This is a genomic window from Janthinobacterium sp. GL_088, assembly GCF_057837845.1.
This window is the reverse complement of sequence record NZ_CM174453.1, coordinates 3,591,441-3,818,324: the sequence shown is the minus strand read 5'-3', so window position 1 is coordinate 3,818,324 and position 226,884 is coordinate 3,591,441. Positions and strand designations below refer to the sequence as shown.

Sequence of the window (226,884 nt, the reverse complement as noted above, 5' to 3'; positions counted from 1 at the left end):
GGAATGGCCGACAGGATGTCGTTTGCGAAAATTCTGCCAGCTCAGTACCAAGCACTGCTTGGGACAAAGTAAACACAGGGATGGTGGGTGCGCTAGGTGTGATGTTTCAATAGGTTGTTGTGGTTCATTCGGATTGGATTTGAGACACTGGAAATCGCCAAACCCCCAGTTCTCAAGGAAACCAACCTAATGAACATCCATAAGAATGCCCGATTAACGCTGATTCGTCGAGTCGAGATGGTCGAAGACGTACTACGTCACCGCCTGCCGGTCTGCCAGGCCGCTGTCCGCTATGCCGTGAGCGAGGCGACCGTGCGCAAATGGCTGGGGCGCTTCCTTGCCGAAGATCGGGATGGTTTGATGGATCGCTCGTCGCGTCCCGCGCATAGCCCTTTGGCTCTGGACGCAGGCAAGGCGCTGACCGTTGTCGAGCTACGCAAGAAGCGCATGACGCAGGCCAGGATCGCCCAGTACCTGCAGATATCGAAGGCCACAGTTAGCCGTGTGCTGGCGCGCGCCGGCCTCTCCAAACTGAGCAATCTCGATCCCGTCGAGCCGGTGCAGCGCTACGAGCATGCAGAACCAGGCGACCTGATTCATATCGATACCAAGAAGCTCGGGCGCATTGAAACCACCGGCCATCGTGCGACGGGAGACCGGCGAGACCGTACGCGCGGCGCCGGCTGGGAAGTCTTGTTTATCGCCATTGATGACCATGCCCGCATCGCCTTCACGGAGCTCTATCCTGACGAAACCCAGGAGAATGCCAACCGATTCCTCGCCAATACCCACGCCTATTTCTGCTCACTCGGGGTGCGTCCCAAAGCGTTGTTGACCGATAACGGCTCAGCCTTTCGCTCCAAGTCATTCAAGGCCACTTGTAGCCAGATAGCATTGAAGCACCGCTTTACACGGCCCTATCGGCCACAGACCAATGGCAAGGCCGAACGCTTCATCCAGTCAGCCTTGCGCGAATGGGCTTACGGCTTTGTTTATAACAACTCACTGGAGCGGGCCAACATGCTCAAAGAATGGAACCATCACTACAACTGGCACCGGCCGCATCAGGGCATTGCTGGCAAGGCCCCAATGTCACGGCTCAGATCCGGCCAGAATAACCTCTTGCAACTTCACACCTAGGCGGACGCGAATTGCCCAGATTTCGCTTACGCGCAGCGGCGCTTTTTGCCCGACTAATTTGCCTTTGTTCCATGGTGTAGGTTGACCAAAAAATTGTGCTTGATATTCCATGATAGGCCTCCTGAATGGAACTCTACTATGCGTCTAAAGAGCATCGGCGGCGTGAGGAAGGTGATGTGGAAATTTAATGGATTTTCATTTGGACAACATGGTATCGTTGCTTATAGGCTAGATACGGCCAGAAGCGGTCGTTCATCTCATGGGACGACAAAGTCGCTAGTTGAATGGCGGTGTCGCTATTCATTTCGCGCAGTATTACGGTCTGGCTCTGCGCTATGTCTACCAGTAGCCTGTTACTTTGAGTTTTGGGAAACACAATGTCCATTGAAACTACGCGTATCGAAACCATTATCAAGGTTCACTTGGCTCCAGAACTTCGTGCAGAAGGCTTTACGGGATCTGGAAGGACGTTCCGCCGCACTCGGGATGGTCAAATCCATGTGGTCAATATTCAGGGGTCGAGCTATGGAGGACAGTTCGCGATCAATCTTGCTATTCAACCAGTTGCAGTTCCTGATGTACTAGGTGACGCACCCGCCCCAAAGAAGATCGCTGAGTCTGCTTGTGAGTTCAGGAGGCGATTGTCGGAATCCGGGGCAGATCAGTGGTGGCGCTATGATGATCAGGCATCACTTGAAAGGGCAATGAACGATGCAGCCAAGGTCTACGTGGCATACGGTCGCCCGGTGTTTGATACGATGTCGATGCCGCCCTCTCCACTCGACACAATGAAAGTGGAACACTTGGTGGAAGGTCCGATGGAGTTCTGTGGATTTGGGATAACGAACGTTCGCTTAGCTCTTGTACTCGCGCGTCTGCGCGAAGTGGAAGGGAGAATCCCTGATGCCGTTTCATTTGCAACGTACGGACTGCAACATGCAATCAATGCATTTGGACTTAGATCGGAACTGGAGCGAATCGCAGCACTGCCCCATAGTCCGCCGGACAAAATAAGCTAGCGTGCACTAGTATCCAGAACATCGAAACGCTGCTCTGAGTCTTTACCAATGTTCCCAATGGGGCTGAAACCGCCGACGACGGCAGCCGGCCAGTAGCGGACATTCGCGGTCGTGTGACAATGTGTGATTTTTTTTGCTTGGCAATCCGCTATGCTCTGGGGCCGCTGTCGTCCAGAAGCAGGACTTTCAGACGCTTATTTCTTCAGGGTTTTAAATGCGAATTAGATTTGTCGGCGCCAGTGACGATCATGTAACAGGCTCATGCACACACTTTTCTTACGACCGCAAAGAAGTGCAATTCTTGGTTGACTGTGGTTTGCATCAGGGCGAAAACCATGCACTTCTCAAAAACCGGCAAAAATTTCCTTTCAATGCCGCCGACATCAAATTTGTGCTTCTGACGCATGCGCACATCGATCACTGCGGGCTCATTCCCAAACTTTATCGCGATGGTTTTCAAGGCGTCGTTTTTTGCACAACGGCCACGGCGCAGCTTGCACGGCTGTCACTGCTCGACAGTGTCCGTTTCTCTTCGGGCCTTTACTCTGAGGACGACGTCAAAACGATTCAGTTCAGCTACGTGGATCAGCGGCCTGATTTTGGCTTGTCACGCTATATTCCTATCGATGACGATCTATTCGTGTCGTTCACACGCACTGCCCATATTCTCGGGGCGATGTCGCTCAAGATTTCATGGAACCGCGACGATGGCACGCGTGGAGATATCGTCATGAGCGGCGACCTGGGAAACAACACGAAGGACAATCCTTGCCAGCCGCTGCTCGCCGGCCGGCAGGAGCCGTTTGGTGTGCCTGAATATATGGTGGTGGAGAGCACCTATGGGTCACAGGTTCGCTCTCCGCATTTTTCAAATTATCTTGCACGCCTTGATGCGCTCACTGACGTGATCAAGGATGCTGCGTTCAATCGAGGCAAGATTTTGATTCCCGCATTTTCGTTACAGCGGACGCAGGAAATTCTGTTGGATCTAGTTTGCATTCTTGAATCACCAAACGGCCGTTTGCCTGCCAACATTCCGATCTTACCGGTCTTCTCCATAGCCGATTGCATCGCTGCAGGTTCGTGGGACGAAGCCACCAATGGGCGCATCAAGCGGGCATTGGAAGCACAGTCCGAAGCTGTGCAAGAGCAGTGGCGTGATGCGATAGAGGCGCGTGAACCGGATGAGAGTAACGCACCGCGCTATGGATTTGTCGACAATGCAAAGGTGAATTTCGCTGAGTTTCGATCCCTCATGATGGGATATACGAAACCACTGGCATTGAAAATTGATGTGGACTCTCCTCTGACGCTGAGGATGACCGGCGTTTTCGGTGCCGAATTATGCCGCAGGCAAAAACGCACTCCCGACGAGACGCTGTATCGCAACAGGCTTATGGCCGAACGCTTGCGACTGTCATCGGAAGCGGAAGTCGATGACAAGATTCGCACCGTTTTCCCCATCAATAAAGAATTGACCGACATCGAAATTGCGCTCGGGCCCCATCTGCTGCGCTACCAAGGACTGACTTCTTCGAAGAAAAGCGATTACAAGGGTAAGAAGCCAGTGCTCAGGCAAAAAGTTCCGCCAACAGCTCACATTACGATTTCGGGCGGCGGAATGTGCGAGGGAGGTCGCGTGGTCGATCACCTTGAACAGCTGTTACCGTCGAACCAGGCTGTGATCCTGATTACAGGTTATATGGCCAGCGGCACGCTGGGCGGAAAATTGGCACAATTAGGCAAATGCCGTATCGAAGGAGCGCTCCCTGACTTCACGGAAATCCAGGTCAACGACACGGTATTTCGCCTTGACGACATCCACGCGCAGATAATCGATGTGGGCGGCTATTACTCAGGCCATGCCGACCAGAGCGGATTACTGCAATACATTTTTACTGATCACAAACTTCCTCCGGAAGAAGGCGACAAAGCCACAACTGTGTTCTTGAACCACGGTACAAAACAATCGCGCGAGATGTTGAAAGAGGCGATCGAAGTGCATGTTCCCGGGGCTCTGGAGCGCAAGGTTGCGAAAGTCGAGTTTGCGGATTCTAGCCGGTGGTACAGCCTGGATCTGCATGAATGGATCGATCCGCCCGCACCAGAACCGGCATCTACTGACAACGGTTGGCACGTCCTGGTGGCCGAGCAGAAGCGCACGAATGCGCTTTTGGAGCGGTTAATTGACCTCATGTCACCGCGGCAGTGAGCCCATGTATCACCAGCCTGCTGATTCAAATACCAAAGATGACCAAGGCGGCAACCGGCCAGAAGCGGACAGTGATAACGATTTTGGCCAGGAAGATATAAATGAACGTTGAGAGTCCTGTAATCGTCGCTACGTCTGAAATTCTTTGGCTACGAGAAGACGGTCGAGAAGTAGTAATTCAGGCCATCATTGGACTACCTTATGAGCAGGACGGTAATTGGGCGTGTCCAGTGGCACTTGTAGGTGTTGACGAAAGATATCCAGATATTATCGGGGAAAGCTCCATGCAGGCGATACATCTTGCTATCAGACTAATTCGGCAGCGCCTTGGACATTTGCTCGATGCTGGCGAAGTCTTGGTTGACCAAAGTGAGCGAGATAACCGTTGGAATGTTGCGTCTCTAAACGCAGTATTTGGCAAGACCTAATTTTTTTGGCGACAATCTGACAAGACGGCCTTCGGCCAGAAGCCGACGGTCACAAGTATTTTTGAAGGCGTTTATGTTCACATGTCCTTGTTGCGGGTATGAGGTGTTTGGCGAGTTTCCTGGCTCCTATGATATTTGCCCGATTTGTTTTTGGGAGGACGACGTCTTCCAACTCTACTTCCCCAGTCAGGGAGGTGGGCCGAATCCAGCGAGTTTGATAGAAGCTCAGGTAAACTTTATTCAGTTTGGTGCATGTGACCGTGCCATGGCTAAAAACGTCCGGCAGCCGAGGGCCGAAGAACTCCGTAATAGCGCCTGGTTCCCGCTGTGGGAACGTAGGGTAGACGTTCCTGACTCGCAAAATAGTGGAGCGCACCCTCAACACATGACTTCGAAAAATGACCTTTACTATTGGCTCCGCAGCTGATGGGTTTGCAGGTTTGGACTGTATCCGGCCAACAGCAGACGTAGCCATAAAAGGAAAGAAGTAATGGACTGGACGCCGATTTCAGCAGTTGACTTATGGGACTTGGCGATTAAGGCAGACGCCCGTATGTCACCTCAGCTTTCTAAGCTCTGGCATGCAATCAAAATCACTCCTCAGAAATGGAGTGAGCAATCGCACGGACTGGTAGGGGGCGGTTTTTGGGTTGTAGCTCTAGTTGGAGAGAATGCCATTATGCAGCCAAAGTTTTACGCTAGCTCATCTAGGCGAAACGGGTCCATGGAGTAACAGTAGAGCTGTCGCCCCCCCCGATATAGCCCGAAATCGATTTATGCTTGCCCTTTGCTGCTATATATTGGCTTAGCGCATTTGTAGGACAACAAATCTATACCAACGGAGAGTGTTTTTGGAACTATTTTCAAAATTTCAGCGAATCCAGTGGCCGGTGGGTCATGGCGGCTTTCACACCGGCTTGCTCAAGGATAGTCGCGGCTACTTACAGTATTTTTATGATTGCGGGGCAAAGAGCAAAGTGGGGAAATTGCTCATTCAATCTAAGCTGTCTGGCATCGCGTTCGATTTTGGAGCTATCTCACATTTCGATAGAGATCATTACGCTGGCCTAACTGATGCAACTGTCAACGTGCTTTTCCTGCCTTACATGACGCAGTCTGACATGTTCTTCAGTGCGCTCGCCAATCTCGCACATGGCATGAGTGCATCGGATGCACTTGATGGTTTTGCGCTTCTAAGGCAACTGCAGAATGCCGGGACACAACTGGTCATGGTAGATGGCACGCGACCGGAACCAGATGAAGACGAATCGGTTGTAAGCGCACGCGGCGACCTCACGCTTCGGATCGCTCCCGCTCCCCGTGATGCCGACGGTTTTCAGAGGATGTCCCACTCGTCCGTCGTAACCGCGCAGCGAGGGTTGACAACGCTGGTGCAATTTAAGTTCTTCAACTATCGAGACGAAGAAGCGTCTGTCGAATTCTTCAAGCAGCTAGAGGGAATCGTTAAGAGTCGCAGGTTGTTGAAATCGGACAGCACTGAGTACGAACTCGTCGACGACTTCCTTCGTGACGTGGCTGACGGTGATGCGGCCATGGTCGAAGCGAATGGCAAAGCGTTGCAAACGCTCTACAAAGACACGCTTGGTGTGCTAGGCGAAGCTCGAGCGAAAGCGTCGAACCTCAGCTCATTAGCGATGTTTAGTCGATCCATTTCACACGAGCGGGATATCTTCCTCACACCGCGGTGGAGCACCTGGGTGCAGTCGCAACACTTTCAGCAGGAACTTCCGGCATGCGATGACGGATGGATGCTCACCGGCGATCTGGAGCTGAAGTCGATTGTTTGGGAGTCGTTCGAAAAGCATTACTTCGTCGAGTTGTCGTGCTGCGTCGCCTTCAACGTTCCGCATCACGGTAGTAAGCCCGCGCTGGACGAAGAAGCCATCGCCTTACTCAAGGGAGGCAAGTTCTTTCTTCTCCCGGTGGATGAGTACGATCCAGACCATCCAGCTGAGGAGCTTGAAGCCAAGCTCAATCGCCATAAGGTCGCAGGTCGTCAGAGAGTAACAACGGCTTGGGAGACGACGTTTGCGATTGTCTCCAGATGGCTGCAAAAGTAGGCGCGCGATCGGTAGCCAGTACGCATAAGGCGCGGGCGCACCTCATTCCGTCACGCAAAGCGCGACGAGCCGCCTTCCGGCAAAAAAACGACCAGTTCAATGTCCATAATGGGTCGTTTCCGGTCTGTGGCGCCGGTTGCTGTATTTCCGACCTGGCAACCTGCTATGCTTTACCGAACGGCCGGGTTCGGCCAACAGCAGACATTTGGATTGCGCAGGAAACACTCATCACCCGGAAGCCACCTGACTATAAAGACGATGAACCAAGAACTAGAACTTGACGAACAAATGCATCAGATGATTAAAGCCCATTGTGCTCGCGGGGACAGTTTGGCCGAAGCACGGAATTTCGAAGATGCCATTGCGGCGTACAACGATGCGTGGCGCTTAATTCCTGCCCCAAAGAACGATTGGGAGGCAGCTACATGGGTTCTAGCAGCGATTGCAGATTCCGCCTACCTGGGTGGCTATACAACGACTGCAAGAGAAGCCATTGAGTACGGCATGACGTGCCCTGGCGCACTCGGCAACCCATTCATGCATCTACGTTTCGGGAAAATACTGTTGGACAGCAATGAGAAAGATCGTGCAGCTGATGAGTTGATGCGCGCATATATGGGAGCTGGCCCGGAGATTTTTACACACGAAAACTCCAAGTATCTTTCTTTCCTTAAGTCTCGGGCAATACTGTAATCAAGGTCTGCTTTGGGTCGGACGCTGTCGCACATGAAGTCGGCAACCGGCCAGAAGCGGTCGTTCGTCAACTGAGAATTCCATACACACCGTACTCTCATTACACTTGCTGCGTTCCGGCATCAGGACTAAATGATTAATTTAAAAAACCTTTCGCCACTTTCTTGCCTATCAGCACTGATGCTCGCTCTCGCGACCGTATCATCCAATGCCCATGCACTTGCTGATTACAGGTGCAAAATCCAGGCAGTACATGCGCCGGACGAAGGCAAGTCTGATTCAATTGTGCACGGCCTACGCAAAACCTGGATTGGCACTGAGTTTTCGGTCAGCCGAAAGACCGGTGCAATGATCGGGGCGCTTCGCAACAACTATTGGAACGAGCCACAAATCATAGACAGAGGATCGGCTAACGCCAACTCGTTCAAAGCAGTCACTACCTTGCGCCCGAACGAAGGGCTAGGGCCAGGATCAGCCGTATATGTCCTTGTAATCGATGAGCACCTTGAGACGCCGGAAAAGACGTTTACATTTTTGAGCGGAAGCGAAGTCTATTTCGGTGTATGCAAACACGATGTCTTATAGACCAGCTTGCGTTAATTGGCCAAACCTGATGCGCCTGAACTTCCGCTTTGGGGCGGCTTCTGCCTCATGGTGACAAACCGTGAGCTTTGCACGAAGGCAAGATGCTATCCTCACCTGTTCGGCCACGTTCGGCCAGTAGCAGTCATAGAGTTAGATTGACCTCATGAGAAAAGCACGTGATTTTGCGGCTAGACCCGCTGCTGAGCAAAAGTGGATTTTGAAAAACACTTGGTGTGATTTTTGCGGTCAAGCCGACCTAGGGATGACGTCTCCCTTTGAGTACGAGGAAAATAAGAAGGTCTTCCTCGAAGGACTCTGCATTAGTTGTGAAGGAACAGTCATTAATGAGGTCATCGAACGCGAGGAAGACGCCTAGTAGGGAGTATCGCCGATAGTTGGCTCAACGTCTGCAAAGGGGCTATTGTGTTGAAAAATTCGAACGGCAACCATTTCAGGATGTCTCAGACCTCCAAGCAGTCGGTGATCGGTCAATAGCGGCAGTTCTGGCCAGTCTAGGCTGGTAAATTTTCTATCTAAATTGCAACGTACCCGCGTTTTTCAACACAATAGGGCGCAACCTGCCAACGACGGCAACCGGCCAAAAGCAGTCGTCCGCATGCTCACGAGACATTGGTAAGGGATTAATAACGTGGCGAAGTCCTGGGGAAAATTGTTATCGAAAATCTTCGGTAAGGTTGCAAAGCCCGAGAAGGTACAGGCCCTGTCCGAGACGCCTGCCTTTGCACAGCCAAGTCTGCCCCCGGGCAAGCTCGTGTACACGAATGAGAGTGTCGGGCTGAATTATGCTGAGCCTGGCGAAACAGATTGGCTGCCTTGGTGCTTGTTTCAAAACGTCCAGGTAGTCACAAAAGAGCCCTACACTCCTGGCAACTACAGCTACGACATCATGGCGGAGTTCCATCATATGGATATCAGCTGGGAAGACGACGGCTTCGAAACCTTCCTGGAAGCCATGCGGGTGAACTTAGACAACTTCAATATTGAACAAGCTAAGCATGCCATCAATGGGCTTTGCCCGGGAAGTCCGTTCGCAACGATTTATATCTCGCCGCATTACCCTGAGGACGTAACAAGCCGTTGAATTCAGTTTTATCGACGCCTCTAGTGACCAGGCACGGATTCCCAAGGGTTCTTACGAGCTATTGTGAAGGTCCGCTTCGGGGCGGAAGCGGACGCTACTGTTTTTTGCCTGTTTTGCGGAGTAGGCTGCTGTTTCTTGCATTCGTTGGCATTATTAGAGGTGATGAGTTTTGACGCTATTTCGGCGCGCGTTGACAATGATGGCGCGAACATGGCAAAAAGGATGAAAATAGTGCATCAAGATGATCACCGTGATTGCCGGATTTATCCTTCTGGTTTGGTGATCGATGAGGTTGCGCTGCATTCCTTGGTGCCCGTCGCACCGCATATTTACCTGTAACTTGGGAGTAGTATTGAATGACTGTTTTTAGTATCGGTGACACCAATTTTGAAGTGGATGTAGCGAAATCAAGCATTAGTCTGGACGCTCATGGCAGCGGCATGCTGGAGCTCAATATTGATATCCACGGCGATGATGATGCGTTTATGCGCTTGACTGAGCCGGAGGATGCGGAATGGTCGTGGGCGCTGTATCCGCCGGCGTTTTTCCTGCACGGCTTGCGCATACCGGAAGGGCAGGGAGGAGCGCTTGCGATCGGGATGCTGGATACGCATCCCGAGGCGGAGGAATCGGGTATCTATATGATGGAATATGGCGACGTGTCGGCCGTCAATATTATCGAATTGTCGGCACGGCGCCTGCTCGTGTCTGGCATGGTGGACTTGTGCGGCAAGCGACTGCCATTTCATATTGATATGCCGCGTGCATAGTGCCGGGGCTGGTTCCTTCGGGAGCGGAATGCGCCACTGATGCGCATTCCCCGGCAGGCCCAACCCCGTTCTTGCCTGATTACTCCAGCTTCAATGCCTTCGCTACATCCCCCCAAGCCACATACTTGAAGTTTTGCGGCCCATCGGGCAGGCGCTTGTAGCCGTCCTGGATCACCAGCATGCCTTGTGCATACGCGCCGCCCAGGTTGGCGGCGGTGACGTCGAGGCCATCCGTTTCCGAGGTGCCGTCGATGCCGGCGGGCAAGTTGAAGCCCACCTTGAAGCGGCCGCGCACCTTGTACGGCGCTTGGGCGTCTAGCACCACGTAGCTGCTGTCGCCCTGGCTGGAGACGATCAGGTAGCCGCTGTCCGGCTTGGCGCCGGGCTTGCGGTAGATGGCCATGCCTTCCACGTCCGCCGTCAGGTTCGCTCCCACGGGCAAGACCATGGTGAGGGCGTCCGGCTTGGCGGCGTCGGTCGAGGTGGTCCAGATGCCGCGCGTTTCCTCGCCCAGGAACAGGCGGGCGTTGGCGTCGTCAGCCACGCAGCCTTCCGGTTGCGTGGCGACCTTGAAGCTGCGCAACAGAGTTGCACTGAACTTGTCGCCTTCCAGGCCGATGCTGTACTGCTGGAAGGTGCCGTCCTTGTCGTTGATGAACGCTTGCACGCCGCCGCTGGCCGGCTGGTACAAGCACATGCCGTAGATGCTTTTCAGGCCGGTCGGAAAACGGCCCGCATCCGCCACGACGCCATCGGCATTGATGGTGAACAACATCATGCTGTTGTCGTCGCGCTGGGTGGCCACGGCCAGGTCGACCTTGCTGCCACCCAAACTGATGTTCTGCCGCACGTCGACGTTGTTCAGGCGGCCCACTTCCAGCAGCTGCGTCTGCTTGCCTTGCAGGTCGTAGACGAGCAGCCCTTGCTTCTTGTTGGTGCCCAGGATGCGTGCATTGGCGGGGTTGCTGGACAGCCAGATGGCCGGATCATCGGCCGCGTCACCCTGGCGCGCCATCGGTTCCGTCTGCGCCTGTGGGGCGATGATGGCCACCGCAGGCTGTGTTTCCGCTTGGCCAGCCCATTTCAAGGGCCGCGCTTGCCAACCGTTCTTGCCGCGCAGCAGTAGCGATTCCTTGTCCAGCGCCAGCTGGCTGTCGCCCTTGCGCACGTTCAAGGCCACGGTTTGGGCCGGCTGTGCCGTCCACTTGCCGCCCTGGCGTGCCAGCAGGTGCAGTTTTTCCGCCTTGCCATCGAGTACGGCCACACCGCCCGGCAGCACGGCCAGCGCGCCGGCGCCGCCGTCCAGCGGGCCATACGGCTTGCGCAGGGCCACCACTTCGCGCTTGCCCATGCCTTCGGAATCGGCGTCATACGCCCACACGCCCATGTTCGACTCGCTCACCAAGAGGCGCCGGGCGCCATCATCGACCCGGCAATGCTTGGCGTGCGGCGGCAAGGCCAGCTTGCGCACCAGCTGACGCTGCTCGCCCTGCATCACCCACTGTTCTGCCTGGCCATCCTTGCCAATCAGGAAGAGATGGTCAAGCTGCTGGGCGTCGCGGTACAAACACGATGCTTCCACGGAAAAGGTGGGGGCGGGAAACGGCGCCAGCTTGACCAGCTTGCCGGCCTGCACGTCGACCGTCACGGGCAGCGGGCGCTGCGTGTCAGCTTCCAGGAACACGGCCAGTACTTGATTCCCGTCAAGGCGCGTGTCGAGCTGCTTGGCGCGCACGGCGATGCGGTCCTGTTCCAGGCCGGCAGCGTTGAACAGATGCAAGCCATGCTTGTCCAAGGTCAACCAGCCGCCGCCGGGCAGGCGCGCCAGTTCTTCCGCTTCCTGTGTGAAGGAAGGAGCAGCCTGGACAGGCGCGGCTTGCGCCGTGGCCGAGAGGCAAAAGGCAGCCAGCAAAGCGCTGCAGAGTACGTTTTTTTTCATGGTAGGTAAAATCATCATCAGAAGGCGCTGGCTTTCAGGCTCACCTTGAAAGTGCGGCCGTATTGTTCGTTCTGCACGTTGAATTGCTTCGTGCCCTGGTAAACATAGTATTTCTCGTTGTTCAGATTAGCCGCCTCGAACATCAGCTGGAATTGCTTGTTGATCTGGTACGACAGCGAGAAATCAAGTTGCTTCTGGCCGGCGACGATATGGTCCTGGCTTTGGTCGAGGATGTCGTTGCCCATTTCCAGCAGATACGGCGACTTGTAGTTGAGGGCCAGGCGGGCGCTCACCGGTCCCGTTTCATAGCCCAGCATCAAGTTCATCACCTGGTTCGACTGGCCCGGCAGGCGGATGTCACGGTTCATCTGCTTGTTGCTGGCTTTGTCGAAGCGGCCGATTTGCGCGCTCGACGTGCTCAGGGTGCCGTTCACGCCGACGAGAAATTTGTTGAATGGCGCCGGCAGCATGCGCAGCGGCTGCATATAGGCCAGTTCGACGCCTTTGACTTTGGCCGCGTCGCCGTTCGCATACGAGGTCGCCGTCGTGTAGCCCGTCCATGATCCCGTGCCGGCAAGATTTGTCGTATAGGTAAAGTTCTTGATGTCCTTGTAGAAGCCGTAGGCCGACATCACGCCGTCGTTGCCCAGCACGCGCTCGATGCCGAGGTCCAGGTTGTTCGCCTTCAGCGGTTTCAAGTCCGGATTGCCGATCACGGCTTCCGTATTGCTGGCCAGGCTGATGCCCGGTGCCAGCTGGCTGAAGTTGGCGCGCACCACGGCCTGTGTCCACGCGGCCCGGACGCTGGTCTTTTGATCCAGGTCATAACGGGTTTGCAGGTTCGGCAGCCAGTTGGTGTACGAACGTTCGCGCGTCAAGGGCGTGGCGACGCCGGCGCTGTCCACTTGCGAGCCGGCAGCTTCAAAGCTGGTACGCTCGGCGCGCACGCCGCCGAGGATGTGCCAGGCGTCGAAGTCGTAGCTGTTTTGCACATACATGGCGTTGATGTCTTCATGCATGCGGTAATCGTTGATGATGGACTCGGTGGCCAGGCGCGCCTTGGCGCGGTCCAGGCCGGCTACGCGGGCGCGGATCAGGGCGGGGTCCAGGGCCACGCCGATGTTGCCCAGGTCGTAGTCGAGAGTGTGGCCTTGCACGAAGTTGCTCATCGACGTGGAGCCGGCGCCCCAGTAGTTGCCGCTCGATGCCTTGCTGCTGTTATACGCCCATTGATCCGTGTCATTGGTCTTTTCGCGGCGGCTGACCTTGGCGCCGAATTTCAGGGTAGCGATGTCGAACTTGCGCGCCAGGTCGATGCGCGCATGGTGTTCATTGTCCTTTGAGTAGCGCTTCTGCAGGGTGATGGCGTTCAGCGCGTAATTGGCCGGGTCGTACAGCGCGGCGGGGCCGCTCAATTTCGGCTCCTGCGTATCCGTGAAACTGATGCCGGCGAAATTGCTGGTGCCGCGGAAACGGCCGTCGTTCAGGGATTCCGGCGTGTCTTCCGTAGCACGGCTCAGGCCGCCTTTCACGTCCAGGGTCCAGTCGCCCGATTTCTGCTGCGTGCCCAGCACGAGCGAGCGCACTTGCTGCGTGTATTTGCGCTGGCGGATGCGGCGCTCGGCGCGCGCGCTGGCCGTCTGGCCTTCGGCCAGACTGCCGCCGGCGATATTGCTGATGGTCAGGCGATCGCGCACTTCATTGTCGGAAAATTCGCTGACGAACGAGCGCAGGAACCAGCTGTTGCCCGCTTCGGGGCGATAGTCGAGGTTGACGGCCAGGGCGCCGCGCTTGCGCACGGGCAGGTAGTCGCGCAATTCCAGGCCCGACAATTTTCCCTTGCTCCAGGCGCCGCCCGTTTCCACGTCATCGGAACCGAACGAGCGCTTTTCCGCGCTCAGGCCGGCTGCGACGCCCAGCTTGCCGTCGAGGAAACGCTGAGCCCACAGAGCGCCGCCGCTGGGGCTGGTTTTGCCCGTCTTTTCGTCATAGCTGGCGCCCACGTTGGCCGACAGCAGCTTGCCCGGCAAGTCGAAGGCGGACAGCGATTTGACTTCGACGGTGGCGCCCAGCGAGTTGGCGTCCATTTCCGGCAGCAAGGTTTTCGAGACTTCCAGTGTGCGGATCAAACCGGCAGGCAGGATGTCGAGCGCCACGGCGCGGCGGCCCGCTTCCGGCGACGGCACCAGCGCGCCGTTGATGGTGACGGCATTCAAGTCCGGTCCCAGGCCGCGCACGGTAATGTAGCGGCCTTCGCCCTGGTCGCGCTGGACGGATACGCCGGGCAAGCGGGCCAGCGCTTCGGCCGCGTTTTTGTCCGGCAAGCCGCCGATATCGTCGCTGCTGATGACGCTGATGATGTTGTCGGCTTTCTCTTGCGCGGCGAAGGCGTTGCGCAGACTGGCGCGCTGGCCGCTGACGATCACGGTGGCGGCCGGCTGACCATCCTCACCTTGCGCTTGCGCATGGCTTTGACCGCTGAAGACGGCCATGATGCCGAGGGCCACGGCCGTCAGGCGCAGCGGAGAGGGGAACGAAGTGTGCATGGTTTTCATGAAGGGCTCGGTTAGGGGAAGGAACCGGGCGGATTCTAGGCAGCAAATATGACGGTTGCGTGACAGGCAAGGGCTTGCCACCCTGAAAACAACGGCATGCGAACGCTTTGCGGCCGGAATGCTGGCGCCATGAGCTGAAATGACCTGCCGGCGCAGGGCGCATGGGATGCGGCTTGCTAGATTTGTAGCAGCTGCACTGCTAATGATGAGCCGTTTGCACCTGCCGCACGGGCGCAGCGCATGTCATCGTGCCGTCATGGGCGGGCGCTATCGTGGCGACAGCACCACTTTTAAAGGTTTCCCACATGCTGCCGTTGCACCGTAACAGCCTGATTGCCGCCGCGCTCGCGTTGCCCCTGTTCTTGTTCCTGTACGCCACACTGGGGCACCTCAAACCGTTTGTCATCTGGAAGTGGATGGATATCGTCTGCGAAGGCGGCACGGCCGTCATGGCCGGTACCTGGTTCCTGTTCACACTCAGCAGCCGGCCGCGCGGGCTGGTGACGAGTCTGATCGCCGGCGGCCTGTGCGCCATCATGCTGGGGTCCTGGGCCGATTGCCTCGATGAATTCTTTGCCGTTGATAAGAGCGCCGTGTGGGATAACTGGCTGGAAGCCTTGATTCCGTTTGGCATGCTGGTGCTGACGATCGGCATGTATTACTGGCGCCAGGAACAGTTCCGCCTGAACGAACACCTGCAAAAGCGCGAACGCCTGTTCCGCGACCACCGCGCCTTCGACCGCATCACGCAACTGGCCGACGCCAGCTATCTGCGCACGCAGATGCGCCTGGAGCAGGAGCGCCGGCCCGGCCTCGATTGCGCGCTGGTCTTGCTCGACATCGACAGCTTTCACCTGATTAACCGCGAATACGGCCACCGCGAAGGCGACCGCGTGCTGCAAGCCGTGGGTCACATGCTGCTGTTGAACTTGCGCAATGACGATTTGCTGTGCCGCTATGCGGGCGACCGCTTTGCCGTGCTGATGCCGGGCGTGTCGCGCGAGGATGCGGCTGTGAAGGCGCGCCACCTGTGCGCCATGGTGGGGCAGATGCGCCACCACGCCAACGACAATCGTGAAATCCGCCTGAGCCTGCGGCATGCGTGCTCGCTCACCGATGGCGTGCCGGAAGTGGTGCTGGCCGAGCTGAGCCGGGCCGTGGAAACGCCGCGCTCCGGTGCCGGGATCAGTTCCGCCGCGCCTGCCTGATGCCGCTGAACCAGCAAGGCGACCCCAGCATCGCGGCCCACCATCAGCCGGCGCTGGTGCTCGATTACGCGCGCAGCCGGGAACTGGCTGTGGCGCCGCTGCTCAAGGGCACGGGCCTCGATGGCGGCGCGCTGCCGTCCGCGGAAAGCCAGGTCAGCGCCGCGCAATACCTGCAATTGCTGGCCAACGTGGCGCGCGGCCTGGACAGTGCCGACACGAGCTTCATGCTGGGCCAGCAAATGCTGCCCGGCCATTACGGCGCGGCCAGCCACGCCTTGCTGCAGGCGCAGAATCTGCGCCAGGCCTTGAGCATCCTGTGCGATTTCCATACCTTGCTGTGTCCGCTGTTACAGCCGCGTTTGCGCGAAGCGGGCGACATGCATGTGCTGTACTGGGTCGATGCGTTCGGCGCGCCGAGCCAGCTGCCTTTTCTGGTGGAGATGCACATGACGGCGCTGGCGGCCATGTGCCGCTGGCTGGCGGGAGAGTCCTTGCCGTGGCGCTTCTGCTTCAACCGCGCGCGGCCCCGCCACGTGGAGCAGCATGAAGTGCACCTGGGCCAGGCGCTGCGTTTCGATTGCCAGGTCGATGCCATGCTCATCGATTCCAGCTGGCTGGATAAACCCTGGCCGCGCGGCAATGCGACGGCGGCCGCGCTGGCCTTGCGCGCGGCGGCATGGGCTCCCGTGCCCGCCGCCAGCCTGCTCGGCGCGCTGTACGACTATCTGCTGGCGAATATCCGCTGCGCGCCGACCCTGGAGCGCACGGCGCAGGAGTTCGGCGTCAGTCCCGCCACCTTGAAGCGCCATCTGGCGCGCCATGGCACGCATTTCCAGGCCGAGCTGGACCAGGTGCGTGCGCACAAGGCGATTTATCTGTTCCAGGCGCATGGCTACGACAACGATGCCGTGGCCGCCTACCTAGGCTTTCATGATGCCACCAACTTCCGTCGCTCGTTCAAGCGCTGGACGGGGCAAACGCCGCAACTATTGCGTCACGCGCTGGCACTGTTCGTCGCTGGATGATCGAAGGCGTTGCGCGCCAGCGCCACGGACAGTCGTTCCTGAGGGAACAATTGCCCGTTCTGCTACATCCATAGTACACTCGATCAGAGAGCGAACAGACGCGCTTTGAGGCGCTCCGGCACGGCGTCACGCGACGCCGCGACACCGCCATCTTGATGGCGGAGCCGGCGGCAGACGACCGGTGTGCCGTGCCTTAACCCAGCCTGGAAACTGGCGTCACCAGTGTGGTGCGCCGGAAACCGGGCAACTTGATAATGCTCAATCGTGTATTCACAATCGCAGATCGATCCAGTCGTCAGTTTCCGCAACACCCAGGGTGAGGCGGTGCGCGGCACGATTTTCAACTTGCAGCGCAATTCGCTGGTCATGGAAATCTACAATCCATATTCGATTGTGCAGGTCAGCGAGGTGCTCAATGACGTGACGGTGCGCATGGGGGCGAAAAACGCCTACGTGGGCAAGGCCGTCGTCATCAGCAGCGTCAACACGGGCCTGACCGCCATCGTTTCCGTGACTCTGATCGACGAGTGGCGCGAGCTGAGCGACGTGGTCGTCGTCAAGGGCGCCGTATTGAAAGAGTCCAGCGCCTTTGTCGCCGGCTGGGGCGAGCGCTTCCGCATCCGCCGCGATTACCAGATCGTCGTCAACGAAATGCGCGCCTTTTTGTCGGAAGTGTCGCGCTGGGTCGAGCAGGTCGACCTGTCCGACTCGCTGCCCAAGGAAAATGGCCGATTGCGCCCGGACATCTTCGACGAGCTGGCCCTGCCGCTGATGGAGCAGACCCAGCTGTACCTGCGCCAGCTCGAGGTGGAAGCCTCGCTCGTCGAGGAAGAGCGGGCGCCGGCCCACCGCGCCTTCGCCCAGGCCGCGCTGCACCCCTTGATCCTGCGCGCACCGTTCGTCTTCCGCACGTTTACCAAGCCGCTCGGCTATGCGGGCGACTACCAGATGGTCAACCAGCTGCTCGACGATCCACGGCAAGGGCCGAGCACCTATTTTCAGATCGTCAATGCGGCTTTCCTGCAGGCGGCCGTGGCGACGGCGCACCGCAACCGCATCGATATCCTGACGGAATTCCTGTCGCAAAAGGCGGCCGCGGCGCGCGCTGCCGGGCGTGTGTATAAAGTGCTCAACGTGGGCTGCGGCCCGGCCATCGAGGTGCAGCGTTTCCTGGAAACGTGCCCGGACGCGCAGTGGCTGGCCTTCGAACTTGTCGACTTCAGCAGCGAAACCCTGGACTGGACGCGCGCGCGTTTGACCACCATCATGCAGCGCACGGGGCGCGTGGTCGAGATCGATTATGTGCACGATTCCGTGCACAACTTGCTCAAGCGCCGTCATGGCGCTGGTATCACGGGCTTGCCCGGCAGTTTCGACGCCGTGTATTGCGCCGGCCTGTTCGACTATCTGTCCGACAAGGTGTGCGCGCGCCTGCTGATGCATTTCGCTTCGCGCGTGGGGCCGGGCGGACGTTTGCTCGTCACCAATGTGCACGCGGACAATCCGGGCAAGTTCGGCATGGAGCATTTGCTGGAATGGCATTTGATCTATCGCAATGAAGAGGGCCTGTCGGCCTTGCTGCCCGAACATGCAACGGACCCGCTGATCTATGTCGACGCGACGGGCGTGAATGTGTTCGCGGAAGTGAGCATTCCTTGATGGATACTCCAGGCCTGCACGCCGGCTACACGGCCGTTTTGCGCGACTTCCGCCTGGAATTCAGCCGTGGCGGGGCTTATACGGGCATCGTGCTGATCCTGCTGGGCATGGGCCTCGATTCGGCCCTGTATCCCGATAAACAGTCGGCGTTTACCAGCGCGCGCATCCTTGTGTCCGTGCTGATCTTTTGCGTCGTGCAGGCCATGCGCACGCGCTGGGCGCAAGACCGCATCCAGGGGCTGACGTTTGTCTGGCTGATCCTGCCGCAAATCATGATCGCCTGGATGATCGCCGTCACGGAAGGCGCCACCTCGATCTATTATGTAGGCATGACCCTAGCCATCTATTCGTCGGGCATCGTGCTGGCGTTTGGCCTGTGGCAAAACATGGTCTTCGGCGCCATTTCCTGCCTGCTGTACGTGGCCGCCTGCGCCTGGCATGCGGGCGGCTTCGACCTGGCCGGCACCTTTGTCGTCAACTGTCTGTTCCTCATCATGTCGGCCAGCATCAGCGCCGTATTTACCTATTTTAATGAGCGCGCCCGCTTCATGCTGTTCCAGCTGAAGGCGGAAGTGGCGCAAAAGAACACGCAGCTGGAAGAAACGAATAAAAGTCTGGCCGATATCAAGGGGCAGATGCTGCAGCAGGAGAAAATGGCCGCCATCGGCACCCTGGCCGCCGGCATGCTGCATGAAGTCAATAACCCCGTGAACTTCTGCATGATGGCCATCGAGGTGGCCATCGAAGACCCGGCCGCCAAGCAAAGCGCGCTGGTCAGTGAATGCCTGGCCGACGCCAAGCAGGGCATGCTGCGCGTGCAGCACATCGTCTCCGACTTGAAGACCTTTGCCTACCGCAAGAGCGGCAACCAGCTGGAGACGGGACACTTCCAGTTCCGCAGCGCGCTCGACGCGGCCATCCGCCTGGTGGGGCATGAAACGAAGAATGTCAGCATCAGCCATGAATTGCCGGTCGACACCCTGGTGCGCGGCGACGAGGCGGCCATCGTGGGCGTGCTGATCAACTTGCTGGGCAATGCCGTGCTGTCCATGCGCAAGGGCAATGCGCCGCCGTTCGAGATCCGCATCACGGCCCACTGGGACGAGAACCGCCTGCGCATCAGCGTGCGCGACAACGGTCCCGGCATCGCGCCGGAAAACCTGGCGCGCGTGTTCGAACCGTTCTTTACCACGCGCGAAGTGGGGCAGGGCCTGGGCCTGGGCCTGAGCATCAGCTATGGCGTGATCGAGCGCCACGGCGGCACCCTCAGCGCCGAAAGCGAGCTGGGGGTGTGGGCCAGCATGAATTTCGACTTGCAGCGCTCCGACTGGGAGGGCCGTTAATGGACAACGATAGCCGCGCCAGCGTGCTGTACGTGGATGACGAAGCGCTCGCCTGCAAGTATTTCGAGCGCGCCGCCGGACCCCGCTACCGCGTGTTGACGGCGCAGAGCGTCGATGCGGCGCTGGCCTTGCTGGAAGACGAGGCCGGCCAGGTCGACGTGCTCGTCACCGATTACCGCATGCCGGACCGCCTGGGCAGCGAGCTGCTGCAGGAAGTGGCGCAGCGCTATCCGCACATCGTCTGCATGCTGGTGACCGCCTATGCGGACAAGGACGTGCTGCTGGAGCTGATCAATGGCGGCACCTTGTTCCGCCTGCTGGAAAAGCCGCTCGACCTGGCCGCCATGCAAACGGCGCTGCAGCTGGCCGTGCAGACGGGGCGCGAGCGCGCCGCGCGCCGTCAGGGCCTGGTGGCGATGGAAGAGTCGCTGGCTTTTCTTGCGCATGAATTGAACACGCCGCTGGCGGCCATCGCCAATTTTGCGCGCGGCATCGCGCGGCGCGCGCAGGCGGATGCCGCACCGCAGGCCGAGATCGGCGAAGCGGCGGCCTTGATGCACGACAATGCGCGCTATTGCCTGTCCGTGCTGGCCAGCTTTGTCGATACGGTGCGTCTGGCCAGCGCCGGGCCGGGCATGCAGGGCGGACGCCGCGCCGGCAGCGCGCGCCAGTTGCTGGCCGCCTTGCTCGACAGCTATCCCTTGAGTACGGCCCAGCGCGCTGCCATCACGGTTGACGTGGGCGATGATTTCTCCATTGCCGAGTCACCCAACTGCGTCGCGCTGATCTTGTCGTCCGTGCTGGCGAATGCCTTGCGTTCGGCCGGTGAGCAGACTCATCCGGCGATCGGCATCCGCATCGACGCCGGCCGCATCACGGTGCGCGACAATGGCGCCGGCATCGCCCCCGAGATCGTCGAACAGCTGTTGATCGACCCCGTCAGTGCCAGCGGTGGCGAAGGCAAGGGCTGGGGCATGGTGTTTTGCCACCGCATGATGCAGTCGTTCGGCGGCAACCTCGACATCGCCACCGAGTTCGGCACTTCCACCACGGTAACCCTGAATTTTCCAGTACATATAAGGAACGAGCATGATTGACGCCAATCTGCGTTTACCGGCTCAGCGTGAGTCGGCGCAAGGCTTGCCGACGATACTCTATGTCGATGACGAGGCCAACGCCCTCAAATACTTCCAGCGCGCCATCGCACCGCTGGCCGACGTGCTGACGGCCACCTCGGTCGAGGAGGGCAAGCGCATCCTCGACGAGCAGGCCGACCGCATCGCCGTGCTGGTGTCGGACCAGCGCATGCCTGGCGCCTACGGCAACGAGTTGCTGTCATATTGCTGGGACCGCCATCCGCACATCGTGCGCATTTTGACCACCGCGTATTCCGAGCTCGAGCACACAGTGGAAGCCGTCAACCAGGGGCAGATCCACCGCTACATCCAGAAGCCGTGGGATATCGCGGCCCTGCGCATGGAATTGAAACAGGCGCTGGAACTGGCGCGCTTGCGCAATGAGCACGCCCAGTTGCTGCGCGAGAAGTTGATGGTGCGCCAGCGGCAAGCCGTCGCCAACCGCATCGGCACCCTGTACGCCCTGTGCGCCAGCCTGGCCGGTCCGGAACAGCAGCTGCCCGTGGAAGCGTATCTGTCGGCGGCCCTGACGGCCGGCGTCACGCCGCCCGAGCCGGACTGGCTGTTGATGGATTATGCCGACCTGGTCAGTTCGGAAGCCTTCCGCGGCACGGCCTTTGCCGCCGCTGTGCGCCAGCAGCTCGACACGCTCGAGCGCGAACATCCGGGACGGGGCGTGGAGCAGGCGATCGACATGCTGCTGCCCGTGTTTGGCGCGGCCCTGCAAAACCAGGGCGGCACGGCGCTGTTCCTCGATGGGCGGCTGCTGACGGAATTCCTGGAAACGCCGACCACCACGCCGGTCTCGGCCATCCACTCCTTCTGGCTGGCCAGCTTGCTGTGGCTGGCGCGGCGCGGCTGGTCCTTGCAGCTGAGCAAGACGGAACTGGGTTTGCAGGGCAAGGTAGTGCAGGCTGAACCGGCGCTCACGCCGGACCACCTGGCGGCCTGGATCGAGCAGTTCTGACGGCGCGCTCCCTTGCCGCAGATCGCGCTGCAAGGGCGCGCACCAAGCAAAACAGGGCCGCGCGGGCCCTGTGTCTGCTTGCCGTCGGCAGGCTTAGCGCTCGGCCGCCGCCTTCAGGTTGTTGAGGCCTTTGTCAAAATCCTTGCCGATCATGGTATCCATGCTGACGAAGACCGTCATGACCTTGCTGACGTAGGGGCTGGGGCCTGTCATGGTCCAGTTCACCTTGGTGCTGTCGCCTTCTTGTGTCATGGTAAACGTGGTGGTGTTATGGCTTTCGAACGGTTTCAGGAAGTCCAGCTTGATGACGGTGCGCTCAGGCTGGGCTGCTTCCGTGATTTCCATGCGGCCGGCGCCGACCTTGTCATTGCCCGTCCAGGCATACTGCGCGCCCAGGCCGTTGGCCGGCCCCGAAAACGTGCGGCGCATGGCCGGATCGAGCTTTTCCCACGGCGACCAGGCGGCCCAGTAGTGGAAGTCCGTGATCAGGGCGGCGATTTTCTCGGGCGGTGCCTTGATGGTGATTTCGCGCTGGACACTGAAGGTGTCGGGCTTGGTGGTGGCATAGCCGAGGATGGCGGCGACGACGACAACGATCAGCAGCAGGGTTTTTTTGATCATATGCTCTCCAAATCTTGAATGGTCGATGCGAACGAATCAAGACAATCTTAGCAGATATGAATGGCTGTGCGCGGCCTGTTGGCCTTTATTTGCGCCAGCGCGTGGCAGGGCCGCATGCGGCCTGGCACAGGGGCGCACGGCAGGATTGTGGAAGGGCGCCCGTGTCCGCTAGAATGCTGGCCTGCAAAGATTTCAATTAGGTAAATATGATTCAACGATCGATCGCCAGGCTGACCCTGGCGTGTGGCTTGCTGGCTTCCGCCTTTGCCGCGAACCTTGCGCATGCCGATGCCTGTCCCGCCCATTACGTCGATGGCCGCAAGCCGGAAATCACCAACCCCAAGCTGGATGTGGCGACGAAAGAGCTGTGCTACAACGTGTTTGGCGTGATGCACTCGGGTATCACGCGCACGCCGCTGTGGTCGGCTGAGCACTTGACGGCGAACAACCTCGAAGCGGCGCAGGATTTGTCGCGCGAAAATTCCTTCCATGCCGAACGCAAGCTGCCCGCCGCCCAGCGCGCGGAACTGGCCGACTATGCGCGCAGCGGCTTCGACCGTGGCCATATGGCGCCCAACGGCGACATGCCGGACCGCCAGAGCCAGCGTGACAGCTTTACCCTGGCCAACATGGTGCCGCAAGATGCGCGCAACAACCGCTATGTGTGGGCTGGCATCGAAGGCGCCGTGCGCAAAATGGCAAAGAAAGAGGGCGACCTGTACGTGATCACGGGACCGGCTTTTATTGGCGGCAACCTGCGCAAGGTGGGAAGAGTGATTGTGCCCAGCCACCTGTACAAGGCCGTGTACAGCCCGCGCCAGCGCGCCGGCGCCGCCTACTTCATAGCAAACGTCGACACCAAGACGTATGAAGTGCTGAGCATTGCGCAACTGGAAGACAGGATAGGCATCGATCTGTTACCGTCGCTGACGCGCCAGCAAAAACTGCGCATGCTGAGTTTGCCCAAGATCAATAGCAAGTCCAGGAAATAACAAGACCGTCGAAAAGGAAATCCCATGTGCGCAAAGAAATTCTTCCCGTATGCCAATGAAAGCGATGTGCTGGAGATTGGCAACCTGAGCATCGAAAACCGCATCGACCGCATCAGCATCAGTGGCGACATCGACCTGACCCTGGACAAGCCGGGCCTGGCCCTGGCGAAACAGTTGCAAAAACTGCTGGCCGACGTGGTGGCGCAGCTGGAAAAGCAGGAACTGCCCGACCAGCTGCCGCCGCCCGAAGTGACGTCGGTGGCCAATCCCTTCGAGTGACGCTGGCGGGGAAGCCTACTGTGCCGCTTTTGCGGCGCGATAATAGCCTTTCCTGCTGATTGCTTCCGGCGCGTTCGCGACTTCGTACGCGCTCAGGGCGATGGCGATGGCCGAGTATTGCTGCGCCGCGCTGAAGGGCAGCACGTTGTCATACGTGTCGAGCACCGTGTGATGCACGCGTGCATAGTCGAAATCGCCGAGTACGGTAAATTTCGGCGTCGGCACGCTATGCAGGCTGAAGACGGCGTCATCGCTGCCTGCCCGCGCATGCATCGCCTTGCTGGCATCGCGCGGCACGTCATTGATGCTGGCGGCGAAGCCGAACACGGGATGGACGTCTTGCAGTGCCCGTTCGACCCGGCCAAACACGGGTTGCCAGGCCGTGGGAATCGCGATGCCGTCGATGGCGCCAGGCCGGCCGTCGCGGTTGAGCATCATGACGATATTCTTCAATTCACCCGCATGCCGCTCGGCGAACGCGAACGATCCCTTGCGGCCGATTTCCTCCGCGCCGAAGGCGACAAACATGATGGTGCGGCGCGGCTTCGCTTCGGATAGCGCCAGCAGGCGCATCGCTTCGAGCATGGTGGACACGCCGCCGCCATTGTCGGCCGCGCCCGTGCCGCCGTCATAGCTGTCGAGGTGGGCGCCGATCAGCACGATTTCCTCGGGCTTGTCCGTCCCGGGAATACGGGCCACGACGTTGTGATACGTCACCGGGCCAGGATAGAACCAGTTGCGGATGTCAAACTCCAGGGTGACGGCTTCGCCGCGCGCCAGGCGCTGGCGCATGTCCGTGTACTGTGGCGCGGCCAGCTTGATGTCGGGCAAGGTCGGCAGGGTAGCCCAGGTGGCGGGCGCGGCGCTGGCGGCATACAGCGGTTCTTCGCCGGACTGAAGGGTGCCGAGGGCGCCGGCGGCCATCAGCACGCGGGTGATGGCCCTGGGCTGGTGAATGGCGCTGCCATCGCGCCCGCCGCCCCCGTTTTCGCCGCCGATCAGCACCCACTTGCCCTTGAATTGCGCGGCGCGCTGCTGTGCCTCTTCCACGGTGGCCGGCCCCACGATTGCCAGTCCCTGCTGCACGCCACGCGTGCCGGCCGAGTAGGCGGGCGTCGCCAGGCGCAGGGGCTGTTCCTGGGGCGCCAGCATCTTGCCTGACCCGGGACCGCGGTTGAAGCCGACGGGCATCCTGCCTGCCTCTTCCAGCACGGCGTGCACGCCCCATTGCTGCAGTTGCCCACGCGTCCATTGCGCCGCATGCGTGTAGGCGTCGCTGCCGGCCATGCGGCCGCCGAAGCGGTTGCTGAGGATGTCGAGCCAGTCCATCGCGCGCGGCTCGCTGGTGCCCAGCGCCACAATCCGGCGCGCCGTGGCGTCGCCCGATGGCGATGATGCAGGCTGGGTGACGGCATTCCTGCCGGACAGCGTGGCCAGGAAGGCGGGCAGCCTGTCGTGCTGGCGCGCCGCCTGCGCCGCGTCCAGCTTGGCGGAACGGTGCAGCTTATCCTGGCGCAGCAGGGTTTCATAGGCGCGCAGCACGCCCTGCATTCCCGCCAGGTCGCTGGCGCTCTGCTGTCCGGCCTGCTCCGGGTGTTCGATCTGGAAGGTCATCACGCTGGCCAGGTATTGAAACACCATCGCCTCGCGGATAGTCGCCTGGCTGGCGATAGAGAGCCAGCTTTCCAGCGCACTGGCCGGTAGCGTGAAGTCGGGAATTGCCTCGATCCATTCTGTTAGCCAGGCGCCGTCGCGCTGTTGCACTGCCAGGGGATTGCGCTGCGCCTCTGTTGCCATCTGCACCACGCGCGCGCGCTCGGCCGGCGTGGAAGGGCCGCGCGCGGCGGCGCCTGACGGTGCTGCTGCGGGTGGCAGTACCGGCGGCACATAGCGCTGCTGGAGCCGCCTGCCGCTCACGGGCTTGGGTTCGTTCTCATCGGTTTCGACCAGGCGTTCGCCGCTCAGCACGTCGCCCTTGGCGTGCAAGGTCCAGCGTATCGTCACGTCGGTGCTGACCTCCTTGCCGTTGCGCCCGGTGCTGACGCGCTTGCCGCTGTGCCGGAAGATGGTGCCGGCGGTACCGGCGGGGCCGGCGGTGCCATGCACCGTGCGCGGCGGCGTGAGCTGGCCACGTTCGTCGAGCCACGCGATCGTCGCGCGCAGGCCGTCTTGCTCTTCGGTAATGTCGAGTATGCCCGTGTCGATCAGGTCGGCCTCGACGCCATTTGTCGTGGTCGTGCCCGTCGCAGTCTGGAATTGCCACTGTCCGGCGAGGGCCGGCGTTTGCGCGTACAGGGTGCCCGGCAGGGCGGCAACAGCGAGGACGCAGGTGGCGTAAAGGTGGGGAGGGAACAGGTGCATGGCTATCCTTGTCGTGGTTTTCGCTCGGGAAGAGTCGAAAAACAGTATGCGGATAACCAGATTGCCAAGATGCTACTTTCCGACCAAGGCCTGGATTGGCGGACTGAAGGCGGGTTTGGCCGGGCCAAAGAACAGATCAACCCCATCCGGCAAGCTGCGTCGGACGAGGTTGATCTGGCACAAACTTACTTGGCGAAGGCTTGCGCCGCCGGCGTCACGGTGACGGCTGACGGCTGGATGTTCAGCTTCATCGCGCCGATGACCTTGTCTTCATCAAGCAGGGCCTGCGGCTTGTTGCCGTCGTACTTGATGGGAGAAAACGCGTCGCTGACGAGCTTTTCCTTCAACCCGGCCGCATCCTTGGCGACGATCACTACGGACAGGTTCTGCGCCGACAGGTGCTGTTTGATGGCGCGGTTGACGTCTTGTACCGTCAGCTTCGACAAGCCGTCACGCATCAGCTTGGTAAATTCCGGCGTGCCATACCATTGCGAATCGAGCGCATAACCGAGTTGCTGGTCTTGCGTCGACGTCATGACGAAGACGTTCTTCATCAGGTAATCGCGCGTGGTGGCGAAGTCGTCCTGCGTCAAGCCGTTGTCGATGAGCTTGCCCAATTCCGTCAGGGCCACGCGCAGCGCGAAGTGGGCGTTGTCCGGCGCCACGGGGCGTATCCAGATTTCGAACAGCTGCGCCTTGCGGCCCAGGTTCGGGTTCGGAAAGAATTGGTACATGCCGCGCGGGAAGGCTTCGATGTACGCATAATCGCCATAGTTCATGCCGCGGAGCTCGCGGATGCGCTGGTACAGGTAGGAATTCGAGGCGCGGTGTTCGCCCAGCCACGTCTTCGCCAGCCACAGGGCGGGGAAGTCCGGGTGCGTGCGTGTCACGTCGAGCGGCAGGCCGAACGAGATGGCCGTGGCACGCGTGTTTTTCTCGATGATTTCCACTTCCAGGCCCTGTGCCTTGCGGCCCGCAGGTTTCACGGTGGCCGGCAAGCCGGGGCCGGCCGGCAAGCTTGCCAGCGACTGCGTCAGCGACGCCGTCATGGCGTCCGTCACATCGCCGGAAATGCCCACCTTGACGGCGCCTTGCGCATACGCGCTCTTCCAGAATTGTTTCACGTCGTCCAGGGTGATGGCGTCGATGCCGGCAAGCGTGCCCAGCACCGGGTGGCCGTACGGCGTGCCCGCATACACATTCGTTTGCAGGCGTTCCTTGGCGAATTCTTCTTCGTTATTGTCCTTCAGGTCCAGCAGCAGCGCATTCTTTTGCGCATCCTTCAGGCGGCGGAAGTCGTCTTCGCGAAAACCGGGCGAGAGCAGCAGCGGCAGGGCGATGGCGTTGAACTGCGTCCAGTTATCCCGGTGGATTGAACCCGTAAACGTCGTCATTTCCTTGTCCGTCTGCTGGCTGAAACTGCCGGCCAGCGGGAACAGGGCCTGGTTGACTTCGTCGATCTTGCGCTCGGACGAACCACCGGACGCCACCATGGCGGCCGTCAGCGCGGCCAGGCCTTCCTTGCCTTGTGGATCTTGCGCGGAACCGGCCGTAAACAGCAGCTTGTAGCGGATCTGCGGCAGCGCGGATTTTTGCACCAGCACATCGAACTTCGCGGTCGAGGCGGACGGCAGCAGGCTGGCCAGTTTTGGCGTGGTGGCGATGGCGGCCGCCATCGGCTGGTGCGACAGGGTCGTCACCACCAGGCCCTCGTCCGTCAGGTATTTGCGCGCGGCTGCCTGCAGGTCGGCCGGCGTGAGCGTATCGATCAGGCGGTAGTACTGGTTGATGGTGGCGTACGAGCGGTCGAAATGCACGAAGGACGCCAGGGTGCCGGCGATCTGCTCCGTGTTGTCGAGCGAGCGTATCAAACCATATTTTTCGGCCGACTTGGCGTCCGCCAGGTCTTTTTCGCTCACTGGCGTGTCGCGCAGCCGCGCCACGGTGGCCAGGATGGCGTCGCGCACGTAGACGGCATCGTCGATGTTTTTTACGCGCGCGCCCAGCACGGCCAGGGTCGGGTCGACCCGGTCCGGCGTCATGTCGAACAGCTGGTCGACCTTTTGCTCATTCTGCACCAGGCGTTTATACAGCGGCGAGGTGCGGCCGAACGACAGCGACAGCAAGGTTGCCAGCGCGGCCTGGTCCTTGTCCTTCACGGAAAACGCGGGCGCATGGAAGCCGACGGCCACCCACGGCAGGGTCGGCGTGGGCCAGGCCACATGCTTGTAGACGGGGCCGCGCGGCGCGGGTTCCACGGGCACGGCTGCCTGCTGCTTGCCGCGCTGCCAGCTGCTCCAGTATTTTTCCACCAGCGCGATGGCTTGCTGCGGCTCCACGTCGCCGGCGATGATGATGGTGGTGCGCTCGGGACGGTACCAGCGGTCGAAGAAGAGCTTCGAGTACGCGTACTGGTTCGGCATGTCTTCGATGTCCTGAATGAAACCCATCGTCGTGTGCTTGTAGGTATGCGTCGTGTAGGCGCTGTCGCGCATCACTTCGAACAGTTTCGAGACGGGATTGGCGCTGTTCTTGTTGTATTCGCCCAGCACGGCCCGCGATTCCGTCTTGAACGCGTCTTCCGCATAGTCGAGGTGCTGGAATCGGTCCGCTTCCACTTTCAGCACGGTTTCCAGGTCTTGCTTGGCAAACGTCGTGTGGTAATTGGTCAGGTCGTCGCTGGTATACGCGTTCTGGCGCGCGCCGGCGCGGGTGATGACTTCCTGGTATTTCTCGGGCGGATACGCCTTGGTGCCGCGGAACATCATGTGCTCGAAGAAGTGGGCAAAGCCGGACTTGCCCGGCTCGACTTCATTGCGCGAACCCGTCTGCACGGGAATCTGCAGCGAGACCAGGTTGGGGAAGCCGGTCGGCACGATGATGATTTTTAATCCATTGGCCAGGGTCTTTTCCGTTGCCTTGAACGGCAGCAGATCGGCCTTGCTGGCGGCAGCGCTGTGGGCGGCGGCCGGCTTGACGGGCGCGGCGCCCAGGTTCGACGCGGCCATGGCCGACAGGGCCAGGGCGAAAGCGGGTAATAAAACGGGCATGATTCTTGACACGGGGGCTCCTTCTTTTCTTGGAATGTGGAAAGTGCAACGCCGCAGCATAGAATATTCACGCCGCCCTGCATAGGGGCTAAAAGTCGGGCCGCAGGATGCGCGTCGTGAGATGGCTGAGAAAATCGCGCCGGACCGGCAGGAACATGCGGATGTACACGATGCCGTGTGCGCGGTCGTGATGGTAGATCACGCGGATATCCTCGCACAGGCGTTGCCGCACATCCATGCCGACTTCGCGGGCAGCCTCGACGGGCGTCTCGCTGTCGGGAAAGGCTTTCAGATCAGCGAATAATTGCCGGAACGCGGCGGTGAACTGCGCCTGGGCGGCGGCCGTGTGGCGCGCCTTGAAGTCGCTGCGCAGTTCATTGAAATCGGCTTGCGCGCTGTTCAGCACGACGATGCGCGCCATCTCAAGCCTGGTCAAGGCTGGACAGGAAGTCTTCTTCGGACACCACGACGCCGCGCGCGATTTCCTGGTTGCCCATGGCGATCAGCTTCATGAACGCATGCTGTTCCTGCATCTGCCGCGCTTGCCGCTTGCCTTCCTGGTAGGCGTGCATGGACAGCACGACCATCTTCGCCTCGCCATTTTGCGTGATGATGATGGGCTCATCCTGGCCAGCGTCAAAGCTGTTGACGATTTCCGTCGTATTGGCCTTGAGATAGGAGATCGGTTTGATGCGCTCCTTGAAGTTCATGGCGGCTCCGAATGAGATAAACTGCGAGACGACCAAATATACACCAAATTTGGTCGTGTTACTTGGACGCGTATTTGCTGCTTACGTCAGCGTCGTTTCCGGCAGGCTGATGCGGTTGCGGCCCAGGTGCTTGGCGCGGTACAGGGCGCAGTCGGCCGTGTGGATCAGCTGCCCCAGTTCCGTGCCTGCACCGGGCAGGGCCGTGGCGGCGCCGATGCTGACGGTAACGCAGGCGCAGGCACTGGCACCATCGGCGCGCTTGCGCGGCAGTTGCAGCCGCTCCACGCGCCGGCGGATGCGTTCGGCCACGATGGCCGCGCCCTTGAGCGACTGGTTCGGCAGGATGACGGCAAACTCCTCGCCGCCATAGCGGGCCACCAGGTCGTTCGTGCGCATTTCGCTGGCCACGGCGCCGGCCACCTTGCGCAGGCACAGGTCGCCGCCCTGGTGGCCGTGGTTATCGTTATATTCCTTGAAATTGTCGACGTCGACGATCAGCAGAGACAGGGGCTGGCTCTGACGCTGGGCGCGCTGCCACTCGGCCAGGATGGTATCGTCGAAGCAGCGCCGATTTGCCAAGCCCGTCAGGCCGTCGCGCGTGGCCAGGCGTTCCAGTTCCACGTGCGCGCGTTTTTCATCTGTCATGTCGCGCAGGGTTTCGACGACAGCGATCAGTTCGCCGTGATTGCCATAGATGGGGCTGGCATCGACGGCCAGGTAGCGCCGCCGCCCCGTGCGCGGCATGTCGCACCAGTTTTCCGCGCACAGATTGTTGCCCGTGCTGCTGCGATATTGCTGCTGTGCATGCAGCGCGCGCATGTCGCCGCCGCGCCCGGCCAGCAGCAGGTCGGCCAGGGTGGGGCGCTCGTCGTTGTAGAAGCAGCGGCCCGGCTCGCGCGTGCGCAGCACTTCGGCCGCCGGCACGCCCGTCAGCTGTTCGCAGGCGCGGTTCCAGATCATCACCTGGCCATGCACGTCGAGAACAAAGGTGGGCACGACCAGCAATTCCATCATCTGGACGGCAAAACCCTGGGCTGCATCGCAGGGCGATGCGCTGGCATGTGCATGGCTATCCGGCATGTAAACATCCTTCTTGGGGTGAATGGGGCTGGCTCGCTGGCCATGATGCAGCGCAGCGAGACAGGAGATGTTGATATTGAGCAATATTTTCAGCGATGCGCCATCGCTTCGTCGTGGCAGTCCGGCAGGGGCAGCGACACGCGCAAGGTGGTGCCGGTGCCGCTGTGGCTTTCGATGTGCAGGCTGCCGCCGGCGGCGGCCACGCGCTCATGCATGCCGGACAGGCCGCAACCGAGTCGCGGCGGCGAGCCCGACAGCCCGACGCCGTCGTCGCTGATGCTGCAGGCCAGGGTGGCGCCCGTTTGTTGCAGGCTCAGCTGGACATGCGTGGCGCGCGCATGGCGGGCGATATTCGCCAGCGCTTCCTGCAGCGCGTGGTACAGCAGGGGGCCGTGCGCGCTGCCGGCGGCCGCGTCGAGCCGGTAATCGCAGCTGCAAGCGATGCCCGTGGTACGCTTGAAGTCCGCCAGCAAATCGTCGCACGCCGCTTGCAGGCCCGCGTCGAGGGCGGGCGGGCGCAGGTCGTGGATGACGCAGCGCAGCGCCGCGATGCTGAGGTCGACATTGCGCGCCATCACGGCCAGTTGCCGCGCCAGCAAGGGCGCCGCGTCATGCGTGCTGGTCTGCAGCATGGCCAGGTCGAATTTCAGGGTCAGCAGATGCTGGCCCAGGTCGTCGTGGATGTCGCGCCCGATGCGCAGGCGTTCCTGTGCGCGCGCCTTGTGTTGCTCGCCGGCCAGGCGTGCCTGTTCGGCCTCGGCGCGCAGCTGTTCCAGCGCCTGCAGGCGCAGCGCCAGGCGGTGCTGGCGCCACAGCAGCAGCGCCAGCGCAGCGAGCAGGATGGCGCAGGCCAGCATCAAGGGGGAGGGCGTTCCATCCAGCAGCATCGGCCCGGCGGCGTATTCGGCGTGCAGGGAAGCGAGTGCGGCGGCCCCCAGACAGGCCAGAATGCTCAGGCGGTACGGCGGACGTCTCCAGCGTTGCGGCATGTCCATCCTCCCCAAGAATGTTTTCCATCAGGCAATGTTATTACAGAAAATATATTAACTTGGGGCTATTTATATTGTCTAAACGCAAAAGCTGCGCAGTTATGCCTGCGAATATGGTTTTCTTGCCCCGGATGCCGCAGCAGCAGGGAGCGGGCACGGCATTTGCACGGGAAGTGTCGTGGCGGCATATAATAGAGGGTTGTCAATCGGCTTTTGCGGCGACGGCGCGGCGCGCCGGCCCCGATGCGTTCGCTCCGCGCGATGACGCCAGCCAGCTCTTAGGAAATACAGTGACTTATAGCATCAAAGAGATTTTTTACACCCTGCAGGGCGAAGGCGCGCACGCTGGCCGTCCGGCCGTGTTTTGCCGCTTTTCCGGCTGCAACCTGTGGACGGGCCGCGAAAGCGACCGCGCCACGGCCGTGTGCCAGTTCTGCGACACGGATTTCGTCGGCACCGATGGCGAACTGGGCGGCAAGTTCAAGACGCCGCAGGAACTGGCCGCGCTGATCGACAGCCTGTGGCCGGCCAGCTACGCGCCGAGCAAATACGTGGTGTTTACGGGCGGTGAACCGCTGCTGCAACTGGACACGGCCCTGATAGCCGCCATGCACGCGGTGGGCTTTACCATCGCCATTGAGACCAACGGCACCTTGCCCGTGCCGGCCGGCGTGGACTGGATCTGCGTCAGCCCGAAGATGGGTTCGACACTGGTCGTACACAAAGGCAATGAAATCAAGGTGGTCATTCCCCAGTTCCAGCAAGACCTGGCCGCCTACGAACAACTGGATTTCGAGAACTTCTTCGTGCAGGCGATGGACGGCCCCTTGGCCGCGCACAACATGAAGCTGGCGATCGAAACATGCAAAAGCAACCCGAAGTGGAAGCTGAGCCTGCAAACCCATAAACTCCTGCAAATACCTTAACAAAACAATATGCTGACTATCACACGCAAGCTCGAATTCGACGCGGGCCACCGCATTCCCGACCACAAAAGCCAGTGCCGCAATCTGCATGGCCACCGCTACACGGTGGAAATCACCCTGGTCGGCAAGGTCATCGAAGCGGAAGGCAATTCCGACAATGGCATGATCATGGACTTTTCCGACGTGAAAACCCTGGCCAAGCAGCACCTGGTCGATGTCTGGGACCACGCCTTCCTCGTCTACGAAAAAGACACGGCCGTGCGCGACTTCCTGGGCAGCCTGCCCGACCATAAGACCGTCGTCATCGATCGCATCCCGACGGTGGAAAACCTGGCCCGCATCGCCTTCGAGATACTGAAAGCGGCATTTACCGACCACTTCGGTACGGGCTTGCACCTGCATAAACTGGTGCTGCATGAAACGCCGAATTGCTGGGCAGAAGTGACCGATGACTGAAACGCACGTTAGCGCGCAGGACGCGCGCTACATGCAACTGGCCCTGGAGCAGGCACAGCACGCATGGGACCTGGGCGAAGTGCCCGTCGGCGCCGTCGTCGTCAAGGATGGCGAAGTCATCGCCGTCGGCTACAACCAGCCCATCGGCCGCCATGACCCCACGGCGCACGCGGAAGTCATGGCCTTGCGCGCGGCCGCTGAAAAGCTGGGCAACTACCGCTTGCCCGGCTGCGAGCTGTACGTGACCCTGGAGCCGTGCGTGATGTGCTCGGGCGCCATGTTGCATGCGCGCCTGGCGCGCGTGGTGTATGGCGCGGGCGACCCGAAGACGGGCGCCTGCGGTTCCGTGCTGAACCTGTTCGAGCAGCCGGCGCTGAACCACCAGACGGCGATCGTTGGCGGCGTGCTGGCCGACGAATGCGGCGCTTTCCTCAAGCGCTTCTTTGCCGAGCGCCGCCGCGCGCAGGCGGAAGCGCGCAAGCTGGCCCATCCTCCGGCCTGACCATGCCAGCCATCGCGGCTGGCATTTTTTACAACTGTTGCGAAATAACATCTGTATAGACCACTTTGCCATTCTCAAATGAGAATGATTCGTGTTACAGTATTGTTTTCGCCAGCAAACTTTCCTTATGCATCGTTAACACTTTCGTTATCGATCCGGGTTCAAGAGCCAGCCTTTACTCTTCCACCGGATCATCATGACTACTGTGCCTACGCAGCGCCTCGCTGCACCCGTCGTATCTCCAGCTCACCTGCCTGTCCGCCGCCATAACCTGGTGCTGCGCGCCGCTTTGCTGGGCCTGTTCGCCGCGCCGCTGCTGCCCGTGGCCGCGCAAAACGCCGCCATCAATGCAGGCACGGCCGCGCAGGAACCGGCCAAGCTGCCTGTCTTCCCGGAAATCGTCGTGAACGCCAAGCAGGATTACGAGCGTCGCGCGGGCACCAAGACGGTGATCCGCAGCGACGACCTGGAACGCCGCAACGTGACGGACATGGCCGGCGTCGTGCGCTATCAGCCGCTGATCAGCACGCCAATGGCGGCCTCGGGCGGCGGCGGCATCTGGGATGGCGCGGGCAATACCGGTTACAACATCCGTGGCCTGGAAGGCAACCGGATCAGCCTGGAACTCGATGGCATTTCCCTGCCGGATGCTGCACCGAAGCCGGACAGCAATAACATGAACGCCTTCGGCATGGGCCGCGATTATTTCGATCCAGAAACCTTCCGCGAAGTGCGCATCGATTCGGGCACGACGGCTGTCAGCGGCGCCAATCCCGGCATGGGCGGCGGCGTGGCCTTCATCACCAAGTCGCCCGAAGATTACCTGGGCGAAGGGCAGGACCATTACGTGGCCTATAAATACGGCCGCGTGACCGCCGACCGCAGCAATGCCCACACCCTGACGGGCGCGGCCAAGATCGGCGCCAGTCTGCAAGGTCTGGCCGTGTACGTGCACCGCGATGGCGAGCAGCTGGACAGCCGCGGCAGCGCCACCGTCAACCCGGATGACTGGCATTCGAACGCCTTGCTGTCGAAGCTGGTGTGGGCTCTGCCGGGCGAACAAAAGCTGGACTTGACGGTCGACATGTTCGAACGCAAGAACAAGCGCGATCTCAACAATAAAGTCAGCGCCATGTACCCGGACGGCGTGCAGCAGGATTCCACCACCAAGCGTACCCGCGTCAGCCTGGGCCACGATGTGGTGCTGAAGGATTTCGCCCTGTTCGACCGCCTGACCTCGAAAGTCTATCTGCAGAACGCGAAGATCGACGACAAGAGCAAGGGACGCTATACCTATCAAGGCAACTTCCAGCGCGCCATCGACACCAGCTTCAAGAATGACAGCATCGGCCTGACTTCGGAAGCCGTCAAGCAGCTCAATGCCGACAACGCGCTGCTGTACGGCGTGCAGCTGGAACAGACAAAATCGCGCCGCCCATGGATGGAAGACCGCACCGTCATCGCCACGGGCGTGCACCAGATCACGCGCAAGAACCGCATGGCCGACATGGATGTCACCAAGCTGGCTCTGTACGTGCGCGACGACTATGGTTTCGACCTGGGCGGCAAGAAAGCCGTGCTGACGCCGGGCCTGCGTGCCGACTACCGCAAGCTGGAACCGAAAAACCTGCAGAACTACCTGATCGGCGTGCCGAACGCGGCCAAGGAAGTGCGCAAGGAGAGCGATTCCTACTTCACGCCGAGCCTGAGCCTGTCCGTGGAAGTGCTGCCGCAAATGAATGCCTACGCCACGTTCACGCGCGGCACGCGCCTGCCGACGGCGGTCGAACGCACGGGTACCTATGATTCCATCAGCTATACGGGCACGGGGAATGGCTATGCCGTGCTGGGCAATCCGAATCTGGGCAAGGAAACCAGCAAGGCGTATGAACTGGGGCTCAAAGGCGACGTGACCAGGGGCTTGAGCATGCACGCTTCCGTCTACCAGACGGAATACAAGAACATGATCGAGTACGTGGCGCAAGACCTGGACCCGGTGAATTACCCGACCCTCACCTGGGGCTTGTACCGTCCCGAAAACATCGGCAATGCGCGCACCTGGGGTGCCGAGCTGAGCTTGCACGCGGAACTGGGCACCTGGTTGCCGGCCATGCAGGGCTACCGCGTCGACCTGGCCACGGGCGTGGCCAAGGGGCGCTCCTTCAATACCCTGACGGGCGAGAGCGGCGGCCTGGCCTCGGTGGCGCCGGCCAAGACGGCGCTGACCTTCGGCTATGACCATACGAACAAGTTGTTCGGCCTGGAACTGACGGCGCTGCATGCCGGCGAGAAACAGGCGCCGAACGACTTGCTGACGGGCACGACCGCGCCGCGCTTCAAGGTGCCGTCGTACACCATCTTTGACCTGTCGACCTACTGGAATGTGCACAAGAACGCCAAGATCATCGTCGGCGTGTACAACTTGACGGATCGCAAGTACTGGGATTACGCGGCCGCGCGCAGCCTGTCTGCCGGCACCACGGTGGCCAGCCGTTTGGAGATCGAGCGCTACGCCAAGCCGGGCCGCAACGTCGCCGCCAGCCTCAGCGTCAACTATTGATTTTTACCGGGGAGGGGCGCTTGCCCCTCTTTTTTTCCATGTTTGATTGAATGGTCTCTCTATGAAGTTATCCAAACTCGTTCTATCCCTGCTAGGCAGCCTGCTGATTGCAAACGCATATGCGGCCCCAGCCACCTTGGCGGAACGCTGGTCCACCTTGCGCACGGAACAGCCGAAGCTGCAGGTCCGCGACGCGGCGCGCGCGCTGGGTGTATCCGAAGCGCAATTGCTGGCAACCAACATCGGCAAGGGCGTCACGCGCCTGCAGGCCGACGGCAACCAGCCGCGCGAAATCATGCGCGCCGCGCTGGACCTGGGCATCGTGCAAGCCATCACGCGCAATGAAAACGGCGTCATCGAAACGACGGGCGTCGCCAGCAAGTTCAAGCAGGCGGGCGAGAAGTCCGAGCAGGCCGACGCCAAGGACCCGGAAACGGAAGCGCGCCAGCGCAATATCGCCGGCGGCTACCTGGGCGGCCAGATCGACCTGCGTTTCCACTTTGAAAACTGGAAATACGCATTTGCCGTGGAACAGGCGGGCCGCGATGGCAAGCCGACGCGCAGCCTGCAATTCTTTGACGCCAACGGTACGGCCGTGCACAAGATCTACCTGCGCAACGAGCCGGGCGTGGCCGTCTACGATAAATTGGTGGCGACCTTCCGCCTGCCGCAGCAAAGCGCGGAGCTGAACGTGCTGGCCGTGGCGCCAAAGGCGGCGGAAAAGCCGGATGCCGAAATCGACGTCAAGGAATTCCAGCTGGCCTGGAAAGACATGACGGACGTGCACCAGTTCGCGCAAATCATGCGTGAATTCCACCTGTCGCGCGAACAGGCCCTGCGCCTGGCGCCGGCCGGCGTGGTCGAGCGCGTGACGCCGCAGGCGCTGCGCACCCTGCTGGAAAACGCGGCCAAGGACAAGGTCGCCATCATGGTGTTCCTGGGCAATGAAGGCTTGACGCAGATCTACAGCGGCAAGATCGAGAAAACCATGGCCGCGGGCGGCTTCTTCAACGTGCTGGACCCGGACTTCAACCTGCACATCCGCGACACGGCCCTGCGCAGCGGCTGGGTCGTCAAGCGCGGCGGCGTCACTTCCGTCGAATTCTTCGACAACGACGGCACGCAAGTGGTCTCCTTCTTCGGCGTGCGCGAGCGCGGCAAACCACAGCCGCAAAGCTGGGTGGACTTGGCCGATTCCTTGCCTAAGGCCAAGTAAGCAGTAGCGATGATTCTGCACGGTTGCCGCGCGCCGTACCGGCGCGGCAACACTTCAGCTGGGTGCCGCGTGCCGGTCTCATGTCTGAAGCACAATAGTGGTATGCTGATTGCAAGGCCGCAGCGATCGTGCCTGCGTGCTGGTTCCTGGAAGAGAGGCAATCATGGCAACCATCATGGCGAACGGCCTCAACATAGCTTATGAGAGCCACGGCGACCCCAACGATCCGTGCGTGCTGCTGGTCATGGGCCTGGGCATGCAACTGATCGCCTGGCCGGCGGACTTCGTCGAAGGCATCGTCGAGCAAGGTTTTCGGGTCTTGCGTTTCGACAACCGCGACAGCGGCCTGTCGAGCAAGATGGCGCTGGCGGGCAAGCCGTATCTGCCGCTGGCCTATGTGAAAAACCTGCTGGGCTGGCCCCTCAAAACCTCCTACACCCTCGATGACATGGCTGAAGACGCGCTGGGCTTGCTGGCGGCCCTGCGCATTGCTCAGGCGCACGTGATCGGCGTGTCGATGGGAGGCATGATCGCGCAAGTGATGGCGGCGCGCGCGCCGCTGCAGGTACTCAGTCTGACCTCCATCATGTCGAGCAGCGGGCGACGCGGCTTGCCCGGCCCCACGCGGGCCGCGCGCAATGCGCTATTGCAACGTCCGAAACGCAATGCCAGCCGCGCCGAACTGATGGCGCACATGGCAGCCACCGTGCGCGTCATCGGCAGTCCCGCCTATCCCGTGTCGGAAAAACTGCTGTACCAGCGCATCGAAGCGGCGCTGCAGCGGGGCAGTTGCCCGGAAGGCGTGGCGCGGCAAATGGTGGCGATTGCCGCCTCGGGCGAGCGTACGGCCTTGCTGCCGAGCATCAGTTGTCCGGCGCTGGTGATCCATGGCGCGGCCGACCCCTTGATCCCCGTTGCCTGCGGCATCGATACGGCGGCGCTGATCCCGGGCGCCCGGCTGGAAGTGATCGAAGGCATGGGGCACGACATGCCGCCCCAGCTGATCGAGCGCCTGCTCGCCTTGATCGATGTGCATCTGCAAGGTAAGATGGCGCCCCAGATGCGCTCCCAGCCAGCCTAGGCGCGCCCACCATTATTTACGTGCGGGCATATTTTGAACACACCTGAGATTGGCATCGCCATCGTCGCGCCGGGCGGTTGCGCGCCCGACGAGGCGACCTTGGCGCGCGGCATCGCCCGCTTGCAGGCGCAAGGCGCCACCGTCCACAATTACTACGACCCCGAGCACACGTTCCAGCGCTTCGGCGGCACGGATGCGGGCCGACTGGCGCAGCTGAACGCGGCAGCCGCCGACCCGGACGTGCAGGTAGTGATCGCCTTGCGCGGCAGCTACGGCATCAGCCGCATCCTGCCCGACATCGATTTCGACCGCATGGCGGACAGTGGCAAACTGTTTGTCGGTTACAGCGATTTCACGGCATTTAACATGGGCTTGCTGGCGAAAACGGGCCGCGCCAGCTTTGCCGGCCCCATGATCTGCGACGATTTTACGCGTGATGAGCCTGAGCAATTTACACTGGATCAACTGTGGTCGTGCCTGGCCGGTCCCACGCACACGGTCACGGGCACGGCGGCGGGCAATCCGCAGGTCGAGGTCAGCGGTAAATTATGGGGCGGCAACCTGGCCATGCTGGTCCATTTGCTGGGCACGCCGTATTTCCCCGAGATCGATGGCGGCATTTTGTTCCTGGAAGACGTCAACGAACACCCGTACCGGGTCGAGCGCATGCTGCTGCAATTGCTGCACGCGGGCGTGATTGCCCGCCAGCAAGCGGTCGTGCTCGGCGATTTTTCCGGCTATAAATTGAGTCCCATGGATAAAGGTTACGATGTTGACGCCATGCTGGCCTACGTGCGCCAGCGCTTGCCCGTGCCCGTGCTGACGGGGCTGGAATTCGGCCATATCCGCCGCCGGGTCACCTTGCCGTTCGGCGGGCAGGCGCGGCTGCAATCGGATGCGTCCGGCTTCAGCCTGCAGGTAAGCGATTACCCGATCCTGGCGCACCCCTGAACGCCATGCGTGCCAAGTCCGGCAGGCTGTTGCAGCTTGATGTGCTGCGCGGCATCGCCGTATTTGGCATCCTGCTGGTGAATATCTGGTCGTTCGCCTGGGGCAGCCTGTCCTTGCGCTATGGCACCTTGCCTGCGCAGCCACCCGTGTTCGACCAGCTCGTCATTTTTGGCGTGGTGGCGCTGGCGCAATTCAAGTTTTACCCCATCTTCGCGTTTTTGTTCGGCGCCGGCTTTGCCCTGCAGACACGCTCCCTGCAGCGCCAACTGCGTACTTGGGAGCAGGCGCAAGCGGCCTACCGGCGCCGTTTGCGCTGGCTGCTCGTGTTTGGCCTGCTGCACGGTTTCCTCATCTGGAGCGGCGACGTGCTGACCTCGTATGCGGTGGCTGGCATGCTGATCCTGTCCCTGGCATCCGCCAGGCTCAGCCGGGTGCGCAACCGCGCCTGGCTGGTGGCGGGATGTTTTTTGCTGTTCATGTGCCTGTTGATTCCTGTGGGCCAGCAGGGTGGCGCGCCGGACATCGCGCGTGACCTGCACGATTTTGCGGAGCGTTACGCCACCTACACGCAAGGCGGCGCGTGGGCCGTGGCCAGGCTGCGCGCCAACGATTTCCTCGTCTCCTTGCTGTACTCGGCCGTCATGCTGCCGCATATCATCGTACTGTTTCTGCTGGGCATCTTGTCCGTGCGTTTCGGTTGGCTGACGCAGCCGCAGCGCCACCAGCGGCTGTGGCGCGGGGTCCTTGGCGTGGGCCTGGGTGTGGGCTTGCCGTTCAACCTGCTGGCGGCCGGGGCCATCGCGTGGCAGGTGGCCGATCCGTATCAAACCGTGTTTGACACGGCCCTGTTCGAAGTGGGCCTGTTCGCCGGCGGCCCCGTGCTGGCGGCCGGCTACGTGGCCGCGCTGATGCTGGCCGGTCCCTTCATGCTGCGCTGGCTGGGCGCATGGCTGGCACCCGTGGGACGCATGGCGCTGAGCAATTATCTGCTGCAATCCTTGATCGGCACCTGGTTGCTGCAGGGACCAGGCCTGGGCTGGGGCGCCCGCTTGCGTCCCGCCGAGATGCTGGGCCTGGCCGTGCTGATCATGGCGGGGCAGGTACTGTTGAGCCGCTATTGGCTGCGGCATTTCAGGCAGGGGCCCATGGAGGCGCTGTGGCGCCGGCTGGCGCGCTTGCCTTAATCGGTTCCCCAGTCAAATGCGCCTTGCGCCGCAGCTGGCGGCGGTGCCCTGGGTTTGGCCGTGCGCACCAGCGGATTGTCGACGGCATGCCATTCGAACAGTTCCACGTCTAGCATGCAGGTGCGCGCCAGGTGCAGCGCTTGCTCCGGTGTCAGGGCGGGGTCCAGCCAGCGGTGCGCGTCTTCCAGGCTGACGGCCACGGGGCGGCGGTCGTGGATATCGACCATGCCGCCCATGCTGTCGGCCGTCACCAGCACGAAGCCGGCTTCTTCCCGATTCACCTTGTAGGGGCCGAACTGGGCCAGCGCCAGCAGGAACAGGGGCGCGCGGTCCTTGCGGTGGATGTGCCACGGCTGCTTGCCACCTTTCTCTCCCGTCCATTCATACCAGCCAGAAACGCAAACGATGCCGCGCCCCGCGCGCAGCAGCGGCTTCCAGTACGATCCGGCGAGTTTTTCCAGGCGGGCATTGATGGCGATGGGGATTTTTTTCTTGCCGGGAGCGGGTGTGGCCGCGGCTGCCCAGGCGGGGCGGTAGCCCCAGAAGACATCGTCGACCCGGTGCACGCCATCCTGGATATGCAAGATGGGCCGGTACGTGCCGGGCGAAACGTTCAGGTGCGGCTCCGCCTCGCTGTCGAACACCGCGTCGGTCCAGCCGAAGGATGACGCCAGCACGCGCGCCGTGTCATTTTGATCGAATCGTCCACACATGGCGAAATCATACCCGATCGCCTGCTGGCACGAACGCGGCGTGCGCCCTTTTCGTGAGTGTGGTCAAACGTACAGACCTGGGCGGCCGCAAGGCGCACAGTGGAAGCCAGTCAGGTCCCTGACGCTTCTAGCATCGGAGGAATTATGTCTTTTGAAAATCCCACCATCCACAAAGGCTTTACCATCAGTGCCACGGCCAGCCAGCGCCGCGACGGCCGCTGGGTCGGCTCGTATGTCAGCCAGAACCAGGCATGCGGCGCGTATGCGGACACCTGCGATTACGACGATTGCAGCAATGAAAAAGAAGCGCAGCAACTGGCGCTGTCCGTCGGCTGGCGCCTGGCCGATGGCGTGCAGGCACGCTGAGGCAGCTTGCCGGTCAGCGCTTGCGCCGCAGGGCCAGCAGCAAGCCGGCCACGGGGAAGAGCAGGGCGGTGCCCAGTCGTACGGAGGTCAGCGTAGCGGCCTCCGCGCCGACCACATGCGGCAAGGCCAGCAGCAACAGGGGCGTGGGCACGGCGATGGCAAAGAAAAACAGATACCACGAATAGCCATTCTTCTTGGCCAGCAAGGCAATCAAGGCGCAGCCGACGAGGAAGACCAACGGCAAATTCACATATTCCATGGTTCTGAGTTTTCATCCGGGAAAGCGCGTCATTATACGCGCGCACCAGGGGTGCCGGATGGACTTGCCGCATCAATTGCCGACGAAATCCGGCGGCTGCGGCGCCTGCTTTTCGGCAAGTGGCGCATCGGCCGGCAGCAGCGCCTTGATGGCGCCGTTATAGATGAGTTCCTGGGCATACGCCGAGGCCTCGATCAAGGCCGCATGCACGGACTTGAAACTGCTGGGTGTTTCAATCAGCACGGGCTTGGCGTACACCTGCAGCGTATCGCCACGCTTGCTGATCAAAATCATGCCCCGGTAGCGCCCATCCTTCTCCAGCGCCCCCGCCACATGAAATTCATACCCCCTGATCTGGTGTTTTTGTTGCTGATCCATGTCTCCCGCCTCCAGACCTGATTGTCGTGGCCCAGGCCTTTTTACGCCTATAGAACAGCTGAGTGTTTGATCTGAATCAAGACTGCCAATTCAAGCCACAATCCAACGAACGTCACGACGGCAGCCGTCATCACCCAGCGCGAATGGCGCGGATCTGCTGGGCCGTTTCCTCGATCTCGCGATACGCTTCCTGGATATAGCCACTGATCGGATGCCCGTCCATCCATTCGAAATAGGCGCGTTCGTCATGCTTGATGGAAAAGGGGACGTGGTGGTCGCGGATCGATTCGGCCGTTTCGCGCACCAGCGAGGCAAACAGCAGCTCCAGAGTTTCCATGATGGTCACCTTGCGAGACATAGAGCTTTTAATGTAGCACAAAGCCACCGGCCGGCCAGGGCGCCAGCCGCAGGCGTGCGGACCCGCCTTCAGGCGTCCTCGTAGCGGACGATGTCGAGCGCGCATTCGGGATATGCCTGCTCGAACAGGAACTGGTCTTTTTCGTACACGCAAAAGACGGCCGTCCGGTTTTCTTCCTCTGGGAAGTAGTCGCCGTCGATGCACAGCACCGTCATTGCGGGGCCGCCGCATTTGACGCGCACGATATCGCCTTCATGAAATTGCTTCATCGCTGATCCCATGCCGTAGGAGTTGAAATGGATGCCGTTGCTGGCAGATTATATTGTCAGTAATCATACGCCAGGAATAGTTGGTCGCGCACACGCTTGACATGCCGCTTGCAGCTATCATGATGCGAGGCGGCATATCGTGTGCCCGCATGCTTGACCCGAACCGTAGATTGTTTGCCATGGAAATTATTCTCGCTCCTTCCAACCTGGGCTTGCGGCCTCTGGCGCCTGGCCCTAGCCACGGGCCGGGGCGAGGCGCTGATGACGCAGTGGCCCGGCGTGACGGCGCCGCTGGTGGCGGAATAGCATGTCGTGCAACTGGGGGAGCGGGAAAACCGCGATGCCGATTTTGCCTGGCCGGATGTGAATGACACGGCCATCACGCGCATCGATGTGTTTGAGGCCAACGCGGCGGGTGCCGCCGTGGTGGCCGAGCGTATCAATGCTGTGCTGGACAGGCGCGCGCCGCGGCGCTTCTGGTTGCACCTCGATGTCGATGTACTCGATCAGGCGCTGATGCCGGCCGTCGATTCTCCAGGCAGTCCTGGCATTGCACCCGATGCCTTGCTGGCCATCCTGCGGACCTTGCTCGATGGTGGTGGCTGCTGTGGCATGACGATGACGGTGTTTGATCCCGACAAGGATCCGGATGGCGCGTGCGCCGCCTTGCTGGTGGCGCTGCTGGGCCAGCTTTTCGCGCCGGCACCGGTGTCAGGCCGGGTGGCCGATATGCTCGTATAAGATCACGCAGCCGATGACGATCAGCACCAGGCCGCCCACCAGTTCGGCGCGCCGGCCCGCCACCGTGCCCAGCACGCGGCCCAGCATCACGCCCAGGGTCACCATGACGAAGGTGGAAAAGCCGATGGCGGCCGCCGTCACGACAATATTTGCGCCCAGCAAGGCCAGGCCCGCGCCCACCACCATGGCGTCGATGCTGGTGGCCAGGCCCGTCACGGCCAGCACCCAGAACGAGTGCGACTGGGCCGGCGCCTCTTCCTCGTCGGCATCGGACAGCGCGTTGCGTATCATCAGCAAGCCGATGATGCCCAGCAGGCTGAAGGCGATCCAGTGGTCCCACGCTTCCACGTAAGGTGCTGCCACGCTACCCAGGGCCCAGCCGATGATGGGCGTGATGGCTTCGATGACGCCAAAGATCAGGCCCGTGCGCAACGCCTCGCGCCATTGCGGCTTGTGCAGGGCGGCGCCCTTGCCCACGGCGGCCGCGAAGGCGTCGGTGGACATGGCAAGCGAGAGGGCGGCAGTGGCGGCGAAATTCATCGTTGGCTTTCAGTAAAATCTGGCTGGGATGGTAGTTAACACAATAACGCCTAAGAAAACCGTAGCGAGCGGAAGGGAGTTATGGTCGAGAAGCGCAATTGTACGAAGGTACAGTGAGCATCGCAGGCCGTAAATCACGACGCGCAGCAGGTTTGATAGGCGTTTGACGCAAACCCGGCGATTTTACCCTACGTACAGCACCACCAAGGAGGCCAGCAGGCAATATGCGCCAAAGAAATGCCAGCGGCCCTGTTCCAGCCAGCGCGACAGCCAGCGCAGGGCCAGCAAGCCTGCCAGGAAGGACAGCAGCATGCCCAGCAGGCTTGGGCCGAGCAGGTGCAGCAGGCTGTTGCCGTGTTCCAGATGGTCCAGGCTGCCATTTGCCACGGCCTGGTAAAAGCGCCAGCCTTCCTTGACCAGCACGGCCGGGGTCAGCACGACGGCCAGGGCAAAGCTGAATTCCTCGGCGCGGCGTTGCGGCACGCCCATGGCGATGCCGGCGGAAATGGTGGCGCCCGAGCGTGAAAAGCCGCGGAAAGGCAGGCACAGGCCTTGCACGGCGCCGATCACCATCGCCTTGCCGATGGACAAGGTGCCATGCTGGCGCGCTTGCAGGCGCGACGACACAATGATCAGCACGCCTGCGGCGGCCAGCGCGGCGGCCATCAGCTTCGCGTTGCCGAACAGGTGCTCGATTTCAAAGCCGGGCGCATCCTTGCTCATGACGTGCGTAATGCCTTTCAGCAAGCCGAAGCCGACGATGCCCGTCAGGGCAGTGGCGGCCACGAGCAACAGCACATTGCTGCGAAAGGCGCTGGCCGAGCTGAAATACGTGGCGCGCCAGGATTTCCAGAAATACACGATGACGGCAAACATGGTGCCTGTGTGCAGCATCACCAGCAGCATGGTCAGCTCTGGCGAGGTCGGGTCCAGGCCCATCAGCTTTTCCGCCATGATGACGTGGGCGGAGCTGGACACGGGCAGCAGCTCGGCGAAGCCCTGGACGATGGAAAGAATAAATAATTGCAAAAAACTCATGATTATCTGGACTCGGGCGGGAAAAGCAGGGCCGCCGATTTTACCCGCCCGATCCTGCGGCTACGACCCTCGCCAGATTACAGTTTGTCCATGTTTTATTGCCCAGCCGGCGCCTGCGGCTTGAAGACGCTGCGGAACGCCTTCAGTGCTGCCGGGTGATAGATCGTGCCGTGGGTTTCTTCCGGCATTTTTTCCACATGCCATTGCAAGCCGGGCGGCGCCTGCTTTCGCAGCACCTCCGACAGGCGCTGCACTTCGATGGCGATGCCTGACTCGCTGCTGGACGCCAGGTACAGGCTGTGCTTGCCTGCCGCGCCTTGCGCGAGCAGGGTTGCCGCCTGGCGCGGCAGTGCGCCGTGGTTCCACCACAGGCTGGGATCGAAGGCCAGGTAATGGTCGAACAGCTGCGGTTCCAGCAGGTATGTTTCCACTACGAACAGGCCGGCCAGCGATTCGCCGACGATGGCCGTCTCGCCCGTCGTGCGGTAACGGCGCCGCACCTCTGGCATCAGCTCGTCGCGGATGAAGGCCCGGTAGGCGGACGCGCCGCCCACGACGGGGGCAATCTTGCGGTCTTCCGCGCTCTCCGTCGGGCCCGTCAAGTCGCGCCGGCGCTGCGTGTTTTGCATGCCGACCAGCATGAAGGGACGCATCGTGCCATTCGCTACCGACACTTGCAGCAAGCCGGCCACGTGCAAAAAGTCTTCCGCCACGCCGCCGTCCGGCATGTACAGCACGGGCAGCGGCGCGTCGGGCGGCGTATCCCAGGCGCGCGCCATATAGACATTGATGTGGCGCTTTTCCTGCAGTGCCTGCGAATCGATGCTGAAACTTTCACCGATGACGAGCGGCGTGGCCGCGCTGGCGGCGGGTGCTGCAATGGCGATGTGGTGGAAGGGGCTGGACAGCAGCAGGGCGGCGGCGAGGTGCAGTGCAAAGCAAGAGTGGCGCATGTTTTCCCGTGATAAGTAAGTCGGATCGATGGCATGCACGTGTATGGACATGCCATCGGGCAATTCTATCTTATCTTTGGTGCAGCATTACTTGATCGTCAAGAGTTTCCGCTCGCGCACGATACCCGCCTTGTCGATCGTGTAGGCGACGAGCAGGGCGCCATCCTCGGCGCAGGCGTGGCAGGTGATCAGGGGCGTGGAAAACAGCACGCTCTGACCGCCATCGCTGGTCGCCGTGCTGCCCACGAAGTCGGCGGGCGCAAACGGGACAGAGTCTGGATGGACAGCGGCAAACGCGCGCCAGGCCGGCGTGGCGCGGTCTTCCTCGCCCACGGAGCCCTCGTCGACGTCGATGGCGGCACCATCGCTGCCGATCAGCAAGGTGCCTTCATTCGTGTTGGCGCGGAACGGATAGGTAACGGTGGCCAGGGCCGCCTTGCCCAGCGGCCGCCAGGCGGAGATGAAGCCGGCCTTGTTTGCCTTCACCAGCATTTTGGCCGCGGCGATGGCTTGCGGGCTGGCGCCCGAGCGCTGCATGGTGCGCAGCAGGCAGACGTCGGGCGCCGTGGGCGATTGTTCGCTGCGGCAAGCCGACAGCGAGCGTTCCTGCCACACGGCGCGCGCATCGATGGGGCCGATGTGCTGGGGGCTGGCCGCCTGCGCGCTCGCCAGAGTGGAGAACGCAAGGATGGCGCAGCCGAATACATGGCGGGAAAATTGTGTGGACATGGGGAACTTTCTGTAGCGGAAACAATAGAGCCTCCGATTATAGGAGGGGGCCGGCGAGCTCGCCCACACGAAACGGCCTCGCTGGCGGCCGGCTTGCGTCTCGATTAGCGCTTCTTTGCCGCCGCCTGGCGCAAGGCCTTCGCTTCCTGTTTATTGGGAATGTGCGGGCGCGTGGCCAGCTCCCCCTTGACGGCGGCGATGGCGGCGCCGAACAGCTGTTCGGCCTGCTCGACGCTGGCGCCCGCATAGTGCTGCTGGTTGGACTGGGCAGCGCGCAGCCGGCGCAGCAGCGCCAGCAATTGTTTGCCGTGCAGGGCGCGCAAGTCCTGCGCCAGCACTTGCGCGCCCAGCGTGACCTCCACATGCTCGGGGGCGAGCAGGTGCAGCAAGGCCAGGCCTGCGGGCTGTTGCACCGGTGTCAATTTATCCATCCGACCATTGTAAACGGGACCCGGATTACAGGTATTCCCAGATTTCATCGAAGGTTTCACGCGCGAAATCGTTACGCCAGGCTTCCGAGTTCTTTTCACGGCTGACGGCAAACACGGCGCGCCAGGTCTGCTTCGGCGAGCTCGTGTAGGTCGCGGCGATCTTTTGCAGACCCGCCTTGCATTGCTCGACCTTGCAGCCGCTCTTCGCCAGTTGCTGGGCCGCAGGCGCCCAGGCCACCGCTACCTTGACGACCTGGCATTCGAAGCTGACGGCAGCCGTTTGTATGCCGTTTTCCACCGTTACCGGGTCAGCCTTGGTGGCCTGGCACGCGGCGCCATTCTTGGCGGCAATGACGTTTGCCGCCAGCTGTTCGGCGGCCGGCGTCAGTGCCGCGCGCATGGTCGCGGGGAACAGGTCAGCGATCAGTTTGCCCGTTTCCGTTGGGAATTTGGCATCCGCTTCCTTCAAGCCGCTGTACGACGCGTATTCGGCGCTCTGGTGGCCCGCCAGGCGCGTGGGGCGCAGATAGGCGTTGAGCTTGGCGACGCTGGCTTCATCCTGGTTGATGATGGTCTTGATGTACAGATTGGCCACGTCGACGGGCGCCAGTTCCACGGCGGTGTCGGCGGCGAAGGCGGGCTGGGCCAGCGCCACGGTGGCGGCAAAGCTTGCTGCCAGCAAGAAGGTGCGCGATGTTTGTTGTGTTTGATGCATGTATTTTCTCCACGATTCAATGTCAGGCGCCAAAAGATGCTTTACGGCAATTTTGGCGCCCGCATTATATATGGTGAAAGTCATAACGTTGCGCACATTAGGCCTACGCCTTGCTGGCCGCTTCAAGCAAAGCCAGCAGCAGCTCCTTGCGCCGGCCTTGCGCCTTGCGCGCCAGGGTCGCCAGTTTTTCCAGCTTGCCCCAGACGGGATACAGCATGTGCTCGACCAGATAGCCTTCCAGTCCTTGTAGTTGCTGGCAGAACAGTTCCAGTTTCTCCACGTCCTCCAGTTCCGCCTGGATTTTTACCTTTGCGTTATCCGTGCACGCGCGCAGGCAGGCCGCCAGCACGGGAACGGAGTCTGGCGTGACGCCATGCTTTTCAGCAAAGGCGGCCGTGAACTGATCCTGCACGGACTGGTGCTCCTCGTCGACGTTGGTCATGTAGTGCTGCACCAGGGGGAAATAGCGAGCGTCGAGCAGGCCCAGGCCAAACGTGGCGTAGCTGCCTGGCATGCAGTTCTTTTCGCCTTCCGTATCGGCATAAAATTCGAATTGCTCGATGGCGGCGCGCGCATACGCTTCCAGCTGCGGCTGCAAGGCGGGCCAGGCGAGGGCGTTGGCAAAGAAGCGGTGCGTGTCTGACCTGGCCAGGCCTTTCAGGGGAAGATATTCCTTGACCCTGGACTTGAGCTTGATCTGGTAGCTTTTCGGGAAACCGTTGTTCAGCAAATGCGTGATGAACGCCAGCGCCTGCGCATACGCGCCTTCTTCTTCCCGGGCGATGACAATGGTGATGGTGGCAAACACATCATTGGCGCGGCATTCCAGCTGGGCATTTTTCAGGTGGATGGCGTCTGGCGCGAAAGTGCCGCTGCCTTCCTTGAGCATGCGCACGGCCCGTTCGCTGCCCAGTTCGCGGGCGATTTCCAGGAATTTCAGGCCTGTCGATTTGGCGTAGCTCGGTTCGTGGCGCAATATCATCACGGCGCCATATAGCAGCAGGTCGATTGGCTCCAGCGCCTGCGCGTCTGGCGCCGCGCCCGCTTTCAAGCTGTATTCCGCGCTGCGGTAGCTTGATTTCTGCACGTCATAGAACTGCGGCAGGAACTGCTTTTCCGCCCAGGCCGTCACGGCCTGGATGATGTCGCTGCGATGTTCGGCCAGCGCTTGCGGGCGCGACTTGTTCAGTTGTTCGATGCGCTCGAATAGCGCGATCGTCCGGGCGATATCGGGCTGCGGAAACAGCTGGGGATCGAGCAGGTGGCGCGCGAGGAAGAAGGTTTCCAGCTTTTTCGTCGGCCGGTTGCCGTGCTCGAGTTTTTGCGTGACGTAGCTGTGTATGCGCTCGAGCAAGGTTGTGCGTTTGCCTTCGTTGACATAATCGAGCAGGTTCAGGTGCAGCATGCCCTGTGCCGTCTGGAATTTGCCGCGAAAGCTGAAGCGGTAGTCGATCAGGGGGGTGTCGGCCAGTGTCTCCAGCTTCGCTTGCACCATGGCAAGCAACTGGGGTGCGATGCTGTCGCGCACGACGGCTTCGTCCAGGCGCGATGGCGTCCTCGGTGCGAATTCCTCGGCATCGGCCAGCTGGAAATCGTCGGCCGTGGTGCGGCCGGGTTTGTAGTCGAGCAAGAAATCATTAAAGATGCCCATCTGCAGGGTGGTCCGATTCACGGCGCTTTCCAGATCGGTGCGCTTCAGGCGTTCGACAAACCACGCTTCCACGGCCGCCATCATTTCCGCCGTTGCCTGTTCTTGCAGTGTGCTCATCCTCTCATGCCTTTCGGTAGTTGTTGTCCTGGCGGCGCCGTTGCGTCCCGCGGAGGCAGTATAAGTGATGCTGCCTTTCGCCATGGTTTCAGGCGTGCCAGGCTGATTCTTTCTACAGGCTTATCTTCCGCATAATGTTGCCTTGCAATGTATTGGTATTTCCGCACAGATCGTCAAGTAAATGCAGGTATGGCTGGACGGAAATGTTACATCTGGGTATTCTGCGCATGATACTTATTTCTATACAGAAAAAGGTAAGAGGGCGGTTCGGGCCAGCGGCAACGCGGCGCGCGGCGCCACGCAAGGTCAGGCATGCAAAGGTGAAGTCGTCCGCTTGCTGAGCGAAACGGTCAAGTTTCGGCTCGCGGCGGGCAGGGAACAGTGCTGTCATCTTTAAAATAGTAGGAGAGGTTGCTCATGGATGCAGAAAAGGATGTTGTGTACGGTACAGAAGATTTGTTGATGAGTTTGTGCAACTCGGTAGTTCGGGTGCTCAACGTTGCAACGCAAAGTAAAGTCAATTATTCGGGCATGGTGCAGCGCATCACCAAGACGGGCTTGAAGCCGGACATCGGCTGTTTCGTCATGTTCGATGGTGGTTTCACAGGCCTGGTGGTGCTCAATTTTGCCGCCGATACGGCGATGGAAATCTACGAGCGCTACATGTTGCACATGGGCATGCCGAAGTCGGAGCTGGCCAGTTTCTACACGTCGGACGAAGTGTCGAACATCATGGGCGAGCTGATGAACCAGATCGTGGGCGACTTCACGGGCAAGGTGCGGCGCGAGCTGCAAACGAACATCACCCAGAGCCAGCCAAAGATGTTGGTGCTGAACAAGCAGGTGATGCTCAGCGTCGACACGCCGCTGGACCGCCCGGAAATGCGCCGCGTCACGTTCTATACGGAAAAGAACAATATTTTCTATCTGGAACTGGCGATCGACCGTACCGAGTTCATCAAGCTGCACGATTTCGATTCGCGCGAAGTCGACGCCGACTCGCTGATGGATGGCGAATTCGCGAACCGCGAACGCGACGCCGCTCCGGCGCCTGCAGCGGAACCGGAAGACGACGACAACGCCGACCTGCTCAAGTCGCTGGGCATGTAAGCAGCGGTTGTTGACCGTGCTTGATAGTGGCTGGTGGCAGGTTTGCCGTCAGCCATTGTCGTTTATATGCCTACAAGGCCTTGCTCATGAATACCCGGCTCGTGCCTTCCGGGCTGCAGGCGATGTCGCCGAAGCGGCGCCAGCCGCGCCGTTCGTAAAATTCGGGCGCCTGGAAACTGATGGTGTACAGTACCGCCGAAGCGCAGCCGCGCCGGCGTCCTTCCTCTTCGAACTGCGCCAGTATCTGGCTGCCCAGTCCCAGCCCCCGCAAGGCGGCGGGCAAATAAAACAAATCGAGAAACAGCAGGCCCAGCGAAGTCCGGCCCATGGCACCGCCCAGCACCCGCTGGCTGTCGCGGTCGCGCACGACCACGCTCAATACCTGTCTGTCGCTATAGCCGGTGATGGCATCGTTATAGGCGTTCAAGCCTTCGAGGATGGTTTGTTCGGCCTCTGCGTCGATCGTGGCGCTGACGCAGATGGTGTAGGATAAGTCGATGGGCGTGTGTGTTGGCATGCTCGGCAGGGTGAGAGTAAATAACTGTATGAATATACAGTATTTTACCTGTTTTTGTCTGTCTTATTGCGGCAATATCAATGTTTCCATCCTACGCATGCCGACCATGCCGCTTTGCTGGCTGTCATCGAGCGACCAGTACTCGAGCGCATACGCATAGCTGCCATCGACGATGGTCAGCGATTCCTTCTGGCGTCCGTTGGGTGCCTTGTAATACAGGCGCCGCGCCGGCCTGCCATCGACCGTGTGCTTGAACGACTGCGGCGAAATGCTGGCGCGCTTGCCCGCCTTGCCGGCCATCGACATGGCCGTGATCGTCACATAGGCCCTGTCCGGGCAGCGGGCCAGCAGGTGCGCGCCGCTCAGGACAGTCGCTTGCGCTGGTTCCAGCGGGAAACCGAACGGCTGCATGCCGACGATATCGTGGCACCCCATCTGCTGCGCCAGGGTGCTCAGCACGGCCGGATCGAGCGCGCTGGTATAGTGTTTTTCAGCGGCCTGCGCCTGCCCCAGCGCCAGGCGGCGCTCCAGTTCAGCCAGCGAAATGTCGCTGGGCACGGGCAGCGGCGCGGGGGCGTCGGGATCGGCGGCCGCGGACGTTTCCGCCTGCATGCGCGCGGCGACAGAGTGGCTGCTCCCGGCTGTGCCATCGAGGGCGTGGGCGAGTGATGTGGCGCTGGCAATGGCCATGGCCAGCGAAAAGGCCGTGTGTTTCAGCATGAAATTTCCCGGTTAACGTGCGGCCATCGCCGACGCAATCTCGATCGAACTGAGTTTCCAGCCCCACACGCCATGGCGCAGCAGGACCAGCGCGCCGTCCTGCGCATTACCGTCTTTTGCACGCACGACAAAGGTGTTCACGCCGGCATAGCCTGCCGAATACTCGGCCTTTTTCTGCGCGCCATCGGCGGGCGCGTCCGCGTCCGCGTTCGCATTCGCTTGCGGGCTGACGGCGCTCTTGTTCACCAGCGCGACGACACCTGCGGGCGAGACCATGGTGTCGACCATCTTGCCCAGCATAGCGCTGGCGATCGACTGGCCCAGCGCGGCCAGCGGGTTGCCGCTGCCGGCTGTCGCTTCGATGCTGCGCGCCATGCTGGCTTCCAGCTGCGTCTTGACGCTGGCGCGCAGGGCGGGGAAGTCCACGTGTGCGGCCAGGGCTTCGGCGTTGCGCTCGGCCAGCGCGGTCTTGATCTGGTGCAAGGCGTAGTACGGCGAAGCGTAGACGGTGGCGGCGAGGGCAATGATGGCCGCAGCGGCGGCAATGGTAGTTTTTTTCAAGTGATGCCTGTGAGTCCGGTAGGGTTGGGATGCGCCCGCACAATACCAATGCCTGGTGGCGGGCGAGCACGCAGCCTAACTGCTAAATACGGACAAGGCAATCATGATGCATGGATAATTTTCAGGGGCAGGCACCGATGTGGATTGCTGCGTCGATGCCTTGCCGAAAAAACGGAGGTTGGAACGGGACGACATACTTTGTGCCGTAGCGGGACTTGCGTTCCAGGGAGCCGAACCGGAGCACGCCTGCAGCGCGATAGTGCCGCGCTGCAGTGGAGGACCTATGGCGATATTTCACAGGTCCGACGTTGCGTTCCCCTCGGGAATGACCAGTACAAAATCGTAGCCCTGAATCATGCCTTGGACACTGCTGTCTCCATTCGCCAGGGATTTGGCCGATCCCAGCAAGGGGCGCACGTCGAACAATGACCAGTCCTTATGCTCTTTCGCCGCGGCAAAGAAGGGTAATACGCCAGCCATGGAGGACTTGGTATCGACTTTTTCGATTTCTGTGATGGCCGACGCGCGCCCAATGCCGGCAAATTGCGCCTGCTTGCCTTTGGATGCCAGCACCAACACATGCAGCGATTTTTGTCCGTGGCCTTCCGCATATTCAGCCAGATAATTGCCGATCTCACGGCTACCGGCACCAAGCGGGTTATAGCCTCGGAATACATGCACTGCACCGGCTTTCAGCAACATGCGCTGTGCAGGCGCAAGCGTCAAATGGCTGGTCACATACTGCTTCATCAGCCTGGCACGCTGTATATTCGACGAATATCCTTGTCCCGGCGTCATGTTTTTGGTGTATATGCTGCGGCTTTCAAGCAATGAATTCAACATCGCCAAGGCGGGCATTTCCTTGGGTGTCGTGAGCAGCTTCTGTAATGCGACTAATTCTTCTTCTTTGATTTTTACCATGAAAAGCTCACGCGGGTCTCCGCTCTCCGATGCTCGGCGATAGTCGTCGCTTTCAAGCTTGCGGAAGGCCTCGACTTTTGATTTCGCCAAAGGACCAAGCGGTTGTTCAGCCATTTGGTCGAGCAAATATTTCGAAGCGCCCATGAGCTCCTGATCCATTCCCACTAAATGGAACGATGGTCCGGCAGCTTTGGCGATACGGGCCAGGAATTGCGCCTCAGCTTGCCACTTGTAAAAAGCAGTAGCGACCGGATATGCCTTATTAAATGCTGCTATGCCAGCGACGCCAGTATCGGCTTTCAATGTTTTTTCCAAAGCATCAGCAACCGTCGGCCCGTTTTCGATAATAAGCGTCGTAAATCCTTGATTTGCCAATTCTTCAAAATACGCCGCCGAAAAATGCGCAATTTCTGCAATGCCATGGTCTTCGCCGATGAGGACGAATTGGCTTTCCAGGCCCGCGTTTATCAATGTTGCCGCGCCGGTACCAACCATCTTTCCATGATCGATTGCGATAGTCGTGCGAAGGGCGGCCAGGCGGTCTGGCAAAGATAGCGGCGTATCCGCCGACAATACAGGTATGGCCAAGCTGGCCAATATGCTAAAAATAATCAAGGAATGAGGTTTTCGCATTATTTTTCTCAAAAGGGTGTTCTGGTCGGCGATTTCAGTCGCGGTGTATTTGGTAGCAGGATTTAACGCCTCCAGTTGACCTTGAAGGATACTTCCTCTTATAAATTTTATATATTGCGGCATGGAGAAACTCGGCAATCCTACGGTAAATCAGGGGGCGCGACAACTATCCGGATACAGGCGGTATTAATGATTTTCTGTAATCGGTCATTAGCACGGCGCTGCCGCCATCAAGGCAACACTATGACCGCAGTAAAGCGCAACAAGCGGGCCAAGCCCGGCCCCAAGCTGCTGAAACTGGCCAACTGCCAGAAACCCGCGGACCTGAGCGGTGAAAACGGCCGGCTCAGGCAGCCCACCAGGATAGTGGTTCATGGTGGTTGCTGTATAATGGGAGAAAAGTACCTAACTACCTGTTTTCACTGGATAAAGACCTCACTAATGCTTTCTACAGCAAATATTACGATGCAGTTTGGCGCCAAGCCATTGTTTGAGAATATCTCCGTCAAGTTCGGCGACGGCAACCGCTACGGTTTGATCGGCGCGAACGGCTGCGGCAAGTCGACGTTCATGAAGATCCTGGGCGGCGATCTGGATCCGTCGGGCGGCAATGTCATGCTCGATACCAACGAGCGCCTGGGCAAGCTGCGCCAGGATCAGTTTGCGTTTGAAGACATGCGCGTCCTCGACGTCGTCATGATGGGCCACACGGAAATGTGGGCCGCCATCCAGCAACGCGACGCGATCTACGCGAACCCGGAAGCGACGGACGACGACTACATGCAGGCGGCCGATCTGGAAGGCAAAGTCTCCGAATACGACGGCTACACGGCTGAATCGCGCGCCGGCGAACTGCTGCTGGGTGCCGGTGTCGCCATCGACCTGCATCAAGGCCCGATGAGCAATGTCTCGCCAGGCTGGAAGCTGCGCGTGCTGCTGGCGCAGGCGCTGTTCTCGAACCCGGACATCCTGCTGCTCGACGAGCCGACGAATAACCTGGACATCAACACGATTCGCTGGCTGGAAGACGTGCTCAACGAGCGCAACTCCACCATGATCATCATTTCCCATGATCGCCACTTCCTGAACCAGGTCTGCACCCACGTGGCCGACATGGACTACGGCACCCTGAAGATTTACCCAGGCAACTACGACGAATACATGTTCGCCTCGACCCAGGCGCGCAACCAGCAACTGGCCAACAACGCGAAAGCGAAAGACAAGGTTGCCGAGCTGCAGGAATTCGTGCGCCGCTTCGCCGCGAACAAGTCGAAGGCCCGCCAGGCCACGTCGCGCGCCAAGCAGATCGAAAAGATCAAGGTCGACGACATCAAGCCATCGTCGCGCGCCTATCCGTTCGTGCGTTTCGACGGCGAGAAGAAATTGCACCGCCTGGCCGTGGAAGTCGAGAACATCTCGAAAGGCTTTGACCGCCAGCTGTTCAAGAACTTCAGCATCATGGTCGAGGCAGGCGAGCGCATCGCCATCATCGGCGCCAACGGCGCCGGCAAGACCACCATGTTGCGCTGCATCGCGGGCGAGATTGCCGGCTTGCAGCCCGACCAGGGCCGCGTGAAGTGGGCGGAAAATGCCAATGTTGGCTACATGCCGCAAGATCCGACGGAAGATTTCGCCAAGGACACGAACCTGACCGACTGGATCGGCCAATGGACGAAAGAGGGCGACGACGACCAGGCCGTGCGCTCCATCCTGGGCCGCTTGCTGTTCGGCGGCGACGATGTGAAAAAGGCCGTGAAAGTACTGTCCGGTGGTGAAAAAGGCCGCATGATGTACGGCAAGCTGATGCTGGGCCGCCACAACGTGCTGATGCTCGATGAGCCGACCAACCACATGGACATGGAATCGATCGAATCGCTGAACATCGCGCTGGAAAAATATGCGGGCACCCTGATCTTCGTGTCGCATGACCGCGAATTCGTCTCCTCGCTGGCGAACCGCATCATCGAGATCAAGGAAGATGAAGTGGTCGATTACCGCGGCAACTACGAGGATTACCTCAGAAGCCAAGGTATTGATTAAACACCTGATCAAACCTACTGCGCGTCGCGCTTTGCGGCCTGTGATGCTCACCGTACTTTTGTACGGTTGCGCTTCTCGGCCACAAATCGCTGCCGCTCGCTACGGTTTTATCAGGCGTTTGGAAAGCCGGTGGGGTACTCTGGTACCACCCACACCGACGCGCCGCGGTCCTTTCGTTCCGGCGCACCTGCTTTATTGCAATCGTGCCGGTCTATCCCGTTTTTGTTTGACACAGCCATGCAAACTTTAGCCATCAAATCCGTCGAGTACGAACATCCACAAGACGGAGCCAGCTGCACTGCCCACGCCTGGGCACGCACGCCAGCGACGCCTTCCCCGGCTGAAAAAGCCGAACTGATCACGCGCATCAAGCGCCTGCTGATCGAGCGCGAAGCCGTGCTCGTTGCCCACTACTACGTTGATGCTGATCTGCAAGACCTGGCGGAAGCCACGGGCGGCTGCGTCTCCGATTCCCTGGAAATGGCCCGCTTCGGGCGCGACCATCCGGCCAAGACCCTGGTCGTGGCCGGCGTGCGCTTCATGGGCGAAACGGCAAAGATCCTCAGTCCCGAGAAAACCGTGTTGATGCCCGACCTCGACGCGACCTGTTCGCTCGACCTCGGCTGCCCGGTGGATGAATTCACGGCCTTCTGCGACGCCCACCCTGACCGCACGGTTGTCGTCTACGCCAACACCAGCGCGGCCGTCAAAGCGCGCGCGGACTGGATGGTGACCTCGTCCATCGGCCTCGATATCGTGGCCCATTTGCATGCGCAGGGCAAGAAAATCCTGTGGGCACCGGACAAGCACCTGGGCGGGTATATTCAGAAGGAAACGGGCGCCGACATGCTGCTGTGGCAGGGCTCCTGTCTCGTGCATGACGAATTCAAGGGCATCGAACTCGACCTGCTCAAGGAAGAGTATCCGCAAGCGAAGGTGCTCGTGCATCCGGAGTCGCCCGCGAATGTGGTGGCGCTGGCCGACATGGTGGGTTCCACGTCGCAAATGATTGCGGCAGCGCAAACCATGGACACGGACACGTTCATTGTCGCCACCGACAACGGCATCCTGCACAAGATGCGTGCGGCCGCGCCAGGCAAGCGTTTCATCGAAGCGCCCACGGCCGGCAACAGCGCCACCTGCAAGAGTTGCGCGCACTGCCCGTGGATGGCCATGAACGGTTTGCTGAACCTGGCGGAAACGCTGGAAAACATGCACAACGAAATCCACGTCGATCCCGCCGTCGGCCAGCTGGCCGTGCGCTCGATCAATCGCATGCTCGACTTCGCCGCCGCCAAGAAGGCAGGCCTCAAGCCGGGCGCGGATCTGGCAAAAGAAACCACATTGTTCCAAGGAATCGGTCCAGCATGAGTACCCTCGTTAATTCTTTCGCTCCTTTCGATCCGGCCCTGGCGCGTGCGTTCGAAGGTAATTTGCTGGCCGCCTTGCTGGAAGACGTGGGTCAATGCGACCTGACGGGCGAGCTGGTGCCGCCTGACCATATCGTCACGGCCCGTGTCATCGTGCGCGAAGCGGCCGTGCTGTGCGGCGCGCCGTGGTTCGAAGGCATCATGAAAAGCCTGGACCGCAGCATCGATATTGCCTGGCATTACGCCGAAGGCGACATGATGGCGGCCGACAGCGTCGTTTGCACGATCGAGGCGCCGGCGCGCGCCTTGCTCACGGCCGAGCGCAGCGCCCTCAATTTCCTGCAACTGCTGTCGGCGGTCGCCACGGCCACGCGCCAGTATGTCGATGTGGTCGCCGGCACCAAGGCGTCCATTTTAGATACGCGCAAGACCTTGCCTGGCCTGCGCCTGGCACAAAAGTATGCGGTGCGCGTGGGTGGCGGCAAGAACCAGCGCCTGGCCCTGTATGACGGCATCCTGATCAAGGAAAACCACATCGCGGCCGCGGGCGGCGTCAGCCAGGCCCTGGAAAACGCACGCAACCTCGACGCGGGCGTGCCCGTGCAAATCGAGGTGGAAACCCTGGTGCAATTGCAGGAAGCGCTGGATGCGGGCGCCGTCTCCGTCTTGCTCGATAACTTCAGCAACGACATGATGCGCGAGGCCGTGGCCGTTACCAAAGGCCGCGCCTTGCTGGAAGCGTCCGGCGGCATCAATGTCGACACCGTGCGCGCCATTGCCGAAACGGGCGTGGACCGCATCTCGATCGGCAGCCTGACCAAGGATGTGCGGGCCACCGATTACTCCTTGCGCATCGTCGGCTGATGAGCAGAGCAGGGCGGCGCCTGCTGGCCCTGGCGCTGCTGTGGTCTGCGCTGCTTGTACCATCGCAGGCGCCAGCGCGGGAACTGCTGGCCGTGGGCGCGCAGTTCGAGCGCGTGTTCGAGTATCAAAACAGCGGTGAATATGGCGGCCTGGGCGCGGAACTGCTGCGGCTGATGGCGGCGCGCACGGGCAATACCGTGCGTTTTCGCATGGTGCCATGGGCGCGCGCGCAAGCCATGCTGGTGCAGGGCCAGGCCGATATCCTGATCGGCCCCTACAAGACGCCCGAGCGCATTGCCAGCATGGCGTTTTCCGACAAGCCGTTCTACCAGGACCAGATGGTCTTCTATACGCGCCAGGACGCCAGCTTCGGCTGGGATGGTGACTACGCGGTGCTGAAGAGCCGCCGGGTGGTGCTGCTCAACGGCTGGGCCTATGGCGCGGACTGGGAGCGCGTGCGGCCCGGCTTGCAGGTCAGCGTGGCCAACAATGTGGAAAATGGCTTGAAGATGCTGGTGCACAACCACGTCGACGTGTTTGTCAGCAACCGCCGCAATACCGACCCCGTCATTGCCCGCCTGGGCTACGGCCGCCAGGTGAAGCCCTTGCCCAAAGTCATCGAAATACAAAACGGCTATTTCGCCTTCCCCCGCTCGCCCGCTTTCGACAAGCTGCGCCTGCAGTTCGACCAGGAACTGAATAACCTGATCGAGACGGGCGAGCTGAAAAGACTGGGCAAGCGCTACGACGTCAGCGTGCCCTGATGGATGCGCATGCCGGCCCGCGCGGGGCGGCATGCGTGGATTCATTTACAACTGGCGCGCTTCGAACGTATTGCACTGGGCAATCTGGCCGCTTTCGATGCCCTTGGTAAACCAGCGTACGCGCTGTTCCGAGGTGCCGTGCGTAAACGAATCCGGCACGACATGGCCTTGCGACTGGCGCTGCAGCGCATCGTCGCCGATGGCCGTGGCCGCTTTCAGGGCCGCTTCCACGTCGCCCTGTTCCAGGATCTTGCGGTCGGCGTTCGCGTGATATGCCCACACGCCGGCAAAGCAGTCGGCCTGCAATTCCAGGCGCACGGACATGGCGTTGGCCTGGCGCTCCGATTGCGTGCGGCGCGCCTTGTCGACCTTTTCGGACAAGCCCATCAGGTTCTGCACGTGGTGACCCACTTCATGCGCGATCACGTAGGCTTCGGCAAATTCGCCCGAGACCTTGAAGCGCTGCTGCATCAGGTTGAAGAAGTCGAGGTCCAGATAGACTTTCTGGTCGCCGGGGCAGTAGAACGGCCCGCTGGCGCTCTGGCCCGTGCCGCAAGCCGTCGGCGTGCTGCCGGAAAACAGTACCAGCTTGGGTTTCACGTAGCTGCCGCCTTCGGCCTTGAACAGGGCGCCCCACGTGTCTTCCGTATCGGCCAGCACGGTCTTCACGAAGCGGGCCATGTCGTCCGATTCGGGTGGCTGGCGCGCCGGCGCCTGGCTTTGCTGGGTGCTGATCTGGCCGCCACCGCCGCTGAGCAGGTTGAGCAAAGTCAAGGGATTGACGCCCAGCACATACGAGCCGACGAGGGCGATGACGATGGTGCCGATGCCGATCGAGCGCCCGCCGAAACCAAAGCCGCCGCCACCGCCGCTCCCACCGCCGTCTTCGCCACGGCGATCTTCCACATTGTCGCTTTCGCGATTGCCTTCCCATTTCATGATATCTACTCCTGCTGCGATTTGCGATTGATTGGTGACGCCGCAAGATGTCTCTTGCGGTGAATCTTATAATGAATCTTACAATTATCGCAGCAAACCGCGCCGCGACAGGAGCGACAGTGTTACGCTTTGCAACTTTCCAACCACATCACAACAGGTGCACGCATGGCGCTTGCCAACGATACACTCATTTCGCCAACGGCGGTGGTCCAGGCACAACTGGACGCCTATAACGCACACGACGTGCCAGCCTTGCTGGCCATCTATGCCGATGACGCACAGCAATTCCAGCACCCCGACACCTTGCTGGCCACGGGCGGCGCGCAGATCGGCCCCCGTTTCACGGCCCGCTTTGCCTCCAGCCGGCCGCGGGCGCAGTTGCTCAAGCGCATAGCCTGCGGCAAGCTGGTGATCGACCATGAAATCGTCCATGGCGACACGGACGATGGCGTGTCGGCACAGGAACTGGTGGCGACGTATGAAGTGGAGCAGGGCCGCATCCGCCGTGCCTGGTTCAGCTTTGGCGCGTTGACGCGCTTGCGCGTGGCGCTGCCGGCTGATGTGCCTGCCATGAATGCGCTGATCGCCCGTTCCGGCGTGGAACTGAGCGCAGGGTTTTATACGCAGGAACAGGCCGAGGCCGTGACGCGCCACGTGTTCGGCGTCGATACGCAACTCGTTGCCGACCGGACGTATTTCGTCATCGAACGCGATGGCGCCATGCTGGCTTGCGGCGGCTGGAGCCAGCGCGCCACCCTGTATGGCGCCGACCGCGCCAAGAGCGGGCCGGACCCGCTGCTCGATCCGGCCAGCCAGCCGGGCCGCATCCGCGCCTTCTTTGTGGAGCCTGCGGCCGCGCGCCAGGGACTGGGCAGCATGCTGATGCGCCATTGCGAACGGCAGGCCCTGGCCGCCGGTTTTACCGCCCTGGAACTGGCCGCCACCTTGCCCGGCGTGCCGCTGTACCTGGCCAGCGGCTTTGCCGTGACGGAAGAGTTTCATCTGGACTTGCCCGACGACATCAAACTGCCGCTGGCGCGCATGTACAAGCGGCTGTGAATCTCGGTTGTGAAGCTCGGTGGGCCGGCGTTCAGCGCGGCTGGTGCTTCAGCGCTTCGCGGTAGCTGAGCGCCGATAGTTGCTGGCGGTGTGCGTTGGCAAATACCGTCACGGCTTCGGGCGCGTGGCGGGCGTAATCGCGCAAGGCCCAGCCGATGGCCTTGCGGATGAAAAACTCGTCTTCATGCGCCAGCGCGAGGGCCGCGTCAAATAGCCAGCCGGCATCCGTGTCGGCGCGCCAGCCCAACTGGTGCAGCATGGCGATGCGGCGCAGCCAGAAATCGTCATGCCGCAAGGCGCCCGCCATGTGCGCATGGCCGTCGCCGCCGCGCTGGTGCGCCGCCTGCAGCACCTCGCCGATGATGCCCGCCATGCCATCCACGCTGTCCCACCAGGCCCTTTGGCGCGCCAGTGCCAGCAGGGCGGGGAGGTGGCAGACGTCCAGTTGCCGCCGGTGCAGGGCCAGCATGTCGAGCGCCACGTGCTGGTATTCGCGCTGCGGCTGCTGCCACAGCCGTTGCGCATGTTGCAGCAAGGTCCCGGCATCGACGCCCTTCAGGCCCGCCAGCAAGCCCCTGGCGGCCAGCCGCCGCTGCGGCGCTGCCACGCCCAGGAACACAAACTGGCCGCGCATGTAGGCTTGCATGGGCCCCGCACGGCCCGGTTCGGCAACCGCTTCCAGCGCGATTTTTAATTCTTGATGTAGATTCATGGTATCTCCAGGCGTAAAAAAGGCGCTCCGTGGAGCGCCTTTTCATCTTCATCCGATATTACTGGATTTTTGCCTTCTTCATCAGCTCGTCGCGGTAAGCGGCGAGTTTCTTCTGTTGCAGCGATTCGGATACCTGGCCCTTGACTTCTTCCAGTGCCGGCAACTTCGTCGGACGGGTTTCTTCCAGCTTGATCACGTGGAAGCCGAATTGCGATTGCACTGGCGTTTGCGTGACCTGGCCTGGTTTCAGGGCGACCATGGCGTCGGAGAATGGCTTGACGTACGAAGCTGGGCTAGCCCAGTCCAGGTCGCCGCCATTGGCTGCGGAACCGTCTTTCGATACTTTCGCCAGTTCTTCGAACTTGGCGCCGCCTTTCAGCTTGGCGATGATGTCTTTCGCTTCCGCTTCGGTGGCCACCAGGATGTGGCGTGCATGGTATTCCTTGTCGCCCGCTTGCGCCTTGAACTTGTCGTATTCGGCCTTGATTTCAGCGTCCTTGACGGGGTTTTTCTTGACGTAGTCGGCCAGCAGGGCGTTGATGATGATGCTTTGACGGGCATTGTCGATCTGCGACTTGACTTCCGGACGCGTGCCGTAGCCTTGCTTGTCGGCTTCCTGGATCAGCACTTCACGGCCGATCAGGTCTTTCTTGATGGCTTCGCGCAGTTGCGGCGAATCCGCTTGTTTGCCTTGGGCGACGACTTGCTTGACGACCTGGTCGACGCGCGACGACGGGATGGCCTTGCCATTCACGGTGGCCACGTTTTGCGCGAACGCAGGGATCGCTACAACGGCGACCAGGGCTAAGATCAGGCGGGCTGGCTTCAAAATCATGTTCATTCCTAATAAGTATACAAAAACCGATACAAAAGATCGCGACTGCCGTGCAGTGCGCATTCAGGCGCAGAATACACGACCGGCGCCGAAAAGGGCGCCGGGGAGGTCAGTTCTTACTGAACTTTTGCTTTTTTGATCATTTCTTCCTGATACGCTTGCAGTTTCTTTTGCTGCAGCGCTTCGGCGATCTGTGGCTTGACTTCTTCCAGGGTCGGCAGTTTTGCCGCGCGGGTGTCGTCCAGCTTGATCACGTGGAAACCGTTAGGCGTTTGCACCGGGGTGTCGGTGACCTGGCCTTTTTGCAGTTTCACGAAGGCGTCGGAGAAGACTTTCGGGAAGGACGATGGCGCTGCCCAGTCCAGGTCGCCGCCATTGTCGGCCGAACCGGCATCTTTCGATTGCTTGGCCAGGTCTTCGAACTTGGCGCCACCTTTCAGCTTGGCGATGATGTCTTTCGCTTCCGCTTCGGTGCCGACCAGGATGTGGCGCACGTGGTATTCCTTGTCGCCGGTCTGGGCCACGAAGCGGTCGTATTCCGCCTTGATTTCAGCGTCGTTGACAGGGTTCTTTTTCAGGTAGTCGCCGACCAGGGCGTTGATGACGATGGCCTGGCGTGCGTTCTCGATTTGCTGCTTGACGGCTGCATCTTTACCGAAACCTTTGTTTTCCGCTTCTTGCATCAGCACTTCACGGCCGATCAAGTCCTTCTTGATCATTTCGCGCAGTTGCGGCGAATCCGGTTGCTGGCCTTGGGCGACGACTTGCTTGACGACTGCATCAACGCGCGACGATGGGATAGGCTTGCCATTAACAACGGCAACATTTTGCGCAAAAACAGGTACCGCGACAACGGCGAGTAGTGCGATCAGCAAGCGGGCTGGCTTAAAAGTCATTATTAAATCCTGTTAGGGAAAGTTTCGTAAAAAACGCATGGAAAGAAATTGATAACATGGCTCGGGTACGCCAAAACGCCATCCTTACACTACTTCGGACGGCGCCAGGGCCACAATCGCCAATGCATGTATCTCATTATGCATCATATCGTGCACGGAATCATACACCAGTCGATGGCGCATGACGAGCCTGAGCCCCTCAAATTGATTAGAAATAATGCGTAGATTGTAATGGCCTCCGCCGGAGGCTGCGCCGGCATGGCCCCGGTGGCGCGCCGAGTCGTCTTCCAGCACGCATTCCAGAGGGGAAAGTGCCGTTTCCAGGCGGGTACGAATACGCTGCATGCGCGTTTCCGGCGCGGTGTTTTCGGTGGTGGTGCTCATCATGCGTCTTCCTTGATATGTTTGGCCAGGAACAGGGTTTGCGCCACGATGAAGGCAAAGAAGATGCCCGTCGCGCCAAACGCCTTGAAGCTGACCCAGGCAGCCATGTCGCCCTTGTACAGCACGAAGGCGACGAACAGGTTCAGTGCGCCGATGGCGCCAAAGAAAATGATCCATGCGGCCAGCAACTGGTTCCATACGGCATCAGGCAATTGCACCTGCGCTTCCATGGTCTTGCGGATCAGGTTTTTCTTGAAACCCACGTGGGCGATCAGGAGGGCGAGGCCGGACAGCCAGTAGATCAGGGTCGGCTTCCATTTCAGGAAGAAATCGTCATGCAGGTAAATGCTGGCGCCGCCGAACACGACAAAGATGAACAGCGACAGCCACAGCATGCCGTCCACCTTGCGTCCGCGCAGCAGCAGATAGCTGACCTGGCAAGCCGTCGCGACGATGCCGACGAGGGTGGCGAGTATCCACGGCGCCTGGTCGGCTTTGATCAGGCCGCCAGACACGAAGCCGGACAAATATTGCTGCACGAAATCGTGCGTGGCCGCTTCATACATGCCGCCCAGTTTGAAGGCGGCGAAGAAGGCGATCAGGGGGAATAGGTCGAATAGAAATTTCATGGCGAGACTTTACACTGGTCTTATTAGAATCATCTTAGGAATGGCTTAGGAGCAAGGCCCAAGCCATTGCCAGCATCAAGGCTGCGGATCGAAGCGCAAGGAGGCCGAATTGATGCAGTAGCGCAAGCCGGTCGGTGGCGGGCCGTCCGGGAAGACGTGGCCCAGGTGGGCGTCGCAGACGGCGCAGACGATTTCCGTGCGCAGCATGCCGTGGCTGCGGTCGACGATCTCCGTCACGTTGGCCGGGGCGAGGGCCTGGAAATAGCTGGGCCAGCCGCAGCCGGAATCGAACTTCGTATCCGAGGCAAACAGGGGTGTGTTGCAGCAGACGCAGGTATAGATGCCATGTTCATGGTGGTCCCAGAACTTGCCCGTGAACGCGCGTTCCGTGGCTGCGTGGCGCGTGACTTCGTATTGCATCGAGTCGAGCATGGCGCGCCATTCGGCGTCGGTTTTTTTGACTTTATTCGTGGTCATAATGACTCCTCAGGATGAGCAACTGACTTCAAGGTGGCTGGCCCAGTCGGGCGGCAGGGCCGCATAGTGCTGGTGTTCGGGCTGTTCGTCAAATGGCTTTTGCAGTATTTCCAGCAATTTCGCCACTTCCGTGTAATCGTGCTGCTGGGCTTTTTCGATGGCCACTTGCGCCAGGTAGTTGCGCAGCACGTATTTCGGGTTGACCAGGTTCATCGCTGTTTGCCGTTCGGCATCGACGCTGTGCTCTTGCAACAGGCGCGCGCGGTAAGTCGCGGCCCAGGTATCGAAGGCGGGGCGGTCGATGAACAGGTCGCGCAGCACCGTGTCGTGCTCGGGGGCCGCCACTTGCAGAGTCGCAAGAGCGCGGAAGAAGTTCGTGAAATCCACGTGATTGGCTTGCATCAGCGCAAACATGCTGTCGAACAGCGCCGTATCGTCGTCTTGCGCCGAGCGCAAGCCCAGCTTGGCGCGCAGCAAGGCATTCATCTTCTCCGCAAAGGCCGGCTGGTAGCTGTCCAGCGCAGCCTGCGCCAGTTCCACTTCGCCGATCAGCGGCAGCAGGGCCTGGCCCAGCGCATAGCAGTTCCAGTGGCCCACCTGCGGCTGGTTGGCGTAGGAATAGCGGCCCTGCTGGTCAGTATGGTTGCAGATGTGCTCGGCATCAAACGCTTCCATGAAGCCGAAGGGGCCGTAATCGAGCGTCAGGCCCAGGATCGACATATTGTCCGTGTTCATGACGCCATGCATGAAGCCCACGGCTTGCCAGTGCGCAATCATGTGCGCTGTGCGCACGCATACTTCGGCCAGCAAGGCTTGATATGGATTTGATGCAACGCGCAAATGGGGATAAAAACTGTCGATGACGTAATCGGCAAGGATTTTCAGCTCGTCCGGCTGCTTGCGGTAAAACCAGTGTTCGAACGAGCCGAAGCGCACAAAACTGGGCGCCATGCGCGTGACGACGGCGGCAGTCTCGACAGTTTCACGCATGATGCCTTGCTGCGAACCCATGATGGACAGCGCGCGCGAGGTGGGAATGCCCAGCGCCGCCATGGCTTCCGAGCACAGGAATTCGCGGATGGACGAGCGCAGCACGGCGCGTCCGTCGCCCATGCGCGAATACGGCGTGGCACCGGCGCCTTTCAGCTGCAGCTCCATCGGACCGGTTTCTGTGGCGATATCGCCCAGCAGGATGGCGCGGCCATCGCCCAGCTGGCCGGCCCAGACGCCGAACTGGTGGCCCGAATACACGGCCGACAGGGGCAGCGAGCGCTCGGCAACCACATTGCCGCTCAGCAGTTCCACGTAAGCGGACTCGGCCAGGCGCGCGGCGTCGAGGCCGATCAGGCTAGCGGCTGGCGCGCTGGCGGCCACGAAATACGGGGCGGGCAGGGGCGTGGGCATCAAGCGCGTGTAGAACGCGTGCGGCAAGGCCGCAAAGGCGTTATCCAGTGGTAAGGTATGAGCGGTAATGGCAATTCCATTCAAATAAGATGTAGCGGCACGGTGCGCCAGCCTGGAAGGCGATTTTACCGCACGGCGCGAAGGTGCGTGGCGGGCCCGGTAATGGGAGCCAATGCGGCAAAAAACGGAATCAAAAATTCCATGCTGCAATGCAATATCGAAATGCGTTGACGATTTCCGCACGACCGTACGAAACTAAGGAAAATCTTTAAATTCCAACAACAAGCAAGCAGCCAACCCAGGAGACACGATGTCGGCATTCCCCTTGAGTCCAGTGATGGGCCAGATGATGAATCAGCCCCTGCTGATTTCCAGCATTATCGAGTTTGCAGCGCGTCATTATGGAGGCAGCGAAATCATTTCGCGGCGGGTGGAGGGCGATATGCACCGCTACACCTACCGCGATTGCCACCAGCGCGCGCGGCGCCTGGCGAATGCCTTGCATGGCCTCGGCGTCGGCATGGGCGACCGGGTCGCCACGCTGGCCTGGAATGGTTATCGGCACCTGGAAGCCTATTATGCCGTGTCCGGCTCGGGTGCCGTCTTGCACACGATCAATCCGCGCCTGTTTCCCGACCAGATCGCCTACATCTCGAACCATGCGGAAGACCAGGTCTTGCTGTTTGATCTGACCTTTTTGCCCGTGGTGGAGAAAATCGCCGCCGACTGCACCTTCGTGCGCCATTTCGTGCTGATGTGCGACCGCGACCGCATGCCCGCCAGCAGCACGATTCCCGACCTGCTGTGCTATGAAGACTTGATCGCCACGCATTCCGACGATTACGCCTGGCCCTTGTTCGACGAGAATGCGGCCGCCACCCTGTGCTACACGTCGGGCACGACGGGCAACCCCAAGGGCGCCTTGTATTCGCACCGCTCGACCGTGCTGCACGCGTATGCCTCGGCCATGCCCAGCGCCCTCAACGTGCGCGCCTCGGACACCGTGCTGCCCGTCGTGCCCATGTTCCACGTGAATGCCTGGGGCCTGCCGTATTCCGTGCCTCTGTCCGGCGCGCGCATGGTGTTTCCCGGCGCGGCGCTCGATGGCAAGTCGCTGTATGAATTGTTCGAGGCGGAAAAAGTGACGTTCTCGGCCGGCGTGCCCACCGTCTGGCTGGGCCTGCTCAACCACGCCTTGCAGAATAATCTGCAATTTTCCACTTTCCGCCGCACGGTGATCGGCGGCGCGGCGTGTCCGCCGGCCATGATGGATACCCTGATCGACAAGTTCGACGTGGAAGTCATCCACGCCTGGGGCATGACGGAAATGTCGCCGCTTGGCACGGCGGGCGGCTTGCAGACCAAGCACCTGGACTTGCCGAAGGACGAGCAGCGCAAGATCCTGCAAAAACAGGGCCATGCGATTTATGGCGTGGACATGAAGATCGTCGACGACGACGGCAAGGAATTGCCGTGGGATGGCATCAGTTATGGCCATTTGCTGGTGAAAGGACCGTGGATCATTTCCTCGTATTACAAGAACGAGGGTGGCGACGTGTTACAGGATGGCTGGTTCCCCACGGGCGACGTGGCCACCATCGATACGGATGGCTACATGCAAATCACGGACCGCAGCAAGGACGTGATCAAGTCGGGCGGCGAGTGGATCGGCACCATCGACCTGGAAAACCTGGCCATGGCGCACCCGGCCGTGTTGCAGGCGGCCTGCATCGGCGTGTTTCACCCGAAATGGGACGAGCGCCCCGTGCTCGTCGTCGTGCTGCGCTCCGGCATGACGGTGACGCGCGATGCCTTGCTGCAGTTTTTCGAGGGCAAGATCGCCAGGTGGTGGACGCCGGACGACGTGCTGTTCATCGACGCCTTGCCCATGGGCGCCACGGGCAAGATCCAGAAAAACAAGCTGCGCGAGCAGTTCAAGGGGCACCAGCTGCCGGGGATGTAAAGCAGCCTAGGTGTGAAGTTGCAAGAGGTTATTCTGGCCGGATCTGAGCCGTGACATTGGGGCCTTGCCAGCAATGCCCTGATGCGGCCGGTGCCAGTTGTAGTGATGGTTCCATTCTTTGAGCATGTTGGCCCGCTCCAGTGAGTTGTTATAAACAAAGCCGTAAGCCCATTCGCGCAAGGCTGACTGGATGAAGCGTTCGGCCTTGCCATTGGTCTGTGGCCGATAGGGCCGTGTAAAGCGGTGCTTCAATGCTATCTGGCTACAAGTGGCCTTGAATGACTTGGAGCGAAAGGCTGAGCCGTTATCGGTCAACAACGCTTTGGGGCGCACCCCGAGTGAGCAGAAATAGGCATGGGTATTGGCGAGGAATCGGTTGGCATTCTCCTGGGTTTCGTCAGGATAGAGCTCCGTGAAGGCGATGCGGGCATGGTCGTCAATGGCGATAAACAAGACTTCCCAGCCGGCGCCGCGCGTACGGTCTCGCCGGTCTCCCGTCGCACGATGGCCGGTGGTTTCAATGCGCCCGAGCTTCTTGGTATCGATATGAATCAGGTCGCCTGGTTCTGCATGCTCGTAGCGCTGCACCGGCTCGACGGGATCGAGATTGCTCAGTTTGGAGAGGCCGGCGCGCGCCAGCACACGGCTAACTGTGGCCTTCGATATCTGCAGGTACTGGGCGATCCTGGCCTGCGTCATGCGCTTCTTGCGTAGCTCGACAACGGTCAGCGCCTTGCCTGCGTCCAGAGCCAAAGGGCTATGCGCGGGACGCGACGAGCGATCCATCAAACCATCCCGATCTTCGGCAAGGAAGCGCCCCAGCCATTTGCGCACGGTCGCCTCGCTCACGGCATAGCGGACAGCGGCCTGGCAGACCGGCAGGCGGTGATGTAGTACGTCTTCGACCATCTCGACTCGACGAATCAGCGTTAATCGGGCATTCTTATGGATGTTCATTCGGTTGGTTTCCTTGAGAACTGGGGGTTTGGCGATTTCCAGTGTCTCAAATCCAATCCGAATGAACCACAACAACCTATTGAAACATCACACCTAGGCCGCCTGCGGCAGCGCCGCCCCCAGCTTTTCCAGCAGATGGTCGCACTGGAAGACGGACAGGGTCTGGCGCTGCGCATCCGTGCCGATATCGATCATCTCATCCATTTCGCTGCGCAAGTCGTCATGCTCTCCCGTGCGGATGATTTGCGGCGCCGCAAAGCGCTGGCTGTCGGAAATGGTCATGATGTTATCGACATGGTCGACAAGGAAGCCGTAGCGCTCGGCGCCCCGTTCCACGATGAGGATCTTGCCTGCGCTGGCGTCCGGCAAGGCCGGCATGGCGTACAACTGGCGCAGGTCGATGATGCTGATCATTTGCTGGCGTAAATTGAGCATGCCGCGCATGCAGGCGGGCATGCCCGGCGGCGTCGTGATGGCGCCGCTGAAATCGATGATTTCGCGCACTTGCCCGATTTCCACGGCGAAGCGGGTTTCCACCGTAAACGTGATGTAGACGCGGCGCTGCGCCTTGCGCGTGGTGGCCGTTTTCGCGTCCGTGTCGGCCGGGTACAGGCGCGCGTGGCCGTCGCGCATCTCGACGATTTCGGCCTGCGACAGGATGCCCTTGTGGTCGAGGAAAATGATGTCGCCCAGCCCCTCTTTCGTGATGCAGCCGGCAAACATGGCGGCGCGCGCCTTGCTCAGCAGGGGAATCGGCAGCACCTCGTCGCCAAAGAAATGCACGATGCTGTCGACGGAATCGACGAGGAAGCCCACGGTGGTGTCGTCGAGGCGCACGACGATGATGCGCTGATCGCCTGTTGCGGCCGTGACCGCCGTGCCGGACGCGGGCGCCTGCAGCAGCGCACCGAAGTCGACGACGGCCACCTGGCTGCCGCGAAAATGCATGCGCCCCAGGCACAGTTCGCTGTTCAGCAGGGAGCTGTGCAGTTCCGGCACCCGGATGATTTCCTGGATGGCCAGCATTTCAAAGGCAAACGTGGCGCCGGCCGCACGGAAGCTGACGCATTGCCGGCGTTCGCTTTGGGCATGGTAGCGGGCCGTGCTCAGCTTGGCGCCCGTCGCCTGCAGGGCCAGCACATGGGGCACGTTTTCGATGCGCAGCAGGGCGTGCGGGTCGAGTACCTGCAGCAGGCGCGCGCCGCCGCCCTGCAGGATGGTGCCGGCGATGACGGCGTGGCTGTCGCCGGCCGCATATTGCAGGGCGCTGCGGGCGCTGGCGGGCACGCGCAGGATCTCTCCCGTATCCTGGAAGACGATGCCGATCAGCACTTGCTGGAAGTCGAGGATGGCGATCTTGTCCGTGGCCACGGCGCGCGGCGCATCGGCGCGGAACAGGCGGCCCAGGTTGACCACGGGAATGACGCTGCCGCGCAAGGTGAACATGCCTTCCAGATACGCGGGCGACAGGGGCAGGGCCGTGACTTTCGCGGGGTAATTGACGACTTCGCGGATGCAACTGGCGGGCAGGGCGAATTCATCGTCGCCCAGGTGGAAGGAGCCGAACAGTTCTGTGGCCGTGTCGCTTGCGCCCTGCGCTTGCAAGCCTGTCGCTTCATGCATATCCATATGCGCCTTCCTTGCGTGGAATCCATTCGGGTTGCGCCACCACATCGGTGACGGCATAGCTGTGCCGGGCGCAATCGATCAGCAACTGGCGCCCATGGCGGCCGCCCAGCGCGCAAAAACTGACGTGCAAGCCGCACTGGTCCAGGTACTTTTGCGCCGCTTCCGCGTTTTGCCGGCCCACTTGCAATCTTCCGTTGCGCGGGCCAAACATGCTGGCGCCGCCCGCCAGCACCACGTCGATATCGGCGTAGTCGGCCTGGCGCACGCCCATCAGGCGCAGCAGCGAAGGCACGGCCTGGCTTACATAGCGTGCCCCCAGGCTGCTGTCGGCGCCCGGCGCTTCCGGCAGCAAACAGTGGGCCAGACCGCAGCAGGGGCCATTCTTCCAGATGAAGCCGATGCCGATGCACGAGCCCAGCAAGGCTTGCAGCTGCTCGCCATGCGTGCCCACGCTAAGTTGTCCCATGCCAACATGGTGCAGCGGCAAGCCAGGGTCGAGGATGATGCTCATGCGCTACCCGCCTTATAAATCATGGGAAACTCGAATTGGTAGCCGGTGCCGAGCCGGGCGATGGTTTCCGACTCGCCCAGGATCAGCCGGCCTTCGTCCTTCAGGCTCAGGCGCGCCTGGCGCAGCACGGTTTCCTGGTGCTCGGCATCGAAATAAATGAGCACGTTGCGCAGGAAGACCAGGTCGAACTGCCGCGCCGGGCGCAATGCGTCCAGCAGATTATGCTGGGCAAAGCTGACGTTTTGCCGCAATTCCTCGTTGACCTGGACGCCATACGGCGCGGGCGTGAAATATTTGCGCAGCAAGTCCGGGTGCGACAGGCGGATGCGCTCGACGGAGCGGCCGCTGTACTGGCCGGCCCGCGCCGCGCCGAGGATCTGCTGCGAAATGTCGCTGGCCAGGATCTGGTAGCGGAAGGCGGGCGCTTGCAGCTTGAATTGCTCGCACAGCATGGCGATCGAATACAGTTCTTCGCCGCTGGCCGCCGCCGCCGACCAGATGGCCAGGCAGGCGTCCGGATGGGCGCGGGCCCAGGCGGGCAGGTAGCGGTCGCGGAAGTAGTCCCAGATCGATGGCGTGCGGAAGAACAGGGTGTCGTTGGTGGTCACCAGGTCGATAAAATGGTCCACCTCGTCGCGGTCGCTGGCCACGCGCTCCAGATAAGCCTGGTAGCTGTGCAGGGACAGCGCTTGCAGCCGTGGCTGCAAGCGCCGTTCCAGCAAGACGCTCTTGCGCGCCGTCATGGCGATGCCCGTATGCTGGCGCACCAGCGCGATCAGGGTCGTCAGCACCTCGGGCGTCAAGGTGGCCGCGTGGCTCATGGCCTACACCACGAAGCCGGAGACAGTCTGGTTCAGGCTGCCAGCGCGCTCGTTCAAACCGTCCGTCGAGCGGGCGATGCTGTCGCAGTTGGCGGCCGACTTTTCCGTTTCCTCGGCGATGTACTGGATGGCTGTCGACACTTCGCGCGCCGTCAGCAGCTGTTCATTGGCCGCCTTCGAGATATCGGAAATGGCCAGGGTGGTCTTCGCCACGCCCGAGACGATCTTGTCGAAGGCGTCGCTGGCCTGGCGCGAAATCTCGCTGCCCGTCGAGACGCGCTTGACGGATTCGTTGATCAGCTTGGAGATTTCCTTGGTGGCTTGCGAGGAACGCTCGGCCAGCTTGCGTACTTCGTCGGCGACGACGGAAAAGCCCAGGCCGTGCTCGCCCGCGCGCGCCGCCTCGATGGCCGCATTGAAGGCCAGCATATTCGTCTGGTTGGCGATTTCGCTGATGACCTTGACGATTTCGCCGATGTCTTCCGACGAACGGTTGATCAAGTCCATCGCCTCGATCGACTTGGCGACGGCGCGCGCGCCCGCTTCCGCTTCCTGCTGCGTAGCTTTTGCCAGGAAATCGGCATTCGAGGTGTTTTCCGCGATGGAATTGATGGAAAAGGTCAGGCCATCAATGGAGGCGTTCATTTCTTCCACCGTGGCGCCCAGCGCCTGCGTGCCCACGGCCACGCCCGTGGCCCGTTCGGCGATCGTGTGCGAGGCGTCGGCAAAGCCGTTGGCGGCCGACACCACGTTGCCGATCACGCCGCGCAAGTCGATGATCATCTTGCTGATGCCGCCGGCCAGCAGGTCGATCGGCTCGTCGCCCTCGGGCACGATATTGCAGGTCAGGTCGCCTTGCGCCGCGCGCGCCACCGATTCGAGCAGGGCATTGACCTTGCGGCTGTCGTTGGCGGCCTTGGACTGGATGCTGTTTTCCAGGTTCACCTGTTCGCTGATGTCGATGGCGAACTTGACCACTTTATATGGCTTGCCGTTCAGGTCGAGGATGGGGTTGTAGGTGGCCTGTATCCACACCACCTTGCCATGGTTGCCCAGGCGCTTGTAGCGGCCCGCGTCGAATTCGCCGCGGTTGAGCTTTTGCCAGAATTTCTTGTACTCGGCGCTGCTCGCATACTCGGGCTCGCAGAACATGCGGTGGTGCTCGCCCTGGATATCGCTCAAGTCGTAATCCATGACGGCGAGGAAATTCTCATTCGCTTCCAGCACATTGCCCTGCATGTCGAATTCGATCACGGCCTGCGCCTTGCCGATGGCGCTGACCTTGCCTTCGTATTCGACATTGCGCTTTTTCAGGGCCGTGATGTCGGTAGCGAACTTGATGACTTTATACGGCTTGCCGTCCGCGTCGAGGATGGGGTTGTAGGAAGCGTTGATCCACACTTCGCGCCCATCCTTGGCGCGGCGCTTGTATTCACCCTGGTCGAATTCGCCGCGTCCCAGCTTGGCCCAGAAGTTGCTGTATTCGTCCGTTTTGACATACTCGGGGTCGCAGAAGATGGCATGGTGCTTGCCTTGCACTTCCGCCAGGGTATAGCCGACGACACGCAGGAAATTCTCATTCGCATGCAGGATGGTGCCGTCGAGCTCGAATTCGATGACGGCCTGGACACGGTTCAATGCAGTATTTATCGCTTGTAAGTCCAGATCCTGGGAGTGGCTGACATGGCTGGCTGCGTCCATAGTATTTCCTTCGGGGTGAGAAGAGGAAGGGGAGCGATAAGGCTGCTTTTATTATTTTTTCTGCTATCGGTTTAAGACAATGATTAAGACAGCGGTGTTATTGCATGGGCCGACACTTGGTGATAATCGGTGAGAATGTGCGCGATGAACGGCCGCCAGTGTTTTCCCCGCAGTATGCCTTATGGTAAATAAATTGTAGAGTATTGATTTGAATCAATAATTTTATTATTCCCCAGCATCTGGCGAAAAACAAGGGGCGGGAATAAATAATGTCAAAATTGTCGCAATTAGCCCATGCTGGCATATAACAAAGTCACTTTTTCGAATAATAAAACGACGTTATTATTATTGTGATTTTATTATTTAAATGAATATCCAAGTGATAGCTTCTACTGGCGCTTGCTGCATGCAGCAGAATCTTTCCGCAAACGATGTTGTACCATGGCGTAACATGCTGACGGCTGCGCGCACGCGACAAAAATAATACGAGCGTTCTTTTATGCGGTATAGTGAAGCTTCATCCCTTGCAACCACCTCATCGCTGAGCAAAAATCAATAAGGAAGAGACATGAGTGCTGAATATCAAGTGAACGGCGCCGTTGCCGTCATTACCCTGGCCAACCCGCCCGTCAATGGACTGGGCCTGGCGACGCGCACGGCCGCCGTGGCCGGCATCCGCCAGGCGCTGGCGGACGAGGCCATCAAAGCCATCGTCATCACGGGCGCCGGCAAGGCCTTTTCGGGCGGCGCCGATATCAAGGAATTCAATTCGCCCAAGGCGCTCACGGAACCAACCCTGCATACCCTGATCAATGTCGTCGAGCAGTCGACCAAGCCGGTGGTGGCGGCCATCCACAGCGTTTGCATGGGTGGCGGCCTGGAGCTGGCGCTGGGCTGCAACTATCGCGTGGCCGCGCCTGGCGCGCAGATGGCCTTGCCGGAAGTCAAGCTCGGCATCTTGCCGGGCGCGGGTGGCACGCAGCGCCTGCCGCGTGTGCTGGGCCTGGAAATGGCCCTGAACATGATCGTTTCCGGCACGCCCGTCGCGTCCGAAAAACTGGCCGGCACGGCCCTGTTCGACGAAGTCATCGCGCCCGGCGCCGATTTGCTGGCCGCCGCCGTGGCCTTCGCCACCAAGGTGGCCGACGTGCGCCCGCTGCCGAAAGTGCGCGAGCGCAAGGTCGACTATCCGAACCATGAAGCGTTCCTGCAGTTTTCGCGCAATACCGTGAAAGCCATGTCCGGCCCGTTCCCCGCACCGCTCAAATGCGTCGACGCCGTGGCGGCTGCCGTGACGATGAAATTCGACGAGGGTCTGAAGTACGAGCGCGACCTGTTCATGCAGCTGGTGCAGTCGCCGGAATCGAAAGCCCTGCGCCACGCCTTCTTTGCCGAGCGAATCGCCAGCAAGGTGCCTGACGTGCCGTCCGATACGCCCGTGCGCGCGATCGCCAGCGCGGCCATCGTCGGCGCCGGCACCATGGGCGGCGGCATCGCCATGAACTTCGCCAACGCGGGCATCCCCGTGATCTTGCTGGAAACGAAGCAGGAAGCGCTGGACAAGGGCCTGGCCACGATCCGCAAGAATTATGAAAACACGGTCAAGAAGGGCAAGCTGACGCAAGAGAAGGCCGAGCAGCGCATCGCCCTGGTCAGCGGCACGTTAGCCTATGCCGACATTGCGCAAGCCGACATCGTCATCGAAGCCGTCTTTGAAGAGCTGGGCGTCAAGGAAGCCGTCTTCAAACAGCTCGATGCCGTCATGAAGCCGGGCGCCATCCTCGCCTCGAACACGTCCACCCTGGACCTGGACAAGATTGCCGCGTTTACCCAACGCCCGCAAGACGTGATCGGCACGCATTTCTTCAGCCCGGCAAATGTGATGAAGCTGCTGGAAATCGTCCGTGGCAAGGAAACGGGCAAGGATGTGCTGGCCACGGCGCTGGCGCTGTCGAAAAAGCTGAAGAAGACGGGCGTCGTCTCGGGCGTGTGCGACGGTTTCATCGGCAACCGCATGATCGAGCAATACAGCCGGCAAGCCGGCTTCCTGCTGGAAGAAGGCTGTCTGCCGGAACAGGTAGACAAGGCGGTGGAGAAATTCGGTTTCGCCATGGGCCCGTTCCGCATGGGCGACCTGGCCGGCAACGACATCGGCTGGGCCATCCGCAAGCGCCGTTACGTGGAAAAACCGGACGTCACGTACTCGAAGACGGCCGATCTGCTGTGCGAATTGAAACGCTACGGCCAGAAGACGGGCGCCGGCTGGTACGACTACAAGGCGGGCGACCGCAAGGCGTATCCATCGGAACAGGTCAACGCCATGATCATCCAGCACTCCGCCGACATCGGCGTGGCACGGCGCAAGATCAGCGACCAGGAAATCGTCGAACGGCTCGTGTATGCGCTGGTCAATGAAGGCGCGCGCATCCTGGAAGAGGGCATCGCCCTGCGTGCCTCGGACATCGACATGGTGTATTTGACGGGCTACGGCTTCCCGCTGTTCCGCGGCGGCCCGATGTTCTACGCAGACACGGTCGGCTTGCCGAACGTGCTCGACACGATAGCCGGATATGCCAAGGGCCGCCACGGCGAAGCATGGACGCCGGCGCCGTTACTGGTGAAACTGGCGGGCGAGGGCAAGGGTTTCAATAGTTGATGTTGGGCTGTTGAATGACAAAGGGCAGATTTCTCTGCCCTTTTTTTATTTCTTCTTCGCCACCATCTTGACCGCCTCGTTGACGATGACGGGGTTGTCCTTCTGGATGTAGTAGCCGGCGCCCGTGATGCGCTCGACGGCTGGCGCGCCGGACAGGCGCTGCCAATCCTTTTCCTGGGCCCGCACCACGTTTTCAAACGAGCCCATTTCCTCGATGCCGAACTTGTCGCGCACCAGCAGCATGGCGGGCACGCGCAGCGGGCTGGCCATGTCGACATGCTGCAGGCATTGCGTCTGGGCATCGAATTCGGCCGATTCCGTACTGTTGAACATCAGTTTGCGTCGCGTCTTCACGAGCATGGCGTAGGTGGACGCGTCCGTTTGCAGGCGGTTCCATTGCTGCGGATGCGTGGGATCGAGCAAGACCAAGCCGGCCACGTCCTGCGGGTACAGCCTGGCATACACATATTGGTACAGCCCGCCCAGGCCATGGCCGACCAGCACATACGGCGGCTTCAGGCCCGCTTGCGCCAGCAGGGCGCGCTGCTGGGCGGCAATGGTGCACGGGTCGCGCGGCGTGGTGGTTTTTTTGCTGTCGCCGTAGCCGGGACGGTCGTACACGAGCACGCGGTGCTGCCTGGCCACTTCGGGCACCACCTTGGCCCACACATCCTTGCCGTCGCCCATGGCCGACTGGAAGACGACGGGCAAGCCGCTCTGGCCGCTCAGGGTGTAGGCGATGCTGGCGTCAGGCAGGGCGGCCGTGGCCGGCACGCCGGGCATGGCCGGGGTCGATGGCAACAGGGAGCAGCCGGAAAAACAGCCTGCCAGCAGCAAGCCGGCGCTGGAGAGGAGCACGGTGCGCGCGGGGCGGCCGACGAATAGATGATGCATGAATCTCCTTCTTGGTGCACGGACCGGGGACGGGTATGGCTTGCCAGCCATTATAGGCAAATCGTGCCGAAGTGGAAATGCCGAACAGAGGCGGATTTCCCGTCCTGTCAGCCGGCGTCGGCGTGATGGCAGACGGCTTCGATGCGGTTGCCGTCCGGATCGAACAAAAAGGCCGCGTAATAGCTGGCGTGATAGTGGCGCAAGCCGGGCGCGCCCAGGTCGATGCCGCCGTGCGCCAGCCCCGTATGCCAGAACGCTTCCACGGCCGCGCGCGAGGGGGCCTTGAAGCAGCAATGGCGGCGCGGCGCGTCGTCGGGCGTGGGGCCGAGGCGCACGGAAAAATAGCTGCGCTCGGGATGCTGCGCATCGCTGCGCTCGCCATAGCCTATCCATGCATCGGCATGGTCGCTGCCCACCTTGGGCACGCCAAGCGCGGCGAAGATGGCGTCGTAGAAGCGCTCGGCGCGTTCCAGGTCGCTGACGGTGAGGGAAACGTGATCTAGCATGGGTACTCCGCTATAAAAACAAGGACGGCCATAGCATAGCCCGGATCAGGGCGGCCGTGGGCGGAAGTGACCGAGTGATACTGTTGCTGGCCGACTGCCGGTTAAGGGCGGCTGGCGAGCCGGGCCACGATACTGCGGCTGAACAGTTGCACGCGGGGCGCGAACAGCATCACGGCGCAAAAGGCCACCGGCCAGGCGGCAAAGAACGCATGGCGCCAGCGGGGCAGGAAGTCGGCCTGCAGGCCGATATTGAGCCAGGTGACCCAGGCGCTCATCAGCAGGGTCATGACCAGCGACATCAGGAAGGCAAATACGCAGCGCAGGCGCAGGGCATCGGACATGGGGCACTTTCAACATGGTAAGGATATGCAGCGTAACGACTTGCAGCAATCTATACTAGAGCCATATTTTTAATTTCAAATTCCGAAAATGCAATCATGCTTGATGATTTAGCCTTATTTGTCGCCATCGTGGAGGCGGGCAGCCTGCATGCGGCGGCCGTCAAGGAAGACTTGCCCGCCGCGACCGTCACGCGCCGACTGCAAAAGCTGGAAAGCCAGCTTGGCTACCGCTTGCTCAACCGCAGCGCGCGCCGTCTGCAGCCGACGGCGGAAGGCTGGCAATACTACGAGCAGTGCCGCCCCCTCGTACATGCCCTGCGGCAGGCGACGCAGCAGCTCGACGCCAGCCTGTCGGCCGTTTCGGGCAGCATCCGCGTGCTGGCGCCCGTCAACTTCGCCAGCGGCTTGCTGACGCCGGCCTGGGTCAGCTTCATGCAGAAGTATCCGGACATTCGCCTGGAGCTGGAACTGTCGAACCTGCTGCAAGACCTGGTGGGCAGCGGCGCCGACCTGGCCATCCGCGTGGGCGCGCTAGACGATTCCTCGCTGATGCAGCGCCGGCTGGGCAGCGCGGCGCTGGTGATGGTGGCCGCGCCAACCTATCTGGCGCGCGCCGGCGTGCCGCGCGACTTGCAGGAATTGGAAAAGCACGAGCTGATCGTGGCCGAGCCGCTGCGCAGCTGGCGTTTGCGGCGGCCCGGCGACGGCGCCGAAATGGTGATCGAACCGCAGGCGCGCCTGCGCGTCAACGAGATGCGCCTGGCCGTGGAGATGGCCGACGCGGGCATCGGCATCCTGCTGTGCCCGCTTTTGCAATGCCGCGAGGAAGTGGCCCGGGGCAGCCTCGTGCGCGTCTTGCCCGACTGGATGCCGCAGCCGCGCCACGTGTATGCCGTGTGGACGCAGCGGCGTTACCTGCCGGCCCGCGTGCGCGTGTTGCTTGAGCACCTGGCGGCGTTTGCGGCGGATAATCCCTTGTTGAACGAAGAGCCGGGCGTTTAGCTTGCCTGTTGCTGCGTCAGCCACAGCGTGAACTGGCGCAGCGCTGGCGTAAAACCGCTGGCTGGCGCGGCACCGGGCCTGGCCTGGGCCAGGAAATACGCGATGGGCGCCTGCATGGCGGGAGAGTGCCGCAGCAACAGCGCCACATGCTCGTCCAGGTTGGCGGGCCAGCCTGGATCGCCATCCTGGCGCAGGGTGTTGCAGGAACGAATCAGCTTGCGCGACGCTTCGCGCTGCAGGCGGGCGATGACGGCAGGGTCGCGCTCGTCATCAAGGCGCTGCGCATACTCGTCCAGCACGCGGGCAAAGTCGCCATTCACGGCCAGGGCAATGGCGCGCGAGGGCGCGAACGGCGCAAAGTGCCGCGCCAGGTCTTCGCCCCACAGGCAGCGGCACTGGTGCTTGAGCCAGTAGCCCCAGCTGTACAGGTGTTCGGGCGCCAGTACCTGGGCCCGGTGGCCGATATCGAAATCGATCTTCATTACTTCCCGGTGGCGCGCCTGCAAGGCCAGGCGCAGCGCTTCCAGCGCGCCGGCCTGCTGCTGCGTGGTCGGATGGCGCAGTACCAGGGTCAGGTCGAGGTCGGATACGCCCGGCGTGGCGTCGCCGCGGGCGACGCTGCCATACAGGTATATGCCGTCCAGCAAGCTACCGGCGTGCGCAGCCAGGCTGGCGCAAACGTCTTGCAGCAAGGCGTCGAAATGGTGCTGCAGTGGGCCGCAGGGGGCGGGAGGAATGGTCGGCATGCCTGGTACGAATCCGCTGGGAGAAACTGCCACCATAGCATGCAGTGGCGGGCGCGCAGGCAATCCTTTCCATTAAGTAATACCGAGCGCTTGTACTTTTCGTCAAGATCGCGTTAAGATAAAGCTGCCCGCTTATCCAGTGGGCAATCTGGTGTTTTTTCGCGCAATCCCGTCCCTATCCATGAGAGTAGCAATGAAATATCTGATCATTCCCTTCTTGCTGGCCATCACTGGCTGCGAAGTACTGTATGATGCAAACCGGGACAAGATCGGCGAGTATTGCAACAGCCTTAATAATTTTGACGACCGCAACGCCTGCCGCAAGCGCAACCAGACCAGCTATCAGGAATATGTGCAGCAGCGCGACCAGCTGAAAAAGAGCAAGAGCGACAAATAAGCTCGCCGCCGCAGACGCCGCATACGCTGCACAAAAAAACAAACGCCGCTGACCAGTCAGCGGCGTTTTGCTTTGCGGACCCCGGCCTTGCGACCGGGGCTTGCTTCAGATTAATCGTCAGCGTAGATATTGTTGTCCTTGGTTTCCTTGACGAACAGGGTGCCGATCACGACAGTCGCCAGGGCGACGACGATCGGATACCACAGGCCATAATAAATGTCGCCCTTGAAGGCCACCAGCGCGAAGGCCGTTGTCGGCAGCAAGCCGCCGAACCAGCCGTTACCGATATGGTAGGGCAGGGACATCGAGGTGTACCGGATACGCGTCGGGAACATTTCCACCAGCATGGCGGCGATCGGGCCATACACCATGGTCACGTACAGCACCAGGATGAACAGCAGCAAGACGACCATCGGCTTGTTGATCTGGTCCGGATCGGCTTTCGCAGGGTAGCCCGCTTCCTTGATGCCGGCGCCCAGTTCTTTCTTCAGCGCCACTTCGTGGGCCTTGCTTTCCGCATCGAAGTTCAAGCCATCGGCAGTCATGACGGCGTTAAACGATGTAAATTCCTTCGTACCGATGCGCACCTTGGCGATGCTGCCCGCTGGCGCGTCTTCCTTCGTGTAGTTCACCGAGCTGTTCGACAGGAAGCCCGTGGCGATGTCGCACGACGAGGGGAATTTCTTGGTGCCCGTCATGTTGAACTGGAAGTGGCAGGAAGCAGGATCGGCAACCACCACTACTGGCGAGTTCTTCAGTGCCGCTTCCAGCTGCGGGTTGGCGAAGTGGGTCAGGCCGTTGAAGATCGGGAAGTAGGTCGCCGCGGCGATCAGGCAGCCGCCGAGGATGATGTACTTGCGGCCGATGCGGTCGGACAGGCTGCCGAAGAACAGGAAGAATGGCGTGGCCAGCAGCAGTGCGATGGCGACGAGCACGTTGGCCGTTGCCAGATCCACTTTCAGGGTCTGGATCATGAAGAACAGGGCGTAGAACTGGCCCGTGTACCACACGACAGCCTGGCCGGCGGTCAGGCCGATCAGGGCCAGGATGACGATCTTCAGGTTTTTCCACTGGCCGAATGCTTCCGTCAGCGGGGCTTTCGAGGTCTTGCCCTCGGCCTTCATCTTGGAAAACGCCGGCGACTCATTCATGGCGAGGCGGATCCACACGGAAATACCCAGCAGGATGACGGAGACCAGGAAGGGAATGCGCCAGCCCCATGCCTCGAAATCCTTTTCGCCGGTCGCCAGGCGGGTGCCCAGGATGACCATCAGCGACAGGAAGAAGCCCAGGGTTGCCGTCGTTTGTATCCACGCCGTGAACGCGCCGCGCTTGCCTTCAGGCGCGTGCTCGGCCACATAGGTGGCTGCGCCGCCGTACTCGCCGCCCAGCGCCAGGCCTTGCAGGATGCGCAGGATGACGAGGATGATCGGTGCGGCGATGCCGATGGAGGCGTGGCCCGGCAGCAAGCCGACGATGAAGGTGGAGCCGCCCATGATCAGAATGGTGATCAGGAAGGTGTACTTGCGGCCGATCATGTCGCCCAGGCGGCCGAAGACCAGTGCGCCGAACGGACGCACGATGAAGCCGGCGGCGAAGGCCAGCAGCGCGAAGATGAAGGTGGTGGTGGGGTCGCCGATGAAGAATTGCTTGGCGATGATCGATGCCAGCGAACCGTACAGGTAAAAATCGTACCATTCAAAGACGGTGCCCAAGGATGACGCAAAGATGACCTTGCGTTCCTCTGGCGTAATCGGCGTTCCTTTGGTGGAAATTTTCCGTACGTCGGCCGAGCCGGATGGTGATGCCATGGTTTGTCTCCCTATGTTTTATAGTGAACTGATGCCGCGGTCTTTTTGACCATTCTTGCAACAGCTGGAGGCGAGTGTGTTCTCCGAACCTTACGTCATGCTTGCTTGAAACTTACAGCAAGCTTACAAATCGATGTTCGCCCGAACTTTGCGAACGACCGTACTTAAATGTGCTATTCTCATTGCGCAGATACCTCACCCCATAATATCCCCACAAGGAGACACAGCATGAATGAAGCCGTCATCGTATCGACCGCCCGCACGGGCCTGGCCAAGTCCTGGAAGGGCGCGTTCAACATGACGCATGGCGCCACCTTGGGCGGCCATGTGCTGGCGGCCGCCGTCGAGCGCGCGCGCATCGAGGCGGAGGAAGTGGAAGACGTGCTGGTCGGCTGCGCCTTCCCCGAAGGCGCGACGGGCGGCAACATCGCGCGCCAGGTGGCCTTGCGCGGCGGCTGCCCCGTCACCACGGCCGGCATGACCGTCAACCGTTTTTGTTCTTCAGGCTTGCAGGCCATCGCTCTGGCGGCGCAGCGCATCATCGCCGGCGAAGGCGATATCTATGCGGCCGGCGGCGTGGAATCGATTTCCTGTGTGCAAAACGAAATGAATACGCATATGTATCGCGACGTCTGGCTGCAGCAGCACAAGCCGGAAGTGTACTGGCCCATGCTGCAGACGGCCGAAACCGTGGCCAAGCGCTACCAGATTTCGCGCGAGCGCCAGGATGCCTACGGCGCGCAAAGCCAGCAGCGCGCAGCAAGCGCCCTGGCTGCCGGCCTGTTCGACGCGGAAATCGTGCCGATGACTACCATCATGGGCGTGGCCGACAAGGCCAGCGGCATGCTGGTGTCGCGCGAAGTGACGATTTCCGCCGATGAAGGCATCCGTGCCGACACGACGTATGACGGCGTGGCGAAGATCCGCCCGGCCATTCCTGGCGGCGTCATCAGCGCCGGCAACGCCAGCCAGTTTTCCGATGGCGCCTCGATGGCCATCGTCATGAATGCGAAAGTGGCCGAAGCGAAAGGCTTGCAGCCGCTGGGCATCTTCCGCGGCTTCGCCGTGGCCGGCTGCGAACCCGATGAAATGGGCATCGGCCCCGTGTTTGCCATCCCGAAACTGCTGAAAAAGGCGGGCTTGACGGTCGCCGACATCGGCCTGTGGGAACTCAATGAAGCGTTCGCCGTGCAAGTGCTGTACTGCGCCGACACCCTGGGCATCCCCATGGACCGCCTGAACGTCAACGGCGGCGCGATCGCCGTCGGCCACCCGTACGGCGTGTCGGGCGCCCGCCTGACGGGCCACGCCTTGATCGAAGGCAAGCGCCGCGGCGTCAAATACGTGGTCGTGACCATGTGCATCGGCGGCGGGCAGGGCGCGGCCGGGCTGTTCGAAGTGCTGTGATGTAGCGTCAACCCAGTCTGCGGGCGGCTTCCAGGGCCGCCTGTTTGCATTGCGCGCCCGCTTCCTGCAAGGCGCGCCGATAGCGGGTACAGTAATGCTTCATTAATAAACAAGCAGCCTGCCACCATGATCAAACACATCGTTTTCTGGAAATTGTTAGACCACGCCGAAGGCGCCGACCGCGCCACGAACGCCTTGAAACTGAAAGCCTTGCTTGATTCCTGTTCCGACCTGGTGCCCGGCATATTGAAATTCGAGGCAGCCGTGGCCCAGCCGGGCCTGGAAGCGACCTACGACATCGTCCTGTACAGCGAATTCGCCAGCCGCGAAGCGCTGGATGCCTACCAGAACCACCCCGAGCACGTGAAAATCAAGCCGTTTTTTGGGGCTGTACGGGAAGCGCGGCAGTGCATGGACTATGAGATTTAGTCGTTACGCAACAGACATCCGGGGTCAGACCCGGTGTCGGGAATATCAATAGTAGTCATCAACTTTATTGACAGGAGCATCATGAGCACCTACCAACGCATCGTTCTCGCCTCGCGCCCCGCCTCCACGGAGGAAGTCAACCCGGCACATTTTCGCCTGGAAACTCAAGACATTCCCGCCATTAAGGATGGTGAATTGCTGGTACGCAACCAGTTCCTGTCGCTCGATCCCTACATGCGCGGGCGCATGAGCGCGAACAAAAGCTATGCGGCGCCGCAAGCGCTCGATGAAACCATGATAGGCGGCACGGTGGGCGTGGTGCTGGAATCGAGGCATCCGAAGTTCGCCGCAGGCGATACGGTCGTGGGGACCTTGGGCTGGACGGAAGTGGCCGTGTCGGACGGCACGATGCTGCGCAAGGTCGACACGACGCACATTCCTGCCTCCGCCTACCTGGGTTCCGTCGGCATGCCGGGCATGACGGCCTGGTATGGCTTGAACCAGATCATGGCGCCGAAAGCGGGCGAAACCGTGGTCGTGTCCGCCGCCAGCGGCGCCGTGGGCAGCGTCGTGGGCCAGTTGGCAAAATTGAAAGGCTGCCGTGTCGTCGGTATCGCCGGCGGCGCGGAAAAATGCCGCTATGTTGTCGAGGAACTGGGTTTCGATGCCTGCGTCGATTACAAGGCGGGCAATCTTGAGGTCGATCTGGCGGCGGCCACGCCGGATGGCATCGACGCCATCTTTGAAAACGTGGGCGGCGCCATCTTCGACGCGGCGCTGGCGCGCACCAATGCGTTTGGCCGGATTGCCGTGTGCGGCTGGATCGCCGGCTACAATGGCGAACCGACGCCGCTCGACAATGCGCGCTTGATCCTCACCAACCGCCTCACCGTGCGCGGCTTCATCGTTTCGGAACAGCCGGAATTCTGGCCGCAGGGACTCAGTGAACTGGGTAGCCTGGTGGCAACGGGCAAGCTGAAATTCCGCGAATCCGTGGCCGACGGCCTGGCCAGCGCACCCGAAGCCTTCATCGGCCTCTTAAAAGGGCGCAACTTCGGCAAGCAGCTGGTGAAGTTGTAACCGATCTGTCCTGAAGTGACCGGGCGTGCCGCCAGTTCCTCGCCCGCCTGCGCCCGGTAGCACAGCAAAGCTTTCAATAGATCGGGAGCGTGAAATCCTCGTCGATCTTGCGCGCCCTGGCCGTGGCGTTCGCTTGCAACAGCGACTGGATCAGGGCGCTGCCGAAGCACCGTTGCAGCAGATGCGCGATGGCGATGCCGAACCGCGTCCGCACGTGCATGAGCCGGATGAGGCGAGGGCTCAGCTCCCGCTGTGTACGCTCGGCATACGGGCGAAGGATGCGTTCGTATGCCTCGAAAGCCTGGGTGTGGGTCGCGCACCTCTTGATTTCCCCCGCCAGCACGTAGGCTCCCATCAGCGCCAGAGCCGTGCCCTTGCCCGTGAATGGCGTCGGGCAGTGCGCCGCATCACCCAGCAAGACCAGTCGGCCTTTTGACCAGGTGGAAGCTTGCACCTGGCTCATCGGCCCGAAGTAGAAGTCCTGGACGGCATCAAGCTCGGCGATGATACGATCAGCCACCTTGCCCCGGCCTGCCAGCGCCGCACGCAGCATCTCGCGCCGCGACGGCGCCGTCGGACTCCGCATATCAGGTTCAGCGGCAGGAAAGGTCATCAGCACGGTAATTTCAGTCAGGCCACCTGGCCTGAGGTTGATCATCGTACCGCCAATGCCGTTGACGGAGCAGGCCCAGAAGTCGTCTTCCGGCCGCCGGGGAATGTTGAAAAACGCCATGTAGGCACCGAGGTAACGCATGCGCGTTTCAGCAGCCAGCGCCAGGTTTCTGGTCGGCGAGCTCACGCCATCGGCGCAGATCACCAGTTCAAAGACCTCTGCCGTGCCATTGGCAAAGGTTGCCCGCACACCATTTTCAATCTCTTCAACGCCACTGACGGACGTGCCAAAACGGTATTCGCAAGTGCCGTGGGTCGCATCGAACAAAATACGGGCGAAATCGCCGCGCAGGATTTCGAAATCGCAGGTCAGTCCACCGATACTACCTTTCGGAAAAACAGCCACCACCTTGCCGGCCGCATCGAGCCACTTCTGTCCGCATTCCAGCGTGTTGCGCGCCTCGACCTGTTCCGTCAAACCCATGAGCTTGATGACCTGCTGCGCGGCATCCTTCACATCGACGTTCTGTCCGCCGACCCTGAGCGCGCCGGCCTTTTCGACGAGCACCACCGAGTAGCCGTACTTGGTCAGCCACCAGGCACACGCTGGGCCGGCGATGCCGCCGCCGCAGATCAGGATTTTCTTCGTTTGTTCCATTTGACAGCTTTCGTGGTTGTGATGTCACTGTCCATGTTAGGCGCGCCACGTGTTGGTCACAATGAGCCAACAGGCCATGTTATATTGAATTCTTGCCACTGATACTGACCCTTGAAAGGTGCCCGATGCCTGTTTTCAGCGACGATTCGTCCAGTGAATGGGAAGACCCCGACTGCGTGCCAAGGCCGGTGGTCACGCTTGGCGCCGTTGGCCGCGAGATGGATAGCCACAAGGAGGCGGGTTTCCATCAGCATCGAAAAGGCCAGTTCCTGCTCTGGATGCGGGGCGTGCTGACCTGCGAGGTGGACGGCGGCTTCTGGCTGGTGCCGCCAGGAAGCGCCATTTGGGTGCCTGGCGGCACACAACATCGAATGGATGGGGCCGGCACGGTCGATTGTTACGTGGTGTATGTCGATCCTGCGGTGGACGACGCGTTGCCGCGGGAGTGCTGCACCTTGTCGACCACGCCGCTGCTGCGTGAATTGGTGATCCGTTCAGCGGCATTGCCGATGCGCTACGAAGAGGGCGGCATGGCGTCACGAGTGATGACACTGCTTCTCGACGAAATGGCGCTGGCGCAGCCCGGCCAGGTTCATCTTCCCCTGACGCCAGACAAGCGGCTACGCAAACTGGTCGAGTGGATCATGGCGCGTCCGTCCGATCCGGGCAACATCGAATCGTGGGCGCAGCGGATGGGCATCAGTGCGCGCACGCTGTCACGCCTGGTGTCCCGGGAAACCGGCATGAGTTTCGGACGCTGGCGCAGGCAACTGCATATCCTGCTCGCCTTGCAATGGATGGCCAGGGGCGCCACGGTCCAGCATGTCGCGGAGGGCCTGGGCTACGAGAACGCGAGCAATTTTGTCGTCATGTTTCGCAAAATACTCGGTGAAACACCTGGACGTTACTTGAAATCGAACGCTTGAGCCGCACCACCTGCCAAGGCGTGGCAGGCCGTGCGACAATGGCGGCCCCTCTCTTATTACCGCATGCCATGACCAAGCACACTATCCGCCTCGGCGACTGGGCCACCCTGGGCCCCGACGCTACCGCCATCCGTTTTGAAGTCTTTGTCGATGAACAGAAAGTGCCGTCCGAGATCGAACTCGACGACATGGACGCCGTCTGCCTGCACGCCGTCGCCTATGACGACTTTGGTGCCGCCATCGGCACGGGCCGGCTATTGCCCGATGGCCACATCGGCCGCATGGCCGTGCGCCAGCCGGGCCGCGGCACGGGCGTGGGCGGCGCCATGTTGACCTTGCTGATGGAGAAAGCCCGCGAACGGGGAGACCTGGCGGTGGTGCTGAACGCGCAAACCGTGGCCGCGCCATTCTATGCGCGCCACGGTTTCGTGCAGCAGGGGGAACAATTTGAAGAGGCGGGGATTGCGCATGTGGAGATGCGGCTGGTGTTCTAGGGTATTGTCGGATTACGCGCAAGGCGCGTAATCCGACAATACCAGCACAATCAGTTCTGCGCGTGCGACTGGCGCCATTTGTCGAGGATCACGGCCAGCACGATCACGACACCTTTCGCCACATACTGCCAGAACGACGACAGTCCCAGGATCGTCAAGCCATTGTTCATCACGCCGATGATCAGGGCGCCGATGACGGTACCCCAGACGGAACCCACGCCGCCCATCAGGCTGGTGCCGCCGAGCACGACGGCCGCAATCGCATCGAGTTCATAACCTGTGCCCCAGTTGCCGTTGGCCGCATACAGACGGCTGGCCGACATGGCGCCGCCCAGGCCCGCAAACAGACCGCTGATCGTGTAGACAAACATCAGCACGAGGCCGACCTTGATACCCGTCAAACGTGCTGCCTGGATATTGCCGCCGACGGCGTAGATATGCAGGCCCAGGGTTGTCTTGCGCAAAATAAACCACGTCAGCACGACGACGGCCGCCGCCAGCCAGATCAGCCAGGGCACGGCCAGGAAGCTGCCGTTGCCCATCCATTCGAAGCTCGGAATTTCCGTGTTCAGCACGCTGGTGCCGTCCGCCAGCAGGTAAGCGGCGCCGCGCAGGGCTGTCATGGTACCCAGGGTCACGACGAAGGGGTTCAGGCCGACGAGGGCGACCAGCACGCCATTGAGCGCGCCCAGCAGCAGGCCGACGATGAGGAAGGCGGGAATCGAGAAGCCGGCGAACTGGGCTGACAGCGACATCAGCATGCCTGCCACGGCCGAGACCGCCAGCACGGAGCCGACGGACAAATCGATGCCGCTGGTCAGGATGACGAAGGTCATGCCGGACGCCAGCACGATGTTGATCGACACCTGGCGGAAGATGTTCATGGTGTTATTGCTGGTCATGAACGTCGACGTGCCGTCGGCCGAGAAATACACGGTCAGGCCGTACATGGCCAGGTAGAGCACCACCAGCACGGGCAGCATGCCCAGGCGGCGCATCAGGTTCGAGGCATTGAAGGGTTCGCCGGCGCGCGCGGCGCCGCTGGTGGTACTCGTTGTCATGTTGAATCTCCTGAATGATTATTTTTATGCCGCTTCTTGCAGCGTGGCATAGGCAAGGATGTTTTCCTGCGTGATGTCGTCGCCCGTGACTTCGCCGGTGAGCCTGCCTTCGCACATCACCATCACGCGGTCGCAAATGCCGACCAGTTCGGCCAATTCGCTGGAAATGCACAGCACGGCTGTGCCCGCGTCCGCCAGCTGGTGGATGATCTTGTAGATTTCGCTCTTCGCGCCCACGTCCACGCCCCGCGTCGGTTCGTCGAGGATGAGCACTTTCGGCGCGATGGCCAGCCAGCGCGCCAGCAAGACTTTCTGCTGGTTGCCGCCGGACAGCCCGCCGACGATGCCGTCCGGCCCCGATACCTTCACGTTGAGGTTGCTGATCGCCTCGCGCGTGAGCTGGGTCAGGGCGCCACGGTTGACGACGCCCGCCGTCGAATGCCTGGACAGGATATTCATCGACATGTTTTCCATGGCCGACAATTGCATGAACAGGCCCAGGCTCTTGCGGTCTTCCGGCAGGTAACCGATGCCGTGGCGGATGGCCGCCAGCGGCCGGTGGATATGCACTTCCTGGCCATCGAGCCACACTTGCCCCGATTGTTTCTTGTCGGCGCCAAAGATCAGGCGCGCCAGTTCCGTGCGGCCTGCGCCGACGAGGCCGGCCAGTCCCGTCACTTCCCCCGCATGCAGGGCGAACGAGGCAGGCTTGACCTTGCCGCCGCCCACGTTTTCCACGCGCAAGCGCTCGGCGCCGCGCGTCGTGCGGCGCTGGTGCGAATAAAAGTCATCGGCAGGGCGGCCAACCATCATTTGCACGACTTTCTTTTGATCCAGCTCATCCTTGCCCAGCTCGCCCACATAGGCGCCGTCGCGCAGCACCGTGATGCGGCGCGCCAGGCGTTCCACTTCGGCCATGCGGTGGCTGATGTAGAGCACGGCCAGGCCCTTGTCGCGCTGTTCTTCGATGATGCGGAACAATTGTTCTGTTTCCCGGTCGGACAGGGCGGCAGTGGGCTCGTCCATGATCAGGATGCGGCTTTCATGCACGAGGGCGCGGGCGATTTCCACCTGTTGCTGCTCGGCAATCGACAGCGCCGACACCATGGTGTCGGCGTCGAAGCGGGAACCGAGGTCGGCCAGGATGGCGTTCGTGCGCGCGCGCATTTCGCCGCCCTTGACGGTCCAGAACGGTCCTTGCGGCTCGCTGCCCATGAAGACGTTCTGCGCCACCGTCATGTTCTTGGCCACGCTCAATTCCTGGTAGATCAGGTTGATGCCCAGCGCGCGTGCCTCGCCCGGGTTGCGGATACGAATCGGTTTACCGTCGAGTATGATTTCGCCCGCATCCGGCGTGTACACGCCCGACAGGATTTTCATCAGGGTGCTCTTGCCGGCGCCGTTTTCGCCCATCACGGCATGGATTTCGCCGCTGCGCACCGTCAGGTGCACGCCGCGCAGCGCGCGCGTGGCGCCAAAGCGCTTCTCGATGCCGCGCATTTCAAAAATAATATCGTCGCTCATGACTGTCCTTCCTTGCTGGTGAAACTGGCGCCGCCTGCCAACTGGCTGGCGGCGCCACGTGGTTCAGGTCAGGCAGATCAGTTCTTTACCCAGCCCGTGTAGGTGGCGACGTTTTCCTTGGTGATGGCCGGGGTCGGCAACAGCACCATGGTTTGCTTCGGCGTGCGGCCGTTCATGATGTCGTAACCCATCTGCACGGCGTCGGTGGCCATGCGGTACGGGTTTTGCGCCGAGGTGGCGGCAAACAGGCCGGCCTTGTTTTTCAGGGCGTTCTGGCCATCGGGCGCGCCATCGACTGCCGTGATCAGTTTCACGTCCGTGCGCTTCGATTGCTTGATCGCCAGTTCGGCGCCGATACCGGTCGGATCATTGATGGCGAACACGCCGTCGATCTTCGGATGGGCCGTCAGCAAGTTCGACATCACGGTCATGCCGCCGTCGCGGCTGCCGCCGGCGTTCTGGTTGTCGGACAGGATCTTGATATCCTTGAACGCGGCCAGGGTTTTCTTGCAGCCATTCACGCGGTCGATCACGGACGTGACCGGCGGGCCGTTCAAAATCACCACATTGCCTTTGCCGCCGATCTGCTTGGCCAGGTAGGCGCACGACACGTCGCCAGCCATGGTGTTGTCGGACATCACGGTGGCCGAAGCGCCCACGGCGCCCACGTCAACGGCGATCACGACCACGCCCGCATTGCGCGCTTTCTTGATGGCTGGCGCGATGCCCTTGGAGTCGACGGCGTTCAGGATGATGATGTCGGTCTTGTTGGCGATGAAGTTCTCGATCTGGTCCACCTGGGTGTTCAGGTCATACTTGCTGGACACTGTGGTGACTTTCACGCCAGGGCCACCGAGCTTTTTCGCGCTTTCTTCCGCGCCGCGGCCGATGGCGACAAAAAACGGGTTGGCCAGGTCGCCCACGCTCACGCCGATCGATTTCAGCGGTTTGTCAGCAGCGAAAGCGCCACAGGCGGCGGACAGCAGCAGGGAGGCGGTAATGACTTTTTTCATGAGGATCTCCAAGGGTTTTTATTGTAAAAAACAAACGGTGCTACGGGTAAAAACGGGGTGCAAACTTATTGATTGCGTAATTTCTCGATCATGGCGTCCAGCTTGCCCGCATCGACGGCAAAGCCGCGGATGCCTTCGGCAAGTTTCTCTGTCGCCATCGCGTCGTCGTTCAAGGCGTAGCGGAAAGCGGCTTCGTCATACGTGATGGCCGGCTGCGCCGCGCCCAGGTCGCCGCCCAGGGCGCGCTCGAATGGTGCGTCAAGCGCTTCGAGCTTGGCCAGCAAGTCGGGGCTAATGGTCAGCAAGTCGCAGCCGGACAGGGCCGTGATCTGCCCCACGTTGCGGAAGCTGGCGCCCATCACTTGCGTGGCGATGCCATGTTGTTTGTAGTAATTGAAGATGCGCGTGACCGACTGTACACCTGGATCGTTGGACAGGCTGCGCGCCGCTTCGTCCCATGCCGCGCCCAGCGATTTTTTATGCCAGTCGTAGATGCGGCCCACAAACGGCGAAATCAGGCGCACTTTCGCGTCGGCGCAGGCAACGGCCTGGCAAAACGCGAACAGCAGAGTCAGGTTGCAAAAGATGCCGTCTTTTTCCAGCTCGCGCGCTGCCTGGATGCCTTCCCAGGTGGCGGCAACCTTTATCAGCACGCGCTCGCGCTGGATGCCGGCTTGCTCGTACAGGGCGATCAGGCGGCGTCCGCGGGCGACGGTGGCATCGCGGTCAAAGCTCAGACGGGCATCGACTTCCGTCGATACGCGACCCGGCACTACCTTCAAGATTTCCAGGCCGAAGCGCACCAGCACCTGGTCGACGATATCGTCCAGCGCAGCGTGCTTGTGCGCGGCGACCGTGCTTTCCAGCAAGGGCGCGTAATCGGGCTGCAGCACGGCTTTTAAAATCAGCGACGGGTTGGTGGTGGCGTCTTGCGGCGCGAAGCGCGCCAGTTGCAGGAAGTCGCCCGTGTCGGCGACGACGGTGCTGTGTTGTTTCAATTGTTGCAGCTGATTCATTACTATTCCTTATCACTGAGTTGGTGCAAGGCTTGCACGGCGGGAAACAGGCTACGGTAGCGGCCGTAACGGATGCTCAAGGCTGCGCTGTGCGCGGCATCGGGCAAGAAAGTGTTTTTGATGGGTAACCCTTGCGTCAGCAGGCTGGCGTCACCGATGGCGGCAAAGCCCAGCTTGGCCGCCCCCAGGCTGGCCGACAATTCGCTGTTGTGAAGGGTGCGCATTTCGCGTCCCAGCACATTGGCCAGCAATTGCGCCCAGTACTGGCTGCGCGCGCCGCCGCCCACCAGCATGCAGTGGGGAACGACGGCACCTGTCGACGTGACGGCCGCCATGGCGTCGCGCAAGGCGAAGGCCACGCCTTCGAGCACGGCGTAGCCGAGCTGCGCCGGCGTGCTGTCATGGCCCAGCTGCAAGAAGGCGCCGCGCACTTGCGGGTCGTTATACGGCGTGCGCTCGCCCGACAGATATGGCAGGAACAGGGGCGCGGACGGGGCGACGGGGGTATCGAGCGGCAAGCCCGCTTCCACCAGCGCCAGCAGGGCTGCCTCGTCGGACTGGCCCAGCACGCCCGTCGCCCAGCGCAGGCAGCTGGCACCCGACAGGATCGCGCCCATCGCATACCAGCGGCCGGGCAGGGCGTGGCAAAAGCTGTGCACGCCGCCGGCCGGATTGCCCAAAGGCTGTTCTGTGACTGAAACGATGGCGGCGCTGGTGCCCAGCGAGATAAAACTGTCGCCGCCATTGACGGCGCCGATGCCCACGGCCGAGACGGGGTTGTCGCCGCCGCCGCCCGCCACCACCACGTTTGCTGGCAAGCCCAGCTTGTCTGCCATGGCTGCCAGTACCGTGCCCGTGGCGGCGTCGCCTTCGGCCAGCGCCGGCATCTGTGCCAGGGCCAGGCCGCAGGCGGCCAGCATGGGCGCGAACCAGGCACGGCTGGCCTCGTCCAGCCACAGGGTGCCAGCCGCGTCGGACATGTCCGTCAGTTTGATCCCCGTCAAGCGCAGGCGCAGATAGTCTTTCGGCGACAGCAGGCAGGCGATGGCGGCAAAGGCGTCTGGCTCGTGCGTTTGCAGCCACAGCAGTTTTGGCGCCGTCAGGCCTGCCATAGGCAGGCTGCCCGTCACGTCCGCATACGCGGGATAGTCGCGCGCCAGGCTGGCCGCCTCGGCTTCGGCGCGCGCATCGTTCCACAGGATGGCGGGGCGGATCACGTTATCGTTGCTATCGAGCAGCACGGCGCCATGCATCTGGCCCGACAGGCCGATGCAGGCGATCTGTGCGTATTCCTGTGGCCAACTGGCGCGCAGCTGGCCCAGCGCGTTGACGCAGGCGGCCCACCAGTCCTGCGGCGCCTGTTCGGACCAGCCCGGCTGCGGACGGCTGACGTCCAGGCGCACGGACGCCTGGCCGCGCACCTTGCCGGTGCTGTCCATCAGCACGGTTTTCAGTTCAGAGGTACCGAGGTCGATACCGAGGGAAATCGCTGGATGCATATTGTTTGCTGTAAAAGGTCAGGGGCAGCCGCAGGAATTGCGTACGCGCAAGGTTGGCGACAGGCGCTGCACGTGCTGGGCGCGGTCGGGATGGGCGATGCGGTCGATCAAGAGGTCGACGGCCATGGCGCCCAGCTCTTCCAGCGGCTGCGCCATCACGGTGAGGCGGGGGCTGAAATAATCGGCCCAGTCGAAATCATCGAAGCCGGCCAGGGCGACGTCTTGCGGTACCGCAATGTGGGCGTCGCGCAAGGCATGCATGGTGCCGATGGTCATCAGGTTATTGCCGGCCACGATGGCTGTCGGGCGCTGTCCGGCGGGTAAGGCCAGCAATTCGCGCGTGGCCGCGCCGCTGCGTTCCAGGTTGGAATCGCCCGAGCGCAGCAGGTCCGCATCGAAGGTGATATTGGCGCGCTGCAAGGCCAGGCGGTAGCCGTCGATACGCTCGTCCGTCGTGGACAGGCCGGGCGCGCCCGCGATGAAGCCGATGCGGCGGTGGCCGTGGGCCGCGATCAGATGGCTGACCAGTTGCGCCGTCGCCTCGACGTTTTCCACGCCCACCTGGTCGAACGGCTGTGGCGACATCCGGTCGACCAGCACGGAAGCGATCTTGTTGCTGGTTAAATAGTCGAGGGCGCGGTTGTGCGGATCGCCGGACGGCGCCAGCACGATGCCGTCGACCCGGCGCTGATGCAAGTTCTGCACCACCTTGAGTTCCTGCTCGGGATCGTCATGCGTATCGGAAAACAGCATCATCAAGCCATGACGCGTGCAGGCCGCTTCGATGGCGCGCACGGTTTCGCTGAAGTAATGATTGGTGAAGGCGGAAATGGCAACGCCGATGGTGCCCGACGAGGAACCGGCCAGCGCGCGGGCCAGCATGTTCGGCACATAGCCGATCTGCTGCATGGCTGCGTTGACGGCGGCGACGGTTTTCGGGCTGACCTTGCGGGTGCCGTTGACTACGTGAGAGACGGTCGACAGCGATACGTCCGCCGCCCGCGCTACATCTTCCATGGTGGCCATGGTGTCTCCTGAGGTTTTTTTATTATTGTGTACTGCGATAGTGTGCGGCTGTGTCGCCGCGATTGAAGCTATCGTAAACAAAAGAAAGCGCTTGCGCAAGCGCTTTCTTTTTTTGCGCGAACGATGTTTTGCCAAGGCAAGGAAGCCGCGCAGGAGGGACGGGATGCGGAAACAGGGCGGAGCCGGACGGTGCCGGCCCCGCAAGAATTACTGAATTACCAGCTCATGCAATTCGCCGGGAGAGTCCGGGAACAGTTTCACAACGGTGGAAGTGCGCGTGCCGTAGCCCGGCGTTTCGATGCAGACGGCGGACAGTACGCGTTCGAGGTCGAGCGGCACGCCCGTGTCCGGCAAGCGGAAGTCGGGCGCGCGCGTGGTGTCGGCCAGCATGTCGAAATACGCTTCATCGGGCGCACCCTGGCATAGCAGGCTGGCGAACTGGGCCTTGGTCTTCAGGACTTTCGGCCACGGCGCGTCGAGCAGGGCGTTCGACAGGCCGTAGATGCCCGGTTCCAATGGCTGGCCATTGCGCGCATCGCCATCGCCCCGGTTGGAAAACCAGATCAGGGTATCCGCATCGCCCAGCACCAGATTAAAACCGTTGTAGGCTGTGCATCCGGGGCGGATTTGCGCGATGTAGTCTTGCGGCGACATGTTGCCGGCCAGATAGTCGGCCACCAGGGCGCCGCGCGAGGGGGCGTCCGGGTTGCGGTCTTGCGGGCTGCGGATATTCGTGATAGCGGCAAAGCGCGAGCTGCCGCTGCCGGCTTGGGTGATGCCCATCCAGCTGCCGCCCGCCTGCAGGTCGCGGCCTGCATACACTTGCGGGTGTTCGGCCCAGGCGCCGGCGGGGGCGCTGGCGCGTTCATAGAATTCGTCGCGGTTGGCGGCGGCAATCAGCGGGATGTGCGGATTGACTTTCCAGGCAAAAACGATCAGGCACATGGAGGCAAATCCATGAACACTTCCGTATGGCGCGCGCCGGCCGTCAGGGACAGCAAGCCCGCTTCGTCGGATGCGCTGGCCAGCAGTTCCGTAAAGCCTTCGCCGACGACGGGATAAATTTCCATCCACGTCTGCAAGCCATCCTTGGCGTCAGGGCGGCGCTTCAATTGCGGCGCCACGCCGGACGCGGCCGCCAGTTTCGCCTGCAAGGCACGCACCCTGGCTTCCAGCGCCTGGGCGTGCTCTTCCTTCACTTGATAGTAAATGTACAAATCTTTCATGGCATTCTCACAAGTCGAGTGCGTCGAGCACGTAAGGCATGGGCAGGAACTGCACGTGAACGCCCAGAGCCGAACCGTAGCGCACGGCGCCGGCGGCGCTTGAACCTTCTGCTATCGCCCCCAGCTTCATTTCGACGAGGGCGTCAATGCCGCCTTCCCCATTGGGCGCGGCGTTGACGAGCATGCCGCAAGGCTGATCCGGATCGCTGACGGCGAACAGTTCGCCGCCGGCCACTGCAGAGGGATCGGCGATGCTGACGAGGGTGGTGCGACGCTTGAGCTTGCCCAGATACTGGCTGCGCGCGACGATTTCCTGGCCCGGGTAGCAGCCTTTCTTGAAATTGACGCCGCCCAGCAGCTCGAAGTTGACCATTTGCGGCACGAACTGCTCTTGCGTGGCGGCCGTGATCTGCGGGATGCCCGCGTGGATCTCGGACAATTGCCAGGCGTCATTGCCACCCTTGGCCAGCTGTTGCGTCAATTGCGGCCACGCGTCGCGCGCCGTGGCGGCCGACGTCAGCCATTCATAGCGGGCGCTGCCAAAGGCGTCGGCCACGCGCAGCAGCGTGCCCAGCGGGTTATCCACCTTGCTGAACGGCGTGGCGGGCAGGGTGGGGAACCAGGCGGACAGGGCCGTGCTGGCAAGTTTGCCGCCCAGGCCCAGGACGACCTGGTTCGCGTCGTCAAAGGACGCATCGTGCAGCTTGGCCTTGGCGCGCAGCACGAACATCTGCAAGCGCTTCTGGATGGCTGGCTGTATGGCGCGCGGCAATTGCAGATAAATGGTGGTGGCGTTGCGCCACATCAGGAAACTGGCCAGCATCCGGCCCTTCGGCGTGCAGTAGCCGGCCAGGCGCACTTGCTCCTGGTTCAGGTGTTCCACATCGTTGGTCAGCTGGCCGTGCAGGAAACTGGCTGCCTCGTCGCCGTTCAAGCCGATCAAGCCCTGGTCCGTGATGGCCGCGACAAAACCGTCTTGCAGCTGGGACACTGTCAGGGACTGGCCGAAATCGGCGATAGGGGTGGCGGCGAGGGGAGCGCTGCTGTCAGGCGCGCCATCGATGGCAACGGGGCGGGCGCCTTGGGCGGTTAAAAATTGATTCCAGTTATTCATAATTTCCATTAGATCAGCGATTAAGCATTATCATTACGGGTTCATTATAGTGATGTCGCGCAGATTGCGTCGGCAGCGGCAAGATTGTCAGTGTTGGCGCCGCTTTGCGCGCACTTGCTTCACAAATGAACGATCATAACAAGCGGACGTTGGCCATCAGCGCCCGCATCACAAGAATCGGAACAATGGCTTTCTTTAAAAAACTTGTAGTCAGCTCAGTCATCGCCGCCATCGGCGTCGGTGGTACTTTTGTGTACTGGGCGCAGCAGCCCATCACCACGGACGGCGAAGCGATTCCGTTTACCATCGCGCCGGGCAGCGGCGCGCATGCGGCCGGCCAGCAGATCGCGGACGCGGGCGTGCCCATCGTGCCCATCCTGTTCAACATGCTGGCGCGCATCGAAGGCAAGACCTCGAAGATCAAGGCCGGTTCCTACGAGTTGAAACCGGGCACCACGCCGCAGCGTTTGATCACGCAACTGGCGCGCGGCGAGTTCGCGCAAGAGTCGCTGACCATCATCGAAGGCTGGACCTTCAAGCAGATGCGCCTGGCGATGGCGAATCACCCTGGCCTCAAGCACGATACCGTGGGCCTGTCCGACAAGGAACTGATGGCGAAAATCAGCCCGGAATACATGTTGCCGGAAGGCTTGTTCTTCCCGGACACGTATCTGTTCGCCAAGGGCGCCAGCGAAATGCAGATTTTCAAGCAGGCGCACACGGCCATGATCGGCCGCTTGTCCGAAGCGTGGTTCAAGCGCGATCCGGCCTTGCCATATAAAAACCCGTACGAAGCGCTGATCATGGCTTCCATCGTGGAAAAGGAAACGGGACAAAAGTCCGAGCGCGCCATGATCGCCGGCGTGTTCGTCAACCGCTTGAAAACAGGCATGCTGCTGCAGACGGACCCGACCGTGATCTATGGCATGGGCGACAGCTACCAGGGCAAGATCCGCAAACGCGACCTGGAAGCGGACACCCCGTACAATACCTACACGCGCGGCGGCTTGCCGCCCACGCCGATCGCCCTGGCCGGCGCGCAATCGCTGACGGCGGCGCTGGCGCCGGCCCGCACGCAGGCGCTGTATTTCGTCGCGCGCGGCGACGGCACCAGTCAGTTCTCGGCCAACTTGCCCGACCATAACCGCGCCGTGAACCAGTATCAGCGTTAATATCATTACAAGATTAAGAGTTTCATGACACAACACTATCAACCCCGCTTCATCACCTTCGAAGGCATCGATGGCGCGGGCAAGTCGACGCATATCGGCTTTGTGACCGACTACCTGCAGCAACGGGGCGTGACCCTCGTTTCATCGCGCGAACCGGGCGGTACCAGCCTGGGCGAAAAGCTGCGCGAACTGCTGCTGCATGAAAAAATGCATCTGGAAACGGAAGCCTTGCTGATGTTCGCCAGCCGCCGTGAACACATCGCGCAAGTCATCGCGCCCGCCCTCGAACGTGGCGAGTGGGTCATTTCCGACCGCTTCACCGATGCCAGCTTCGCCTACCAGGGCGGCGGGCGTGGCATGGATTTACGCAAGATGGAAGCGCTGGAAGCGTGGGTGCATCCGCACTTGCAGCCGGACCTGACGTTTTTGTTCGACGTGCCGCTGGCCGTGGCCAGAGCCCGCCTGGACGCCACGCGCGCGCTCGACAAGTTCGAGCAGGAGCGATCGGACTTCTTTGCCGCCACACGCAACGAGTATCTGCGCCGCGCAGCCCAGTTCCCGGAACGCTTCCGCCTCATCGATTCCACGCAAAGCATTGCCGATATTCAAGTGCAACTCGCGCAACTGCTTGATGTTTTGCTTGAAAAAAGTATTGCAACACCTTGATTTGCAAAGAATAAAATGACCAGTACTCTCTATCCGTGGCAACAGGACGCTTGGCAGCAATTGCAAGCCTTGCGCCCACGCATGCCGCACGCTATTTTGTTCCATGGCGCGCAGGGCATCGGCAAGGCCGACTTCATCGAGCATTTCGCGCAAGCGCTGCTGTGCGAAGACGTGCGCGCCGATGGTCATGCCTGCGGCGCCTGCGCCTCGTGCGGTTGGTTTAGCCAGGGCAACCATCCCGATTACCGCCGGGTCCGTCCGGAAGCGCTGGAAGACGAGGTGGCGGACGACGGGGAAGAGGGCGAAGGCGCCAAGAAAAGCGCCAAGACCAAGACGCCGTCGAAAGACATCAAGATCGAGCAGATCCGCAATCTGGCCGACTTCATGAACATTTCCACGCACCGCCAGGGCTTTCGCGTGGTGGTGTTGTACCCGGCCGAAGCGCTGAACACGCCTGCGTCGAACGCCTTGCTGAAAACGCTGGAAGAGCCGCCGCCGGGCACTCTGTTCCTGCTGGCATCGAACAGCCTGGACCGCTTGCTGCCAACCATCCTGTCGCGCTGCCGCAAATTCGCCTTGCCCATGCCCAGCCACGAGCAAGCCTTGACGTGGCTTAAGCAACAAGGCTTGAACGATGCGGACAGCTGGCTGCGCGAGCAGGGCGGCGCGCCGCTGGCCGCGCTGGCCCAGTCAGAATCGGGCGGCCGCGAGGAAACGGAACAGTTGCTGCAGGTGCTGGCCAACCCCGGCGTGGAAGCGGCCCTGAAGGCGGCGGAGAAATTGCAGAAGGCGCCGCTGGCGCCGTTGGTTGCTTCATTGCAGCGCTGGCTGTACGACGTGTTTTCCGTCAAGCTATCCGGCACCATCCGCTACTACCCGCGCCACCGGCGCGAGCTGGAAGCGCTGGCCGGACGCATCAACGTGAGCCGGCTGATGGCCGCCATCAAGGCCGCCAACGAACGCCGGGCAATTGCCGAGCACCCCTTGTCGCCCAAGCTGTTCCTGGAAGACATGCTGCTCGACTACGCATCCAGCTGCCAATAAAATCAAGCGCTTGCGTTATCAAGTTAATCCAGATTGTGCGCTTATTGGCCTGCTTGGAATGGCATAGCCGCAAGCACTTCACAGGCATCCCCGTTTGCCACGCTTGGCTCCCCGGTGATACAGTCATGGCACTGGACAGCAACGGAGGCGGGCATGAAACGAGTCACTGGCATCGGCGGCATCTTTTTCCACGCGCAAGACCCGGCCGCGCTGCGCGCCTGGTACCAGCGCCACCTGGGCCTCGACGTGCAGCCGTGGGGCGGCGCCGCTTTCAGCTGGACGGACGCCGACGGCAAGCCGACTGGCGGCACCACCATCTGGTCCGTCGCCGCCAGTGACAACGAGCAATTCGCACCCAGCAAGGCGTCCTTCATGATCAACTACCGGGTCGACGACCTCGACGCGCTGCTGCAAGCCCTGCGCGACGAAGGCTGCAACGTCCTGGAAAAGGCGCCCGATTCCGAGTATGGCCAGTTCGGCTGGGTCATCGATCCCGAAGGCAACAAGGTGGAGCTGTGGCAGCCGCCGCAGGGGCAGTAGGCGAACCACGCGGGAGTCGTCAGCGGCAGGATGGATTTGCGCCTTCCTCCTGCCAGATTCCGCTCCCTCCGGTACAATCCCGCCTTATGTATATCGATTCCCATTGCCATATCAATTTCCCCGAGCTGGCTGCTCGCATGCCCGAGATCCTGGCCAAGATGGCCGAGAACAAGGTGACCCATGCCTTGTGCGTGTCCGTCGACTTGCCGGACTTCCCACAGGTGCTGGCCCTGGCCGAGCAGTATCCGCACATCTTCGCCTCCGTCGGCGTGCATCCCGATTACGAGGACACGCCTGAGCCGTCCGTGGAAGACCTGGTGCGCCTGGCCGACCATCCGAAGATCATCGCCATCGGCGAGACGGGCCTCGACTATTTCCGCCTGACGGGTGACCTGGAGTGGCAGCGCGAGCGTTTTCGCACTCACATCAAAGCTTCAAGAATCACGCGTAAGCCTTTGATTATTCACACAAGATCGGCTAGCGAAGACACCATACGCATCATGCGCGAAGAAGGCGCGGGCGTGTCGGACGGCGGCGTGGCCGGAGTCATGCATTGCTTTACGGAATCGCTGGAAGTGGCGCGCGCCGCCATCGACATGGGTTTCTATATTTCGTTTTCCGGCATCGTCACGTTCAAGAGCGCCAAGGATCTGCAGGCCGTGGCCCTGGAAGTGCCGCTCGAGCGCATCCTCATCGAAACGGATTCGCCGTACCTGGCGCCCGTGCCGTTCCGCGGCCGCATGAACGAGCCTGGCTACGTGGCCCACGTGGCGGAATACCTGTCGACCCTGAAAGGCATATCGCTGGCTCAGGTGGCGCAGCAGACGACGGATAATTTCTTCAAGTTATTCAATCAGTTGCCATAACTTCTTAAGGTCATACATGATGAAAAAACTTGCGCTGGCGATGCTGCTGTGCTGCGCCACCGCCAGCCACGCGGCGCCGGAACCGGACGCTTTCTTCCGCGCCGTGTCCGTGAATAATGTCAGTGGCGTGCGCAGCATGCTGCTTGACGGCATGAATCCGAACCAGCCTGACGCACAGCGGGGCGACATTCCCCTGGTGCTGGCCTTGCGCGACGATGCGGACCGGGTTTTCCAGGTACTGCTCGACGCGCCCGGCATCGACATCGAAGCCTGCTCGGCCAATGGCAACACGGCGCTGATGATGGCGGCCTACAAGCACAAGCTGGACGCCGTGAACGCCTTGCTGGCCAAGGGCGCCAAGGTCAACCAGAGCGGCTGGACGGCGCTGCACTATGCGGCCTCGGCGGGCGACTTGCCCATCATGAAGATTTTTCTCGACCGCGACGCCGTGGTCGATGCGCGCGCCCCTGCCAACGTCACGCCGCTGATGTTTGCCGCCCGCGAAGGGCAGGAGGGCGCCGTCAAGCTGCTGCTGTCCTGGGGGGCGGACGCCAGCCTGAAAAGCGACCATGGCTGGACGGCCGTGCAGTTTGCCCAGGCGGGTGACAAGCCCGGTGTAGTCGCCATCATCGAAGCGGCACAGAAGGCGCGCGCGGCACGTAAATAAGCAGATGCAAGTCATGCATTAATTTCAATACTTTCCATGCCAGCGCTGAAACTGGCATGGAATTGCCTCTCACCTCAGCCCTTTGTTCTCCTTGCCGATTAACGATAATGATCGTGTCGCATTAATCAGGAGATACGTCGCATGGGTCATCACCTCACCGTCAGGCGCCGGCTGTATTGTCGCCGCCCCTCGCGCAGCCCGTGCGATATCACTGCTTTCTGGAATGACAAAACCGATCGGCCATCGGAGCCAGACTCCAAGAGGACAGACATGCTGAATGAACGAGAAATCGAGAGTTGTTACCTGGGGCAATTTATCCCCGTCCATTACCACCACAATATGTTGATGGACCAGAACCGCATGCACGGGTTCAAGTCGGCGATCGATTACGCGGTGAAGCCTGGCATGAAAGTGCTGGAGTTGGGCGGCGGCACGGGCGTGCTGTCGTGGTTTGCGGCCGCGCGCGCCGACAAGGTTTGGTGCGTGGAGTTCAATCCGGACATGGTCAAGGAAGCGCGCAAGATGCTGGCGCTCAATCCCAACGGTGAAAAGGTCGAAGTCGTCCATGCGGACGCCTTCGAATACCTGCCGCCAGAGCCCGTTGACGTGGTCATCTGCGAAATGATCCATGTTGGCATGCTGCGCGAAAAGCAGGTGGAAGTGATCGAATCGTTCAAGCGCCGTTACCTGGCCCGCTTTGGCGGCCCGCTGCCTATCTTCCTGCCCGAAGCCGTCATCATGGCCGTGCAGCCGATGCAGCAGGAATACGATTTCGAAGGCTTTTATGCGCCCATCGTGCAATTCCAGGAAACCACGGCCATCCATCCTGGCGTGCTGGAACTGGCGCCGCCTTCCGTCTACAGCATCATCGACTTCAGCCAGCCGACGGACAGCGTGTTCGGCTTTGACGGCAAGTTTGTCGTCGAGCGCAGCGGCACCTTGAACGCCTTGCGTTTCGTCACCAAGAACATTCTGGCCGTGGTGCCCGAGCGCTCGACCACCATCGACTGGCTGAACCACTACATGTGTTTGCCGCTGGCCACGCCGGTGGCCGTGAAGGCGGGCGACGTGCTGCAGGTGAGCTTCCAGTACCGCGCCGGTGGCTCGATCCCGTCGCTGGAAGCATCGATCCGCGCCCAGGTTATCTATGACGTGAATCTTCAGCCCGCTACGCAGAACGCCGTGTATGCATAAGCATCGTTAATTCCAAGGCAACGCCGCAGCGATTTCGTCCTGCGGCGTTTGTCCATTCAGGGTATATTTCGTCTTTTACCCACTGGACAGCTTTACTATCATGGAACAGATCGATCAGCGTTACCTCGTGCAACAGAACAAAATCAGCGATGGCGAGACCAGGCCACCCGTGTTTGCCAAGGTAATGCGCAGCAAGGAAGGCGTGTTTGAAGGCGTGTCCTTCATCAAGTCGAAGGAAAAGGCCACCATCATGACCATCGAAGATGCCAACCAGGCCATCAAATGGGCCACCAGCAAGAAGCCGAACGCGCATGAATACATCACGAAAGTGATTTGCGTCGGTCAATAAGCCCCCGTTCATTCCCGTTTTTGCGCCGTTCATCCCCGTAGCACGCAGTTCATCGCATGGCCGTTGCCGCCGTGGCGGCACTTTTATATAGTGCTGTCACGGTAGCGGGGCAAGCACAGCTTGCTCCGCACATTTCATTCTAGGGGGAACGCGATGCTGGGATTCGTGCTGTGGTTGCTGCTCTTGCTGGTGTGCTGGCCCCTGGCCTTGCTGGCGCTCGTGCTGTATCCGCTGGCCTGGCTGCTGTTGCTGCCATTCCGTTTGATCGGCATCGGCGTGGAAGGCGTCTTTGAATTGCTGCGCGCCATCGTCATGCTGCCTGCCCGCGTGCTGGGCGGCGGCCGGCGCTAAACCAGATATTTCCCATAAAAAATGGCGCCCTCGGCGCCATTTTTGTTTGCGTGACTGTGTTGCTTACAGGTCGACCATGAAACCGGCGCCGATCGATTTCTGCGAATAGTTGTAGTCGATCAAGCTCTGGCCATAGCCGGAGAAAAGTTGCAGATAGCCTTTCAGGTTGGCCTTCAAGGGGAAAGCCCAGCTGGCCTGCATGGAGCCATGCTTCTTGCTGAAATTGCGGCGGGCCGTCACGGCGTATTCATGCCCCTTGTTGCGGTAGCTCACGCGCAAGTCGCCATGTCCCATGTAATCGGTGATGTCGATATTGTCGTTGTCGGTCTTGCCATTGTCGAGGCGGTGCCAGACGCGCGCCGCGACGGCCAGGTTGTCCTTCTCCATGCCCAGCTCGGCATACACGCGGTTCCAGCTGCGCGACAGCGTCGACGTCTGTCCGTTGGACTGGTGCACGAGGCCAAAGTTCAGGTAATTGAACTCGATGCCCGCGAAATTCTTGTTGATCGGCATGACCAACATCAGTTCCGGCTGGTAATTGGTCTCGCGGAACGGGCTTGAGGCCTTGCGGTTATACGCCTGCCAGAAACTTTGCTGCGTGTAGCCGAACCACATGTCGATGGGCGTGCCGGCGATGTCTTCCAGCAGCTTCATCTTGAAGCTCAGCTGGAACGTCAATTCCACGTGCTGGCTCTTGATGCCGGCCGGCGTGAAATCCTGGAACGGTTCGTCGTTGGAGGCGTCGCTGTAATTGGCCAGCAACAGATAGGTGTCGCGGTGCGGACGGAAATTGAACAGGCCGCGCTTCGAGGCGTCGTTGAGTTCCCAGGACTGTTGCGTGCGGGAAATTGGTGCTTCCGGTGGCGCCGAGCCTGCCTGTGCGATGGCGGGAATGGCGGCGTTGACGGCGTCCGGCGTGGCCACGCCAGGCGGGCTGACAAACGTGAGCGGGGCGACTTCGGCGGCGGCCGCCAGGGTGACAGCGGCGGTGGCGGGATCGCCGCCGGCCGCGATGGTGGCCTGTTCCGCTGCCTTGGCCAGGGTGTCGAAGCAGCCCAAACGGGCGCTGGCGTCACCAAGCACGGCGCAACGCTGCATTTGCTGTTCCAGTTCGCCGGCCATGGCCAGCGCTGGCGACGCCAGCAGGGAAGTGAGGATTATTTTTCTTAGTCGGATAGTCATAGGCTGAGTGGGGCATGTCGTTCGGTGCGCACCTGGGCTGCATGCCGGCGGCGTCGCCTTGCACGATAAATCACCGTGCGTCTTGATCCTGATTAATTTTTGTTAGATTAATAGAGTTGAAAGTATAGCTGAATCGCACATTTCCCCCTGCGTCCCTGACGTGCGCGCGGAGGACAGTGTTGTGCGCATGGTAAACAGCCTGTCGCCGTACCGCCCAAATCGATGTCTGCTACACTGGAAAACCGGCGCAAACCCAGTGAGGCCGGGGCTAGCCATGGAGATTGTGATGACCCGCAAAACACCTATCGAGCGCTACCGCAACATTGGCATCAGCGCCCATATCGACGCCGGCAAGACCACCACCACCGAGCGCATCCTGTTTTATACGGGGGTCAATCACAAGATCGGCGAAGTGCACAATGGCGCTGCCACCATGGACTGGATGGAGCAGGAGCAGGAACGGGGCATCACCATCACCTCGGCCGCCACCACGGCGTTCTGGAAAGGCATGGCCGGCAACTTCCCCGAACACCGGATCAACATCATCGATACGCCTGGCCACGTGGATTTCACGATTGAGGTGGAGCGCTCGATGCGCGTGCTCGACGGCGCCGTGATGGTCTACGATGCCGTCGGCGGCGTGCAGCCGCAATCGGAAACCGTCTGGCGGCAAGCCAATAAATACCATGTGCCGCGCATCGCCTTCATCAACAAGATGGATCGCGTGGGCGCGGATTTCTTGCGCGTGCGCAAGCAGATCGCCGAGCGCCTGAAGGGCGTGGCCGTGCCCATCCAGCTGCCCATCGGCGCGGAAGAGCATTTCACGGGCGTGATCGACCTGTTGAAAATGCGCGCCATCACCTGGGATGACGCCAGCCAGGGCGTGCAGTTCAGCTATGGCGAGATTCCCCCGGAACTGCTGGCGCAGGCGCAGGAGTGGCACGAGCACCTGGTGGAGCAGGCGGCCGAAGCCACGCTGGACATGACGGAACGCTACCTGAATGGCGACACGTTTACGGAAGCCGAGCTCAAGCAGGCCTTGCGCGCGCGCACCATCCGCAATGAAATCGTGCCCATGCTGTGCGGCAGCGCCTTCAAGAACAAGGGCGTGCAGGCGATGCTCGACGCCGTCATCGAATACCTGCCGTCACCGATGGAAGTGCCGCCCATCATGGGCCATGACGAGCATGACAACGAGGTGGAGCGCCATCCGACGGACGACGAGCACTTTGCGGCGCTGGCCTTCAAGATCATGACGGACCCGTTCGTGGGGCAATTGACCTTCTTCCGCGTGTATTCGGGCGTGGTGAACTCGGGCGACATGGTCTACAACCCCACCAAGAGCGCGCGCGAGCGGCTGGGGCGCATCCTGCAGATGCATGCGAACGAGCGCAAGGAAATCAAGGAAGTGTATGCGGGCGACATCGCTGCCGCCGTGGGCCTGAAAGCCGTGACCACGGGCGACACCCTGTGCGCCATCGACCACATCATCGTGCTGGAAAAGATGATCTTCCCGGAACCGGTGATTTCCCAGGCGGTCGAACCCAAGACCAAGCCTGACCAGGAAAAGATGGGCATCGCCCTGAACCGCCTGGCGCAGGAAGATCCGTCGTTCAGGGTCCATACGGACGAGGAATCGGGCCAGACCATCATGTCGGGCATGGGCGAATTGCACCTGGAAATCCTGGTCGACCGCATGCGCCGCGAATTCGGCGTGGAAGCCAATGTCGGCAAGCCGCAGGTGGCGTACCGGGAAACCATCACGCGCGCGGTGGAAGACGTGGAGGGCAAGTTCGTCAAGCAATCTGGCGGACGGGGCCAGTACGGCCACGTGGTGCTGAAACTGGAACCCTTGCCGCCAGGCACCGGCTACCAGTTCGTCGACGCCATCAAGGGCGGCGTGGTGCCGCGCGAATTCATCCCGGCCGTCGACAAGGGCATCGTTGAAACCCTGAAGTCGGGCGTGCTGGCCGGCTACCCGGTCGTCGACGTGAAGGCCACGTTGACGTTCGGCTCCTACCACGACGTCGATTCGAACGAAAACGCGTTTCGCATGGCCGGCTCCATCGCCTTCAAGGATGGCATGCGCAAGGCGTCGCCCGTGCTGCTGGAACCGATGATGCAGGTGGAGGCGGAAACGCCGGAAGAGTTCATGGGCAACGTCATGGGCGACCTGACGGCCCGGCGCGGCATGGTGCAGGGCGTCGACGATATTCCCGGCGGCGCGGGCCGCATCGTCAAGGCCCTGGTGCCGCTGGCGGAAATGTTCGGTTACTCGACAACGCTGCGTTCGCTGACCCAGGGCCGCGCTACCTACACGATGGAATTCAAGCACTATGCGGCCGTGCCCAAGCATATACTCGACCAGGTGGCCGCCGCGGGCAAAGCCAAGTAACTGGATCAAACCCGCAAAGCAGAGGCCGGGGTCGTACCCTCAGGGTACGACCCCAGTCCTTGCCGTTGGGTTTAACGTGCAAGATTCTGCGCAATGATGGCATCGGCCATCTTCTCCGCCTCGTCCACCGGCTGGCTCAGGGCCTGGGTCGTGTAGACAGTGCTGGCTACCATCGGCTGGTCCAGGGTCGCGCCTTCGCCATGGCTCGTGTCCACCGTCACCGTGGTCGACAGACCGATGCGCAGCGGGTGGGCGGCCAGTTCCTTCGGATCGAGCGTGATGCGCACGGGTACGCGCTGTACCACCTTGATCCAGTTGCCCGTGGCGTTTTGCGCCGGCAGCAGGGAAAATGCGCTGCCCGTGCCGGCCGACATGCCCAGCACCTTGCCGTGGTACACCACCTTGCTGCCATATAAATCCGTTTCGATGGTCGCCGCCTGGCCAACACGGATATTGCGCAATTCGGACTCCTTGAAGTTCGCATCGACCCATAATTGATCGAGCGGCACGATGGACATCAGGGGCGTGCCCGGCGTTACGTGGCTGCCCAGTTGCACGCTGCGCTTGGCGACATAGCCCGAAACGGGCGCAACGACGGCGTTGCGGCGCACGGCCAGCCACGCTTGCAGCACGTCACCCCTGGCCGACAGCACGGCCGGATGACTGGCCAGGTTCACGCCAGCCACGCCCGATTTGGCCGACTCGGCCTGGCGCTGCGCCACCGTCAACGCCGCTTTCGCATCGTCGACGGCCTGTTTCGCATGGGCCAGGTCTTCGCCCGAGATCGTCTGGTCCGCCGCCAGCGGCGCGCGCCGAGAAAGGTTGCCTTGCGCCGTGGCCAGGGCCAGCCGGCGCTGCTCGATGACGGCGTCGTACTGTGCCACGTTCGCATAGCGTTCGCGCTCCTGACGCACGACGTTGCCCAGTCGCGCCTGCGCCTGGCTCAGGGCCAGGTCCGCATCGATGGCGTTCAGGGTGATCAGCGGCGCGCCCGCCTTGACCATCTGCGTCTCGTCGGCGCGGATGGCGTCGACATTGCCCGTCACTTGCGCGGACAGGGTGACCAGGTTGCCGCCCACGTAGGCGTTGTCCGTGACTTCTTCCTTGGCCAGCACCAGCTGGTAATACGCGCCCCAGGCGGCGCCCGCGACGAGGAAGGCGGCCGTGATGGCGATGAGGACGGCCTTGCGCTTGCCCGGCTGTTCGGTGGGGGTGGTCGTTGCTGTGGTATCGCTGCTCATGATGTGTTCCGTAATCGATGGTTATTGTTTGCTGGCGCTGTCGGCGAAATCGCTGCTGCCCCGGTAGCCGCCGCCCAGCGCCACGCTCAGGCTGATTTCCGCGTTCTGGCGCTGGTTTTGCAGCTGCATGCCCAGGTCCACCTGGCCGCGCACGGTCATTTCCGCATTCAGTTGCGTGGCGCGGTCGGCCAGACCTTGCTTGAGTCGCGCATTCGCATTGCGCAATTGCGCTTCGCTGGCGCGCAGGTTTTCCTGCTGCAGGCGCAGCTGGTTTTCCACGCCTTGCACCCTGGCGCCGGCCTGCGCCACGTCGCGCACGACGTTGAAGACATTCTGGTTGTAATCGGCGATCAGTTCGTTGCGTTCGCTGCGCGCGCCACCGAGCTGCGCCTGCAGGCGGCCGCTGTCAAACAGGGGCAAGGACAGGGCCGGGCCGATGAACAGGGTGCGGCTGCCGGACTGCAGCAGCTTGCCCAGCTTGATCGCATCGAGGCCGAACGAGGCACCCAGGTCGATATCGGGGTAGAACGATGCCTGCGCCGCCTCGATGTTGCTCATGGCCGCCTGGACTCGCCAGCGCGCCGCCTGCAAGTCGGGCCGGCGCGCCAGCAATTCCATGCCCAGCTTGCCGGGCAGGGCGTGCGGCAATGGCTGGGCCTGCTTCGGCTGCAGTGTCGCCAGGGCCGTGCTGTCGGCGCCGAGGAGCGCGCGCAAGGCTTCGCGTTCCGTGACGATCTGCGTTTCCAGCAAGGCAATCTGCTGCTGCAGCAGGCTCAAACGCGTTTGTGCGGACAGGTGGTCGTCGCTGACGCCGAGGCCGTTGGCGATGCGCTTTTCCTTGTCGAGCACCAGTTGCTGCTGCAATTTGACCAGCGCATGCAGGTTGTCCATGCGGGCCCAGCCGTTTTGCATGCTGAAGTAGTGGCGGGCGATCTCGGCGGCCAGCATTTGTTCCGCCATCGCGTATTCGGCACGGCGGGCGTTGACTTCGCCCAGGCTGGCCGCGATCTGCGCCTTGTGCTTGCCCCACCAATCGAGGTCGTAATGGGCTTGCGCGCCCACGGTGATTTCATTGTAGTAATTGCCGCCGATGGGGGCCGGCATCAGGCCGTTGGCGGAATAGCGCTGGCGGCTGGCATTGGCGCCCAGGTCGATCCTGGGGCCGCGCTGCGCATGCTGCGCGTCAAACGCGGACAGGGCCGAGCCGATGCGGGCATTCGCCACGTCCAGGCTGGGGCTGGCGGACAGGGCGTTTTCAATCAGCTGGTCCAGCTGCTCGTCCTGGAACTGGCTCCACCATTGCGCGGCTGGCCAGCCTTCGCTGGCCAGGTGGATGTCGGCCGCCAGCTGTATCGTGGCCAGGTCTTGTTGCGGCAACTGTTGCGTGTCGGGCGGGATGCTGGCGCAGCCGGCCAGCGACAAGCTGAGCGCCAATATGCGCAGGGAGAGTTTCATAGGTGTGTGCATGAGGGTTATTCCATGGCCGCGTGGTCGACCACGACAGGCGCATTCTTCTTCGGTGGTTTGATCAGGAGCAAGAGCGGCAGCACGAGGATGGTCAGCCACATCATCAGCCAGAAGTCGTCGAGGTAGGCGATCATCGACGCCTGCCGCGTGATTTCGCCATTCAGCGTCGCCATGCCCGTGCTCGTACCCAGGTCGAACACCTGAGTAATGCCGGGGTCATGCAGGGCCGGATTGGCGATAGTGATGTGTTCCGTCAAGGACGCATGGGCGATCTGCGTATTGCGCACCAACAAGGTTTGTACGAGCGCGATGCCGATGCTGCTGCCGATATTGCGCACCAGGCTGTAGATCGCCGTGCCTTCCGCCCGCATCTGCGGCGACAGGGTAGCAAACGTGGCCGCGCTCAGGGGCACGAAGACGAGGCCCAGGCCGATGCCCTGAATGATGCCGTTCCACACGACCGTTTTCGGCACCAGGTCCAGGGTGAAATTGGCCATCTGCCACAGCGAGAACGCCGTGATGGAAAAGCCCACGCCCAGCAGGATGCGCGTATCGATCTTGCCCGTCAGCCTGCCGACGATCAGCATGGCCAGCATCGTGCCCAGGCCGCTGGGTGCCGTCACCAGGCCCGCGATGGCCGCCGGGTAATTCATCAAGCCTTGCAGCATCGACGGCGTCAGCGCGCGGGTGGCGAACAGCACCATGCCGACGATGAAGATGAACAGCAAGCCGCTCACATAGTTCGAGTTTTTCAACAGGCGGTAGTCGAGGAAGGACTTGCCGGCCGGGCGCAGGGCCGTGTGGGCGATGAAGTAGCACAAGCTCATGGCCAGCACGATGGCCTCGATCCACGTTTCGGTGGAAGAAAACCAGTCGTTCTGCTCGCCCCGGTCCAGCAGCATCTGCAGCGCGCCGATCGACAGGCTGAGCGTCGCAAAGCCGAACATGTCGAAGTTCATGCGGCGGTTCGGCGGGTCCTTGCGGATGTAGCGCCAGATGCCATAGAAGGCCATGGCGCCGATGGGGATGTTGATGAAGAAGACCCAGCGCCAGCTGTAGCTGTCCGTCAGCCAGCCGCCCAGTGTCGGTCCCAGGATGGGGCCGATCATCACGCCCATGCCCCAGATGGCCATGGCCGAGCCATGTTTCTCGCGTGGATTGATGTCGAGCAAGACTGCCTGCGACAGCGGCACCAGCGCCGCGCCGAACACGCCCTGCAGCAGGCGCGCGGCGACGATCTCGGACAGGGTGCCGGACAGGCCGCACAGCACGGACGCGAGCGTGAAGCCGGCAACCGACACGAGAAAGGTGTTCTTCTGGCCGAAGCGGTCGCACAGCCAGCCCGTCAGGGGCGTGGCGATGGCGGCGGCAACGATGAAGGAGGTCAGTACCCAGGTGATCTGGTCTTGCGAGGCTGACAGGCTACCCTGCATGTGGGGCAGGGCGACGTTGGCGATGGTGCCGTCGAGCGCCTGGATGATGGTGGCGAGCATGATCGAAATCGTGATCATGCGCCGGTTCAGGGTGGGGTCTTGTGAAGCGGGCAGCGCCGGTGTGGCGCTGGCTGTGCCCGAACTCATGCGGATTTCTCCGTGGCCGCCTGTAACGCTTCCAGCAGTTCGGTGGCTGCCAGCAACTGATCGGGATCAATTCCCTGCAGCAGTTCCTTGCGGAAGCCATCCGCTTCCTTGCGCACGGTGTCATACACTTGCAGGCCCGCCTCGGTCAGCACGACGAGTTTCACGCGGCGGTCCGTTTCCGATGGCTGGCGCTGCACGAAGCCCGATTTCACGAGCCGGTCCAGCATCGACACCATGGTGGGGTTTTCCACGCCCAGTTGATGGGCCAGCTCGCTTTGCGAGGGCGGCTGCGGCGACTTGGCGATCATGGCGATGCACATCCAGCTCGCTTGCCCCAGGTCCAGGTCTTTCAGGCGCCGGTCGATGGCATGGCGCCAGCCGCGCGCCGTCTTGTGGAGGGCGGCGGAAAAGCGCTCTTCGATAGAAATCATAAAGTAAGTCGTCTAATAGTTAGGTATCTAACTAATATTCTAGCATGCTGGTTTGGCCGACGTACAGGCCTTCCCGTTTGTCGGCGCCGCTGGTACATTAGTGCCAGTCCATCACCATCAGGAGAGCGCCATGACCACCGCAGAACAGAAGCAGGACGGACAGCACCGCGACAGCAGCGACTTTGTCATCACGCAAACCTTCGACGCACCGCGCGAACTGGTGTTTCAATCGTGGGTGGAGCCGGAGCGCCTGGCGCAGTGGTGGGGACCTGTCGGCTTCGAATTGAGCGTGCTGGCGCTGGACTTGCAGCCGGGCGGCATTTTCCACTACGGCATGCGCGCCGATAATGGCTACGAGATGTGGGGCTGAGTAAAGACGTGATTTCTCGCCACCTGATACTGTGCGGGAGCTCGTTACCGTGCAAGAACGCGGTGAAATATTGAGTAACCAACGGAGCTGATAGCCATTCGTCGGCTCGAAGCCTTACCTGGCCGCCGCTGAAGGCGAGGATAGTACCATCTGGATGTATGCCGCTCGGCGTCTCAAGATACGCGCGGAAGTGCTTTCCATCAACTACAGTACGTTTTTCAAGTAGGCAGGTAAGGCCACCTCCTGCCACTTGAAGATAATTCCCAAGCTCATCTGTCAACGACGCAAAAGATGATGGGCCATATGAGCGCAACTTCGCAATCTGTGAACTTACTTGAGCAGCTGTTGGGTCTTGTTTCGGCTGCTTTTTCTCGACTTCGAATAACACATCATGTCCTTGGAAAACTAGCTGATGAAAATGACTGCTTCTGGCCGGCTGTTGTCGTTGGCAGGTTCCGCCCCAAAGCGAACGGTAGTCCGCATCATCGATTGAATTTCACCTTGAAATACCCAACCAGATTGGGATCATTGTAGTGTCATGCTCAGTGAGTCCGCTGACCCCATCGACAAGATACAAATTTGGACAGGTTGAATCGAAATATTCTTCTATGTCGTCCAAAATTATGTAAGGTTCATCGGTAACTTGGTTCTCAAGCAACCACGATTCAATCTCTCGTTGACGGATACCGGGTACATAGTCAGTCGTACTTTCCATGATTGGAGTAACGCCAATGAAACGATTGGAGAAGCGCTCACCTCCATGCCCTTTTAATAGTTCCACCAATTGCGCCAAAGAAAATTGCTCACGCCAGGTTGATGTGATGACTACAGAAATGTCAGGAATTTTTTCCAAGATTGTCCATAGTGACGGAGTCGCTGAAAAATGACTGCTGGTCGACGTCATCGGAAATGGATGGAGTACACCATCAAAGTCTAAGAAAAGTATCATTCTGTGGTCTCTAAGTTGAAAGGTAGACTGTCTGCTTCTGGTTGCGGACTCAATCTATCAACGGACCACTTTAACTTAAATGCATCCTTGCAGAGTGGAAATGATGCGAAAGAGAGCTCGACTCGATTGCACCGCGCTCTGCGAGACCCGAGTTTACCGTCGTAAGGCGTTTTGCCGCGGGAACGTTAATGCACGAACTCACCGAAGCTCAAGTCGCTTGTCCTTGGGTGCGGCAGCAGTCTCTGCAGGGCAGGGGACATAGACGGGCCAGGCCCGAACTCGTCGTTGGATCAGGCAACTACGAGATAGCACGCCAAGCACCTGGCAGGACGCCCAGCCCCCTAACACGATCCATCGGCTTTTCATCTTTCAAGAACCATGGATCAGGAGAGTCTAAGCTACTGGTGGCGATTCACTAATTTGAAAGGAGGAGAGTAAATCCCGTGCAGGAAAATTCCGACTTCGGATCAGTAATACGACAGAACCTACCCAGTTGTTTGTCACTCTACAAGGGCGCGGCTAGTAGCTACGTGTGGAGCGCGAACCAATGAGGGGGTCTCATCCAGTGTATCGACTGTCTCTACTACAGCATCCTTTGTTGGAATCCGCCAAGTAGTTCCTGATTTCGGATCAAACAGGACGACAGAGGTGGCTGTGGCAAATACAAGCCGTCCCCTTCCAAGGTTCCTGCGATCTGATGAAACAGCTACGCAATCGGCATAGGATGGAGCCGCACCGGTCCTTTTTTTCAGTCGCTCTTCGCGCGTCCGCAGAGGGCGACATGACTGTGGTGCAATAACGTATTGTTGGATGTGCAGGTAACCCGCTTGGAGGCCTGCGGTCGTCGTGAAAATTAGTACTCCCGATAATATGATAGTAACGAAAAAAAACGCAAAGAATAGGATAGAAACGCCAATTGTCCAAATGGAAGCAAATCCTGCACACTTCAGGATTAGAGTTTTTTTCGAGTCTTCTTTTTTGGGGATAATTGTTTTTTCTTTTATTCTTGAAGCATATTTACGTACCCAAGTGATTATAGGAGTGATTCGCTTCCCGAATATTACGTAAGTTGTCACGCACAGAAATAAGAACCACGCTGGGGACGCCATATTGATAATAAAATCAACATATGCTGGCCATATTGATTTTATCCCAACCAGACCATTTATGAATTGTGATATTCCCCAGATTGATAATTGTATTAAATCCAATGTGCTGGAGAATAATGTTTCGTGGGGTAGGGAAAGAACATCATTCACAGCCATTGATACGCCGAACCCGATAGAGGCAAGACCTGTGCCAACAATAGAGAATACAGTAAGTAATCTGGCGAACGTTACAGTCTTCTTTTCAGATTTTTTTGCTGTACTTTTCTTATTTATTTTAAACCCAGTTAATTTAATAATGGAGGAATTTCCGTGAGGTTTAGTAGGTATTTTTGAATTATTGCGCATCATGGAGTTTATAGTGCAGATTGCTAATGAAGTGAATCAATAATTTCTGCAGATGTAAGATGACCATATTTTTTTGCGGTCAACGAATCTGCACCTTAGTGGCACAACATCTGCATTCGGTAGAATGGCGGGGTAGTTTGGCAAAGAAAAATCAGCAATTGCCGTTGTCTGGTAATGTAGGACCGTTGCAGATACTGTTGTCAACACCACGCACGCCGCTGGAACGGCTTGATTTGGCGCGCGTCTTGGATCCATAGGCGAATATCAATGCTGTAGCACAGCAGGTCATTCGCCGCGACAAAAGTTCCGGAGCGTCGCGCCAATGTATATATAATAGTCTTCGCTCTGCACGCCTCGCTATAGAGATTCCGGCATCCATGCCGTCAGGTGGTATCACAATGTATTTGAGATCTTTATTGCATTATTTTCTGATCTTGAACCTAAAATTTAGGTTGTTGCGACCTCCACTTGTATCCGCGGATCCGCGGCCGAAAGGCTAGCAGATCTTGACGAAGACAGAAAGAAGAGCCTCATGTATCAATGCAGCCGCGTCGAAGACGTCGACTTGAACGGCTTTCATTTCTTATGAAACATGAAATATGCAAATGGCACAAAGTAGAAAACAAGCCAGTGCCCGGAAAAGCCACGCACTTCATTTGCCTTGAAAGTTGAATACTCTACTTCGGTCAGTTCGCGAATGAACTTTCCATGGTTCAAAAGCACAAATTTCCCGTCAACGATCGAAGGATTGCCGCCCACCGCTTGCACCATGAAGAATGAAAAATTTACCAATGCGTAAGCAGAAATAAAGAGTCCAAGTCCGACAACCCACTTAGGAAAAGTTGCTCGTATTTCAGCGAACGTTGGCTTGGGGTCGAATGATTTTCGGCTGGTGAAGACAAACGGAATGAACACTACGAAAATTCCAACGTGCAGCCACCAGATCGCAGGGAAATTGCCGGGCATATTTACTCCCATCAATGCAGCAATATGCACCATAAGTGCCGTTGCAAAGCCGATTAATGAAGCAAAGCCAAGAATTTTTTTCATAGAATCAGTTTATCTATCGTAAATTTGCAATGTGATCGGGCCTATGGAGAGATGCCCCCAGGGGTAGTCCACTCAAAACGGGCTTAGCGCCGAGCGCATTTCATGCTCTAGTTCTAGCAAATTTAGTGCAATCTGAATGTGAGCTCATGGCGTCACCGCATGGTCGACGGCAGCCCAGCAGCATAACGAATTGCCAAGCAGAAAAACTCACACATTGTCACGTTAGCGTTAATGTCCACTTCTAGCTGCGAATTCAATCGGTCAACGCAACACACTGTAAGTGGAAGTTAGGCAGCCAGAGCAATCTTCTGTTTTGACCTGGCACTCTCGAGCACCAGGCTGTGCTGTTCGTGATGGCAACTCCAAAAGCTGCGATCGTATCGAGGGCTCCCAGCAGAAGATAGACCTGGCTGTCGTAGCCACCTGTGCCGCCATAGTTTCAGAAGCCGGCGCTCTGCTGCTGCTTCGATCGGATAAACGATCCTTCGCCGGCAATTATGGAGGGGAGGTCAGCTTTTGCTAGCGCGCGGTAGGAGACTCTACAGGGCAGGGGAGATAGACAGGCCTGTCCCGCTCTCGTCGTTAGATCAGGCAGCTACGAGATCGCGTACTAGGAGCGTGGCAGCACGTACAGGCCCTCACACGATCCATCGGGCTCTCATCTTCCAAGAACTCTGGATCAGGAGAGTCTAAGCTGCTAGTGGCGATTCAATGGCACCGTCCGCTTCCGCCCCAAAGCGGTCATTTCGATTGAACGTACTTTTTCGCTTGAAGCCATGACCATTCAAGGATGCCGCCAGCGACACCTAGCGCCGCGTGCCGTCGGTCGAGTTCTTCGATGTGTATTAGTTGCCAACGTGAATTACCACCCCCATGGAGATGACTCTGCCGTCTCGTTCCAGGAGAAATCGAGAACCCTCTGCTGCTGAAACCGAAGATGCCGTTTCGAGCAAGAGCTTGCCATTCCCTCCCGGACTGAGACCCTTCTCTGAAATTACGGCGCCATCAGACACTTGGCCATTTACCCAAAGCCGCACCGGCGTATTTTTGTTGAGTGGCAATGTGTGCTTTGATTCTTTTTGAGTCAGCAAGTAGACGTATGAATCGAGCCGTTTCCCATTGAGGTACTTCATTTGGACCGATTGCCGTTGGGATACCGATGCGCCGAACTTTAGTGCTGACGGAAGCCCAAGTCCGTTCGTACGAAGTTGGGAGATTGATTTGATTTTGGTGTCGTGAAACACCATTGCCCTATCCCCATGCATTTCGTAAGTGTTCATTATTTCTCGGACTTCCATCTCTTCGAGTTCAACGAGCTCTCCTGCGTCTTTCATGCCGTCCAAACCGGCCATATTCACAAACATTATTGACAAGCTCGAAACTCCAGCCTGTCTGGCAATTTGGATATGCTCGCGTGTAATTGGCAGTGGACCTTTCGTTGCATCTACAACAATTACAGCGTGTTTGGCCCGAGACGAATACGTTGCAATTTCTGACGCGGTGCTATCTTGTGGCGGAGTACCAATGACGCTCGCACCTTCCTTGCAGTCGTCGCCACACTGTTTGATTAGACTCAGTCGACCATTGTCGCCAAGAAGAACTACATCAATTGAATTCGCCCACGCAGATTGGGAAATGGAAAACAAGATGGCCACGACGGCTTTATTCAATTTCATATTCAAAATTTCCAATCTGTATGAGGTACTGAAAGACCGCTTATGGCCGTACTCGGTCGCAATCACATCTGCCAACCTAAGAAAACAAAACCTACAAAAAAATAAACTGTCCACGCAGCGGCAGGGACGAGAACGGCAGCCGCAAGCGTGCGCGAATATGGCTTCAGCTTCGCCGTCAATGCGCGGGCAGCCAACAATACATAGACCAGCGCGGAGAGTAAGCACGGAAACCAAACACTCATGACATGACCCAATGTCTGTGGTACGTGCAGCAGTCCCAACAGCGGGGAAATCAAGCAAACATATCCTAACGCTACTAGCGCCGTCAGCAAAAAAGCAGTCAATGGTTCCATTTTTAGCGAGTGGTACATCATCTCTATCCCTTACTACTCCGTCTGCTCCTGGCCGGTAGTGGCCTATTGATGTTGCTTCAAATTGTCAGCCGATACCAGTTAGCGATATTTTTTAACTCGTTAGCAGCCCCAAATTTCTCTGCTGCTGGTTGCAGCGAAATCAGCACTTCCGCCACACCCGATGGAGGCTCGGTCGTATCACTGCGTCTTACCAAATCCATCGCAAACCAACAGCAGGATACGAAAGCATATTCGTTTGACTGCTTGCCTGCTAAATTCAAAACCCCGGAAATGCTACCGAATGCGTCGTTTGGGGCCACGCCAATAAGCGCGCGCTCTCTGATCTTCGTGACAGACCACTCATCATCGCTGAGTTCGGCCATCCCCCTATCCAGTGCCTTGCAAAACTCATCTGCGACTGACACACCAACTCCTTATTTTAATTGACTCGGTCCGCTTTTGGCCGGCGGCTGTCGTTGGCAGGTTCCGCCCCGAAGCCGACGTTCACATCGCCCACCAGCATTATCACTTTCCGTCAACAGAATTGTGAGGAGTACAGGTCATATGTAAACAATGTGCCGTCTTGATCGTATTTGAGAACGGCAAAGCATATATTGGATTCGATGACTCCACGTGACTCGCCTTTGACCCCGCCAACCGCGCAGAAGACCCGGACGTGAACAGATAAGGGAACGAGGTCGCATTGAAGCACGACTGCGCACACCTCATGCTGGCACATCGGTGGAATCTTGAACTGCGCTCCGCCTTCAAGCTCGACTGAAACGCTTTTGCCGGCTGGCAGCGCAGCGAATAACTCCTCGTTCAGGTCCCGGGTTACCCGATCGTTTGAGAACAGTGCTGCGAGTTCATTTGAATTACTTATAAGATTCAAGTCATACTCAATCGTTCAAGGATGCTCGGTGGCATTCGATATATGCCGTTCAAACGGCCTACCGTAGTCTTCCCAACGTCTGCTGTTGGCCGCTAGCTGAAGTCCAGGGGATGCAAATCCGACATTGCTTTACGCAGCAAAGGACGAGTATATACATCTTCATTGCTACCGATTGCTTGCCCTGGATGCAAATACTCTCCTTCATCAAAGGCTTGGAATACCGCCCAAGAGTAGGAAGGAAAATCTTCAAGTGGCGTCCAAGCGGACAGTGCATTCATCGCACAATCAGCAATGTCGAAGTCAATCGAACCCGCCATATATCTCTCCGCAATTTCTTTCGAAAAACTGTCAGAGAATTCACTTCTTGACGCGCCATGAACAGTGAATGCGGCATTAAGCTCTGCGATGACCTGGGAGTGTCCCTCGTGAATGCGGCGAAGAATATTTTCCATGTTTTTCTCGATTAATTTAACGGCCGCTTTTGGCCGGCTGCCGTCGTCGGCGGTTTCAGCCCCATTGGGAACATTGGTAAAGACTCAGAGCAGCGTTTCGATGTTCTGGATACTAGTGCACGCTAGATTATTTTGTCCGGCGGACTATGGGGCAGTGCTGCGATTCGCTCCAGTTCCGATCTAAGTCCAAATGCATTGATTGCATGTTGCAGTCCGTACGTTGCAAATGAAACGGCATCAGGGATTCTCCCTTCCACTTCGCGCAGACGCGCGAGTACAAGAGCTAAGCGAACGTTCGTTATCCCAAATCCACAGAACTCCATCGGACCTTCCACCAAGTGTTCCACCTTCATTGTGTCGAGTGGAGAGGGCGGCATCGACATCGTATCAAACACCGGGCGACCGTATGCCACGTAGACCTTGGCTGCATCGTTCATTGCCCTTTCAAGTGATGCCTGATCATCATAGCGCCACCACTGATCTGCCCCGGATTCCGACAATCGCCTCCTGAACTCACACGCAGACTCAGCGATCTTCTTTGGGGCGGGTGCGTCACCTAGTACATCAGGAACTGCAACTGGTTGAATAGCAAGATTGATCGCGAACTGTCCTCCATAGCTCGACCCCTGAATATTGACCACATGGATTTGACCATCCCGAGTGCGGCGGAACGTCCTTCCAGATCCCGTAAAGCCTTCTGCACGAAGTTCTGGAGCCAAGTGAACCTTGATAATGGTTTCGATACGCGTAGTTTCAATGGACATTGTGTTTCCCAAAACTCAAAGTAACAGGCTACTGGTAGACATAGCGCAGAGCCAGACCGTAATACTGCGCGAAATGAATAGCGACACCGCCATTCAACTAGCGACTTTGTCGTCCCATGAGATGAACGACCGCTTCTGGCCGCTTGCAGTCAACCTCACTAACTTGAAAACTAGCCTACACTCCAGGGCGCCTTGCATGGTTGCTACATCTCTCTACATACTTCTGGCACCTGACACACTGCATCAGTTCATTTTTTCGACATCTGACCATCTGAATGCACCAGTACGCCTTGCTCGTTGAACTGCTCAGTACTCTGCAGCTCGCCTTTCTCATTGTAAACTAGCCGAATGTATAGCTTGCCGTTACGGTGGTAACTGTTTTGCACACCTACGGGCAGACCATCGCGCCATTGTCCCAACGACTCCAGCTTGCCGTCGTCAAAATATGTAGTCGCGACTCCATGTTTGCGCCCATTTGCATCGAGCCTTACCTGTGATCCGATATTGCCATCGCTATCATAATCCCGGTAATCGCCTACCATCTTGCCTGAAACAAAATCAGCCGCATCGGTCTGTCCGGAGATTCGCACCACGTCGCGTCTTATCGTATCGAAGATCTCCACCTTCCAAGTACCGGGAAGCGCTGCTTTCGGCAAGGGCAACACCAGCAGATAAGGCGAGCGCTCCTTGACCTGCGGCATGAGTTCTTCGTCCAAGTACAGGCGCGCCTTATCGTCGAAACAGGAGCTGGGGCCGCAACCGGCAATCATGCGTGCAAACGGTATCGCCTCCTCGCCAGTTTTCCCTGCAGGGCAGCCAAACAAGGTCACGGCCATTGGTGTCTTATCGTGGATCCGTTGGACGAGTCCGGATCTGAGGTCCGCATATTCGTCTTTGTTCTCGAGCATCCCCTCCTTCATGCGCAGCTGATTGCCACCACATGCAGTCGTTTCCGCCACGGTGAGTACCTCGGCACCTTCGCTGTCCTGCCCGCTAGAAATAGCCGTAAACACATGCCGTTGAATAATATCGGCCTTCGCCGTTATTGGCCCAAGGAGCATGGCACTTAACGCCAGGCATATCATTTTCTGATTTATCAAGCACATCTCTAAACAATACGCCTCTAATAATAATGGTTGGGGGGAGCCGATGAATGCTTTCCAATGTCCGATTATGGGAGGAGGCTGCCTAAAAGGCATCACCTAAGCATAGTGGAAGAGCAGCGTCTCGCTTTACAAGCGCCCGTCGTTAGTATCATTGATCGACGTACTCGGAAGCAGAAGCCTTGCCTCCCTCATTGGCGCACCAAACCGTAACACGGCGCCTGACGTTGACAGCACCACAACCCAGTCGCCCTTGATTGTTATTTGATCAAATGGATTGGATTGATCCGAAACAAACGTCCAAACAGGTTCATGATTTTGCAGCGATTCCAAAACGACTACGCCGATTGAGCCGTGTTCCATAGCCTCTCCGCATTTAACTATGTACTGTCCACCATACAGCTCTTCTTGCGCCAGAATCGCGACATTGAGCCAACCGCCAAGCTCCTGTTTTTCATGTACTCCGGCCATCCAGGTTTCGTGCACTTCGTAGATGTCACCGTTGCTGCACATGAGGCCATTGTAGCTTCGCACCTCCTGGTTCATCCACTTTATTGCCATCACTGTCATTGATTCCATATTTAGAAACGGGCGACTGCACGCCCTGAATTAAACAACATCTACTCTACCGAACCATCTGCCCGGAGCAGCTCAGAGGGGCTGTCGTCGATGCAGTTTGCCTAGACTGCCGGACTCACGATTACTCGCTGCGGCCAGAAATAAGGTTTGCATTGATCCATGATGCCATGTCGGTAACAGGAAGGGTGCGGAGTTGATTGAACGTGCCTTGCTTGTCCCATGCGACACCCCGACCCTGAGCAAAGGCCGCACGATACTTACGCATCATGTTTTGCGGGTCGCGCGCCAGCTCGTCCAACAAATACTGCACGCTCCACTCCGAACGCCTGAAGGGGCGGCCAAGGGCCGCTTGAAGCTTGTCGGCGACCTCCCCGTAAGTCACGGTGTCGCCAGCCAGATATACGATCTCGTTCCGGATACGGGGTTTGGCGAACACGATCTCGGCAGTCAGCGCTCCGATATCGTGCGGAGTCGTCAACGTCACAGCGGTGTCAAGACTGCCCAGGGCGTGGACTGCGTCGTCGTGCAGGTCAACAACACCGAATTCAGGCTCAAACAGGTAGCTCATGAACATCCCGGTCGAGATGATGACCCACTCAGTCTGGTGCTGACTGCGCAGTAACTCGCGCACGTCCAACTGTGCGTCGAAGATGTCCTGTGGACTGCCACGACCGATCACGTCAAAATCGACCCCGAACTGCCATGGGAAGTATCTCGGTATCCGCGCCTGCAAGGCTGCCCGCGCCAGCTTCATTGGCGTGTCGATTCCCGCGGCATAGCCTGCGCAACCGATTACTGTGTCATATTGCGCAAATACTCCGGCGAGCTCATCAATGGTGCTATTCACAAGGTCGCCTATGACGATCTCGATCCCAAGACCTTGGATCTCCGCGATATCATGTCGCCTGCCTGATGCACTGGACTCAACGGCACTTGCGCGCAGCAGCACGCTGATCTTTGCACCTTCCACGTCCTTCGCGCGGCGCGCAAGATTGCGTAGCACCGGAAGGCCGAGCTCCCCGGCACCGAGCACGAGAATGTTTTGAGACGTGGCGTTAGGATCCGTTTGGCTCATCGGATAGCTTGGCGGCACCAGCAGTTGGCGGTCCTGATCGGACATTGTTGTTTCTCCTGTAAGTATGATGCCTGCACTGTAGCAGGTGCAGCAACGCAGAAAAAGCAGCCCAGGAGGTTTTCAGCATGCAGAAAATCCGAACAATATTGGGGTATAGTGCCGTTTCCTTTAGCGCCACACGGACAAGACATGGATCGCGTACAAGCAATGCAGGTATTCCTTCGCGTGGTCGAGAGCAAGAGTTTTGTACGCGCAGCAGAGACCTTGGGCTTGCCCGCATCGTCGGTCACCGGCATCATCAAGCGGCTGGAAAAACACTTGCAGACGCGCCTGCTGAACCGTTCCACTAGAAACCTCAGCGTGACACCGGAAGGCGAACGCTACTTCCACCGTTGCCGCGAAATACTCGACCTGATAGCCGACACCGAATCGAGCCTGCAAGGCTCAAGCGAGCGCCCGCAAGGACGCCTGCGTGTGGATATGCCTGGAGGCATTGCCCATGCCGTGATACTGCCGCGGTTGTGGCAATTCCAGCAGCGGTACCCGGACATCTACCTGATGATCGGCGTGAATGATCGCCAGGTAGACTTGATACAGGAAGGCGTCGATTGCGTCATCCGCACCGGCAGCCTTGATGACTCGGCGCTAGTCGCGCGACGCCTAGGCGAGCTGAGCTGGATCACCTGCGCGGCGCCTTCCTACCTGGCCGAACACGGTGTTCCCGGTGTCCTGGCGGATTTGCCAGGACACCGGGCGGTCCACTATTTTTCCAGCACGACGCGGCGAGGGAGCGATCTGCATTTCGTCGACGAAGACATCAGCATTGTCGTCCCGGTGCCGGGAACGGTCGCGGTCAATGAGACTGGGCTGTACATCAAGCTGTGCCTTGATGGCCACGGTTTGACGCAGCTAGCTGAGATTCTGGTAGCGGACCATTTGCAGGCCGGAAAATTGGTCGAGGTGCTAGCCCACAGCCGGCCGACGCCGGTGCCGGTATCATTGCTCTACCCCCATCACCGCTTCCTATCTCCGGCGATGCGAGCGTTCGCTGACTGGACGACTGAGCTGTTCAGCAACACCGAACTGAAGTGAAATCAGTTGCCGCTCAAAACTAAGTATTTACCTGCGCAGCTCTTAGCTCTTTGTGAGCGCGACAAATTCGAAACACATGATGGAATTCGAACTGCCATCGCGCCACCCGGTTAAACGCCAGGACTTGGCATTTGTGCTGAGTTCGGCCAAGCGCGGTGGAGTTCCATCGTGATTGCTGCGGCCGGGAGGAATCGTGAATGGCCATGACACGTTTTCGTCGAGAACTTCTACTTGAATCATGCATGGCCCCAAACCGGAATGATGCTTCAAGGCAGCATCCCCAACATTCCCCGAATCACCGGCAATATCATCCCCCACGCATTCGACGTCGCCGCAATCTCGTCGTAATGGCTGGCCCCCGGCAAAATCAGCACCTCCGCATGGTCGCCGGCCAGCTTGGCCTTGGCCGCGTAGTCGTGCGCGACGCGGGGTGGGGATATGGTGTCCAGTTCTCCCGTGACAAGGACGGTGCGGCTGCCGTTGGGAATCAGGTCGGCCGCGTTGGTGTCGCTGTAGATGTCGGGACGCTCGGTGCTGGCGCTGCCTGCCAGCTGGGCGATGTCGCGCTCGCAGCTGGTCTTGATCAAGTCTTTCTCATGGCGCAGGTCGGCCAGGCCGCCGAGGCTGACAATGTTTTTGACTGGCAGGAACTTGTCGCGGTACAGGGGGCTGGTCTTTGGCAGTTTTTCCCGGCCGGCGATCCATTGCACCAGCTGGCCGCCTGCCGAGTGGCCCATGGCGAGGAGGCGGTTCACGTCCAGCTGGTATTCGGGGGCGTGCTGCTGCAGGCTGTCCAGTGCCGCGTGCATGTCTTCGTAGGTGCCCGGATAGCCGCCGCCCGGCTCGTCCACGCGCCGGTATTCCACATTCCACACGGCGATGCCTTGCGCCACGAGGGCGCCGGCCACGTTGCGCATCTGCTTGATGCCGCCGAAGGCTACCGTCCAGCAGCCGCCATGCACGAGCACGACGACGGGGAACGGTCCGCTGCCTTCGGGTCGGAACAGCTGCGCGTATTGCGACGGCGCGGGGCCATACGCGATCTGCGCCGTAGGCGGGGGGCCGTTCAGGGCCAGGTAATCGTCCAGGCTCATGGGGGCGGCGACGGCGCCGTGGACCGAGGCGAGCAGGGCGGTGGCGATCAGGGAGGATGGCAGGGAAGTAGGCATGCTGGAATTCGCTTGAGAAGAGAGCAACACTTTAGCATAGGGCCGCGTGGGCGCAGAGATCAAGCAGTGCGCTGTTTTCCTCCTGCAACAGGGGTGCCCCATGGTATATTTCGGGCATCAGTTTTCCCCTTATCGACACGGTGCACGCAAACAACATTCTTTCCTTGCTGGACGCCGAGCATAGTGCGCTGGGCAGCATCGCGGCAGGCGCCGACCTGGCTCATGCATTGGAGCATTTGTTGCTGGCGCTGCAAGACCTGGCCGAGGGCGGCGCGCATGCCTGCCTCGTGCTCATCGACGAAGCCGACCGCTTTTGCGGCTTGTCCGCGCCCAGCCTGCCACAAGACCTGTGCCTGGCCCTGCGGCACGGCGGCGAGCAGCCATCCCCGTTCGGCACGGCCGCCTTTTCCGGCGCGCCCGTGTATTGCGGCGACATCACGCGCGACGTGAACTGGAGCGCGGGACGCAAGGAAGCCATGCTGCACGGCTACCGCGCCTGCTGGGTTGCTCCCGTGTTTGGCGCCAAGGGGCATATCCTGGGCGTGCTGGGCCTGTTTTTCCCCGCGCCATGCCATCCGACGCAACCCGAAACCGAATTGCTGGCGCTGGCCGCGCGCGTGGCCGCGCATGTCATTGAGCGGGGCCAGCTGGAACAGGCGCTGCACGACAGCCGCGAACACTTTCATTACGCCATAGAACTCAACACGCAAGTGCTGTGGACGGCCGACGTCGACGGCAAGCTCGACTATGTGGCGCAGCGCTGGCGCGAATGGACGGGCGGCAGCGGCCTGGGCACCAGCTGGCTGGACGCCATCCACCCGGAAGATGTGCCCCATTCCCTGGCGGCCTGGAGCGAAGCGGTGGGCAGCGGCCAGCCTTTCGACCAGGAAATGCGCGTGCGCCGGCAAGACGGTCAGTACCGCTGGATGCATTCGCGTGCCTACTGCCGGCAAGATGGGCGCGGCCAGCCGGCGAAATGGTATGGCTCGTGCGAGGATATCGACGAACACTGGCAGGCGCGCAATGCCTTGCTCGACAGCGAAGCGCAGTTCCGTTCGCTCGCTTCCACCATGCCGAACCAGGCCTGGCTCGCGCATGGCAGCGGCGCCACCTACTGGGTCAACGAGCAGGTCTGCGAGTACACGGGGCAATCGCTGAAGTCGCTGGTCACCAGCGGTTTTCGCCACTGCGTGCATCCGGACGACGTGCAGGCCACGCAAAAAAGCTGGGAACGGGCCGTCTCCACCGCCAGCGCCTACGAACACGAGTTCCGCATGCGCCGCGCCAGCGACGGCGCCTACCGCTGGTTCCTGGCGCGCGCCTTGCCCCTGTTCGACGAGGCGGGCACGGTGCTGCGCTGGGTGGGCACGAATACGGACGTGCAGGAACAGAAGAACGTGCTGGAAAAGATGGCATACCTGAATTCCTCGCTGGAAGTGGAAATGGCCAACCGCACGGCCGACCGCGACCGCATGTGGCGGCTGTCGACAGACATCATGCTGGTGGCCGACCTGGCCGGCATGATCATCGCCGTCAATCCCGCCTGGAGCAAGATCCTCGAGCGGCCGGAAATCGAGTCGCTGGGCATGGATTTCATCAGCCTCGTGCATCCCGACGACCGCATGGCGGCCTTGAAGGATTTGTCGCGCCTGGCCCATGGCGCGCCCACCTTGCGCATGGAAAACCGCTACCGGCGCCGCGATGGCGGCTACCGCTGGATTTCCTGGACGGCCGTGCCGGCGCAAAAACTGATCCACGCCATCGGCCGCGACGTCACGGACGAGAAGGAGGCGCGGCTGGCGTTGGTGCGCAGCGAGCAAGCTTTATTGCAGGCGCAAAAGCTGGAATCGATCGGCAAGCTGACGGGTGGCGTGGCCCACGATTTCAATAACGTGCTGCAAATTATCTCAGGCAATTTGCAGTTGCTGAAGCTGACCGTGGCCGACAATCCGCAGGCGGCCAGGCGCCTCGCTTCGGCCGCCTCGGCTGTCGAACGGGGCGCCAAGCTGTCGTCGCAACTGCTGGCCTTTGCGCGGCGTCAACCTTTGCGGCCGCTGGTGACGGACCTGGGGCGCTTGCTGCGCCGCATGCACGAGCTGATCCGCCGCGCCCTGGGCGAGGCGATTGCCGAGGAAACCTTCATCAGCGAAGGCTTGTGGCATACCCTGGTCGACCCGAATCAGATGGAAAACGTGCTGCTGAACATGGCCATCAACGCGCGCGACGCGATGGAGAAGGGCGGGCGCCTCACTTTTACCTTGAGCAACGTCACGCTCGATGCGGCCTACGCCAGCCGGCATGCGGACGTGCTGGAAGGGCAATACGTGCTGCTGACCATCACCGACACGGGCCATGGCATGGCGCGCGACGTGATCGACCAGATTTTTGAGCCCTTTTTCACGACCAAGCGCGAAGGCGAGGGCACGGGCCTGGGCCTGTCCATGGCTTACGGCTTCATCCGTCAGAGCGCGGGCCACATCAAGGTGCACAGCGCGCCTGGCGCCGGCACGACGTTCAAGATTTACTTGCCCCGTTCGCTGGAAAAGCTGGCCGAGCCGCCACCGGGCCTGACGGGCCCCGTGCTGGGCGGCAGCGAGACCATCCTCGTGGTGGAAGACGATGCTCCAGTTCAACATACGGTGGTCGACATGCTGCGCGGCCTCGGCTACGACGTGCTGCACGCGGATGACGGCGCCTCGGCCCTGGCCCTGCTGGGCACGGGCGTACCCATCGACCTGCTGTTTACGGACGTGGTTATGCCTGGGCCCGTCAGCAGCAAGGAACTGGCGCAACAGGCCAGGCTGCTGCTGCCGGACCTGGCCGTGTTGTTTACCTCGGGCTATACGCACAACGCCATCATGCAGGGCGGGCGGCTCGATCCGGGCGTCGAATTGTTGAGCAAACCGTACCAGCGCGAAGACCTGGCGCGGCGCATCCGCCATGTGCTGGCCGACCGCCGCCTGGTGGGTGCGCCCGACCCGTCCGGGCGGCGCATCCTGCTGGTGGAAGACAATGACGATGCGCGCGAAATGACCACCGAGATGCTCAATATGCTGGGCCACACCGTGCACGGCGTGGCCAGCGCCGAAGAAGCCTTGCCCTTGCTGGCCATGCCGGGCCTGGACGTGCTGGTGACGGACATCAGCCTGCCCACCATGTCAGGCCTGGAACTGGCGCGCCATGCGCGCGCGCACTGGCCGCAGCTGGACGTAGTGTTTGCTTCCGGGCACGATTGGGGTGCCAGCCTGATGCAGGACGCCAGCGCGCGTTTCCTGCGCAAGCCGTTTGGCCTGGAAGAGCTGGCGAGCGCACTGAAGGCGCGCCGGCTCGACGTCTATTAGCTTAGCGGCTTGATGGCAGCAAGGCTTGCTGCAATTGCTCGACGGTAAATGGTTTCACCAGGAAGCGCGCCTGCGGGTCCAGCACGCCGGAATTGGCCGGTGCGTGGCCGGTGGAAAACACCACTTCCAGCTGCGGATGGTCGCGCGCCACCAGTTCGGCCAGCTCGGCGCCCGACATTTGCGGCAAGCTGATATCGGTCAGCAGCAGTTCCAGTCCCGGCGTGTCCAGCAGGAGCAAGGCTTCCTCGGCCGTGCCCACGGCCAGCACCGTGTGTCCCAGCATGGCCAGCAGGTCGCCTGTCATGGCGCGCGCGTCGGCATTGTCTTCCACCAGCAGGATATGGCGTCCTGCCGGCAGCGCCGGCGCAGCTTGCGGCGCCAGCTGCGCGCGGTACTGGTGCAGGGCCGTCACGTGGCGGCCATTCGCCAGCAGGTGGCGGATGCGCCGCGCCAGGTCTTCGCGCCGGTACGGCTTGCTCAGCAACTCCACGCCCGGCTCCAGGCGGCCGCCCTGCATGATGGCGTCCTGCGTGTAGCCCGAGGTAAACAACACGGCCAGCTGCGGCAGCAGCACGCGGGCCTGGCGTGCCAGTGCCGTGCTAGCCACCTTGCCTGGCATCACCACGTCCGTAAACAGCAGGTCGATGGGGACGCCGCTGCCGACGATGGCCAGTGCGCTTTCGCCATCGCTGGCGCGCAGCACGACATAGCCGAGGCCGCGCAGCATGTCCACCACCGTCGTCTGCACCTGCACGTCGTCTTCCACGACGAGGATGGTTTCCTTGCCGCCCAGCACGGGGCCGCCCAGCTGCAGCGGCAGTTCCGTTTCCGCTTCAAGCGAGCGCGGCAGGTAGATGCGGAAGGTGCTGCCATGGCCCGGCAAGCTGTCCACCGTCAGGTGGCCGCCGCTCTGGCGCAGGAAACCGTACGCCATGCTCAAACCCAGCCCCGTGCCTTCTCCCTCGCTTTTTGTTGTAAAGAACGGTTCGAAAATCTTGTCCAGCAGTTCGGCGGGAATGCCCGTGCCCGTGTCCGAGACAGCCAGTTGCACGTAGTCGCCGGGCGCCACATCCGCATGGCGGGCCGCGTAGTCGCTGCCCAGCACGCTGTTGCTCAGTTCGATGGTCAGCTGGCCCTGGCCATCCATGGCGTCGCGCGCGTTGATGGCCAGGTTGAGGATGACGTTTTCCAGCTGGTGCGGGTCGACCAGGGCGCGCCAGCAGTCGTCGGCCAGCAGCAAGCGCGTCTCGATGGTTTCACCGGTGGCGCGCCGCAGCAGCTCTTCCGTCGCACGCAGCAGTTGCGCCAGGTCCGTCACCAGCGGTTTCAAGGGCTGGCGCCGCGCAAAGGCCAGCAGCTGGGCCGACAGCTTGGCGCCCCGTTCCACGGCGGCCGACGCGCTGGCGATGCGCTTGGCGGCCAGCGGGTCGTCGTCCAGGCCCAGCTGCAGCAATTGCAGATTGCCGGAGATAATTTGCAGTACGTTATTGAAATCGTGGGCCACGCCGCCCGTCAGCTTGCCCAGCGCTTCAAGTTTTTGCGATTGCAGCAGGGCCATTTCGCTGTGGCGCAATGATTCCTGCATGCTGCGCAAGGTGTCATGCGCTTCTTTTTCCACAGTGACGTGGCGTCCGGTGGCAAACACCAGGTCGCCTTCGGGCGCCGCCACCCACGACAGCCAGCGGTGGCCGCCTTCGCGGTGCCGGTAGCGGTTTTCAAAGCTGGGCATGGACTCCTTGCCAACTTGCAGCAGGGCCAGGCGCGTGGCGGCGGCATCCTCGGGCAGCACGAAGTCGAACAGGCTGCGGCCCAGCATTTCCTCGGGCAGCCAGCCCAGGATGGCGGCCGAGGCCGGGTTGACGGCGGCAAAGCAGCCTTCCGCATCGATGGCCACCATCAAGTCTTGCGCGCTGCGCCACAGCCGCTCGCGCTCACTGTTGCGCGCGGCCAGGTCCGCTTCCAGTTTCTTTTCCACGGTGATGTCGCGCGCGCTGCAATACACCTTCTCGCCCTCGGGCACGGCGACCCACGACAGCCAGTGCCAGCCGCCCAGCTTGTGGCGGTAGCGGTTTTCGAAGCGCAATGCCGGCTGGCCCTGGTTGGCCGCGACCCAGGCCGCATGGGTACGCGGCAAGTCGTCGGGATGGACCAGTTCCAGGAAGCGCGTCGTGCGGATTTCCTCCACCGACCAGCCCAGTGTGGCTTGCCAGGCGGGGTTCGAGTGTTCGAAATAGCCGTCGAGGTTGAGCACGCCCAGCAAATCGGGGCTGACGTTCCAGGTGCGGCCGAATTCGCGCGTGCGCTCGGCCACCTGCGTTTCCATGCTGGCACTGAGGGCGCGCAAACGCGCTTCCGCCTGGGCCCGCAAGATGGTCGACCAGACCCGTTCCGACACTTGCACGGCCAGTTCGATCTCGTCCGCATGCCACAGGCGCGCGGCGCGGCTGTGCACGACGAACAGGGCCGCCAGCTGGCCATCCTTGGCAATCGGAATGTTCAGGAAGGCACGGATGCCCAGGCGCGCAAACGTGGCCAGCGCGGCCGGCATGGCCGTGCGCGGGTCGCTGGTTACATCGCTGACGGCCAGCGCCTGGCCCGCGCCAAGCGCTTCGGCCAGGCCTGCAGCATAATCGCCGAGGAAATACTCACCGGCGGCGCCCGGCGCCAGGCCGTCGCTCCACGCATGCTGCAGGGTGGGGCACTGCAGGGCCTGGTCGATATCGAAACACGCCACTTGCTGGGCGCCCAGGCGCTGGCCCAGCAGCTGCGCCGACAGGGAAAGGATCTCGCCTGTGTCTTGCAGCAGCCGCAGCCGGCGTTCCAGGTGCAGCAGGAAGGCGACGCCGCTGGCGCCGGCCTGGCTGCGGGGGGCGTGTGTGCTGCTCATGCGGGCCTCAGCTGCCGGCCAGCGGCAGGGTGACGCTGAACAGGGCGCCATTGCCGGGCTGGCTTTGCAGGGTGATGGCGCCGCCGTGCGCATCGACCAGCTGCTTGGTGATGAACAGGCCCAGGCCCAGGCCGCCCGTGCGGTCCTGGTGGATGACGCGCTCGAAGGCGTCGAAAATGCGTTCCTGGTCGCGCGCGTTGATGCCGATGCCATGGTCGCGCACTTCGATGACGGCGCTGTTCTGCGTGTGCGTCAGGCTGATTTCCACGGGCTGGCCCTGGCCGTAGCGCACGGCATTGCTGATCAGGTTGACAACGATCTGTTCGACGCGGAAGGCGTCCCAGAAACCCTGGATCGGCTCGAAGGCCATCACCTCCAGCACGCTGCCCGTCGTGGCAGCATATGGCGTCAGGTCGTCCGCCACGCGGCGCACGAGGCTGGTCAGGTCGACGGCTTCGCGGCGGATCGACAGCTTGCCGCTGGTGATGCGCGACACGTCGAGCATGTCGTCGATCAGGCGCACCATGCTGCGGATTTGCCGGCCGTCGCGCGCCACCATCTTGCCCAGCTTTTCCGGCTCGAAGGCGGCCAGGTTGCCCCGTTCCAGGTTGACGGTGCGCATCTGCGTTTCCAGGAACAGCGTGTTCAAGGGCGTGCGCAATTCATGCGCCACCATGGACATGAATTCGTCGCGCAGGCGCAGCGAGCGCTGCAGTTCCGCCTGCGTGGCGCGCAATTCTTTCAGCAGCGCTTCCTGCTGCTGGCGGCTGTGCTCGAGCGCCTGCACCTGGCGCCGCGTTTCGCTGCGCTGCTGGTGCAGGGCCACGAAGACGTTGACCTTGCTTTGCACGGCATTGATGTCGAGCGGCTTGTGCAGGAAATCGACGGCGCCGCTTTCATAGCCCTGGAAGGCGAAGTTCATTTCCTTGCCGGCCGCCGTGACGAAGACAATGGGGATGTGGCGCGTCTTTTCCGTGCCGCGCATCAATTGCGCGAGTTCAAAACCATCCATTTCCGGCATTTGCACGTCGAGGATGGCCAGCGCGAAATCGTGTTCCAGCAGCAGGGCCAGCGCTTCTTCGCCCGAGGATGCCTGGTAGACGCTGCGGTCGCTCTCGCGGATCAGCGCATTGAGCGCGCGCAAGTTTTCCGGCAAGTCGTCGACGATCAGCAGTTTGGTGCTTGTTTCATTCATCATGTTTCATTCCTGGCATGGCTTTGCCGTCCAGCGTAGTGGGAAGCGGCGTGCGACGGCGCACGCTTGCGGTAGAGCTTTTCGGGACCCGGCAATGGCTCGAAGTCGGCGGCAAAGCGGGTGAAATGCGTGCTTTCCTTGCTGCCCAGACCGAGGAAGCCCCGGTGGCACAGCGAGTCGTGGAACAGGCCCAAGGCCCGCTCCTGCAAGGTTTTATTGAAGTAAATCAGCACGTTACGGCACAAAATCAATTGCGTTTCAATAAACACACTGTCCGTGGACAGGCTGTGGTCGGCAAAGTTGATACTGTCGAGCAGGCGCTGCTGGAAGCGCGCCGTGGCATGCTCGACCGTGTAGTAGTCGGCCAGCTGGCCCAGGCCGCCCGCGGCCAGGTAGTTGGCGCCGTACTCATCGAGCCGGTGCAGCGGATACACGCCGCGCGCGGCCGTGGCCAGCGCTTGCGGATTGATGTCGGTGGCGTAAATCGTGCTGCGTTCGAGCAAGCCTTCCTCGTGCAGCACGATGGCCAGCGACAGTGCCTCTTCGCCCGTGCAGCAGCCGGCCACCCAGATGGTCGGCGACGGGTAGGTTTTCAGCACGGGCACGACCTGTTCGCGCAAGGCGAGGAAAAAAGCCGGGTCGCGGAACATTTGCGTGACGGGCACGGTCAAAATCTGCAGCAGTTTGCCAAAGGCGGCTGTGTCGTCCAGCACCAGTTGCTGCAAGGCTGGCACGTCGGCGCAATGGAAGCGCTCGAGTGCCTGATGCAGGCGGCGCCGTTGCGAGGGCAGCGAATAGTCGCGGAAATCATAGCTGTAGCGCTGATAGATCGCCTCCATCAGCGCCTGCAGTTGTACGTCCGTGATGCGCAGGGACATCAGATGCGTTCCATCTTCGGCATCCACACGCGCAGCAGCGAATACAGGCGGTCCAGGTCGATCGGCTTGGCCAGGTAGTCGGACGCGCCTGCCTGCAGGCATTCTTCCTGGTCATTCTTCATGGCCTTGGCGGTAATGGCGATGATGGGCAGCTTGTTGTAGCGGCCATCGGCGCGGATCAAGCGCGTCGCTTCGAGGCCGTCCATGCCCGGCATCATGACATCCATCAACACGAGGTCGATATCGTCTACGCTGTTGAGCTTGCTGATGGCTTCGAAGCCGTTGCGGCCGATTTCCACCACCACGCCTTTTTGTTCCAGCGCATTCGTCAGGGCAAAGATATTGCGCACGTCGTCGTCCACCAGCAAAATCTTGCGCCCTTCAAACACGCGTTCGCGGCTGCGCACCTGCTGCAACATGCCCTGGCGCTCGCTCGACAATTCCGATTCCACCTTGTGCAGGAAGAGGGTCACTTCGTCGAGCAGGCGCTCGGGCGAGCGGGCGCCCTTGATGATGATGGAACGCGAATACTTCATCAGGTCCGCTTCTTCCTCGCGGCTCAGGTTGCGGCCCGTGTAGACGATGACGGGCGGGAACGAGCACAGTTCTTCATGTTCCATGCGTTCGAGTAACTCGTTGCCCTGGATATCGGGCAGCTTCAAGTCGATGATCATGCAGTCGAAAATCTGTGTTTTCAGCAATTCCAGCGCCTGCTCGCCCAGCGCCACGGCCGTGATTTCCACGTCGTCGTCGCTGATCAGGTGCACCACGCTTTCGCGCTGGCGTTCGTCGTCCTCGACCAGCAGGATGCGCTTCATCTGCTGCGTAAACTTCGATTCGAGCTTGCGGAACACTTCCTTCAGCTGCTCGCGCGTGCGCGGCTTGGTGGCGTAACCGATGGCGCCCAGTTGCATGGCTTCCTGGATCTGGTCGTTGCCGGAGACGATGTGCACGGGAATGTGGCGGGTCAGCGGGTTTTCCTTCAATTGCTGCAAGACCAGCAAGCCCGGACGGTCCGGCAAGCCCATGTCGAGCAGGATGGCGTCGGGCAGGAATTCTTGCGCCAGGCGCAAGCCTTCGTCGGCGCCGTGCGCCACCAGGCAGCGGTATTGCATTTCATGCGCAAGGTCGAACAGGATGCCGGCAAACGACGGTTCATCCTCGATCACCAGCACGGAACGCTGGCCCGTCTTGACGGCCGGCACGCTATTCCTGTCATCCTCAAAGGTGGGCAGCGGCACGGGCTTGGCGGCAGGCGCCGCCTTGGGTGCGGCGGCCGCGATTTTTGCGGGCGCCTGCGGCGCGGCGGCCGGCACGCTTGCCGCTTCCACTGCGCGTTCCGGCATGACGGCTGGCAGCACCAGGGTAAACGTGCTGCCCTGGCCCGGGGTGCTGGCCAGCTCGATGCTGCCACCCAGCAAGGCGGCCAGGTCGCGCGAAATCGACAGGCCCAGGCCCGTGCCGCCGTAGCGGCGGCTGGTGGTGCCATCGGCCTGATGGAAGGCGTCGAAAATCTTGTGCTGCTGGTCGCCGGCGATGCCGATGCCCGTATCCTGCACCTGGAAGCGCACCTGGCCGGCAGCATCCGTGCTCACGTGCAAGGACACGGTGCCCGCATCGGTAAACTTGATGGCGTTCGACAGCAGGTTTTTCAGGATTTGCTCGAGGCGCTGGCGGTCGCTGACGAAGGACGGCGGAGCATCCGGCGCCACCTTGACGTCAAACACGAGTTTCTTTTGCTGCGCCTGGGCGCCGAACAGCATCCTCATGCTGCTGAGCAGTTCGTCGAAGGGCACGGCTTCCGGCGTCAATTCCAGCTTGCCCGCCTCGACCTTGGAAATGTCGAGGATATCGTTGATGAGGGTCAACAAATCGTTGCCAGCCGAATAAATGGTTTGCGCAAAAGTCACTTGCTCCGGCGTCAGGTTGCCGCTGGTATTGTCCGACAGCAGTTTCGACAGGATGAGCGAGCTGTTCAGCGGCGTGCGCAGCTCATGCGACATGTTCGCCAGGAATTCGGACTTGTAGCGGCTGGCCCGCTGCAACTCTTCGGCGCGGGCTTCCAGCTGGGCATGCGCCTCGCCGATGGCCATGTTTTTCTGGTCCAGCGACAGCGCCTGCACGGCCAGCTGCTCGTTCGACTGCTCCAGCGCCGCCTTTTGCTCTTCCAGGTGGGCTTGCGACTGTTCCAGCACGCGCGACTGCTCGCCCAGCTCCTCATTGGCCGTGCGCAATTCTTCCTGCTGCACTTCCAGCTCTTCATTCAATTGCTGGGTTTCTTCCAGTACATTTTGCAGGCGCTGGCGGTACAGGGCCGCTTCCAGCGAGGTGCCGACATTCGCGGCAATCAGGTTCAGCCATTCCTTGGCGCGGGCGCTGACGGGATGCGTAAAGCCCAGTTCGATGACGCCGTTGACGACGCCTTCGTTGTTGACCGGGGTCAAGACCAGTTCCAGCGGCGTGCCGCGGCCCAGGCTCGATGTCACGGTCAGGTAATTCTCGGGCACCTGCTGCACATGCTTGAGGCGCTTTTCGCGCGCCGTCTCGCCCACCAGGCCTTCGCCCAGCTTGAAGACTTGCCTGTCCTTCACGCCCTGGTCGTTGAAGCCGTACACGGCCGTGCGGCGCAGGCTGCCATCCTCGTCGACCACGTACAGGGTGGCGACGGCCACGTCGAGGCGGTGGGCCAGGAAATCGAGCACATGCCGTCCCAGCTGCGGCAGGCCCAGCTGGCCACTCGTGTGGGCCGCCAGTTCCGTCTGCCCCGTGCGCAGCCACGCTTGCTCCTGCAACACGTCGTTATCCTTGCCGCGTTGTTCGAGCGCATCGTTGTAGATGTCGGACAGGCGCAGCAGTTCGCGCCGTCCCAGGTAGGCCAGCAAGCCCGACAATCCCAGGCTGAGGATCAGGAACACTACCACGGCCAGCATGGTACGGCTTTCAGCCGTATCGGCCCGTTCCTGGCGCAGCCGCTGCTCCATCGACAGGAAAGTGAGGAATTCGCGGCGGATTTCGTCAAATTCCAGCTTGCCTTCGCCCTGGCGCACGCGCGCGAGGAATTCCTGGTTGCTGCGGCGCTGGGCGATCACGCCTTCCGCGTAATCGAGCCACTGGCCTTGCAGCGCGCGGATGCGGCGCAAGCGGTCCACCTGGATGGGACTGTCGGACACCAGTTCCAGCAGGGTGTTCATTTCGACGGCGATCTTCGCCTTGCCCGACTTATACGGCGCCAGGAAAGTCTCGTCGCCCGTCAGCAAATAGCCGCGCATGCCCGTTTCCAGGTCAACCGACAGCTTCATGACTTCATTCGCATTGCCGATCACCCGTTCGGAATGCTCGACCGAACGCAGGGCCGAGAGCAGGTAGGCGATCAGGCCGACAAACACGAGGGCGGTGATGACCCCGATGACCAGCGGCAAGGTCACATTGCGGGCGAGGATGCGGCGAAAGCTGAAGGAGTCGATCGGGGTCTTGGTATTCATCATGTCCGTGTAAGGCTGTCGCGAAAAAACAATTTTAATTGAAATGCAAGTTTTCTGGTGGTCAAGCAAAGTGTGCGCTAGCATAACAGCCTTGCGGACAATTTCCGATTCGTAAGCCTGTGCAATGCGGGGCAGCGCACAGATGAGGTGGCGTGGCTGCCAGGCATAAAAAAACGCCGGACGGTGCCGGCGTTTTTCAGTGCTGCGCGCGCTGCGCTGTATATATATATGTCAGTCGCGGATTTCCAGCGCCCGGTTCAGGCTCAGGGCAGCCAGCGAAGCGACGGCGCCCGACAGCAGGTAGAAGCTGACGTAGGCGAGGCCGAAGTTGGCCGACAGGCCCAGTGCCACCAGCGGGGCGAAGCCGGCGCCGACCAGCCAGGCCAGGTCGGACGTCAGGGCCGCGCCCGTGTAGCGGAAGCGGGCAGGGAAGTTGGCCGTCACGGCGCCGGCTGCCTGGCCGTAGGACAAGCCCAGCAGGCTGAAGCCGACGAGGATGAAGACGTCCTGGCCCGTATTGCCGCCGCCCATCAGGGTCGGCACGAAGGCGCTGAAGATCGCGATCAGCACGGCCAGCACGCCCAGGGTGGTGCGGCGGCCCACTTTATCGGCCAGCAAGCCGGAAATCACCACGCCGATGGCAGCCAGCACGGCGCCCAGCATCTGGATTTGCAGGAAGTCCGAGGCGGAACGGGTTTGGTAGACGGAAATCCACGACAGCGGGAACACGGTCACCAGGTGGAACAGGGCGTAGCTGGCCAGCGCGGCGAGGGCGCCGATCAGTACGTTGCGGCCCTGGCCGCGGCTCATTTCAAACACGCTCACAGGCTGCAGTTCGCGTTCGTCGAGCAGGCGCGCATATTCATTCGTCGACACCAGGCGCAGACGGGCAAACAGGGCGACCACGTTGATGGCGAAGGCGACATAGAAAGGATAGCGCCAGCCCCAGTCGAGGAAGTCTTCATCCGTCAGGGTGGTCAGCATGAACCAGAACAGGCCGGCGGCGATCAGGAAGCCGGCAGGCGCGCCCAGCTGGCCCAGCATGGCGTACCAGCCGCGCTTGTTTTCCGGCGCGTTCAGTGCCAGCAGCGACGGCAAGCCATCCCACGATCCGCCCAGGGCCACGCCCTGGCCGATGCGCAGCACGGACAGCCAGATGATGGCGGCAAAGCCCAGGTGCGAATATGTTGGCAGGAAGGCGATGCCGGCCGTCGACACGCCCAGCAGGAAGAGGGCGATCGTCAGCTTGGCGCTGCGTCCCATGCGGCGCTGGATCTCCATGAAGATCACGGTGCCGAACGGACGGGCGATGAAGGCGAACGAGAAGATCAGGAACGCATATAAAGTACCTTCCAGGCGTTCTTCAAACGGGAAGAAGACGCGCGGAAACACCAGCACCGAGGCGATGGCGTAGACAAAGAAGTCAAAGTATTCGGAAGCGCGGCCGATGATCACGCCGACGGCGATCTCACCGGGGTCGATATGCGATTCGACCGTGCCGGCCCCGCGTGCGTCGCGCAGGGAGTGGGGGGAAAAGTCGGCGGGTACATCCCCGCTGTGTATGCGCGTGCTGGACATGATGATCGTCTCCAATATAGTTTCGAGTTCGGCCAACGCGTAACATACCCCGGGTGTCTCACGCCCGGAGTAGGACTATTCAATAGATAGCTGTAGGAAAACTCCGCAACTACCGAGTGAAAATCCGAGCAAGGGGTAGGACAAAACGTCCAATTGCCAACGCGCTCCAGTGAGAATACAGTACCATATCTTCATCCCCTGTACTGGACTTTCCTGTATGTTTTCATTAAAAGTTCGTCGCGGACTGCTTCTTTTACCCCTCGCATTGTTGGCTGGTTGCAATACGGTGGTACTGAATGCGTCTGGTGACATCGCAGTTCAGCAAGGCAATCTGATTGTCATCTCGACATTGCTGATGCTGTTGATTATCGTTCCGGTAATCGCCCTGACCCTGCTTTTCGCATGGCGCTATAGAAAAAATAACACCGCGGCCAAATACGAGCCGGACTGGGACCACTCGACTCGCCTCGAGCTGATCATCTGGGGCGCGCCCCTGCTGATCATCATCGTGCTGGGCCTGCTGACCTGGATCAGCACCCACACCCTCGATCCATACCGCCCATTGAGCCGTATCGACGCCAACCGTCCAATTCCTGCCAGCCACAAGCCGATGATCGTCGAAGTCGTGGCCCTGGACTGGAAATGGCTGTTCATCTACCCGGAGCAAGGCATCGCTTCCGTGAATGAACTGTATGCGCCCGTCGATCGTCCGATCCGCTTCAAGATCACCGCGTCGTCCGTCATGAACTCCTTCTTCATCCCCGCACTGGCAGGTCAGATCTACGCCATGCCGGGCATGGAAACGCAGTTGAATGCCGTCATCAACAAGCCTGGCGTCTACAAGGGCTTTTCCGCCAACTACAGCGGTGCCGGTTTCTCGGGCATGCGCTTCAAGTTCCACGGCGTGAATGATGCGGACTTCGACAAATGGGTGGAATCGGCACGTGCCGGTGGCGGCGCGCTGAACCGCGACGACTACCTGTCGCTGGCCCAGCCGAGCGAACGCGATCCGGTGCGCCGCTACAGCGCCGTACCTAGCGATCTGTACAAGGCAATCCTGAATCGCACCATCGTTTCCGACGCCCTGTGCGTGACGCCGGTCGAGCCATACAAATTGACGATGGCAAATAGCCCGGTAGCGGCCGTAACGGCAGTAGTCGCTAGCGATGCAGTAGTTGAAAAGGGCGTTCAAGCCAAGTAACGACTGCATGAATCCCGCAGCGCATTGCGCTGCAGATACTGGCGCCGCTTGCCTGGCGCCTCCCTTTTTTCTCTGAGAGTAACAATGCTAGACCATATTGATCTGACGAAGCTTATATTCGGCCGTCTGACTTGGGATGCAATTCCATTTCACGAACCTATCCTGCTGGCGACCTTTGCGATGGTCGCCCTGGGCGGTATCGCACTCGTTGCGGCACTGACGTATTTCCGCGTCTGGGGTACCCTGTGGCGCGACTGGATCACCAGTATCGACCATAAAAAAATCGGTATCATGTACATGATCCTGGGCCTGGTCATGCTGCTGCGCGGCTTTGCCGACGCGCTCATGATGCGTACCCAGCAGGCGATCGCCTTTGGCGACAATGCCGGCTTCCTGCCACCGCATCACTACGACCAGATCTTCACCGCCCACGGCGTGATCATGATCTTCTTCGTCGCGATGCCTTTCGTGACGGGTCTGATGAACTACGTGGTGCCGCTGCAAATCGGTGCGCGCGACGTGGCTTTCCCTTTCCTTAACAACTTCAGCTTCTGGATGACCACCATGGGCGCTGCCCTGGTCATGGCTTCGCTGTTCGTCGGCGAATTCGCCCGCACGGGCTGGCTGGCTTATCCGCCGCTGTCGGGCATCGTCGGCAGTCCGGACGTGGGGGTAGACTATTACATCTGGTCCTTGCAGATTGCCGGGGTCGGGACGCTATTGTCCGGTGTCAACCTGATCGCCACCATCGTCAAGATGCGCGCGCCCGGCATGACCTGGATGAAAATGCCAGTCTTCACCTGGACCGCACTGTGCACCAACATCCTGATCGTCGCCGCTTTCCCTGTGCTGACGGCTGTGCTGGCCATGCTGTCGCTGGACCGCGTTGCGGGCTTTAACTTCTTCACGACGGAACTGGGCGGCAACGCCATGATGTACGTCAACCTGATCTGGATCTGGGGTCACCCGGAAGTCTACATCCTGATCCTGCCACTGTTCGGCGTGTTCTCGGAAGTCGTCGCCACGTTCAGCAGCAAGCGCCTGTTCGGCTACGCCTCGATGGTGTACGCCACCTGCGTCATCATGATCCTGTCGTACCTGGTATGGCTGCATCACTTCTTCACCATGGGTTCGGGCGCCAGCGTCAACTCCTTCTTCGGCATCACGACGATGATCATCTCGATCCCGACGGGCGCGAAGATCTTCAACTGGCTGTTTACCATGTACCGCGGCCGTATCCGTTTTGAACTGCCCATGCTGTGGACGATCGGCTTCATGGTCACCTTCACCATCGGCGGCATGACCGGCGTGCTGCTGGCCGTACCACCAGCGGACTTCGTGCTGCACAACAGCCTGTTCCTGATTGCCCACTTCCATAACGTGATTATCGGCGGCGTGGTCTTCGGTGTGTTCGCTGCGATCAACTACTGGTACCCGAAAGCCTTCGGTTACAAGCTCGACGCGTTCTGGGGCAAGTGCTCGTTCTGGTTCTGGTTCGTCGGCTTCTACCTGGCCTTCATGCCGCTGTACGTGCTGGGCCTGATGGGCGTGACCCGTCGTGTCAACCACTTTGAAGATCCATCGCTGCAAATCTGGACCATCATCGCCTGGTTTGGCGCCGTTTCGATCGCACTGGGTATCGCTTCCATGCTGATCCAGTTCTTCGTCAGCTACCGCAATCGTCACGCCCTGCGCGACGTGACCGGTGACCCATGGGGTGGCCGTACGCTGGAATGGTCGACGTCGTCGCCACCGCCAGACTATAATTTCGCCTTCACGCCACAAGTGCACGAACTCGATGCATGGACTGACATGAAGAAACACGGTTACCAGCGTCCGACGTCCGGTTTCACGAAGATCCACATGCCGAAGAACACCTGGGCTGGTTTCGTGATCGCTGCACTGTCCGCACTGGTTGGTTTTGGCTTGATCTGGCAAATGTGGCTCGTCGCCAGCATTGGCTTCGTGATCATGATGATTACCATCATCGTCCATACCTTCAACTACAAGCGCGATTACTACATTCCTGCGGAAGAAGTGGTCCGTACCGAAGACGCTTATACTAAATTGCTGAGCAGCCATGTCTGATACCATCGCCCATAACACCGGCGCCGCTGGCGCCGCACCAAGCACGCGCAGCTACTTTGTGCGCGAGCACCACCCGGAAAACGGCAGCCTGCTGGGTTTCTGGCTCTACCTGATGAGCGATTGCCTGATCTTCGCCTGTCTGTTCGCCACGTACGCCGTGGTCGGCCGCAGCTATGCGGACGGCCCGACGGGCGCCGCGCTGTTCGACCTGCCGCTGGTGGCCGTCAACACGGCCATGCTGCTGCTGTCGTCGATCACCTACGGCTTCGCCATGCTGGCCATGCAGCGCAAGCAATTGCGCAGCACCCTGGTCTGGCTGGGCATCACGGGTCTGTTCGGCCTGGCCTTCCTGTCGCTGGAAATGTATGAATTCATTCATCTGATCCACGAAGGCGCCGGTCCGCAGCGCAGCGCGTTCCTGTCGTCGTTCTTCGCCCTGGTCGGTACCCACGGCTTGCACGTGACGTTTGGCGTGATCTGGCTCGTGACCCTGATGTTCCAGTTGAACAAGCATGGCCTGACCCCGGAAAACGGCCGTCGCATGATGTGCCTGTCGTTGTTCTGGCACTTCCTGGACGTCATCTGGATTGGCGTCTTCACCTTTGTCTACCTGATGGGAGTGCTGCCATGAGCGACCACCACACACACGGCGATAGCCACCACCATGACAATCACGATCATGGCAGCCTGAAAAGCTACGCAATCGGCTTCATCCTGTCGGTGATCCTGACGGCCATTCCTTTCTGGCTGGTGATGACGAAAGCCATCACCAACTCGGGCACCATGGGCCTGGTCCTGCTGGCGTTCGCGGCTGTTCAAGTGGTGGTACACATGGTGTACTTCCTGCACATGAACACCAAGTCCGAAGGCGGCTGGAACATGATGGCGCTGATCTTCACCATCATGATCGTGGGTATTGCCATGGCCGGTTCCCTGTGGGTCATGTACCACATGAACCACAACATGATGCCGGATCTGATGCCTGAGTACATGCATACGAAAACGGCTCCATGATGAGTAATACGCGCCCAAGCAACACCGGGCGCGCCCCTGGCGTCGCATCGCAAGATGCCGCGCCAGGCCCACGCGGCATGGTCGTGCATTATTCAAAAATTGCACTGGCCTTGCTGGCGGGGATCTTATTTGCCGGTTTCTGTGTCCTGGGCACCTGGCAAGTCAAGCGCCTGTTCTGGAAGCTTGACCTGATCGAGCGCGTCGAACAACGCGTACACGCGCCCGCAACGGACGCGCCTGGACCTGCAGCCTGGGCCAGTGTCACGCAGCAAACGGATGAATACCGCCATGTGCGACTCTCCGGTACGTATCTCCCCATTTTTAATACCCTGGTGCAAGCAACGACGGCACTGGGCAGCGGTTACTGGCTGGTGACGCCATTGCGCCTGGCCGATGGCAGCACCGTGCTGGTCAACCGCGGCTTCGTGCCGAAACGCGAAGGCATCGCCGCCAGCACCCCGGCCGGCATCGTCCACGTCGACGGCTTGCTGCGCGTCAGCGAGACGGGCGGCGGTTTTCTGCGCGAAAATAGTCCTGCCACGCAGCACTGGTATTCGCGCGACGTGGCCGCCATCGGTGCCTCGCACATGCTGAGCAACGTGGCGCCGTACTTTGTCGATGCGAAGGAAAAATCGGAAACGGCTGTGGATGCCCCCATCGGCGGCCTGACCGTGATTTCCTTCCACAACAACCACCTCGTGTACGCCTTGACGTGGTTCGCCCTGGCCCTGATGGTGGCCGGTATCACGTGGTGGCTCGTGCGCGAAGACAAGCGCCGCCGCGCGCGTGGCAAGAACCTTGATCAATCGCAAGAAAGCGACCATGCCGGGCAGGATTGAGATCCTGCCCAACCGCGAGGTACTAGAACGCGGTGCGGTGGCGGCCGAGATGGAACATCCGGCCGGCCACCAGAACATGAAGTTGCTGATCCAGCTGCGCTGGCTGGCCGTGATCGGCCAGATCAGCACGATCTTCGGCGTGGGCGTGGGACTGGGCATCGCCTTGCCCGTGCCCTACATGCTCGAGGTGCTGTCCTGCCTCATCGCCTTCAACCTGGCCAGCCTGCTGCGCTGGCACGAGCGCCAGCCCGTGTCCAACACGGCCCTGTTCCTCGCTCTGCTGGTCGACGTCACCGTGCTGACGGCCCAGCTCTACCTGAGCGGCGGCATCAGCAACCCGTTTGCCTTCCTGTACTTACTGCAAGTCATCCTCAGCGCCGTCCTGCTGGAAGTGTGGTCAACCTGGATCATGGTGGCCATCACGAGCCTGTGCCTGGCCGGCCTGGCCTTGCTGCCCGGCCCCTTGATCCTGCCGATCGACCCGGAGCGGGGCTTTTCCAGCCTCTACGTGCAGGGCTTGCTGATCTGTTTCATCCTGAACGCGGCCTTGCTGGTAGTGTTCATCACGCGCATCAACCGCAACCAGCGCGCCGGCGATGCCAAGGTGGCGGACTTGCGCCAGCGCGCGGCGGAAGAAGAGCACATCATCCGCATGGGCTTGCTTGCCTCGGGCGCCGCGCACGAGCTGGGCACGCCGCTGGCGACGTTGTCCGTCATCCTCGGCGACTGGCGTCGTATGCCGGAATTGAGCAAGAACAGCGAGTTGCTGGAAGAAATCACGGAAATGCAGGCGCAGTTGCAGCGCTGCAAGAGCATCGTCAGCGGCATTCTGTTGTCGGCGGGCGAGGCGCGCGGGGAATCTTCCGTCAAAACGACGATCAATACCTTCCTCAACGACCTGGTCGACGAGTGGCGCACCAGCCGCCCGATCCAGGATTTCGAGTACGATAACCGCATCGAGCACGACGTACCCGTCGTCTTCGATTCGACCCTGAAACAAACCATCTGCAATGTGCTCGACAATGCGCTGGAAGCGTCGCCCGACTGGCTGCGCTTTGAAGCGACGCGCGAAGCGGATGCCTTGCACCTGGTCATCACCGATGCGGGCCCAGGCTTCGAGCCGTCGATGCTGACGCACCTGGGCAAGCCGTATCAAAGCAGCAAGGGCAAGCCCGGCGGCGGCCTGGGCCTGTTCCTGGTGGTGAATGTTGCGCGTACCTTGGGCGGTACGGTGACGGCGCGCAACCGCGTGCAGGGCGGGGCCGTGGTGCACCTGGCCTTGCCGCTGGCGGCCATCAAACTGGAAAGAGAAAGCGACCACCATGCAGGATGACCGTCTGTTACTGATCATCGAAGACGACGCCGCGTTTGCCCGCACTCTGGGCCGCTCGTTCGAGCGGCGCGGCTACCAGGTCATCCTGGCCACCAATTTCGATGAAGCGAGCGCCTTGCTGGAGCAGCATTGCCCCGACTACGCCGTCGTCGATTTGAAACTCAATGGCAATACCTCGGGCCTGGCCTGCGTGCAAATGCTGCACCAGCACGATCCGGACATGCTGATCGTCGTGCTGACCGGCTACGCCAGCATTGGCACGGCCGTCGAAGCCATCAAGCTGGGCGCCTGCCAGTACCTGGCGAAACCGTCGAACACGGACGACATCGAAGCGGCCTTCGGCCACGTGGCCGGCAACGCCGACATCGAACTGACCAACCGCGCCACCAACATCAAGACCCTGGAATGGGAACGCATCCACGAAATGCTGGCCGAGACGGATTTCAATATCTCGGAAACGGCGAGAAGGCTGGGCATGCACCGGCGCACCTTGGCGCGCAAGCTGGAAAAGCAGCGGGTGAAGTAGTCACCGCGCAGTTTGGGCGTCGTCGAACGTCAGCTCAAGTACGCTGTCGTCGCTCCAGTCCTGCTCCCGCAGCGGCGGCGTGAACGACGTTCCGCTGAAGGGCACGGGCGCGCTTTTGCCGTTGTAGCTGATCGTCGCGGCCGTGATGCGCCGGGGTTCTGAAAAGCTGTAGGTGCCTTTTTGCGACACGAAATTGCAGGGCCCGCCCAATGCGCCCATCGCCGTGCGCATCGCAAACGGCAAGGTGTCCTTGTCGATGGCCCAATGGACCTCGCACGCCAGCCGCAGGTCGCCCAGGCGGCGGATGGTGTCGCTGGTGGCCGCGCTCCTGACGTAGGGTATCCACCTGACCGACCCAGCCTTGCGGTTCACGGTCAACTCGGCCTGCTCATACAGCGGACCTTGCTCGACGGGCAAGCTGAAGATATTGCGCTCGCCCAACGCTATCGCCATGCCCGCGTCGTCGCTTTCCAGCCTCAGCGCGATGGCGTGCATGTCGACATCGGCACGGCGCGGCTCCAGGATGAAGCGCAGCTGCGCGCCAGGCGCCAGAGCATGCTTTTCCTCGAAGCGTTTGACGCCCTTGAGCATGGCACTGTAGGGCTTCCAGTCCGGATCCCGGATGCCTTTGACATTGACGGACGCCGCGGCCTCCTGGCCGGCTGGCTCCACGGCTTGCGGCGTGTCCGCCCGAGCCTGGACCGCGGCGCCGCATAAACACAGCAGAAAACCAGTTTTTTTGATTGCACGCATATTCATCCTGTTCATTTGACTCCCAAGTAATCGTAATCCCAGCTTGGCAGAGTGTAGAAAAAAACACAGGCGCCAGGTGGTTTTTAAGACAGGATGTCAATCGGGATGAATGGGGTGCCTGAAATTGCCGTTTTCCGGATTCGCCATCAATGATCTGCGGCTTTAATGGCGGTGCCCGAAATGACCAATGCCTCGTGCTCATAGGCGCCCAGATGGCCATAGTGACCTTTGGGACTGAGATAAGCGACAATATGCACAAGCGGCTGCTCATAGGCTGAATTGGGCGCCACCAGGCCCACGTCCCGCCATGCAACACTGCCGAAGGAATTTAGCCACCATGGGCCGGCGTCACCAGGGTCAAGCTGGGCCGGCTGGAACATGCTCTTTTCAAAGCCCCGCGACCAGACGCCATCGCGCTCGATGGCACGGTAGCCATAGCCCGCCATGATATTGGCGCGTTCGGACGGATGATCGCGCCAATAGCGTTGACCATTCGTGTAGGCATCACGCATGACGTCTGATTGCGTCACAATTCCACCGGATGGATGAGTCAAGCCTTGAAAGAACCACTGCGCGTAGTCGGTTGGCGGCGTGGATGCTTGCTTGTCCCCCGCCTGTGTTTGCGCAAACGCATGCGCATATTCAAGAACGATCTCTGGAATATTAGCAGCGTTCGCCTTGCCGGCAAGGGCAGTTATGACTAGCAGGAGTGTTGCAATAGATCGTCGCATCGCGGTTTATCTTTCCATTGTTAATGCCTATGCAGGTTCCCGCCACTCCATCTTCTGCACCTGGATATGCGGATGGCTTTCCAGCGGCTCCCATTCCGGCAAAAAGACAAAGCCCTGTTTCTGATAAAACGCGGCCGCGCGCGCATTTTCCGGCGCCACGTCGAGCACCAGGCGTGCGCGGCCATTGTTCACGGCGCATTGTTTCACGGCGTCGACCAGGCCTTGCGCCACGGCCAGGCCCCGATATTCCGGATGTACCCACATGGCGATCAGATGGCACTCGCCATTGCCGGCCACCACTTGCGCGGCGAGGCCGATGGCTTGCTCTCCATCGAAGGCGAGGAAAAACGTGCGCTGCGGCGTGCTGACGGCGCGTTGCTGCCAGTCGGCATCGGAAAAACCGGCGGCGCTGGCGTGGCAGGCGCCAAAGGCCGTCGGGGCGTCAAGCAGGGCGGCCAGGCGCGTGGCTTTCAGGGCGGGCCAGTCGCTGGCGATGGTGGGGCGGATGATAATGTTGTTCAATCTTGCAATGCCTTTATTTTAGGTGGCCATGCGCTGGCTCCGGATGCCAAGGACAGCAAGTGCGCGGTGGGGAGCGCAACCTTCAAGGCGGATGGCTAGCCGTTGATGTTATACCCGGAAACTTTCCATCCAGAACCTTTTTCAAGGACCGTTGTGATGGTTTCCTGCACGTTGGCCTTGTTTTCGTACTGGCTCACATAATCGATAACGACCTTGTCCGGCCCTGGCTTGCCAGCCGTCGCTTTTTGCAGCGCGGCCGACTTGAGCTTGCGCGACTTGAACTCGCCCAGCGGCCAGTGCACGGCCGTGATGACCATCTTCCAGCTTGATTTCGACATTTCGCTACGCAGCGCTGCGGCACTGGCGTCCCAGGTAGCCGCCTCGTCGCCCGCATCCAGGCGCTTGAGCCAGCTTTCCGCGGCAATTTTGGCGGCCGCCACTTCCTGCGCTTCCTGCGCCATGGCAGGCAGGGACGTCAACAAGGCAACGGCGATACATACGTGGGCGAAGATTTTCATGGCGGCTCTGGAAAGTAGTGAACAGTCTTCAAGATTATCCTGAAGGTCCGGTCCGGCAAAGCTCTTTTTAAAAAGGCGGGTATGCGCGCAACGTTACGACTGGTCCCACACTTCGACCGTCAGCAGCTGTCCCGGCGCGCAGGCGGCGATGCGCTCCGGGTGTACGGTAATGCAGCCGGGCCAGCCCGTCAGTTGGTCCTGTGGAAATTCGCCGTCCTGCGCCTCGGCGATGCCCGCCTGCAGCAGGGGCGCGATGACCTCCGTCTTGGCCGCGTAGCGGTTGGGAAAGCCGTTGAAGGTCAGCTGGGTCGCCTTGCCTTGTGCGCACAATTGCGCGATCCAGTCTGCACCGAACAGGCCCGCTTCCCAGTTGGCGAGAAATGCATCCTTGTTGACTTTCGTCATGTCGGCCATTTGCTCCGGCGTTTCTGTCGAGATAATGGTCCACCAGCCTGACATGGGTTGTCCTTGTGAAAAATGAAAGTTAACGGGTCATGGCGCGGCGCAACAGGTAGCTGAGGCCGTCGACGGCCGCCACCATCAGCAGCATGGCGACGATGACGGTGGCGGCGTTCTGCATCTGGAACAGGGACAGATGGTATTTCAGCATCTGCCCCAGGCCGCCCGCACCGACGACGCCGAGGATGGCGGCGGCGCGGATATTGTTTTCCCAGCGATACAGGGTGTAGGACATCATCTGCGGGCTGCACTGCGGCAAGGTGGCGTACAGGAAAGCCACGGCGGGCCGGGTGCCGTTGATGCGCAAAGTGGCGGCCGGCAAGGGCGGGCAATTCTCGAAGGCATCGGCAAACAGACGGCCCAGCACGCCCACCGTGTGCAGCGCCAGCGCCAGGGTACCCGCGAACGGGCCCAGGCCGGCGGCGATCAGCAAAATCGACGCCCACACCAGTTCAGGGACTGAGCGCAGCACGTTGAGCACCGCGCGCGTGGCGTTGCGCGCGACCATGCCGAAGCGGCCGCTGGCGGGCAGGGCCAGCAGCGCGCCCAATACTGCCGCGATGACCGTGCCGATGGCCGACATGGCCAGGGTTTCAAACGTGGCCACGCCGACTTTCATGAGGAAGGGGCTGGCCAGCTCGGGCGGGGCGAAACCGTGCAGGAAGTCGGCGCTCGTGCGTACGGCGTCGGCGCTGAAGAACTCGCCCCATTTCAAGGGCAGGGTGGCGAAGCTGGCAATGATCAGCAGCAGCAATCCGGCCAGCAAGGCCCAGGTCGACCAGCGCACGGGTGCTGGCGCGGGCATTGCGGCGAAATTCGGATGCTTCATGCCAGCCTCCGGCGCAGCATGGCGGACACGGCGTCGGCGCCCGCCACCAGTAGCACGAACACCATCAGCATGGTGGCCAGTTCACTGCCCGCCATCATCTTCATCGATTCATCCATGCGCTGGCCCAGGCCGCCCGCGCCAACAAAGCCCATGACGACGGAGCCGCGGATCGCGCATTCCCAGCGGTAAATCGTGTACGACACCAGCTCGGCGGCCGATTCGGGCAAGGCGCCGTACAGCAAGGCTTTCAGGCGGCCGCTGCCATTGTGGAGCAGGGCGTTGCAGGCGGACGCATCCGACGATTCGAGGATTTCCGCATACACCTTGCCCAGCATGCCGCAATAGGTGAGTGCGATGGCAATCACGCCGGCAGTCGGTCCCAGGCCGACGATGCGTACTAATAATAAGGCCCAGACCAGTTCCGGCACGCTGCGCAGCAGCACCAGCAAGGCGCGCACGGCGTGGCGCACGCTGGCGGCCAGGGGCGACACCTGGCCGGAGCCGATGCGCGAAATCGACAGGCGCTCCGTCACCAGCAAAGTCAGGGGGATGGCGCCCAGCATGGCCAGCGCCATGCCTGCCGTGGCCATGGCAATGGTTTCCCAGCTGGAAATAGCCACCAGTTGCAAAAATTCCAGCGAGTGGGCGGGCGGCACGAAGCTGGCAATAAACTGCCAGGTGGCCGCCAGGCTTTGCGCATCCCATAAAGTCCACGGCTTGAACTCGGCCTGCACCAGCATCGGCCACAGCACGAGCAGCGCCACGGCCGTGACGGTCAGGCGGCCGCGCCAGGCGGGATCGCGGGGCAGGGCGTCGTTGGCGCTCTTCAGCAAAGGGGCCTCGCGGCGTCCAGGTTCGCTTCCACGGCCTCGAACTGCGGCGCCGGATCGGCCTTGTTGCGGTACAGCGCGGCGATCATGGCGTCGCTGACCTGGGCGCCAGGCAAGTCGAAGACGATCTTGCCATCGCGCAAGGCGACGATGCGCGTAAAGCAGGCGCGGGCGATTTCCACCTGGTGCAGGCTGCAGATCAGGGTGGCGTTGCGCGCCGTCGCTTCCGCCTGCAGCACATGGATCGTCTGCAAGGCCAGTGTGGGGTCGAGCGCGGACAAGGGTTCGTCGACGAGGAAGACTTGCGCATTCGACACGAGCGCGCGGGCCATGCCGCAGCGCTGGCGTTCGCCGCCGGACAGGCGGTCAACCCGCGCATACAATTTATCCTGCAGGTTGAATTTGCCCAGGGCTTCCCACGCGGCGCGCGGGTCGACGGGCGCGACCAGCGAACGGATGGCCGTCCACAAGCTCCATTGCGGCAGGCGGCCCGCCAGCACGGCGTTGACGACCCGCTGGCGCGGCGGCAGCGGCGGCGTTTGCGGCGCCAGGAACAATCGCGCGCGCAAGGCGTGGCGCTCGGCGCTGCCGATCTGCCAAGGTGAAGTGCCCAGGATGCTGAATGTGCCCGCTTCCGGGCGCAGCGCGCAGGCCAAGGTGTGCAGCAGGCTGGTCTTGCCGGCGCCGGAGGGACCGATCAGGGCGATCTGTTCACCTTGGGCCACGTCCAGGTCCAGCTCGCGCAGGGCCAGCGCATTGCCGGCAGCGCCCGCGTGGTGGACGGAGACCTTGTGAAGTTGGAATGTCATGCGATGTTTCGGTGTGGGAGGGAGTGTGTCGGATGCGTCCGCAGAACGGCATCCGACCAGTTTCAGCAATTACTTCAACAGCTTCGCATCGCGCGCAGCCGCTTCGATATCCTTGTAGTTCTCGGCCTTGGTCGGGATGAACTTGGTGGCGCGCTGCAGTTCGAGGATTTCCTTGCCTTCGGCCGTCGATGGATCCAGCGCCAGGAAGGCGTCCGTCAGCTTCTTGCGCACGACGGGGTTCATGTCGGCGCGCACGCTCCAGTTGTAGTCGTAGTAACCGGGCGTCGTGTAGAACACGCGCACCTTGCTTGGATCGACTTTTTTCGCTTCGACCAGCTTTTCCCATACGGAAATGTTCAAGGTGCCCGCATCGACCTTGCCGCCAGCCACTGCCGCCACGGTGGCGTCATGTGCGCCGGAAAACGCGATGCGCTTCATGTCCGTGTCCGGATTGATCTTGGCGGCCAGCAAGTAGTAACGCGGCATCAAGTGACCGGAGGTCGACGATTCCGAACCGAACGTGAAATTCTTGCCTTTCAGGTCCGACAATTGATTGATGTCCTTGCTGGTGGTGACGAACACGGAGCGGAATTTCGTGTCTTCCTCGCGCTGCACCAGCGGCACGATCTTGCCGCCGCTGCGCACGTTGGCTTGAACAAACGTGAAACCGCCGAACCAGACCATGTCGAGCTTGTTGTTGATCAAGCCTTCCACGGACGCCGCGTAATCGGTGACAGGCGTAAATTCCACCTTCATGCCCAGCTTCTTCTCCAGGTAGCTGCCCAGCGGCTTGAACTTGCGCTGCAGTTCCGTCGGCGCTTCGTCGGGGATGGCGGACACGCGCAGCACTTGCTGCGCCTGCGCCAGGCCGCTGTGGATGGCCAGGGTGGCGGCAACGGTGGCCAGGATGGCGGGGAATTTTGAGAATGTGGTCATGGGACTGCCTTTGCAAAAAAATTTGTTCATTAGATGACGGAAACCCCGGTCGTGCCTTCCAGCATCTCGCCGATGACGACGGCGTCGGCAAAACCTTCAGCACGGAAAATTGCCAGCACTTGCTCGACGGCTTCCGGCGCGCAGGCCACCAGCAGGGGACCGGCCGTTTGCGGGTCCGTCAGGATCGCCTTGTCGATGGCGCTCAGGCTGTCGGCCAGCGCCACTTGCGCGCCATAGCCTTGCCAGTTGCGGCCGGAGGCGCCCGTGATGTTGCCATTTTGCGCCAGTTGCTGCACTTGCGGCAGCAGCGGCACGTCGTTCATGGCGATACGCGCCTGCAACTTGGCGCCGCGCGCCAGTTCCAGGGTGTGGCCCAGCAAGCCGAAGCCCGTCACGTCGGTCAGCGCATGCACGCCATCGAGCAGGGCCAGCTTCTTGCCCGGGGTATTCAATTTGGTGGTGTTGTCGATCAAGGAAGCATAGCCATGCGCGTCGAGCGCATTCTTCTTCAGCGCGGCCGACAAGATGCCCACGCCGATCGGCTTGCCCAATACCAGTTTGTCGCCGGCGCGCGCGCCCGCGTTGCGCTTCACTTGCGACGGGTGGACCAGGCCCAGCACGACGAGGCCATAGATCGGTTCGACGGAATCGATGGTGTGGCCGCCCGCAATGGGGATGCCGGCCTGGGCGCAGATGGTCTCGCCGCCTTTTAATATGAGGCCGATGGTTTCCACGGGCAGCTTGTTGATCGGCATGCCGACCAGGGCCAGCGCCATGATGGGCGTGCCGCCCATGGCGTACACGTCGGAAATGGCGTTGGTGGCGGCGATGCGGCCGAAGTCGAACGGGTCGTCGACGATGGGCATGAAGAAGTCCGTCGTGGCGATCAGCGCCTGCTCGTCGTTGAGCTGATAGACGGCCGCGTCATCCGAGGTTTCTATGCCGACCAGCAATTCCTTCGGCAGGGGAAAGCCGCCGCTGCCCTTTAAAATGTCGGCCAGCACGCCCGGCGCAATCTTGCAGCCGCAGCCGCCGCCATGGGCAAATTCGGTCAATCGGATCGGTGTATCTGGTGTTGCTGCGCTATCGGACATGGTCTTCATCCTGCTGAAATAAGTAATTAGGTGGCAAGCCAGGCATCACGTGGCGCTGGCGGTACGTTGTTCGCCGACGATAGCACATAATGTGCGCGCGGCTTGCTCAAAGGCATGGTCTGAAATGTCGGGCAAGACCAGCGGCGTCGCCTGGGCGTAGCGGCTGAAATTGCGGGCGATCGATTGCCGGTAGACGGGGTCGTAGTGCTGCACCAGCAATTCTTCCACCAGCTCGGCCATGCGGCCGGACGTGGCCAGTTGCTGCCAGTGGGCAATTTTCTCCTTGCCATGCAGCTGCGTCAACAGGGCCAGCTGCACGTTCAGGCGCGCCGGGTCTCCGACGAAATGCGCATAATCCTGCATCAGCAATTGCACGCGCTGGTCCGTGGCCAGGCGCACGTCCGTGCAATCGGCTGCGCGCATCTTTTCCATCAGCGCGTCGGGCACGCGCAAACGGCCCACTTTCTTGCTTTCCGATTCGATGAAGACGGGCAGTTGCGGGTCGAAAGTGCGCAGTTGCTGCCACAGCGCGCTTTCAAACGCTTTTTGCGATGGCTGGTCTTCCTCGGGCAAGCCGCCCAGCACAGAACCGCGGTGGGCCGCCAACTGCTCCAGGTCGATCACTTGCGCGCCTTGGCTGTCCAATACTTGCAGCAAGCGGCTCTTGCCGCTGCCCGTGGGGCCGCACAGCACGTTGATGAAGTCGAAGCGCTCGGGCAGGGTGGCCAGCTCGGCGTTCACGTGGCGCCGGTAATCCTTGTAGCCGCCCTCGAGCTGCGTGACGGGCCAGCCGATGCGCGCCAGGATGTGCGCCATGGCGCCGCTGCGGTTGCCGCCGCGCCAGCAGTAGACGAGCGGCTTCCAGTGCTGCGGGTGGCCGAGCAACCCCTCTTCGATATGCCGCGCGATATTTTTTGCCACCAGCGCCGCGCCCAGCTTCTTCGCTTCGAAGGCGCTCGTCTGTTTATACAGGGTGCCGACGCGTACGCGCTGCTCGTCGTCCAGCACGGGCAGGTTGATGGCGCCCGGCAAGTGGTCTTCCGCGAACTCGGACGGGCTGCGCACGTCGATGATGGCATCGAACTCATGCAAGCGGGGCAGGATGTCGCTGAAAGGCTGAACTGCTGGGTATTTCATCGTGGCGCGGCTGCTGGTGGGGGGAAAGACGTATTATCCCCGATAAAGGCCGCTGGCGTGGAGCTTTGGCACTGCGCTTCAGGCCGCCCCTTACACTTCGCGCGCCGGGCCGGCGTCTTGCATGCCGACAAAGAACTGGACCAGGCCGTGCGGCGCGTCGTCGCCAAAGCACAGGCGCAGGATGCGCTCGGACTCCGCCGCCGCCACGCTGCTGCGCGCAAACAGCGCCGTTTCATACGCCAGCAGGGCCGCTTCCACGTCGCCCGGATGGGCCACCAGCGCCTGCGCCAGCTCGGCGCCATCGAACATGGCGAGATTCGCCCCTTCGCCTGCCGGCGCCATCAGATGGGCCGCGTCGCCCAGCAAGGTCACGCCCGCCACGCGCTGCCAGCGGTGGTCCACGGGCAGCATATGCACGGGACGGGGCGCGGGCGGCGTGTCCGCCTCCGTGATCAGGGCTGTCAGCGCCGGCGCCCAGCCGGCAAACTGGGCCGCGATGCGGGTCCGGGCGGCGGCGGGGTCGGCAAAATCGATGTCGGCCAGCCATGCCTCGGGCTTGCTCAGGGCCACATAGGCGTGCAGCACGCCATCGGCTTCGCGGTGCGCCTGTATACCCTTGCCGGGCGCCAGCGCGAACAGGGCGCCACCGCCTACGGCGTGCGCGCTGGCCGGGTGGCGGCGGTCGCTGTCAAACAGATAGGTTTCAATGAAGGCAATGCCGCTATACGCGGGCTGCGCGCTGGAAAGCAGCGGACGCACCTTCGACCAGGCGCCATCCGCACCCACCAGCAGATCGCTGGTGGCCGTGGCGCCGTGCGCAAAGCTCAGCCTGTGCTGGCAGCCGTCCAGCGTCGTGACGCCGGTCAGTTTATGCCCCCAGCGCACGGTGCCGGCCGGCAGCGACTCGAGCAGGAGCTTGCGCAGTTCGCCGCGCGCCACTTCGGGACGGCCGCCCGTGCCATCGTCTCCCTCTTCGAGCAGGACCGTGCCGTGCTGGTCGAGCACGCGGCTCGCTTCGCCGCCCGCATGGATGAGGGCGCGGAAGGCGTCATGCAGGCCGGCTGCCCGCAGCGCTTGCTGGCCCGTGTCTTCGTGGATGTCGAGCATGCCGCCCTGGCGGCGCGCCTGCGGTGTAGCGTCCGCTTCATAGACGGTGGCGGCGATGCCGTGGACGTGCAGCGCGCGGGCGAGCATCAGCCCGCCCAGCCCTGCGCCGATGATGGCGATATGCATGATGCTTCCTTGGTGTTGTCGATGATGTGGAACAGTGTTCCACAAGAATTTTGCGGCAAGCCGGCATCTGTGTCAAGATAAGCGATGCCCAAGACAGTAGCGAACCCACCACGACGCGCCGACTCGCTGACGCGCGACACCATCATCGACGCCGCCATTGCCCTGCTCGACACATCGGGCGAGGGCGGTCTGACGTTCCGCGCCCTGGCAACACGCCTGGCCACGGGGGCGGGGGCTATTTACTGGCACGTGGCCGACAAGGATGATTTGTTTACGGCCGCCAGCGACGCCATCGTCGCCCGCGCCATGGATTCCGCTTCCCACGGCGCCACGCCGCAGGCGGGCATCCGCGCCGTGGCGCTGGCCATGTTCGAGGCGATGGATGCGCATCCATGGCTGGGCTCGGCCCTGTCGCGCGCGCCGGGCCAGCTGCCCACGGTGCGCATCCTGGAACGCCTGGGCCGGCAAGTGGATGCCCTGGGCGTGCCGCAGGAAAAACAGTGGCTGGCGGCATGCACCTTGTTGAATTATTTGCTGGGCGTGAGCGGGCAGAATGCGGCCAACGCCGTCATCGCGCGCGACCAGGGCCTGGAGCGCGCGCATTTCCTCGACACCCTGGCGGGCGCCTGGTCACGCCTCGACGCGCAAGCGTTTCCGTTTGCCCGCAAGGTGGCGGGGCAATTGCGCGCGCACGACGACCGCGAGGATTTTCTGGCGGGGATAGACCTGATCGTGCATGGCATGCAGGCCCTGCAAGCGGACGACTAGCCCAGCAGATACCCCAGCAGAGGCGCCAGCAGCACCGTCACGACGCCCGAGAAAATCATCGTCAGGCTGGCCACGGCGCCTTCTTCCGTGCCGACCCGGCGCGCCACGGACAAGCCAAAGCCGTGCGCGGCCGCGCCATACGGGGCGCCACGGGCGATGCGCATGCGCAAGGGCAGCAGTTTCAATAACGGTTTGCCCAGCAGCAGGCCGAACAAGCCCGTCATCACCACGAATATGCCCGTCAGCTGCGCCGAGCCGCCCATGTGGCGCGACGCTTCCAGCGCGAACGGCGTCGACACGGAACGGGCCAGCAGGCTGCGCGCCATGTCGCCGTGCACGCCCATCAGCCGGTCCAGCAGCAGGGTGGCGGCGACCGATGCGACAATGCCGGCGCAGCTGCCCAGCGACAGGGCCAGCCAGTGCTTGCGGATCAGCTTGCGCTCCTGGAAGATGGGCAGCGCAAACGCGATGGTGGCCGGCCCCAGCAGCCACGGCAGCCAGCGCGTTTCGCCGAAATACGTGGCAAACGGGGTCGAGGTCGCCTGCACGATGATGATCAATATCGCCGAGGTGCAGATGGCGGGCGTGAGCAGGAAGTGGGGATGGCGGCGGTGCAGCGCCTGGTTGGCGTAGAACAGCACCAGGGTCAGCAGCAAGAACAGCAGCGACAGGACGAGGGTGCTCATGCTTGCGCCCTGGCTGCGCGCTGGCGCAGCAGTTTTTGCAGGCGCAGCTTGCGTTCATAGCGGCACACCCCTTCCACGGTGAAGGCCGTGGCCAGCATCACGCTGGCAAAGCCCAGGCCGATATTCACGAAGAGCATCAGACCTTGCGTCTTCAGCAGCTGCGTAAATTGCACCACGGACACGACCAAGGGTATGAAGAACAGCAGCATGTTGGCCAGCAGCCAGTTCGCGCCCAGTGCGATGGCGGCCGGCCGCACCCAGCCGGCCAGCAACAGGGCCACCAGCACGAACAGGCCCACGACGCCGCCGGAAAACGGCAAGTGCAACGCGGAAGCGGCCGCATCGGCTAGCCACCAGGCGGCGGTCAGGATGCCCACTTGCCACACGGTCTGCGCTGGCTGGCGCCAGGCAGGGATGGAGGGCAGGGCGGCGGTGGAACAGTGCAAGGCTTTCACGGCGGGCTTTCAAACGGCAGGGGGAAGTTTTCATTGTAGGGATCCCGCATCAAAAGATAAAATGACTTAAACTCATGATTATCATTCGATATTGGAATGCATCATGGATATCCGCTCCCTGCGCTACTTCGTCGAAGTGGTCGAGCAAGCCAGTTTTACGCGCGCCGCCGCCAGGCTGCACGTGACGCAACCCACCGTCAGCAAGATGGTCGCCCAGCTGGAACAGTCGCTGGACCTGGCCTTGCTCGACCGCGCGGGCAAGCGGTTTACCCTGACGGATGCGGGCCAGGTAGTGCTGTCGCGCGCGCATGAATTGCTGGCCCTGCACGCGGAGTTAAAAGTGGAATTGCGCGACCTGCAACATCTGGAACGGGGAGAATTAAGGGTCGGCGTGTCGCCGCAGACGCATTCCACCCTGGCGCCGTGGCTGGCCGAGTACCACCAGCGCTATCCCGGTATCGAGCTGAAAATGTATGAAAGCGGCACGCAGGCGATTGAGCGCGACTTGCGCACCGGCACGGTGGAGCTGGGCACCATGCTCGATTACCCGGGCAATGCGGCCACCTGGCAGGATTTCGAAGCCTTGCCCCTCGTGCGCTCGCCGCTGTGCCTGCTGGCCGCGCCCGGTTCTGCGTGGCAGGGACGCGCTTCCGTCGCCCTGGCCGAGCTGGCCGACAGCCCGTTCATTTTCTATGGCGCCGCCTTTGCCCTGAATGACATCGTGCTGGACGCCTGCCAGCGGGCCGGTTTCGCCCCGCGCATCACGGGCCGCAGCGGCCAATGGGATTTCATTGCCTCGCTGGTCAGGCTGGGCGTGGGTATCTGCCTGCTGCCGAAGATGTATTGCGACACGCTGGATCAAGCGCAATTTGCCGTCATTCCGCTCGCCGGTCCACCCGTGGAGTGGAATCTGATGCTGGCCTGGCGCCGCGGCGGGCGGCTGTCGTTTGCGGCGCGGGCCTGGCTCGAACTCGTCAGGGCGCGCATGGCGGACGCGGCCCGTTTACAATAGGCGCTCGCCAACCACCGTCAAGAATATGAAGAATATCGGTAAAACAAGACTGAAACGCACGGCCGGCTCGCTGCTGCTGGGATTGTTGTGCACCGTGGGTCTGATGAGCGAAATGGGCTACGCTCAGGCCGCCATTCCCGTGTATGGCTATTTCGTCAAGAATACCTATCCGCACGACCCCCAGGCGTTCACCCAGGGCTTGCTGTTCAAGGATGGCCACCTGTATGAAAGCACGGGCCAGAACGGCCAGTCTTCCTTGCGCAAGGTGGAATTGGCGACGGGCAAGGTCTTGCAGAAAACCATGCTGGACAAGACAGTGTTTGGCGAAGGCATCACGGACGTGGGTGATGAAATCCTGGGCCTGACGTGGATTTCGCAAACCGGCTATGTCTTCGACCTGAAGACCTTCAAATTGAAACGCAAATTCAGCTACCAGGGAGAAGGCTGGGGCCTGGCCAGCGACAGTCAATTCGTCTACATGAGCGATGGCACGTCCGCCATCCGCGTGCTCAATCCGAAAACCCTGGCCGAGGTGCGCCGCTTCGAGGTGAAGGCCGAGGGCCGCGCCATCGAGCGTCTGAACGAGCTGGAAATGGTCGACGGGCAATTGTTTGCCAATGTGTGGGGCGCGGACGTGATCGCCCGCATCGACCCGGCCAGCGGCAAGGTTGTCGGCTGGATCGACCTGACGGGCTTGCTGCCGCCCGGGCAGCGGGGCACGGCCAATCCCGATGCCGTGCTCAACGGCATCGCCTGGGATGCGCGCGGCAAGCGCCTGTTTGTCACGGGAAAACTGTGGCCCAAGCTGTTCGAGATCGAGCTGATCGAAATCCAGCGCCGTTGATGTTTCCTATCGGACAGTGTTGCTGGCGAGGAATCGTTTAGAATTCTGATTCTTCGCCCCGTGCGACCTTTACAGGATGCCATGCTGTCCCTATCTTTATGCCGCCTGGCGGCTGCCGCCAGCTTGCTTGCCGCCGTCCTGCCCGCCGCGCAGGCGCAAACATCCTACGTGCCGGTGATGAAGCAATACGGCGACTTTGTCGTCACGCGTGACCGCCACGACCCGCTCGTTACCTTGACTTTCCGCAAGCACGGCTATTGGCCCGGCGGCGCGCGCGAAGTGGTGGAAGTGCGGCCGATCAAGGCCACGCGCGAAGGCCAGCCCATGCTGCTGGCCTTTACCAAGGGCTATACGGGGCAGGGCACGATATTGATCGGCGTGCAGAATGGCGAACCGCTGATGCGCCCCATCAGTCCCATGCAGCGCGACAACATGGTGCGCACGGAACGCGACCCCGAATGGGGCGTGCCGCAGCCGGGCAACAGCGAGGTGCTGCTGTTTCCCCGCGACGGACGCGCGCTCGATACGGGCACGGGCGAACTGCTGTGGTTTGACGTGCCGGGCAACGTCAGGGGCGATTATCCGCATGCCATGCTCGTCTCCGTCTCGCCCGACGGGCGGCGCGGCGCCTATCTGACGAATGCGCTGACGAAGGTGGGCATCATCGTTGCCACGCGCGACGACGGCGTGGCCGGTGAGCTGGCCTTGCCGCCGGACACCTATCAACGGTGGCTGAAGCCCTTGTCGGACGCCGCTTCCGCGCAGGCGGGCGCCGCCATCAAGGCGCGCCAGGGCCGCACGGATTCGATCCGCATCCGGCGCGAGCTGGAACTGGCCTGGTTCGGCCAGCAATTTCAATGGAAACAAGGCAAGAACGGCTTGCAAGTGACGGGGCTGGGCCTCATTTCCGCGCCGCCGGAAGGAAAACAGCCATGACACTACCCAAACTGATCGCGGGCTGCTTCGCCGCCTCCTTGCTGGCCGGCTGCGTGCATGGCGAAATATTCCCGCAGGATTACCTGGCGCAAGATATCGACAAGCAACAAGCCTTGCTGGAACTGGACGTGGTCTTCGGCAAAGAGCCCGATGACAAGCTGACGTCGCGCGTGACGGCGCGCAATACCGTGGAATACGCGGGCGCGCCGCATATCGTCGTGCCGTTTTACCAGAAGGGACTCGGCTTCGACCAGGGTTTTGCCGGCACCTATATCTTTGCCGTCGTGTATCCCGTTGCCAAGGTCGAGACGGCCACGGCCAGCAGCCGCGTCTTCGGCCAGAAACTTGATGGCCAGCAGCCGGGCAGCCCCCGCTACCGCTTCCGCGTGCCGGGCAAGGCGCAGTGGAACAGCAATGAAACCTTCATGCTGGGCTTTGAGCGCAAGGGCCGCCGCGAAGAAATCACTTTCCGCTTCAGCAACGAGCAAAGCTGCCCTTCCGCCTTCCTGGCCACCACGCCAAAATATGGCTTCCCCATCAAGGTCGTCGCCACGTTCAAGGATAACAAAGGCTGCCTGAAAGTATGCGACAGCCGCGACCAGTGGCCGGGCTTCTGCGCCTTCCAGCCGCCGCCGGCGGCTTAACTATCATCGTGCAAGCCACGCGCCGGCGCTTGCCGGTGCGGCGCTTATACACGCGCGCGTTTTGCCGATTCTATTCAATTGTCATCGAATGGCAGCTGAAAACGCCTATTTTCATGGCCCAGGGCTGGCGGCATTGCCCCTTGCTCAGCGCATAAATCTTGCCGCAAAAATATCTTTCTCAGGCGTATGATTTCCTTGCCGTGAACAGCGCACGCAGATGGCGCGACCCGGCCCGATATCCGAAACGCATCCTTCCTGTGGAGATACAGAATGAAAATGCCTGTTTTAGGAAGCACCCAGCCCGCAATTACCAACCGCCCGCTCGACATGCTGGACACCGACAAGGCCGCCGTGCGCGCCATCGCCCAGGCGGCCGTCAGCGTGGAACTGTTCACCATACCCCTGTACATGGCCACCATGTACTCGATCCACGGCACGCACCAGATCAACTCGAAAGGCATCACCTATTATGAAGGCCGCCAGTGGCCGGGCATGGGCACCACGGCCCGGCCCGAGCTGAAGGAACAGAAGGCTTTCAATATCATCTTCAGCGTCTTTATCCAGGAAATGCTGCACCTGCAGATGGCAGCCAACCTGGCCACGGCCATCGGCACGGCGCCATGCTTCACGGGCTCGGAGCTGCAATCGCAGGACCACGGCTGGACCTGCTATGGCAAGGATCGCACGGTGATCCCGCACATCGTCGACTTGCAGGATACGGCCGATTACCGCCACGTGCGCGTCAACCTGGAAGAACTGAACACCAATCAGTGCGACCTGTTCCTCGCCATCGAGCAGCCCGAGGAGCAGGCACGCGCCCAACTGGCGGAGTTCGACAAGCACAACCACACCAAATACTTCCCGGAAGTGCCGCTGCCGGGCTGGACACCGGGCAAGCACGTGCAGGACTTGCCCCTGTTCGGCACCATCGGCTACATGTACGAATGCTATGCGCGCTACATCAGCATCGAATACACGGATGGCCAGACCCTGTGGCACAAGCTGTTCGTCAATGGCTCGGTGCAGCAGGACATGTTCAACAGCCAGGTCCAGGGCCACGCGCGGGCGGAATTTCCCCGCTTCGACACCTGCTTCGGCCCGCAGGACCAGGATGGCGGACAGACTGGCTCGTTCAACAAGGCCATCGACATGATGGCGGCCATCACGGACCAGGGCGAGGGCAGCGCAACAGCCATCCAGCGCTACCGCCGCGACGCGGCGCAGCGCCTGATGGCCGTGCAGCCAGACTACCGCGAAGACCTGGATGCCTTGAAGTGCGATTATCCGTCTTACGCGAACAATGGCAAGGATGCCGAATCGCGCGACGCGCAGGCGCGCCACGACAGCGCCCGGTTCGACCACTACGAGCGTTTCCGCCAGGTCAAGGCCATGCTCCCAGTGCAGACCTGGGCCCGCTGGCACGCGGAAGGGGGCTGCTGGAGCGCGGCCATGCTGACCAACGAGCGCTACAACCCGGCCACCGCACCACAGAACATCCCCGCGCCGGCCGCCGTGGCGGGCGCCCTGAACCGCCTGAAGGACGCCAGCGGCACCCTGGAGATGCTGAGCACGGTGGCCACGGGCGCCATCTATGGCATCACTTCCGTGCTGGACAAGTACTGGTTGAACCAGCAACTGGACTTCCCGTATCCGTCGATGGTGGGCGCGGGCGACCGCATGGCCATCTGCTGGGCCGTGCTGGGCCAGGCGCCGAACCTGGCGACGGGCGTGCCGCTGGCCGAGAAAAGCGTGCTGTACCACGCCTGCCAGGGCATGCACCTGGAAGGCGAAGCCTCGTCCACCTGCGCCGCGCTGGCCGTCTATCACACTTGCCGGGGCTCCAACGGCTGCCACGCCCAGGGCGGCTGCGGCTTTGCCCAGGCCGACACGGGCGGCTCGTCCTGCGGCCACTCGGTCAAGCTTGCCGCGTCGCCGGGCACGCCATGCTATGTGCCGCCGCCTCCGCCGCAGCCCGATAAAGTCTACAGCGCGCCCAGCGACAACAAATGCGGCGGCTTCGGCGGCTGCGCCGTGCCGATTTCGGCCTCGCAGCTGTATCCGAACACCACGGGCAAGGAACCGCCCGCGCCGGCCACCATGATCCTGTACGACTTTGGCCCCGCGCCCGACCACCGCAGCATTCCGCTGGGCCAGACCATGCGCTTCGCGCTCGGCGACAATGTCTACGACAAGGCCTGGGAAGCCTACGGCAAGGTGATGGCCGCGCGTGGCACGCCGGTGGGAGCGCCGCCGACGCCTACCGACCTGCGCCTGGCCTTGCCGCCGTCGACCTGATGCAGCGCGCCATGCACGCGGTGGCGCCACGCCTGGGCTTGCCGAACCTGGGCCTGGGCGTGGGGCTGCGCCCGCCGCACTATGCGCACATCCTGCGCCACGGGCCGCAGGTGGACTGGTTCGAGATCATCAGCGAGAATTTCATCGACAACCACGGCTATGCGCGCCATGTGCTGGAGCAGGTGGCCGCGCAAGTGCCCATCGTCATGCATGGCGTGTCGCTGTCGATCGGCAGCAGCGATCCCCTGAGCCTGGCCTACCTGCGCAAGCTGCGCCAGCTGGCCGAAGTGTTCCGGCCCGCGTGGATTTCCGACCACTTGTGCTGGACGGGCGCCGCTTCGCTCAACAGCCACGATTTGCTGCCGCTGCCGCTGGACGAGGCCAGTCTGCGCCACGTGGCGGGGCGCGTGCGCCAGGTGCAGGAATTCCTGGGCCGTCCCCTGATCCTGGAAAACCCCAGCAGCTACGTGGAGTTTGCCCAGTCCAGCATGCCGGAATGGGAATTCCTGGGCCGCCTGGCCGAGGACACAGGTTGCGGACTCTTGCTCGACGTCAACAATGTCCACGTCAGCGCGCATAACCACGGCTATGACGCGGCCGCCTACATCCGCCAGTTGCCGCACGCGCACATCGTGCAGATCCACGTGGCCGGGCCGACCGTGTGCGGCGCCGTGCTGATCGATACCCACGACGCGCCCGTGCCGACCGCCGTCTGGCGCCTGTACGCGCTGGCGCAGCAGCTGACGGGCGGCGTGTCGGCCCTGCTGGAATGGGATGCGAAGATTCCGCCATACCCGCAACTGCTGCTTGAACTGGACAAGGCGCGCGCGGCCGGGCGGGGAGAATTCGCCGATGCAGTGACAGCCATGGCTGCCGCCGCCGTCTCCACGCCGCTGGGTTTTCACCTGGAGGCGGCCCATGCGCCGTAGCGCCGCCAGGGACGCGCCCGCCGACGCTCCGCTGGCGCAATTGCAGGCGTGGTTCCTGACGGCCATGACGGCACCGGGCGGTGCCGTGCATGGTGCCCAGCTGGCCAGCGAGCGCCACGGCTTGACGCAGGAGCAAGTGCTGAAACAGGCGCGGGGCGGGCCGGCGCCGCTGCACATCCATGCGGACGGCTATGTGCAGCGCCTGCTCGAATGCCTGCAAGCCGACTATCCCGTCTTGCGCAAGGTCATGGGTGACGAGCTGTTCGTCTTCTTTGCCCGCGCCTATGTCTGGCGCCATCCGTCTGCGTCAGCGACCCTGTATGACCTGGGTGCCGGCTTTGCCGATTTCCTTGCCGCCAGCCAGCGTGCCGCCGGCGCGCAGGGGGACGCATTGCGCTTTCCCGTCGAACTGGCGCAGCTGGAACGGGCGCGCAGCGAGGCGGGCAGGGCGCCCGGCCTGGAAAAGCTGGCGCCGCCCATGCTGCCTTGCGGACTGGATTTGCTGCTGGGAAATGCACCGGCTTGGCGCCTGGCGCCGTGCACGCGGCTGCTGGCCCTGTCATTTCCCCTGTGTGCATATTGGCAACAGGCACAGGCCGCGCCGGACGACGCCGTGCCGGCCCAGCCGGATGCCAGGCCCGCCTTCGTCGCCATTTCGCGCATGCATTACCGGCTTGCCATGCAGGAGTTGCAGCCTTGGCAATTTTACTGCCTGCAAGCGCTGGCCGGCGGCGCGCCGCTGGCACAGTGCGCGGGGCAGGCGGCGCGGTCGAGCGGCCGGACGCCGGACGAGGTGCTGGCCGACGCCATGCTGTGGCTGCCGCTGGCGGCCTCGGCCGGGCTGATCACCGTTGATGCCTGAGTAGAAAGCGGCGGACGTAAAAAAGGCCGATGGAAATCGGCCTCGATGACAATATAGGTGTTGCTTAGCGGTAAAACGCTTCGACTTTGCCCTTCAGCTTGATCTGCAGCGGACGGCCGCGGCGGTCGAGGGACTTGGTGGAAGCGACCTTGATCCAGCGTTCGCTGATGCAATATTCTTCCACGTCAAGACGTTCCTTGTCGTTGAAGCGGATGCCGACGTCGTTCTCGAACACGGCTGCAACGTGGTAAGGGCTGCTAGGGTCGATCGACAGGCGATCGGGCAATGGGGGTAAGGTGGTGGTATCGTTCATGGGCGTAATTATCGCCCAGAATGCTGATCCAGACAACGGGCAGCGCACGCTTATCTGCCCGCCCACGACATGGCGCAGCCGCATTTCCTTTCCCTGCCATCCTTCTTGCCTCACAGATGCCGCGTTTCCTGCGGCGGTGCGTCCCACACATCGTGCCAGCCATCGACAAAGGTGACGGGTACCCTGGCCAGTTCGGCGGCAGACGCATCGTCGAGGCAGTTGACGCTGATGCCGACAAACGGACCGCTGCGGGGCGAATCGCCGCGGCCGAACGGGCGCACGCCGCAGTGGCGGCAAAAATAATGGCGTTCGCGGCCTGCGCCGAAGCGGTATTCGCTCAAATCCACCTCGCCGGACAACAGGCGGAAGGCTGACGGGGGAACGTGGCTGGCCCAGCAGCGCACTTTCAGACAGAATGAGCAGTTGCAGCGCAGGCTGGGAGCCGCCAGGTCGATCTCGGCCGCGAAGCGCACTGCGCCGCAGTGGCAACTGCCATGACAGGTTTTTTTCATCGTGGCCTACTTTACAGCGTTGCCGTACTGTCATGCAACTGCTGAAATTGCGACAGTTGCTGCTGCATCAGCCGTGCATACTGGCCGCCCGCGCGCAGCAGCTCTGCGTGCGTGCCTTGCTGGCAAATCCGGCCTTTGTCCATGACGATGATGCGGTCCGCTTTGACGATGGTGGAAAAGCGGTGGGCGATGATGATGGTGGTGCGCCCTTGCATCAGGGTATCGAGGGCGCGCTGCACCTGCTGTTCGCTGGCGGCGTCGAGCGCGCTGGTAGCTTCGTCCAGGATCAGGATTTTCGGCGCGCGCAGGATGGCGCGGGCAATCGCGATGCGCTGCTTCTGTCCGCCGGACAATTGCACGCCCCGTTCGCCCACGAGGGTCTCGTAGCCATCGGGAAAGGCCTCAATGAAATCATGGGCGTGCGCCAGGCGGGCCGCCGCCAGCATCTCCTCACGCGTCACCTGGCGATCCGGCACGGCAAAGCCGATATTGTCGGCGATGCTGCCGGAAAACAGGGCCGGTTCCTGTTCCACCACGGCCATCTGGCGCCGCAGCTGCGTCACGCCCAGCACCTGCGCATCGATGCCGTCGAACTGCAGGCTGCCCGTGCCAGGCTGGTAATGGCCGAGCACGAGGCTGGCGATGGTGGACTTGCCTGCGCCCGAGGCGCCGACGAGGGCGATTTTTTCGCCCGCACGGATGGACAGGCTGACGCCGTCGAGGGCCGTGGCTTGCGTGCGTTCGGGATACGAAAAACGCACGTCGCGCAGCGCGATATGGCCGGCCAGCGGCGGCTGCGGTGCCATCTCGGTCACGGCGCGGTGGCTGCGCAGGATATCGAAGATGCGGTCGGTCGAACCCATGGTGCGCATCCACGTGTTCCAGAATTCGCTGATCGAGCCGGCCGTGTCCGTCACCATGCTGGCATAGATGACAAAGGCCGTCAGCTGGCCCACGCTCAACCGGCCCTGGCCGATCAGGTGGGCGCCGAAACACAGAGTGGTCAGCAGGGCAACGAAGGCGAGCAGCCCTTGCGCGCCCTGAAACACGGCCAGCAGCCGTGTGCCGGCCAGGGACACCTCCAGCAGTTGCCGCATGGCTTGCGCGTAGCGGGCCATGGCGCCGCCTTGCTGGTTGAACGCCTGCACCAGGCGCGCATGGGCAAAGTATTCCTGCGCCACCTTGCCGCTGGCGGCCAGGCTGGCGGAAATGGCCCGCGAACGCTGCCGGTAATTACTGCCTGATAATTTGCCCAGATACAGGCTGATGGGAATGAACAGGGCCAGCGGCAGGCTCAGCATGGGTGACAGCTGCAGCAGCATGGCGATGCCGCCGACGAAGACGCACAGCGAGCGCAGGGCATTCGCCGCGCCGATGGTCAGGCTTTCATGCAGAGCCGACACGTCGGACGTGAGCCGGCTGTTCAGTTCGCCGCCATGGTGCTTGTCGAAGAAGGCGATGGGCTGGTTGATGACCACGTCGAACAGGCGCCGGCGCACGCCCATGACGATCATGTGGCCGCTCGATTGCAGCAAATAGAAGCGCGCGCTCGTGACCAGCGCATACAGCAGGCTGAAGGCCAGCATGGCGATCACCATGCCCGGCGTGACGCCGCGCCGCGTCAGTTCCGCCACGTTGTCGATGAAATACGCGATGGCTTGCGGGAAGGCCAGCTGCACGCCCACGGTGAGGATCATGCAAAGCAGGCCGGCGGCAATGCGCCAGCGCACGGGATACAGCAGGCGCAGGCGTTCAACATGCGGGCCGAAGTTCAGATGGCTCATGCGGCGCGCTCCTGCGACGGTTCCGCGTTCAGTTGTTCGACGAGGGCCAGCCAGTCTTCGTCGCCGATCAAACCGGCCGCTTCCACTTGCCCTTCGTAATTGACAAAGACATAGGAGGGAGAACTCATCAGCGGATTCACGCGCCGGTAGTCGCGCAGCGTCAGCCGCGCCGTGGCCGCTCGCAAGGCGTTGCCGGGTAAAAAGGCGCGCAGCCGGCGGACCGGTTCTTCACTGATCAGCCACACGGCCAGGCCTGCCTCGCGCGCCAGCGGCAGCAGCTGTTCGATGCCGGCCAGCTTTTCCGCGCATTTCGGACAGCGGCTGGCCAAAAACAGCAGCACGGCCGCCTGGCCGCTGGCACCCGGCTGGAAACGTGCGCCGCCAGCCAGCGGACGGGCTAGCACGGCAGGCAGGGGCTGGCCCGGCACCAGCGCCGTGGGCGCGAGGCGTTCGCGGCGGCTGGCGCGCAGCACTGCCAGGCTGAGCCAGATATTGCCGGCGAGGGCGAAGGCCAGCGCCGCCAGCACCAGTTGCAGGGTCGTGGCATCCATCAGTCGGCCTTTGCCAGAGTGGCGATGTCGTGCAGGGAAATCGTGGCCACGCAGACGATGGCCGCCAGTCCGGCGGCCAATACTGTGGTGGCGATGGACAAGGTCGTTTCTTGCGCCAGCGCAAAGTAGGCGCCGTTGATGCCGACCACCAGCACGTTGCGCAGCAAGTCGTACTGCGACACGGGCCGCGCCGCTTCGCCAAAGCAGCTGCAGCGCACCACGCTGTGCGTGAAATAGCGCCAGGCCAGGATGGCCGTGAGGGTACCGAGCAGCAAGAGCGACAGCAGCATCGGCAACTGGGCGCCTCCCGCCAGCAGCCAGCCGGCGAGCCATAATTCAGCCGCCACCAGGGCGGGCGCGGCCAGGCTGGCGGCGGCGGGCGGCACGCCGAACGAGGTGGCCAGGTTGGCGCGAAAGTCACCGTAACTGCGCAGCTTGCCCACGCTGGCCGCCAGCAACAGCAAGGCAATGCAGTAGCGCGCGATATCGGATAAAAACGCAGCCAGTAACGTGGACAGCACGGGTGTCAGCATTGCGTGCTCCACACGGGCGCGTAGCCGCCCGGACGCTGGCGCCGCAGTTGCACGCCGTCGCGCGACGCCAGCAGGGCATCGTTCCACGGCTCGTCGGGCGCGCTGCGCAGGGCGCCGCCTATGCTTGCCTGCAATTGTGTGGAAATGGCCCAGCCCAGCCGTTCGGCGTGGGCATCGCGTTCCATGCGCAAGCCCAGCTGCGCCAGTTCTTCGCGTGTCAAGGCATAGTTGTGCGAGTGATAACCCGTCACGAGTTGCGCGACGATGGCGCGCCGCGCCTCGGGTGTGGCCTCGGGCAATTGCCAGGCCAGCAATTCTTCGCCGATCTGCGTCAGTTCCAGGGTGGTGCGGTAAAAGGCCGTCAGGGAAGGGGGGAAGATGCTGCCGCACAGCAGGGACAGCGATTGCTGGCGCGCTTCGCCGGCATCCACGCCGAACCACTGCTGCGCCATGTCGCCGAAAGCCTTGATGTCCAGGCTGGACATGGAGCCGCCGTCGGCGCCATCGAGCTGCGGGTCGATGGGCGAGAACAGGGCCAGGTCGCCGGCGATGATCTCATCGGCGCCCAGGGTCAGCAGGGTGGCGGCCGACTGGCAGTGGAAGGGCACGATAAAACTCAGGTGGCGCGCATGCTGGCGCAGCAGGATGGCGATGCGGCGCGCCGCGTTGACGATGCCGCCGCGTCCGTGCAGCACCACGTCGAGGCGCGCCACGGTGCCGATGCCCTGGCACAGCTCGTACAGGGCGGGCAGCAGTTCCATGTCCAGGTGCGAGGCGGCCAGGACAATGGCCCGGCTGTCGCGCGCCTGCTCCAGTTCGCGCAGCTGCGACGGCAGCAGGTTCAAGTCTGGCTGTGGCATAGCGCTCCTTCGATGAGGGTGTCGGCCACGCTTTCCAGCAGGGGCAAGGCGGGCACCAGTTGTTGTACATACAAAAATTGACCAACAGGATTGTTTTCCAGGAAAACATACTCACCGTCGGGCGTGACGATGAGGTCCAGCGCGCCATACTCGAGGCCATAGCTGTGCACGAAAGCAAGGCAGCGCTGCTCTATCTCCGCTGGCAAGGTGCACGCCTCATAGCGGATGGGGGCCGACATGTCGCGCGAATCGATGGCCGTGCGGGCATCGTCCTGCGAATACAGGCGCGCGGCAAACAGGCGCTTGCCGATCACGGTGACGCGCAGCTCATATTGCTTGGCGATATATTCCTGGAACTGGCAGCTCAGCTCGCTGACGGCGTCCAGGCTGTCCAGCATGGCATCGTCGACGATGGTGGTGCCGATGCCGGCGCTGACCCTGTCCGCTTCCCCGACGGCTTCGGCGGCCAGGCTGGGTGTGGACATGCTCTTGAAAATGATGGGCCCGTTGACGGCCGCGCGGAAGGCGCGCACGTCGTCGGGCACATTGGTGATCACGGTGGCGGGCACGCGAAAACCCATGCGCGCGGCCCGCGCAAGCTGTTCGCCTTTCCATTGGGCGCCGCGCAGGGCCAGCGGATGGCTGAGCCAGTAGCAATCGAGTCCGTACAGCACGCTGAAGATGGCTTGCTCCGTTTCCAGCTGGGCGTAGGCGCGTTCCTGCAGCGTCAGGTCGGCGCTGGCGTAGGCATAGTCGGCCGCCTTGCGCAGCCAGACGGCGCCCACTTGCTGCAAGTCAAGCCAGTCGCCATCGGGCAAGTGGCGCAGGCGCGCGCTGGCGCGGCCGTCCAGCAGGCGCTGGCACAGCTGGTAATCGCGGGGAAAAGCGTCGAGGTCGATACGGAAGGGGGCATGGCCGCGCGCGGCGAGGATGGCTTCGACCAGGTCGGCGTGCAGATCGCCGCTATGGCTGATAATCAAGACCTTTTTGTGCATGTAGGGGGGCCTGCAGTAGCGGAAAGTCGGGAAGATGAAAAAGCCTTGCCGTGGCAAGGCTTTCAGCTGGAACGTATCAGCAGAACTCGCCGCCGTCACTCGAGCCGATGCGCGAATAGCGGTATTGCTCCTCGCTGTCGACCGCCGTGCAGCCGGCCACGGCGACACCGTCGCGCACCTTCCAGGGCGCGGGAAGGGCAGGCTTTTCCTGTTCCTTCTTTTCCGCCAGTTTGAATGCGAACAGCTTGGTTTCTTTGTGCATGGGAATATCCTATATGAATGGTTGCGATTTGATTTTTACCGGGAATACCTGTTTAAAAAAAGGAATCTCCAATTGGCAGGTGTTTATATATTCCTTGCGCGCCGAAAAGCCGCTCCGGAATTGGAGTCAGCGCCAGTTTGAATATGAGGGATTAGATGAAGCCCCACGCCGGACGGGGGTTATGGCGTGCCAGTGATCAGCAATACTGGCCGCGGTCGTTTGGCTGGAAGCGCGAGGAATCGCGGTACTGCTCAGCTTCCACCGCGGTGCAGCCGGCCACGGCGACGCCGTCGCGCACCTTCCAGGCGGTGGCGGGCGCTACCAGTTTTTGTACCTGTTTTTCAGCCAGTTTGAATGCGAACAATTTGGAGTGGTTCTGTTTTTGCATTGTACTATCCTCTTGTGATGGTTAAGTACTGCTTGCGCTGTATGCCATGGTATATGGCCATTCGATATTAGCGCCTGAATAAATAAGCGTCAACTTGAAATCAATCGTATTCTCGATTATCTATTTTAAATACTCACCAAATATCACGCAGGTCATTTATTTTATTGCGGTGCGATAAATAATAAGGATGTCGATTTAAATGAGCGGCAGGGTGCTTGATTATTGCCAGCAAACGGATCGACCATACCCGCGGCGAGGCACTATAATGGCGCCTGTTGAATGGATAGGGCAGGACTCACCTTATGGAAATGGCCATCACAGACAGCTTGCGGCAGCTGGCATATGCGCAGGCCGCCGCGTTCGTACGGACACTCGACCGGCGCGATCCTGTTGCGCTGCAACGCGACTGGGGCCTGTCGCCCGGCGTGGCCGACGAGATCATCGAGATGCTCGACAGCTACTTTGTGGCCAACCAGGCGTTGTCCCTGACGCCGCTGGCGCAAGCCTTCGTGCCGGGCAAGGGTGGCCGCGCGGCCGTCGATGTGTATGCCACCGATGCCGGACCGCTGGGCCTGGAATGCATGCTGCTGGCCGATGGCCAGCCGGGCGAAGCGACCTTGCACCTGGAAATGTCCGGCCACGACGGCGCGCTGCGCCTCCATTATCAATACATCGGATCCTGAGGACAGCATGAGCACACCGATCAGCAAAACACAGCAGCGCATCTGCGACAAATTCGGCTTGCCCGCGCAAGCACCGGAGCCCATGGTGGCCCTGGCCATCGGCAGCCTGGACCAGTCGCCCATCTATGGCACGCGCGTCGCGCTGCCGGAAAACGGCACCATCAGCTGGTTCATCCACTGCGGCGAACACGACGATGCCAGCGGCTTTTACCAGCCCCTGCATGCGGAACACTTGCACGACATGCTGCCGCAAGTGGTCGATTACCTGGCCTTGCCCAGCGGCGCCAGGTTCATCCTTGACCGCGAAGGCTACGAAGACGTGTGGCTGGAAGAGTGACTTTCTGACCGGCAAGATTGTCGTTGACGTTGATAAATAGGTATGGGATGCTGCGATTCCGTTTTCCACTGTCGAAAGCCGTATCTTGAACCCACGCTTCCCGTCTTTCCTGCTCGTCATGGCGCTTGCCGCCGTGGCTGCTCCCGTCACTGCAGCGGTCACTGCCGCTCCCGCCAACCAGCAGAAAGTGTCCAACGCGGAGCAGGAGGTTGCCGCCTTCCTGCGCAGCGAAATGCAGGAGCGCCAGATTCCTGGGCTGCAACTGGCGGTGATCCAGGGTGGCAAGGTGGTGTTGACGCGCAATTTCGGCCTGGCCAGCCTGCAATACCAGGTGCCCGTGACGGAGACGAGCCTGTTTTCCATCAATTCGGCAACGAAATCGTTTGCGGGTGTGGCCGTGATGCAGCTGGTGCAGGAGGGCAAGATCGACCTGGCGGCGCCCATTGGCGAATACCTGACGGGGCTCCCGCCAGCCTGGCAAGCCGTGACGGTGACGCAACTGCTCAACCATACCTCGGGCTTGCCCGATGTGCTGGACCAGCGCAGCGGCAAGCTGGTGGGGCCGCTGCCGGACGATGGCGCTGCGGCGTGGACTGCCGTGCAGGCGCTGCCCGTGGAAGCTCAGCCAGGCGAGCGCTTCCGCTATAACCAGACCAATTACGTGTTGTTGGCGCAATTGATCGAGCGGCAAGGCGGCCAGCCCTTTACCACTTTCATCCAGCGCCGGCAGTTCGACGTGGCCGGCATGCGGCACAGTGGCTTTGGCGACGCGAAGGACGTGGTCGCCAACAAGGCCAGTTCCTACGTACTGGACCGGGGAGGCAAGGGTTACCGCAACGTGATCGAGGATTTCCCCGTCTTCATGCGCGCCGGGGCCGGTATCAACAGCAATGTGGGTGAACTGGCGAACTGGCTCATCGCGCTGCAGTCGGGACGCTTGCTGGCGCCCGCCGGTGTGGAACGGCTGTGGCAGCCGACCAGCTTAAATGACGGCAAGCCGGCGCCGTGGGCGCTGGGCTGGCCCAGCATCGGCCGCAGTGAGCACCGCGCCGTGGCCGGCATCGGCGGCGCCCGCTCGGCCTTTTATGTGTATCCGGACGATGGCCTGGCCGTCATTATCCTCAGCAACCTGGCCGGCGCCCAGCCGGAGCAGCTGATCGATACCATCGCAAGCTTCTACATTCCCGGCCTGCGCCAGCAGCGCGGCGGCGCGTATGCGGCCCACCTGCTGCGCAAGCAGGCGGCCATTGACGGTTTTGACGGGCTGGACAAGAAACTGACGGCCATCCGGCGCCAGCACGGGCTGTCGGAACCCACGGAAGACGACTTGAATGCCTGGGGTTACCGCCTGCTGGGACGGCAGCAAGCGAAGCAGGCGGCGGCCGTTTTCCAGCTGGGCGTACAACTGTACCCGCAAGGGGCGAATGGCCACGACAGCCTGGCCGAAGCGTACGAGGCGGACGGCGCGAAGGCGCAGGCCATCACGCATTATCGCCGTTCGCTGGAACTGGATCCGGGCAACACGCACGCCGTGGCGCGCCTGCGCGCGCTGGGCGTCAATTAGCCGGCAGTCTTGCCGTGCTCGGCCCCGTGCATGGCCAGGTAGGCGGCCAGGTTGTCATCGGCGATGCCCAGGGCGCGCAAGACTTCCGCCGTGAAACTGACGGGCGCCGTGCCGGGCGCCGTGATGACGCGCTGGTCGGCCACGGCCCACGGCACATCCTGGTAGAGGGCGGCGCCCGCATAGCCCGTTGCCGTCAGGTTGTCGGCGGAATTGGAGGTGTGGCGTACGGTGTCGAGCACGCCAGCCTGCGCCAGCACGCGCGTGCCGTCGCAAATGCCGGCCAGCACGATATTCTTGTCGCGGGCGGCGCGCAGCAACGGGCCCAGGTCGGGCGCCTTGCCGCTTTGCCAGTGGCTGCCGCCACACACCATCAGCAAGTCGAGTTCCTCGAGCACAATTTCTTCCAGCGCCAGTTGCGGCGTGACCAGCATGCCGCCGGACGAAGTGACGGGCAAGCCGCCCGGCGTGGCGAACTGCGTGTAAAAGCCGTAATACAGGCGCGCCGTGGAATTGAGCAGGGCGGTTTCCCAATCGGCAAAGTTCTCGGTCAGTATGGTGATGGCACGTGTCATGAAAAGTCCTGTCGCTGGTGGAGATATCAATAGTAATACAGGCTCGTTGGCCTGCTGGTGCCGAAATCATAATAAAAAGCACTGACAATTTCTGTCAGGAGCGCGCAGGAAATAATGGTACAAGTTACAACGGACTGCGCTACAATCGCTGGCCCGTCGCACGGGCATGTCTCCCTTGAATGCCTACTATCTATCGCCCCATGCTGATTCTGTTTTGCCGTGTCCTGTTCAGCATTGCTGGCCTGCTGCTGTTCTTCCTCTTCGATCAGTTAAGCGCGAACGAATGCCTGAAATTGAGCGTGTTACTCGCGGCCTTCCTGCTGGGCGTGGGCGGCGTGCTGCATGCGTGGCGCCGCAGCCCGAGCGCGATCTCCGTGCTGGTGCGCGTCGTCGTGCCCGTGTTTTACCTCGATGCCGCCATCAAGGGCTTCTTGCGTGGCTATTTTGGCATGCGGCCGAATCCAAATGCCGTTTTACAGGCGATGTTTGCGACAGATCAAGCCGAAACGGGCGAGTTTTTGCTGCACAACAGCGTTGCCCTGGCGCAAGCAGCCGGCTGCTTTGTGCTCGTGACGGCGGCGGTGCTGCTGGCCGACCGCCAGTTGCAGCGCTGGCACGCTGCGCGCGCCGTTGCGGCGCCGGGCCTGCCGCAAAAATGCCTGGCCGCCAGCATGGCCGTCTTTCTCGTGCTGCTGCACGTCAACACCACCATGCGGCGCGAAAATCCGGCCCTGTTCTGGCCGCTGCGCTATCAGCAGTACAGCGTGCAGCTGCAAGCGATGCAATCGATGCAGCACGCGCTGACGGCGGCCATGTCCGCGCCGCGCGACTGGAATGTGCGCTACGCGGGCGAGGATGCCCGCACCGTCATCCTGGTGATCGGCGAGAGCACCAACCGCGCCTCGATGTCGCTGTATGGCTATCCGCGCGCCACCACGCCCCAGCTTGACGCCATGCGCTCGAAGCTGCTGGTATTCAATGACGTGATTTCGCCGGCCGCCAGCACGGTGGAATCGATGATGACGATGCTGACGCCCGCCGATATCGGCAACCCCGACGCGTGGATGGCCAAGCCGAACTTGCTGATGCTGGCCGAGGCGGCCGGCTACAAGACGTTCTGGGTGTCGAACCAGACGCGCAACGATGGCTGGATCGGGCTGCTGGCGGGCGAGGCCGATGAGAGCGACTTCATCAACTATGGCACTGGCCGCGGCGAAAACAATTTTGATGGCAACCTGTTCCAGCCCTTCGCCCATGCGCTGCGCGACGAGGCGCCGAAAAAGCTTATCGTCGTGCATTTGCTGGGCGCCCATCCCAGCTACGACATGCGCTACCCGAGCCGCTTCGCGCATTTCGACCGGGCGCACGATGCCGTCAGCGCGCAGATGGAACACCAGGGCAGGTCAAGCTGGATACGCAACCAGCGCGACGAATACGACAACGCCATCCGCTATGGCGATTATGTGCTGGGCACCCTGATCGGCATGACGGAAAAGGCCAAGACCGACCGCGCCGCCTCGCTGCTGTTCGTTTCCGACCACGGGCAGGAAGTGGGCTACAGCCGCAATCACGCGGGCCATTCCGCCTCGGACAAGAGCGGCTATGAAATTCCCATGCTGATCTGGGACAACCAGCAAGCGCCGCAATCGGCGGCCGTCCGCGCCGCGCTGGAAAACCGGCCATACCAGACGGACAAGCTCGATGCGACCGTGCTGGGCTTGCTGAAGATCGAAACGCACTATTACGCAGCGCAGGACGATATCCTCAGCAGCGCCTTTTTGCCCGTACAGCGCTTCATGAATGGCTTGCGCTACCAGCGCGCTGCGCCGCTGGCCCGCTGACGCCGCAATGCAAAGGCCCGACGCCGCCGCAGAATGCGGCGGGGCCGGGCCCCTGGGGTGTTGCGGATGCCTTGCGGATTACTTTTCGGCGAACGCGCGCTCGACCACGAAGTCGCCAGGCGTCGAGGTATTGCCTTCCTTGAAGCCACGCGCTTCCAGCATTTCCTTCAGGTCGCGCAGCATTTCCGAGCTGCCGCAGATCATCACGCGGTCTTCGGCCGGATTGAGTGCCGGCACGCCCAGATCTTCGGCCAGCTTGCCGTTCTCGATCAGTTCGGTGATGCGGCCCATGTTGCGGAAGTCTTCGCGCGTCACGGTCGGGTAGTAGCGCAGCTTGTCGCTGACCATTTCGCCCAGGAACTCATGCTTCGGCAAATGCTCTTCCAGCAAGTCGTGGTAAGCCAGTTCATCGACCTGGCGCACGCCGTGCACGAGGATCAGCTGGTCGAAGCGCTCGTAGATGTCCGGATCGCGCACGATGCTGAGGAATGGCGCCAGGCCGGTGCCCGTCGACAGCATGTACAGGCGCTTTCCTGGCAGCAGGTAGTCGGACACCAGAGTGCCCGTCGGCTTGCGGCCGACGATGACGGTGTCGCCCACTTGCAAATGTTGCAAACGCGACGTCAAAGGACCGCCTGGTACCTTGATGCTGAAAAATTCCAGGTGGTCTTCGTAATTGGCGCTGGCGATACTGTAGGCACGCAGCAGGGGCTTGCCATCGACGCGCAGGCCGATCATGGTGAAGTGACCATTCGAGAAACGCAGCGATGGGTCGCGCGTGGTGGTAAAGGAGAACAGGGTATCCGTCCAGTGGTGCACGCTTAAAACGCGCTCTTCATTCATCGAACTCATAGTATTTGTTGGCTGGTCAAAAAAATGGTTAGTTGCTGGCAACTGCTGGCAAAAGTGAAACCCTGTGTAGGCCCAGACGCTATTGTACCGGCCTCCACACGAAATTGTTACCGTCTATCGCCGCCAATGCTGCCGCACACGGTGCCAACATTATAGTGCGGATGGCAAGATCGGGCTGGATTTCGCCTGGAAACGGGCTGTGGGCATGCGGACTCTTGACCTGGCTCAGTTTTTCAAGGCGCCGCGCCAGGGTTGCCGCCAGCGCATGCCGGCGCGGCCGTGGCGGTGCCCCGGAAGCGCCGGCGCAGGGCAGCATTGGCCGGGTCGGACACGTAGCGGGCCGCGAGGGCGGCCGCCAGCGCCGTCGCGGCCAGGAACAGCGCCAGCCACGGCAGCCGTTCCGCGTAGCCCAGGCCCGCCTTGTCGACCACATTGCGCATGCCGGCCAGCACGATGATATGGAACAAATACAGCTCATAGCTGTGCCGTCCCAGCCATTGCAGCGGGCCGCAGCGGCCCTGGCCCGCCGTGGCGCCCACGATGTAGGCGGCGCCAGCCACGGCGATCCACGTAAAACCGAATACCTCATGGCCACCGATGCCGCGCACGTACAGGGCCGCCAGGACCAGGCCCGCTGTCCAGCGCAAGAATCGCCCGGCCCGCGCACCTGGTTGCCAGCGTTGCGTCAGCAGGGCCGTCAGGCAACCGATGGCGATGGCGTCGAAGCAGGCAAGGTAGCCGTACATGAAGTAAATCTCGTTGTCCGCATGCAGGCTGCGGTACACGGGGCCGGCGACGATGGCAGCGCCGCACAGCAGCGTGATCCAGTGCCGTCGGCGCAGCAGGCGGCACGACAGGGGCAGCAGCAGATAAAACATTTCTTCGACCGATAGCGACCAGTACACGTTCAGGCAGTAATTGAAATAGCCGGCGCTTTGCATCAGCACGTTGTGCCAGAAGGTCAGGATGGAAGCGATGGCGATGACGAAGTAACTGGCGGGCAAGTCCTTGCCGCCATCGGAATTGGCAAAGAAGGGCACGTCGAGCACGCCCAGCAATACGATGATGGACAGGGCCAGCAGCAGCGCGGGCAGCAGGCGGGCGATGCGGTAGACATAGAACGCCGCCAGGTCGATGCGCGCCAGGTCACCCCAGCGCCGCAGCGAGGTCGATGTGATCAAATAGCCGGAAATGACGAAAAACATGGTCACGCCGTAATTGCCCTGGTAGGCGGCTTTCAATAACCAAGTCGGCAGAACGCCGAGCGGGCTGTTCTTCAAGCCGTAGGCCAGGGCGAAGTGCAATACCAGCACGCACAGGATGGCGGCGCCGCGCAGGGCGTCGATGTGATTGTTGCGGGTATGCAATGGCATCCTCGTGGGGGCGGGCGGCAGGAAGGGCGATTATGTGAGAGATGCCGCGCGCAGGTCAACGATTTTGCAATTGCCGGCAAAGGCGCGCCGAATGGAGCAGGAGACGGGCAGTCTTGCGTGTATGATATTGCCGAACAGAATTGTTGGGCATCTGTCATCTTGCGGGCGCGCTTCTTGTGCCTGCCAGCCCATGAATCTGCGTGCACGATTCCTGCCGCCACGATGCCCGACCCACAGCGAAAGGTAATAAAGATGTATAAAACAGTGCGCGACCTGTTCCTGCATTTCAAGGAAGCCGTCCCATTCCGCCTCGTCCCCGCCCTGATCTGCACGATCTTGCTGGTGAGCATGCTATTGCTGCCGGCGCCCGATGGCTTGACGCCCAAGGCCTGGGGCCTGGTGGCGATCTTCCTCACCACGATTTTGGCGATCATATTAAAAGTCATGCCGATCGGCGTGATGGCCATGATGGCCATCGTCATCGTGTCGCTGTCGCAAGTGACGTCGACCTCGTCCAAGGGCGCCATCACGGATGCGCTCAGTAGTTTCTCGAATCCCCTGATCTGGCTGATCGTCGTGGCGATCCTGATTTCGCGCGGCTTGAAAAAGACGGGATTGGGCAGCCGCATCGGCCTGCTGTTCATCTCGCTGCTCGGCAAGCGCACCATGGGCATCGGCTATGGCCTGGCCATCTGCGAACTGGTGCTGGCGCCATTTACGCCAAGTAACACGGCGCGTGGCGGCGGCATCGTCCACCCCGTCATGAAATCGATCGCCAACGCCTTCGATTCGGACCCGGCCAAGGGCACGGAAAAGAAGGTCGGCACCTACCTGGCCCTCGTCAACTACCACGCCAATCCCATCACGTCTGCCATGTTCCTGACGGCCACGGCGCCCAATCCGCTGGTGGTCGACTTCGTGGCCAAGGCCAGCGGGCAGAGTTTCCACCTGACATGGACGACCTGGGCCCTGTGCATGCTGCTGCCGGGCCTGGTCTGCCTGCTGGTGATGCCGCTGATTATTTACTGGCTGTCGCCGCCGGAACTGAAAGCCACGCCGGACGCCGTCACCTACGCCAAGGCGGAGCTGAAAAGCATGGGCCCGCTGTCGCCGTCGGAAAAAGTCATGCTGGGCACCTTCGCCTTGCTGCTCTTGCTATGGGCCAACGTGCCTGCCATGCTGTTCGGCCCCGCGTTTTCGCTCGATGCGACGGTGGTCGCCTTTGTCGGTTTGTTCGTGCTGATCATTACCGGCACCATCGACTGGGATGACGTCTTGTCGGAAAAGAGCGCCTGGGACACCCTCGTGTGGTTCGGCGCGCTCGTCATGATGGCCGAGCAACTGAACAAGACGGGCGTGATCGCCTGGTTCTCGGCCGGCATGAAGGCGGCGATTGTCGCCAGCGGCATGGACTGGCTGCCGATCGCCGGCGTCCTGGTGCTGGTGTTTGTCTTTTCGCATTACTTCTTCGCCAGCACGACGGCCCACATCAGCGCCATGCTGCTGGCCTTCCTGACGGTGGGCCTGCACTTGATCCCGGCCGAATACCACGTGCCCTTCATGCTGATGATGACGGCCGGCTCGGCCATCATGATGACCCTGACCCACTATGCGACAGGCACCTCGCCCATCATCTTCGGCAGCGGCTTCGTGACCATGGGCAACTGGTGGCGCGTCGGCTTCATCATGTGCGTGGTGGAACTGCTGATCTTTGCCGTCGTTGGCACGACGTGGTGGAAGGTGCTGGGCTACTGGTAAAGCAGGCGGCTCGTCACGGCAGCTGGCCGCGCACGACGTGCAGCAGATATTCGCGCGCGGCAGCCCGTTCCATGCCTTTTTCCATCAGCAGCGGCAACAGGCGCGCAAACAGCTGGCGCCGCTCCTGGCTGGCCTCGGAGGTGCTGCGCCGGTCCGAAAAGAAATCCATCAGGGTCGAACCGCACAGGCAATTGCGGTAGACCTCGACGATGGCCACGTTGTTATCGTCGAAGCTTTGTTTCAGCCCGGAGACATTCTGGCGCATCGCCTGCGTCTGCCCGATGAATTCGTCCGCCGTGGCGAAGACGCGCCCGCAACAGGCGCAATGCTTGGGAAAGGCGGCTTCGGCCAGGGCGCGCAAGCCTTCGAAGAACAACTGATCCGGCATGCTGGCTCCTGGTGGCGCGCCTAGGCGGCGCGGTTGCTGATCTCGATGCCATGCGGCCCCATTGGCGGGCGCTGCACGCCCGATTCGAAGCGCACGAAGGCTTCGCGCAGATGCTCTTTCAGCAGGGTCTCGTCCCAGGGTTTGGTGATGAACTTGTACACGGAGCCTTCGTTGATGGCTGCCGTGACCGAATGCAATTCAGGGTAGCCCGACAACATCACGCGCACGATCTCCGGATAGATGCCCTTGATGCGGCGCAGGAGCTCGTTGCCGGACATGCCCGGCATGCGCGCATCCGTGAGGATCACGCCCACGGCGTGGGCGGCCACCAGCTCCAGCGCTTCCTGCGGCTTGCTGGTGCTGAGTATCTGGTAGCCCTCCTTGCGCAGCGAGCGGCGCAGGGAGGACAGGATATGTTCCTCGTCGTCCACCAGCAGCAGCACGCGCTGCGGCGTTTCGGCATGGCAGCTGTCGGGCGGCAAATGGGTGCCGGCATGCAACATCTGATCCATCTCGGCACCGGGCAGCGGGCGGCTGAAGTAATAGCCTTGCATGGCGTCACAGTGGTTGGTATTGAGAAATCCCAATTGCCCCTCCGTTTCCACGCCCTCGGCCACGGTGGTCATGTGCAGCGACTTGGCCATGGCGATGATGGAGCGGGTCAGCGACGCGCCATCCACGCTGTCGGTCACGTCGCGGATGAACGATTGATCGATCTTGACCACGTCGATGGGGAACTGCTTGAGGTAGGACAGGCTGGAATAGCCGGTGCCGAAGTCGTCCAGCGACAAGGTGACGCCGATTTCCTTCAACTGTTCCAGCGCCTTCACCACGAGGTCGCGGTTTTGCATCAGCACGCTCTCCGTCAGCTCCAGTTCCAGGCAATCTGCCGGCACGCCGCTGTCGGCCAGCACTTCGCGCACCAGTGCCGGCATGTCGACCTGGCGGAATTGGCGCGCCGACACGTTGACCGCCATCGTCAGGTGCGTAAAGCCGTAGGCATGCCAGACGCCCAGTTGCGCGCAAGCCGTGCGCAGCACCCATTCGCCGATGGGTACGATCATGCCCGTTTCCTCGGCCAGGGGAATGAAGCGATCCGGCGGCACCAGGCCGATGCCGTCGCGGCGCCAGCGCAGCAGCGCTTCCATGCCATAAATCTTGCCGCTGGTAAGGTCGACCTTGGGCTGGTAGTGCAGTTCCAGCTCGCCCAGCGCCAGCGCCTGGTGCAGCGCGTGTTCGATTTCGGCCCGCTCTTCCACCAGCACGCCCATCTTGTGGTTGTAGAACTGGTAGCCGTTGCGGCCCTTGTCCTTGGCGCTGTAGAGGGCCGCATCGGCCGTCTTGAGCAGCATGTCGCCGCTGTCACCGTCGGAGGGAAACACGCTGGCGCCGATGCTGGTGCTGACGTGCAGGGTATGTTCGCCCAGTACGAAAGGATCGTCGAACACCGCCAGCACTTTCTTCACGATCTGTTCGGCCGTCTCGAGGTCGGGCAGGTCCGTCAGCAGGATGACGAATTCGTCGCCGCCCTGGCGGGCCACGGTGTCGCCTTCGCGCACCGCCAGCTTCAGCCGCCGGGCCACTTCCTGCAGCAGCGCATCGCCCACCGGGTGGCCATAGCTGTCGTTGACGAACTTGAAACGGTCGAGGTCCAGCATCAAGGTGGCCAGGTGCAGGCGGGTGCGGCGGGCATGGACGATGGCCTGGCCGATGCGGTCGTTCAGCAACTGGCGGTTGGGCAAGTCTGTCAGCGCGTCGTGGTTGGCCAGGTATTCGATGCGCAATTCCTGCAGCTTGCGTTCCGTGATGTCCTGCACGGTGCCGCGCATCAGCAGCACCTCGCGGCCTTCACGCACGGCTTCGGCCTGGTGAAAGACGATGCACTCGCCGCCGTCCGGCTGCAGCACCTTGTGTTCCAGTCCGTAGCTGGTGCCGTTCGCATGCAGTTCCATGAAGGCATCGAGCAGCAGGGGCCGCTGGTCTTCCGGCAGGCATTGCAGCAGGCGGTCGAAACTGGTGGGGCCGGAATCGGCGTCCAGGCCCAGGATGCGCAACAGTTCCGGAGACCAGTAGCCGTCGCCGCCGGCGATCCGGTATTCCCAGTTGCCGAGGCGGGCCAGCGCCTGCGCGTGGCTGAGGCTTTCCTGGATGCGGCTCAACTCGGTGAGCGCGCTGCTGGCCCGCAGCAGGTAGCGCAGCCGGTGCGCCAGCAGCCGCCATTGCATCGGCTTGGAAATGAAGTCGCTGGCGCCCGCTTCCAGCGCCTGCTTGATGGAGTCGTCGTCGTCGCTGCCGGTCAGCACGACGATGGGCACGTGCGCGCCGCCGGGCAAGCGGCGCAGCTGGGCGCAGCATTCGAAGCCGCTCATGCCGGGCATGGCGACGTCGAGCAGGATCAGGTCGGGCACGCCGCGCTGGAAGGCGGCCAGCGCTTCCAGGCCGCTGGCCGCTTCCTCGATGCGGAAGCCTTCCGGTTCCAGCGCTTCCGTCACCAGGATGCGCGTCATGGTGTCATCATCGACCACCAGGACCAGTGCTTGCAGGGGCAGTGCGGTATTCATAGGGCTTCCTTCTCAAGGGCCAGGGCGGCGAGGACACGGTCGAGTTCTTGCTGGATGCCGCGGATATGCTGCAGTGCGCTGCCGACATCATTGCCGCGCGCGTATTGTTCGATTTCACGGCAGGTGGCCGACAAGCCCAGCGCGCCCACGTTGGCGCAGCTGGACTTGAGCGTGTGCGCCGCCAGCTGCAGGGCAGCGGCGTCGCTCGCCTCGGCGGCCACTTCCAGCTGGCCCAGCAGGCGCGGGGCGTCGCTGTAGAACAGGTCGATGATGCGGCCCAGTACGTCGGGACGGCCGGGACGCCGCATGGCGCGCAGGTTTTGCAGGGCGGCGGCGTCGAGGATGGAGGCCGATTCCGCCGGCGCCGGAGTCGCTTCCATCGTCACTACCGTTTCCGCAGCCGCCGGCACGGCGGGCGCCGGGTGCCAGCGGGCCAGCACGGCCAGCAGGGCGGCGCGCGTGTACGGCTTGGCGAGGTAGTCGTCCATGCCCGCGTCCAGGCACAGTTCGCGGTCGCCGAGGATGGCATTGGCCGTCAGGGCAATGATGGGCGTGCGGTGACGGCCCTGCTGGGTTTCCATGCGGCGCAACTGCCGGGTCGCCTCGAAACCGTCCATTTCCGGCATCTGGCAATCCATCAGGATCACGTCGAACGGGTGACGTTCCCACAGGGCCAGCGCGCGCCGCCCGTTGTCGGCCGGCATGGCTTCGTAGCCGCTATCTTCCAGCATGGCCAGGGCGATTTCCTGGTTGATCGCATTGTCTTCCACCAGCAGCATGCGCAGCGGCGCCTGGCCTGCGGGTGCGCTGTCCGGCGCAGCGGGCAGGGCAGGCGCCGCTGGCGGCGTCGGCGCCAGGGTGCCGAAGCCGCAGACGGCTTCGATGCAGTGACGCAGTTCCAGCGCCCGCACGGGCTTGGTCAGGCAGTATTCCACGCCCAGCGCCGTGACCAGGCGCAGGTCGGCCGAGGCATCGAGTGAACTGAGCATGATGATTTTCAGCGCCACCATGCCGGCGTCGGCCTTGATCGCCCGCACCAGTTCGGCACCGTCCATGACGGGCATGCGCATGTCGATGATGGCCAGGTCGAACGGGCGCCCGCTGCGCAGCGCGCCTTGCAGCAGGCCCAGCGCTTCGGCGCCGTCGGCGGCGCTGGCGGCGGCCATCTGCCACTCGATCGCGTGCTGCAGCAGGATGCTGCGGTTGGTGGCATTGTCGTCCACGATCAGCACGTGCAAGGCATCGAGCGATACGCGCGGCGGCGGCGCCGGCGGCGCGTCTTCGGGCGCTACACTGCCCACGACGACGGTGACGGCGAAGCTGGACCCCTGGCCCGCCACGGATTTCAGCACAATGTTGCCACCCATCATCTCCGCCAGTTGCTTGATGATGGCCAGTCCCAGTCCCGTGCCGCCATACTTGCGCGAGGTGGTGCTGTCGGCCTGGCGGAAGGGCTGGAAGACGGCCGCCGCCGCTTCCGGCGCCATGCCGATGCCCGTGTCGCTCACTTCCAGCCGGATCTGGCCGGCAGCGGGGCAGCTGACGTCGACGGAAATCTCGCCCCGCTCGGTGAACTTGGTGGCGTTGTTGAGCAAATTGGTGAGGATCTGGCGCAGGCGCACGGGGTCGCCGCGCACGTGCTGCGGCACGTCGGAGGCGATGCGGCAGGTAAATTCGATGGCCTTGCGCTGGATGCCGTTGGCAAACAGCGCCACCACATCGTCGATCACCTGGCGCAGGTCGAAGGGGATATGTTCGAGCACCAGCTTGCCCGCCTCGATCTTGGAAAAGTCGAGGATGTCGTCAATGATGCTCAGCAAGCTTTCGCCCGAACGGTGTACCGTGTGCACGAAACGCTGCTGCTTGGGACTCAGTTCTGTGCGCTGCAGCAGTTCCGTCATGCCCAGCACGCCATTCATCGGCGTACGGATTTCGTGGCTCATCTTGGCCAGGAATTCCGACTTGGCGCGGTTCGCGGCGTCGGCCTCGCCCTTGGCCTGCTTGAGCGCCAGGTCGCGCTGTTCAACGTGCTCCAGCATGCCGTTAAATCCCAGGATCAATTGCCCCAGTTCATCGCTGCCGTGCTGCGCCACGCGTACCGACAGCGCCTTGCCGTCGCGGATATGCGCGATGGCGTAGGACAGGCGCGCCAGCGGCCTGGCGATGGAAGCGCTGATCAGCCCGGTGATGGCCACGCAGGCCAGCAGCAGCACCAGGGCGATGCCGAGGATCAGCACGAAGGCATGGCGCACGCCCTCGCGCACCTGGGTCACCGCGTCCTGCTGCTGGCCCGTGATGCGCGCCACCTGCTGCGCGGAATAGGCGGCCTGTTCGCGCTCGAAGGCGCGCACGTGGTCGATGACCTCATCCAGCGCCGTCTGGCTGTCCAGCACGCTGCCCTTGGCTTGCACCAGCCGCTGTCCCGAGCGCTCCACCGCATCGAGATGGGTGTTGACGCTGCGCGTTTCGGCCAGCAAGTCCAGCTGGCCTATGCTTTGCAGCAAGGTCTGCATGGTGGCCATGTCGCGCTGCAGGGCGCTGATGCGCTGCGCGATATCGTGGCCCAGGCGCGTGACATCGCCGGCTGCCGTGGCCAGCATGACTTCGCCCACGTCGATGCTGATGGCGTCGACGGCCAGGTTGATTTCGCCGCTGGCATCCTCGATGCGGGCCGAGGTGTGCATGTAGCGGCCGGCCTCCGCCAGCCGGTCGCGTCCGATGGCCAGCTGCAGTTCGATGGGATCGAGCTCCTCGGCCAGGCGCAGGTGGGAGCTGGCCAGCGCGATGCTGGTTTGCTCCTTGAGGGCGGCGTAGGCCGCCTGCTGCGCCGCGCTGGCGCCGCCCTCGGCCAGCAGCCCGGCACGCAGGGCCAGCAAGCCGGCGGCGGGATCGAGCATCTGGCGCGCCGTGGCCAGCAGTTTCGCCCGCAGCGCCTGCTGGGCCGGACTGATGTCGCGCTCGCTGCTTCCCGCCAGGCGCGCGACGGCCGCCGTCAGCCGTTCGCGCAAGGGCGCGATGCGGAAACGGTTTTTCACAGCCTCCGTTTCGGCCAGCGCAATCTGCATGTCGTGGATGCTCTTGCGCAAATCGGTCAGGTAGCGGGCGTTCTGGTTCAGGCGCTGGCTTTCCAGCTGCACCTCGGCGGCCGTGGCCTGGGCCTGGCTGTCGACCAGGCGGATCTTGCTGCGCGCACCCTTGGCGGCGGCCTTGATCTGCGCCAGCACTTGCCGCATCTCCGTCGCCTGGGCCTTGTAATAGGCTTCGTTTTCCAGGCGTTTGCGCACGGCGACGCGCATGCGCTGGAATTCCTGTTCGAAGGCCGAGTGATAGCGGGGCGTTTGCAACTCGCCGTGGCGCCGCAAGTCCTGGCTGATGCTCTCGGCGGCCTGGATACTGGCGACGATCTTGCTTGATACCTGCTCCAGCTGCGCCAGGTCTTCCGCCTTGCCCAGTTCGAAAAAGTCCGACGTCATATCCTGCACGGTATAGCGCAGGCGCAACACGTCCGTGTACAGCGGCACGGTCTGGTCGGTCAAGCCGTGCACATGCGTTTCGATGCCTTTCACCAGCAGCAGGCCGGCCGCCGCCATGGCCGCCACGCCCGCCAGCAGCACGCTGGTACTGATGATCAGCTTGGTCCTGATTTTCATGCCAGGCTCCAGGGGAGGGAGGCGCGCATCACTTCGCGCCAGGCGCCGGCTCGGCCGGAACGATCCTGCCGTCGGCGATGCGGGTCAGGAAGACGGCCGTCGACGCCTGGTGGTCGCCTGGCCGCAGCGTCACCCGCAAGCCGCCCAGATCGAGCCGGTCGAACGTTTCGAAACTCTGGATCAGGCGCTCGCGCGTGAGGTCGGCGCCAGCGCGGCGCAGCGCCGCCACCATCAACGTGGCCGAGATGCAGCCTTCGAAACTGACGAAAGACAGCGTGGCCGCCGGCACATGCCTTGCCAGCAGCGCGGCGCAGTCGGCGGCGATGGGCAGCTGGCGCTCCTCCGGCAGCGGCACCACCTGCGAGATGACGATGTTGTCGCCTGCCTTGCCCAGCAGTTGCAGCAGGCTGTCCGTGCCGACAAAGGACACCGTGGCCAGGGCCGCCTTCAGCCCGGCCTGGCTCGCCTCGCGCACGAACGCGGCCACCGGCGTGTAGGGCCCGGCCATGATCACGGCTTGCAGCTCATGCCCGATCAGGGCCGCCAGTCCCGCCTTGACGGCCGTCGTGCCGCGCTGGAAGGAACCCTTGGCAACGAGTTCCATGCCGCGCCGTTGCAGGGCGCGCACGGTGCCGTCAAGCACGGCATTGCCGAAACCGTCATCCTGGTACAGGACGCCAAAGCGTTTGACGCCGCGGCTGGTGAAATACTCCACCAGCGCATCGGACTCGTCGTCATAACTGGCGCGGAAGTTGATGATTTCATGCACCACGGGGTGGCGCAAGGTCATCGCGCCCGTAAACGCGCCCACCAGCGGCACTTTCATTTCCTGGACGATCGGTATGACGGCGTTGGTGGTGGGCGTGCCCACGTTGCCGAACAGGGCGAACACCTGTTTTTCCTCTACCAGCCTGAGCGTTTCGCTGATGGCGCGGTCCGGATCGTAGCCATCGTCGGCAATCACCAGTTCGATGCTGCGGCCATGGATGCCGCCGCGCTGGTTCGCTTCCTGGAAAACGGCCGTTGCGCCGTCGAGCATGGCCCGCCCCAGCCCCGAGGCCGCCCCCGTTTGCGCATTGACCATGCCCAGCCGGATGTGCGTATCGCTGACACCCGGTTCGGCGGCATGGCCGATGCCGGCCACGAGGGTGATAGCGAGCCAGCAGCATTCCGGGAAAACGCGCATGAGCTACCTTTATGGGGGTTGAGCGGTATCAATAGGCATGGGGTTGACAACGAGTATGGAGGAAATTGCCAACAAAAAACTCACACATAGTCACGGCGCGCAAAGCAATCCGGCGGCAGCTCAAGGCACGGGCAGTTGCACCACCACCTTGCCCCGTGCGCGCCCCTGCGCCAGGTAGGCCAGCGCCTGTTTTGCCTCAGCAAAAGGAAACACCTTGTCGATGACGGGGCGGATGGTGCCCGCTTCGAGCAGGGCGGCGATCTGCGCCAGCTGGCTGCCGTCGGGACGCACGAAGTGGAAGGCATAGCTGGCGCCGCGCCGCTTCGCCAGGCCGATGATCTTGCGGCTAAGCAAACCAAACACCAGTTTCAGCACCACGTTCATGCCGCGCGCGCGGGCAAAGGCGGCGTCCGGCGGGCCGACCAGCGAGACGACGTGGCTGCCAGGCTTGACGATATGCAAGGCTTTTTCCAGCCCGTCGCCGCGCACCGTGCCCAGCACGGCGTCGTAGTCGCGCAGCACGTCCTCGAATGGCTGTTGCTTGTAGTCGATGACGTCATCGGCGCCCAGGCCGCGCACCAGCTCCACGTTTGCCGTGCTGGTGGTGGTGCCCACGCGGGCACCCAAGTGTTTGGCCAGCTGGATGGCGAACGTGCCGATGCCGCCGGATCCGGCCGGAATGAACACTTTCTGGCCGGCCTTGAGCTGCATGCGCTCATGCATGGCTTGCCACGCCGTCAGGCCCACCATGGGAATCGACGCCGCCTGCACGAAATCGAGGTTCGCCGGTTTCAGCGCGGCCGCCTGTTCGGACACGACGGCAAATTCGGCCAGGCTGCCGTATTGAGTGTCGAAAATACTCGCATACACGGCGTCGCCCGCTTTAAAGCGCGTGACGCCGCTGCCGACTTCCACCACCACGCCGGCCAGGTCGCTGCCCAGGGTGGCCGGCAAGCGCATTTTTAGAATCGGCTTGAAGTCGCCCTTGGGAATCAGGTTGTCGATGGGGTTCAGGCCCACGGCATGCACCCGCACCAGCAGTTCGCCGTGTCCTGGCGTGGGGCGGGGCAGTTCGGCAAACGCCACGTGATCGGGACTGCCGTATTTTGTCAATTGCAATGCTTGCATGAGTTTCTCTCTGAGTGCTGGAAGGGGGGAGGCGTTCAGGCCAGGCGCAGATCCTTGCGCAAGCCGGCGTCCAGCAGCGCGGCAGGCATGAAACGGCGCATCAGGCGCAGGCGCGCCGCCAGCGGCCCGGCCGTGTAGCGCAATTTCGGCTGGCTTGCCTGCGCCGCCGCCAGGACGGTGTCGGCCACGATGGCCGGGTCATCGGCGCCGGCCATCAGGGCTTGCAGCCGGCTTGTGACGGCCGCGCTGACTTGCCTGTAGGCGGACAGCGGGGTATCGGGCGCCAGCAGATTGGCTTCGAACGTGGTCTTCGTGTAGGCCGGTTCGATGACGCTGGCACGGATGCCCCAGCCCCGCACTTCATGGTCGAGCGATTCCGTGTAGCCCTCGATGGCGTGCTTGGTGGCCGAATACAGCGCGCCGTAAGGCATGGGCAAGAAGCCCACGACGGAACCGATATTGAGGATGCGCCCGCCGCCCTGGGCCCGCATGTGCGGCAGCACGGCCAGGGTCATGCGCAGCACGCCATAGAAATTCGTGTCGAAGATGGCTTGCGCCTGCGCCATGCTGCTTTCCTCGGCGCCCGCCGGGGCCACGCCGAAACCGGCGTTATTCACCAGCAGGTCGATGTGGCCTTCGCGCTGCATGACCTCGGCCACGGCGGCCGCGACGGACGCATCGCTGGTGACGTCGAGCGCCAGCATCGCATGGCCGGGTGCGGCCGCCTGGTCGCCGCGGCGGCTGGTGCCGTACACAGTGTAGCCCGCTTGCGCCAGGCGCTGCGCCGTGGCCGCGCCGATGCCGGACGAGGCGCCGGTGACCAGGGCAATCTTCTTGTTTTTCATGGCAGTCCTTCAGTGGTTGATAGTATTGAATATGATGATCGTCATATTGTTGCTTGAAAAAAAGCCCGGAACGGATCAGCGCCACGGGCAGGGCAGTTAGCTGCTTGCCTGAAACTGCGCCAGCGTGGCCGCGCACAGCGCGTCCGACAGGGCTGGCTCGTCGACGGCGCGCGCGAGGATGGTGGCGCCGATCATGGCGCACACCGTCGCCATGGCTTGCGGGTGGGCTTCCGGCTGGCCCCAGTTCGGCAACTGGCGCGCGAACAGGTCGATCATTTCCTTGATATGGATGGTGGCGGCGCGCCGGACCTCGGGCGCCTGGCGCGGCATTTCCGAGCCCAGCGCCGCCACGGGGCAGCCTACCTCGATGGCGGCGATGTGTTCGGGCGACAGATAGGCGGCCAGCATGGCCTGCAGCGCCTGGCCGGGCGGGGCGGCAGCCGCCACCCTGGCCGCCAGCGCCACCGATTCGGCGCCCGCGCGGTCCCCTGCTTCGGCCAGCAGGGCGTCGCGCGAGGCGAAGTGCGCATAAAAGCCGCCGTGCGTCAGGCCCGCTTCCTTCATGATGTCGGCCACGCCCGTGCCCGCGTAGCCGCTGCGGCGGATGGCGCGCGTGGCCACTTCGACGATGCGTTCGTGGGTGGCTTCCTTGCGGCTGTGGGCCGAGGATTTCTTGTTGGGTAAGTTCTGCATGACGGTCATCATATCGCACTTTTCAACACCGTGCACGCGACCAGCCGCAGCAGACGTTTCCCTGCCGCGGCTGGTATTCGAAGAAAGACTAGCTCTTCAGGCTGCAAAAGCTAGCATAGTGGTTCTGCGTGTAATAGCGCTCCACTAATTTGCGTTTCCCTTTCGGGGTCTGCACAAGCAAGACCGCACGATGCGAACCGGCTCCGCCATCGCCGCCGATACCCAGATAGTATTCATAATAAACCTCGTCCTTGCCGGCGGCGGGAAGGCGGCCCTCATTGTTATTGAATACGGTATTGCCAGGACCACCCGCCACCGCGCTCGTTTTCGCATTGCGGTATGCGTCATATTCGCTGTTTTGCGGCGTGGGCAGGGTTTTGCTCGGCTCCCTTTTGCCGCAGTCGGGAATTTTCGCCGCATAGGCATGCGAAGAGAACAGGGCGCCTGCCACAATCAGACCCAGCGACCAGGTTGTTGCGCGTTGAGTTTTCATCGATAAGCTTTCGTTGGTGGTGCGTTCAATGGATGGGCTTTTCTGGATACGGCCACTGTTCGGGCGGCCGGCATAATCTCTGCATCACTGAATATAATTAAAATTTATAAAATATTACTATCCAATTGTCACGTGCCGATAAATATATGATTTATTTTTTCGGGAAATTGGACGGTGAAATTTTTCTGAAAATAAATACGCTGCAGGGCGTCAGATAAATTCATGCAGTCACGCACATTTGCGTGACAATGTTTGAGTATTTTTGATTTTCAATTCGTTATGCTTTGCGATAGTTACTGGTAATAATCTAGCCAGTCCAGGCATAACATTCTCCCGATATTCTGTTGTTGGGTATATTTAAATCAGAATAAAGGATGAATTCATTGATTTAGATCATTAACTTCTGATAGGAATCTGCATGAGCCATGACCACATCGGTTGCGCCTGCTGCAACCTGCCGCACCTGCCCGCGCTGACCAGCAGCCTGTTGACGGAATCCGCACTCGGCGGTGAACTGGAGGCGGCGTTTCAACAAGCATATCCACCGCACGCCGCGACACTGGGGCCGCAAGCCGTGATCTTCCATGGCGGAGTCATCCATACCTTGGCCAGCGGTGGCAGCGGGCAAGTAGAGGCCCTGGGCATCGCCGGCGGTACCATCATTGCCACCGGCACGCTGCCCGAGGTGCGCCAGGCCATGCAAGCGCACCAGCCGCACGAGACGGATCTGCGCGGCCGCACCTTGCTGCCCGGCTTCGTCGAAGCCCACATGCACGTCCTGCCCAGTGCGCTGTACAAGAGCTGGCTGTCGCTGACGCCCTTCCAGCAGGCCCCCCTGCAACAGGAATTGAATCCGGAATACAGTTTTCAGAGCATTCGCCAGCAGATACTGAGCGCGCTGGCACAGCCGCAGAAGCTGCAAAAAGACAAGAAGGGCAACCCTTGGCTGCTCGGCTTCGGCGTCGATCCCTCGCTGATGCACCATTGGGAAGACATCACCGCCAGCCAGCTCGATACACTGAGCAGCACGGTGCCCATCCTGCTGATGAACTCTTCCGGCCACCTGGCGTATCTCAATACGGCGGCGCTGAACGCGGCCGGCATCACGGACAACCCTTCCGGCGTGCTGACCGAGATCAAGATCGCCGAGGCGCTGCTGGTCGCGCCGCAGCCCAAGCTGCTGGACTTTGTCGCGTGCCTGAAGCAGGTGCTGGACAACGCCTCGGCCATGGGCTTTACCACCGTCTTCGACGCGGGCCTGGGCGCCACCGAGCACCCGCAGGTGGAAATCGGCTTGCTCAAACTGGCGGCTCATCTCGGTCCCGTGCGCATCGGCGCCGCCTTGTTTACCAAACCCGACGAAGCGGCACTCGACAAGTGGCTGAAGCAGTACAAGCCTGACCTGGCCAGCCACGGCGACCAGCGTTTCAGCATCAAGGCGATCAAACTGATCGCCGATGGCTCCAACCAGGGCTTGACCGGTTACCAGAGCCGGCCTTATGCCTGCTCGCATGAACACTCGATACCTGGCGTGCCGAGCACCGGCTTGAGCAATTACCAGGACACGTCCAAGTTCACCCGCATGCTGGAGAAGGCGGTGGGGCAGGGCTGGCCCGTGCTGGTGCACGCGAACGGCGACAAGGCGGTGGAATATGTGCTGGACAGCTACAGGCAGGTATTGACGTCAACGCCAGGCGGCATCAGCGAAGAGGAAGCCCGGAAGCGGCGTCAGCTGCGCCTGCGCGTCGAGCATGCATCGCTGCTGAATAATGCGGCCATCAATACCATGGCGGAACTGCAACTGAACCCCAGCTTCCTCATCGGCCACGTCGGCTATTGGGGACATACCTTCCAGCACACCATTTTCGGTCGGGAGCGGGCCGATTTGCTGGACCGCTGCCACTCGGCGCTGCAAGCGGGCATGCACATCAGCTTGCACTCGGACCATTTCGTCTCGCCACTGGGCCCCTTACGCATGATGGAGCAGGCGGTGTTCCGCACGATGGAAGCGACGTCAGGGAAAGAAGCGCTGAATCCGCGCGAGTGCCTGAGCCGCATGGCGGCCTTGCGTGCCGTCACGCTCGATGCCGCCTGGCATTGCCACCTCGACCACCTGGTCGGTTCGCTGGAAGCCGGCAAGCGGGCCGACCTGGTGATCCTTGCGCAAGACCCGCTGGACGAGACAGTGCGCAAGCTGCGCGACATCGTGGTGGAGGAAACCTGGCTGGCGGGGACGCGAGTACATAGCCACGGCAAGTCGTCGGGCAGCATTGCCCGATAAGTAGCCGCAATGCAAAAGCCCCCGATAGCTGCCGGCAGCTATCGGGGGCTTTTAGTTATTGCGGGGCGTCACAGGGTCAAGCCAGTTTGCGCTTGCCTGCGGAAACGCGGTTCCAGCCATAGCCGGCGACGATGATGGCCAGGATGGCCGCCTGCGCCAGTAAGGTTTCCAGGGTTGGCAAGATGCCCAGCAGGTCGACGCGGATGAAGTCGACGGGGCTGACGCCGACCCAGCCCGCTTCCTGCAGCGCGGCCACGCCTTTGCCCATCAGGATCACGGCCAGCACGGCCACGAAGGCGGACGTCAGCGAGAAGAACTTGCCGATCGGCATGCGGGCGCTCGTGCGCAGCAAGGCCCAGGCGATCACGACCAGCAGCACGATGGCCACCAGGAAGCCGCCCAGCAGGGCGCCGCCGTTGCCGTCCGCTGCCAGGGCGGAATAGAACAGCACGGTTTCAAAGACTTCGCGGTAGACGGCGATGAAGGCCAGCGCGAACAGGCCCCAGGCGGAGCGCCGCGACATCGCTGCCGTGAGTTTCTCGTGCAGGTATTCCTGCCAGCGCCCGGCGCTGCTCTTCTGGTGCATCCACAAGCCCACGCTCAGCAGGACCAGGGCCGCAAACACGGAACCGAGACCTTCGCTCACTTCACGGCTGGCGCCGCTGATGGTCACCAGATACGTTGCCGCCACCCACGTCAGCCCGCCCGCCACCAGCGCGCTGGCCCAGCCCGCATGCACATAGGCCAGCACATCCTTGCGCTTGGCCTTGCGCAGGAAGGCGATGATGCCGATCACGATCAGCAGCGCTTCCACGCCTTCGCGCAGCAAGATCGTCAGGGCGCCGACAAAGGTCGTCATCGGGTCGGCCTTGGCGTCGCCCAGTTCCGCTTCCACGTGGGTAAACAGTTGCTGCAGCTTTTCACCGGCCGCGTCGGCGTCGGCCACCGTGCCCTTGGCCACGGCGGAACGGTAGGCCAGCATAGCGTTTTCCACGGCCAGCAGCAAGGACTTGTTACGCGCGCCGACCATCGGCTCGATCGGCTCGAAACCGTCCAGGTAGGCCGACAGGCCCAGGCGCGTGGCGCCCGCACGGTCGCCCGCGTGCATGGCGGCCAGGCTTTCGACCAGGCGCAGACGCGACAGGGCCAGGCCGGCCGGCTTGTGCGCCTCGGCCTTGTCAGCATGACTGCGCAAGTACGCCGTCAGCGCTTTGGCCTCGTCCGCGCCCAGCTTGGCGGCCACGGCTTCCTGCGTCAAGGTCGTCACGGCGGCCAGGTCCGCGTACAGTTTTTTGCTGCGCGGATCGTCCTGCCACAGCTTTTCGCCCTGCGCGCTGGCCGCCGCATCGTGCGACATGCCGCCGATATAGAAGGCCAGATCCCAGCGCTCGTTCTCGGACAGCTGGCCGAAACTGGCCATCGAGGTGCCGGCCACGCCTTGCGAAATGACCTGGTACAGCGCCATCAGGCTGCGCGACTGCGCCCGTTCGCCATCCGTGAAGGCGATCGGTTTCGGCTCCAGGCTGGCCGCCAGCGGACCATCGCCGCCGCCGGCCACGCCGTGGCAAGAAGCGCACTGGGCCGCATACAGGGCCGCGCCGCGCGCCAGGTTCGGCAGCACTTTCGGCGCCACGGGGATCGGGTAGGCGGCAATCAGCAAGCCGTTCGCGTGGTGCGCCAGGCGCTTGACTTCCACGCCGTCCGCTTTGGCGACGACGGCTTTGCGCAGGTCGGCGATGGCGGCGGCGATGGCCGCTTGCGAGGCGTGGGCGGGCAGGGCGGCAATCTGCGTCGTCGCGTTGTCCGTAAAATCGAGCATTTCCGCGTATTCCGCCTCGCTGACCACCTTGCCGTGCTCGACAGCGCCGCTGTAATCGACGGCAACATAATCAATCAATTGCCACAACTGCTTGGCGCCGGCGCCTTGGTCGGCCACTTGCGCTTGCGCGCCACCGGCCAGCAACAGGCCGAGGCTGGCGGCCACGAGCGGATAGCACACGAGCCATTTCTTGATAGAACTGAACATGATTCTCATTCTCATTTGTCGTTAACCCGGCGACTATAGGACAGACAGTGCGGGGTGTCAACGGCGCACGGGCCTTGTCCTGGACGATATTGCCGGTCAGGCGCCGAGCTGCTGTAGAGAATGGGAGGGGGAAGGCGGCTTAATGGCCGGATGCCTTCGCGTACAGGCCCTTGGCGACGGCGCTGTCCATGCCGTGCAGTTTCAGGCCGCCCTTGACCACCCGAAAGTTCAGCGTCTGGAAGGCTTGCCCCCTGAGCCATTGGGCGTCGGTGACGGCGAACGCGGCGAGGCGTTCCTGCGCGCGCTCGGCTGGCACGGCCAGCCATTGATAATCGGCTTTGGAACCCTGGCGGCGCAAGCCGGCCCGCACCCAACGTTCCGACGCCGGCATGTGGACGATGGCGTCGCCGTTCGCCACGCTGACGGCCGTGGCCGTCTTGCCGCTTTGCGCTTCGAACTTCACTTCCACGTCGGCCATCGGTCCCACTTGGGGGAAACCGACGATGGCCACCCACGTGCCCGCTTCGGCGGGTTTCTGGATGCGCATTTCCGATTCCTCGAACACGCGAAACTGCGGCTCCTTGCCGCCGTCGCCCGCCACCAGGGTCACCATGTCGCCGGCCACGCGCCACTCGCCGCTGGCTTGCTCGTCGGTATTGCCATAACTGAGCGTCCACTCGAACTTGCCATCCTTTTTCAGCAGCAGTTCGGAGCCCACTTCCATGACGCCTTGCAGGTAATAGTGTCCGGGCAGCGAAGTCGCGGCGGGGTCCGCCGCGCTGGCCGCGCCAGCCGAAAAGGATAAGGCGAGGGCGGCGCAGGCCAGCAGGCCGGAGAGGGATTTCTTCATCGGTAGATCCTCGGTGTGTCTTTATGGAATGCCATCATAGCAACATAAATTTACTTGCCGTCGCACGACACACCGGCATGCTGGCGTCGCGCTTACTTGTCACTGAAATCGAGCACCACGCGCGAGGCAACCTTGCCGTGCTCCAGCCGGCTGAAGATCTCGTTGATGGCCGACAGCGGCTGCAATTCCACGCCGGCCTTGACCTTGCCGGTGGCGGCGAAGGCGAGCGCCTCGGCCATGTCCTGGCGCGTGCCCACGAAAGAGCCGCGTATCGTCACGCAATTGGCGACGACGTCGAACAGCGGTGTCGGGAAGTCGCCCGGCGGCAAGCCCACCAGCACGCAGGTGCCGCGCTTGCGCGTCATCGCCACGCCTTGTTGGAAGGCATCGATCGACGGCGCCGTGATCAGCACGCCGTGGGCGCCGCCCCCGGTCGCTTCGCGCAAGGCCGCGACGGGGTCGCCCTGGCGCGCATTGATGGTCACTTCGGCGCCCAGGGCGCGCGCGTGCTCCAGCTTGCCTTCATCGATGTCGACGGCCGCCACGCGCAAGCCCATGGCCACCGCATATTCGATGGCCAGGTGGCCCAGTCCGCCGATGCCGGACACGGCCAGCCACTGGCCCGGCCGCGCGCCCGTTTCCTTGATGCCCTTGTAACTGGTCACGCCGGCGCAGATGATGGGCGCCGCCTGCACGGCCGACAGACCCGCCGGAATGTGCGCGACGTAGCGCGGGTCGGCCAGAATGTACTCGGCAAAGCCGCCATTCTTGGTGTAGCCGCCGAATTGCGCCTCGGCGCACACGGTTTCCCAGGCTGCCAGGCAATGTTCGCAATGGCCGCACGCCGAGTACAACCAGGGCACACCGACCCGGTCGCCCAGCTGCACTTCGGTCACACCCGTGCCCACGGCCACTACCAGGCCGATGCCTTCGTGGCCGGGAATGAACGGCGGCGTCGGCTTGACGGGCCAGTCGCCGCGCGCCGCATGCAAGTCCGTGTGGCAAACGCCGCACGCTTCCGTCTTGACGAGGATCTGGCCGGGGCCGGGCAGCGGCACGGGGACGTCGCGCAGCACCAGCGGCTGGCCCAGTTGCTCGACAACGGCGGCTTTCATTGTTGTGGGTATCATATTATTCCTTGTGAAGTGGCTAATGCGTAGTGGAGGACGCAGGGTGCAGAACAAAGTCTTGCGAATGATCATATTCTGCTGCACACGATACGAAAATTGATTGATCCACATCAACATATACGGGAAGGGGCGGCGTGTGCTCAGATGGAAAACAAGCTTACATTAATTCCATAATTCGACTATTATGGAATAATCGAAGAAGGAAACCACCATGCATGACTTGCCCAACATCAGCGCGGCCCACCTCGACACGCCGACCCTTGATAAACTTGCGCCGCCGGCGGTGGCCACGCATGCGCCGCGCATCCTCTTGCTGTACGGCTCGCTGCGGGAACGCTCGTTCAGCCGTTTGCTGACCCTGGAAGCGGAACGGCTGCTGCGGCATTTCGGCGCCGAGACGCGGGTGTTCGACCCGCATAGCTTGCCCATGGTCGACAGCGTCAGCCCTGACCATCCCAAGGTGCGGGAACTGCGCGAACTGTCGCTGTGGTCGGAAGGGCAAGTGTGGTGCAGCCCGGAGCGTCATGGCGCCGTGACGGGCGTGTTCAAGTCGCAGATCGACTGGTTGCCGCTGGAAATGGGCAGCGTGCGCCCCACGCAGGGACGCACCCTGGCGGTGATGCAAGTGTCAGGCGGCTCGCAATCGTTCAACGCCGTCAACGGCTTGCGCGTGCTGGGCCGCTGGATGCGCATGGTGACGATCCCGAACCAGTCGTCCGTCGCCAAGGCATACCAGGAATTCGACGACAACGACCGCATGAAGCCGTCGCCATACTACGACCGACTGGTCGACGTCATGGAAGAACTGTATAAATTCACCCTGGTGGTGCGCGACCGTTCGGATTACCTGACCAGCCGCTACAGCGAACGCAAGGAATCCATGCCGGCCGACGTGCGCGCCCTTGCCGCAGAGGCCATGGTGCACGAGGCGCCGGGCAAGTAAGTTATCAATGGTCTATTAATAATGACTTCCAGCAATGTTTGACTTGGAAAAGTCAATTCAAAAGCCGCTATGCGTCCTGTGGCGATACTGCCGGTACCGGATGGCGGTTTCCCATTGCTGTATCAGCAGCACCAGGGCAGGCGCCACCTGGGGCTGGGTCTGCTTGCCTTGGCTCAGTCGTCGCAGCTGATACTTCACCATCGCCATATACGCGATCAACTGTGGACTGCAAGGATCATGGAAAGCATGGGTATAGCCGGTAAAAATTAACTACCAGGCTGGCTTCGCAGGAAGTGGCCGCGTTTTCCGGGGGTCATGAACGCCCATCAGGGGAAGGGGCTAAGCAGTAGATTTGTTCGCGCCAGTGATGATTCGGCCAATCTCGTACAGCGCGCCCATACGATAATTCGACACCGGAGCCAGGCGAGCCTGAGAAAGGGTGTCGATGTAGTATTCACCATCGCAATGGACCCTGGACAGTAGTGGCGTGAGGTCACACACGTCAGTCGGCGTAGCTTCACCCTCTCCGCTCAAGATACCCGCCGCAATCGAGTGATTGCCACCGTTGACGATCCCGAAGTTCCATGGAAGGATCAGCGCGATCGAGTGATTGCGATCCTGCTCCCAGTTTCCCATTTTTTTTCCTTCGCCAATAAACGCCAAGGCGTCCGTGAAACGGTCGCGCTGCCAAGGCGTCGTCAGCACTATATCGCGCGAGAACTTGATTCGATAGCTCTTTGCCTCTTGTCGCAGGCAATCGCGCTCTTCAAATATGGAGAAAAAGCTGTCCTGAGAGAATAGTCGCCATATTGCTATTTCACCAACTGCGGCGTGCTCCATGCGTTCAGCGACCGACAAAATTTGCTCTGATTGCAGCGGGCGAAGGATGGCGGTAACTAGAGAGCGCAGCCCAGCGGGATTTGCCTTGTGAATCTCATGCGCTTGGCCGACCAAGAGTCGAAATGCATTCAGTTCGTCATCGCTGACTCCGCTTTTGGATGTTCTTTTCAACGTCGAAGTGCGATCTGCCGACAGGAGATCGCGGAACCAGCTCAAGATAGGCAGGATGGCCTTGTATACAGTAGGGCGGCTGTTAACGGACGGACTATCAACGCGTTTCGGGGCGCGATCCATACTAAGCATAAGAAATCCTCATCAAGCAGGTAAAGTCAGGTTATTCAAATATACCTGAAAAGATTTCCATATGGATATGTTTGACAGTTAAAAGAAACTTAAACGGCCTATACAAGCAAGTAATCATAAACAATATCATTATGTCGCGGTTATTGAAGAACAGGCCCGTGGCGCATTTCATTTTCATGTAGCCGTCGCAGGGCGGCAAATGTACGCGCTGCTGCGCTCCATCTGGCAAGGCATCCTGGGACGCGGCCCGAGCGGTGAACAGATGGGGCAAGTCCACGTCCGCGATCCGCACCGTTTCGGATTTGGCGTGGCAGAAGCGCACAAGATCGCCAGCTACATAGCGAAATACTGCGGCAAGGAATGCAGTGCAGGGTGCTTGATCAGAAACGCTACTTCCGCTCCAGGGGCATCGTGGTGCCGGAAGTCGATGTATGGCGGGTGCCGTTTTGTACAAACATGCTGCGCGCCGCGCAGGTCCATTCCAGGCGCTTTCCGGCCATTGCATGGACGGCTTGCAAACCTGCTGTAACAACAATCTCGGCGTTGTGTACCTGGCAACCGCTCCGGGACTGCCACAGGTGGTGGACGATTGTCCGTTCTGACAGTTACTCCACCGTATTTGACGGGAGGAGGGACGTGATATGGCAAATTTTGATGATAATTCACTGCGGATACTTGAGAAAATAGAGGATGAGTTCCGCAACCAGTACTGGATAATCCGCAATTCTAGGCGTACCAACTGGCGGGCGGTCAACCGGGCTAGGATGCTTGGCGATTTTATGTACATGCTTGGGGTGCCAAAGTGGGCAGTGCAACAAGCACGCTACAGCCTCCGCCTGCGTGTGTGTGAGCGGTGTTTTAAGGACGAATTCAGATGCCACGGTCTTTTCGGACGGGCCAAACGAGGTGATTTTGACGGATGAGGTCCAGAACCATCAGTTACTACTTTCAGATTGATACTCCTAACACCGACTCGATTACGGAACTTATCATAAATAATTTTCAAAAAACAATTACCTTGAAGCTACAGGTGTGGTAATGTTTCACACAATTAGGTTGGTCAAGCAAAAAATAAGAATTGCATTTATTTTTGGTGAGTTAATGATTTACTATCCAAGTTGCATTTAAATGAAAGAGAAGATGGATACGAAAACTAAAGGCTCATGGCTTATTCATCACACGAACAAGCTGCAAGGAGTTAGCAATCAATTTGGTTATGACAAGATGTTTTTGGCTGGAAAGGCAGGAATTCTACTTTCCGCCATATCGACAGACAATCAAACTTTAGTCAATGATCAACGACTCAACGTTTTGGCAACCGCTGCAAATATCAATACCACATTCGAACTGCCAAAATTAATTGAAGTTCTTGAGCAACAACAATTGATTTCAAAAGGAAAGGGGGCCATCTCAGTTCTTGGCGTTACAGCTGCAACGACCCTTAAGCACACATCAGACATATTCGATTCGCTTAATCCGGGCGCTGGTGAGAAAGCTGCGATTGAGTTGGCTGAGCGCGCGTCGATCGAACCTGTTCTCCAAGCAGAAGTATCGGAACTCCTGAATGATAGCTACAAATTGGGAAATTCAGCAATTAGCCAGCTCATGCGAGATTCAGAGCAAATCGGTTTTGTTGATTTTGAGCCGCTTGACGTTAATAGCACGCTGTTATTTAACGGAAATTTATTCCGACGCGATACAACTCGAAAAATTAAAATTGTACTCGATTCGTTGACAGCTAGTGAGCAATCGAAATTAAACGAATTAACAGAAGCTCTTCGCAAGCAAGCGTGTGTTGGTGTTGATTGGGCCAGTTCCTTATTAGGCGAAAAGCTTTTTAATAAGGTTACCTCTATTGGTTTATTTGATATAAGTGTCGTTAGCAACTCAACTGAAGATGCTGGTTTCATGACACTTCCTTCGGCATTCTCAAAATTTAGCAATTCTATGGTCGACGACGCATTCGATCTCGCTAAGGCCTTTGTTAGTTCGGTTACCTACGGAATGACAAAAAGTTCGCAAGCGCGAGGACAAATTCAGATGGTGGATGCGCTACTGAGCGCACTTGTTCGCGGCGAATCGGTTGGCCCCGTGAATGCAATTGCACAAGACTATAAAGTACTTGAGTTAAAAGGAGTAGTTGAGGTAAAAAATGGCAGCAAAAAAGGGCGATATGGGCCAATGCTGCGTCTGCTTAAAAAAGAAATTGGCGAGCTTGCGCTCCAAGCTATCCGCCAAGGTGACGTTAGCGAGCATTCTCTCAACTCTCTCCCGACAGCTGCGGTTACCGGCTTCAAAGGACCTGAGCAGAATCGAGAAAAAACTCGCAAGAAACAGATAGAGTCAAATCCAAAAGCAACTAATGATATGTTGGCTATTCTGCGCACTGGAGGTGGTTTATGAGTTCGCAACCGCTGTTGAAGGGACCGCGCATGGAGGAGCTACTGAGAAGTTATTTTCTTGAGGCGGGATATTTTGTTGTTCGAGGTGTTCCATTTATATATGAAGGATTCGATGTCACTGATATTGACCTCTGGTTGTATAGCAGAACATCATCGGTTTCCCGTGAAATAACAATCGTAGATGCCAAGAATAAGAAAACGCCGCAGGCAATCGAGCGAATTTTTTGGGTTCAGGGCTTGCGCATTGCATGCAGGGCAACTGGTGCGGTTGTAGCCACGACGGATAAACGTGACGAAGTAAAGGATTTTGGTCGCGAACTTGGTATTCTGGTTTTAGACGGAAACTTCCTTGGAAAACTAGATAAACGGAAGGACCTAAATTCGGAAAGGTACTCTGAGGAGGAATTTTTTGCCCAGATTGGCACATACGCGTTGAGTAAGTTCGACGGCGATTGGCAGGCGAGAATGAAATCCTCTAAAGGGTTATTGGCCAGATCTTTATCTTTTGATAGCTGTAATATGTGGCTAACGCATGGGAAGTTTTTTGCTGAGCAATCAATTACTAAGAGTGCTCCGAGAGAAACAGCACTACGTTGTTTATATCTTATATGTTCATTTATTTCAATAGCAATCGACTACTGCATGAAAGAACTGTCTTTCCACGAGCAATCAGAGCGTGGAAAATTGATCAAAGATGGTTTTACCTATGGTTCGAAAGGGAGTACTGGAATTCGAAAGGTTGTCGATGTAGCGATGGCCCTTGTTGAACAACATGCTAAAGAAGGTGCATCGATATCTCGGCAAGTAAGGTTAAGTGTCGAGAAAGAATTAGAATCGCTTAATACAGCCATTCTAGGCGAGTTTTTTTCGAAAAATGAGGTGGCCCGCACGTTATTCTCAACCGCTAAGGAGTTTGAATTATTAGCTATGGCGAGAAATTTTAATTCACATACAACTGCGTCTCCCGAACTTAAAAGTGTTCTTTTTTGTTTGCTCGATTTCTGGGGGATTGACAGAGTGATGTTTTCAAACAACTCGCACTAGCAGTTAGAGGTTCTGCTGTTGTATAGATCTATCACAGCAGCAGAACAATAGTCGAAGGAGTGGAGGCGACGAAGTTCTGTCGTTTTTGTTTAGGCGGAATGGAACTAGAAGTACCTCTAACCTCAACTTGTAATTTTACTTACGCCCTAAGTTCTCCGTTCACGTTCATCTAAGCTTTTGAATTCTAAGACTTTGTAGGGCCTTGTGGGTGCAAGGTGTTCATGAACGTTGCTACCAGTTCGAATGTCAGCCTTAATGTTCAGTTGGGTCTCTCTGCGAATGTGATCTCCCACTCTTGCGAACGGTAAGCGTTCTCCTGTCATTGCAATTACCCCGTCTTCAGCAGTATGGTAAGCGTCTGCCCAGTGACGTCATGGCTAGTTGGGGGATTTGATCGATGATGGCGTCACAGCGATTGACGTTTTTATACAGCCTGGGCCAGAAGCCGACCTTGACGGCTTGAAATGCTTTCGTTTCAAATCGATAAAAAAATGCCGCATAATAAATGAAACGGTGTGCTACCCCACGTAGCAGGCCTCACATGGGGGAGACATGGCACAAGTGCTGAGAATACTGGTGGTTGATGATGTTGAAACAATGCGCAAGGTCACGGCTGGCCAACTGGCCTCGCTTGGCTACGGATCGGTGGATCTCGCAGCCGATGGCTCTGAAGCTTGGCGCATGATTGAGCGCAAGCGTTATGATTTGGTGATCTCCGACTGGAATATGCCGGCGTTGACCGGCATCGCCCTGCTGCAGATGATACGCTCCAGTCCGCGCCATATGCACATGCCGTTCATCATGATCACCGCCGAGGCCGAGCGCAGCCGCATCGAAACGGCCATCAGCAGCGGTGTCAGCGACCTGCTGGTCAAACCCTACACGGCGGGCCGGTTGGCCACCAGCATCAAGCGCGCGATGGCGCACCAGGTTGCACCACCAGTGCCGGACACGAACATCGATGCGCCGCTCGTTGCTGTAATCGTAGACGATGTGGTCGTCGTGCCACCGGCTGTGGTTCATTTGCCACCGCCGCAACCGTTGCCGCCGACCTTGCTCTTGGTCGATGACACTGCCGACAACTTGTACGTGCTGGCCAATGTGTTCAAGGGCCGCTACCGCATCAAGGCAGCGCACAACGGCGAGAAAGCGTTGGCTCTGTGCTGCAGCGACACGCCACCCGACCTGGTGCTGTTGGACGTGATGATGCCTGGCATGGACGGGTTTGAAGTGGCGCGCCGCATGCGCCAGCATCCCGGCGCGGAAAACGTGCCCATAATCTTCGTCACAGCCCTGACCGACGACGCCGCGCGCCTGCAGGGCATGGAGTTGGGTGCGGTGGACTTCATTACCAAACCAATCGACCCGGTCCAGCTCAAGCTTCGGGTCGACAACTTCATGCGCTACGTCGAGCTGCGGCGTCACTTGCAGACCGACTACGATAATATGCTGGCCATCGCCCGCCTGCGCGATGACGTTGAGGCCATGACGCGGCACGACCTCAAGGGGCCACTAGCCGGCGCCATCGGCATCGTGCAGTCGCTGATCGACGCCGCCGACCTGGACCGACGACAACTTGAGCATTTGCGGCTGGCGGAGCAGGCCATGCTGCAGGTGACAGACATGGTCAACCTGTCGACCGAGCTGTACAAGATCGAGACGGAAAAATACGTGCTCCATGCAGCGCCGCTTCCCATCAGCGACATGCTGCGGCGGGTGGTGGAGACGGCACGCGCCACTTACTCGGGTAAGCAGCTGGTGTTGGCGGTCGACACCGATTTCGATGTCGGCATCGACGCTCCGCTAGCGCTGGGCGATGCCATGCTGACCTATTCGCTGCTGAATAATCTGATCAAGAACGCCTGCGAGGCGGCGCCAGAGCGCACCCGTGTCATTGCCACGCTGTACGCCGGAAGCCCGTTGCGCATCGAGATAGTCAACAAGGGTGTGATCCCGGAACCGATACGCGAACGCTTCTTTGACAAGTTCGTCACCGAAGGTAAGTCCGGCGGCACCGGCCTGGGCACGTATTCGGCACGCCTGCTGGCGCGCGCGCAATACGGCGAGGTGGCCTTCGCCGTCGATGACGAGCTCCAGACCACCACCCTGATTGTCAGCCTGCCGTCGGTGCCGCCCCCGGCCTAAGGCGAATCGCGCGGCGGCCTTGCTTGTCAGGCTGGCTTCACCACGGCATCAAGCGCTTCCAGCGCAGCGTCGAAGTCGAAGCGTTCAATTGCCTGGCTGACTTTGCGCAGCTGTCGCGCCAGCGGGTGGCCGGCGGCTTGCGATTCCAATGTCTCCAGCACATCCAGCGCGGCGGTGTCGCTGTCGGCCAGCAGCTTGCGCAGCTGGGCAAGTGTGGCGGCCGCGTCCGGCGGCAGGGCGGGAGCCGCTGCGATGGCCCCGGCCCGGGTGTTCTCTGCCGCTGCAGTATAGTTGCCCAGTGCCGCCAGGCCGAGCAGCACCGGCGCCAGTTCGTTTTCGACCGCCGTCAGCAGCACAGCCAGTTCGGCTTCGGCTACACCAGCTTTGCATGCCAGTTCCAGTGCGGTAGCTGTCGCCGCCACGCCTTTGGCACCGACGTTGCCGGCGGTGCCGCGCAAGGTGTGGGCTACCCGCGCCGCCGCTGTGGGGTCATCGCTTTGCCGCGCAGCCTCAAATTCCCCCCGCAGTCTAGCGTGGCCGTCGCGGAAGCGCACCAGCATGCGCAGGTAAAGGTCCTGCCGGCCCATGCTGGTCGCCAGGCCGGCGCGCAGGTCGATACCGGGGAGTTCGGCAGGTAGGGCCGCAACCACTTTGCCTGCGGAATCTGGCTGCCCCGCTGGGGGCGCTGCTAATGCCGACTGCGCCGGGCGGATCCACTTACTCATGGTGGCGAACATGGCGGTGACGTTCAGCGGCTTGGAGATGTGGTCATTCATGCCGGCAGTCAACGCCATTTCGCGGTCGCCGGCCATGGCGTTGGCGGTCATGGCGATGATCGGCAGCTGAGCGTAGCGGGGTTGGGCGCGCAGGCGGCGGGTGGCTTCGTAGCCATCCATCACTGGCATCTGGCAGTCCATCAGCACGCCGTCGAAGGCGACGGGCCCGGCTTGAGCCAGTAGGTCCAGCGCCTGTTGCCCATCGCCTACGATGGTGAGCACGATGCCAGCGCTTTCAAGCAGCTCGCGCGCTAGCTCCTGGTTCATATCGTTGTCCTCGGCCAGCAGCAGGCGGGCGCCGGCCATGCGGGCCTGGTCGGCCGCGCTGCGGTCCTGTCGCTCTGCCTGTCGCGTTTCGGCCACCACGCCCTTGCCCAGTACCTCGCCGATTGCTTCGAGCAGCGTCGACGGGGTGACTGGCTTGGTCAGCACGGCTGGCAGCGCCACCTGCTGGAGCGCCGCCGCTTCCTGAGCGTCGTCCCGGCCGAAGGCAGTCACCATGATGACAGAAGGGATGTGAGTCACGGCGCCGCTCTGCATGCGCTGCAGCGTTTCGACGCCGTCCATGCCCGGCATGCGCCAGTCCAGTAGCACCAAGTCGTAGGGCAGGCTTTTGCGCTCAGCCTCGACCATGGTGCGCAGCGCGCTGTGGCCGCTGTCAGCGAGGTCCACCTCCAAGCCGAAACTGCGAGCCATTGTCGACAAGATTTCGCGCGCGCTGGCGTTGTCGTCGACCACCAGCACGCGCAGGCCGAGCAGCTCGTCGGCGTGGAACATGCGGCGCGGCTGCACCTCGGTCTGGCGTCCGAAACGGGCGCTGAAGTGGAAGGTCGAGCCCTCGCCCGGCATGCTCTCGACCCAGATCCGGCCATCCATCAGCTCCACCAGCTTCTTGGAGATGGCCAGACCTAGCCCGGTACCTCCGTATTTGCGCGTGGTCGAGCTGTCTGCCTGGCTGAACGAGTGGAACATGCGTTCGCACTGCTCGGCCGTCATGCCGATACCGCTGTCGCGCACCCAGAAGTGAAGCTCGACTTGATCCCCGGCGTCGGCAGCCATCTCGATCCCGACCACGATCTCACCGCGTTCAGTGAACTTGGCGGCGTTGTTGCCGAGGTTGACCAATACCTGACCCAGCCTCAGCGAATCGCCTACCAATGCGGTCGGCAGGTCGGCCGAAGTGGCGAACAGCAGTTCCAGGCCCTTGTCCTCGGCCTTCAGGCCGATCATGCTGGCGAAATTCTCCAGCACGTCCTCCAGCCGGAACGGGGCCTGCTCTATGTTCATCTTGCCCGCTTCGATCTTGGAGAAGTCAAGAATGTCGTTGATGATGCCCAGCAGGTTCTCGGCTGAGCGGTGCACCTTCTCGATGTAGTTGCGCTGTTTCTTATCGAGATCGGTACGCAGCGCCAGATGGCTCATGCCGATAATTGCGTTCATCGGCGTACGGATCTCGTGGCTCATGTTGGCCAGGAAATCGCTCTTGGCGCGCGTAGCGTCCTCGGCGATCTCCTTGGCGCGCAGCACTTCGGCCTCGGCCAGCTTGCGGTCGCTGATGTCGCGCACCGAGGCGCACACGCAAACGCCGCGCTCGGCGATAGCCGGCAGCCGCGACAGGCCGATCTCGACCGAGAAGCGGCTGCCGTCCTTGCGCATGCCGTGCAGGTCGGCGCCGACCGTGCCCATCTGGCGCGCAGTGCCGTGCGCGATGAAGCCGTCGCGCGAGCCTACGTGGCGCCCGTGCGCCTCCGGCGGCACCAGGACTTCGATCGGCAGGCCGGCTAGCTCGCCGGCCTGGTAGCCGAACAGCTGGTCGAGCTGCGGGTTGGTCATCATGATCAGGCCCTGGGCGTCGATCACCAGCATGCCGTCGGGCGCCGCCTCGATGATGCCGCGATACCAGGCCTCGGTGGCTTTCAGCGCCACCTGCTGCGCTTCGAGTTCGGCGGCCATGGTCTGCACCGCGTGGCTGCGCGCCTTGATTTCCAGCGACATCGCCAGCTTGGGCAGCAGCTCGTCCATCAGCACGCGACCCGATTCGCTGGGAGCGTCGAAGCCGGCCAGCTCCAGCACGCCCATCAGGCGCTCGCCGTGCAGCAGTGGCAGTACCTGCAGGTGGCGTGGGCGCGACCGCCCCAGCTGCGAGAGAATCTGCGCGTAGTCGTCCGGCAGGGCGTCGAGCCGGAGCGGCTGGCGGTCCTGCGCGCACTGGCCCAGCAGGCCGCTACCCAGCGCCAGTTGCGGCGCCGGCGGATGGTCCGGATCGGCGGCGTAGCTGGCGGCCAGGCGCAGTGCGGCAACGTCTTCGTCAAGCAGGTAGAGCGCGCCCTGGCCAGCCTGCACCAGCGGCGCGAGTAGCGTCAACAGGCGCTGCGCGGCCTGGTCCAGGCTGGCCGCCTGCTGCAGTTCGGCCTGGATCGAGGCTTCCTGCGACTTGATCCAGCGCTGCATGTCGAGCTGGCGCGATTCGACCTGCAGCTTGGCAATGGCGCGGGCCAGGTCGCCCGTTTCGTTCTGGTAGTCGGTGTGCGGGATCACGCTGTCGAGCTGGCCGGCGGCCAGCGCATCGACCGCCTCGCGCAGGCGGTTGACCGGGCGCCTGATCGACAGGCTGATCCACCAGGCGCACAGCAGCGCCACCGCCAGGCCGCCGATCAGCAGGGCGTAGGTGAGGGTGCTGCTGGTGAGCGCGAACTGGCGGATATGGTAAATGGTGCTGCGGGCGTTGGAGTCCTTGACGGCGGCGATCTCGGCCATCTGCAGGTCGGCCGTGCGCATGGCCTGTTGGAAGCGTTCGCTGTTGAGCAAGGCGTTGGCCTCGGCATTGCGATTCTCGCGCGTCAGCTCCATGGCTTCGTCGGCGATGCGTTCGGCGCGCGCCAGCATGGTTTCGAAGACGGCATAGCGTTGCTGATTGTCGGTACGCAGCAACGTGGCGCGGGCCTCGCCGGCAGCGAAATGCAACTGCTCGCGCGCCTTGTCGAGCTGTTCCAGCGCCTCGTCGACGGCAACAGGGTCCGGGGCGTTGGCCACCTTGTGCAGCATTAGCTCGAAGCGGGTGAGCTGGATGCGGGCTTCCTTGACCTGCACGATGCCGATCATGCCCTCGCTGAGCAGGTGCTGCATGTCGCTACTCAACTGGTCTTGGGTGCGCAGGCTTTGCAACCCCAGCGCCAGGGCCAGCAGCAGCACTGCGCAAAAGCCGGCCGCAAGCTTCTGGCGCAGGCGCAGCCGTTCAACATAGGCCAGGGGCGAACGCATGCCGGCGCTCACTGTGCAGGCAGGGTGTGTGCGATGGCGGCAGCCTGCTTGGCCATGTCCTGGTCGCTGTCGGCGTAGCGCGCGGCGATCTGCTGGAAGGCGGGCAGGTTGGCCAGGAAGGCGTCGCAGACGTCGGGATCGAAGTGCGAGCCGCGCCCCTCGGCGATGATCTGCACTGCCTTTTCATGCGGCATGCCTTCCTTGTAGACGCGACGACTGATCAGGGCGTCGTAGACGTCGGCCACCGCCATCAGCCGCGCCGAAATCGGGATGGCGTCGCCGGCCAGGCCTTCGGGGTAGCCGCTGCCGTCCCATTTTTCCTGGTGTGAGTAGGCGATCTCCTTGGCCAGGCGCAGGAAGTCGACGTCCATGCCCAGTTGTTGTTCGGCGTGGGCGATGGCGTCGCGCCCGAGCGTGGTGTGGGTCTTCATGATCTCGAATTCCTCGGGTTCGAAGCGGCCAGGCTTGAGCAAGATGCGGTCGGGGATGCCGATCTTGCCGATGTCGTGCAACGGCGCCGACTTGAACAAGAGCTTGATGGTGTCGGGGTCGAGGAAAGCGCGGAAGCGCGGATGCTCGCTCAGATGTTCGGCCAGCACCTTGACGTAGTGCTGGGTGCGGCGGATGTGGTTGCCGGTCTCGTTGTCACGCGTCTCGGCCAGCGAGGCCATGGCGTGGATCGTGACATCCTGGATCGCACCCAGCTCGCGCGTGCGGCGCTGGACTTCCTGTTCCAGGTACTCGTTCTTGTCGCGCAGGAAGTCGGCCGCGTCTTTGACCTTGAGTTGGGTGCGTACGCGCGCCAGCACCACGGGCGGGCTGATCGGTTTGGTGATGTAATCGGCCGCGCCCAGCTCCAGACCGTGCGTCTCGTCCTCGCTGGAGGCCATAGCGGTCAAGAAGATGATGGGTATGTCGCGCGTGGCCGGGTCGCCCTGCAGTGCCTGCGCCACTTCGTGGCCGGTCATCCCAGGCATCATGATGTCAAGCAGGATGAGGTCGGGCGGCGGTACATCGCGCGCGATGCGCAGTGCTTTCTCGCCGTTATTCGCTGCTTTGACCGTATAACTATCCTTGAGCAAGTTGGCCATCAACAGAAGATTATCCGGCGTGTCGTCCACGACAAGGATTACAGGCCTGATGGGACGGGTATAAGATGAGTTCATGCCTAAATGCTCCAATCAGGTCCGCACTAATTTGTTGCCTAGACTATATCTGTGTCCTGTGTGCAAGTAAACCGCATATTAGTTTTGCTATGCGAATCGCTCCCGTCCTACACTACATTCTCCGATCTCTAGGTATATATGGATTCCTCATCACTCAACATTTCGAAAATGACAGTGTGGGGAGGGTGCGCTTAGGGAGACCTCTGCCGCCAAGCTGAACTTCTGCTTTGAGGCCAGGCTGTGTGGAAACGCAGAAAAATTCTGGTTCTTCAAAAATCGGCCTCTCAAAACGCGCGCTACCCCGTTTTCTCGGTGGCGGGAATGGTAACCCTACCCACGAATATTTTGAGATTTGGAGTTTTCACCCAGCCTGGGGCGGAACCAGCCGCTCCCTGCCTCTGCTGGTGGCGTTACGGAAGTTGTCAGTTCAGGGACGACGTCGTTCGCAGCCATTTCGTTATCCCTTTGGATTAGTCGCAGCTATTCAGCGAAAAATCGTCGCAGCTTTTAGCAAAATCAAGTTGGCCTAGCCCTGTGCCGCAATACCTTTCGTCGCGTTTATTTCAGAAAGTCACAACACCGCTGGGAAGCGGCGTGATCTCAAAGGGCTGCTGGCAGCTTGCAGTTCCAAGGCAAGAAGTCATCAACCCGGTTGACGGGATGATCGGTGATATGCGTCAGCACGTGACGCAACCAGGCTTCGGGTGCGACATTCGATGCACCTGCGCTGGTAGTGTCGCCTGTCGACTCGGCGCCCTCAAGCTGCTCACGCTCCTCGAATGGCACACCAAGTTCCATCTAAGCCTCCATCCGACCCAGCGGAGGGCCGGAGCCGTCGTCGTCCATGCCATAGTAGCCCGCGTCGAGCTCCGCGCCCATCACTTCGACCTTGGGTGGTCCGATGACAAGCCGTCTACCGACGGCAGTTAGCGAAACCTGGACAGAAACGTTGGCAGCATGCCCGCTGTAGGGCCGGTCATCGTCCGGTTCGCCCTGGATCTGACCCTCATAGCTGATCGTAAATACCTCGCCAATGCGGAGCGGCAGCGGTGTCGCATCAGCGAACTCCAAGTTCGCCTCCCAGGGGCCGGTGGTGTTGGTGTTGGCCATTTGCCTCGAAACGTCATCGTCGTCGAGCGCGTTTTCTATGGCAGCTTCGAGAAATTCCTGCTCCAGATCGCCATCCGACGTATGGATGCGCGGACCGCCTAGCTCTCGCGAGGCGTCGGCCATTGCCTGCAAGAAAGCGTCGATGTCGACCGCCACACTTAGAGATGCTGCACGCTGCCTTATCTGTGCGAGGTCGACGATCCAGTGCATCGAATCGGTGAGTTTCTTCGGTTCGCCTGACGCCTGCAGGACTCCTGAACTGGGATAGCCGAACGCGGCGGCGACCAGCTGGAAGGCGTGGCCCAGGACGATGGGTGAGCCGGCATCGGCCAGCGACACGCGCAGGGCGTGGGTGATGGTATTGATAGAGGTGGACATGCATTTTCCAATTAGTGACGCACAGAGAATCCACGGTGCTTCCCCGCACGTGCGAAAACGCATGGTTGGGAGAAAGGTAGAACGATAGTTATATTGCGATCCTGTTGAGACGTGGACTCGGCCGGACCAGAGCTTGTTCCCAGTCTAACAACATTCCATGAAGATGCGCAACCGTTATCGCTACTGCGCAATACGAGCAGCGCCCGCCCAGCGCTCTTCCTCTTTCAGCGTTCGCTTTCCCCAGCGAATACGACGCATTAATTAGTTATGCTCATGAATGTATGCTGGATTGAGAAGCTTTCCGCACTGGGCATGCGGCAATGAGCCTCAGTTTCGGTACCGGCAAGGCGGTCAACGAAATCGAAGGTAAACCTTCAGCGCAGCTTGGGTGAACAGCGTCTCCCAGGTCCGGGGAATCTCCGCCGCGCCCGCCATCAAATGGAGTGCCAGGCAACCGCCAGCTTAGGGGTTGTGATGACAGAATCGAAATCAACAAGAATTGATTTGATTGCGACGGCAGCTTTGCAGCAAGTTTACGTCTGCATGCCACTTCCTGGGACGTACAATGTGATTCCAAACCACGGAGAATTCCATTGTTCGACATTACGCCCGACGATATTGCTCAGCTCAACGACATCGACCTAAGGGAACTGGTCGGGCGCCTCTGTGAGGCAGAGCTGGAAGGCCGTGGTATATCACCTGCAGCCGTAACATGGGGTGGCAATCAGACGGCAACTGATGGCGGGCTTGACGTACGCGTGGCCTTATCACCAGCGATATCCATTGAGGGCTTCATCCCTCGCAGGTCAACAGGGTTCCAAGTCAAGACTCCGGACATGCCGCGGAGCGAGATCATTGCGGAGATGCGCCCCAAAAGCCTTATTCGTCCAGTTATTCAAGAACTTGCTGATGAGGCGGGCGCATATGTCATTGTCAGTTCCAAAGGGGCAACGAGTGACAGCGCCCTTCGCAATCGCAACAAAGCCATGCGCGAGGCTTTGATAGGTGAAGGCAATGGTGAGCAGTTGCACACGGATTTTTATGACCGGACTCGTTTGGCGACTTGGGTGCGGCGCTTTCCCGGTCTGATTTGTTGGGTCAAGGTGAAAGTTGGTAGGTCTCTCGTTGGTTGGCGTCCTTACGGTTCTTGGACCGGTGTAGCTGAAGGTACTGATGCAGAGTATCTGCTCGATGACAAGATGCGCCTCCACTTCGGAGGCGAGCGCAATTCGATCCCCCAATCGTTGTCGCATGGGATTGATAGGCTTCGCGATAAATTGGCCGACTCTGGAAAAATTGTGCGCTTAGTCGGCTTATCAGGTGTCGGAAAAACGCGCTTTGCACAATGTTTGTTCGACGCTAGAATTGCAAGTCGGCCATTGCCGTCCTCCCTAGCGGTATACACAAACTTGTCGGATGATCCGGATCCACAACCGACTGGCTTGGCGTCCGATTTGATCGCTAACCGGACCCGCGCAGTTCTAATCGTCGATAACTGCCCTCCCGATCTACATCGAAGGCTCACTGATTTGTGCAGTGGCCGACACAGCACGATCAGCGTCCTCACGATTGAGTACGACGTGCGTGACGACCAGCCTGAGGGGACTCTAGTAGTCACGCTCGAGACGTCTTCGGTCGAGTTAATTGAGAAGCTGGTCCGGCGTCGATACGCAAATCTATCCCAGGTAGACGCAGGTACTATTGCCGATGCGTCTGGTGGCAACGCACGAATCGCAATCGCGCTTGCAGAGACTGTTGAACACTCGGACTCCATCGCGGGTCTGTCGAACGATGAACTTTTTCAACGCCTCTTCCGGCAGCGGTACGATCCGGATAACGCGTTGCTCCTTGCGGCCCAAGCATGCTCTCTCCTTTACTCATTTCAAGGTGAGATTCTTGACGGGAGTGAAGCTGAGCTCCCGCGGCTGGCTGCACTCATAGGCCAAGCTCCGGCCGAGATATATCGCCATGTCGGTGAGTTGTTTCGGCGCGATCTGGTGCAGCAGCGGGGCAACTGGCGAGCAGTGCTCCCCCACGCTATCGCCAACCGACTTGCTGCGCGCGCACTTGACGGCATACCTTACAATTACATTGACCAACACTTCATCACAGGCGGGACAGAGCGTCTGGCGCGGTCTTTTTCGCGGCGCTTATCTTTTTTGCATGACCATCCGAAGGCCATAAATATCGTCGAGAAATGGCTTGCGCCAAGCGGCCTCCTCGGCAACTTGAATGTGCTCAATGACCTGGGTCGGGCAATGTTTACGAACGTCGCATCTGTGCTGCCCGAGACGACGTTAGTTTGCATGGAGAGGGCAGAGGACGGCCATCTTGGGGCGGATTCAATGATGTGGCGGCAACACCTCCCATTGTTGCGATCCCTTGCTTATGACCAGGCACTGTTCGAACGATGCGTTAAATTGTTGGAAATGGTTGCCACCAATAGCAGTAATGAGCTCGAAGCCAAGCAGGCGACGGAAATTTTCGTTTCCTTGTTCTCCTTACACCTATCCGGTACCCATGCAACAATTGAACAGCGGCTCAGCGTGATCGAGCAGCTGCTCGGGTCTACAAATGTCAGAACGCGTGCACTAGGCCTGGCCGCGTTAGACAAGGTGCTGCAGACTGGCCACTTCAGTTCAAGTTATGGTTTCGAGTTTGGAGCTAGGTCACGCGGTTACGGCTACTGTCCTGCGAATCGTTCTGACGTTACGCAATGGTACAGTTCCGCTCTTTTGTTGATTGAGCGCCTTGCACTGACTGACGGGGTGCTAGAACATGAGCTGCGCGCGCGGCTTGCACGAGGATTCCGCGGCATGTGGGCTTCAGCACACATGCACATCGAATTGGATAGGCTCGCTCGTGGATTCTCCGCACGTGGGTTCTGGCAAGAGGGATGGGCTGCGTGCCGTAGTCTGATGAAATTCGATATGAATTGGATGGCGTCTGAGGCCGCTTTACTGCTGACTTCACTTGAGCGTGATCTGAGGCCTTCAAATCTAACTGAAAGGGTGCGTGCATTTGTCCTGGGACAGTCGTCGTTTGGGTTCGACCTGGATGATTTCGACCTAAATGACGACATCGAGAACCAGACGACGCGGTTGGAAGCAATTGCTCGCGAGCTCGGTGCTGCAGTAGCTGGTGACGACGAAGTGCTGGAAAAAATACTCCCCGATATCCTTCGCGGAGGAAATAGAGCGTGGGTATTTGGTTGTGGACTTGCTAGCGCTTCCATGGCTCCTCGTGCTACTTGGATGAGGCTTGCAAGTGGACTGGATGTACTCCTGCCTGAGCAACGGAATATTCAGATTCTTAAAGGCTTTCTGACAGCACTCTGGGAACAGGACAAAAACCTTGCGCATAATCTACTCGACGCAGCGCTCGATCAATGCGCTTTACAAGCGTTCCTCCCAGAGCTGCATTCCGCTGTAGAACTCGACCAGCGGTGTATTGAAAGGCTTACACGAGCCTTGAATGATGGACTTGTTCCGGTTCGAATGTATGGGGCCTTGGCGTACGGCAGAACGCTTAATACCCTCGCCGTTAGCGCTTTCTGCGACTTGCTCTTGCTTGTCGCAGCCCACGCGGAGGGTTTCGAGGTTGCGCTAGAGGTACTTTCCATGCGATTGTTTTCCAACCGCGCGAATCAGCGAGAGAACGAGCCTGAATTTCTTCGAGCTGGCCGCGAAATGCTTCCGCACATCACCTTTAGAAAGAATAATCAGCTTGACGACTATACCCTCGCTGTAGTCATAAAAGCTTGCCTCTCCGATTCCGACGGCGGGCCAGTTGCGTCTCAGATCGCTGCGCGCTTCAGGCACGCGGTATTGACCAATGAGACCTATTCATTTGATAACAATGGGTTATTAAAATCTTTGCTCGAGCTACACCCGGTCGCCGTTCTAGATGCGCTGTTCGAAGGTAATGAAGCGAATCAGCAGGTAGGGATTCACGCGTTCGAACATATAGGTGGCCATTCGAGCAACCCGATGGACGTGGTCTCTACCGAAAACCTCATCGCATGGTGTGAGGGAGATCGTGAGCAACGGTATCTGCTTGCATCCTCAGTTGTCACTTTCGCGAACCAATCGGAAACGAGTGGACCCCAGTTATGGTCTGATCAAGCGAAAGCGCTCCTCTCCAACGCAGCAGATCCCAAAAGCGTACTAGCCGTGTTCATTAAACGGTTTCGACCGATGAGTTGGAGTGGTTCGCGGTCCGCATTGATTGAGGCGAACGCTCAATTGCTGGACAGCTTGGAACCAAACTTCCCACGTGATCTCAAGGCTTTTGTGGATGGAGCCAAAGTTCATCTTGCGAAAGAGGTCGTGGAGGATCGGTTGTGGGAGACAAGGGAAGACCGAGTACGCGATGAAAGATTCGAATGAGGAAACGCGTGTAGATGTGATCTTGAATAATCGACGCATGGCTTTTCTGCAACGCTTTGTTGGGCCGCGTGAGCAGAGGCGGGTCGTGGTAGGTGTCGGCCAACGCGACCTGAATTCTGCGATTGACGATTCCAGCCTGCAGATATTTCACTTTTTCGTGGTACGAATGGAACTCCACAAACGCTGTGTGGAATGCCAGTTCAGTATCCAATGCGACATGTTGTGTTCGTTTGCTCGCAGAATTGACCCACTCTGTTTGACCCGCCTTCCACTGCCTGGCAAACGCTGCCACGCGGTCGTATGACCCTGCATAGCCCAGCTCTTTCAGGTCCTCATGGATCTGCTTCAAATTGCGCCGCTGCTTACGCGGCTTAGTCGTCTCGGCCTTGAGCCACGCGGATAGCTGCACCGAGTATTTGTCTAATCCGCTAACTGATCGCCGCTCCGCATAGGAGGGCTCAGTGGTTTCCGAGCGCAGATAGCGTCGGACGGTGTTGCGTGAAATATCCAGTCGCCTGGCGATTTCTCGTATTGGGATCTGGTCACGAAGGTGCCAGCGTCGAATGATACCGAGTAGAGCCACGTTGATCACTCCGATCTCCTGCCGATAAGACAGGTGGAATTGTGCTACTAACGTGGGTCAGATTCCGTTGCAAATTCGTGGGGAAAGTGGGTCAATTTTCAGTGCAACTCAACAGTATGGTTCATGAGCGATAACCTGACTCGTGGCGATTCACATAGGAGTTATCAATGATTGAGTCAAGAATAGATGGGGAATTTAGTGGATGGGAAGGCGAAACAGTGGTGAATCTTGTCAATGGGCAGATTTGGAAGCAGAGTGAATATTTTTACCACTATCACTATAGCTTTCGTCCGAAGGTAACGATTTCAAAAGAAAATGGTGCCTATAAAATGGTTGTGGAGGGAATTCCAAACTCAATACGAGTCGAGCGGCAGAAATGATGAACGGATGTCTACGAGTTTTGTAGGATGTTCTTGAATCCAGCAATTTGATGGCAGAACGCTCATCAAAATTGCTGCCGTGACCTGGCCGATAAGTACGAATATTACTAGTCCAGCTTGGTCCAAGGGGAGGGCGAATCTGTAGTGACGGCCAGATTTCATCAGGATAACAATTATAGCCAGAGATCGCGGAGGACACTACATACTTGCCGAGCCAACCAAATGTGCGCTGGTGGGAGAGCTTCCAAATGCGTGGTTTCCTCGATCGCCATCACCACCACCTGCAGCGGCGTCTCATCCAAGAAGTGCAGTAACTGTGATATCCGGTCAGGTATCATCACCATGGGGGCACGTGCCACTATCTCCGGAGTATAAGAAATGAAGGTCTACCTCGACGACGAGCGGAACACACCTGAAGGATGGACTCGAGTGTACTGGCCTGATGAGGCGGTATCACTATTGACCTCCGGTGCGGTTGTCGAGATCAGCCTCGACCATGATCTTGGCGATGATGAACGAGGCACCGGGTATGACGTTATCTTGTGGATAGAGGAAGCGGTCGCGTTGCGCGGCTTTAATCCTCCAATTATCGTCGTTCATTCGGCCAACAGCTCAGCACGTCAAAAGATGGAGGCTGGAATCGCTGCGATCCGGCGGATGGTTATCGAGCGTAAAGTCAGTTGACGGCCAGAGAATGAATTTGGCACGGGAAATTCAGCTTCTATATCCGACAGAGCCGGATTGGTCCGAAGTTGATAACGAGACGCTCGCTACGCTTGTGGAGGACTTTGTGTCTGAGCCTTGAGCGCAACAACGGCGCTCGGACTGTTGGCAACGCGGCAGGATGTACGTGCAAAGGAACTGGCTAAGTGGTTGCTTGTTCACGAGCAAGCCGACCAATTGCTTAAGGCGGCAGCGCACGATCTACTCGACGGCGAGTGAGGTGTTATTTTGTGTTCGAATCAATCACAAGGTCTGCTTAAAAAGTACGACTTGGCCTGCGGGTAGGGCGGCGCCTCCTGTGGCGCGCCGAGTTTACTGATTCAGGTTCGGCCAGTCTCCGTTGGCTTGATGAAAAACTCGTCGTCTGCGACGATGGCGAACATCTTGCTATCGCAATACACACCGTACTCGCCCAACATATTTTTCGCGCTGAGGCTGCCAGCGGCCGCCATCTAGTCGAGCAGAAAATCCACCGTGCCTTTCTGTGATGCCATCATCTTCCGCCGACTGAAAAAATAGTGTAGCGCAAGCCTGATGCCGTGGCACTCATTTTTCCTGCGGCACACCAGATAGCATACTGGCCAGGATGGGCACGGCACAGCTACACTACGTCCATTTATTATTTTGCACAGCATATTTAATCAGAGCGTTAGGGCGGCGCTCGAAATGAACATCCCTAACTTAGGTCGTGGTTTGACATAATATAAATTATGCGAAGTTATGGATGAATTTCGTAAAACCCCCATTTCGCCAACTCCCCAATCGCAAATGCGATTTTCCCTATCCGCGAGCCGCTCTCGCGGCCGCTGGATTCCTTCGCTTGAGCACGCTACATGAAATACGGCTTGTCCCCGTCCGTGTTCGGTTTGTTCACGCCCAAGTTGGCGTGCCGGTGCATGTCTGGCGCGTCGATGATGCTGGCGATCAGGTCTGCCACGCTCTTGCGCGATACCACGGTGCCTTTGAATGGCGCGTGGCGCGTCGTCAGTTCGTAGTCGACTTCATCCTCGTCCGTCATCCAGGCTGGGCGCACGATGGTGTATGCCAGGCCCGATGCTTCGATGGCGTCGGCGGCGCGGCGGAATGGTTTCAGGTGTTCCGCCAGCCTGGCGTTGTTCCATGCGCCGAATTTGCCGGGAACTTCGTTGTAGATGCCCATCGACAGGACGAAAATCAGGCGCTCGACACCAGAGGCCTGCATGGCGGTAATGATGCTGTTGGCCTGGTCTTCCATGTCGTCGCCCACCAGATTGGCGTAGATCAGGTCGTGACCGGGCATCGTTTGCCGCAGCAATGCCTGGTCCAGTACGTCGCCGGCCAGCACGGTGCCGTTAGGCGGCACTGGTGTGGGCAGCTTGCCGGGATTGCGCAGCAGCAGCGTCACGGCGATGTTGTCACGACCCGCCAAGGCGCGGATGACCCACTGCGCCACCTGTCCGCCTGCACCCAGTATCAATATCTTTTTCATGATTTTCGCTTTCGCCATGGCACGCTGCCATGCAGGAAGTTACAGGTTTTCTTTGAAGAAAGGAACCTGGCGCTTGAAAAAGCGTCGCCCGCTCAGGCGTACCGGCCCGGCGCCTGGTCTCGTGGTAAATTGCCGTCCGTGACCAGTATTTTCAAGACCTACAATATCAATGAAATCAGGTATTTACCGACTATTTTGCATGAGAAGTCTCAAGCTACCTGCACGCACTGCGCTAGCATCTTGCCGTCGCTTCCTGTCCCTCGCCGGCGCGCTGGCCCTCGCGGCCGCCTTGTCCGCCTGCGCCAGCAAGCCTGGTCCCTGGCCTGCGCGCGCCCTGCCTGCATCGGCTGCCGTGACGGTCGACGCCACGCAGTTCCTGTCCAGAAAACAGCTGCTGGACTGGCAAGTCGACCTAGATGAGCGCCGCCTGCGCGCCACCGGATCGCCCCGGCATGAAGCGTATATCGACGCCTTGCATGAACGCCTGGCGCGCGCCGGTGTCAAACAACTGCGTTTCGAGCCCGTCAGCTTCCGGCAATGGTCGGTGCAAATGGACGACTGGGGCCTGGAACTGCACTACGACGACAGAGTTAGCGTATTGTCCACGGTCGGCTACATCCCGTATTCGGGCGTAACGCCGCCGTCTGGTATTACGGGCCGCATCGCCTATCTGGCGCCGGGGGCCAGGCCCGATGCCAGCCTGGCCGGCAAGCTGGTGCTCGTCGACATGCCCGCCGTGGCGTGGACAGGCCAGGCGTTTCACCAGACCGCCGTGCACGTCCACGATACGGACCACGCCATGGGGCCGGACACGCCGTATGCACGCCAGTTCCAGATGCTGGGGCCGTTCATCGCCCTGCTGGACAGCCTGCAGGCGGCCGGTGCGGCGGGCGTGATCGTCATTCTCGATACGCCGCCCCTGACGGCGGCCGGCCTGTATGCCCCCGGCGATGGCAAAGTGCGCCAGTTGCCCGGCGTGTTTATCGACCGCGACGGTGGCCAGCGCCTGCGCGAAAGCGTGCTGGCAGGCACGGCGCCCGTGCTGCGGCTGACCATGGCTGCCACCGTGCGGCAGGTGCAGACGCGCAATCTGATCGGCATCATCCCCGGCAAGTCCGAGGATTTGATGGTGCTGGGCAGCCATACGGATGGCACGAACGCGCTGGCAGACAATGGGCCGAACGCCATCGTCGACATGGCCCAGTACCTGACGCGCCTGCCGCAGGACAGCTTGCCGCGCAGCGTCATGCTGTTGCTGACGAGCGGCGACCTCGCCGGCGGTGTAGGCACCGAACAGTTTCTCGAACGGCACGAAAACGATGGCTTGATGCAGCGCATCGCCGTGATGCTCGCCATCGGGAACCTGGGTGCGCTGGAAGTGCTGCCCGACAGCAACGGTTATTTGGCTCCCACGGGCAGGTTCGAGCCGGCCGCCGTGTTTTCGCCCCGCACGCCGGCCCTGATGGAGGCGTCCCGTGCCATGTTGCGGCAGGCCGATGCGGCGCCAGCGTTCGTGTTGCCTTCAATCAAGCCCAGCTCGAAGTATGCCGGCTGGCCTGGCGCGGGCCAATATGTACGCGCTTCCCGGCGCATTCCCACGGTGCATTACGTCACGCAACCGACCTATTGGCTCAACTATGGCGTCGACGCCGTGACCCGTGCGGATTACCGGCTGATGCAGCGCCAGACCGTGGCCTTGACGCAAATGCTGCTGGACCTGTCGCGCGTGCCGCATGCCGATTTGCGCGAGGAAACAGCGCCGTAGCCGCCGCAAGACCTTGCCTGGCATCCTCCTCCCTTCCCCGCCCTGCTCCCGGCGCCAGCGTGGTCTTTACGATGTTTCCAGGCGACACTATGAATATGGTTCAGTGAGCTATTTTCATAGGATCATGGCTCAGCCAGAATTGTTGGGTGAGAAAACTACCTGTCTTCATAAAATAGTCTGCCTCGTGAATCGATTGCAAGACCAAGTCGCCACTGTCGATCAAGGTTTCACCGTACGTAATTGATATCATGTTGTATAGGTTTCTGATCATCACCACCTTTTCTGCCGCGGCCGCCTCATAAAAGTTTAGCGTAAGAGTATGCAATCTATTTAATTTCTCCTGCTCCAATGAACAGGCTTGGTAACGCGGGTCGTTGGAATCGATTGGTTGCGCTACTCCACGTAATTTCTCAGCAATACCTTGACTAATTAAGAGCATAGTATGCTGGAGTCGTTCATGAGCGACTCCAATCAATTCGTTGCCGATTATTTCATTCCAAGGCTTCATTATTTCGGCTATCGTCGCTTCATCGACATCCAACGTCCTCAACTGATCTCGCATCTTCATGACCAGCTGCAGAGCTTGTGGGCGAGGTATTGGCCCGGAAAGCCTTCCGATGCGGGCCATAATCTCCATGCAGAATTCGGCTGTGACTGACGAGGTGCTGGCGACCTTCTTTGCTAGTGCTTGAACTTCTTGCACTTTCGCGTCGATTGTACGCATCGTCGCCTCTATCCCAGGTGCCTTGATACTTTCGAATAAATCGAGGTTGCTAAAAACAAACAGCACGATTCCAGTGGTCAAGCAGGTCGCCGCAGAAGCAACATCCTTTAAATACGCAAGATATAAGCCCAAAACTATTGCTGCCATGGAGGAAAAGGCTATAACTACTCTTTGAAGCAATGCTATGACTGACTTTAATTTGATATCAAGCGCCACGGAATTTTTCATGGGTATATTCCTCAGTAAATTATTATTCAATTATAACTGGGTGCTTTCGACATCTGCTTGCGAAAAGCGAATTTGCCAATTGTGAATTTCAGGTGGCGAAAAGTGTATATATCTTCTCGGTTTTTAGGAGGACATGGATCAGCTGGCGAGCTATGAGAACGAACAAATTCGGCAATCAGTCCATGTCCGGACACCATACCAGCACACTGGAAAACAGCCACTGGTATGGCCCGCATCGCCCGGGATAGGGGGAAAGACGGCAACTGGTATTGTGATCTTGCGCAAAGAACAAAACCAGTTGACTACCACCTGCAATGCTTGCACTCTGAAAAATCGGACGGTGTCCAGCCGCCCGGCCAAAAAAATACACAAGGAGATGCAATGAACCGGACAGTCATGAATACCCTCATCCTTACCCTCTTCGGGGGAACGTTGGCCGCCTGCGGTGGCGGCAGCGGCGACGCATCCAGCCCAAGCGCTAGCCAGCTGCTGGCCGCCTCGGCCCAAGCGGTCGCCTGCTACACGCCGTGGAACAGCGGCACGGCCTATAACGGCGGCGGCCAGGCCAGCTACAACAACGTCAATTACACGGCCAACTGGTGGACGCAAGGAAATAACCCGTCGACCAGCAGCGGCGGCGCCGGCAGCGGCCAGCCCTGGACGGCGGTGGGCGACTGCGGCACGCCAACGCCGACACCTACGCCAACTCCGACACCCACGCCTACCCCAACACCGACGCCAACACCTACGCCAACTCCCACCCCGACGCCTACCCCGACACCGACTCCAACTCCAACACCGACGCCCACCCCCACGGGCCTGGCGAAACACGCGCTGATCGGTTACTGGCACAACTTCACCAACCCCAGCGGCGCCACGTATCCGATCAGCCAGGTCAGTGATGACTGGGACGTGATCGTCGTCTCCTTCGGCGACAACGCGGGCGGCGGCAATGTCAGTCTGACCATTGATCCGGGCGCAGGCACGGAAGCGCAATTCATCGCCGACGTGGCCGCCAAGCGGGCCAAGGGCAAGAAAGTCATCCTGTCGCTGGGCGGGCAAAATGGCTCCGTTTCCGTCGGCAACACGGCCGAAGCGACGAATTTCACCAACAGCCTGTACGCCATCATCACGAAATATGGCTTCGACGGCATCGACCTGGACCTGGAAAACGGCGTGGCGCAAGGCGCGGCCATCCAGACTTATCTGCCGATCGCCGTGAAAAACCTGAAAACCAAGGTCGGCAGCAGCTTTTACCTGTCGATGGCGCCGGAATGGGTGTATGTGGAAGGGGGTTACACGAGCTACGGCAGTATCTGGGGTGCCTACATTCCCATCATCAATGCCTTGCGCAGCGAGCTGACGGTACTGCACCCGCAGTACTACAACAATGGCGATATCTACACGCCGTACGCCACGGGCGCCATCAAGGCGGGCTCGGCAGACCAGCTGGTGGCCACGGCACGCATGCTGATCGAAGGATTCAATTATGGCGGCAATACCTTCGCTGGCCTGCGTCCGGACCAGGTGGGCTTCGGCGTGCCGTCGGGGCGCAGCTCGGCCGGTTCGGGTTTCACGACGAATGCCGACGTCAGCAATGCCCTGAATTGCCTGACGCGCCTGCTCAACTGCGGCACCATCAAGCCGCTGCAGGCGTATCCGGACTTCCGCGGCGTGATGACGTGGTCGATCAACTGGGACCGCCACGACAACTATAATTTCTCCGTGCCCACGAAGACCGTGCTGAAAACCCTGCCGTAACAGGCCTGGCCCGACTGCGCATGCGAGCTTTGCCGCTCACATGCGCAGCAACGCCGCTCCCAGCAGGCGCGTGTGCAGCGCCATGCCCTGGCGCAGCGCCTCCCCTCCCCCTTGCGTGCGCTTGATGCCATCCATGGTGGCAGGTACCTGCAGCAGGGGCAATTGATATTTCTCAAACCATAGCGCCAATCTATGGGTTCAGTTGAAATATTTTACTTCCTTTTGTAAATGAGAATCGTTACTATCTAAATCAAGGATAAGCGAATTCAACAGAAAGGAGCCTCCCTTGTTCACAGCCATCAAAACATTCAGCCAGGTCTGCACGCACATGTCGATCGCCTTCGGCCTCGCCTACTTGCTGACGGGGTCCCTGGCACTTGGAGGTCTGGCCGCAATCATCGAACCGATCATCAACGTGGCTCTGCTGCCTTGGCATGAAAAAGCCTGGCACGCGATTCGCCGTCGCTACGCCGCCAGCCGCCTGGGCTTTGCCGCCCTGGCCGGCGAAAAGCTCAGCCAGACGACCCTGCACATGGGCGTGGCCTTCGGCGTCATGTACTGGGCCACGGGGTCCATGGCCTTCGGCGGCTTGCTGGCCGTGGTCGAGCCGATCTGCAACGTGATCGTCTTGCCCTTCCACGACCGGCTGTGGGAAAAAGCCCGCTTTCGCCTGGAAAGCCGTGGCGCGGCCCGCCTCGCCGCCCTGTAGTCCTCCTCCTTTCCCCTACTTAATTACCTGCCCACACGGGCGGTCGCCGTTGTCCCCACGGCGCCGCCCGCTCCAGCTGTCTCGCCAGGCGCAGCAAGATCCCATCGTTCGCATAGCCAGCCATGAACTGCATGCCGATCGGCAAACCGTCATTTGACATGCCGAGTGGCACGGACATGGCCGGCAAACCCGCCACGTTGGCCAGCGGCGTGTAGGGCGAATGCTCGAACAGGCGCGCCGTCCAGCCCAGCCCATCAAGCTGTTCCTCGTCCTTGCCATAACGGCCCAGCTGCCACGGCACATCCGGCATGGTCGGCGTCAGCAGCACGTCGTACCGGCCGAACAAGGCGCCGGCCTGGCGCGTGACCGTGTTGCGCACGTCGAGGGCCGCAACGAAGTCCACCCCCGAGACCGTTTTGCCATGGCGGTAACAGGCCAGGGTCGCCGCTTCCAGGGTCTCCAGCGACACGCCGCGCCCGCTCTCCTGCGCCAGGCCATCGATCCACGGCACCAGGTTGGCGCACCAGATGCCGGCATTCGCGTGCACGAACGCTTCCCACGACACGCCCAGCGCGGGCGAGACTTCTTCCACGTGGTGGCCCAGGCTTTCCAGGAGGCGCACGGTGGCGTCCAGCGCGCTATTCACGGCAGCCACAGGATGGGCGCCATTGCAGGCGGCGCGCTGCACGGCGATGCGCAGCTGGCCCGGTTCCTGGCTCACCTGCGACAGCCAGCTGTGGCCGGGTGCGCCGGTCACATACGGCTCGCCCACCATCACGCCTTGCACGGCATCGAGCAAGGCGGCGCTGTCGCGCACCGTGCGGCTTACGCCCAGCTGCACGCCCAGGCCGCTGAAGATCTCGTCCATGGCGGGGCCGTTCGAGACCCGTCCCCGGCTCGGTTTCAAGCCGAACAGGCCCGTTGACGCGGCCGGCACGCGGATGGAACCGGCTGCGTCCGTCGCATGGGCCAGCGGCACGATGCCGGCCGCCACGGCCGCCGCCGCGCCGCCGCTGGAGCCGCCCGCGCTCAAGTTCAGGTTCCAGGGATTGCGCGTGGCGCCGTAGAGCACGGGTTCCGTGGTGGTGGCAAACGCCATTTCCGGCGTGCTCGTGCGGCCGAACGTCACCAGGCCGGCTGCGCGGAACTGCGTCATCAGGTGGGAGTCGACTGTGGCAACATGGCCGGCGCCCAGGCGGCTGCCCGCTTCGCTGCGCCGGCCCGCCATCGTGACGGCCACGTCCTTGATCAGGAATGGCACGCCGGCGAACGGCGCCGCGTGGTCGATGTGCGTGACATCGGCCGGCCATACCTCGACCACGGCGTTGATGTGCGGATTGACGACGGCGCAGGCGCGCATGGCGGCATCGTGCAATTCGGCGGCGGAAACGCCGCCATCGCGCATCAGCTGGGCCAGTCCCAGACCATCAAAGCTTGTATATTCATGGAGTTGCATCGGTTTATTCCTGTAATGGATGAAGAATGGATATCACAGGAACTACTCTAGGGCTTGCGCTATCATAGTGGAAATGAATAGTTGATATACAAGGTATAGCCATGAACAATTTGCATAAGCTGGATTTGCACAAGCTGGACTTGAACCTGCTGCTGACCTTGAACGCCCTGTTGATTGAACGCAACGTCACGCGGGCGGCGGCGCGGCTGCACCTGAGCCAGC

213 protein-coding genes and 2 pseudogenes (2 of these 215 running past the window's edge) are annotated in these 226,884 nt (G+C 61.0%); 92 read left to right on the top strand and 123 right to left on the bottom strand.

All coding sequences use genetic code 11. The features are described from left to right. The 13 genes from AC3IQ7_RS17190 to AC3IQ7_RS17130 form a co-directional block, all read left to right on the top strand. Positions 1–72: the 3' portion of a hypothetical protein gene (locus tag AC3IQ7_RS17190; RefSeq protein WP_489206779.1), read on the top strand. 501 nt of this gene lie to the left of the window's left edge; 72 of the gene's 573 nt are visible here — the last part of the coding sequence; its start codon lies beyond the left edge, outside the window; the stop codon is at positions 70–72. 117 nt (positions 73–189) lie between these two features. Then, positions 190–1,140, top strand: coding sequence for an IS481 family transposase (locus AC3IQ7_RS17185; protein WP_489206778.1), 951 nt, complete (start codon positions 190–192; stop codon positions 1,138–1,140). Positions 1,141–1,517: 377 nt separating this feature from the next. Next, positions 1,518–2,159, top strand: a complete 642-nt coding sequence (locus AC3IQ7_RS17180) for a DUF4304 domain-containing protein (protein ID WP_489206777.1) — start codon at positions 1,518–1,520, stop codon at positions 2,157–2,159. 214 nt (positions 2,160–2,373) lie between these two features. Next, the gene (locus AC3IQ7_RS17175; RefSeq protein ID WP_489206776.1) at positions 2,374–4,371 is read left to right on the top strand and encodes an MBL fold metallo-hydrolase; all 1,998 of its coding nucleotides are present in this window, start codon (positions 2,374–2,376) and stop codon (positions 4,369–4,371) included. A gap of 101 nt (positions 4,372–4,472) precedes the next feature. Beyond that, a complete protein-coding gene (locus tag AC3IQ7_RS17170; RefSeq protein ID WP_489206775.1) occupies positions 4,473–4,799 on the top strand; it encodes a DUF6968 family protein in 327 nt (108 codons plus the stop codon). A 73-nt stretch (positions 4,800–4,872) separates the two neighbouring features. Further along, positions 4,873–5,226 (top strand): CPCC family cysteine-rich protein, encoded by a 354-nt coding sequence (locus AC3IQ7_RS17165; protein WP_489206774.1) that lies wholly within the window; start codon positions 4,873–4,875, stop codon positions 5,224–5,226. A gap of 424 nt (positions 5,227–5,650) precedes the next feature. Then, a complete protein-coding gene (locus AC3IQ7_RS17160; RefSeq protein ID WP_489206773.1) occupies positions 5,651–6,880 on the top strand; it encodes a hypothetical protein in 1,230 nt (409 codons plus the stop codon). Between the two features lie 258 nt (positions 6,881–7,138). After that, positions 7,139–7,573 (top strand): tetratricopeptide repeat protein, encoded by a 435-nt coding sequence (locus AC3IQ7_RS17155; RefSeq protein WP_489206772.1) that lies wholly within the window; start codon positions 7,139–7,141, stop codon positions 7,571–7,573. 132 nt (positions 7,574–7,705) lie between these two features. Further along, positions 7,706–8,158: a hypothetical protein gene (locus tag AC3IQ7_RS17150; RefSeq protein WP_489206771.1), complete on the top strand. Its 453-nt coding sequence runs from the start codon at positions 7,706–7,708 to the stop codon at positions 8,156–8,158. A 163-nt stretch (positions 8,159–8,321) separates the two neighbouring features. Further along, positions 8,322–8,534 carry a hypothetical protein gene (locus AC3IQ7_RS17145; RefSeq protein WP_489206770.1) on the top strand — a complete coding sequence of 71 codons (213 nt, stop codon included), beginning with the start codon at positions 8,322–8,324 and terminating at the stop codon, positions 8,532–8,534. Between the two features lie 273 nt (positions 8,535–8,807). Beyond that, entirely contained in the window at positions 8,808–9,260 is a 453-nt protein-coding gene (locus AC3IQ7_RS17140; protein ID WP_489206769.1) for a hypothetical protein, read from the top strand. Between the two features lie 63 nt (positions 9,261–9,323). Then, positions 9,324–9,599 carry a hypothetical protein gene (locus AC3IQ7_RS17135; RefSeq protein WP_489206768.1) on the top strand — a complete coding sequence of 92 codons (276 nt, stop codon included), beginning with the start codon at positions 9,324–9,326 and terminating at the stop codon, positions 9,597–9,599. Positions 9,600–9,616: 17 nt separating this feature from the next. Beyond that, the gene (locus AC3IQ7_RS17130) at positions 9,617–10,030 is read left to right on the top strand and encodes a hypothetical protein (RefSeq protein WP_489206767.1); all 414 of its coding nucleotides are present in this window, start codon (positions 9,617–9,619) and stop codon (positions 10,028–10,030) included. Positions 10,031–10,109: 79 nt separating this feature from the next. On the opposite strand, the gene AC3IQ7_RS17125 is transcribed toward AC3IQ7_RS17130, so the two are convergent. Together AC3IQ7_RS17125 and AC3IQ7_RS17120 are read right to left on the bottom strand one after the other, a co-directional pair. Continuing rightward, a complete protein-coding gene (locus tag AC3IQ7_RS17125) occupies positions 10,110–11,969 on the bottom strand; it encodes a phytase (protein WP_489206766.1) in 1,860 nt (619 codons plus the stop codon). Positions 11,970–11,986: 17 nt separating this feature from the next. Beyond that, on the bottom strand, positions 11,987–14,524 hold the full coding sequence (locus tag AC3IQ7_RS17120; protein ID WP_489206765.1) for a TonB-dependent receptor: 2,538 nt from the start codon (positions 14,522–14,524) through the stop codon (positions 11,987–11,989). A gap of 305 nt (positions 14,525–14,829) precedes the next feature. Here AC3IQ7_RS17120 and AC3IQ7_RS17115 point away from each other — a divergent pair, with 305 nt between their 5' ends. The 6 genes from AC3IQ7_RS17115 to AC3IQ7_RS17090 all read left to right on the top strand — a co-directional run bounded on the left by AC3IQ7_RS17115 (position 14,830) and on the right by AC3IQ7_RS17090 (position 21,862). Beyond that, positions 14,830–15,732 carry a GGDEF domain-containing protein gene (locus AC3IQ7_RS17115; protein WP_099377251.1) on the top strand — a complete coding sequence of 301 codons (903 nt, stop codon included), beginning with the start codon at positions 14,830–14,832 and terminating at the stop codon, positions 15,730–15,732. Further along, positions 15,732–16,757, top strand: coding sequence for an AraC family transcriptional regulator (locus tag AC3IQ7_RS17110; protein ID WP_489206764.1), 1,026 nt, complete (start codon positions 15,732–15,734; stop codon positions 16,755–16,757). The genes AC3IQ7_RS17115 and AC3IQ7_RS17110 overlap by 1 nt, the downstream gene beginning before the upstream one ends. Positions 16,758–17,021: 264 nt before the next feature. Next, positions 17,022–18,416 (top strand): class I SAM-dependent methyltransferase, encoded by a 1,395-nt coding sequence (locus AC3IQ7_RS17105; RefSeq protein WP_099377249.1) that lies wholly within the window; start codon positions 17,022–17,024, stop codon positions 18,414–18,416. After that, positions 18,416–19,759, top strand: coding sequence for a sensor histidine kinase (locus tag AC3IQ7_RS17100; RefSeq protein ID WP_489206763.1), 1,344 nt, complete (start codon positions 18,416–18,418; stop codon positions 19,757–19,759). Before AC3IQ7_RS17105 ends, AC3IQ7_RS17100 begins: the two co-directional genes overlap by 1 nt. Beyond that, positions 19,759–20,856, top strand: coding sequence for a hybrid sensor histidine kinase/response regulator (locus AC3IQ7_RS17095; RefSeq protein WP_099377247.1), 1,098 nt, complete (start codon positions 19,759–19,761; stop codon positions 20,854–20,856). Before AC3IQ7_RS17100 ends, AC3IQ7_RS17095 begins: the two co-directional genes overlap by 1 nt. Next, entirely contained in the window at positions 20,849–21,862 is a 1,014-nt protein-coding gene (locus AC3IQ7_RS17090) for a response regulator (RefSeq protein WP_099377246.1), read from the top strand. The genes AC3IQ7_RS17095 and AC3IQ7_RS17090 overlap by 8 nt, the downstream gene beginning before the upstream one ends. A gap of 93 nt (positions 21,863–21,955) precedes the next feature. Here AC3IQ7_RS17090 and AC3IQ7_RS17085 read toward each other — a convergent pair whose 3' ends face one another. Beyond that, entirely contained in the window at positions 21,956–22,483 is a 528-nt protein-coding gene (locus tag AC3IQ7_RS17085; protein ID WP_099377245.1) for an SRPBCC family protein, read from the bottom strand. 206 nt (positions 22,484–22,689) lie between these two features. On the opposite strand from AC3IQ7_RS17085, the gene AC3IQ7_RS17080 reads away from it, so the two are divergent. After that, a complete protein-coding gene (locus tag AC3IQ7_RS17080; protein ID WP_099377244.1) occupies positions 22,690–23,475 on the top strand; it encodes a DNA/RNA non-specific endonuclease in 786 nt (261 codons plus the stop codon). Between the two features lie 24 nt (positions 23,476–23,499). Then, entirely contained in the window at positions 23,500–23,754 is a 255-nt protein-coding gene (locus AC3IQ7_RS17075; RefSeq protein WP_489206762.1) for a hypothetical protein, read from the top strand. Between the two features lie 15 nt (positions 23,755–23,769). Here AC3IQ7_RS17075 and AC3IQ7_RS17070 read toward each other — a convergent pair whose 3' ends face one another. From AC3IQ7_RS17070 to AC3IQ7_RS17045, 6 genes are all read right to left on the bottom strand, one after another. Next, positions 23,770–26,115: a M28 family metallopeptidase gene (locus tag AC3IQ7_RS17070; protein WP_489206761.1), complete on the bottom strand. Its 2,346-nt coding sequence runs from the start codon at positions 26,113–26,115 to the stop codon at positions 23,770–23,772. A gap of 185 nt (positions 26,116–26,300) precedes the next feature. Then, positions 26,301–29,165, bottom strand: a complete 2,865-nt coding sequence (locus AC3IQ7_RS17065) for a M16 family metallopeptidase (protein ID WP_489206760.1) — start codon at positions 29,163–29,165, stop codon at positions 26,301–26,303. Between the two features lie 88 nt (positions 29,166–29,253). Then, positions 29,254–29,586 (bottom strand): type II toxin-antitoxin system RelE/ParE family toxin, encoded by a 333-nt coding sequence (locus tag AC3IQ7_RS17060; RefSeq protein ID WP_489206759.1) that lies wholly within the window; start codon positions 29,584–29,586, stop codon positions 29,254–29,256. 1 nt (position 29,587) lies between these two features. Continuing rightward, complete coding sequence (locus AC3IQ7_RS17055) at positions 29,588–29,875, bottom strand: type II toxin-antitoxin system Phd/YefM family antitoxin (protein WP_322428698.1); 288 nt, start codon at positions 29,873–29,875, stop codon at positions 29,588–29,590. 81 nt (positions 29,876–29,956) lie between these two features. After that, entirely contained in the window at positions 29,957–30,955 is a 999-nt protein-coding gene (locus AC3IQ7_RS17050; protein ID WP_489206758.1) for a sensor domain-containing diguanylate cyclase, read from the bottom strand. 89 nt (positions 30,956–31,044) lie between these two features. After that, on the bottom strand, positions 31,045–31,944 hold the full coding sequence (locus tag AC3IQ7_RS17045) for a sensor histidine kinase (RefSeq protein WP_489206757.1): 900 nt from the start codon (positions 31,942–31,944) through the stop codon (positions 31,045–31,047). A gap of 290 nt (positions 31,945–32,234) precedes the next feature. On the opposite strand from AC3IQ7_RS17045, the gene queE reads away from it, so the two are divergent. The 8 genes from queE to AC3IQ7_RS17005 all read left to right on the top strand — a co-directional run bounded on the left by queE (position 32,235) and on the right by AC3IQ7_RS17005 (position 40,820). Continuing rightward, entirely contained in the window at positions 32,235–32,870 is a 636-nt protein-coding gene (queE, locus tag AC3IQ7_RS17040) for a 7-carboxy-7-deazaguanine synthase (RefSeq protein ID WP_035819193.1), read from the top strand. A gap of 9 nt (positions 32,871–32,879) precedes the next feature. Beyond that, positions 32,880–33,326, top strand: a complete 447-nt coding sequence (queD, locus tag AC3IQ7_RS17035; RefSeq protein ID WP_489206756.1) for a 6-carboxytetrahydropterin synthase QueD — start codon at positions 32,880–32,882, stop codon at positions 33,324–33,326. After that, positions 33,319–33,828, top strand: coding sequence for a tRNA adenosine(34) deaminase TadA (gene tadA / locus AC3IQ7_RS17030; protein WP_489206755.1), 510 nt, complete (start codon positions 33,319–33,321; stop codon positions 33,826–33,828). The genes queD and tadA overlap by 8 nt, the downstream gene beginning before the upstream one ends. Before the next feature lie 196 nt (positions 33,829–34,024). Then, the gene (locus tag AC3IQ7_RS17025) at positions 34,025–36,388 is read left to right on the top strand and encodes a TonB-dependent hemoglobin/transferrin/lactoferrin family receptor (protein WP_489206754.1); all 2,364 of its coding nucleotides are present in this window, start codon (positions 34,025–34,027) and stop codon (positions 36,386–36,388) included. A gap of 61 nt (positions 36,389–36,449) precedes the next feature. Continuing rightward, positions 36,450–37,604 (top strand): hemin-degrading factor, encoded by a 1,155-nt coding sequence (locus AC3IQ7_RS17020; protein WP_489206753.1) that lies wholly within the window; start codon positions 36,450–36,452, stop codon positions 37,602–37,604. Between the two features lie 163 nt (positions 37,605–37,767). Further along, the gene (locus AC3IQ7_RS17015) at positions 37,768–38,685 is read left to right on the top strand and encodes an alpha/beta fold hydrolase (RefSeq protein WP_489206752.1); all 918 of its coding nucleotides are present in this window, start codon (positions 37,768–37,770) and stop codon (positions 38,683–38,685) included. 33 nt (positions 38,686–38,718) lie between these two features. Further along, the gene (gene ldcA, locus AC3IQ7_RS17010; protein WP_489206751.1) at positions 38,719–39,636 is read left to right on the top strand and encodes a muramoyltetrapeptide carboxypeptidase; all 918 of its coding nucleotides are present in this window, start codon (positions 38,719–38,721) and stop codon (positions 39,634–39,636) included. Between the two features lie 5 nt (positions 39,637–39,641). Beyond that, positions 39,642–40,820: a DUF418 domain-containing protein gene (locus AC3IQ7_RS17005; RefSeq protein WP_489206750.1), complete on the top strand. Its 1,179-nt coding sequence runs from the start codon at positions 39,642–39,644 to the stop codon at positions 40,818–40,820. On the opposite strand, the gene AC3IQ7_RS17000 is transcribed toward AC3IQ7_RS17005, so the two are convergent. Then, positions 40,817–41,533 carry an SOS response-associated peptidase gene (locus AC3IQ7_RS17000; RefSeq protein ID WP_489206749.1) on the bottom strand — a complete coding sequence of 239 codons (717 nt, stop codon included), beginning with the start codon at positions 41,531–41,533 and terminating at the stop codon, positions 40,817–40,819. The genes AC3IQ7_RS17005 and AC3IQ7_RS17000 overlap by 4 nt on opposite strands. A gap of 144 nt (positions 41,534–41,677) precedes the next feature. Here AC3IQ7_RS17000 and AC3IQ7_RS16995 point away from each other — a divergent pair, with 144 nt between their 5' ends. After that, positions 41,678–41,899 (top strand): hypothetical protein, encoded by a 222-nt coding sequence (locus AC3IQ7_RS16995; protein ID WP_322428687.1) that lies wholly within the window; start codon positions 41,678–41,680, stop codon positions 41,897–41,899. Positions 41,900–41,912: 13 nt separating this feature from the next. Here the strand turns inward: AC3IQ7_RS16995 and AC3IQ7_RS16990 are convergent, their stop codons facing one another. The 4 genes from AC3IQ7_RS16990 to AC3IQ7_RS16975 form a co-directional block, all read right to left on the bottom strand. Then, positions 41,913–42,158: a hypothetical protein gene (locus AC3IQ7_RS16990; RefSeq protein ID WP_099377231.1), complete on the bottom strand. Its 246-nt coding sequence runs from the start codon at positions 42,156–42,158 to the stop codon at positions 41,913–41,915. A gap of 72 nt (positions 42,159–42,230) precedes the next feature. Continuing rightward, positions 42,231–42,536 (bottom strand): hypothetical protein, encoded by a 306-nt coding sequence (locus tag AC3IQ7_RS16985; RefSeq protein WP_099377230.1) that lies wholly within the window; start codon positions 42,534–42,536, stop codon positions 42,231–42,233. Between the two features lie 130 nt (positions 42,537–42,666). Beyond that, positions 42,667–42,873, bottom strand: a complete 207-nt coding sequence (locus AC3IQ7_RS16980; RefSeq protein WP_158301137.1) for a hypothetical protein — start codon at positions 42,871–42,873, stop codon at positions 42,667–42,669. 89 nt (positions 42,874–42,962) lie between these two features. Further along, a complete protein-coding gene (locus AC3IQ7_RS16975) occupies positions 42,963–43,163 on the bottom strand; it encodes a DUF2158 domain-containing protein (protein ID WP_099377228.1) in 201 nt (66 codons plus the stop codon). A 312-nt stretch (positions 43,164–43,475) separates the two neighbouring features. Here AC3IQ7_RS16975 and AC3IQ7_RS16970 point away from each other — a divergent pair, with 312 nt between their 5' ends. Further along, positions 43,476–43,904, top strand: a complete 429-nt coding sequence (locus AC3IQ7_RS16970; RefSeq protein WP_489206748.1) for an arginase family protein — start codon at positions 43,476–43,478, stop codon at positions 43,902–43,904. Here the strand turns inward: AC3IQ7_RS16970 and mntP are convergent. The 7 genes from mntP to AC3IQ7_RS16935 all read right to left on the bottom strand — a co-directional run bounded on the left by mntP (position 43,875) and on the right by AC3IQ7_RS16935 (position 50,078). Continuing rightward, positions 43,875–44,444 (bottom strand): manganese efflux pump MntP, encoded by a 570-nt coding sequence (mntP, locus tag AC3IQ7_RS16965; RefSeq protein WP_070218395.1) that lies wholly within the window; start codon positions 44,442–44,444, stop codon positions 43,875–43,877. The two genes, AC3IQ7_RS16970 and mntP, sit on opposite strands and share 30 nt — an antisense overlap. 183 nt (positions 44,445–44,627) lie before the next feature. Continuing rightward, complete coding sequence (locus tag AC3IQ7_RS16960) at positions 44,628–45,482, bottom strand: undecaprenyl-diphosphate phosphatase (RefSeq protein WP_489206747.1); 855 nt, start codon at positions 45,480–45,482, stop codon at positions 44,628–44,630. 95 nt (positions 45,483–45,577) lie between these two features. Beyond that, on the bottom strand, positions 45,578–46,486 hold the full coding sequence (locus AC3IQ7_RS16955; protein WP_489206746.1) for an alpha/beta hydrolase: 909 nt from the start codon (positions 46,484–46,486) through the stop codon (positions 45,578–45,580). A 36-nt stretch (positions 46,487–46,522) separates the two neighbouring features. Beyond that, complete coding sequence (locus tag AC3IQ7_RS16950) at positions 46,523–47,164, bottom strand: hypothetical protein (RefSeq protein WP_489206745.1); 642 nt, start codon at positions 47,162–47,164, stop codon at positions 46,523–46,525. Between the two features lie 104 nt (positions 47,165–47,268). Continuing rightward, positions 47,269–47,595: a hypothetical protein gene (locus tag AC3IQ7_RS16945; RefSeq protein WP_489206744.1), complete on the bottom strand. Its 327-nt coding sequence runs from the start codon at positions 47,593–47,595 to the stop codon at positions 47,269–47,271. A gap of 25 nt (positions 47,596–47,620) precedes the next feature. Next, the gene (locus AC3IQ7_RS16940; RefSeq protein ID WP_099377223.1) at positions 47,621–48,310 is read right to left on the bottom strand and encodes a hypothetical protein; all 690 of its coding nucleotides are present in this window, start codon (positions 48,308–48,310) and stop codon (positions 47,621–47,623) included. Between the two features lie 103 nt (positions 48,311–48,413). Next, complete coding sequence (locus tag AC3IQ7_RS16935; protein WP_489206743.1) at positions 48,414–50,078, bottom strand: DUF6138 family protein; 1,665 nt, start codon at positions 50,076–50,078, stop codon at positions 48,414–48,416. Positions 50,079–50,495: 417 nt separating this feature from the next. Between AC3IQ7_RS16935 and AC3IQ7_RS16930 the strand changes: the two genes are divergently transcribed. Next, positions 50,496–51,188 carry a DUF3334 family protein gene (locus AC3IQ7_RS16930; protein WP_034784631.1) on the top strand — a complete coding sequence of 231 codons (693 nt, stop codon included), beginning with the start codon at positions 50,496–50,498 and terminating at the stop codon, positions 51,186–51,188. Between the two features lie 70 nt (positions 51,189–51,258). On the opposite strand, the gene AC3IQ7_RS16925 is transcribed toward AC3IQ7_RS16930, so the two are convergent. The 4 genes from AC3IQ7_RS16925 to AC3IQ7_RS16910 all read right to left on the bottom strand — a co-directional run bounded on the left by AC3IQ7_RS16925 (position 51,259) and on the right by AC3IQ7_RS16910 (position 54,663). Then, positions 51,259–51,705, bottom strand: a complete 447-nt coding sequence (locus AC3IQ7_RS16925) for a GNAT family N-acetyltransferase (protein WP_489206742.1) — start codon at positions 51,703–51,705, stop codon at positions 51,259–51,261. Between the two features lie 63 nt (positions 51,706–51,768). Beyond that, on the bottom strand, positions 51,769–52,425 hold the full coding sequence (locus tag AC3IQ7_RS16920) for a hypothetical protein (RefSeq protein ID WP_489206741.1): 657 nt from the start codon (positions 52,423–52,425) through the stop codon (positions 51,769–51,771). A 12-nt stretch (positions 52,426–52,437) separates the two neighbouring features. Next, positions 52,438–52,986 carry a DUF2939 domain-containing protein gene (locus AC3IQ7_RS16915; RefSeq protein ID WP_099377219.1) on the bottom strand — a complete coding sequence of 183 codons (549 nt, stop codon included), beginning with the start codon at positions 52,984–52,986 and terminating at the stop codon, positions 52,438–52,440. A 294-nt stretch (positions 52,987–53,280) separates the two neighbouring features. Continuing rightward, entirely contained in the window at positions 53,281–54,663 is a 1,383-nt protein-coding gene (locus AC3IQ7_RS16910; protein ID WP_099377218.1) for a TraB/GumN family protein, read from the bottom strand. Between the two features lie 318 nt (positions 54,664–54,981). Here AC3IQ7_RS16910 and AC3IQ7_RS16905 point away from each other — a divergent pair, with 318 nt between their 5' ends. The 4 genes from AC3IQ7_RS16905 to AC3IQ7_RS16890 all read left to right on the top strand — a co-directional run bounded on the left by AC3IQ7_RS16905 (position 54,982) and on the right by AC3IQ7_RS16890 (position 59,578). Continuing rightward, positions 54,982–56,580, top strand: coding sequence for an ABC-F family ATPase (locus AC3IQ7_RS16905; protein WP_489206740.1), 1,599 nt, complete (start codon positions 54,982–54,984; stop codon positions 56,578–56,580). Positions 56,581–56,817: 237 nt separating this feature from the next. Then, entirely contained in the window at positions 56,818–57,951 is a 1,134-nt protein-coding gene (gene nadA, locus AC3IQ7_RS16900; RefSeq protein ID WP_099377557.1) for a quinolinate synthase NadA, read from the top strand. Next, positions 57,948–58,814, top strand: a complete 867-nt coding sequence (nadC, locus tag AC3IQ7_RS16895) for a carboxylating nicotinate-nucleotide diphosphorylase (RefSeq protein ID WP_489206739.1) — start codon at positions 57,948–57,950, stop codon at positions 58,812–58,814. Before nadA ends, nadC begins: the two co-directional genes overlap by 4 nt. Further along, positions 58,814–59,578 carry a substrate-binding periplasmic protein gene (locus AC3IQ7_RS16890; RefSeq protein ID WP_489206738.1) on the top strand — a complete coding sequence of 255 codons (765 nt, stop codon included), beginning with the start codon at positions 58,814–58,816 and terminating at the stop codon, positions 59,576–59,578. The genes nadC and AC3IQ7_RS16890 overlap by 1 nt, the downstream gene beginning before the upstream one ends. A 45-nt stretch (positions 59,579–59,623) precedes the next feature. On the opposite strand, the gene ypfJ is transcribed toward AC3IQ7_RS16890, so the two are convergent. Next, positions 59,624–60,517 carry a KPN_02809 family neutral zinc metallopeptidase gene (ypfJ, locus tag AC3IQ7_RS16885; RefSeq protein WP_099377214.1) on the bottom strand — a complete coding sequence of 298 codons (894 nt, stop codon included), beginning with the start codon at positions 60,515–60,517 and terminating at the stop codon, positions 59,624–59,626. A gap of 165 nt (positions 60,518–60,682) precedes the next feature. Here ypfJ and AC3IQ7_RS16880 point away from each other — a divergent pair, with 165 nt between their 5' ends. Continuing rightward, positions 60,683–61,576 carry a GNAT family N-acetyltransferase gene (locus tag AC3IQ7_RS16880; RefSeq protein ID WP_489206737.1) on the top strand — a complete coding sequence of 298 codons (894 nt, stop codon included), beginning with the start codon at positions 60,683–60,685 and terminating at the stop codon, positions 61,574–61,576. Between the two features lie 31 nt (positions 61,577–61,607). On the opposite strand, the gene AC3IQ7_RS16875 is transcribed toward AC3IQ7_RS16880, so the two are convergent. From AC3IQ7_RS16875 to AC3IQ7_RS16845, 7 genes are all read right to left on the bottom strand, one after another. After that, a complete protein-coding gene (locus AC3IQ7_RS16875; RefSeq protein ID WP_489206736.1) occupies positions 61,608–62,288 on the bottom strand; it encodes a DNA alkylation repair protein in 681 nt (226 codons plus the stop codon). Between the two features lie 58 nt (positions 62,289–62,346). Beyond that, a complete protein-coding gene (locus tag AC3IQ7_RS16870; protein ID WP_099377211.1) occupies positions 62,347–63,123 on the bottom strand; it encodes a peptidylprolyl isomerase in 777 nt (258 codons plus the stop codon). A 116-nt stretch (positions 63,124–63,239) separates the two neighbouring features. Continuing rightward, positions 63,240–64,019, bottom strand: coding sequence for a peptidylprolyl isomerase (locus AC3IQ7_RS16865; RefSeq protein ID WP_322428667.1), 780 nt, complete (start codon positions 64,017–64,019; stop codon positions 63,240–63,242). A gap of 84 nt (positions 64,020–64,103) precedes the next feature. Next, complete coding sequence (locus AC3IQ7_RS16860) at positions 64,104–64,406, bottom strand: BolA family protein (RefSeq protein ID WP_233516066.1); 303 nt, start codon at positions 64,404–64,406, stop codon at positions 64,104–64,106. Continuing rightward, positions 64,403–65,032, bottom strand: coding sequence for a septation protein A (locus AC3IQ7_RS16855; RefSeq protein WP_046682773.1), 630 nt, complete (start codon positions 65,030–65,032; stop codon positions 64,403–64,405). The genes AC3IQ7_RS16860 and AC3IQ7_RS16855 overlap by 4 nt, the downstream gene beginning before the upstream one ends. 75 nt (positions 65,033–65,107) lie before the next feature. Continuing rightward, the gene (gene msrB, locus AC3IQ7_RS16850) at positions 65,108–65,509 is read right to left on the bottom strand and encodes a peptide-methionine (R)-S-oxide reductase MsrB (protein ID WP_489206735.1); all 402 of its coding nucleotides are present in this window, start codon (positions 65,507–65,509) and stop codon (positions 65,108–65,110) included. 9 nt (positions 65,510–65,518) lie between these two features. After that, a complete protein-coding gene (locus AC3IQ7_RS16845) occupies positions 65,519–66,997 on the bottom strand; it encodes a protein adenylyltransferase SelO (RefSeq protein WP_489206734.1) in 1,479 nt (492 codons plus the stop codon). 226 nt (positions 66,998–67,223) lie between these two features. Between AC3IQ7_RS16845 and AC3IQ7_RS16840 the strand changes: the two genes are divergently transcribed. Beyond that, complete coding sequence (locus tag AC3IQ7_RS16840) at positions 67,224–68,876, top strand: 3-(methylthio)propionyl-CoA ligase (protein WP_489206733.1); 1,653 nt, start codon at positions 67,224–67,226, stop codon at positions 68,874–68,876. Positions 68,877–68,882: 6 nt separating this feature from the next. On the opposite strand, the gene AC3IQ7_RS16835 is transcribed toward AC3IQ7_RS16840, so the two are convergent. From AC3IQ7_RS16835 to AC3IQ7_RS16815, 5 genes are all read right to left on the bottom strand, one after another. Continuing rightward, a complete protein-coding gene (locus AC3IQ7_RS16835) occupies positions 68,883–69,833 on the bottom strand; it encodes an IS481 family transposase (RefSeq protein WP_489206470.1) in 951 nt (316 codons plus the stop codon). Between the two features lie 93 nt (positions 69,834–69,926). Then, positions 69,927–71,462, bottom strand: a complete 1,536-nt coding sequence (locus AC3IQ7_RS16830) for a chemotaxis protein CheW (protein ID WP_489206732.1) — start codon at positions 71,460–71,462, stop codon at positions 69,927–69,929. Further along, positions 71,449–71,973: a chemotaxis protein CheD gene (locus AC3IQ7_RS16825; protein WP_099377205.1), complete on the bottom strand. Its 525-nt coding sequence runs from the start codon at positions 71,971–71,973 to the stop codon at positions 71,449–71,451. Before AC3IQ7_RS16825 ends, AC3IQ7_RS16830 begins: the two co-directional genes overlap by 14 nt. After that, positions 71,970–72,794, bottom strand: coding sequence for a CheR family methyltransferase (locus AC3IQ7_RS16820; protein ID WP_489206731.1), 825 nt, complete (start codon positions 72,792–72,794; stop codon positions 71,970–71,972). Before AC3IQ7_RS16820 ends, AC3IQ7_RS16825 begins: the two co-directional genes overlap by 4 nt. Before the next feature lie 3 nt (positions 72,795–72,797). Then, positions 72,798–74,495, bottom strand: a complete 1,698-nt coding sequence (locus tag AC3IQ7_RS16815; protein WP_489206730.1) for a methyl-accepting chemotaxis protein — start codon at positions 74,493–74,495, stop codon at positions 72,798–72,800. A gap of 568 nt (positions 74,496–75,063) precedes the next feature. Between AC3IQ7_RS16815 and AC3IQ7_RS16810 the strand changes: the two genes are divergently transcribed. Further along, positions 75,064–77,151, top strand: coding sequence for a 3-hydroxyacyl-CoA dehydrogenase NAD-binding domain-containing protein (locus tag AC3IQ7_RS16810; RefSeq protein ID WP_489206729.1), 2,088 nt, complete (start codon positions 75,064–75,066; stop codon positions 77,149–77,151). Between the two features lie 45 nt (positions 77,152–77,196). Here the strand turns inward: AC3IQ7_RS16810 and AC3IQ7_RS16805 are convergent, their stop codons facing one another. The 3 genes from AC3IQ7_RS16805 to AC3IQ7_RS16795 all read right to left on the bottom strand — a co-directional run bounded on the left by AC3IQ7_RS16805 (position 77,197) and on the right by AC3IQ7_RS16795 (position 78,892). Beyond that, positions 77,197–78,045: an alpha/beta fold hydrolase gene (locus tag AC3IQ7_RS16805; protein WP_489206728.1), complete on the bottom strand. Its 849-nt coding sequence runs from the start codon at positions 78,043–78,045 to the stop codon at positions 77,197–77,199. 107 nt (positions 78,046–78,152) lie between these two features. Beyond that, positions 78,153–78,551 carry a VOC family protein gene (locus AC3IQ7_RS16800; protein WP_322429174.1) on the bottom strand — a complete coding sequence of 133 codons (399 nt, stop codon included), beginning with the start codon at positions 78,549–78,551 and terminating at the stop codon, positions 78,153–78,155. A gap of 101 nt (positions 78,552–78,652) precedes the next feature. After that, a complete protein-coding gene (locus AC3IQ7_RS16795; RefSeq protein WP_099377199.1) occupies positions 78,653–78,892 on the bottom strand; it encodes a DUF2798 domain-containing protein in 240 nt (79 codons plus the stop codon). Between the two features lie 96 nt (positions 78,893–78,988). Between AC3IQ7_RS16795 and AC3IQ7_RS16790 the strand changes: the two genes are divergently transcribed. Then, on the top strand, positions 78,989–79,894 hold the full coding sequence (locus AC3IQ7_RS16790) for a LysR family transcriptional regulator (RefSeq protein WP_489206727.1): 906 nt from the start codon (positions 78,989–78,991) through the stop codon (positions 79,892–79,894). On the opposite strand, the gene AC3IQ7_RS16785 is transcribed toward AC3IQ7_RS16790, so the two are convergent. Continuing rightward, on the bottom strand, positions 79,891–80,640 hold the full coding sequence (locus AC3IQ7_RS16785; protein WP_489206726.1) for a nucleotidyltransferase domain-containing protein: 750 nt from the start codon (positions 80,638–80,640) through the stop codon (positions 79,891–79,893). The genes AC3IQ7_RS16790 and AC3IQ7_RS16785 overlap by 4 nt on opposite strands. Before the next feature lie 193 nt (positions 80,641–80,833). Here AC3IQ7_RS16785 and AC3IQ7_RS16780 point away from each other — a divergent pair, with 193 nt between their 5' ends. Continuing rightward, on the top strand, positions 80,834–81,037 hold the full coding sequence (locus AC3IQ7_RS16780) for a hypothetical protein (RefSeq protein ID WP_035819100.1): 204 nt from the start codon (positions 80,834–80,836) through the stop codon (positions 81,035–81,037). Between the two features lie 110 nt (positions 81,038–81,147). Here the strand turns inward: AC3IQ7_RS16780 and AC3IQ7_RS16775 are convergent, their stop codons facing one another. After that, on the bottom strand, positions 81,148–82,848 hold the full coding sequence (locus tag AC3IQ7_RS16775; RefSeq protein ID WP_099377197.1) for an MFS transporter: 1,701 nt from the start codon (positions 82,846–82,848) through the stop codon (positions 81,148–81,150). A gap of 228 nt (positions 82,849–83,076) precedes the next feature. On the opposite strand from AC3IQ7_RS16775, the gene AC3IQ7_RS16770 reads away from it, so the two are divergent. From AC3IQ7_RS16770 to AC3IQ7_RS16760, 3 genes are all read left to right on the top strand, one after another. Next, entirely contained in the window at positions 83,077–84,255 is a 1,179-nt protein-coding gene (locus AC3IQ7_RS16770; protein ID WP_489206725.1) for an acetyl-CoA C-acyltransferase, read from the top strand. A 126-nt stretch (positions 84,256–84,381) separates the two neighbouring features. Beyond that, positions 84,382–84,684, top strand: coding sequence for a Dabb family protein (locus tag AC3IQ7_RS16765; RefSeq protein ID WP_099377195.1), 303 nt, complete (start codon positions 84,382–84,384; stop codon positions 84,682–84,684). 81 nt (positions 84,685–84,765) lie between these two features. After that, positions 84,766–85,764: an NADP-dependent oxidoreductase gene (locus AC3IQ7_RS16760; RefSeq protein ID WP_489206724.1), complete on the top strand. Its 999-nt coding sequence runs from the start codon at positions 84,766–84,768 to the stop codon at positions 85,762–85,764. Between the two features lie 73 nt (positions 85,765–85,837). Here the strand turns inward: AC3IQ7_RS16760 and AC3IQ7_RS16755 are convergent, their stop codons facing one another. Next, positions 85,838–87,034 carry an FAD-dependent monooxygenase gene (locus tag AC3IQ7_RS16755; RefSeq protein ID WP_489206723.1) on the bottom strand — a complete coding sequence of 399 codons (1,197 nt, stop codon included), beginning with the start codon at positions 87,032–87,034 and terminating at the stop codon, positions 85,838–85,840. A 125-nt stretch (positions 87,035–87,159) separates the two neighbouring features. Between AC3IQ7_RS16755 and AC3IQ7_RS16750 the strand changes: the two genes are divergently transcribed. Together AC3IQ7_RS16750 and AC3IQ7_RS16745 are read left to right on the top strand one after the other, a co-directional pair. Then, a complete protein-coding gene (locus AC3IQ7_RS16750) occupies positions 87,160–87,960 on the top strand; it encodes an AraC family transcriptional regulator (protein WP_099377193.1) in 801 nt (266 codons plus the stop codon). Positions 87,961–88,028: 68 nt separating this feature from the next. Then, positions 88,029–88,454 carry a GNAT family N-acetyltransferase gene (locus AC3IQ7_RS16745; protein ID WP_322429182.1) on the top strand — a complete coding sequence of 142 codons (426 nt, stop codon included), beginning with the start codon at positions 88,029–88,031 and terminating at the stop codon, positions 88,452–88,454. Positions 88,455–88,504: 50 nt separating this feature from the next. Here the strand turns inward: AC3IQ7_RS16745 and AC3IQ7_RS16740 are convergent, their stop codons facing one another. The 9 genes from AC3IQ7_RS16740 to ygfZ form a co-directional block, all read right to left on the bottom strand. Further along, on the bottom strand, positions 88,505–89,515 hold the full coding sequence (locus tag AC3IQ7_RS16740) for an ABC transporter permease subunit (RefSeq protein ID WP_035819084.1): 1,011 nt from the start codon (positions 89,513–89,515) through the stop codon (positions 88,505–88,507). A 24-nt stretch (positions 89,516–89,539) separates the two neighbouring features. Next, the gene (locus AC3IQ7_RS16735; RefSeq protein ID WP_322429183.1) at positions 89,540–91,039 is read right to left on the bottom strand and encodes a sugar ABC transporter ATP-binding protein; all 1,500 of its coding nucleotides are present in this window, start codon (positions 91,037–91,039) and stop codon (positions 89,540–89,542) included. A gap of 77 nt (positions 91,040–91,116) precedes the next feature. Beyond that, positions 91,117–92,052 (bottom strand): ABC transporter substrate-binding protein, encoded by a 936-nt coding sequence (locus AC3IQ7_RS16730; RefSeq protein WP_077404737.1) that lies wholly within the window; start codon positions 92,050–92,052, stop codon positions 91,117–91,119. Positions 92,053–92,117: 65 nt separating this feature from the next. Beyond that, positions 92,118–93,068, bottom strand: a complete 951-nt coding sequence (gene tal / locus AC3IQ7_RS16725; RefSeq protein ID WP_099377190.1) for a transaldolase — start codon at positions 93,066–93,068, stop codon at positions 92,118–92,120. A gap of 2 nt (positions 93,069–93,070) precedes the next feature. Then, the gene (gene xylB / locus AC3IQ7_RS16720; protein WP_489210473.1) at positions 93,071–94,555 is read right to left on the bottom strand and encodes a xylulokinase; all 1,485 of its coding nucleotides are present in this window, start codon (positions 94,553–94,555) and stop codon (positions 93,071–93,073) included. 30 nt (positions 94,556–94,585) lie between these two features. Next, positions 94,586–95,593: a LacI family DNA-binding transcriptional regulator gene (locus AC3IQ7_RS16715; RefSeq protein WP_322429184.1), complete on the bottom strand. Its 1,008-nt coding sequence runs from the start codon at positions 95,591–95,593 to the stop codon at positions 94,586–94,588. Between the two features lie 207 nt (positions 95,594–95,800). Next, positions 95,801–96,538 (bottom strand): NRDE family protein, encoded by a 738-nt coding sequence (locus tag AC3IQ7_RS16710; protein WP_489206722.1) that lies wholly within the window; start codon positions 96,536–96,538, stop codon positions 95,801–95,803. Continuing rightward, entirely contained in the window at positions 96,529–96,819 is a 291-nt protein-coding gene (locus AC3IQ7_RS16705; protein WP_034784600.1) for a DUF4936 family protein, read from the bottom strand. Before AC3IQ7_RS16705 ends, AC3IQ7_RS16710 begins: the two co-directional genes overlap by 10 nt. Positions 96,820–96,826: 7 nt before the next feature. Then, positions 96,827–97,942 (bottom strand): CAF17-like 4Fe-4S cluster assembly/insertion protein YgfZ, encoded by a 1,116-nt coding sequence (gene ygfZ, locus AC3IQ7_RS16700; RefSeq protein ID WP_489206721.1) that lies wholly within the window; start codon positions 97,940–97,942, stop codon positions 96,827–96,829. Between the two features lie 176 nt (positions 97,943–98,118). On the opposite strand from ygfZ, the gene mltG reads away from it, so the two are divergent. The 9 genes from mltG (at position 98,119) to AC3IQ7_RS16655 (ending at position 104,782) form a co-directional block, all read left to right on the top strand. Next, positions 98,119–99,105, top strand: coding sequence for an endolytic transglycosylase MltG (gene mltG, locus AC3IQ7_RS16695; RefSeq protein ID WP_099377185.1), 987 nt, complete (start codon positions 98,119–98,121; stop codon positions 99,103–99,105). A gap of 24 nt (positions 99,106–99,129) precedes the next feature. Beyond that, positions 99,130–99,771 carry a dTMP kinase gene (gene tmk, locus AC3IQ7_RS16690; RefSeq protein WP_099377184.1) on the top strand — a complete coding sequence of 214 codons (642 nt, stop codon included), beginning with the start codon at positions 99,130–99,132 and terminating at the stop codon, positions 99,769–99,771. A 15-nt stretch (positions 99,772–99,786) separates the two neighbouring features. After that, positions 99,787–100,815 carry a DNA polymerase III subunit delta' gene (locus tag AC3IQ7_RS16685; RefSeq protein ID WP_099377183.1) on the top strand — a complete coding sequence of 343 codons (1,029 nt, stop codon included), beginning with the start codon at positions 99,787–99,789 and terminating at the stop codon, positions 100,813–100,815. A gap of 153 nt (positions 100,816–100,968) precedes the next feature. Further along, on the top strand, positions 100,969–101,355 hold the full coding sequence (locus AC3IQ7_RS16680) for a VOC family protein (RefSeq protein WP_099377182.1): 387 nt from the start codon (positions 100,969–100,971) through the stop codon (positions 101,353–101,355). An 86-nt stretch (positions 101,356–101,441) separates the two neighbouring features. Then, complete coding sequence (locus AC3IQ7_RS16675) at positions 101,442–102,221, top strand: TatD family hydrolase (protein ID WP_099377181.1); 780 nt, start codon at positions 101,442–101,444, stop codon at positions 102,219–102,221. Positions 102,222–102,237: 16 nt separating this feature from the next. Beyond that, complete coding sequence (locus tag AC3IQ7_RS16670; RefSeq protein WP_489206720.1) at positions 102,238–102,888, top strand: ankyrin repeat domain-containing protein; 651 nt, start codon at positions 102,238–102,240, stop codon at positions 102,886–102,888. Between the two features lie 270 nt (positions 102,889–103,158). Next, positions 103,159–104,082, top strand: coding sequence for a class I SAM-dependent methyltransferase (locus AC3IQ7_RS16665; RefSeq protein ID WP_099377179.1), 924 nt, complete (start codon positions 103,159–103,161; stop codon positions 104,080–104,082). A 100-nt stretch (positions 104,083–104,182) separates the two neighbouring features. Next, the gene (locus tag AC3IQ7_RS16660; protein ID WP_099377178.1) at positions 104,183–104,431 is read left to right on the top strand and encodes a hypothetical protein; all 249 of its coding nucleotides are present in this window, start codon (positions 104,183–104,185) and stop codon (positions 104,429–104,431) included. Between the two features lie 153 nt (positions 104,432–104,584). Further along, complete coding sequence (locus AC3IQ7_RS16655) at positions 104,585–104,782, top strand: hypothetical protein (protein WP_034784591.1); 198 nt, start codon at positions 104,585–104,587, stop codon at positions 104,780–104,782. A gap of 63 nt (positions 104,783–104,845) precedes the next feature. Here AC3IQ7_RS16655 and AC3IQ7_RS16650 read toward each other — a convergent pair whose 3' ends face one another. After that, a complete protein-coding gene (locus AC3IQ7_RS16650) occupies positions 104,846–105,964 on the bottom strand; it encodes a phospholipase A (protein WP_233516062.1) in 1,119 nt (372 codons plus the stop codon). Between the two features lie 286 nt (positions 105,965–106,250). On the opposite strand from AC3IQ7_RS16650, the gene fusA reads away from it, so the two are divergent. Beyond that, positions 106,251–108,359, top strand: coding sequence for an elongation factor G (fusA, locus tag AC3IQ7_RS16645; protein WP_489206719.1), 2,109 nt, complete (start codon positions 106,251–106,253; stop codon positions 108,357–108,359). Between the two features lie 71 nt (positions 108,360–108,430). Here fusA and AC3IQ7_RS16640 read toward each other — a convergent pair whose 3' ends face one another. Genes AC3IQ7_RS16640 through AC3IQ7_RS16625 form a run of 4 tightly spaced genes read right to left on the bottom strand, consistent with a single transcriptional unit; the run spans position 108,431 to position 113,078 of the window. Continuing rightward, positions 108,431–109,600 carry an EmrA/EmrK family multidrug efflux transporter periplasmic adaptor subunit gene (locus tag AC3IQ7_RS16640; RefSeq protein ID WP_489206718.1) on the bottom strand — a complete coding sequence of 390 codons (1,170 nt, stop codon included), beginning with the start codon at positions 109,598–109,600 and terminating at the stop codon, positions 108,431–108,433. 21 nt (positions 109,601–109,621) lie between these two features. After that, positions 109,622–111,067, bottom strand: coding sequence for an efflux transporter outer membrane subunit (locus AC3IQ7_RS16635; protein WP_489206717.1), 1,446 nt, complete (start codon positions 111,065–111,067; stop codon positions 109,622–109,624). 5 nt (positions 111,068–111,072) lie between these two features. Beyond that, on the bottom strand, positions 111,073–112,647 hold the full coding sequence (locus AC3IQ7_RS16630) for a DHA2 family efflux MFS transporter permease subunit (RefSeq protein WP_489206716.1): 1,575 nt from the start codon (positions 112,645–112,647) through the stop codon (positions 111,073–111,075). Beyond that, a complete protein-coding gene (locus tag AC3IQ7_RS16625; RefSeq protein ID WP_099377173.1) occupies positions 112,644–113,078 on the bottom strand; it encodes a MarR family winged helix-turn-helix transcriptional regulator in 435 nt (144 codons plus the stop codon). Before AC3IQ7_RS16625 ends, AC3IQ7_RS16630 begins: the two co-directional genes overlap by 4 nt. Before the next feature lie 130 nt (positions 113,079–113,208). On the opposite strand from AC3IQ7_RS16625, the gene AC3IQ7_RS16620 reads away from it, so the two are divergent. Then, positions 113,209–113,448: an SRPBCC domain-containing protein gene (locus AC3IQ7_RS16620; protein WP_489206714.1), complete on the top strand. Its 240-nt coding sequence runs from the start codon at positions 113,209–113,211 to the stop codon at positions 113,446–113,448. Between the two features lie 496 nt (positions 113,449–113,944). On the opposite strand, the gene AC3IQ7_RS16615 is transcribed toward AC3IQ7_RS16620, so the two are convergent. The 11 genes from AC3IQ7_RS16615 to AC3IQ7_RS16565 form a co-directional block, all read right to left on the bottom strand. After that, entirely contained in the window at positions 113,945–114,397 is a 453-nt protein-coding gene (locus AC3IQ7_RS16615; RefSeq protein WP_489206713.1) for an HAD domain-containing protein, read from the bottom strand. Positions 114,398–114,897: 500 nt separating this feature from the next. Then, the gene (locus AC3IQ7_RS16610; protein ID WP_489206712.1) at positions 114,898–115,854 is read right to left on the bottom strand and encodes a hypothetical protein; all 957 of its coding nucleotides are present in this window, start codon (positions 115,852–115,854) and stop codon (positions 114,898–114,900) included. A 573-nt stretch (positions 115,855–116,427) separates the two neighbouring features. Next, positions 116,428–116,901, bottom strand: a complete 474-nt coding sequence (locus tag AC3IQ7_RS16605; RefSeq protein ID WP_489206711.1) for a hypothetical protein — start codon at positions 116,899–116,901, stop codon at positions 116,428–116,430. Positions 116,902–117,746: 845 nt separating this feature from the next. Continuing rightward, a complete protein-coding gene (locus AC3IQ7_RS16600) occupies positions 117,747–118,577 on the bottom strand; it encodes a GTP-binding protein (protein WP_489206710.1) in 831 nt (276 codons plus the stop codon). A 62-nt stretch (positions 118,578–118,639) separates the two neighbouring features. Continuing rightward, entirely contained in the window at positions 118,640–118,951 is a 312-nt protein-coding gene (locus tag AC3IQ7_RS16595; protein ID WP_489206709.1) for a hypothetical protein, read from the bottom strand. 56 nt (positions 118,952–119,007) lie between these two features. Next, the gene (locus AC3IQ7_RS16590; protein WP_489206708.1) at positions 119,008–119,313 is read right to left on the bottom strand and encodes a hypothetical protein; all 306 of its coding nucleotides are present in this window, start codon (positions 119,311–119,313) and stop codon (positions 119,008–119,010) included. A gap of 601 nt (positions 119,314–119,914) precedes the next feature. Continuing rightward, a complete protein-coding gene (locus AC3IQ7_RS16585) occupies positions 119,915–120,274 on the bottom strand; it encodes a hypothetical protein (protein ID WP_489206707.1) in 360 nt (119 codons plus the stop codon). Between the two features lie 122 nt (positions 120,275–120,396). Beyond that, on the bottom strand, positions 120,397–121,038 hold the full coding sequence (locus AC3IQ7_RS16580) for a DUF4304 domain-containing protein (protein WP_489206706.1): 642 nt from the start codon (positions 121,036–121,038) through the stop codon (positions 120,397–120,399). Positions 121,039–121,286: 248 nt separating this feature from the next. Next, positions 121,287–122,138 (bottom strand): toxin-antitoxin system YwqK family antitoxin, encoded by an 852-nt coding sequence (locus AC3IQ7_RS16575; protein ID WP_158301135.1) that lies wholly within the window; start codon positions 122,136–122,138, stop codon positions 121,287–121,289. A 132-nt stretch (positions 122,139–122,270) separates the two neighbouring features. Further along, positions 122,271–122,711 carry a hypothetical protein gene (locus AC3IQ7_RS16570; RefSeq protein WP_489206705.1) on the bottom strand — a complete coding sequence of 147 codons (441 nt, stop codon included), beginning with the start codon at positions 122,709–122,711 and terminating at the stop codon, positions 122,271–122,273. A 130-nt stretch (positions 122,712–122,841) separates the two neighbouring features. Further along, positions 122,842–123,795: an aromatic alcohol reductase gene (locus AC3IQ7_RS16565; RefSeq protein WP_489210471.1), complete on the bottom strand. Its 954-nt coding sequence runs from the start codon at positions 123,793–123,795 to the stop codon at positions 122,842–122,844. 189 nt (positions 123,796–123,984) lie between these two features. Between AC3IQ7_RS16565 and AC3IQ7_RS16560 the strand changes: the two genes are divergently transcribed. Then, entirely contained in the window at positions 123,985–124,887 is a 903-nt protein-coding gene (locus tag AC3IQ7_RS16560; protein WP_099377167.1) for a LysR family transcriptional regulator, read from the top strand. A gap of 266 nt (positions 124,888–125,153) precedes the next feature. On the opposite strand, the gene AC3IQ7_RS16555 is transcribed toward AC3IQ7_RS16560, so the two are convergent. Beyond that, positions 125,154–126,056 carry an alpha/beta hydrolase gene (locus AC3IQ7_RS16555; protein WP_489206704.1) on the bottom strand — a complete coding sequence of 301 codons (903 nt, stop codon included), beginning with the start codon at positions 126,054–126,056 and terminating at the stop codon, positions 125,154–125,156. A gap of 140 nt (positions 126,057–126,196) precedes the next feature. Here AC3IQ7_RS16555 and AC3IQ7_RS16550 point away from each other — a divergent pair, with 140 nt between their 5' ends. Beyond that, complete coding sequence (locus AC3IQ7_RS16550) at positions 126,197–129,397, top strand: PAS domain-containing protein (protein ID WP_489206703.1); 3,201 nt, start codon at positions 126,197–126,199, stop codon at positions 129,395–129,397. A 1-nt stretch (position 129,398) separates the two neighbouring features. On the opposite strand, the gene AC3IQ7_RS16545 is transcribed toward AC3IQ7_RS16550, so the two are convergent. The 5 genes from AC3IQ7_RS16545 to AC3IQ7_RS16525 all read right to left on the bottom strand — a co-directional run bounded on the left by AC3IQ7_RS16545 (position 129,399) and on the right by AC3IQ7_RS16525 (position 139,417). Further along, a complete protein-coding gene (locus AC3IQ7_RS16545; protein ID WP_489206702.1) occupies positions 129,399–132,284 on the bottom strand; it encodes a response regulator in 2,886 nt (961 codons plus the stop codon). A 7-nt stretch (positions 132,285–132,291) separates the two neighbouring features. Further along, the gene (locus tag AC3IQ7_RS16540) at positions 132,292–133,482 is read right to left on the bottom strand and encodes a hybrid sensor histidine kinase/response regulator (RefSeq protein WP_489206701.1); all 1,191 of its coding nucleotides are present in this window, start codon (positions 133,480–133,482) and stop codon (positions 132,292–132,294) included. After that, on the bottom strand, positions 133,479–134,357 hold the full coding sequence (locus AC3IQ7_RS16535) for a CheR family methyltransferase (protein WP_489206700.1): 879 nt from the start codon (positions 134,355–134,357) through the stop codon (positions 133,479–133,481). Before AC3IQ7_RS16535 ends, AC3IQ7_RS16540 begins: the two co-directional genes overlap by 4 nt. Then, entirely contained in the window at positions 134,357–137,839 is a 3,483-nt protein-coding gene (locus AC3IQ7_RS16530) for a response regulator (RefSeq protein WP_099377551.1), read from the bottom strand. The genes AC3IQ7_RS16535 and AC3IQ7_RS16530 overlap by 1 nt, the downstream gene beginning before the upstream one ends. Positions 137,840–138,070: 231 nt before the next feature. Beyond that, a complete protein-coding gene (locus AC3IQ7_RS16525) occupies positions 138,071–139,417 on the bottom strand; it encodes an MFS transporter (RefSeq protein WP_099377550.1) in 1,347 nt (448 codons plus the stop codon). Between the two features lie 217 nt (positions 139,418–139,634). Between AC3IQ7_RS16525 and cyoA the strand changes: the two genes are divergently transcribed. The 7 genes from cyoA to AC3IQ7_RS16490 all read left to right on the top strand — a co-directional run bounded on the left by cyoA (position 139,635) and on the right by AC3IQ7_RS16490 (position 146,418). Continuing rightward, entirely contained in the window at positions 139,635–140,618 is a 984-nt protein-coding gene (cyoA, locus tag AC3IQ7_RS16520) for a ubiquinol oxidase subunit II (protein ID WP_322429208.1), read from the top strand. Positions 140,619–140,702: 84 nt separating this feature from the next. Further along, positions 140,703–142,706 (top strand): cytochrome o ubiquinol oxidase subunit I, encoded by a 2,004-nt coding sequence (gene cyoB / locus AC3IQ7_RS16515; RefSeq protein ID WP_099377160.1) that lies wholly within the window; start codon positions 140,703–140,705, stop codon positions 142,704–142,706. Then, positions 142,699–143,337 (top strand): cytochrome o ubiquinol oxidase subunit III, encoded by a 639-nt coding sequence (cyoC, locus tag AC3IQ7_RS16510; protein WP_034788486.1) that lies wholly within the window; start codon positions 142,699–142,701, stop codon positions 143,335–143,337. Before cyoB ends, cyoC begins: the two co-directional genes overlap by 8 nt. Beyond that, positions 143,334–143,720, top strand: coding sequence for a cytochrome o ubiquinol oxidase subunit IV (cyoD, locus tag AC3IQ7_RS16505; RefSeq protein WP_034788483.1), 387 nt, complete (start codon positions 143,334–143,336; stop codon positions 143,718–143,720). Before cyoC ends, cyoD begins: the two co-directional genes overlap by 4 nt. Continuing rightward, positions 143,717–144,559: an SURF1 family protein gene (locus tag AC3IQ7_RS16500; protein WP_489206699.1), complete on the top strand. Its 843-nt coding sequence runs from the start codon at positions 143,717–143,719 to the stop codon at positions 144,557–144,559. Before cyoD ends, AC3IQ7_RS16500 begins: the two co-directional genes overlap by 4 nt. After that, positions 144,543–145,892, top strand: a complete 1,350-nt coding sequence (locus tag AC3IQ7_RS16495; RefSeq protein ID WP_099667925.1) for an ATP-binding protein — start codon at positions 144,543–144,545, stop codon at positions 145,890–145,892. The genes AC3IQ7_RS16500 and AC3IQ7_RS16495 overlap by 17 nt, the downstream gene beginning before the upstream one ends. Beyond that, complete coding sequence (locus AC3IQ7_RS16490) at positions 145,882–146,418, top strand: response regulator transcription factor (protein ID WP_099402007.1); 537 nt, start codon at positions 145,882–145,884, stop codon at positions 146,416–146,418. The genes AC3IQ7_RS16495 and AC3IQ7_RS16490 overlap by 11 nt, the downstream gene beginning before the upstream one ends. On the opposite strand, the gene AC3IQ7_RS16485 is transcribed toward AC3IQ7_RS16490, so the two are convergent. From AC3IQ7_RS16485 to AC3IQ7_RS16430, 12 genes are all read right to left on the bottom strand, one after another. Next, the gene (locus tag AC3IQ7_RS16485; RefSeq protein ID WP_489206698.1) at positions 146,419–147,186 is read right to left on the bottom strand and encodes a hypothetical protein; all 768 of its coding nucleotides are present in this window, start codon (positions 147,184–147,186) and stop codon (positions 146,419–146,421) included. It abuts the gene before it with no gap. A 131-nt stretch (positions 147,187–147,317) separates the two neighbouring features. Next, on the bottom strand, positions 147,318–147,902 hold the full coding sequence (locus AC3IQ7_RS16480; RefSeq protein WP_489206697.1) for a hypothetical protein: 585 nt from the start codon (positions 147,900–147,902) through the stop codon (positions 147,318–147,320). Positions 147,903–147,929: 27 nt separating this feature from the next. After that, complete coding sequence (locus AC3IQ7_RS16475; RefSeq protein ID WP_489206696.1) at positions 147,930–148,424, bottom strand: GNAT family N-acetyltransferase; 495 nt, start codon at positions 148,422–148,424, stop codon at positions 147,930–147,932. Positions 148,425–148,519: 95 nt separating this feature from the next. After that, a complete protein-coding gene (locus AC3IQ7_RS16470) occupies positions 148,520–148,942 on the bottom strand; it encodes a DUF4019 domain-containing protein (RefSeq protein WP_322429213.1) in 423 nt (140 codons plus the stop codon). 93 nt (positions 148,943–149,035) lie between these two features. Further along, positions 149,036–149,401, bottom strand: coding sequence for a hypothetical protein (locus AC3IQ7_RS16465; protein ID WP_489206695.1), 366 nt, complete (start codon positions 149,399–149,401; stop codon positions 149,036–149,038). A gap of 25 nt (positions 149,402–149,426) precedes the next feature. Continuing rightward, positions 149,427–150,230 (bottom strand): phosphonate ABC transporter, permease protein PhnE, encoded by an 804-nt coding sequence (gene phnE, locus AC3IQ7_RS16460; protein ID WP_322429215.1) that lies wholly within the window; start codon positions 150,228–150,230, stop codon positions 149,427–149,429. Further along, the gene (locus AC3IQ7_RS16455; protein WP_322429216.1) at positions 150,227–151,063 is read right to left on the bottom strand and encodes a PhnE/PtxC family ABC transporter permease; all 837 of its coding nucleotides are present in this window, start codon (positions 151,061–151,063) and stop codon (positions 150,227–150,229) included. Before AC3IQ7_RS16455 ends, phnE begins: the two co-directional genes overlap by 4 nt. Next, positions 151,057–151,869 carry a phosphonate ABC transporter ATP-binding protein gene (locus AC3IQ7_RS16450; protein WP_489206694.1) on the bottom strand — a complete coding sequence of 271 codons (813 nt, stop codon included), beginning with the start codon at positions 151,867–151,869 and terminating at the stop codon, positions 151,057–151,059. Before AC3IQ7_RS16450 ends, AC3IQ7_RS16455 begins: the two co-directional genes overlap by 7 nt. Positions 151,870–151,938: 69 nt before the next feature. Further along, positions 151,939–152,805, bottom strand: coding sequence for a putative selenate ABC transporter substrate-binding protein (locus AC3IQ7_RS16445; protein WP_099377113.1), 867 nt, complete (start codon positions 152,803–152,805; stop codon positions 151,939–151,941). A 29-nt stretch (positions 152,806–152,834) separates the two neighbouring features. Beyond that, positions 152,835–153,899: a selenide, water dikinase SelD gene (selD, locus tag AC3IQ7_RS16440; RefSeq protein ID WP_489206693.1), complete on the bottom strand. Its 1,065-nt coding sequence runs from the start codon at positions 153,897–153,899 to the stop codon at positions 152,835–152,837. A 45-nt stretch (positions 153,900–153,944) separates the two neighbouring features. Next, entirely contained in the window at positions 153,945–155,036 is a 1,092-nt protein-coding gene (mnmH, locus tag AC3IQ7_RS16435; protein ID WP_489206692.1) for a tRNA 2-selenouridine(34) synthase MnmH, read from the bottom strand. Between the two features lie 90 nt (positions 155,037–155,126). After that, positions 155,127–156,269 (bottom strand): FAD-dependent oxidoreductase, encoded by a 1,143-nt coding sequence (locus AC3IQ7_RS16430; RefSeq protein WP_322429220.1) that lies wholly within the window; start codon positions 156,267–156,269, stop codon positions 155,127–155,129. 84 nt (positions 156,270–156,353) lie between these two features. Here AC3IQ7_RS16430 and AC3IQ7_RS16425 point away from each other — a divergent pair, with 84 nt between their 5' ends. Then, positions 156,354–157,037 carry a TetR/AcrR family transcriptional regulator gene (locus AC3IQ7_RS16425; RefSeq protein ID WP_322429221.1) on the top strand — a complete coding sequence of 228 codons (684 nt, stop codon included), beginning with the start codon at positions 156,354–156,356 and terminating at the stop codon, positions 157,035–157,037. On the opposite strand, the gene AC3IQ7_RS16420 is transcribed toward AC3IQ7_RS16425, so the two are convergent. Beyond that, positions 157,034–157,723, bottom strand: a complete 690-nt coding sequence (locus tag AC3IQ7_RS16420) for an LrgB family protein (RefSeq protein WP_322429222.1) — start codon at positions 157,721–157,723, stop codon at positions 157,034–157,036. The two genes, AC3IQ7_RS16425 and AC3IQ7_RS16420, sit on opposite strands and share 4 nt — an antisense overlap. Next, positions 157,720–158,178: a CidA/LrgA family protein gene (locus tag AC3IQ7_RS16415; RefSeq protein ID WP_099376717.1), complete on the bottom strand. Its 459-nt coding sequence runs from the start codon at positions 158,176–158,178 to the stop codon at positions 157,720–157,722. The genes AC3IQ7_RS16420 and AC3IQ7_RS16415 overlap by 4 nt, the downstream gene beginning before the upstream one ends. A gap of 103 nt (positions 158,179–158,281) precedes the next feature. Here AC3IQ7_RS16415 and AC3IQ7_RS16410 point away from each other — a divergent pair, with 103 nt between their 5' ends. The 7 genes from AC3IQ7_RS16410 to AC3IQ7_RS16380 all read left to right on the top strand — a co-directional run bounded on the left by AC3IQ7_RS16410 (position 158,282) and on the right by AC3IQ7_RS16380 (position 165,700). Beyond that, complete coding sequence (locus AC3IQ7_RS16410; RefSeq protein WP_489206691.1) at positions 158,282–159,190, top strand: LysR family transcriptional regulator; 909 nt, start codon at positions 158,282–158,284, stop codon at positions 159,188–159,190. Positions 159,191–159,215: 25 nt separating this feature from the next. After that, a complete protein-coding gene (locus AC3IQ7_RS16405) occupies positions 159,216–160,034 on the top strand; it encodes a glutaminyl-peptide cyclotransferase (protein WP_199534235.1) in 819 nt (272 codons plus the stop codon). An 81-nt stretch (positions 160,035–160,115) separates the two neighbouring features. Further along, positions 160,116–160,970 (top strand): hypothetical protein, encoded by an 855-nt coding sequence (locus tag AC3IQ7_RS16400; RefSeq protein ID WP_199534236.1) that lies wholly within the window; start codon positions 160,116–160,118, stop codon positions 160,968–160,970. Then, complete coding sequence (locus AC3IQ7_RS16395; protein ID WP_489206690.1) at positions 160,967–161,614, top strand: hypothetical protein; 648 nt, start codon at positions 160,967–160,969, stop codon at positions 161,612–161,614. Before AC3IQ7_RS16400 ends, AC3IQ7_RS16395 begins: the two co-directional genes overlap by 4 nt. 270 nt (positions 161,615–161,884) lie before the next feature. After that, the gene (locus AC3IQ7_RS16390) at positions 161,885–163,909 is read left to right on the top strand and encodes a ferritin-like domain-containing protein (protein ID WP_489206688.1); all 2,025 of its coding nucleotides are present in this window, start codon (positions 161,885–161,887) and stop codon (positions 163,907–163,909) included. Continuing rightward, positions 163,909–164,838 (top strand): MNIO family bufferin maturase, encoded by a 930-nt coding sequence (gene bufB, locus AC3IQ7_RS16385; RefSeq protein WP_489206687.1) that lies wholly within the window; start codon positions 163,909–163,911, stop codon positions 164,836–164,838. Before AC3IQ7_RS16390 ends, bufB begins: the two co-directional genes overlap by 1 nt. After that, the gene (locus AC3IQ7_RS16380) at positions 164,828–165,700 is read left to right on the top strand and encodes an HvfC/BufC family peptide modification chaperone (RefSeq protein WP_489206686.1); all 873 of its coding nucleotides are present in this window, start codon (positions 164,828–164,830) and stop codon (positions 165,698–165,700) included. The genes bufB and AC3IQ7_RS16380 overlap by 11 nt, the downstream gene beginning before the upstream one ends. A gap of 64 nt (positions 165,701–165,764) precedes the next feature. Here the strand turns inward: AC3IQ7_RS16380 and AC3IQ7_RS16375 are convergent, their stop codons facing one another. The 9 genes from AC3IQ7_RS16375 to AC3IQ7_RS16335 form a co-directional block, all read right to left on the bottom strand. Further along, positions 165,765–166,013 (bottom strand): DUF3297 family protein, encoded by a 249-nt coding sequence (locus tag AC3IQ7_RS16375; protein WP_010398340.1) that lies wholly within the window; start codon positions 166,011–166,013, stop codon positions 165,765–165,767. Positions 166,014–166,123: 110 nt separating this feature from the next. Then, positions 166,124–166,525, bottom strand: coding sequence for a GFA family protein (locus tag AC3IQ7_RS16370; RefSeq protein WP_489206685.1), 402 nt, complete (start codon positions 166,523–166,525; stop codon positions 166,124–166,126). A gap of 11 nt (positions 166,526–166,536) precedes the next feature. Continuing rightward, positions 166,537–168,309, bottom strand: a complete 1,773-nt coding sequence (locus AC3IQ7_RS16365; protein WP_489206684.1) for an ABC transporter ATP-binding protein — start codon at positions 168,307–168,309, stop codon at positions 166,537–166,539. Then, complete coding sequence (locus tag AC3IQ7_RS16360; protein WP_489206683.1) at positions 168,306–168,860, bottom strand: thioredoxin domain-containing protein; 555 nt, start codon at positions 168,858–168,860, stop codon at positions 168,306–168,308. The genes AC3IQ7_RS16365 and AC3IQ7_RS16360 overlap by 4 nt, the downstream gene beginning before the upstream one ends. Continuing rightward, on the bottom strand, positions 168,860–169,393 hold the full coding sequence (locus AC3IQ7_RS16355) for a MauE/DoxX family redox-associated membrane protein (RefSeq protein ID WP_489206682.1): 534 nt from the start codon (positions 169,391–169,393) through the stop codon (positions 168,860–168,862). Before AC3IQ7_RS16355 ends, AC3IQ7_RS16360 begins: the two co-directional genes overlap by 1 nt. Further along, positions 169,387–170,253, bottom strand: a complete 867-nt coding sequence (locus AC3IQ7_RS16350) for an SDH family Clp fold serine proteinase (RefSeq protein ID WP_099376726.1) — start codon at positions 170,251–170,253, stop codon at positions 169,387–169,389. Before AC3IQ7_RS16350 ends, AC3IQ7_RS16355 begins: the two co-directional genes overlap by 7 nt. Next, a complete protein-coding gene (locus AC3IQ7_RS16345; RefSeq protein WP_489206681.1) occupies positions 170,235–171,248 on the bottom strand; it encodes an ATP-grasp domain-containing protein in 1,014 nt (337 codons plus the stop codon). Before AC3IQ7_RS16345 ends, AC3IQ7_RS16350 begins: the two co-directional genes overlap by 19 nt. A 76-nt stretch (positions 171,249–171,324) precedes the next feature. Next, positions 171,325–171,510 carry a hypothetical protein gene (locus tag AC3IQ7_RS16340; protein ID WP_099376727.1) on the bottom strand — a complete coding sequence of 62 codons (186 nt, stop codon included), beginning with the start codon at positions 171,508–171,510 and terminating at the stop codon, positions 171,325–171,327. A 196-nt stretch (positions 171,511–171,706) separates the two neighbouring features. Then, positions 171,707–171,898 (bottom strand): hypothetical protein, encoded by a 192-nt coding sequence (locus tag AC3IQ7_RS16335; RefSeq protein ID WP_099376728.1) that lies wholly within the window; start codon positions 171,896–171,898, stop codon positions 171,707–171,709. Between the two features lie 302 nt (positions 171,899–172,200). On the opposite strand from AC3IQ7_RS16335, the gene AC3IQ7_RS16330 reads away from it, so the two are divergent. The 3 genes from AC3IQ7_RS16330 to AC3IQ7_RS16320 all read left to right on the top strand — a co-directional run bounded on the left by AC3IQ7_RS16330 (position 172,201) and on the right by AC3IQ7_RS16320 (position 174,482). Continuing rightward, positions 172,201–172,581, top strand: a complete 381-nt coding sequence (locus AC3IQ7_RS16330) for a hypothetical protein (RefSeq protein ID WP_322429236.1) — start codon at positions 172,201–172,203, stop codon at positions 172,579–172,581. A gap of 7 nt (positions 172,582–172,588) precedes the next feature. Then, positions 172,589–172,918, top strand: coding sequence for an immunity protein Imm33 domain-containing protein (locus AC3IQ7_RS16325; RefSeq protein ID WP_322429237.1), 330 nt, complete (start codon positions 172,589–172,591; stop codon positions 172,916–172,918). A gap of 85 nt (positions 172,919–173,003) precedes the next feature. Next, positions 173,004–174,482 carry a serine hydrolase domain-containing protein gene (locus AC3IQ7_RS16320; RefSeq protein ID WP_489206680.1) on the top strand — a complete coding sequence of 493 codons (1,479 nt, stop codon included), beginning with the start codon at positions 173,004–173,006 and terminating at the stop codon, positions 174,480–174,482. Here AC3IQ7_RS16320 and AC3IQ7_RS16315 read toward each other — a convergent pair. Then, positions 174,479–175,054 (bottom strand): type 1 glutamine amidotransferase family protein, encoded by a 576-nt coding sequence (locus AC3IQ7_RS16315; protein ID WP_489206679.1) that lies wholly within the window; start codon positions 175,052–175,054, stop codon positions 174,479–174,481. The genes AC3IQ7_RS16320 and AC3IQ7_RS16315 overlap by 4 nt on opposite strands. Positions 175,055–175,233: 179 nt before the next feature. Between AC3IQ7_RS16315 and AC3IQ7_RS16310 the strand changes: the two genes are divergently transcribed. Further along, positions 175,234–176,895: a phosphoethanolamine transferase gene (locus AC3IQ7_RS16310; protein WP_489206678.1), complete on the top strand. Its 1,662-nt coding sequence runs from the start codon at positions 175,234–175,236 to the stop codon at positions 176,893–176,895. A gap of 78 nt (positions 176,896–176,973) precedes the next feature. Here the strand turns inward: AC3IQ7_RS16310 and AC3IQ7_RS16305 are convergent, their stop codons facing one another. Further along, positions 176,974–177,747, bottom strand: a complete 774-nt coding sequence (locus tag AC3IQ7_RS16305; RefSeq protein ID WP_058051074.1) for a ferredoxin--NADP reductase — start codon at positions 177,745–177,747, stop codon at positions 176,974–176,976. Positions 177,748–177,980: 233 nt separating this feature from the next. After that, complete coding sequence (locus AC3IQ7_RS16300; protein ID WP_489206677.1) at positions 177,981–179,120, bottom strand: acyltransferase family protein; 1,140 nt, start codon at positions 179,118–179,120, stop codon at positions 177,981–177,983. Positions 179,121–179,372: 252 nt separating this feature from the next. Here AC3IQ7_RS16300 and AC3IQ7_RS16295 point away from each other — a divergent pair, with 252 nt between their 5' ends. Further along, complete coding sequence (locus AC3IQ7_RS16295) at positions 179,373–180,878, top strand: anion permease (RefSeq protein ID WP_322429240.1); 1,506 nt, start codon at positions 179,373–179,375, stop codon at positions 180,876–180,878. Positions 180,879–180,891: 13 nt separating this feature from the next. Here AC3IQ7_RS16295 and AC3IQ7_RS16290 read toward each other — a convergent pair whose 3' ends face one another. The 8 genes from AC3IQ7_RS16290 to AC3IQ7_RS16255 form a co-directional block, all read right to left on the bottom strand. Then, entirely contained in the window at positions 180,892–181,266 is a 375-nt protein-coding gene (locus AC3IQ7_RS16290; RefSeq protein ID WP_099376736.1) for an oxidoreductase, read from the bottom strand. A gap of 20 nt (positions 181,267–181,286) precedes the next feature. After that, entirely contained in the window at positions 181,287–183,827 is a 2,541-nt protein-coding gene (locus AC3IQ7_RS16285) for an EAL domain-containing protein (RefSeq protein WP_489206676.1), read from the bottom strand. Continuing rightward, positions 183,824–187,477 (bottom strand): response regulator, encoded by a 3,654-nt coding sequence (locus tag AC3IQ7_RS16280; protein ID WP_489206675.1) that lies wholly within the window; start codon positions 187,475–187,477, stop codon positions 183,824–183,826. The genes AC3IQ7_RS16285 and AC3IQ7_RS16280 overlap by 4 nt, the downstream gene beginning before the upstream one ends. Positions 187,478–187,505: 28 nt before the next feature. Further along, positions 187,506–188,663: an ABC transporter substrate-binding protein gene (locus AC3IQ7_RS16275; protein ID WP_489206674.1), complete on the bottom strand. Its 1,158-nt coding sequence runs from the start codon at positions 188,661–188,663 to the stop codon at positions 187,506–187,508. A 120-nt stretch (positions 188,664–188,783) separates the two neighbouring features. Continuing rightward, complete coding sequence (locus AC3IQ7_RS16270) at positions 188,784–189,791, bottom strand: NADP-dependent oxidoreductase (protein WP_489206673.1); 1,008 nt, start codon at positions 189,789–189,791, stop codon at positions 188,784–188,786. Positions 189,792–189,826: 35 nt separating this feature from the next. Next, on the bottom strand, positions 189,827–190,636 hold the full coding sequence (locus AC3IQ7_RS16265; protein ID WP_489206672.1) for an oxidoreductase: 810 nt from the start codon (positions 190,634–190,636) through the stop codon (positions 189,827–189,829). A gap of 96 nt (positions 190,637–190,732) precedes the next feature. After that, entirely contained in the window at positions 190,733–191,341 is a 609-nt protein-coding gene (locus tag AC3IQ7_RS16260) for a TetR/AcrR family transcriptional regulator (protein WP_489206671.1), read from the bottom strand. A gap of 76 nt (positions 191,342–191,417) precedes the next feature. Further along, on the bottom strand, positions 191,418–191,822 hold the full coding sequence (locus AC3IQ7_RS16255; RefSeq protein ID WP_489206670.1) for a ribonuclease domain-containing protein: 405 nt from the start codon (positions 191,820–191,822) through the stop codon (positions 191,418–191,420). A gap of 418 nt (positions 191,823–192,240) precedes the next feature. Between AC3IQ7_RS16255 and AC3IQ7_RS16250 the strand changes: the two genes are divergently transcribed. Then, positions 192,241–194,103: an amidohydrolase gene (locus AC3IQ7_RS16250; protein ID WP_099376743.1), complete on the top strand. Its 1,863-nt coding sequence runs from the start codon at positions 192,241–192,243 to the stop codon at positions 194,101–194,103. 76 nt (positions 194,104–194,179) lie between these two features. Here AC3IQ7_RS16250 and AC3IQ7_RS16245 read toward each other — a convergent pair whose 3' ends face one another. From AC3IQ7_RS16245 to AC3IQ7_RS16235, 3 genes are all read right to left on the bottom strand, one after another. After that, on the bottom strand, positions 194,180–196,129 hold the full coding sequence (locus AC3IQ7_RS16245; protein WP_489206669.1) for an FTR1 family protein: 1,950 nt from the start codon (positions 196,127–196,129) through the stop codon (positions 194,180–194,182). 139 nt (positions 196,130–196,268) lie between these two features. Then, the gene (locus tag AC3IQ7_RS16240) at positions 196,269–196,979 is read right to left on the bottom strand and encodes a hypothetical protein (RefSeq protein WP_489206668.1); all 711 of its coding nucleotides are present in this window, start codon (positions 196,977–196,979) and stop codon (positions 196,269–196,271) included. Positions 196,980–197,071: 92 nt separating this feature from the next. Continuing rightward, positions 197,072–198,106: a zinc-dependent alcohol dehydrogenase gene (locus AC3IQ7_RS16235; protein WP_489210469.1), complete on the bottom strand. Its 1,035-nt coding sequence runs from the start codon at positions 198,104–198,106 to the stop codon at positions 197,072–197,074. A 214-nt stretch (positions 198,107–198,320) separates the two neighbouring features. Here AC3IQ7_RS16235 and arsH point away from each other — a divergent pair, with 214 nt between their 5' ends. Then, positions 198,321–199,052: an arsenical resistance protein ArsH gene (arsH, locus tag AC3IQ7_RS16230; RefSeq protein WP_489206667.1), complete on the top strand. Its 732-nt coding sequence runs from the start codon at positions 198,321–198,323 to the stop codon at positions 199,050–199,052. Between the two features lie 339 nt (positions 199,053–199,391). Here the strand turns inward: arsH and AC3IQ7_RS16225 are convergent, their stop codons facing one another. Continuing rightward, complete coding sequence (locus AC3IQ7_RS16225; protein ID WP_489206666.1) at positions 199,392–200,195, bottom strand: DUF6710 family protein; 804 nt, start codon at positions 200,193–200,195, stop codon at positions 199,392–199,394. Positions 200,196–200,295: 100 nt separating this feature from the next. On the opposite strand from AC3IQ7_RS16225, the gene AC3IQ7_RS16220 reads away from it, so the two are divergent. The 4 genes from AC3IQ7_RS16220 to AC3IQ7_RS16205 all read left to right on the top strand — a co-directional run bounded on the left by AC3IQ7_RS16220 (position 200,296) and on the right by AC3IQ7_RS16205 (position 205,786). Then, complete coding sequence (locus tag AC3IQ7_RS16220; RefSeq protein WP_489210467.1) at positions 200,296–200,724, top strand: rolling circle replication-associated protein; 429 nt, start codon at positions 200,296–200,298, stop codon at positions 200,722–200,724. Between the two features lie 611 nt (positions 200,725–201,335). Further along, a complete protein-coding gene (locus tag AC3IQ7_RS16215; RefSeq protein WP_489206665.1) occupies positions 201,336–202,598 on the top strand; it encodes a hypothetical protein in 1,263 nt (420 codons plus the stop codon). Then, complete coding sequence (locus AC3IQ7_RS16210; protein ID WP_489206664.1) at positions 202,595–203,641, top strand: hypothetical protein; 1,047 nt, start codon at positions 202,595–202,597, stop codon at positions 203,639–203,641. The genes AC3IQ7_RS16215 and AC3IQ7_RS16210 overlap by 4 nt, the downstream gene beginning before the upstream one ends. Positions 203,642–204,193: 552 nt before the next feature. After that, positions 204,194–205,786 carry an ATP-binding response regulator gene (locus AC3IQ7_RS16205; protein ID WP_099393668.1) on the top strand — a complete coding sequence of 531 codons (1,593 nt, stop codon included), beginning with the start codon at positions 204,194–204,196 and terminating at the stop codon, positions 205,784–205,786. Positions 205,787–205,812: 26 nt separating this feature from the next. Here the strand turns inward: AC3IQ7_RS16205 and AC3IQ7_RS16200 are convergent, their stop codons facing one another. The 4 genes and pseudogenes from AC3IQ7_RS16200 to AC3IQ7_RS16185 all read right to left on the bottom strand — a co-directional run bounded on the left by AC3IQ7_RS16200 (position 205,813) and on the right by AC3IQ7_RS16185 (position 212,477). Next, a complete protein-coding gene (locus tag AC3IQ7_RS16200; protein ID WP_489206663.1) occupies positions 205,813–209,823 on the bottom strand; it encodes a response regulator in 4,011 nt (1,336 codons plus the stop codon). A gap of 8 nt (positions 209,824–209,831) precedes the next feature. Further along, positions 209,832–210,989, bottom strand: coding sequence for a response regulator (locus AC3IQ7_RS16195; RefSeq protein WP_099393667.1), 1,158 nt, complete (start codon positions 210,987–210,989; stop codon positions 209,832–209,834). Between the two features lie 600 nt (positions 210,990–211,589). Next, positions 211,590–211,778: pseudogene (locus AC3IQ7_RS16190) on the bottom strand (transposase domain-containing protein); the annotation flags it as partial. 9 nt (positions 211,779–211,787) lie between these two features. After that, positions 211,788–212,477 (bottom strand): hypothetical protein, encoded by a 690-nt coding sequence (locus AC3IQ7_RS16185; RefSeq protein WP_489206662.1) that lies wholly within the window; start codon positions 212,475–212,477, stop codon positions 211,788–211,790. Positions 212,478–213,070: 593 nt separating this feature from the next. Between AC3IQ7_RS16185 and AC3IQ7_RS16180 the strand changes: the two genes are divergently transcribed. Continuing rightward, positions 213,071–216,865 carry a hypothetical protein gene (locus AC3IQ7_RS16180; RefSeq protein WP_489206661.1) on the top strand — a complete coding sequence of 1,265 codons (3,795 nt, stop codon included), beginning with the start codon at positions 213,071–213,073 and terminating at the stop codon, positions 216,863–216,865. A gap of 265 nt (positions 216,866–217,130) precedes the next feature. On the opposite strand, the pseudogene AC3IQ7_RS16175 reads toward AC3IQ7_RS16180, so the two are convergent. Continuing rightward, a pseudogene (locus AC3IQ7_RS16175) lies at positions 217,131–217,457 on the bottom strand (helix-turn-helix domain-containing protein); the annotation flags it as partial. 158 nt (positions 217,458–217,615) lie between these two features. Between AC3IQ7_RS16175 and AC3IQ7_RS16170 the strand changes: the two are divergent. Continuing rightward, positions 217,616–217,828: a hypothetical protein gene (locus AC3IQ7_RS16170; RefSeq protein WP_071653779.1), complete on the top strand. Its 213-nt coding sequence runs from the start codon at positions 217,616–217,618 to the stop codon at positions 217,826–217,828. Positions 217,829–218,206: 378 nt separating this feature from the next. Next, entirely contained in the window at positions 218,207–218,512 is a 306-nt protein-coding gene (locus tag AC3IQ7_RS16165) for a cyclic-phosphate processing receiver domain-containing protein (RefSeq protein WP_426088452.1), read from the top strand. A gap of 359 nt (positions 218,513–218,871) precedes the next feature. On the opposite strand, the gene AC3IQ7_RS16160 is transcribed toward AC3IQ7_RS16165, so the two are convergent. After that, positions 218,872–219,003, bottom strand: coding sequence for a TfoX/Sxy family protein (locus AC3IQ7_RS16160; protein WP_489206660.1), 132 nt, complete (start codon positions 219,001–219,003; stop codon positions 218,872–218,874). Between the two features lie 377 nt (positions 219,004–219,380). Continuing rightward, positions 219,381–220,019, bottom strand: coding sequence for an NAD(P)H-binding protein (locus AC3IQ7_RS16155; RefSeq protein ID WP_489206659.1), 639 nt, complete (start codon positions 220,017–220,019; stop codon positions 219,381–219,383). Positions 220,020–220,218: 199 nt separating this feature from the next. Here AC3IQ7_RS16155 and AC3IQ7_RS16150 point away from each other — a divergent pair, with 199 nt between their 5' ends. After that, entirely contained in the window at positions 220,219–221,784 is a 1,566-nt protein-coding gene (locus tag AC3IQ7_RS16150; protein ID WP_489206658.1) for a PA domain protein, read from the top strand. A 100-nt stretch (positions 221,785–221,884) separates the two neighbouring features. Here AC3IQ7_RS16150 and AC3IQ7_RS16145 read toward each other — a convergent pair whose 3' ends face one another. Further along, positions 221,885–222,736, bottom strand: coding sequence for a hypothetical protein (locus AC3IQ7_RS16145; protein WP_489206657.1), 852 nt, complete (start codon positions 222,734–222,736; stop codon positions 221,885–221,887). 396 nt (positions 222,737–223,132) lie between these two features. On the opposite strand from AC3IQ7_RS16145, the gene AC3IQ7_RS16140 reads away from it, so the two are divergent. Next, positions 223,133–224,497 carry a chitinase gene (locus AC3IQ7_RS16140; RefSeq protein ID WP_489206656.1) on the top strand — a complete coding sequence of 455 codons (1,365 nt, stop codon included), beginning with the start codon at positions 223,133–223,135 and terminating at the stop codon, positions 224,495–224,497. Between the two features lie 36 nt (positions 224,498–224,533). Here the strand turns inward: AC3IQ7_RS16140 and AC3IQ7_RS16135 are convergent, their stop codons facing one another. After that, the gene (locus AC3IQ7_RS16135) at positions 224,534–224,659 is read right to left on the bottom strand and encodes a hypothetical protein (RefSeq protein WP_489206655.1); all 126 of its coding nucleotides are present in this window, start codon (positions 224,657–224,659) and stop codon (positions 224,534–224,536) included. A 124-nt stretch (positions 224,660–224,783) separates the two neighbouring features. On the opposite strand from AC3IQ7_RS16135, the gene AC3IQ7_RS16130 reads away from it, so the two are divergent. Next, positions 224,784–225,206: a DUF2061 domain-containing protein gene (locus AC3IQ7_RS16130; protein ID WP_322426895.1), complete on the top strand. Its 423-nt coding sequence runs from the start codon at positions 224,784–224,786 to the stop codon at positions 225,204–225,206. Between the two features lie 19 nt (positions 225,207–225,225). On the opposite strand, the gene AC3IQ7_RS16125 is transcribed toward AC3IQ7_RS16130, so the two are convergent. Continuing rightward, the gene (locus tag AC3IQ7_RS16125) at positions 225,226–226,662 is read right to left on the bottom strand and encodes an amidase (RefSeq protein ID WP_489206654.1); all 1,437 of its coding nucleotides are present in this window, start codon (positions 226,660–226,662) and stop codon (positions 225,226–225,228) included. Between the two features lie 101 nt (positions 226,663–226,763). Here AC3IQ7_RS16125 and AC3IQ7_RS16120 point away from each other — a divergent pair, with 101 nt between their 5' ends. Continuing rightward, on the top strand, positions 226,764–226,884 hold the 5' end (the start) of the coding sequence (locus AC3IQ7_RS16120; RefSeq protein WP_489206653.1) for a LysR family transcriptional regulator. Its footprint extends 791 nt past the window's final position; the window shows 121 of its 912 coding nt (coding positions 1–121); it begins with the start codon at positions 226,764–226,766; its stop codon lies off the right edge, out of view.

Coding starts and splice junctions, on each gene's coding strand:
- AC3IQ7_RS16680 (WP_099377182.1), top strand. CDS start 100,969: ATGAAACGAGTCACTGGCATCGGCGGCATCTTTTTCCACGCGCAAGAC.
- AC3IQ7_RS16465 (WP_489206695.1), bottom strand. CDS start 149,401: ATGTCAGGCTGGTGGACCATTATCTCGACAGAAACGCCGGAGCAAATG.
- ypfJ (WP_099377214.1), bottom strand. CDS start 60,517: ATGAAATGGGAAGGCAATCGCGAAAGCGACAATGTGGAAGATCGCCGT.
- ygfZ (WP_489206721.1), bottom strand. CDS start 97,942: ATGGAAATTATGAATAACTGGAATCAATTTTTAACCGCCCAAGGCGCC.
- AC3IQ7_RS16730 (WP_077404737.1), bottom strand. CDS start 92,052: ATGAAAAAAGTCATTACCGCCTCCCTGCTGCTGTCCGCCGCCTGTGGC.
- AC3IQ7_RS16355 (WP_489206682.1), bottom strand. CDS start 169,393: ATGCTGACACCCGTGCTGTCCACGTTACTGGCTGCGTTTTTATCCGAT.
- mltG (WP_099377185.1), top strand. CDS start 98,119: ATGGCTTTCTTTAAAAAACTTGTAGTCAGCTCAGTCATCGCCGCCATC.
- AC3IQ7_RS17180 (WP_489206777.1), top strand. CDS start 1,518: ATGTCCATTGAAACTACGCGTATCGAAACCATTATCAAGGTTCACTTG.
- AC3IQ7_RS16365 (WP_489206684.1), bottom strand. CDS start 168,309: ATGAGCCATCTGAACTTCGGCCCGCATGTTGAACGCCTGCGCCTGCTG.
- AC3IQ7_RS16650 (WP_233516062.1), bottom strand. CDS start 105,964: ATGACTATCCGACTAAGAAAAATAATCCTCACTTCCCTGCTGGCGTCG.
- AC3IQ7_RS16995 (WP_322428687.1), top strand. CDS start 41,678: ATGTCTTTTGAAAATCCCACCATCCACAAAGGCTTTACCATCAGTGCC.
- AC3IQ7_RS16905 (WP_489206740.1), top strand. CDS start 54,982: ATGCTTTCTACAGCAAATATTACGATGCAGTTTGGCGCCAAGCCATTG.
- AC3IQ7_RS16225 (WP_489206666.1), bottom strand. CDS start 200,195: ATGCTTAGTATGGATCGCGCCCCGAAACGCGTTGATAGTCCGTCCGTT.
- tal (WP_099377190.1), bottom strand. CDS start 93,068: ATGAATCAGCTGCAACAATTGAAACAACACAGCACCGTCGTCGCCGAC.
- AC3IQ7_RS16855 (WP_046682773.1), bottom strand. CDS start 65,032: ATGAAATTTCTATTCGACCTATTCCCCCTGATCGCCTTCTTCGCCGCC.
- AC3IQ7_RS17000 (WP_489206749.1), bottom strand. CDS start 41,533: ATGTGTGGACGATTCGATCAAAATGACACGGCGCGCGTGCTGGCGTCA.
- AC3IQ7_RS17070 (WP_489206761.1), bottom strand. CDS start 26,115: ATGCACCTGTTCCCTCCCCACCTTTACGCCACCTGCGTCCTCGCTGTT.
- AC3IQ7_RS16605 (WP_489206711.1), bottom strand. CDS start 116,901: ATGAAAAAAATTCTTGGCTTTGCTTCATTAATCGGCTTTGCAACGGCA.
- fusA (WP_489206719.1), top strand. CDS start 106,251: ATGACCCGCAAAACACCTATCGAGCGCTACCGCAACATTGGCATCAGC.
- AC3IQ7_RS16860 (WP_233516066.1), bottom strand. CDS start 64,406: ATGATGAGCACCACCACCGAAAACACCGCGCCGGAAACGCGCATGCAG.
- AC3IQ7_RS16795 (WP_099377199.1), bottom strand. CDS start 78,892: ATGTCCGATGCCCTGCGCCTGCGCTGCGTATTTGCCTTCCTGATGTCG.
- AC3IQ7_RS16290 (WP_099376736.1), bottom strand. CDS start 181,266: ATGCCGGATCAGTTGTTCTTCGAAGGCTTGCGCGCCCTGGCCGAAGCC.
- AC3IQ7_RS16545 (WP_489206702.1), bottom strand. CDS start 132,284: ATGAGCAGCACACACGCCCCCCGCAGCCAGGCCGGCGCCAGCGGCGTC.
- AC3IQ7_RS16675 (WP_099377181.1), top strand. CDS start 101,442: ATGTATATCGATTCCCATTGCCATATCAATTTCCCCGAGCTGGCTGCT.
- AC3IQ7_RS17080 (WP_099377244.1), top strand. CDS start 22,690: ATGATTCAACGATCGATCGCCAGGCTGACCCTGGCGTGTGGCTTGCTG.
- AC3IQ7_RS16665 (WP_099377179.1), top strand. CDS start 103,159: ATGCTGAATGAACGAGAAATCGAGAGTTGTTACCTGGGGCAATTTATC.
- AC3IQ7_RS16390 (WP_489206688.1), top strand. CDS start 161,885: ATGAAAATGCCTGTTTTAGGAAGCACCCAGCCCGCAATTACCAACCGC.
- AC3IQ7_RS16560 (WP_099377167.1), top strand. CDS start 123,985: ATGGATCGCGTACAAGCAATGCAGGTATTCCTTCGCGTGGTCGAGAGC.
- AC3IQ7_RS16580 (WP_489206706.1), bottom strand. CDS start 121,038: ATGTCCATTGAAACTACGCGTATCGAAACCATTATCAAGGTTCACTTG.
- AC3IQ7_RS16275 (WP_489206674.1), bottom strand. CDS start 188,663: ATGCGCGTTTTCCCGGAATGCTGCTGGCTCGCTATCACCCTCGTGGCC.
- AC3IQ7_RS17050 (WP_489206758.1), bottom strand. CDS start 30,955: ATGCCGGATAGCCATGCACATGCCAGCGCATCGCCCTGCGATGCAGCC.
- AC3IQ7_RS16760 (WP_489206724.1), top strand. CDS start 84,766: ATGAGCACCTACCAACGCATCGTTCTCGCCTCGCGCCCCGCCTCCACG.
- AC3IQ7_RS16375 (WP_010398340.1), bottom strand. CDS start 166,013: ATGAACGATACCACCACCTTACCCCCATTGCCCGATCGCCTGTCGATC.
- tmk (WP_099377184.1), top strand. CDS start 99,130: ATGACACAACACTATCAACCCCGCTTCATCACCTTCGAAGGCATCGAT.
- AC3IQ7_RS17085 (WP_099377245.1), bottom strand. CDS start 22,483: ATGATCAAAAAAACCCTGCTGCTGATCGTTGTCGTCGTCGCCGCCATC.
- AC3IQ7_RS16800 (WP_322429174.1), bottom strand. CDS start 78,551: ATGCTAGATCACGTTTCCCTCACCGTCAGCGACCTGGAACGCGCCGAG.
- AC3IQ7_RS16205 (WP_099393668.1), top strand. CDS start 204,194: ATGGCACAAGTGCTGAGAATACTGGTGGTTGATGATGTTGAAACAATG.
- AC3IQ7_RS16640 (WP_489206718.1), bottom strand. CDS start 109,600: ATGAGCAGCGATACCACAGCAACGACCACCCCCACCGAACAGCCGGGC.
- AC3IQ7_RS16955 (WP_489206746.1), bottom strand. CDS start 46,486: ATGTCCATACACGTGCATGCCATCGATCCGACTTACTTATCACGGGAA.
- mntP (WP_070218395.1), bottom strand. CDS start 44,444: ATGAATTTCGCCGCCACTGCCGCCCTCTCGCTTGCCATGTCCACCGAC.
- AC3IQ7_RS16960 (WP_489206747.1), bottom strand. CDS start 45,482: ATGAGTTTTTTGCAATTATTTATTCTTTCCATCGTCCAGGGCTTCGCC.
- AC3IQ7_RS16200 (WP_489206663.1), bottom strand. CDS start 209,823: ATGCGTTCGCCCCTGGCCTATGTTGAACGGCTGCGCCTGCGCCAGAAG.
- arsH (WP_489206667.1), top strand. CDS start 198,321: ATGCATGACTTGCCCAACATCAGCGCGGCCCACCTCGACACGCCGACC.
- AC3IQ7_RS16570 (WP_489206705.1), bottom strand. CDS start 122,711: ATGACAGTGATGGCAATAAAGTGGATGAACCAGGAGGTGCGAAGCTAC.
- AC3IQ7_RS16160 (WP_489206660.1), bottom strand. CDS start 219,003: ATGGCGGCCGCTGGCAGCCTCAGCGCGAAAAATATGTTGGGCGAGTAC.
- AC3IQ7_RS17100 (WP_489206763.1), top strand. CDS start 18,416: ATGGATACTCCAGGCCTGCACGCCGGCTACACGGCCGTTTTGCGCGAC.
- AC3IQ7_RS16430 (WP_322429220.1), bottom strand. CDS start 156,269: ATGCATATCGCCATCATCGGCGCAGGGCTGGGCGGGCTGATGCTCGCC.
- AC3IQ7_RS16805 (WP_489206728.1), bottom strand. CDS start 78,045: ATGCATCATCTATTCGTCGGCCGCCCCGCGCGCACCGTGCTCCTCTCC.
- AC3IQ7_RS16990 (WP_099377231.1), bottom strand. CDS start 42,158: ATGGAATATGTGAATTTGCCGTTGGTCTTCCTCGTCGGCTGCGCCTTG.
- AC3IQ7_RS16920 (WP_489206741.1), bottom strand. CDS start 52,425: ATGCTGAAACACACGGCCTTTTCGCTGGCCATGGCCATTGCCAGCGCC.
- AC3IQ7_RS16295 (WP_322429240.1), top strand. CDS start 179,373: ATGTATAAAACAGTGCGCGACCTGTTCCTGCATTTCAAGGAAGCCGTC.
- AC3IQ7_RS16420 (WP_322429222.1), bottom strand. CDS start 157,723: ATGAGCACCCTCGTCCTGTCGCTGCTGTTCTTGCTGCTGACCCTGGTG.
- AC3IQ7_RS16890 (WP_489206738.1), top strand. CDS start 58,814: ATGAGCAGAGCAGGGCGGCGCCTGCTGGCCCTGGCGCTGCTGTGGTCT.
- AC3IQ7_RS16255 (WP_489206670.1), bottom strand. CDS start 191,822: ATGAAAACTCAACGCGCAACAACCTGGTCGCTGGGTCTGATTGTGGCA.
- AC3IQ7_RS16280 (WP_489206675.1), bottom strand. CDS start 187,477: ATGAAAATCAGGACCAAGCTGATCATCAGTACCAGCGTGCTGCTGGCG.
- AC3IQ7_RS16940 (WP_099377223.1), bottom strand. CDS start 48,310: ATGCATCAAACACAACAAACATCGCGCACCTTCTTGCTGGCAGCAAGC.
- AC3IQ7_RS16405 (WP_199534235.1), top strand. CDS start 159,216: ATGAAGAATATCGGTAAAACAAGACTGAAACGCACGGCCGGCTCGCTG.
- AC3IQ7_RS17165 (WP_489206774.1), top strand. CDS start 4,873: ATGTTCACATGTCCTTGTTGCGGGTATGAGGTGTTTGGCGAGTTTCCT.
- AC3IQ7_RS16870 (WP_099377211.1), bottom strand. CDS start 63,123: ATGATTTTGAAGCCAGCCCGCCTGATCTTAGCCCTGGTCGCCGTTGTA.
- AC3IQ7_RS16840 (WP_489206733.1), top strand. CDS start 67,224: ATGTCGGCATTCCCCTTGAGTCCAGTGATGGGCCAGATGATGAATCAG.
- AC3IQ7_RS16655 (WP_034784591.1), top strand. CDS start 104,585: ATGCTGGGATTCGTGCTGTGGTTGCTGCTCTTGCTGGTGTGCTGGCCC.
- AC3IQ7_RS16590 (WP_489206708.1), bottom strand. CDS start 119,313: ATGGCCGAACTCAGCGATGATGAGTGGTCTGTCACGAAGATCAGAGAG.
- AC3IQ7_RS17175 (WP_489206776.1), top strand. CDS start 2,374: ATGCGAATTAGATTTGTCGGCGCCAGTGACGATCATGTAACAGGCTCA.
- AC3IQ7_RS16865 (WP_322428667.1), bottom strand. CDS start 64,019: ATGACTTTTAAGCCAGCCCGCTTGCTGATCGCACTACTCGCCGTTGTC.
- AC3IQ7_RS16980 (WP_158301137.1), bottom strand. CDS start 42,873: ATGGAAACTCTGGAGCTGCTGTTTGCCTCGCTGGTGCGCGAAACGGCC.
- AC3IQ7_RS17125 (WP_489206766.1), bottom strand. CDS start 11,969: ATGAAAAAAAACGTACTCTGCAGCGCTTTGCTGGCTGCCTTTTGCCTC.
- cyoB (WP_099377160.1), top strand. CDS start 140,703: ATGCTAGACCATATTGATCTGACGAAGCTTATATTCGGCCGTCTGACT.
- AC3IQ7_RS16535 (WP_489206700.1), bottom strand. CDS start 134,357: ATGTCCCTGCGCATCACGGACGTACAACTGCAGGCGCTGATGGAGGCG.
- AC3IQ7_RS16875 (WP_489206736.1), bottom strand. CDS start 62,288: ATGAATCTACATCAAGAATTAAAAATCGCGCTGGAAGCGGTTGCCGAA.
- AC3IQ7_RS17110 (WP_489206764.1), top strand. CDS start 15,732: ATGCCGCTGAACCAGCAAGGCGACCCCAGCATCGCGGCCCACCATCAG.
- AC3IQ7_RS16770 (WP_489206725.1), top strand. CDS start 83,077: ATGAATGAAGCCGTCATCGTATCGACCGCCCGCACGGGCCTGGCCAAG.
- AC3IQ7_RS16595 (WP_489206709.1), bottom strand. CDS start 118,951: ATGATGTACCACTCGCTAAAAATGGAACCATTGACTGCTTTTTTGCTG.
- AC3IQ7_RS16660 (WP_099377178.1), top strand. CDS start 104,183: ATGGAACAGATCGATCAGCGTTACCTCGTGCAACAGAACAAAATCAGC.
- AC3IQ7_RS16705 (WP_034784600.1), bottom strand. CDS start 96,819: ATGAAAGATTTGTACATTTACTATCAAGTGAAGGAAGAGCACGCCCAG.
- AC3IQ7_RS16530 (WP_099377551.1), bottom strand. CDS start 137,839: ATGAATACCAAGACCCCGATCGACTCCTTCAGCTTTCGCCGCATCCTC.
- AC3IQ7_RS16210 (WP_489206664.1), top strand. CDS start 202,595: ATGAGTTCGCAACCGCTGTTGAAGGGACCGCGCATGGAGGAGCTACTG.
- cyoD (WP_034788483.1), top strand. CDS start 143,334: ATGAGCGACCACCACACACACGGCGATAGCCACCACCATGACAATCAC.
- AC3IQ7_RS17120 (WP_489206765.1), bottom strand. CDS start 14,524: ATGAAAACCATGCACACTTCGTTCCCCTCTCCGCTGCGCCTGACGGCC.
- AC3IQ7_RS16445 (WP_099377113.1), bottom strand. CDS start 152,805: ATGACCACATTCTCAAAATTCCCCGCCATCCTGGCCACCGTTGCCGCC.
- AC3IQ7_RS16425 (WP_322429221.1), top strand. CDS start 156,354: ATGCCCAAGACAGTAGCGAACCCACCACGACGCGCCGACTCGCTGACG.
- AC3IQ7_RS17155 (WP_489206772.1), top strand. CDS start 7,139: ATGAACCAAGAACTAGAACTTGACGAACAAATGCATCAGATGATTAAA.
- AC3IQ7_RS16820 (WP_489206731.1), bottom strand. CDS start 72,794: ATGAGCCACGCGGCCACCTTGACGCCCGAGGTGCTGACGACCCTGATC.
- AC3IQ7_RS16265 (WP_489206672.1), bottom strand. CDS start 190,636: ATGAAAAACAAGAAGATTGCCCTGGTCACCGGCGCCTCGTCCGGCATC.
- AC3IQ7_RS16325 (WP_322429237.1), top strand. CDS start 172,589: ATGAGCACACCGATCAGCAAAACACAGCAGCGCATCTGCGACAAATTC.
- AC3IQ7_RS16495 (WP_099667925.1), top strand. CDS start 144,543: ATGCCGGGCAGGATTGAGATCCTGCCCAACCGCGAGGTACTAGAACGC.
- AC3IQ7_RS16525 (WP_099377550.1), bottom strand. CDS start 139,417: ATGTCCAGCACGCGCATACACAGCGGGGATGTACCCGCCGACTTTTCC.
- AC3IQ7_RS16500 (WP_489206699.1), top strand. CDS start 143,717: ATGATGAGTAATACGCGCCCAAGCAACACCGGGCGCGCCCCTGGCGTC.
- AC3IQ7_RS17060 (WP_489206759.1), bottom strand. CDS start 29,586: ATGGCGCGCATCGTCGTGCTGAACAGCGCGCAAGCCGATTTCAATGAA.
- AC3IQ7_RS16485 (WP_489206698.1), bottom strand. CDS start 147,186: ATGAACAGGATGAATATGCGTGCAATCAAAAAAACTGGTTTTCTGCTG.
- AC3IQ7_RS16780 (WP_035819100.1), top strand. CDS start 80,834: ATGAAATATCTGATCATTCCCTTCTTGCTGGCCATCACTGGCTGCGAA.
- AC3IQ7_RS16615 (WP_489206713.1), bottom strand. CDS start 114,397: ATGATACTTTTCTTAGACTTTGATGGTGTACTCCATCCATTTCCGATG.
- AC3IQ7_RS17145 (WP_489206770.1), top strand. CDS start 8,322: ATGAGAAAAGCACGTGATTTTGCGGCTAGACCCGCTGCTGAGCAAAAG.
- AC3IQ7_RS16585 (WP_489206707.1), bottom strand. CDS start 120,274: ATGGAAAATATTCTTCGCCGCATTCACGAGGGACACTCCCAGGTCATC.
- AC3IQ7_RS16400 (WP_199534236.1), top strand. CDS start 160,116: ATGCTGTCCCTATCTTTATGCCGCCTGGCGGCTGCCGCCAGCTTGCTT.
- AC3IQ7_RS16245 (WP_489206669.1), bottom strand. CDS start 196,129: ATGTTCAGTTCTATCAAGAAATGGCTCGTGTGCTATCCGCTCGTGGCC.
- AC3IQ7_RS16830 (WP_489206732.1), bottom strand. CDS start 71,462: ATGGATATGCATGAAGCGACAGGCTTGCAAGCGCAGGGCGCAAGCGAC.
- AC3IQ7_RS16490 (WP_099402007.1), top strand. CDS start 145,882: ATGCAGGATGACCGTCTGTTACTGATCATCGAAGACGACGCCGCGTTT.
- AC3IQ7_RS16340 (WP_099376727.1), bottom strand. CDS start 171,510: ATGCACAAAGAAACCAAGCTGTTCGCATTCAAACTGGCGGAAAAGAAG.
- AC3IQ7_RS16775 (WP_099377197.1), bottom strand. CDS start 82,848: ATGGCATCACCATCCGGCTCGGCCGACGTACGGAAAATTTCCACCAAA.
- tadA (WP_489206755.1), top strand. CDS start 33,319: ATGACTGAAACGCACGTTAGCGCGCAGGACGCGCGCTACATGCAACTG.
- AC3IQ7_RS16710 (WP_489206722.1), bottom strand. CDS start 96,538: ATGTGCCTGATCGTTTTTGCCTGGAAAGTCAATCCGCACATCCCGCTG.
- nadA (WP_099377557.1), top strand. CDS start 56,818: ATGCAAACTTTAGCCATCAAATCCGTCGAGTACGAACATCCACAAGAC.
- selD (WP_489206693.1), bottom strand. CDS start 153,899: ATGTCCGATAGCGCAGCAACACCAGATACACCGATCCGATTGACCGAA.
- cyoC (WP_034788486.1), top strand. CDS start 142,699: ATGTCTGATACCATCGCCCATAACACCGGCGCCGCTGGCGCCGCACCA.
- AC3IQ7_RS16195 (WP_099393667.1), bottom strand. CDS start 210,989: ATGAACTCATCTTATACCCGTCCCATCAGGCCTGTAATCCTTGTCGTG.
- AC3IQ7_RS16370 (WP_489206685.1), bottom strand. CDS start 166,525: ATGAAAAAAACCTGTCATGGCAGTTGCCACTGCGGCGCAGTGCGCTTC.
- AC3IQ7_RS17170 (WP_489206775.1), top strand. CDS start 4,473: ATGAACGTTGAGAGTCCTGTAATCGTCGCTACGTCTGAAATTCTTTGG.
- AC3IQ7_RS16835 (WP_489206470.1), bottom strand. CDS start 69,833: ATGAACATCCATAAGAATGCCCGATTAACGCTGATTCGTCGAGTCGAG.
- AC3IQ7_RS16685 (WP_099377183.1), top strand. CDS start 99,787: ATGACCAGTACTCTCTATCCGTGGCAACAGGACGCTTGGCAGCAATTG.
- AC3IQ7_RS16185 (WP_489206662.1), bottom strand. CDS start 212,477: ATGTCCACCTCTATCAATACCATCACCCACGCCCTGCGCGTGTCGCTG.
- AC3IQ7_RS17095 (WP_099377247.1), top strand. CDS start 19,759: ATGGACAACGATAGCCGCGCCAGCGTGCTGTACGTGGATGACGAAGCG.
- AC3IQ7_RS17115 (WP_099377251.1), top strand. CDS start 14,830: ATGCTGCCGTTGCACCGTAACAGCCTGATTGCCGCCGCGCTCGCGTTG.
- AC3IQ7_RS16155 (WP_489206659.1), bottom strand. CDS start 220,019: ATGAAAAAGATATTGATACTGGGTGCAGGCGGACAGGTGGCGCAGTGG.
- nadC (WP_489206739.1), top strand. CDS start 57,948: ATGAGTACCCTCGTTAATTCTTTCGCTCCTTTCGATCCGGCCCTGGCG.
- AC3IQ7_RS16335 (WP_099376728.1), bottom strand. CDS start 171,898: ATGCAAAAACAGAACCACTCCAAATTGTTCGCATTCAAACTGGCTGAA.
- bufB (WP_489206687.1), top strand. CDS start 163,909: ATGCAGCGCGCCATGCACGCGGTGGCGCCACGCCTGGGCTTGCCGAAC.
- AC3IQ7_RS17025 (WP_489206754.1), top strand. CDS start 34,025: ATGACTACTGTGCCTACGCAGCGCCTCGCTGCACCCGTCGTATCTCCA.
- AC3IQ7_RS17005 (WP_489206750.1), top strand. CDS start 39,642: ATGCGTGCCAAGTCCGGCAGGCTGTTGCAGCTTGATGTGCTGCGCGGC.
- msrB (WP_489206735.1), bottom strand. CDS start 65,509: ATGACCACGAATAAAGTCAAAAAAACCGACGCCGAATGGCGCGCCATG.
- AC3IQ7_RS16880 (WP_489206737.1), top strand. CDS start 60,683: ATGGCGCTTGCCAACGATACACTCATTTCGCCAACGGCGGTGGTCCAG.
- AC3IQ7_RS16945 (WP_489206744.1), bottom strand. CDS start 47,595: ATGGATAAATTGACACCGGTGCAACAGCCCGCAGGCCTGGCCTTGCTG.
- AC3IQ7_RS16630 (WP_489206716.1), bottom strand. CDS start 112,647: ATGAGTTCGGGCACAGCCAGCGCCACACCGGCGCTGCCCGCTTCACAA.
- AC3IQ7_RS16790 (WP_489206727.1), top strand. CDS start 78,989: ATGCTTGATGATTTAGCCTTATTTGTCGCCATCGTGGAGGCGGGCAGC.
- AC3IQ7_RS16975 (WP_099377228.1), bottom strand. CDS start 43,163: ATGAAGCAATTTCATGAAGGCGATATCGTGCGCGTCAAATGCGGCGGC.
- AC3IQ7_RS16125 (WP_489206654.1), bottom strand. CDS start 226,662: ATGCAACTCCATGAATATACAAGCTTTGATGGTCTGGGACTGGCCCAG.
- AC3IQ7_RS17015 (WP_489206752.1), top strand. CDS start 37,768: ATGGCAACCATCATGGCGAACGGCCTCAACATAGCTTATGAGAGCCAC.
- AC3IQ7_RS16620 (WP_489206714.1), top strand. CDS start 113,209: ATGACCACCGCAGAACAGAAGCAGGACGGACAGCACCGCGACAGCAGC.
- AC3IQ7_RS16170 (WP_071653779.1), top strand. CDS start 217,616: ATGATTGAGTCAAGAATAGATGGGGAATTTAGTGGATGGGAAGGCGAA.
- AC3IQ7_RS16625 (WP_099377173.1), bottom strand. CDS start 113,078: ATGATTTCTATCGAAGAGCGCTTTTCCGCCGCCCTCCACAAGACGGCG.
- AC3IQ7_RS16910 (WP_099377218.1), bottom strand. CDS start 54,663: ATGCCGCAATATATAAAATTTATAAGAGGAAGTATCCTTCAAGGTCAA.
- AC3IQ7_RS16750 (WP_099377193.1), top strand. CDS start 87,160: ATGCCTGTTTTCAGCGACGATTCGTCCAGTGAATGGGAAGACCCCGAC.
- AC3IQ7_RS16610 (WP_489206712.1), bottom strand. CDS start 115,854: ATGATGCGCAATAATTCAAAAATACCTACTAAACCTCACGGAAATTCC.
- cyoA (WP_322429208.1), top strand. CDS start 139,635: ATGTTTTCATTAAAAGTTCGTCGCGGACTGCTTCTTTTACCCCTCGCA.
- AC3IQ7_RS16165 (WP_426088452.1), top strand. CDS start 218,207: ATGAAGGTCTACCTCGACGACGAGCGGAACACACCTGAAGGATGGACT.
- AC3IQ7_RS16350 (WP_099376726.1), bottom strand. CDS start 170,253: ATGCCACAGCCAGACTTGAACCTGCTGCCGTCGCAGCTGCGCGAACTG.
- AC3IQ7_RS16270 (WP_489206673.1), bottom strand. CDS start 189,791: ATGCAAGCATTGCAATTGACAAAATACGGCAGTCCCGATCACGTGGCG.
- AC3IQ7_RS16310 (WP_489206678.1), top strand. CDS start 175,234: ATGCCTACTATCTATCGCCCCATGCTGATTCTGTTTTGCCGTGTCCTG.
- AC3IQ7_RS16565 (WP_489210471.1), bottom strand. CDS start 123,795: ATGAGCCAAACGGATCCTAACGCCACGTCTCAAAACATTCTCGTGCTC.
- AC3IQ7_RS16240 (WP_489206668.1), bottom strand. CDS start 196,979: ATGAAGAAATCCCTCTCCGGCCTGCTGGCCTGCGCCGCCCTCGCCTTA.
- AC3IQ7_RS16315 (WP_489206679.1), bottom strand. CDS start 175,054: ATGACACGTGCCATCACCATACTGACCGAGAACTTTGCCGATTGGGAA.
- AC3IQ7_RS16260 (WP_489206671.1), bottom strand. CDS start 191,341: ATGATGACCGTCATGCAGAACTTACCCAACAAGAAATCCTCGGCCCAC.
- AC3IQ7_RS16635 (WP_489206717.1), bottom strand. CDS start 111,067: ATGCACACACCTATGAAACTCTCCCTGCGCATATTGGCGCTCAGCTTG.
- AC3IQ7_RS16410 (WP_489206691.1), top strand. CDS start 158,282: ATGGATATCCGCTCCCTGCGCTACTTCGTCGAAGTGGTCGAGCAAGCC.
- AC3IQ7_RS16395 (WP_489206690.1), top strand. CDS start 160,967: ATGACACTACCCAAACTGATCGCGGGCTGCTTCGCCGCCTCCTTGCTG.
- AC3IQ7_RS16740 (WP_035819084.1), bottom strand. CDS start 89,515: ATGACAACGAGTACCACCAGCGGCGCCGCGCGCGCCGGCGAACCCTTC.
- AC3IQ7_RS17075 (WP_489206762.1), top strand. CDS start 23,500: ATGTGCGCAAAGAAATTCTTCCCGTATGCCAATGAAAGCGATGTGCTG.
- AC3IQ7_RS16810 (WP_489206729.1), top strand. CDS start 75,064: ATGAGTGCTGAATATCAAGTGAACGGCGCCGTTGCCGTCATTACCCTG.
- AC3IQ7_RS16470 (WP_322429213.1), bottom strand. CDS start 148,942: ATGAAAATCTTCGCCCACGTATGTATCGCCGTTGCCTTGTTGACGTCC.
- queD (WP_489206756.1), top strand. CDS start 32,880: ATGCTGACTATCACACGCAAGCTCGAATTCGACGCGGGCCACCGCATT.
- AC3IQ7_RS17020 (WP_489206753.1), top strand. CDS start 36,450: ATGAAGTTATCCAAACTCGTTCTATCCCTGCTAGGCAGCCTGCTGATT.
- AC3IQ7_RS16305 (WP_058051074.1), bottom strand. CDS start 177,747: ATGAGTTCGATGAATGAAGAGCGCGTTTTAAGCGTGCACCACTGGACG.
- AC3IQ7_RS17185 (WP_489206778.1), top strand. CDS start 190: ATGAACATCCATAAGAATGCCCGATTAACGCTGATTCGTCGAGTCGAG.
- AC3IQ7_RS16765 (WP_099377195.1), top strand. CDS start 84,382: ATGATCAAACACATCGTTTTCTGGAAATTGTTAGACCACGCCGAAGGC.
- AC3IQ7_RS16825 (WP_099377205.1), bottom strand. CDS start 71,973: ATGAGCATCATCCTCGACCCTGGCTTGCCGCTGCACCATGTTGGCATG.
- AC3IQ7_RS16330 (WP_322429236.1), top strand. CDS start 172,201: ATGGAAATGGCCATCACAGACAGCTTGCGGCAGCTGGCATATGCGCAG.
- AC3IQ7_RS16480 (WP_489206697.1), bottom strand. CDS start 147,902: ATGCGACGATCTATTGCAACACTCCTGCTAGTCATAACTGCCCTTGCC.
- AC3IQ7_RS16745 (WP_322429182.1), top strand. CDS start 88,029: ATGACCAAGCACACTATCCGCCTCGGCGACTGGGCCACCCTGGGCCCC.
- AC3IQ7_RS16930 (WP_034784631.1), top strand. CDS start 50,496: ATGGATGCAGAAAAGGATGTTGTGTACGGTACAGAAGATTTGTTGATG.
- phnE (WP_322429215.1), bottom strand. CDS start 150,230: ATGAAGCATCCGAATTTCGCCGCAATGCCCGCGCCAGCACCCGTGCGC.
- AC3IQ7_RS16380 (WP_489206686.1), top strand. CDS start 164,828: ATGCGCCGTAGCGCCGCCAGGGACGCGCCCGCCGACGCTCCGCTGGCG.
- AC3IQ7_RS16600 (WP_489206710.1), bottom strand. CDS start 118,577: ATGAAATTGAATAAAGCCGTCGTGGCCATCTTGTTTTCCATTTCCCAA.
- AC3IQ7_RS16300 (WP_489206677.1), bottom strand. CDS start 179,120: ATGCCATTGCATACCCGCAACAATCACATCGACGCCCTGCGCGGCGCC.
- AC3IQ7_RS16450 (WP_489206694.1), bottom strand. CDS start 151,869: ATGACATTCCAACTTCACAAGGTCTCCGTCCACCACGCGGGCGCTGCC.
- AC3IQ7_RS16735 (WP_322429183.1), bottom strand. CDS start 91,039: ATGAGCGACGATATTATTTTTGAAATGCGCGGCATCGAGAAGCGCTTT.
- AC3IQ7_RS16670 (WP_489206720.1), top strand. CDS start 102,238: ATGATGAAAAAACTTGCGCTGGCGATGCTGCTGTGCTGCGCCACCGCC.
- AC3IQ7_RS16815 (WP_489206730.1), bottom strand. CDS start 74,495: ATGGACGCAGCCAGCCATGTCAGCCACTCCCAGGATCTGGACTTACAA.
- AC3IQ7_RS17065 (WP_489206760.1), bottom strand. CDS start 29,165: ATGCCCGTTTTATTACCCGCTTTCGCCCTGGCCCTGTCGGCCATGGCC.
- AC3IQ7_RS16715 (WP_322429184.1), bottom strand. CDS start 95,593: ATGGCCACCATGGAAGATGTAGCGCGGGCGGCGGACGTATCGCTGTCG.
- AC3IQ7_RS16755 (WP_489206723.1), bottom strand. CDS start 87,034: ATGGAACAAACGAAGAAAATCCTGATCTGCGGCGGCGGCATCGCCGGC.
- AC3IQ7_RS16935 (WP_489206743.1), bottom strand. CDS start 50,078: ATGAGCACACTGCAAGAACAGGCAACGGCGGAAATGATGGCGGCCGTG.
- AC3IQ7_RS16285 (WP_489206676.1), bottom strand. CDS start 183,827: ATGAATACCGCACTGCCCCTGCAAGCACTGGTCCTGGTGGTCGATGAT.
- AC3IQ7_RS16555 (WP_489206704.1), bottom strand. CDS start 126,056: ATGCCTACTTCCCTGCCATCCTCCCTGATCGCCACCGCCCTGCTCGCC.
- AC3IQ7_RS16360 (WP_489206683.1), bottom strand. CDS start 168,860: ATGGATGCCACGACCCTGCAACTGGTGCTGGCGGCGCTGGCCTTCGCC.
- mnmH (WP_489206692.1), bottom strand. CDS start 155,036: ATGAAATACCCAGCAGTTCAGCCTTTCAGCGACATCCTGCCCCGCTTG.
- AC3IQ7_RS16145 (WP_489206657.1), bottom strand. CDS start 222,736: ATGAAAAATTCCGTGGCGCTTGATATCAAATTAAAGTCAGTCATAGCA.
- AC3IQ7_RS16250 (WP_099376743.1), top strand. CDS start 192,241: ATGAGCCATGACCACATCGGTTGCGCCTGCTGCAACCTGCCGCACCTG.
- AC3IQ7_RS16950 (WP_489206745.1), bottom strand. CDS start 47,164: ATGTCCACACAATTTTCCCGCCATGTATTCGGCTGCGCCATCCTTGCG.
- AC3IQ7_RS16540 (WP_489206701.1), bottom strand. CDS start 133,482: ATGATGAATGAAACAAGCACCAAACTGCTGATCGTCGACGACTTGCCG.
- AC3IQ7_RS17045 (WP_489206757.1), bottom strand. CDS start 31,944: ATGCCGCAACGCTGGAGACGTCCGCCGTACCGCCTGAGCATTCTGGCC.
- AC3IQ7_RS16215 (WP_489206665.1), top strand. CDS start 201,336: ATGGATACGAAAACTAAAGGCTCATGGCTTATTCATCACACGAACAAG.
- AC3IQ7_RS17150 (WP_489206771.1), top strand. CDS start 7,706: ATGATTAATTTAAAAAACCTTTCGCCACTTTCTTGCCTATCAGCACTG.
- AC3IQ7_RS16140 (WP_489206656.1), top strand. CDS start 223,133: ATGAATACCCTCATCCTTACCCTCTTCGGGGGAACGTTGGCCGCCTGC.
- AC3IQ7_RS16985 (WP_099377230.1), bottom strand. CDS start 42,536: ATGGATCAGCAACAAAAACACCAGATCAGGGGGTATGAATTTCATGTG.
- AC3IQ7_RS17090 (WP_099377246.1), top strand. CDS start 20,849: ATGATTGACGCCAATCTGCGTTTACCGGCTCAGCGTGAGTCGGCGCAA.
- AC3IQ7_RS16925 (WP_489206742.1), bottom strand. CDS start 51,705: ATGCCAACACACACGCCCATCGACTTATCCTACACCATCTGCGTCAGC.
- AC3IQ7_RS16785 (WP_489206726.1), bottom strand. CDS start 80,640: ATGCCGACCATTCCTCCCGCCCCCTGCGGCCCACTGCAGCACCATTTC.
- AC3IQ7_RS17130 (WP_489206767.1), top strand. CDS start 9,617: ATGACTGTTTTTAGTATCGGTGACACCAATTTTGAAGTGGATGTAGCG.
- AC3IQ7_RS16345 (WP_489206681.1), bottom strand. CDS start 171,248: ATGCACAAAAAGGTCTTGATTATCAGCCATAGCGGCGATCTGCACGCC.
- AC3IQ7_RS16150 (WP_489206658.1), top strand. CDS start 220,219: ATGAGAAGTCTCAAGCTACCTGCACGCACTGCGCTAGCATCTTGCCGT.
- AC3IQ7_RS17055 (WP_322428698.1), bottom strand. CDS start 29,875: ATGAACTTCAAGGAGCGCATCAAACCGATCTCCTATCTCAAGGCCAAT.